Source organism: Paenibacillus algorifonticola (assembly GCF_050481745.1).
In the GTDB taxonomy this organism is placed as follows: domain Bacteria; phylum Bacillota; class Bacilli; order Paenibacillales; family Paenibacillaceae; genus Pristimantibacillus; species Pristimantibacillus algorifonticola_A.
Window position 1 is genome coordinate 1 of record NZ_JBCNGR010000006.1, and the last position, 230,686, is coordinate 230,686.

Below are 230,686 nucleotides of genomic sequence, written 5' to 3' on the forward strand. Positions count from 1 at the left end.
AACGTGAAACGCGCGCTGAGCGTGTCTGGTCCATTCACTACGGTTGCTGCCAATGTGAGTGGCACAGCTTACACGAATACAGGTCTGACCAACGGCACGACCTATCACTATGTTGTGAGTGCTGTGAACGCTGCGGGGGAAGGAGTCAATTCTGCTGCTGCTTCCGCAACTCCGCAAAGTGTGGTTGTTCCATCCGGCGATCTGGTCTTGCAATATCGTGCGGGAGATAGCAATGCGACAGACAACCAGATCAAGCCGTATTTCAATATCAAAAACATCGGCAACACGGCTGTAGATCTGAGTGATCTGAAAATACGTTATTACTTCTCGAAGGAAGGCAACGCAGCTATGGACTCAGCCATTGACTGGGCTCAGATTGGCGGTACCAACATTCTGCGTACGTTCACCGATACGTATGTAGAGCTCAGCTTCACTTCCGGAGCCGGCGCGATCCAGGCAGGTGGACAATCCGGGGATATCCAGCTCCGCATGTACAAAACGGACTGGACCAACTTTGACGAAACGAATGATTATTCCTACGATCCGACCAAAACATCCTATCAGGACTGGAACAAGGTGACCCTTTATAAAGGCGGCAACCTAATCTGGGGAATTGAGCCTTAAAAGACAGAAAAAGAAACTCCAGAGTTGATTGCTGATTCGGTAAGAGATAAAGACGAGTAAAATGCTGTGCAGGTCATAGGAATGTATCCAGGCCGTGAACTCGAAGTATGGACGTATGCAGACCATCATCACCAAGCAGGGACGTTTCAAAGTCATGTTCATGACTTTTGGAACGTCTCTTTTAGCTGAGCGCGTCTTATTTCCTGCACTTTCTAATAATTGTATCAATAATTTGGAATTTGAGGGTCTTTGGGGGACTTTATTGTTTATTAGCTGATGAAGGATTTCTGCAGGCATGTGTTGAAGAGCATTAGTATTTACAATTAGAATCAAAGGGATAAATAAATGTCTAAATAGTTTTAAGCAAATGCTGGAGAGATAAGAGGTTTTTTATGTACTTGGCAAAGCTTTATTTTTAGAATTGATGTAAGCCTTTATCAAAAAGAAGTTGCATGGTAAGATAAACGCTTCTAACCATACTGTCACCAGATTATTACACAGCTTTAGTCAGCAGTATGTCATTGTTTTCATAATAGTTCCTAAGGAGTCATGTCCATTGGTTGTACCCTTGAGTAAATTGACAAAAATACCCCGAAACCTAATCCAAACACCAACCCATCAACAAAGAATATTGAGAATGAATGGACTGTCTGCGATAGAATCTTGTACACGTACAGAGGAAGCTACTGGTACGTTGTTTCTAGAAGACCATATGCTCTTAATCGTAATTGAAGGGATATATACCGTGCGATTTGGAACTGAGGTGCATACGGTAAACAAACACGAAATGGTACTCATTCATAAATCCATTGCGTTTCAATATGAAAAAAGCGGGGAACCGAACTTCGATTATGTACTCAATTATATGATGTTTTTCTTAAAAGACGACATAATAAACGAGTTTATGAAACTAGCAGATTATAATCCTACTTTGGCCGCGAGGACATCGGCTCCGGTATCTGTACATGCGATTGATGATAGACTTTTCAGCTATCTGGAATCATTAAAGCCGTATTTTAATGAACCAGAACGGATTAAAGATGGGTTGGTTAAGGTGAAGTTATTAGAATTATTATTTGGCATAGCCGATAGAAATGACATTTTTCTATCTGAGCTTGCCCGGATTAAGCGCCAAGAACGAAAAAGCATCAAGGACGTCGTTGATGCGAATATCACAAATCCCGTAACCTTGCAGGATCTCGCCTACTTATCTGGTCGAAGCCTATCCTCCTTCAAACGTGATTTTAGAGCGATCTATAATACTTCTCCGCTCCAGTGGATACGAAATCGTCGACTGGATAAAGCGCAAGAAATGCTAGTCCATTCCTCCTTATCCGTAACTGAAATTTGCTTCTCAACGGGTTTTGAGAACGTCTCACACTTCTCCAAAGTGTTTAAGCTGAGATTCGGAATCCCGCCTTCTGCACTCAAACAGCCGCCAAAGCTCTGATGATTTGAACTCTGAGCCAAATGAACAACGGATTTGGACCTCCGAACAAAGTATAGTGTGCATTCATCTGGTACATTTATACATGTCAACCAGATGACTAGTCCTATTACATCCAAGGAGGAAAAACCATGCCTGATTCTAACCTTTGGCAGGATTCTGCTGCCACCCCTATTGCGTCATTGAAAGGTCATCATATCGCCATCCGAGTGCCAGACTACGAGGCTGCAAAGAGCTGGTACGTGGAGAAGCTAGGCTTCCGTGTCATACAAGAATGGCCGTTTGGAGACCTGCAACTTGCTTATGTTGCTCCGCCTTATGACGACTCCTTTTACTTTGAGATTATTGGAGACGGAGAGGTAAATGATGCTCCTATTTACCAAGATATTAACAGCAGCATGTATAAAGCCGGTTACCATCATCTCTGCATGAGCGTGAACGACGTGGATGAAGCGATTGCATATTTGGAATCAAAAGGAGTTAACCTCATCGGGGAGCCCTTTAACTTGGAGCCCATCCAGCGCCGCCTCGCCTTTTTCAACGATCCGTGGGGGAATATATTCGAATTGGCTCAGGTGATAGGTTAATAAGATTAGAGTAACCTCCACCATAAAACCCCCGACCGCAAAAGGTCGGGGGTTTTACTATTTTGGACATGCGAACAGCTTTTCTAAGCTCAATTGATATAAGTTAATTAAAGGGCTTTAATGCTAGAGACTGAATAATTTCCTCTTGGGAAAAAGGTTTGTTCCTACCCAGTTGTCTAACTTTTACGATAAAGGGGCTTCTAGGATTTTTCATATGGTAAAAGCCGGGTATACGCATGACTCTTGATAAATTGGTTATGAGGGGATCAGAGTTGAATTTTTTGGCTAAAGCTTTTTGAATCGGAACGAATTTGCTTATCGCTCCGCCTTGAACAACCCAATAGATGTGATATCCGTTTTTAGTTTCGATGATCATCGTATCCTTAATTTGAACCTGGAATTTTTTTATGAATGCGTTCTTCAATTTTGTGACTCTCTGCTTTGTTCGCAGGGCTAGCAGATGGTATTGGCCCTTTTTATTTTGACTGAAAACATGTATGCGTTTATTCCTCTTGGTAAAGAGTGTGAATTGAGGAGTGCGCCTTTCAAGTAAACTTAGACGTTTATGAAGTGTCATTGCTGGGTGGTTGAAAGCAGGACGGTATCTCTTATTTTTGTTCTTATCGTCATGGACTAAAATAAAATGCAGTTGTTCGTTCTGCTTGCAGCCTAGTTTCGTAATAAAATGGCGTGCATGACCAGAGAACCTTCGCAAATTTCCAGAATATCTCATTGAATTTAATCGCTGTGTCATTAAACCATTCTCCTTTAAAGCATGCGCTGCATCTTCGGTTCTTTTCTAACCAATCATATTCTGACAAGAGGACACAAGTGTAAGGGAGAGTACCCATTTTTCAACATTAGATAGGTTAATAATAAAATCAGGGCGTGTGCTAGGGTGACATTGAAAGGCGATCGATTATTTCTGGCTGTGAATGAAGGAGCAGAGGAAGAACTGAAAAAGGTGGAGAAGCTTATTCAAAATTTCCCAGCAGGGAAAGCGGGAAGGATCTACAATATTGATTTCAATCAATTTCTTCTTAGTGATCCGATTTCAGTGGAACAACAGTTGGATCTCATCGTGAACTTGCTGGTTGAAGACAATAAATAAAAGTAGAAAAAAAGAGGGAGCTTAGGGCGGAAAATAGTGCCTTAAGTTCCCTCTGCTGCGTGTAGCTATAAATATCGATACTGATCGGCGAGTAGATATGCTATTAGTTTTTAATTCAATATTTTTATTTCAACTCATACTTTGCAAGACTCGTACCCATATCCAGATAAAAGGTAGTTGCATTCAAGAATCGAATGTTTCTCTCGGCAAACCGAGCTTGTTCCAGAATTAATGAGGTTTGCGTTTTGAGTGTGCGAGAATCCAATACGTAGAAGGCTGCTTTTGATGGCTTTTCAAAATCAAACCAAGAACCTTTGGACTCGACACCGCCGAAGGCGATGCTCTGGTTCCCTAGCAGCTGCAACGTGTATTGGTCAGGCAAGTCATCAAAGGTTCTCGTTGCGACAAGCTTATTGTTTGTATCGAATACGGTAAGTGTGTTTTTATCCTGAACGAGATAGTAATTGCCTGTGGACATGAACAGTCTATCTTTACGATCAGGCTCAGGTGTCGGCATGATACGGCTCCATTTCTTTGTCCCGTCAGGGGAATAACCGTATAAGGTTTCAATTCCGGTCTTTGCGTCTAATGCCGGAACAAGTATCGTTCCACCACTGAGAACATCGAAATCAGCATGTATATAGCTAAAATAATCCTGCGGGTATTTGGCAGTCGTGATTTTTTTGTTAGCCGAAATAGAATAGATATCTAGAATTGTTGCAGCCCCTACATAGTTAACGGAACCGACATAATTTCCTTGGATGTGGCGTATAACACCATCGTATTCTCTATCAAGAAGCTGTTTGCCTTCCGTTGAATAAAGAACTAAATGGCTTTTATTTTGAATCGTATCAATAGTGGCAATGCGTCCATCATCAAGCACGTACCAATTAAAACTATAAGCAAGGGTCTTGGACCATCGCTGCTTATTGTTTGAATCAAGCGCGACTAGCTTTCTGACATTTTTCTTTTCAATTTTTACCTGTTCTACATAATATAAGTTCCCGTTACGGTCTATATCGAATGCATTGTACACGTGAGGCGAGTTGCGTATCCATTTTTGCTTTCCCGTCGTATCGTCAAAAGCCATCATCCTGTAAGTAGATTTGCTTTTTCCGCCTGGGCTGTAATACTGAAACATATATCCAGTACGGGAACCATTATGCTCAGAAATGATAGGGAAATATTTTTTGCCTAGAAAGTAATAATTTCTATCTAAAATATTTGTTGATGTGTGATCTGGAACCGTTATGGTCCATCGTGGCTCGGGAAGCTCTGTAAAGTCAGCAGCAGATACAGAATGCGATAAAAATGTTGTCAAAATCGCCATCAAAGAAAATAATTGAATACGTAAAGAAAACTTTCTCATTAAAGTAGAATCCTCCTAAATCGTATGTAATGTATTAGCTATGGTGATTATATCACATGGTCTGGGATATGATGTCTTGTCACAAACATTCCGTTCATCAATCTGACCATGAATAAATGGCGGTTCTGGCCCTAACGCAAACGGTGGCCACTCCCTATGGCCCGTCTTGCATAGCGACACGGCAGCTTACAGCGTAACCTTTTACAAAAGGGATGTTTAGGTACCGTGACCAGCCAGTGATTGTAAAATAACGGTGGACATTATGGACTTAATTGCTCCTGTCTCCACTATTAGAAACTCTACAGCCTCCTTGAGGTTGTAGAGTTTTTTATTTTAAGCAAATAGCCTGCATACTTTCGCTGCGTCTCTTCCTTTTATAAAAACAAAAAACGACATACTATTTACAAAAATGGTATTAATGTATAAAATATCCATAGAAGCGAAAGCTTCAATACGCCGCTTATCCCATATAGTCTAAAAGATTTGGATAGAATGTCCCCATAATTAGTTGATTGAAATTTTATTGGAGGTGGAATACTTGGCACGTGTTTTAGTTGTAATGATGCCTGCAGAAGGGCATATCAATCCCTCATTGGGATTGATCAAGGAGCTGGTAGAGAACGGCGATGAAGTCGTCTATTGTTGTACGGAGAAATACCGGACGAAGATTGAACAGATCGGTGTGCAATTTAGAGCTTACTCGTTCAACGAGTCAACCCTGATGAATAACCCTGATATGAAGCCGTTTGAAATCAAGCATCCCTATCAATTTATATATATGATTTTAAAACATATTATTCAGCGATTTATTCCGGATGTTCTGAAGCTGACTGAAAATGAAACCTATGATTATATCATTTTTGACTCCTTAATAGGCTGGGGAGGACAAGTTTTAGGTAAAAAGCTGGGTATACCAACGGTATGCTCGACAACTACCTTTGTTTTTGTTGAGCCTCTTGGATCGAACAATAAACTGGAGGATGACGATGAGGAGGTCAAGGAGCTTTATAACGGCATCATGGAATTGTCGCAGCAATTAGCTGCCCAGTTTAATGTGGCTGCCCCTTCCTTAGATGAACTTGCCGGACATCCAGGTCAATTGAAGATTGTCTATACCAGCCGTTATTTTCAACCAATGGGTGACACGCTGGGTGACAGCTTTGTGTTCACCGGCCCCTCTATTATAACGCGCAAGGATGCGCCAGCCTTTGCCTATGAGCCGCTTCATGCTCCGTATAAACAGACGGTTTACATTTCGATGGGAACGATTTTAAATAAAGACCTTGATTTTTATAAGCTCTGCTTTACCGCTTTTCATGATTTGCCTGTACAGTTTATATTGTCTTCGGGGAAAGATACCGATTTAGAGCCAGTGGCAGATCTCATTCCTGACAATTTCATCATAAGGCCCTATGTTCCCCAACTGGAAGTGCTGCAGCGTGTAGATGCTTTTCTGACACATGCGGGCATGAACAGTACGAGCGAAGCCTTGTATTATAATGTGCCATTGATTATGCTCCCGTTAACCTCGGATCAGCCTCGTGTGGCAAGCCGCGTGAAGGAGCTGGGAGCGGGAGTAATCGTGGATAAGAACAATCTCACGCCCGAGGTGCTGAGGAACGCTGTATTAGAGGTACTCGGCAATGCCTCCTATGGGGAGCAGGCTGGCGTAATTGGCGAAACGCTGCGCGAGGCTGGCGGGTATAAGCAGGCTGCTGCTGCCATTGGGAGCTTTTTGGGCAATCGGCGGTTATCGACTACGGCCAGCTCTTCGCTTGAATAAAAAAGCTATTAAAAGAGCACGGTATCAGGTGCTCTTTTTTGCGTTTTAATGGATGTTGATGGTAATTTAGGAGGGCCCTTAGGTAAAATCCAAATGACTACTACAATTCAGGGATATTTTACTATAAACACTCCGTTATATATGGTAAAGTGAGTATCGGCTACCATTTCCACTCAAAGGAATATGCTGCAGATTATGAACCCACCATGTCTTACGAAAACGGAGTGAGAGAGTATGAAAATTAAAAAAATGATTCTGTTGTTCATGGTTTTTATTATGTTTGCCGAGGGGCTAGAGTCTTGGACAGGAACCGCGAGTGCCTATAACCCGCTTGAGTATCGGCAAAACGATTATCTCGTTAATATCCTGGAAGATGGAGACGGGCAAAATCGCGTGTTTAAATTCGAGACTCCCAATATAATTACGGCCAGTAATACCAAGCTACGTCTGTTTATTAATGCTAGAGAAATTGAACCTGAGGAATATACGATTGATTATAATAACTATGCGATAACCATTAACAAAGCGCCTGATCCGGGAGCGGAGCTTTCAATAAAATACTTAATCATTCCCACCTTTGAATGGGGAGAAGGGATTTCGGGCGGGTCTTATATCGGAAATGCTCTTTCCTATGGGGATGGTTCAACAAAGGTTTTTAAACTAACTACAAAATATATGATAAATTCGAGTAAAAAAGTCATTTTAAGAATAGGTGGAAGGCAGGTTCCTAACTCGGAGTTTACTTTTAATCATGAGAATTATACTATCACCCTACTAGAAAAACGCCGGGCGCCTTTAGCGGAAGAGGAAATATATTTTTATATTCCTAAAACTTCAATTACGGGTACCCAAACGTCCCCTGGTGGGACGATAGAGGAGCCGATATCTGGCGGGACGACGGTGAGTCCTCCATCTGGAGAAACAGGAGAGAGTCCAGTCTCGGGAGGTGCTGGATCTACAGGTACAGAGGCTGAACCGGAATTTCAACTGCTTGGAGGCGAAAGCTATCCTGGCTCTATTACGCTGAACAAGAATTATACGCTTACGGTTAAAATAACCATTCAGGCTAAACAGCCGGCCTACACTTCCTATCTAATGATTAAGAATGCAAGTGGGGAGGTCGTTAAGCGGATCAGGGTTAAAGCGGGCAGCACTTCAACTTATTCACTGAAGAAGATTGGACTGCCTTCAGGCGGATATTATGTTTATTTGAAAACCATTAATCAATCAGGTGGATTGGCAGCTTCTCTACCTATATTCGTTCCGATTAACAATGAGGTTAAACATATTAAAGTGTTTATTTCAGGATATATGCAAGCTTATGCGCAAGCTCCAGTGAATACAAATGGGAATGTACTCGTTCCGTTCAGGTCCATTTTTGAATCGCTGGGGGCAAAAGTGGAATGGGACAGCACCACTCAAACTGTGACGGCAACGAAAGAAGGAAAAACCATCGTATTAACGATTGGCTCCAACATTGCCTATGTGAACGGTGTGGCCATAACTTTGAGCGCAGCACCTCAATTAATCAATGGAACCACAATGGTTCCAGTTCGATTCGTTAGCGAGGCACTAGGCGGATTGGTAGAGTGGAACGTGGCAGCTAATTCAGTTGTTGTATTTCAGAGTGAGCCGACCATCTCTACAACTGTGGAAAGTGAGAAGGAGGCGGAATCTGACGCGACTAGTTCTTCGCCTATTTTAACAAAAATATCGAAAGGCATTACCGCTCCTACGGATATTGTTTTTGTCATAGACGTTACAGGCAGTATGGGAGGGGTCATCGATTATATAAAAGAAACGGTTAAAAGTTTTGTGGATTCCGTCCCAGCCGGCTCCAATTTTGCAATTGTTGCTTATCGGGATATTAATTATGTTGATCAAAACAAAAATCTGGAATTTTATTCTTTTACCAACAATAAAAACGAGTTAAAGACTAATTTAGATCAATTAAAAGCTGCCGGAGGAGGGGACGAGCCTGAGTCGGGACTCGATGCTATTCATATGGCAATGAACAAGCTATCGGGCAGAACGAACGCCAAAAGAATCATCTTTATAACGGATGCCTCCGTTCACGATAAAGGCACCGCGCCAGCAAAATCTGGCTTCACGCTTAAACAGGTAATTGCCGAGCTGAAAACGAATAAGGTTGTGCTCGATGCAATCGCTCCAAAAAGCGGATCAGCCTATAAGCAAATTATTCAGCTTGTGAATAGTAATAAGGGCAAGCTGTACGATATCGATGATGCTAGTACTTTGCTGCTGAACAAATAAGTATTATTTCAAATGTTGGCTTGCTAGTTAATGCCTAACTGCGGCACCTTTTTACGAGGTTCAAATAAACGGAAAAATGATATAATAATAACGAATGGAGCTGATGTCGATGGATTTGTTGGACCCGCGTGTGGATTTTGTATTCAAACGGATATTTGGAAGCGAAAATAATAAAGATGTGCTGTTAGCCTTTCTAAACAGTATTTTTATTGAAGCTGGAGAAACTCCGCTGACTGAGATTATTCTTATGAATCCGTATACGGATAAAGACGATCCACTCGATAAACAGTCCATTTTTGATGTTTATGCGAAGACTGCGGAAGGCAAACTGATTGATATTGAGATGCAGCTTTTCAATAAGTATGATATAGAGAAACGAACGCTTTTTTACTGGAGCAAACGGTATGCGAGCCAACTTAGTGAGGGTGACAAATATCCGGAGCTTAAGAAATGCGTGACAATCAACATTTTAAACTATTCGTTCTTGAAGAACGATCAATATCATAATGTGTTTCATTTGCGTGAAGATAAGACAGGAATATCCTTAATTGATGATATCGAGGTTCATTTCTTGGAGCTGCCTAAGCTGGATGAACGTATCGTTCCATCAGAGGGTGGGTTGATCAACTGGCTGCTGTTTTTGAAAGGGGCTAATACATCACAATGGGAGGTACTGAGAATGAATGAGCCGAGCTTAGAGAAGGCGATGGATACACTGCAATATTTGAGCCAAGATTCAGACGCCAGACGGTTGTATGATGCCAGGCAGAAGTATCTGCATGATGAAGCATCCATGTTGGAAAGTGCGATGCAAGCAGGTATGAAAGCGGGTATGGAGGAAGGTATGAAGGAAGGTATGAAGGAAGGTATGAAGGCGGGTAAGGAGGCAGGTCTACAGGAAGGCATGAAGACAGGTATAAGAGAAGTAGCGGAGAATATGTTAAGCCTTAATTTAGATATAGCCACAATATCCAAAGCTACGGGTTTAACGGAGCAGGAAATAGCCAATCTGAAAAAGTAAATAAAGACTGTTCTTGAAGGCTGTTTTTCTATTTTGAAATTTTGAGCCTCATTCAACATGAAAAATGAAGTTCGAGTGCGCATCCTTTTGGGTGCGCACTATTTGTATTTGCCTATACCTATAAAAAATGGGGGATAAGAAAAAGGCCTTCCCATGAACTTAACTCAGGTACCGCACACAATTAAAGACTTCTAATTGACGTTTACTACCTAACCTATTAGACTGATGGTACATAACGATATTGATATATTACATAACAAAAATAACAAGAATAGCAAAAACTGAATAATGATATCAAGTCTTATTTTACAGAAGGAGGATGCGTGAAGTCATGAGAATCGAAGCGATCAAGCAATATATTTTCCAAGAAGGGCAGCCGTTTCAGAGCAGCCATGCCTGTCATGGGGCAATGAGCTAGTGCTGGAGGATGAGCCTGGAGAATATTCTTATCCGGCAATCGTGTCATCGGGCGATGAATTATATGTCACTTATACGTGGAAAAGGGATCGAATCGCTTTTTGGAAGCTGGCTTTGGATAGATATTGACCAGAGCTACTAGAGTGAGCAAGGTAACCGTAGAAAAAGAAAGGCGGTGTTTTTATGACAAGTAGGCGGCCTTTGTTAGAAGTAATTGCAGTGGATGAGTCCGATGCGAGAGCGGCAGAAGCGGGTGGTGCGGATCGCATCGAGCTGGTTTGCGCGATGTCGGAAGGCGGGCTCACGCCTAGCTTCGGTATTATCGAGCAAGTAGTTTCTAGCGTTTCGATTCCCGTGTACGTTATGATTCGGCCGCATAGCCGATCGTTCTGCTACAACGAGGACGACAGGAAGGCAATGAAAAAAGATATTCATATAGCTCGCGAGCTGGGAGCATCCGGCATCGTTATAGGTGCTTTGACAGATACAGGCGAAGCGGATCTAGCGCTGCTGCAGGAGTGCTTGACTGATGCTCAACGGTTAGGCGTTACTTTTCACCGGGCGATTGATGAGAGTGCTAGCCTGACCCAAACGTTAGAAGCCATAAGCGCTTTTTCCCAGATTGAACGGGTACTCACATCGGGTGGCAAGAGCACTGCCCTAGAGGCAGCGAACGAATTAAAGGAACTATCCAAACGAGGTGGGGAACGCAACGTTGCAGTAATGGCCGGAGCAGGGTTGATCATAGATAAAATCCATCCTTTCGTCCTTCATACAGGCGTTACGGAATTGCATTTTGGCTCAGGGGTGCGTCGCGAGGGCAGCTTTCACTCGCCTGTTGACTCTAGTTTAGTAGCAAAAGCAAAGCAGCACCTTGTAAACGCAGCGAAAGAGCTTTTCAACTTTTAATCCCCTAATCATAGAACAAGAGGTGATCCGGTTATGCAGATTATGGCACCACATTTGGTAGAGGAATATAGAGGCGGCACGCTTGAAAATATTCATCACGGCCACATTTGTGGAATTGATGATCAGGGCGAGGTCATTTATCGTGTGGGCGACCCGGAATGGGTGTCCTATATGCGCTCTGCGGCCAAGCCTTTTCAGGCGATTCCAGCCTTTGTTCATGGCGTTCCTGATACTTACAGCTTGACGGATCCAGAAAAAACACTGATGACAGCCTCGCACCGCGCTGAGCCTTATCAGGTAGAAGCGCTGGAAGCGATGCTTTCCAAAATAGGAATAGAGGAACGTTGTCTGATTTGCTCCGAAACGTATCCTTTAAGCATGCAGGCCCGCGATGCGCTCCTGCTTCATAGTCAGCCGCCGCGTCGTCTGTATCACAATTGCTCAGGCAAGCATTTAGGCGTGCTCGCGTTATGCCAAGCTAAGGGATATCCGCTAGAGGGATATGCGGACCCGGAGCACCCAGCGCAGAGAGAAATCTTACAGACAATCGCTCAATTCTCAGGGGCGAAGGCAGAAGAAATCCAACTGGGCACGGATGGCTGCGGCTTCCCGGTGTTTGCGCTGCCTCTGCGGCAAATAGCGGCCATGTTCCTAAAGCTTGCTTGCCCGGATTTGCTGGAGGATCAGCGAACGCGAGAGGCGGCATGGCAAGTAGGAAGGCTGATGAACGAAAATCATAATATGGTTTCGGCCCCCTGGTTCATATGCTCCAATCTGTTAAAGGATAGCAATATCGTGGCGAAGGGCGGTGCCAAAGGCATCTATGGGTTTGCGCTTCGCAAGGAACGAGTGGCATTCGCTTTGAAGGTGCTGGATGGCTCTGAGGAGGAATGGGCGCTGATTATTGCATCCATTTTGGAGCAGATAAATTATAGCAATCGCGTTACAATTGACTTAATGTACCAGCTTGCGTCGCGGGAGCTTAAAAACGACAGCGGCCTTCTAGTAGGCACCAATAAAGCGGTATTTCAACTGAATCGAGTCGAGAAGGGTAGGCGGTCCCAATGAGCCAAGCGCAATGGGTCAAAGCGGCGGCAAGCGTGTCGCCATCAGAACGACAGCTTAAATGGCAGTCACTGGAGTTTTATGCGTTTATTCATTTTACGGTAAACACCTTTACGGATCAGGAATGGGGCCTTGGCAATGAGGACCCGGCTATTTTTGACCCGACGGAGCTTAGTGCTGATCAATGGGTAGAGGCTTGCAAAGCCGCTGGGATGAAGGGGCTCATTTTAACCTGCAAGCATCACGACGGTTTCTGCTTATGGCCTAGCAAATATACGGATCATACGGTAGCGGCAAGTGCTTGGAAAAAGGGCTCCGGCGATTTGGTGCGGGAAGTAGCTGAAGCGTGCCGAAAGGGCGGAATTCAGTTCGGTGTCTATTTGTCGCCATGGGACCGGCATGAAGCCTCCTATGGAGATTCGGAGCGTTATAATGAATTTTTCAAAAATCAGCTTAGAGAGCTGTTGACGAATTATGGAGATATATTTTGCGTGTGGTTTGACGGTGCATGCGGGGAAGGGCCCAATGGCAAAAGGCAGGTGTATGATTGGGACGGCTACTATGCGATCATTCGCGAGCTGCAGCCCAATGCTGTTATTTCTGTCTGCGGCCCCGATGTGCGCTGGTGCGGCAATGAAGCAGGGCATACAAGGGCTTCGGAATGGAGCGTCGTCCCGGCCCATTTGCAGGATAATGAAAAAATTCAAGAGCAATCGCAGCAAGCGGATGATCGCAAGTTTGCAACCCGAATTAATTCGCAGGAAAGTGATCTAGGCAGCAGAGAGATTGTCAAGCAGTACGACGAATTAATCTGGTACCCTGCGGAAGTGAATACATCGATTCGTCCCGGCTGGTTTTACCATGAAGCTGAGGATGATCAGGTGAAATCGCTGGAAGAGCTTCTGGGCATTTATAATGGCTCAGTTGGCGGCAACGCGACTTTCCTGCTGAATCTTCCGCCGGATAAGCGCGGTCTTGTTCATGAGCATGATATAGTGCGTTTACAGCAGCTTGGCAACGCCTTGCGCGGTACCTTTGCGCATAATTTAGCGGCACAGGAGCAGGTGGAAATACAAGCATCGGAAACGAAGGATGACAATCACGCGGCATCGCAGCTGTTGAACGATGATGTGGATGCGTTCTGGTGTCCTCGCGAAGGGACGGAGCAAGCTTGGATTGAGCTGGATTTGCAGGAAGAGCAGCGCTTTGACCGAATTGTGCTCAAGGAGCATATTAAGACGGGACAACGAATAGAACGTTTCCAGGTGGAATACCTTGATGGGGAAGAGCGGAAGCTCTTATATGAAGGAACGGTTGTTGGCTATAAGCGCATTTGCTGCTTCGAACCGGTAACCGCGAGAAAAATCCGGCTTACCATTCAAGAATCGAGATGGTGTCCAACTTTGTCTGGGCTGGGCGTTCATTTGAGCAAGCAAGGGGAGGCTGTTTAATGGCGATTTTTGAATGCAGGCAATCTCAGTTTTTTTATGATGAAAAACCGATACAGCTTTTATCAGGAGCTCTGCATTATTTTAGAATCGTCCCTGAATATTGGAGCGACAGGCTGCAAAAGCTGAAAGCCTGCGGCTTCAATACCGTAGAAACCTATGTGCCGTGGAATTTCCATGAGCCCAAGCCGGGGCAGTTCCGTTTTGATGGCATGGCGGATTTGCAGCGTTTTATTCAGACAGCAGGGGAGATGGGTTTGCTCGTCATTGTGCGAGCAAGCCCCTACATTTGCGCGGAATGGGAGTTTGGCGGTTTGCCTGCATGGCTGCTGGCGGATGACGAGGTTAAGCTTCGCTGCTATAACGAGAAGTTTCTGGAGCAGGTAGACGCTTATTACGATGTGCTGCTGCCCAAATTACAACCGCTCCTATGTACAAACGGCGGGCCAATTATTGCGCTGCAAATTGAAAATGAATACGGAAGCTATGGCAACGACGCCAGCTATTTGGAATATTTGCGTCAAGCTATGGTTCGTCGCGGGATGGATGTATTGCTGTTCACCTCTGATGGGCCGACTGACTCTTTGCTGCAAGGCGGATCGGTGCCGGGACAGCTTTCGACTGTGAATTTTGGCTCCGGCGTGAAGGGGGCCTTTTCGAAGTTGCGTGAATATCAGGCAGATCAGCCCTTCATGTGCATGGAATATTGGATTGGCTGGTTCGATCATTGGGGAGAGCGTCACCATACTAGAGATGCGGGCGATGTGGCGAGCGTATTCGAGGAAATGCTGGAGGAGAAGGCTTCGGTCAACTTCTACATGTTCCATGGCGGAACGAACTTCGGTTTCTATAATGGGGCGAACTGCCAGCAGAAGGATCAATATGAGCCGACGATTACGAGCTATGATTATGATTCGCTCTTAAGTGAATCGGGTGACCTGACAGATAAATATTATGCGGTACGGGCTGTCATCGACCGCTATATGAAGCTGGGAGAGCTCAAGCTGCCAGAGCCTATTGGCAGAAGGGCATACGGTCAAGTGGAAATGACGGAGCAGGCAGCATTGCTCTCGCAGTTAGATCGGCTGTCTGTACCGATTCGCCGAACGAATCCCGAGCCGATGGAGAAGCTCGGTCAGGATTATGGATTTATTTTATACCAGACAACGCTATCGGGGCCGAGGGAGAAACAGGAGCTTGTCGTGCAGGAGGTACGCGATCGTGCGCTAGTGTTTGTGGATGGAACGCTTGCGGGTGTGCTGGAACGCGGCAATCCGGAGCGGACGGTGTCGTTCGAAGTGCCCGCAGAAGGCGTGGAAATTGCAATTCTCGTAGAAAATATGGGGCGGATCAATTATGGGCCATATCTCAGAGACCCGAAGGGCATTACGGAGGGCGTCCGCTTTGGCTTTCAATTTTTATATGATTGGACGATTCATTGTCTGCCGCTTGATGATTTGTCGCCTTTGCAATTCGAGGCTGCGACCGCTAATGCCTTCACTAGCACTAATTTCAGCAATAGTGACAGCGCTAGTAACAGCTCTAATGCCAGTAGCAGCACTGACGCTGAGCAGTCAGTCCCTGCTTTTTACCGGGGCATTCTCCGCGTGGACGATGTGCAGGATACGTTCCTGCGGCTGGAGGGTTGGACGAAGGGCGTTGCCTTCATAAACGGGTTCAATCTGGGACGATATTGGGAGAAGGGGCCGCAGCAAACGCTGTATGTGCCCGCGCCGCTTTTACGCCAGGGTGAAAATGTCATTGTGATATTCGAGCTGCATGGAACGGACAGTCGGGGCGTAACGTTTGTGGATACCCCGGATTTGGGCGGCTAGACTGGAAAATAGAATAGTAGACGATTATTGCGAATTGTGTAATACCCGGGAAAAGGGTATACGTTGGTGTGAGGATACAAACATGCGGGAGAGGATGAGGGAAGAGATGAAGGTAGGACTCAGCACATACAGTCTTCAGCAGGCTTTGGACAAAAAAGAAATGACCGTACCGGATGCGATTCGCTTTATCGCGGGGCAAGGCGGGGAACATGTAGAAATCGTTCCTATTGGATACAGCCTAATCGACAATCCGGAGCTGGTTGATCAAATTGTACAGACGGCCAAGGAAGTGGGCATCGATATTTCCAACTATGCCATAGGAGCCAATTTTGTTGCGCATGACAATCCTGAAGCGCTGGAGAGCGAAATTCAAGCCGTCAAGCAGCATGTCGATGTAGCGAGAACGCTTGGCGTCACCAAAATGCGCCATGACGTCGCTTTCCGTCCCGCACATGAGGGAACGGTCGCCCAGTTTGAAGCGGATCTGCCCCTTCTAGTAGAGGCATGCCGCACGATTGCTGATTACGCAGCAGACTTCGGCATTACAACGAGTGTGGAAAATCACGGCTATTATGTGCAATCCAGCGAGCGAATCCGGCGTTTGCTGCATGAAACAGCGCGGGATAATTTCAAAACGACGCTGGACATCGGCAATTTCCTTTGTGTAGATGAAGATCCAGTTAGCGCCGTGAAAAATAACATTCCTTATGCCTCCATGGTGCATGCCAAGGATTTTTATTTTAGACCCTCCTACCGCAATCCGGGAGCAGGCTGGTTTCAGACGGCGCACGGCAATTATTTGCGGGGGGCGATTGTGGGGCATGGGGACATCGATATGTTCGAAGTGTTCCGCGTGCTGAAGCAGTCCGGCTATGACGGATATATTTCCGTTGAATTTGAAGGCATGGAGGATTGCAGAACCGCTTCCAAAATAGCCATGGACAACGTACGGCGCTTCTGGCAAGAAGCGTAACCATCTAACGCATAAGCAAATGAACAGACTAATAAGCAGATCATGGAGGGAAGAAAATGTCCAAATTAAAAGTTGCCGTTATCGGCGCGGGCTCTATATCCGATTGCCATTTGCAGGCGTATGCCAGCAATCCAGAAGTTGAAATCTACGCCATCTGCGACTTGAACGAAGGCCGGGCGCAGGAAATGGCGAAAAAATATAACGCGACTAAAGTGTTTACTGATTACAAAGAGCTGCTGGCGCTGCCTGAAATCCACTCGATCAGCATTTGTACATGGAATAATTCCCATGCCGAAATTAGCATTGCCGCCCTTGATGCGGGTAAAAACGTATTGTGCGAAAAGCCGCTCTGCCAAACCGTCGAGGAAGCGCTCGAAGTGGAGAAGGCGGTGCATCGTAGTGGCAAGCTCCTGCAGGTAGGGTTTGTACGGCGCTATAGCGACAATGCCCAAATTCTGAAAAAATTCATTGAAGAAGGCGAGCTCGGCGAAATCTATTATGCGAAAGCCTCCTGCTTAAGACGACTTGGCAACCCTGGCGGCTGGTTCTCGGATATCGAGCGCTCCGGTGGCGGCCCAGTCATTGATCTGGGTGTGCATATTATTGATATTTGCTGGTATTTGATGGGGAGGCCCAAGGTCAAGTCGGTATCGGCCAACCTTTCCAACCGCTTAGGAAACCGTTCCAACATCCGCAATCTGTCGTTCTATAAAGCAGCTGACTACGATGCGAAGGAAAATACGGTAGAGGATATGGCCAATGCGATGATTCGTTTTGAAAATGGCGCCAGCCTGCTGGTAGACGTCAGCTTCACGCTGCATGCCAAGCAGGACGAAATCTCCGTCAAGCTTTACGGAGACAAGGGCGGCGCGGAGCTTGAGCCGGAAATTTCAATAATCGGTGAAAAATTTGATACGATCCTGAATATGACGCCGCAGGTGGATTTCAAATCCTTTGATTTCATGGGCTCCTTCAGCAATGAAATCAACCATTTTATCGACAGCGCACTAGGCCGCAAGGAGACGATGAGCCCGGTAGAGGATGGCGTTGAAGTGATGAAGATTCTTTGTGCGATCTACGAGTCGGCACGTCAAGGACGCGAAATTCAATTTTAGGAGCGATGGCGATGAGTGGGAGCGAACCAAAGGATATTTTGCCGGATCAGGAACTGAAACTGAAACTGGAACTGGAACTGGAACAAGAGCACGAGCAGGAATCGGACGTTGTTGAAGCTGGCGTACATCATTTCAGTAAAGAGGAAGAGTGGGTGAAGCCTGCGGAGCCGCTGCTGAATGAGCGACTGGAATGGTTCAAGGACCAGAAGCTTGGCCTCATGATGCACTGGGGGCCGTATTCGCAGCTGGGGCTGGTGGAATCCTGGGCACTGAGCGATGACGACGGAGATTGGTCCCGCCATGATGTGGATTGGACCGACGACATGGAGCACTTCAAGCGCGAATACTTCGATCTGAATAAAACGTTCAATCCGATTCGCTTTCAGCCCGAGGTGTGGGCGGATTTGGCCGCAGACAACGGCTTTAAATATTTTTTGTTCACGACGAAGCATCATGACGGCTTCTGCATGTGGGACACGCATACGACGGATTATCGCATTACGGGAGCGGACACGCCGTTTCATAAGCATAAATACGCCGATATTTGCCGTACGCTGTTTGATGCCTTCCGCGCTAGAGGGCTGGGCATCTCGGCTTATTTTTCCAAAGCGGACTGGCATACGCCTTATTACTGGGCGCCGGGCATGGAGCGCGGTCATCATATGTGGCGCGGGCCTTCTTATGATCCAGAGCAGTATCCTTGGCTTTGGGAGAAGTTTGTAGAGTTTACGCATGAGCAGATTATGGAGCTGCTGACGAAATACGGCCGAATTGAGTGTCTCTGGCTTGATGCAGGCTGGGTGCGGGAGGGCCGGAAGGGGCAGGATATCCGTCTGGGCGAGGTTGTGGAGCGGGCACGCAAGACGCAGCCCTGGCTTCTGGCTGCCGATCGTACGGTCGGCGGGCCTTATGAGAACATTGTAACACCGGAGCAGACGATTCCAGAACAGCCGATGAATATACCATGGGAAAGCTGCATCACGATTGGCAACTCCTTTGCTTATGCCTTCGATGATAAATATAAGACAGCCAGGCAGCTGGCCCATATTTTGCTGGAGGTCGTAGCCAAAGGTGGGAATTTGGCGCTGAACGTAGGGCCGCAGCCAGATGGCCGCCTGCCGGCAGGTGCGGTTAAGAGCATCAAGGAGCTTGGAGCCTGGCTGAATGTGCATGGCGAGGGCATCTACGGAACGCGGATTTGCGGTCCTTATTTTACAGGAGATTGGGCATTTACCTGCAAGGACAATGTATCATATGCCTTCCGCCTATATGCAAATGAAAATGAGGAAGTCGATCAGCAGTTCGTCATTCCATACTCAGGCCATGTGGAACGAATTGAGCTTGTTGGAGCGGATGATCAAGAGGATGTTGCGTTTACCCGGACGGAAGGCGGATTGGCTGTAAAGCTGCCGCAAGCGTTAATTACAGAGCAGACGCCCATCACACAAACGTTCCGATTAATAACATCCTAATAAGCGTCATTCGAAATCTCGGGGGAGAATTAGTGTCCCTCGGGATTTTTTTTGCTCTGCTTATCCCTTGTATATCCTCTGCTTCCACCTTATGTATCTGCTATCCATTGGCGAAAAAAGAGAGGAAAGCACCGTTTTTCCCTGATTAAACAAGGGTTTCTGGAATATCGAGAGGTGTGAGAAAAATGCAAATTGCGCATATGAACCAACTCAAGGTACGATCAATGCAAGAAAGCGCTACCTGATAGAATAGTTTACACAAGTAACGCGATAACGAAGTTTCATCAAAAAAACAAGCTGTATAATAAAATTTGTGTTAGGTATTTTTACATTAAAATATAGAGGGAATGATGCAGATGAGTCAGAACTCGGGAACGATACCGGCACGAATGAAGCCCCAAAAAAGCATGAGCCAGAGCGAGCGCAAAATAGAGCACCCTTTTCTTAAAAGCCTCAAAAGGCATTGGCAGCTGTATTTATTGGTGCTTCCCCCGGTGCTGTATTTATTAATCTTCAAGTACATGCCTATGGCTGGCGTACAAATTGCCTTCAAAAACTACAGCGTCGTTCAGGGCATTTGGGGAAGTCCGTGGGTAGGGCTTAAACATTTTGAAACCTTCTTCAACACTCCAAACTTCTGGCTGCTGCTTAAAAATACGATTGGCATTAGCCTGTACACGCTGATTGCAGGTTTTCCGATTCCGATCCTGCTGGCTTTGGCGCTCAATGAGCTGCGAACGGGCTATTTCAAAAAGACAGTGCAGATGGTCACCTACGCCCCGCATTTTATCTCAACGGTCGTTATGGTATCCATTATTATTTTGATGCTGTCGCCGCATGTTGGCGTCGTAGACCGGCTGTTTACCTTCCTTGGCATGACCATGACCAACTTTATGGGCATACCGGAATATTTTAAATCGATTTATGTATGGTCGGGTGTATGGCAGGGGATGGGCTATTCTTCGATTATTTATATTGCTGCGCTTGCCGGTGTTGACCCCTCGCTCTATGAGGCAGCTCGAATGGATGGGGCCTCCCGAATCAAAAAAATATGGCATATCGACATTCCGAGCCTCATCCCCGTCACCGTCATCCTGCTGATTTTAAATCTCGGCAGCATTATGGGCGTTGGCTTTGAGAAAATTTATTTGATGCAAAATCCGCTGAATACGAGCGCTTCGGAAGTCATTTCCACTTATGTGTATAAGGTCGGGTTGATTGGAGCGAATTTCAGCTTCTCCTCGGCGGTCGGATTATTTAATTCAATTATCAATCTGGTTTTGCTTATTTTGGTCAATGCAGTTTCCCGAAAAGTCAGTAAGAACAGCTTATGGTAAAGGAGGAGGAGGCCATCTATGTTTAATCGGAATCGAATTAAAGACCCACTCGGCGACCGCGTGTTTATGGGCATCAATTATTTATTTCTCGTGCTGGTGCTGATTGTCGTCGCATATCCGCTGCTCTATATCGTCAGTTCCTCCTTCAGCTCCTCCCGGGCGGTTACAGCCGGGCAAATATGGCTGCTGCCGGTCGATTTCAACATTAAGGCGTATATTTCGATTTTTAAAAGCACGCAGCTGATGATGGGTTTTTATAATACGATCATCTACACGGTAGTCGGAACGGCGTTCAATGTCATCCTGACGGTGATGCTGGCGTATCCGTTATCCCGCCGAACGTTTTATGGCCGCGGCGCCATCATTATTTTTATGATGATCACGATGTTTTTCGATGGCGGTCTGATTCCGACGTATTTGCTGATGAAGGATCTTCACCTGCTCGATACGCGCTGGGCGATGTGGCTGCCGGGGGCGCTGGCGGTGTTCCAGGTCATTGTGGCCAGAACCTTCTTCCAGTCCTCTATTCCGGATGAATTGCGGGAGGCCGCTGAGGTCGATGGCTGCAAGGACATTCGTTATTTGGTCAGCGTTGTACTGCCCTTGTCGAAGCCGATTTTGGCAGTTATGACGCTTATGTATGCGGTAGGCCATTGGAATGCTTACTTTGATGCCCTCATTTATTTGCGCTCTGAAAATTTATTCCCGCTGCAATATGTGCTGCGCAATTTGCTCATTCTGAACGCGGCCGATCCGGCAATGCTCGCCAATACGAGCCAGCAGCTTCGTGATCAAGGGTTTGAGCAGGTGCTTAAATACGCCTTGATCGTTGTAGCGAGCATCCCAATTTTGATCATGTACCCATTCGTTCAACGGCATTTCGTCAAAGGGGTTATGGTTGGTTCCTTGAAAGGGTAGGGCATCTGTGATGTCCGCCATCTGGAAGCCTTCTTGGAAGGAGGCGAAGGTTGAACGGGCTTCCAGGCAGGGTTCAATATAGTGCAGTAACAGACAATTAAGTGGCGTTCATTAAAAAGGAGGAGTCTGGTTTGAAAAAATCTTGGATTTCGATGTTGGTGCTTGTCTTTACTACGGTTGCCGTACTGTCGGCCTGCAGCTCTGCGCCAAGCAATAATACACCAAGCAGCGGCGGCAGCGGGGAGAGCACAGGGCCTGTAACGATGACTTTTTTTGCTCCACAAGGCAAGGCACCTATGGAAGATAATGAATTCACGAAATTCATTGAAAACAAGTTTGACGTGAAGCTGAAATGGGATCTCGCTCCAACAGATGCGCTTCAGGATCGCAGGCAGCTGCTGCTGGCGAGTGGCGATTATCCCGAAGTATTCCTCCATGGCAAGTTTACAACCTCAGACCTTCAAACCTACGGGAGTCAAGGGATTTTCCTTGGGCTGAACGATTTAATTGCGCAGCATGCTCCAAATCTCACGAAGATTATGGAAGAAAAACCGTATTTCAAAGAGGCGATCACCGCTCCGGATGGTAAAATTTACGCCCTGCCTATTTTTAATGAATGCTACCACTGTACGTATGCTCAGAAATATTGGATTAATACCGAGTGGCTCGACAAGGTTGGGCTAGAAATGCCGAAGACGACCGATGAGCTGTATACCGTTCTTAAAGCTTTTAAAGAAAAAGACCCTAACGGCAATGGCAAAGCTGATGAAATTCCGCTTACAGGTGCTCCGAACAAATATGTGTGGAACGGGAATATTGACGCTTATTTAATGAATAGCTTCATCTATAACGACAACGACAAATATTTAATCGTCAATGACGGCAAGGTTGATTTTGCCGCTAACCAAGAGGGCTGGAAGAAGGGTCTGGAATACATGCACAAGCTGTATTCGGAAGGCTTGATCGACCCGGCTGCTTTTACGCAGAATGACCAAGCAGTAGGACAGCTCGGCAACAGGGAAGGCGACGAAGTGGTCGGCTCCATTACGACTGCGCTCGTAAGTTACTTGGTCAATACGTACGATAAGACGATTACGCGCCATCAGCATTGGGATATCGTGCCTCCGCTCAAGGGGCCGGATGGTGTACAGACTACAGGCGCTACGCAAAGCGTAGGCGAATTTGAGTTTGCGATTACGAATAAAGCTTCGGAGGCGCAGCAAATCGCAGCGATTGAAATTATTGATTACATGTTCAGCGAAGAAGGCGCGCTTTATGCGGAATACGGCCCGACGGAGGGCAAGGGCTGGCAAATGGCTGGCGCCGATGAGAAAAATATTAATGGCGAGCCTGCCAAGTACAGCTACTACAACCTGCCTGAGCGTGATCCGAACGTCGTCGTTAACGAAAGCTGGTCGCAAATTGGCGCACATGATTTGTCCAATACGTTCCGCAACTTGTTTGTAGAAGGGCAGGACCCTCTAGTGTCCGAAGGCTATGGCACTCGTCTGGCACAGGCGACGAATGTGTATGCGCCTTATGCACCGAAGGAAGTGTATCCTTCGAATGTCTTTATTCGTCCAGAGGATACGGAAGCAGCTGCTCAGCTGACAACCGCTGTCAAAGATTATGTACAGACGAATATGGCGCAATTCATCCTGGGCAACAAGAGCATAGAGAAAGATTGGGACAGCTATGTCAAAGGCTTCGATGGACTGGGCCTGAGCAATTATTTGGCGATCTACCAGCGTGCGATTGAGAAAAAATAAAATAGCATAAACGTTTATTCTACGGGGCTGCTCCTTGTTGTCAGACATGACTCGGAGCGGTCTTCTCCTATGACAGCCCCGCTTCATCCTATATAATAAATGAATATTTTGAAGGTTGTTGTCACGTGTATAAAAAGTGAGGGGGGACCTCGGAGATGAACAACAATTGGTTTAGACGTTTGCTGCTGTCCTATTTGCCGGTCTTTTTTATTGTGACGACGATATTGTTTATTATTTTCTTTCAGCTGTTCAATGAGCAAAATCGCAAAGAAGCTTTAAAGGCCAATGAATTTCTGGCGTCCCAAGTGATGCAGTATTTGGACAATTCGCTGCGCTCGATTGATTTTAAAGTGCTGCGGGAAATTTTGACGAATCCGGATTTGAAAAATTATTATACGGCTGCTGGCAGCAATGATGTGTACGCCGGCATTCAGGTTCTTGACGTCATTGATGAGCTGAAAATCAATTTCCCGTTAATCGATTCCATTTATTTGGTCCGGTACAAGGACAATATCGTATTCAGCAACGGGAAGGCGGTACCGATTGAGGAGTTTCCAGACGCCTCTTTTATAGAAGAAAGCCGCAGCAACCCGACGCGAAAATGGGTGGATTTCAGAAATTTTAAGGCTCTTCCTTCACAGACGGCGCAGCAGGTCGTGACGCTTGTTCGCGGCATGGAGGGCGGAACTGGCCTTGTGGTCGTCAATGTGGATTTGCAAACGCTGCGGAAGTCGATTATGCAGATGTATGATCCCGAATATACGTTTGTTAATGTGATCAGCAGCTCCGGCGGGAATTTGTGGGGGGAGCAGATGCCTCAAGGCGCGGGCGCTAAGCCTGCTTCTGGCGAGGTTTTCTCAACCTTTACATCCAGCTACAGCGGCTGGAAGGTAGAGACGGGGATTAATAATGGGAAAGTCGTTAAATTTGCGCTGCAATTTTATAATATATGGTTTGCTTTTGCGATCGCAGTTGTGCTAATCGGCGTCATTTGGGTTATTTACGTCACTCGAAGAAACTACAAGCCTATCCAGCAAATTGTGACGTTAATTCAGACGGTCGCCTCGCAAAAACAACCAGGAATGAGCTCTACGAAAGAAAATGAGTTTCGGTTTATTCAAAACACGCTGGAGCGGATGATCGATCAAACGAAGCAATATCAAGAAAAATACGAAGAAAATCTGATTTTGCAAAAGAAATATTTTTTTCAGGAGCTGCTTGAAGGAACGCGTCCTTTCACGGGCAGCGAGCTGCAGGCTGAAATGACGAAGTTTAAGCTTCCGGACCTTGACTGCAGATGGATGGTCATGGTTGTGGAAATTGACCGTTATCCGCAGTTTGCCGCTGACTATCATCAGCATGATCAAACGCTGCTCAAGTTCGTCCTCTCTACGGTGCTGCAAGAAAGTGCCCAGCAGGAGGGGGCGGACGTATGGGCGGAATGGATATCGGAGCGCCGGCTGCATGCGATTCTTTGGCTTTCCGAAACGGCGTTGTCTGAACAGATTGAGCGCAAGGTGCTGTCCGGCTATTTGGAGAAGGTTGGGCAATATTTGAACTTCACCGTTACGATTGGGACGGGTGGGGTGGCGAGTGATGTACAGGGCCTTAGAGCTTCGCTCAAGGAAGCTTCCCATGCTTTGGACTATAAAGCAGTGCTGGGCATGAACCGAATGGTTTCGTATGGGGAAGTGCCGGATTCTAAAAATGATGTGTATGAGTTCCTCAAAACAATTTCCCTGTTCGTGCAAGCGATGCGGCTGTCCGATGAAACGTGGGAAAAGCATTTTGAACGTTTGTTTGATCAAATCAGCGCCTCCGTGTTGTCCCGTCAGGAAATAATGAATACGGTGCAGCTGCTGTTCCAGCATTATAATCGGGAATTCGCCGAGCTGCCTCGTGAATACCAAGACCTGTGGTCGGCCTCGTTCGACCGCCTCCTTCGCGGGCTGGAGGAATGGGAAGTGCTGGATGATCTGCGGCTGCTCTGCTGGGAGACGTTCCGGGAGCTGGCGGAGCAGATGCAGGCGATGCGCTGCAGCAAGAAGCATCGGACGCATATTTTGGAAATCCGCAAGTACGTGGAGGAAAACTATAATAACCCCGAGCTTTCGCTGAATTATTTAAGCGATTTGTTTGATATTAACCCGAAATATTTAAGCAAGCTGTTCAAGGATGAAGTTGGCGAGAAGTTCGTCGATTTGCTCATCAGCCACCGTATAGAGCGGGCGAAGCAGCTTATGCTGGAGACGGACAGGGCGATTCAGGAAATTAGCGAGGAAGTGGGCTATACCAACTACAACTCCTTTAATCGGGCTTTTAAAAATGTAGTAGGCATAGCGCCGAGCGATTACCGCAAGGCGATATGAGCAGGTTATAGCGGCAATGATAGGTGCGAACAAGCGTTATAAATAGATAGTAGGTAGCGGAGCGGGCGGCTTCACAAAATAAACGGCGGTAGTTTATTGTGATTGCACAAAAAACTATCGCCGTTTGTCTTTTATAAGGGAAAGTCCGCTGTTCAAGCTTATACGGAATAGGAGGCTTAAGCGGAGTCTCGCGGAATTAAGGTGGCGCTGAGATGCAGCCGCTCCATCGGTGTTCCCGGCCGTTCAATGCGGCGCCACAGCGCTTCGATTGCACGACTGCCAAGTGCTTCCTTGCTGAGATTTACGGTGGTGAGCCGTGGAGTCGTATGGGCGGCTGCCTCCACGTTGTCAATACCCGACACGCGAGTCTGCTCAGGAACCGCTATGCCCATCCTCTGCAGCTGCTGCATCCATTGCATGGCGATGTCGTCATTGGCACAAATCCATGCATCAGGCCGCTGCTCTGGTGCCAGCTGGGCAAAACGTTCCGCAGTGGCGGCGAGCCAATCCTTCTCTTCATAGGCCAGCTCCCACTCCTGCAGCTTCGCTTCTGGGCCGCCGTAGCGCTCCAATGCGGTTCTTACGCCAATCCGTCTTTCGGCAAAGCTGGCAGAACGGCCATCATCACCGAGAAAAATAAGGCTTCTGCATTTCTGGGCAACCAGCAAATGATGGGCAATGAGAATTCCCGCTTCAATATTCGCATGATTGACCGAATCAAAATCAAGCAAAGGCTCATTATGATCGAGCAGCACGAGAGGCTTGCCAGTGCGGGCCATAAGCTGAAGGACGGCATAAGGGTATGCGCCCATGACGATAAGTCCAAGGCAGTTGTTCCAGTCCAAGTGCGGCGCAATAATTTCCTGCGGCGATAAATCGGACACGGCCGGAAGCAGGGCAGGCTGGGAGACGATAACATGAGGCCATCCCTTCTCGCTGCACCCGGAAATGATTCCTTCGAGCACCCGCTGCCAATAAAAAGGATCGACTCGGTTGGAAGGGTTCATGCAGATCAGGACAAAGGAAGAAGCGGCATCGGGAGCAGGTGAAGGCGCCTTCTGGGAAGGAAGCCCGTAGCCAAGCGTCTTGGCAAACTCTAAAACCCGCTCGCGCGTGGCCTGGCTGACACCAGATTTTCCGCTAAGCGCGCGGGATACCGCATATTTGGATAGGCCGAGCTGATCGGCGATCATTTGGATCGATACTTTACGTGGCATGTTGTTCTCCTTAGGTGATGGGACTAACAAACGTCATGCTAAACTCACGCTAAATAACAGCGTTGACGTTTGTTGGCAAAAGTTATAGACTGGCTTTATCATAACGTTATTATATAATAACCTAACAAAAATAACAATATTCATTTGGAGGGTCTATGAAAATTTTAGTGTTTTACGATGAGGCATTTCCTTACGAGGGTGTGCGTCCCTCGCCGGAAGTATGGAAGAAGCTTTCCGTATGGGCTGAATTCGCCGATGCACATACGCTATCCGCTCGTTTGGCGGAGGAGAATTGGGAGACGCTTATTCATTTGCACGGCCCGTATTTTCCAAAATCCGCATGGGGCGGTGTGAAAGCTCATCTGGACCGAGGAGGCGGCTTGCTTCATGCAGGCGGTGCTCCTTTTCGCAGGCCAGTTGTGAAAGAGGGGGACGGCTGGAGAGTGGAGCGGGAGCAGACCGCGTATCATCAGCTCTTAAATATCCATGATGCGCTACCTGCATCCGTTGAGAAAGTAGTACGGGCAGCCGCATCGGCCGAATTCCCGCTGCTTCTGGGGCGCGAAGCGCTTTTTGGCATGGAATCGACGTGGGGACTGACGCTGCATGCGACAAAATCAAGCGATATTCCCGCCGAGATGGGCTCGGGTGGCCCAATGGATGCTTTTATTTACCCGCTGCTTGTTGGGGTGGATCACGATGGACGCGGCAGAGCGGCTCCGGTCGTTCTGCTAGAGAACATGAAAGGGAGTTTTGCAGGAGGCCGCTGGATATTGATCAATCAGAAGCTGGGGCAGCCATTTTGGGACGGTGCAGGTGTTGCGGACACAGCGGACACAGCGGACACAGCGGACACAGCGGACACAGCGGGCGTTGCGGGTGCTGAGCTGCTTAAGGAGCTCGCTGAATATGTCGGACGAGGCGTCACAGAATTGTGGTTGAAGCCCAATTACGCCGCCTATGAGCGGGGTGAGCAGCCTATTTTGACGCTTCAATTGCAGTCGTTGTCCCGTACCTGCTTAATCGAGCAGAACTGGACGTTCAAGCTGAAGGTAGAGTATGAAGGACAGACCTCTGTTTGGGAAAGTACGCTGCAAGCGGAGACGGGGCCGCGGCGTCGGGATTTGCAGCTGCTCCGTATTCCTGTCCCAGTACCAGCAGTGGCGGGCCTTCACTCGATCACCTGCGAAGCCCGCTCTGATGCAGGCGAAGTTCGGCTGATGAAGCAGGCTTATTGGGGAATGGACAGGGAATTGCTGAACAGCGGGGAGCTGCTTGCCTGCGGAAGAGACTATTTTTACCGCGGCGGACGCCCTGTACCTATCGTCGGCATGACGTATATGGCTTCCGACGTGTCGCGCAAGTTTCTCCATTTGCCGAATGTGAGCCGCTGGGAGCGGGATATGGCCGAGATGCGAAGGGCTGGAGTCAATCTGATACGGACCGGCATTTGGACGGGGTACCGCAATATGATGTTCGCCGATGGACATGTGGCCGAGGATGTGCTGCGGGCTATCGACGCTTTCCTGCTTACGGCAAAGCGGAATGAGCTGGAGGTTACCTTTACTTTCTTCTCATTTACGCCCGAGGCGTGGGAAGGAGTTAATCCGTATTTGGACCCGCGGGCTGTTGAGGCTCAAAAACGGTTCATCGCTTCCATCGTCTCCCGCCATCAAGCCACGACGCACGTCCATTGGGATCTGATCAATGAGCCTTCGTTATTCGATCCGGCGCGTGTATTCGAAGGGCCGAGAGCGCTTGCGGACCGCTATGAGCGGGCAGCGTTTTCCGAGTGGCTGGAGGAGCGCCACGGCAGCGACCTTACCCGGCTTCAGGAACGATGGAATATGACTCCCGGAGAGCTGCCATCCTTTGAGGCGGCGATGCCGCCGGACCCGGGCGATACCCATTTTGACAGCGTGCTGTTGCCGAAAAAATGGGGGCCATGGCTGGACTATGCGCTGTTCACGATGGATATCCACAATCGCTGGGCACTGGAGTTGGCCTCCACCATTCGCAGCTCCAATCCGCGCCAGCTTGTGACGGTTGGGCAGGATGAGGCGCTGGGCGGGCAGCGGCCATCCCCCTTTTTCTACGGTTCCGTAGTAGATTATACGACGGTACATAGCTGGTGGCTGATGGATCAGCTGGTGTGGGACGGAATTTTCACCAAAACGTTGGATAAGCCAAACTTGACCCAAGAAACCGGCATTATGCATATTCAGCGCCCGGATGGCATGGCGAAACGTTCAGAAGAAGAGCTGCATCGCATTTTGGAGCGAAAATATGCCTACGCCTTCTCAACTGGAGGCGCCGGAGCGGTGCAATGGATATGGAATATTAATCCCTTTATGAACAATGCGAATGAATCGAATATTGGGGCCCTTCGGGCTGATGGCACCCAGAAGCCTGAAACGGATGTGACGTACGATTTTGGCCGTTTTATGCAGGGCATTGGTGGACTGTTTGAGGGGCGGGTATTGGAGGACGTTGCGGTCGTATACCCGTATTCCAATGATTTTTCGAGCCGAAAGCTGGCTTTCGAGGCTACCTCGCAAGCGGTAAGGGTGCTCACCTTCGGCATGAACATACATCCTCGGGGCGTGGGCGAATACCAGCTGGAGGAGCTTGTGCGCCAGCCAGCTAAGCTCATTATCGTGCCGAGCGCCCATAATTTTAGCGACGAAGCGTTTGAGCAGCTCGTTAGTCTGGCGAAGAAAGGCAGCACCGTGCTATGGACGGGGCCGCTCCGCTTGGACGCTTATTGGGGCGCTGCTAATGAGCGGCTGCGGGCTGAGATTGGTGAGACGGTGCCCGGCAACGTGCTTCGTGAAGAGGCGCTGCTGCTGGGCGGCAAGAGGTACAGCGTATCGTTCGGCGGACGCAAAATCGGGCAGCTGGCTATCGATCGGCCAATTTCGCAGTCTGGCAGTAGTAGCAGCAATACTAGCAAATCCAGCGGTGCAAACAGTGCAAACAGTGCCAGCAGTGCCAGAAATGCCAACAATACCAACAATATTAGCAATATTAGCAATACCAGTAACACCAACAATACCAATAATGCCATCAATGCCGGCCAAAGTCCGGTCAGCATGGCGCTCGGTGCAGGCAGCTTCATCTGGTGTCCGCTGCCGCTGGAGCTGAATGATAGATGGGAGCCACTGCAGGAGTTGTACGAGGAGGCGCTGCGTGCTTCCGGCGCCGAGCGTGGGCTGGAATGGCTAAGCGGCGGCGACGCTCCGGGCGTTTATGGCCGGAAGCTGCAATTTAATGAAGGCAATCTTTATATTTTCGTATCCGAATATAGCAGTGATATGGAACTGGAAATACGGGACCCGTTGACTGGCGCTCAATATGCGTTTGTTTTGGAAAAGGAACGGACGGTCATGTTCGCTGCCGACCACGAAGGACAGCTATTGTCGGTGTATCGCCCTGAGCAAGTGAGCATCAGAGCTTTCAAACGCTAAATCAACCCAGAAGGAGAATGTGCACATGGACTATAAAGACGCTTCGCTTCCGATTCAGAAACGGGTTCAGGATTTACTCGAACGAATGACAATAGAGGAGAAAATCGGCCAGCTCATCCAGCCTATGGGATGGAAAACCTACCTCAAGGAAGCGGACGGCACCGTACAGGTGACGGAACAGTTCAAGGAAGAGGTTGCGCGGGGCGGAGTAGGTTCTTTATACGGCGTGCTTCGCGCCGATCCTTGGACAGAGGTGACGCTGGAGACAGGACTAACGCCAAAACAAGGCGCCGAAGCGACGAATGAAATCCAGCGGTACGTGATCGAAAACTCCCGCCTTGGTATTCCGATCCTGTTCGGGGAGGAGTGTTCTCATGGGCATATGGCAATTGGGGCAACGGTATTTCCCGTTCCGCTTACGGTCGGAAGCACCTGGAACAAGGATTTGTACCGGGAAATGTGCGCGGCGATTGCGGCAGAGACTCGAAGCCAGGGGGGCGCTGCGACGTATTCGCCTGTCCTTGATGTCGTGCGCGACCCGCGGTGGGGGCGGACGGAGGAATGCTTCGCGGAAGATCCTTATTTGATCGGCGAGTTGGCGGTCGAGGCGATTAAGGGGCTGCAAGGGGAGCGGCTGGATACGGACAAAACGATTGTGGCGACGCTTAAGCATTTTGCTGCTTATGGCAGCTCCGAGGGTGGACGCAATGCGGCTCCCGTCCATATGGGGCTGCGCGAGCTTCATGAAATCGATTTGCTGCCGTTCAAAAAGGCGGTCGAAGCGGGTGCCTGCTCCGTCATGACGGCGTACAACGAAATTGACGGTGTGCCCTGCACCTCAAATTCCTATTTGCTGAACGACCTGCTGCGCGAGGAATGGGGGTTTGACGGTTTTGTCATTACCGATTTTGGCGCGATTCAAATGCTGGTCAGCGGCCACAATACGGCGGAGAACGGGGAGCAGGCAGTGGCGCAAAGCCTGAAAGCAGGCGTCGATATGGAGATGTCCGGCTATATGTATGGCAAGCATTTAAGGGGCGCGCTTGCGCAGGGGCTGATGACCGAGGATGAGCTGAATACAGCGGCAGGGCGGGTGCTCGACATGAAATTCAGACTGGGCTTATTCGAACGGCCTTATGTTGATCCTGATTTTGCCCAGCAGGTTATTGGGTGCGAGGAGCATGTGGAGTTGGCGAGAAGGGTAGCCGCGGAGGGCATTATTTTGCTCAAAAATGAAAAGGCCACGCTTCCGCTCAGCAAAGCAGGCGCCAAAATAGCCGTTATCGGTCCGAATGCGAACCACGTCTACAATCAGCTCGGTGATTACACCTCGCCGCAGCCTAAGGGACAAATCGTCACCGTGCTGGAGGGTATCCGCCGCAAGCTTGGCACAGCTGCGGATGAGCAGGTGCTGTATGCGCCAGGCTGCCGAATTAAGGGCGACGCCAAAGACGGCTTCGGCCATGCCCTTGCCTGCGCGGAGCAATCGGATGCCATCGTTATGGTCATCGGCGGCTCCAGCGCCCGGGATTTCGGGGAAGGCACCATTGATTTGCGTACAGGGGCGTCCGTGGTTACGGATAACGCATGGAACGACATGGAGTGCGGCGAAGGCATCGACCGTTCGACGCTTAATCTTATGGGGGTGCAGCTTGAACTGGTGCAGGAAATTTATAAGCTCGGCAAGCCGGTTATCATCGTCTACATCAACGGCAGGCCGATTGCCGAGCCTTGGATAGAGGAGCATGCCCATGCGATTTTGGAGGCGTGGTATCCGGGACAGGAGGGCGGCAATGCGATCGCGGACATTTTATTCGGCGACGTCAATCCTTCTGGGCGCCTTACCGTATCCATTCCGAAGCATGTCGGTCAGCTGCCTGTCTATTATCATTCCAAGAGAACGCGCGGCAAGCGGTATTTGGAGACGGATCTGGAGCCGCAATATCCATTCGGGTTTGGGCTGAGCTATACGCAATTTGGCTACGATAATATACGGGTTGTGCCGGAAGTGATGACGCCGGGCGGAGAAGCCGAGGTGCGAATTGAAGTGACGAACATCGGTGATGTGGCTGGTGACGAGGTTGTGCAAATGTATGTCACCGACATATCTGCATCGGTGACCCGTGCCGAGACCGCGCTCAAGGGCTTCCGTAAAATCCATTTGCAGCCGGGGGAGACGAAGCTTGTCACTTTCCCTGTGAATCAAGAGCATCTTGCGCTGATTAACACCCAGCTGGAGCCGGTTGTAGAACCGGGCGAATTCCGCTTAATGGTCGGCAGCAGCTCGAAGGATTGGCTGGCATGCAGCTTGCATGTTAAGCGCGAGGGGGAACAGGCATGATTCGAATTCAACGGTTCATTCAGGATATGGCCGAGCGGCAGTGGCTGGAGAAGGTGGAGCTTCCGCAGTGGCATATGCAAAAAGCGAAATATATCCGGCCCGGCGAATACGTGCTGGATGAGCAAAATGTCGGTGTGCAACATGTGAATCCTCTTTACAGTACACATGGCACGACTTATTTTTTAACGAAAAAAGCAGATATTCCGCAGGCTTGGCATTCAGATGTGGTTGGTCTTATTTTCGAAGCCGGCGGGGAGGGACTGCTGAAGGTGAACGGGGCTCCGTATCATGGGCTGGATCGCAATCACTGGTATGTGCCGCTTCCCGTGGACCGGGTAGGAAGCGCGCCGCTGCTGGAAATCGAATTGTACGATCCGATTCCCGAGCCGCATGATCCATTAAATCGCCAGGCGGTCATTCAGCCGCCAATCGCTGGCATCCGTTCGGCGCTCGTCCGAGTGAATCAGCCGCTGCAAAGCTTGATGTACAGCGTAACGGTGTTGTCGGAGTCGTTAAAAGCGCTGCCGGAGAGCGATATGAAGCGAAATCGCCTTGTGGGAGCGATTCATCGCATCATGGACCTTATGTATGCTGAATCGCAGCGCTGGAATGAGGCCGAGTGGGTGAACGGGCTGGAGCAGTCGCTTGCCCAGAAGGTGCAGGAAGAAGATCCGGAAGGCGGCCGCAGCGGCTTTATGCATTTGGTCGGCCAGTCGCATATCGACATTGCGTGGCTGTGGCCTGTCCGCGAAACGGTTCGCAAGTCCAGCCGCACGTTTTCGACGGTATGTACGCTGATGGATGAATACCCCGAATTCATTTATTCGCAGAGCCAGCCGCAGCTGTATGCCTTTGTGAAGGAGCATTATCCCGAATTGTATGAGCGGATTAAGGCGCGGATTGCCGAAGGGCGCTGGGAGCTGGTCGGCGGCATGTGGGTGGAGCCGGATTTAAATATTCCGAGCGGCGAGTCGCTGGTGCGGCAAATTTTATACGGTCAAAGCTTCTATAAGGAAGAGTTCGGCAAACGCTCCAACATCGAATGGCTTCCTGATACGTTTGGCTACTGCGCGTCGCTGCCGCAAATGCTGAAGCTGGCGGATATCCCGTATTTTATGACCACAAAGCTCAATTGGAATGACACGAACGCTTTCCCTTATGACTTGTTTGATTGGGTAGGCATCGACGGCACCTCTGTCATTGCCTATTTGAACCATGGGGTAAATGAGCATACCCGTCCCAAGGATGTCGATGAACATTGGAAGTCTTACAAACAGAAGGATTTGCATCCGCAGCAAATGCTGCTTTACGGGCATGGGGACGGTGGCGGCGGTGTAACGAACGAAATGGTCGAGTTTGCCGAGCGGTCTTCCTTTATGGTGGGTCAGCCGATCAGCAAGTTCAGTACGGCCGGGGCTTTTTTCGAGGGAATCGGAAAAAGCGGACAATCGCTGCCCAAATGGCATGGCGATTTGTATTTGGAGCTGCATCGCGGCACCTACACGACGCATGCAAGAAATAAGCGAAGCAACCGCAAGGCGGAGGTGCTGTACCGCGAAGCGGAGCTGTGGGGGCAGTTCGCTGGGCTATCGAGCACGGTGACGGAGGCACTCGATGAAGGCTGGAAGCTGATTTTGCTCAATCAATTCCATGATATTATCCCGGGAACGTCTATTCCTGAAGCCTATGTGACGTCTGCTGAGGAGTATGCAAAGGTGGTGGAGATCGGGACGGCTGCGCTTACCCGCTCGCTTGAGGCCATTGCAGGCGGCATTGCGCCAGATGGTGAGGGGCTGCCCTACATCGTGTTCAACAGCCTGGGCTGGGAACGCGGAGAAGTAATCAGCTTGACATGCGGCGCTGAAATGAGCGGCTTGTCTGTTGTTGATGTGAACGGGGAGCTTCTGGCTTGCGATGTCAAGCGGAGTGGGGACGTCCAGACGGTATCCGTGTACGTGCCATCTATCCCGGCCTTCGGTTATACAACGATATGGCTGCGTGCGTCAGCGCATACAGATGACGTTGCCCAGGATACGCAAGCAGACGAGGCCTTTCCTGCCGTTTGGGAGACGGATTTTTACACGCTAGCATTTAATGACGCAGGAGAAATCACCCGTTGGTATGACAAGTCTGTGCAGCGGGAGTGGCTGAAGCCGGGTGATAAAGCAAATGAGCTGCAGTTTTTTCATGATAAACCGACCTATTGGGATGCATGGGATATCGATCCGCGCTTTGAAGCGCAGCGTGCCGGCTCTGTGCAGCTGATCTCAAAAGAAGTTGTGCAGCGGGGCAGCACCAAGGATGTGCTTCGCTTCCGCTGGAAGCTGAATGACTCGGAAATTAGTCAGGATATGATTTTGTATCGCCATCAGCGCCGCGTTGATTTTCAGACGAAGGTGAACTGGACGGAGAGCCATAAATTGCTCAAGGTGGCGTTCCCGGTTGATCTTATTGCTGCGAAAGCGACGTATGAAATTCCATTTGGTGCATTGGAGCGGCCGACGCATAACAATACGAGCTGGGAGCAGGCGCAATTTGAAGTGTGCGGGCATCGCTGGGCCGATATTTCCGAGGGCAACGGCGGCTTGAGTGTGCTGAACGACTGCAAGTATGGATACGACATTAAGGACCAAACCATACGCTTATCGCTGCTGCGTGCGCCGAAATGGCCGGACGAGCATGCGGATCAAGGAGAGCATGAGTTCACTTATTCTGTTTTGCCTCATCAAGCGGATTGGCGGGGCGCTCACGTTGCTCGCCGTGCGATGGAATTAAATCATCCCGTCATGACGGTCGCAGGGCAGCCGAACAGTGAAGGGCTTCCTGCACTCCCTGCGGTTCCAGCGCTTCCAGCGCTTCCCGCACTTCCTGCACGACATGCATGGCTGGGATTTGAAAGCGAGCATGTCATTTTGGACACGATCAAAGCTTCCGAGGACGGGGCTGGAACCGTGCTGCGGTTTTATGAGTCATCGGGCGGAAGAGAGACGGTGCGTATCCAGTGGCCAGAGGAAAAAGTGAGGGCGTCTATTGTGAATTTGCTTGAGGATAAAATGGGGCAGCTGCCATGTGAGCGAGGGGCATTCGAGCTGGCATTCAAGCCTTTTGAAATAATAACGGTGAAGCTCGTTTCATCGGATCGGGAACAGGATCAGGAACAGGATCAGGAACAGGATCAGGAGTAGGCGGAGGGGAGCTGTAGGTTATGGAACGTTTTAAGCTGCCGAAGGTAAAGCTGCCGCAATTGGTGCTGCCGGAAGGAATAACAAAGGTGCTGGAGGAAGCGGAGGTTAAGCTGGCCCATCGCCCGAAGCTCCAGCAGCAATTTCGCAATTGTTTCCCCAATACGCTGGAAACGACAACGAAGCTGATGGACGACGGTACGACCTTCGTCATTACGGGCGATATTCCGGCGATGTGGCTGCGGGATTCAGTGGAGCAGCTCATTCATTATGTGCCTTTTGCCAAAGAGGATGCGGCATTGCAGCGATTAATTTCGGGACTCATTAAACGTCATATGATGTACATTGCGATTGATCCATACGCAAATGCTTTTAATGAAACGGCCAATCATTGGCATTGGGATGCCAATGACGATACGGAAATGTCGCCTTGGGTATGGGAGCGGAAATTCGAGCTGGATTCGCTATGCTTCTCGATACGCCTTTCCTATAGGTATTGGAAGGAAACAGGGCTCACTGATATTTTCAACGAGCAGTTCAAGCAAGCGCTGCGCTCTATTGTGAATGTATGGAAAACAGAGCAGCGCCATGCGGAGCAGTCGGCATACCGTTTCAAACGCTCCAACTGCCCAGCCATAGACACGCTGCGCAATGATGGGCTCGGAATGCCAGTCAATTATACGGGCATGGTGTGGTCAGGCTTTCGTCCAAGCGACGACGCTTGCGAGCTGCATTACAATATTCCAGCGAATATGTTCGCCGCGGTCTCGCTCGCTCAAATGCAGGAGATCGCGAGATGGGTATTCCGCGACGAAGCGTTTGTGCGGGAAATGGCCATTTTGGAGGAAGAGATCCGTCATGGCATACAGCTCTATGGGATGTACAGTCACCCAGTGTATGGCAGAATCTTCGCTTATGAAACGGATGGCTTCGGCAATTACTGCCTATTGGATGATGCGGGTACGCCAAGCTTGCTCTCCATTCCGTACATTGGCTACACCGACGCTCATGACCCGATTTACCAAAACACAAGACGCTTCATCCTGAGCCGAGACAATCCTTATTATTATGAAGGAACAGCTGCAAAAGGGATTGGAAGTCCCCATACGCCGCCGGGATACATATGGCCAATGGCTTTATCGATGCAGGGGCTGACGGCCGCGAGCGATGAGGAAATGCTTGCTATCATCAAAGTGCTGGAAGCGACGGATGCTGATACGGGCTTTATGCATGAAGGCTTTCATGCCGACGATCCCCACCAATTTACCCGTCCATGGTTCGCGTGGTCGAACAGCCTGTTCTCGCAGCTTGTTTACAAGGCGATGGCAAAGGGGATTCTGGAGCCGGAACAGTAAAACTTAAGCTGGCGAATTCTGTGTGGTGGCTGGCTGGATGTCTGGTTCATTGTGATGCAGCGGCTCGTATACTCGCGAAGAGGAATCAAATAACAGGTTCAACAGGAGGCCCATTAATCGATGAAACTAACAAATAAAATAGGCGTAATCGTAGACAGCTTCGGGCTGGGCGTGCGAGAGGGATTGGTGAAAGCCAAGGAGGTCGGCGCGGAAGGCGTACAAATTTATGCGGTGAAGGGGGAAATGGACCCGGAAAATTTGTCGCCTGCGGCACGCAAGGAGTTAAGAAGCTACATAGAATCGCTCGGCTTGGAAATTTCTGCGCTGGTCGGCGATTTAGGCGGTCATGGCTTCGGGGTCAAGGAGGATAATCGCTGGAAAGTGGAAAAATCGAAGCGCATCGTCGATTTGGCACTGGATCTCGGCACGACGATTGTAACGACGCATATTGGCATCACGCCGCACGATTCGTCCTCCGCTGCATTTCATACGATGCATACCGCATGCGAGGAGCTAGGCCAATATGCCAAAAGCGTCGGAGCCTACTTCGCCATTGAGACCGGCCCCGAAACGGCGGCCGACTTAAAAGCGTTTCTCGACACCTTGTCGACGAACGGCGTATCGGTTAATTTTGACCCGGCGAATATGGTCATGGTGACGGGCGATGATCCTGTGCAAGGCGTTCATCTATTGAAGGATTATATTGTCCATACCCATGTGAAGGATGGCGTTCGTCTTAAGGAGGTTGATCCGAGAGATGTATATGGAGCGGTCGGGTATGCTCCTATGGATCATGAGAAAATCGCGGAGATGGTTTCCTCCGGCTTGTTTTTCCGCGAAGTTCCGCTTGGTGAGGGCGGAGTCGATTTTAATCGTTATTTTCAGGCGCTGCAGGACATTGGGTATACCGGTTATTTGACGATTGAGCGCGAGGTAGGGACGCAGCCGGAGCTCGATATTCGTAAAGCGGTTGATTTTATTCGCAGCTACAGATAGATGGAAGACATACGATAAAAGCCTGTACGGGGCTGAATGGTAAAGTGGGGAAGTATAGCTTGAGTGAATGAATCCTGCTGGTTGATAGCGGGATTTTTTTGCGTTTGAAGGATCGTTTTCATACATAAGTGGTTTTGCTTTTATAGAAGGGATGCTTGTATAGTAAGAGGGTGGATATAGAGGTATGGGAGAAACAGGAGGAAATCAATTGAGTACACAAAGTATTGGAGTTCCATTAGAAGGTTTTGCAGAGTTTAGCCGGACGGTAGCTGCAGAGGGCACCGTATTATTGAAAAATGAAGGTCAGGTGCTTCCGTTTAAGGATGGTGACAACGTTGCTGTTTTTGGCAGAACCCAGGTGAACTATTATCGCAGCGGCACCGGTTCGGGCGGCAGCGTTCATGTTGCTTATACAACAAATTTGCTGGGTGGGCTTCGTGGCAAAAAGAATGTTGCTGTCAATGAATCATTGGCCGCTGTCTATGAGAAATGGATTGAGGAAAATCCATTCGACAACGGCGGTGGTGGCTGGGCAGCTGAGCCATGGCATCAGAAGGAAATGCCTTTAACGGATGAGCTGGTATCGGAGGCAAGAAGGAAGTCAAACAAGGCAATCGTGGTCATCGGGCGTACCGCAGGGGAAGACCAGGACAATGCCGATGCGGCAGGAAGCTACCAATTAACGGTGGATGAGAAAGCGATGCTGAAGCAGGTGACGGCTTATTTTGAACAAACCGTTGTTGTGCTTAATGTGTCGAACATTATAGACATGAGCTGGCTGAACGATGAAAGCTATGTGCATCCCATTGCAGGTGTCATTTACTCCTGGCAGGGCGGCATGGAAGGCGGCAATGCAATAGCCGATGTGCTGGCTGGTGATGTAACGCCAAGCGGCAAATTGACGGATACAATCGCTTATTCCATTAACGATTATCCTTCGACTCGGAACTATGGAAATGAATTTAAAAACGTTTATGAGGAAGATATCTATGTGGGCTATCGTTATTTTGAGACGTTTTGCCCGGAAAAGGTTCAGTTTGAGTTTGGCTATGGCATCTCGTATACGTCGTTCGACCTCAAGTCGGAGGATGCAAGGCTGACCAACGACGCAGGAGAACCATTCGTAGAAATTGACGTCAACGTAACGAATACGGGAACTGCTTTCGCGGGTAAAGAAGTGGTGCAGGTTTATTACGAAGCACCGCAAGGCAAGCTGGGTCAACCGGCTAAAGCGCTGGCCGCATTCGGGAAAACTAAATCGCTTCAGCCTGGCGAATCGCAGCGCCTTACGGTGAGCTTCCCTGTTTCTGCTATGGCTTCCTATGATGACGCTGGTGTGACGGGGCATCCTTCCGCTTATGTGCTGGAGGCAGGCACTTATCGTTTTTATGTGGGAACGAGTGTGAAAAAGGTAGCGGAAGTAGCTGTCGAGGCTCAAAACGGCTATGTCGTGGATACTCTTCAAGTTGTGGAGCAGCTGCAAGAAGCGATGGCGCCGACGGAAAGCTTTACGAGAATGAAGCCGGGCGCTCGCAAGCAAGACGGCTCTTATGAGCTTAGCTCCGTAGAGGTGCCGCAGCGGAAGATTTCTATGGCGGAACGGATTGAGACCAATCTACCTGCAACATTAGCACAGACGGGCAATCAGGGACATACGCTAAGGGATGTTTTTGAGGGTAAAATCGGCATGGAAACGTTCATCGCGCAGCTTAGTGATCAGGATTTGGCAGCCATCGTTAGAGGCGAGGGCATGAGCAGCCCGCTCGTTACATCGGGAACGGCTTCGGCTTTCGGCGGAGTCAGCGACCAGCTGTTCAACTATGGCATTCCCGTCGCTTGTACAGCAGACGGCCCGTCTGGCATTCGGATGGATAGCGGTCAGAAGGCGACTCAGGTCGCAATCGGCACCTTGCTCGCGGCAACGTGGAATACGGAGCTGGTCGAAGAGCTGTATGTGATGGAAGGCCAGGAGCTATTAAGAAATAACATCGATACGCTGCTGGGGCCTGGTCTAAATATTCGCCGGAGTCCGCTTAATGGACGGAACTTTGAATATTTTTCGGAGGATCCATTGATTTCCGGGATGTTTGCGGCAGCATGTACGAAAGGAATTATGAAGGGCGGTTCTAATGCGACGCTGAAGCATTTTGCCTGCAACAATCAGGAAAAGCATCGCAGCAAGGTCGATGCGGTCGTCTCTGAACGCGCTCTTCGGGAGATTTATTTGAAAGGCTTTGAAATTGCCGTGAAGCAGGGCGGTGCGAATTCGATTATGTCCTCCTACAATCCGATCAACGGACATTGGGCCGCTTCCAACTATGACCTGAATACGACGCTTCTTCGCGGCGAATGGGGCTTTAAAGGCATCGTGATGACGGATTGGTGGGCGATTATGAACGATGTCGTGGTTGGTGGCCCAGCGGATCGCAAATTAACGAACTGGATGGTTCGTGCGCAGAACGATCTGTATATGGTGGTGCCGAACTATGGTGCGGAAATCAATGGCTGGGATGACAATACGATTGAATCGCTTGAAAATGGCACGTTGACCCGCGGCGAATTGCAGCGCTCTGCCATAAATATTTGCACGTTCATCATGAACGCGCCTGTATTTTCGAGAAAACACGAAATCGTAGAGACGGTTGAAGCGTTCAAGGCGAAGGCTTCGCTTGGGGCGGCTGCTTCCCCAGAGGAAGTGCAGCATGTGCAAGTGCTTACCCAAAATGCACAGGTGAAGCCTTCCGCGGTCGAGTCGACCTTTATGAAGGTGGATCAAGCTGGGCAATACCGGATCATTGTCAGCATCATGTCTCCAGAGACGGAGCTGGCTCAAAGCGCTTGTAATGTAACGCTTAACGATCAACGGATGACGACCATTCAAACGAATGGAACCGAAGGCAAATGGATCAGACAGAAGCTTGTGAAAGTCGAGCTGGAAGCAGGCTTCTATGAACTGAAGCTGGAATTTATCAAGCCGGGCTTGCAAATAGAGTGGATTGAGTTTAAACAGGTTTAGAGGCAGATACGACAGCGATTATTAATAGTCCAATTCCAAGCCCCGACCAATCCCGGTCGGGGCTTTACAAGGATTTTCAGCCATTTTGTCGAATGATAGACGAGATGCTCGAAAGAGCAAATGAAAGGTAGGGGCCGTCGTGGATACGAGATTATGGATGTCAGTATTGCTATGCTTTGCGACGGCGCTGATGCTGTTTGTGTTGTTCCTGTCCTATCGGAAGCGCCATTTGCAGGTGGCGAGGACGATGGTTTACATGATAACAGCAGCATCCTGCTATGCGCTTGGCTATGCCTTCGAAATATTGAGCGTTACCTTGGACGGCGTAAAGCTGTCGCTTCAGTTCGAATATTTAGGCATTCCCTTCGTCTCCGCCTTCTGGCTGCTGATGGTGATCCAGTTTACCGGACTTGCGGCTCCTTACCGAAAATGGTTTGCGCTGCTGCTGTTTCTCATCCCGTCGGTCACGTTTCTGCTGCATCTTACTAATGAATGGCATCATCTTGTGTACGAGGGCTATTTTCCGAACCCAAACGATACGGTTCCGTTGTACAATACATTAAAAGGCCCGTGGTATGCAGTGCATGGCGTTTATAATTATACGATTTTGCTGCTGGGCATTCTGTTGTTTATTCCGATGTATATACGAGCTTTGCCCATTGTGCGGAAGCAGATTGTTCTACTCATTCTCGGAGCGGCGGCGCCGATGCTTTTTAATATTGGCTATATGTTTAATACGATCATTGACTTTACACCGCTTGGGTTCGCTGTATCGGGTGTTGTGTATGCGTGGGGGATTTTTAGGTTCGGATTGTTCCGGTTAACACCGCTGGCTTATGCCAAAATGTTTGATACCGTTCGCGACGGCGTCGTACTGCTAGATTATGACAATCAAATCGTGAACCACAATCGCGCAGCCGAAGAGGTGTTTCCCCAGCTTATGCAAATCGAAAGCTTCCCTGCCTTCGACAAGGAAATTGATATTGCCAGCGATGGGGTTTTTCAAGAGATTAGACGGCAGGTGCGCGGCACCTTCCATCTCGTTGATAACCTGCTGGACTGGTATCGCAGCCAAAATGGCGAGGTTGCATTCCGGCCGCAGGCCTGGAACCTGCAGCAGGTTGTCCGCCAAGCCTTATCGCTGGCAGGGGCCAGAGCGGCGATGAAAAACATTCAAATTTCCGAGCTTGTCGATGAGAAGCTGACGGTGAATGCCGATAAGGAAATGCTGGATCTGATTTTTCGGAATTTGCTGTCCAATGCGAATATACGGATATCGATGGAAAGATCGAGGTCAGCGCCTCTATTGAGCATAATGAGGTAACGGTATCCGTTAGCGACAACGGGAGCGGGATTGATGAGGAGACGGCGCGGCTGCTGCGCCATGATGAGCTCTTTTTCAAGGAGCCTGGATTTGCAAGCGGGGAGGACGGCAGCGAAATGAGGTTTGGTCTCGTATTGACGAGGGAATTTCTCCGCATGCATGGCGGCAGTCTCCGGTTTGAGAGCTCGTCGGGGCATTCGTGAATACGCAAGCGGCGGGCGATTTTCTCGCTGAAAATATCGACGTCGAGCTGGCGTTTGTCGACATCTCCATGCCGGGTGACAGCGGGCTTGCGTTTGCTTCCAAGCTGGACCAGGAGAACTGCAAAACTCAAATTGTGTTCGTCACCTCGCATAAAGATTATGCCGTTGATGCTTTCGAGCTGTCGGTGCTCGATTATTTGGTGAAGCCTGTTACGCAGGAGCGGCTGGAGCGGACGATTCATCGTGCACTGGAAAGCAGGAAAAGGATAGGCGATTCACATACGAGCAGCGCTCAAACTCAGCATGCCAATCGTGTCAGCATCACAGCTTTAGGCGATTTTTCCGTAAGAAATGAGCAGGGACGCGTGAAATGGCTTTCCAGCAAAAGCGCTGAGCTGCTTGCCTATCTGCTGCTGAACCGTGGACGCAGAATTTCGCGTGCCAGGCTAATTGCAGATATTTTTGCCGGGATGACGAGTGTAAATGCTGAGAAGTATTTGAATACGACGGTCTATCCGTTTCGCAAATCGTTGGAGCCATTAGCGCTTCGAGATGCCATTCGCTCAGAAAATGACGGCTACGCGCTGGAGCTAGACGATGCAATGATTGATTTTGAGGAGTTTGAGCGTCAAGCGAGCAGGTTTAAACGGGTGGACGCTGCTAATATGGAGGACGCGCTGAAGGTGGAAAGGCTCTACACAGGGGACCTGTTCGGCAGCAAAGCCTACGTGTGGGCTATACATGAAACGGATCGGCTGGCGGAAATTTATAACTCGTTCGTCAAAAATGTAGTGGAGACGCTCTTCGTTCTCTCCAATACGGCCTCAGCATCGAAGCTGCTGCTAAAGCTATATGCACAAAATCCCCTTGATGAATCCGTCCTGAGCTTGCTGCTCCGCAAGCATGCGCAGGACGGAAACAAGAAGAGACTTACAGCCCAATACACCGACTATGTGAAATTGATCAAAAAAGAGCTCGGCCTACGTTGATACACGCTGAACTAAGCTGGCCTACGCTTTAATCGTTTCCGGTCGTGTATACATATTCAGCTCCTGCAGCTGGATCAGCACCTTGCCATAACGTCCGCTCTGATGAATGACCACTTTGCCATCTGGATAAGTACGGTGTACATATTCCGTAACGATTTGGCGAGCAGACTCATCCGGAATCAGATTATGGGTTTTCAGCGCTTGCATGACCTCCTCTATAGCTTCTTCGTAAGAGGACTCGGTCGTTTTTGTTTCTTTCGTAATAATGGATTGGAATGAATAACCCTTCAAATAAAGCAGGTGGGTCAAGTAGGCCATATCCGAGCTTTCTGGATGAACCTCGCGGCCCGTCAGCAAAGGAAGAATAGCTTGGAGCAGACTATGCTCTCTAGGCCCTGCGCCTACACTAATGTAGCAATATTTGCGAGCGGTACTGAGCACCCGTTCCACGCTTTCCCAATCAACAATGACGGGGCACATCGACACAAATACGAGATCGAAGGCGTTATTCCAGCCTCTTGCAGCAAGATCCAGCTCCTCAAACACGTCATGAACCAACAGGGCCTGCCCCTCCTCAAACCGTGCTGTATTCTCCCTGAAAAGCTCGCTTAACGGAACGTTAGGCTCTACAGCCGTCACCCATGCTCCCCTGTCGACGAAAGGAACGGTAAAGCCGCCTGAGGCAGCGCCGATATCGAGCACGGACAATCCTTGGAAGTCGACACCCTGCCCTTCTATCCAGCGAATAATGCGCTCGCTTCGCTGTCTTCCCCCTTCACTGAATACCTCTGCATTAAAGGTTTTTGCTTTATGGTCAAAGGACGTGCGGCCAATGCCGGCCTTCTTCATTTTATTGCCCGTCGCGTTCGGATCCTCCGTCCAAGCCTTCTCCCACACAGCTGCATTAAACAAATCGCTATTCATATCCCTTCATTCCTTTCCTCATTATCAGATGGTTTTTATTATGTGGACTTTAAAGACTCTTTATATCTACAATAACCCTTATCAGAATGAAAAGCAATGGCTCTTTTTTGAAATATAGAGAAAGGATATGATTTCTCCATCCATCCATCCTTTCTTTATAGTCCACCCTCTAAACGGTAGCTGCGCCGCCAGAGGACGGCGACAGCCGCTCCAACTCGGGTTCGAGCACCGCACGGAGCTCCAAGACAAGCCCAAAAATAAAATGGAACCGGACAAATAACGTGGAAGTACTTAGAGTATAAATAGAATCTAAAGGAATATTAGCAACATTTAGGAGCTTGTTCGGTTGTTCTCTGTTAAAATTAAATATACAGGCAAATGATGCTGTTGTTTTTACAAATGGAGACAAGTTACCGCATTCGTGGAGGAATTATTGATGGGGAATAATTCGAAATTGTTGAAGCTGCTCGGACTCATAGGCGGAGTTGTCGCTCTAAATATTGTTATTTTGTCACCGGGGCTTGTCGGGGTGGTCATAGGGGGTGAAAGTGTTCTTGCAACCGCTTCAGGCGTAACCTTATTGGTCAGCAGCTTTCTGGTTCTGACTTATGGAAGCTATACGCTGCTGCTCAAGCCCGCTTCGGTGCCGCAGATTCGTTCGATTGAGACACGTGAGGATTACATAGCGGCACTTTCCTATTACAAAAATGTCAAAGTGCTGCACAAGGATATCGCTGTGGGTCTCGACCAACTGGAACGAATAGCGAAGAAGAGAGCGATCTTATCCGATATTCTCGGCCAAAGATTTGAGCAGACGGAAATCAGCTACAAGAAATTCGACTCCGTCATCGTTGAGGTGGAGAAGCTTTTTTACTTGAATATTAAAGGAATGTTGAATAAGCTCGGCGTGTTCGATGCTGCTGAGTTTGCCTCCTTGGAACGGCAGCGGAGCGCGGGGAAGTTCTCGAATAAGCTGATGCAGGAAAAAATAGAGCTTTACCAGCAATATCTGGACTACGTGTCCGGTTATCTGGGAGCGAATGAAGAGATTTTGCTGAAGCTGGACCGCTTGGCTCTCGAAATTTCACTGCTAGGGAGCAGCGATTATCGGACGGTCGAGGAAATGCCCTGCATGAAGGAGCTCGATGTATTAATTAAGCAGACCAAATTATATCAACAATGAGAAGGTGACGCATATGGCGAGTAAAGGAAAAGCTTTTGTAGTCTTGGCACTTATTGCGATTGTCGTTTTTGCTCTCGTTTATTTTGGGATTAGCTTGACCTCGAACATAGGCAAGACGGATACGCAGATTTCGTCGGAGGATGCGGGCAAGCAGCTGAATAAGCTTTATCAAGGCATTTCAGTTACGAGTGCGGAGCCGATTAAAGGGCAGATCGATCTTGATCCTGCTGATGTCGGCGACTCCTTGCCGGATATTTCGAAGTTCCCCGTATCGGTGGAAAACACCACAGACCAATTTGTCGAGATTTTTTCCTCAACCGAGAAATCGGGCACGGATATGGATGGCTGGCTGAACGAGGTGGCCACTGCTTTTAATCAAGCGAAGATTAAAGTGAACGGGAAGACGGCTTCGGTCAAAATCCGCAATATTGCCTCAGGCACCGCAGCGGACTACATCCGTTCAGGCAAATATGTGCCCGATGCATTCACTCCATCCAACGAGCTGTGGGGTGAGATGGTCGCAGCGAGTGGCGTTCAAACGAAGCTCGTATCTAAACGACTTGTGGGCAATGTAGCGGGAATCGTCTCCACTCAAGCGAAATATGATGAATTGATTGCTGAATATGGCTCGCTCAATGTGAAGACGCTGACCGATGCGATTGCAAGCAATCAGGTGGCGATGGGCTATACCGACCCTTTTGCCAGTTCAACGGGCCTCAACTTTTTAGTGACGTCCCTCGCGACGTTTGACAGCCAAGAGCTGCTGGGCGAGAAGGCGGTGCAGGGCTTTGAGAAGTTCCAGGCCAATGTGCCGTTCCTTGCCTCGACTACGCTGCAAATGCGTGAGGCTGCCAAGACGGGGATGCTCGATGCTTTTGTACTGGAGTACCAAACCTATGTGAACGCGGCGGATTTTCAAAGCGGTTACGTGTTTACGCCGTTCGGCGTCAGACATGACAGCCCGCTGTATGCGCTCGGCAAGCTGCCTAAGGATAAGCAGGACATTATCCAGAAGTTCGCTGATTTTGTCACGCAGGATAAATACCAGAAGGCGGCTGAGGAAAAAGGCTTTAATGGTCTCGATGACTACAAGTCCGAGATGGAAGCCGTGAATGGCAAGACGCTGGCTTCCGCGCAGAAGCTTTGGAAGGAAAAGAAGGATGGAAGCAAGCCGATTGCCGCTGTTTTTGTAGCTGATATTTCGGGAAGCATGGGCGGAGAGCCACTTAATCGCTTGAAGGAATCGCTGCTCAAGGGGCAGAAGTTTTTGGGCAGAAACAACAGCATTGGATTCGTCTCGTACTCCAGCGATGTTGCGATTAACTTGCCAATCGGGAAATATGACACCAATCAGCAATCCATGTTTGTAGGCGCAATCAACAGCTTGCAGGCAAGCGGAGGAACGGCCACCTTTGACGGCATCGTAGTCGCCCTGAAAATGCTGCAGGATGAGCTCGCCGTGAACCCGGATGTGAAGCCGATCATTTTTGTGCTAAGCGATGGGGAGACGAATGAAGGGCATTCGCTCAAGGATATTAAAGGACTCATAGAAACGTATAAAGTACCGATTTACACGATTGGCTACAATGCGAATATCAAGGCGCTGCAAAGCATTTCAAGCATTAACGAGGCGGCAAGCATCAACGCCGATACCGACGATGTCGTCTATAAAATTGGAAACCTGCTGAACGTTCAAATGTAATTTTATATTGCGGATATAGGTTGAAGAGGAGGGGTTGCAATGTCATTTACGATGGAAGTGGTCAGTGAGGAGAAGCTGAAATCGGTCATTGAAGAGCAGGTGAAGCCTGAGCCTGAGGAGGTCACCCAGCTGCGGGAGCTTGCGACGAGCAATGTGTCGTCGATTTTGGAGCTGGATTTGGATTCGCTAGACAAGCGGAAAGCGATTTTGCAATCGATTGACCAGTTTGGCATTCAGTCGATGAGGTCTTCCTCGGAGAAAAATGCGCTGCTGCAAGTGGCAGTCGGCAATTTAGCTCAGACGGGCGATGAAGGCGGCCAAGTGGCGAGGGATTTGACGGAGCTGCACATTCAGCTCAAGGATTTGGACCCGAGCGTCGTCGATTTTGCCAAAAGCGGCGTGCTCGGCATGTTTTTTAATCCGCTGCGACGTTATTTTGCGAAATACCAGAAGGCGGATACGGTCATTTCGGGCATCATTTTATCGCTGGACAAAGGCAGTACGATACTTAAAAATGACAACACCACGCTGGAACTGGAACAGCACGCTCTTCGCGAGCTGACGAAAAAGCTGCAGAAGGAAATCCAGCTCGGCCTGCTGATGGATGAAGGCATTGAAGCGCAGATTGCAGCAGCCAAGACACGTCAGGAGTCGGAGGATAAAATCCGTTTCATAACCGAGGAGGTACTGTTCCCGCTTCGCCAGCGCGTCATGGATTTGCAGCAAATGCTCGTCGTGAACCAGCAGGGCATTATGGCGATTGAGGTTGTCATGCGCAACAACAAGGAACTGATCCGCGGGGTGGATCGGGCGAGAAACGTCACCGTTTCGGCGCTGAAAATCTCCGTTACCGTAGCAAGCGCGCTCTACAATCAACGAATCGTCCTGCAAAAAATCGAGCTGCTGAATCAAACGACCGACAGTCTGATCAGCGGCACCTCCAAAATGCTGAAAAACCAAGGCGCCGCAATCCAAAAGCAGTCGATGGAAGCAAACATCTCCGTCGATACGCTCAAGACAGCTTTCGCCGATGTGCTTTCGGCGATGGACTCCATCAGCACCTACAAGCAGGAGGCGCTGCCTAAAATGCGCCAAACGATCCAGCAGTTCAGAGAGCTGGCGGATACCGGCGAGGTGCAAATTCAGCGGCTGGAGAAGGGGCAGAAGCTGGGGTTGTAGAGAAAATATTATAAATCTTAAGAGTGCGAGGTAATTGCGCTCTTTTTTTATGCTTAAAAAATAAATTGAAAATATTATATTCTTTAATAACATATTACTTTTTGTTAAATTTATGTTTATTTATAAAAATTTAATTTAAAATAATAATTAACATAAATAAAAGGAGTTAAATTAAAATTCTAAATTATTGTATTTATACAAGTTTAAAATAAAAAAATAAAGGTTATAAGTATAATAGTTATTATAAATCATATTAAAATAATATTTTGACAAATAATAATTATTATTATAGTATTAATTATTATATATTGGGAGGTTTTACAGTGGATTTAAGATGGAATAGATTTGTGGAATTTAAATGGATAAGCTTATTGGTTATAATCTTTACATTACTTATTGGGCTTCCAGCTCCAACCAATGCAGCTGCGCCAAATTTATTAGCAGGTGAAACACTCACCTTGTTAACAGGTAATTCGACGACAGCTATGACGGATGGTGATGAAACGACCTCGTATACAATGAGTGGAACTCAACTATTGTATGATTTTGGCGTGCAAGGGAAAGCGAAATCGTATAAAATAACCTATTCAAGTGCAGATGGTAGAATTTTTAAGTATTCAGGTGTGCGTTCTGGCCTAATTAATTCTGATTCACTGCCTGCATCTAGTGTTAAAAAAACAGTTACAGGTACATTTCCTTCTAATGCAAGAAGTGTATTTATTGGAGGTTACACAGCATCAACGGTAATGACAATATACGAAATTGAAATTTATGGAGAAAACGATACTACTCCGCCATCTGTACCTTCTGGTTTGACTGGTGTTGCTGGAGATACTATTGTAAATCTGAACTGGGTTGCAAATTCAGAATCGGATTTTAAACATTACAATCTCTACCGTGATGGAGTATTGTTGAAAAGTGTAACTGGTAGTACGTATGTCGACACTGGATTGATAAATAAGACTACATACAAGTATCAAATATCAGCTGTTGATACTAGCGGCAACGAATCAGGCTTAAGTGAAGCATTAAACCTAACTCCAGTGGCTAAAGCTCCAGAATCTCCGAGTGGTTTAACAGTGACTGTTGTAGAAAAAAGCATTGTGATTAGTTGGACTGCGGTAAAGGATGCAGACACATATACCGTTTATCGTTCTACTGAGTCGGGCGGTCCTTACAGCTCTATTTCATCGGGGCTGAACGGAACAAGTTTCAAAGATAGCGAAGTGACACCTGGAGTAGAATATTTTTATGTTGTTAGCGCCTATAATGAAGATGTTAAAGGAACGGATTCCAAAGAGGTTTCTGCAACGATTCCCAAGAATCTAAATCCAATTTTAAATGTAACCATTAATGAAGAAAGTGTAAAAGTAAATGAGCTATTCACTTCTTACATTTCTTTAGAGAACGTTAGTGATATTTTTGCCGAAGACTTCACGATAAGCTATAATGCTGATTTGATGGATTACGTTGGGTTTGAAGAGATCGAAGGATACAAGGTATATAATGAATCAAAAGGTACAAAAGGTACGATTCGCTTTATTGTAGCGAGCCAGGGTGAAGAGTATGGTATCAACAAAGAAACGACTTTCTTAAAAGTTATTTTTAAGGCAAAAGCAATTGGAACAGGTACTGTTGATGCTATTAAGTGCCGAGTGGCTGATACTATTAATGAGTATGACATCGAGGAAGTAGGGTGCATGCAGGATAGTGTCATAATAAAAGGGCCAGATGATGTAAACCGTTCTGGAAGCTATACTTTAGTTGACCTCGCTATTAGCGGTTTTTATTTTGGTAAAACGGCAGCTGAAACGGATACGGTTAATCATGTAGCTGATCAAGTAGTAGATGGAAACATCAATAACGATGATCTAGTTTACATTGTAAATCAAATTTTAATTAATCCAAATTACGAGCCTAATATGTAGTTTTTAAGAAGGGCTCACTTGAAAGTCGATTTAAAGGAGAGCCCCTTTAGTCAGACAGCAGTAATTCCATGGTATCATGGGTTACTATTGTTCTCTGAAGGGGTTCTTTATTGTATAAGAAATTGTAGAAGGACCGAATTATTTAAATTTTTTCGCATGTGTTGATCGCTTCCGCTACTGGAGAAGGCGCAGCGATTTATTTTTTTTACCTACAATTATTTTTCTTGATCTATCATATAGAAAAAGAGCCGAAGAACCAGCATTCAGTTCTCCGTTCGTCTATGTTACGATAAGGGTAACTTTGTCAGAACTATTATAAAGAATGGAGAACAAGCGATGATTAATTTATCCCTAGAAATTCAAAATGCCGAAGGAGCGGTGCTTGAGACCCGTACGGACAGCGAACAGGTTTATTTGGTGTACAAGCAGGCTTACGAGCCTGGAAATGTAATCGTTCTCAAAAGCTCGCGGGCCAATGTGCATCTGGTCATTCAGCTGGAGGATTCGATTAATCCGGCCTTCATTTATTTGAAGGGCGAGGAGTACCGCTACATCATTCCTTTTGATGAAAAAAGAGTATCTTATTCACCTAAATCGTTTACGGGCGACATCCATGTGCTGACTGCCCGTCTGGCAACCGTCGAGGAAATAGGCGCTTATAAAAATGTAGCTAAAAATGAATATGACCAGCATGCCAACGACAGCTGTTTCCCGCATGCATCCGCTAATGTCGAGACGCGGGGCGAGGCCGTATTTGCGGCACGGAACGCCATTAATGGAAATGCTGCGAATGACTCGCATGGCGAATGGCCTTATGAATCATGGGGCATTAACCAGAGAGCGGATGCGGCTATTTCGATTGATTTTGGACGCACCGTAGTCGTGGACAAGGTCGTCTTAACGCTGCGAGCCGATTTTCCGCATGATAATTATTGGGAAAATGTGACGCTGACGTTTTCGGATGGCAGCTCGCATCAGGCCAGCCTGATCAAAACCCATAAACCGCAAACGATTTTGCTGGAATCCAGAGCGATTGACCATGTAACGCTAAGCGAATTAAAAAAATCATCCGATCCTTCACCGTTCCCGGCTCTAACGCAGTTTGAGGTGTTCGGAAGAGAAGCCTAAGAGCGGCATAGCTGGACGCCCGGTCTGGGTGCAAATACATTCCTCGTCCCCAGCAGTTACGACAGATTCAGACGCAAAAAATCGATTAGACGAGAGCGCCATGCAGGTGCTTTTTTGTCGTTTGGAAGACGCTTCACAGCATTGACACCTCTTGAGAAACTTTATAGAATGAAGCAGGCACTACAATACTGCTAGTATTCCATGCAGAACACGCAGCTAATCTGCTGGCAATTTTGACTGGAGGTTCACTGGTTTAAAATGAATTTAAAAATGATCGCTATCGGCGGCTACGTCATGCTTATTTATTGGCTTTCCTTGCATTTTTCGTTTCTGGACACGTTATTTTTCCCTACCTTGGGGGCTTTCAGCTTTCTGTTTGTCTCGCGTTCGTTCCGTTATACGGAGCTCAGCAAAATTACATTAGGAGCGTTTATTTCGTCCATCGTCGGTACGCTGCTCTTCTCCATCTATCCAAGCGCGATTTCCTTGTTCGTAAATGTATTGATCACGATTTGGATGATTACTAAATTTAAGTGGAACGCCCCGCCCATTGTGGCGGTGTCGCTCATCCCATTCTTCTCCCACTCGACGCATCTTTGGCTTATTCCGATATCCGTATGTGCGGCGCTGCTCGGTTTGATGCTGATTTTATTCCTTGCCGAATGGTCTGAGAAACGGCTAAGCCCTTTATTTTCACTGATCAAAAGAAATGGCGTTCCTGTAGAAACGGATTAATGCATTTATAAATTCTTATCAATTGTGTGAAAAGTATTCACTCGCAGGGCAGGTAGTTTTATAATATAATTTGTGATAACATATAGTATTAGATGAGGAATGTGAACAAGGATAAAATTATTCCGTTCATGCTTATAGATCTGTCGTTTATAAGCGTTGTTTTAAGCTGTAGATCAATGGGCATGATTGAAAGTTCTATTCATTAAATTGCAACTACACTGAAGGAGGATTTATCATGGCATTGGTTTCGATGAAAGACATGTTGAACAAAGGTTTAAAAGAAGGTTACGCGGTTGGTCAATTCAACATTAACAACCTGGAGTGGACGCAAGCCATTTTGGGCGCAGCTCAAGAAGAGCAATCTCCCGTTATTTTGGGCGTATCTGAAGGCGCTGCTCGTTACATGGGCGGTTTCAAGGTTGTTACTGCAATCGTTAAATCCCTGATCGAAGAAATGAAAATCACCGTTCCAGTTGCGATTCACTTGGACCACGGCTCCAGCTTCGAAAAATGTAAAGAAGCAATCGATGCAGGCTTCACTTCCGTTATGATCGATGCTTCCCACTCCCCATTCGATGAAAACGTAAAAACAACGAAGCAAGTTGTTGCATATGCTCACGAGCGCGGCATTTCTGTCGAAGCAGAACTGGGAACAGTTGGCGGACAAGAGGATGACGTTATTGCTGATGGCGTAATCTACGCTGATCCACAAGAGTGTAAACAACTCGTTGAGCTTACAGGTATCGATTGCCTGGCTCCAGCACTTGGTTCCGTTCACGGTCCTTACAAAGGCGAACCAAACCTGGGCTTCAAAGAAATGGAAGAAATTTGCCAAACGATCAAGCTGCCATTGGTATTGCACGGTGGTACTGGTATCCCTACTGAGCAAATCAAAAAATCCATTTCCCTTGGAACAGCTAAAATCAACGTTAACACTGAAAACCAAATCGCGTTCACTAAAGTTGCTCGTGAAATCCTGACTTCGGATTCCGAAGTATTCGATCCACGTAAATTCTTGGCTCCAGGCCGTGAAGCGATCAAACAAACGGTTATGGGTAAAATTCGTGAGTTCGGTTCTTCCAACAAAGCGTAAGCCTATATATAAATGAAGAAGGGCTGGTCCGGCTGCTGCATGCAGTTGGACCAGCCCTTTTTTGCTGTATACTGTACTCTTGGCTTAACGATACGTTGGCAGCCAGCTGCCATGCGCTTCAATCAGCTCGTCGCAAAGCGAGACGATGTCATCCATCGACAATTCCGCTGACGTATGCGGGTCCAGCAGAGCGGCGTGATAAATATGCTCGCGCTTCAATGTCTTGGCAGCTTCAATCGTGAGCAGCTGGGTATTGATATTGGTGCGGTTTAACGCAGCCAGCTGCGGCGGAAGATCACCAACGTAGGTTGGCGTTATGCCGGAGCGGTCAACCAAGCAAGGCACCTCGACGCAGGCTTCCTTCGGCAGGTTCGTAATAAGGCCTGTATTCATAACGTTCCCGGCGATTTTATAAGGATGGTTGGTCTCGATCGCTTCCATAATATGCGAGGCATATTCATGGCTGCGCGTATGCTCAATTTTCTTATTGCCGAGCATCGAATCCCGTCTTTCCTCCCAGCCCTTAATTTGCTCAATACAGCGGCGTGGGTACTCATCCAGAGGAATATTGAAGCGTTCAATGAGCTCTGGATAGCTCTTTTTAATGAAGTACGGATGGTATTCCGCATTATGCTCGGAAGATTCGGTAACATAATAGCCGAACTTCAGCATGAGCTCGTAGCGCACCATATCGTGGTGCTGCTCCGCTTGCTTTTCCGCAGCGAGCCGTTTAATTTCCGGATATAAATCTACACCGTCCTTTGTTGCTTCCAGCAGCCACGCCATATGGTTAATGCCAGCGATCTTTGTTTTGACACCTGCTGTATCAATGCCCAGATGCTCGAATAGGTGCGGTACACATATTTGTACGCTGTGACAGAGTCCTACAGCCTGCAAGCCGCCTTGCGAAATGAGTACATTCGTCAATACAGCCATTGGGTTGGTGTAGTTGAGGAACAGGGCGTCTGGACAAACCTCCTGAATATCTGCTGCAAAATCAAGTACGACCGGAATGGTACGCAGGTTGCGGAAAAGGCCGCCGATGCCAACTGTATCGGCAATCGTTTGGCGCAAGCCGTATTTTTTCGGAATTTCGAAATCGGTTATTGTGCAAGGATCGTAACCGCCAACCTGAATGGCATTGACGACATATTTAGCTCCGCGAAGCGCCTCCTTGCGATCGGTATAGGCTTTAACGACGCAGCTGCTTCCAAGCGACTCCTTCATATTCAGCAGCAGCTGCTCAGATTCACGCAGCCTTCCCCCATCAATATCAAACAAAGCTAACTCGAAGCCTTGCAGTGCTTCTGTAAGCATGACATCACCCAACACATTTTTCACAAAAACAGTGCTGCCCGCACCAAGGAACGTTATTTTCGCCAATGAATTCGCCTCCGTTTATGAATAGCTTTGACTCCTTAACTATAGCCCCGAAGCGGAAGCAGGAACATGGAGTAATTCCTGTTAAACCTGTCATAATGCCTTTTCATTGCATGGTTTCATCCGATCTATTATACTATTACCTGTCATAATGAGGGGGGATGCCCTATGCCTCTGACTGAAGTCAGACATAATCGAGAGACACCGCAGCGGCAGATGGAGCTGTTTTTGCGTTTTTTCGGCAAGGAGGAATGTGAACCCCTGCACAGCTGGGGTCCGGGCTTGCGCGACTTGTATATTATCCATTATGTGATCAGCGGCTCAGGCGAATTTAGTACCGGAGGAGAAACCTATCAGCTGTCACAAGGCCAGGGCTTTCTCATAACGCCAGGAGCGATTGTTCATTATACAGCGGATGAGACTGACCCTTGGGTATATACGTGGGTCGGTTTTGACGGGCTTCATGCTAGAGCCTTTATGCAGCGGGCCGGGCTCAGTGTATCGCAGCCGATATTTCGTGCCAAGGGTGCCAACTGGTTCGATACTAGCCATCAGGAGCTTATGGATGCCCACGAAAAGGGTATCCGGGACATTTTGTACCAGAGCATTTTGTACCGTCTAATTGGAGAATTAATGGAATGTGCAGAGCCTGCATTAGCAGAGGAGCAGCCACTTCGTGCCAACTCCAAGGAAACCTATATCAACGAAGCAATAACCTATATCGAAAATAACTACAGCCAGAAAACAACGGTTGAGCAAATCGCTCAGGCTGTTGGCTTGGACCGGACTTATTTGTCCAGCTTGTTCAAACAGCAGTTTGGCCTGTCGCTGCAAGCATTTCTGCTGCAATTTCGAATGAATCGGGCGGTAGAGCTGCTGAGCAGCAAGCAGCTGTCAGTGAGCGATATTTCACGCTCGGTCGGCTACACCGACCCCTTTCTTTTCTCCAAAATGTTCAAAAAGGTCATCGGCCAATCGCCGCGCCGAACGCGAGAGCTGCTGGAGGAGCAGGGCAAGCTGTAAGCGAGGGAAAGCAGTCATTTTTTCATGTATAATCCAGCCGCGATGATTTAAGCTTCCTATAACCTATCAATAGTCAGGAGATAAGCAACAGATGGGGAAAATAAACGCAGCCTCAAAGTTTTTTATTTTTTTAATGCTCGCAATGGTCATGGTACTTGCGACACCGTTACAAACGTATGCCGAAAAAAGCCAGCTTAAATGGGTTGTAAATGGAAATGAAGTAACCTTCTCGCCTGCACCGATTATCGACAAGGGAACGGTTTATGTTCCACTGCTGCCGATTTTTGAAAAGCTGGGGTTTTCCGTAACTTGGAATGCTGCTGATCGAGTGGTTAGTGCCAAGCGCGGAACGATGACGGTTACTTACTATGTGGATGGAAGTTTTATTGTAATTAATGGAGCGACATACGCTGCGCGAATCGAAAGCATGACGGTGAAAAAGCAATTATTTATACCTGTACGCTTAATCAGTGAAGCAGTGGGTGCCAGAATTGAATGGGATGCTGGAAAGAAGACAGTCTACTTATCTTCACCACCGAAGGAGCGGAAGATAGAGCTTTCTTTTTCAAGCCAAATTCGCTCGCAGCTCGGGCTGGATGAAGAACGTGGGCTAAGCGTCAACGTGATGCATTATGGTGTGCAAGATAATAGCTTGTATACGCTGGTCTATTTTCAAAATTTAAGCCAAAAGGATCTTTATTTGAATATAGACCCTGACAATCTGAAAATTATCCGTTCGTATTCGAAGCAAAAGGACCCCATGCCGCCTTACAACGATACGGAAGCTTTTGAAGAGTGGAAGCGTAACAATAACGGTTTTTCGGAGGTTGGCAGCAATGTGGTAGCTATGCGGAAATATGTGCAAAATCAAGCAGGGGGCTTGACCGATTTTCTACTGCCAGCGGGTAAAACGGAGCAAATGATTTTTATTGCACCGGTCGTGATAGGGTCGCCCTTTACGATCAATGGGAGCTATGGTGCAGGCATCAAGCAGATTAACCCAGCCTCGTTAAAGCTTCATTATGAGGTGGAAACCGGGCTGGAGCTTGGACAATATTCGTTTATGTATACAATGATGCCAGTACAGGAATAAAAATCCATTCGCAATGGAAAGGAAAAGCGCAGGTTAGCGAGAATGTAAGAGTAAAAATAAAAGTAAAAGTAAAAGGGACGGCTTTGGCATTAAGCCCAAAGCTGTCCCATGGAGAGCAAGCGCCGTGCTTTGCAGCAGCGGCAGCTTGTTTTTTGCTTTGAATGTCAGGTGGTGCATGAGCGGCACCGCTGCTGCATGTATGCGATGCGCGGCGTTAGCCGCGAAGCGGTACCCGTTTCTTCTTCCCCGCTCGCATGGACAGAAGGAAGCACAGCAGAAGCACGACGCCAGCGGAGACGTAGGGGAAATTAATATTCATATCAAACAGTACGCCGGCTGCAATTGGTCCGAGAATGTTGCCTAGGCTCGTAAAAGCGGAGTTCAAGCCAGCGAGGTAGCCTTGCTGGTCATTAGCCATTTTTGAAATTTGGGTGCCGATGGCCGGGCGCAAAATATCGACAGACAGGAACAGGAAGAAGGTGACCACGAATACCATCCAGTAGTTGCTCGTCAACAGCATCAGCAGAACGAATAGACCCGCAATAAACAAAGACCACGTAATGACGTTCTGCTCGCCAAACCGATTCAAAATCCAGCCGAAAATCGTGACCTGCACAACCGCGCCCGCGATGGAGCCGAACGTAATAATAAATGCAATATCGGTTGCTGTAAAGCCAAAGCGATGATCAACGTACAAGCCGAATACCGTCTCATAGTTCGCAAGCCCGAACGAGGCGACAAGCACGATGATTAAGCTGAAAAAATAGGGCTGCTTATAAGACGTCAGCAGCTGGGACATAAAGCTGGGTTCGCCAGTCGAGCCAGTCGAAGCCGAGTCCTTTGGAAGAGCTGAAGCGGGAGGCGTCGGAGCGGCAATCGCCTTGGATTCTGGTAAAACCAGCAGCGTAACAATGGCGGCTACCCCGCCCGCGATGCCCGCTACATAGAAGGGTACGCGTACGCCAAATTCGGCCAAATAACCTCCGATGCCGGGGCCGATAATAAACCCGGTCGTAATCGCGGCATTGATGTAGCCCATGCCTTTGGCGCGTTCTTCGTTGCTAGTAACGTCAGCGACATAGGCCATAATCGAAGGCATGCTGAATGCGGCCCCGATTCCGCCAAGTATGCGAGAAACAAACAGCAGCCACGGCTCGCTGACAGCTCCAAACATCCATTCCGAGAGTGCGAACAGCGTAACGCCCGCTACAATCATTTTTTTTCGGCCGATAGAATCGGAGAGTCTGCCTGCAAGCGGTGAAAATATTAATTGGGCTAAGGAAAAGGCCGCTACCATGAAGCCGAGTATGCTTCCGTTCAAATCCAGCTCTCGCATATAGGCAGGCATAACGGGAATCACGAGCCCAATGCCTGTAAATACGAGCAAAATATTGCCCATGAGAAGAAGGATAGCCCCTCTATTCCGTAGTAATAATGACATGGTTAAAGTCCTTTCATCCTGATCTAGGTTGTATGAATGATTACGTTTGCTGGTGGTTGGAGCTTGCGATGCCGTGAAGAACAATCTTTACAGCAGTTCTGTAAATGTTCAAAACCTCATCCATCGCATTGGAGCGCCTGGACAATTGATTCAAGCCGAAAAACAAGCTTTCCAATATAATCGCCATATGCTCAACCTGCATCGGCTTTAATTCGCCCCGGTCAATGCCTTCCTGAATGAGGCGTTTGTTGAATTCCAAATGCCGGTCAATCATGACCGTCATCCGTTTCTCAACCTCAGTGGTTTTCTCCTCATGGTTGAAAAATTCATCGGCCGCTTTCGTAAGCGGATGGCTGAAATCATCCATCACACCTTGCTCGACGATGGCGTACAGCTTTTCGGTGGACGTCTCATAGAGCGCCTGCTGCTCATTCCATTTTTGCTCCCATTCCAAATCCCATTCCTCTAAAAGATAGAGAAACAAGCCCTCCTTGCTTTTAAAATGGTAATAAATATTGCCCTTGCTGCTGTCGGTCGCCTCTACAATGTCTTCAATCGAAGTCCCTTTATAGCCCTTCTGGGCAAAAAGCGCACGTGCGGCGCTTGCGACTTTCTTCTTCGTTTGCTCGCTTTGCAGCTGTTTTTTGTTCATGAGGCGCTGCCCCTTTCTATTAATTATACTGAACGTTCGTTCTATAATAATAACAAAATATAAAGGGAAAATGCAAATGAGAGGTGAAGGAGGTTTTATAGTAGCGGAAACACCAAATATTTTATTAACATTTTCATGTTATATGTAAAGAATTTCTGACCATATGTTGATAATGGAAGAGTAGAATATATAATGGAGGGATTTACAAGTGGTAAAGAGTGATAAATCTTTTGTAGCAGCAATTTTATTATGCTTCTTTTTAGGATCTTTCGGCATTCATCGTTTTTATGCGGGAAAAGTGGGAACAGGCATTTTGATGCTGGTTACATTGGGTTGCTTTGGTATCTGGACACTAATCGACTTAATTATGATCATTTGCGGCGCATTTAAAGATTCAGAAGGCCGTGAAATTAAAGCATAACGATCATTTTATAGGTAAAAAGGGAAAAAGAGCTCCTATGAGCTCTTTTTTGCGTCCGCGCATTTGAGTAGGCTGTGCTGATGCTGATGCTGCCCTTATATTCAAGCCTCTTCTTTTTTAATTTTCGCGGGGTTGTTGATTTTATAAGGAACGGGATGCTTGGTCAGCTTTTTGGCTACAATTTTAGCCTCGAAGGTGATGACATCGCCAACTTCCAGCTCCTGCTTTTTGAGCGTGGCGCTATGGCTGGACCATGCTTCGCCCACGAGCGTCCCTTGTTCAGTGATGGACACGGCCTCATAAATGACAACCTCATCATCATTATCGGAAAAATGGTTCGGCACCGTCGTAAACTCCTTAACGGTCGCGATCATTTTCACCTTATCCTCCGGCAGCTCAAGCTTCGGCGCTTTTTCCTTTTTGGCTTTGCTTTTCGGCTTTTCTTCCGCTTGCTCAGCCTTGTCATTATCGCTGGAATTGGCCGTTTCCTCTACTGCCTCTGGAATCGCTGCTGCACTTTCGACCGAATCGATAGCAAAGCCTGCGTCCGCAAGCATTTCCTCGACGGTCTTGGCAGAGCCCGTATCGCTCTCACCAGTAGCTGCGGAATTACTGCTAACGTTAGTGCCGTTTTCTACATTTTGGGCCTCAACAGCTTCTGTTTCATTATTTGCAGTTTCCTCGCTAGTCTCGTCAGCCTCAACACCAGCCGCATGCTTCGCGCCATAACTTGCCGCTTGCATTTCCTTCAAATAAGAAGGGTGGATGCAGTGCAGCTGATCGTTGCCGAGCTGTATGACGGCGGTCATTTTATCGACAAAACCGACGACGCTGCAAACGATATTCAGGCCGTGGCCTTTATAATAAAAGGTTTTTGTTTTGCTGGCTTTGCCTGAGAGCAAGCCCCACTCCTGGCATTTCTCCACCTGTTCCTCATCATTCTCAAAGAGCTGGTAGTTTTGCGGTTCAATTACAAACGCATACTCCATCATATTCCCGCCTTTCCGTCATTGCGGCTAAATTGTTTTAGGTACAACCAGTTTAGCATAAAAGCGGCCCATCCAGCATCTTGGCGACCGTGCATGCGGTCGTGGTTAGGCGCGGAGGGAAGCCGCCTAAGCTTCACCAGCCCAGTCCTGCTTCAGCGTAACAAGCTGCTGGAGCGCAGCGTTGTCGAGCTCCGTAATCCACGTCTCGGAGCTGCTGGATATGACATTTTCGCTCAGCTTTTGCTTGGATTCCAGCATTTCGTCGATCCGTTCCTCCAGCGTGCCGAGCGCAATGAACTTGTGCACTTGAACGTCGCGGGTCTGCCCCATGCGATAGGCGCGGTCGGTCGCCTGATTTTCCACGGCGGGATTCCACCATCGGTCGAAATGGAATACATGATTCGCCGCAGTGAGATTCAGGCCGACGCCGCCTGCTTTAATCGATAAAATAAAGACGCTTGGCTGCTCGGACGCCGGGAGCGTGTTCGACTGGAATCGTTCAATCATCCGATCGCGAGTGAGCTTCGTCGTGCTGCCGTTCAAATAAAGCACACGCTCCTGAAGCTCCCGCTCCAGAACCCCCTGCAGCAGCTGGCCCATGCCAATATATTGCGTAAAAATAAGGCAGCGCTCGCCTTCGGCTCGCAGTTCCTTCACCATCGCCATCAGCCGCTCCAGCTTGGACGATCGGCTAATCAGCGCTTCCATTGCGGCCTCGGCGCCGGTCGTGCCGCTGGCGATTTCCGCTTCCATGACCTCCAGCGGCATTCCATCCTCCAGCAGAGCGGGATGATTGCAAATCTGCTTGAGCTGCGTCAGCACGGACAAAATCGCGCCGCGGCGCTTGTTGCCCTCCACCCGCTGCACCTTAGCCATCAGCTCGTTGACGGTTTGCGTATAAAGCGCGCCTTGCTCGGCGGTGAGATGAACGTACGTCTTCATCTCGTTCTTATCCGGCAGGTCAAGCTGAATCGCCGGGTCCTTCTTTTTGCGGCGCAGCATGAACGGCTTGACCAGCCGCTGCAAATCGATGACGCGTTCCGGGTCCTGCTCCTGCTCGATGGGCGTAGCGAAGCGCTTCTGAAAGCCCTGCGCACTGCCGAGAAAGCCAGGATTCATAAAATCATAGATCGACCATAGCTCGCTCAGCCGGTTTTCAATCGGCGTTCCGGTCAGCGCAATGCGATGCTTGGCGGGCAGACTGCGAATGGCGGCGGCCTGCTTCGTCTGCGCATTTTTAATATTTTGCGCCTCATCGAGGCATATCGCTTCCCATGTCCGGCCTTGCAGCAGCTCTTGATCGAGCATGGAGGTCGCGAACGATGTGAGTATAACATCCGCGCGGCTGGCAGCTTCGTAGAAAGCGTCGCCCGTCAGCCGCTTGCTGCTGTAATGCAGCATGACGTTCAGTGATGGCGCGAAGCGGCTAATTTCCTTCTGCCAGTTGCCGAGCACCGAGGTCGGGCAAATGATGAGTGCGGCTGCACGGCCAGCGCCGCCCGTTTCCTTCATCTGCATCAGGTAGGCGATGAGCTGCACCGTCTTGCCGAGGCCCATGTCGTCGGCGAGACAAGCACCAAGCCCCAGCTGGCGCATAAAAGCAAGCCACGAGTAGCCCTCCTGCTGATAAGCGCGCAGCGTCGCTTGCAGGCCCGCAGGAACGGGGAGCGCTGGCGCTTCTTTTTGCTGCACGAGCCGGTCCATCATCTCCTGCATATAGCTGTTCAGCTCGACCTCCAGCCGCAGCTGCTCGTTCTCATCCTCGGCCTCATCCGCCGATGCTTCTGCGTCTTCTTCCTTGCGGGCGAAGTAGTCCTTCCGCGAAAGCAGATGGAGCTGAAGCACATCCTGAAAGGAGAGCCCTTGGGCGCTGTTCATGCCCTTCATCATTTTGCTGATTTGCTCCAGCAGGCCGGGATCGAGCGTCACCCACTGTCCGCGGAATTGCAGCAGCCGCTCCTGACGGGCGAGCAGCTCCGCAAACTCCGCTTCGGTGAGCGTAAGATCGCCAACAGACACGCGCCAATCGAATTCAATAATGGCGTCCAGCCCGAAGAAGGAGCGGCCTTTCGCCGGGTTTTCCTCTTCCTTGACCTTGGCGCGCAGCTTAGGCTTTTTGCGGCGGGCGCTTTCCCACCAGGCGGGGAGCAGCACCTGCCAGCCCGCCTCGAGCAGGCGGTTGCTGCCCACCGTCAGGAAACGCCAGACCGAGTCGCTGCTGAGCGGCACTCTCAGCACATCGTATTTCTCGCCTGCCAAATGCTCGTCAGGCAGACTGGCGCGCAGATGATCCAGCCATCCGGCGGATCGACCCTGCACAGCATGAACCCAAGCCGCCGGAACCTCGCCGGCGACATCGCCGTGCTGCGACAGCCTCACAGGCCGCAGCACCGATGGGTCCAGCTTGTCCTGCAGCACGAGCCGCAGCTGCCACGCCTCATCGGTTTCCTCGCCCGGCTCAAGCAGCTGCAGCATAGGGCGGAACGGCGCATGGTCTGCCTTCCAGCCGACGGCCATCAGCCAGCCGGACGGATCAAGGCCAGCGAAGATCGCCTTCTCCTTCACGAACAGCAGCGGATATTCCGCGCGCAAATCGGCAGACGCTGCTTCACTGTTGTAATAGCGCTGGAACACCGCCGCCGAGAAGGCGGCCTCCAGCATGCCGAGAAAGCCATTCGACAAGCGGCCGTCCTTCACTTTCTCCTCAGCAAGCGCAAGCTCGCTTGCCAGCTCCACCGAAGCGGAGCTGTCCCACACCCATTGCAGCTGCCCGGCCCGCCATGCGGAGTGGCTCGGCAGGTAGCGCTCAGCCTCCATATGCTCGTGCAGCAAGGGCGCGAGCCGGATGAGCGCCGCCGACTGCTCGTCCCATTCCCAATGAATATGTGCCAGCAGGCGCTGCTCGGCAAAGAAGGGGAGCACATGCTCCGCGGGAAGCACGACCAGCTCCACCTGCTCCATTTGCCGGATTTCAAGCTCGGTCCCATAGGTGGTCGCCGCATGCCAAGCGAATAAGCTTTGCTTGAGGCGAACGCCGGTGAGCAGGTCCTGGCGGTCATCCACCGCATACAGCAGCGCATCGCCAAAGTCCGTTAAAGCCAAATGTACCGTTATCGTCGTCCATGATGGGCTCTTCGTCAGCTCGGTGCTCATGACAGCAATTTCCCCTTTCGCAGCTCTTCCTGCAAAGCCCGCAAGCGGCTGTAGCGCCCAGCGAAGGCGGTGATGAACGATTCCCAGCCCGCCTCGTCCTTGCGTTTTTTATACAGCTTCGCTAATCGTTTCAGCAGCTTGACTGCCGATTTGTAGCCGTCCCTGTTTTTCAGCAGCACATAACGCTCGGCGGCTTGGTGATAGAAGGGGAGCAGCAGCTCAGGCGCGTGCTTCTCGATCGGAGCGAACATGGCTACGCGATAATACAGCGGGTCGATGCCTTCGCTTAGCTGATAGTCGATCCACTCCTGCCATTTTTCATAATGATGAAGCTTGTCTGCATAGATGGAGCGCGAGGCGGGCAGCAGGAGCAGCAACTGCTCCCACATCGCTTCCTCCTCTTGAGGCATCTGCGCCAGCACCGCATCCCAATAGGCAAAAAAAGCATTCAAATGCACGCCATGATGATCCGCGAGCAGGCTCGCCGTTTGCTTCAGCCACTGGAGCAGCCGAGTCCACTCCTTGCGCTGCTTCAGCTCATCCAGCAGGGCATAATAATCATGAATTTTCAGCTTGGATTTGCGGTTTAGCGCAGTTAACAGCGCTTGCGCATCCTCATCGCGGCCTAGCAGAAAGCACAGCCAGCATTTGGCGAACATCCATTGATAGCGGGTTTGGGCGATTTTCTGTTGGGGCTTCAGCGCCTCCAGGTGCGCAAGCTCCTCTGCAAGCAGCGGACTGCCCGGCAGGCGCGGATAGAGCCATTTTTTCCAAAGCGCATAATACACAGGTGAAAAATAATCCGCATACCGCTCCTCCGCAAGCAGTCTTCCGCGCAACTCCGCCGTCGTTTCCGCTAGGCGGTCCCAAAACGCCGGCTCGGCATCAGCGAGCGCCGGCGACTGCTCGAACAGCTTGCTGATGCTGCCCTGCACATCCTCCATCGCGACCCGCGTGTGGTAGCCGACGAACGTGCCCGTATGCAGCTGCTCCATAATAAACAGGAAGCTGTGCAGCTCGAACAGGCATTTCATCGCAGGGGAAAAAGCGGGCCGCGATTGCTTAATAAGCTCAGCAGCGCGGTCAGCATAATCGCTGTTTCTTGTTTGTGCGGCCAGCGGCTCCAAGCATTGCAGCAGCCATTTTCGCCACTGCGAAATCGGCTGCTCGGGAAGCTGCTGGAGTGCGTCGTTTTTTTTTCGCTCGTTCTGTTTATCTATAGGCATCATTCGAATCATTCTCCTGAGTCATTTCTTGAAGACGGGCTTGCTGGCTATCATACAGCTTCAACGCTTCAAAAAGTGCGGTATAGGCGTTTATGGTTATGTATTTTTATGTATTTGGATGCGTAGGAATTTGAAGCGATAGAAGGTGGCATAACGGCTTCTCTGTCCGCGCAGCAGCTGAAAACATGAAAGTGGCTGAAATAGCGGAATGTCAGTCCCTATAAATGTAGAATATTCGAGCTGAGCTGACCGGGCGCACGAGTATGCTGCTCTTGTTCGCTCACCATGTTTCTCACCCTAACTATACGCGAATAAAAATAGAGTTGGCAAATCGCTCATTCATACGAAATCGCCGCGCTCGGGGATAGGTATCGTCATCGGATACTCGACGACGGAAGGAAAGGCGCCTAAATCCAATTATTAAATCTCCTTGCTATAATAGTATAATGGTTACTACTGAATAGGATGCGAAACAGGGAAAGAGGGATCGGATGCTTACTATTTTTCAACTCGAAACGGTTCGTGGTCTTGGCTATCGGCTTGAGGTGCAAAAATGATCAAATCATTATATACACGCGTAGTTCTAATCTTCCTAGTCTCCGTGATCGGGAGCACGATCATTGCTTTTTTAGCAGCGACTTGGCTATTTGAAGATCAATTAAGCGAAAACTCGCAAATTCTTTTGCGTCATTTTGGACATGACATCGCCTCGATCTACGAGACCCTTCCGTCACGTGAAGCGGACGCATTAGTAAGTAAAATGCAGCAGCTCAATTCCTATCATATTCGAATTTATGAAGCAACAGATCGATTCCAGTCTTTCGGAGCGCTGAGCGGACATAAGCCTGCTGCTATTACTGCGGAGCATGTAAAAAAAGTACTGGATGGAGAAACGGTTCAAGGCAATAAGGAAGGTGTTACGGTTGCCTATATTGGATTTCCGTTGAATACAGATATGGGAATGAAAGCGATGTTTGTGGAGACGCTCTCCCCACCGTCCACCTCTTTTGTCATAAAATGGGGATTGACGATTGCAGCGTATTCGTTGATTACAGGCAGCTTATTTGTTCTAATTGCCTCCATCTTCATCATAAGGCCGATTAACAAGCTGACAAAAGCGACCAGACGGATAGCAGCCGGAGACTTCAACGTCAAGCTGAATATTAAGCAGACGGGCGAATTAGGCACTTTGGCTCGCAGCTTTGAAGAAATGATGCATGATCTGCAGCAGCTGGAGCAGATGCGCAGGGAATTCGTAACGAACGTGTCGCATGAGGTTCAATCGCCGCTTACCTCGATATCCGGCTATGCGATAGCGCTTAAGCAAGAAGGCATCGAAGCTAGTGAGCGCAGCCGTTATCTGGATATTATTATCAATGAGGCGAAGCGAATGTCCAAGATGAGCGACAATCTGCTCAAGCTAAGTTTGCTCGAATCACAGTCACAGAAGATGCAACTGGCAACGCTCAGTCTTGATGAACAGATAAGGCGAGTTATCGTTGCGATCCAGCCGCAATGGTCGGCGCGCAACATCCATTTTGAGCTTAATTTGAAGCCAGCTATGCTGACGGCTGATCATGATCAGCTAAATCAGGTTTGGACTAATATCATTGGCAATAGCATCAAATTTTCCAAGGATGGCGGAGTAATTAAAATCAGCATCCAACAAGACCTCAAACACTTGACCGTCCGAATATCAGATAAGGGCATTGGTATTTCACTAGAGGATCAGAAGCGTATATTCGAACGTTTCTTTAAGGCTGATCGCTCTCACAGTCGAAAATATGAAGGCAGCGGCATGGGGCTGGCCATCGTTAAACAGATCATATCGCTTCATCAAGGCGACATCCGAGTGGAAAGCGAGCCGGGTCTGGGAACGACCTTCATCGTCACCTTGCCCATCACAGCGCTGACAGAATAAGCGGCATATCCATTATCTTAAAGCGGTCACCTCACTTCTCCCCATGTCTGCGTCATCAGGTGCAAGCTTCCTTGCCTATGATGACGCAGGCTTTTTTGTACGCGTTCATGCTCCGTTCATCTTGCCGGCATGTAGAGTACATTTTCATCGTGTAAGCTTTCCCTATCGGCCCTTAAAGGCAGCCAGTAGAGAGATGAGGATGGGAGAAGATGCAAGTGGAATTACGAGAGGTCAACAAGATGGAGCTGGACACCACAACAGATAAAAAGCCAGCCAGCAGGATGAAAAAATGGCTTCGCATTTTGCTTAAAGCAATAGCAACCGTAGTAATAGCAATCGTCGTTTTTGTGGCCGTCGTTTTTTTCGTTGATCTGTTCAGCAGCAAATCAGAGCAGGCGAAATTATTACCTTATGGCCAGTCAGTAGCTGTAGATGGGAAATATATGAATGTATCGACTCATGGAGAAGGAGAAGAAACCATTGTGCTCCTGCCCGGTTATGGCACAGCAGCGCCAGCCCTTGATTTTAAGCCGCTCATTGAACAGCTGTCGCCATTTTACAAAGTCGTCGTAATTGAGCCGTTTGGTTATGGATTAAGCGATCTAACCGACAAGGAACGAAGCACGGATAATATTGTAAGTGAACTCCATGAAGTGCTGCAGAGTCTTGAAATCAATCGTTATATTTTAATGGGCCATTCTATTTCAGGATTATACAGCTTAGATTATGTGAACAAATATCCAAGCGAGGTGAGCGCATTTGTCGGACTCGACAGCAGTGTCCCAACGCTTAAAGAGCAGAAGATAGGATCCTCCATAATAAGAACACTTATCCTGCTCAAAAAAACAGGCTTCGCCAGATTGCAATTAAAACTGGGCGAAGACTCCTATGCGGACCTGCCATATGATGATCAAACAAAAGAACAATTAAAAATACTCATTCACAAAAACATTTATAATGCCAATCAATTAAACGAGGCCGGAACTATGTATGCGAATTTTGAAGCAGCGGAGCAATTAACCTTCCCGAAAGCTCTTCCCGTTATTTTCTTTATCCAAGCCAATCATCCTGTAACGGATAGATGGATACCGGAGCATGAGAAGCAAATCAAGGATTCTGTTCATGGGAAAATCGTGCTGTTTGAAGCAGATCACTATTTATACCGTACTCATTCGGCAGAAATCGTTGAAAGCCTCCGGACGTTTATGGAACAAGTAAAACAAGACTAGTAGTTGATTTCTGCTGTGCTATGTAACAGTCTGCTGCGTATTGCCCTGTTTTGCGCCGGGGCGCTGCACGATTTTCACCGAACGGCTTTGTACGAGTAAAATATAACCAACATCAAAAAGGAAAATAAGGACGTACATGAACATGAGCAGCAAAGAATCTGGGAAGAGCTTGTAGCTAAGGACGGAGGCACATAGGGTGCCGAGCATTTTGGCCCAGGCAATAAAACGGGACTGCCCTAGCAGGTCCTTCTGGAAGAGCATTTGAATAAACAAGATCGACATCATCAGATTGATGCCAAAGGCGGTATATTTGCCCTCCGGGTCATGAAATTCGACCGAGACGCCGTAATGCAGCAAAAACGCAGTAGCAAGCAGGGAACCGACGATGACCGCCATTTTTTTCGTTGAATAGTCCTTGCGGGTGTAATACAAAAATTGCATTAAAATAATGATGTCGAGTGCGAACCAGACGATTGTAATGATTTGCTGAAGCGGGTTGAAGGGCATAAGGAAGCCGAACAGCAGCTCCCACGTCAGATTGGCGCAGAGCGCAGCCAAGGGCATGCCGCAGGTCCTGTCCTTAAAGCCTAGATAAATAATAAGCAGATAGGTGATTGTCCAAAAAAACGCCATTCCGAGCAGCAGCAGCAGGTCCATCAAGCCTCATCGCATCCTTTCCAAAAACGGTTGTTATAAAAACGTATGATAGCGGCTGCTCGTCTATGTCTTATGTTAAAATAGAAGGCAATGAAGCTGGCGGGATGCGGCTAGGCGCATATAAAGCCGGAGCAAGGAAAGAAGGACGAACGTATGGCAATCTATGAAATCGAAGAGGATGAGTGGCTGCGTCTGGCGCGAATCGGCAATGGGAAGGATGCTTTGCTGTTCTCCAGCCCTTTCTGCGGAACGTGCAAGGTAGCTGAGCGGATGCTGGATATCGTTCAGGCTGCGGAAGTGCCGACGACGATGTATAAAATCAACATCAACTACGCGCCCAAGCTGCGCGAGGCTTGGAAAATTACGAGTGTTCCCTGCCTGGTGCTAGTCAAGAATGGCGAGCCCCAGCGGTTCGAATATGCGATGCGCTCTGTCGATTATCTTTACAAGCTGCTGAAAGAGGATGAGTAGCTATTTATATTTATGAAAAAGGGTACATCGGAGCATGCTGCGATGTGCCGTTTTTTAATATAGGAAAGAATATGACTATCCCATCCTTTCTCTACACTTCTCGTAATGAAACGCGCTGCGCCGCCAAAGGAAGGCGAAAGCCGTTTCATCTTGTTTTTCACCTAAAAAAAACAGACATCACCTGAAATAAACAACGGTAGGAAAATAACCAGCTCTCCATTACGATGAAGGAGAATAAGGCGGGTATACTAGAATGATTTAGAAGGTGCTTTGCAGGGAGGATGGGGTAAATGCTGAAAGCGGTTGTATTTGATGACGAATATATTGTCCGCCAAGGGCTGAGCCAGATGATCGACTGGCAGCGTTATGGCGTCGAGCTGGTAGGAACGGCGGGAGATGGCTTATCGGCGCTTGCGATGTTCCGCGAGCTGCGCCCGGATATTGTGCTGACGGATATTCGGATGCCGGGCATGGACGGACTGCGGCTCATTGAGACGGTGGCTGGCGAAGCAGGGGATACGATGTTTATCGTGTTCAGCGGCTTTAATGAATTTGAATATGTGATGCGGGCAATTGGGCTAGGGGTAGTCGATTATTTGGAGAAGCCGGTTACGGTAGAGAAAATAGATGAAGTGATGCGCAAAGCGATCGAGCGGATCGACAAACAGCAAGCGTTCAGCTCCATGAAATCCAAATGGGAAGCGTCTCAGCAGGAGCTGCTGGAGAAAGCGACGCTGAATTTGCTGTTAGCAGGCGATAGTGCGCTAGGCAAATGGAAGCAAAGCTATGGCCCGGATTGGGAAGCTATTGCGGGTATTACGGTGCTGGCTTTTTCCTCGGAAGGTGTGGAGCTGGCGGAAAGCTCGTCCTATCGCGTCGTTGAGGTGACGAATGGAGCAGAACGGCTGTCTGCGGTGCTTCATTTCAGGCTGCCTGCAGATGAGCTATGGGAGCAGCTTATGCTGCAGGGTGAAGATTGCGAGCTGTTCGCAGCTGGGGGAACCTATGCAACGCTAGCAGAAGCGCCAAAAAGCTGCAAGGAAGCACTGCGAGCGCTCCGGTACGGTCGGTTTTTGGAGGAAAGCGGCTTGGTTCGCATTGAGCAAATGGAAGGCAGTGATGAGCTGGCTGGCAACTTGACGAAGCATGAGGAGTCCGTCATTTTCTCCTTGCGCACGGGGGACAAGAAGGGGCTGCTGGCTGCCTTGGACGAATTCGAGGCGTCGGTCGGGCAGCAGAAGCTGGACCCGGAGCAGGCGGAGCGCGAAATTTTGCAGCTCGTTTATGTAGGCCATGAGGTGCTGAAAGAAACGGGGCGCGATATTCGCTCCCTTGGCAAGGTCGCGCATCAGGAGCTAGGCGTCATGCATACGCGCGAGGAAATGTTCCGCTGGCTGCGGGGCAAGGTAGAGGCGATGCTGACGGCCATTACTGAAGCAAGGCGTTCTACGAAGCATGCGGCGGTCGAAAAGGCGTTGGCCTATATGGATGCTCGCTTTGGGCAGGACATTTCCCTGCAGGAGCTGGCGGAGCATGTTGGCCTCAATGCGACGTATTTCAGCCTGCTTTTCAAAGAAGAGATGGGCATCTCCTACATTAAGCATTTGACCCATGAACGCATGGAGCATGCGAAGGTGATGCTGCGAGAAGGGCTGCTGGTCGGCGAGGTCAGCGAGAAGGTGGGCTACCTCAACTACAGGCATTTTACGGAAACGTTTAAGAAGCTCGTTGGCATGACGCCTAAGCATTACCGGGAAGCCCATGCTATCGAGCGTAAGGATGACGGCCATGCCTAAAAAACGACTAGTAGAATGGCTGCGGTTCAAAAAAATTCGAAGCCGATTTCTGGCGGCGATGATTGTGCTCATTGTGCCTTCGATTATGCTGCTCGGCTATATTTCCTTCAATATTACGAAGGACACGCTGACGGATATGAATGAAAAAACAAATTTGGATCATTTGCGGACATCCAGCGAGGTGGCCGACCTATTATTTCGGAATATTAACAATTTTCATCTGTCCATTGTTGTAAACGATGCCATTCGGCAGAGCCTGCGCAGCAGCGGGGAAAACCCGGGCATACAGCCCGATACGGTTAACGGCAGAACCTCCTCGCGGCTCCAGCGCTTAATCAGCAGCAGCTTTGCGGATACCCGTTATGTGACCTCGGTCTGTCTGCTTGATCTAAAGTATCATACCTACTGCTTTGGCCGCTCCGACGATGCGGGCGTGTATGAAGGAAGCGATAAAATAGCCAAGATTACAGGCTCGGATTGGTACAAGGGGGCATATGAGAGCAAGGGAAGGGTTGTGTACTATCCGACTGATATTTTTGACGAATCGAATAAGTCCTTTTCCACCGTGAAGCTGTTTCGCGATGCGGAGGACCCAAGCGGGGAGCCAATCGGCATTCTCGTGGTCAACGTTTCCAAGACGATTTTTGATAAAGTGTTCGGGGGCAGCAAGGAGAATGGCTCGTTCATGGTGCTCAGCGAGGGGGCTGGCCCGACAAAAGCGGTATACAGCCATAATGACACCGTTCCGCTTGCTGGCGGGACAATTGCGGAGACGCTGAGCCACTTGAAGGATGAGGGTTTTCTGGTCAATCCTTATTATAATCAGACGACAAGCTGGACGCTTGTCCACCTCGTTGAATCGAAGGAGCTGCTGAAGCACACCCAATACATTGGCCTGGCGACGACGCTTATAGCTGCGGCTTTCGCGGTGACAGCGCTGATTATTTCTTATTTTATATCGGGGACCATCACAAGGCCGCTGCTGCGGCTGAAAAAAATGATGAATGACTGGACGCTCGGCAAGCGCGATTTTCCGGCGGAATTTGCCCAGGATGAGGTCGGCGTCATTGGTGAGACGTTCAAGCGCATTGCCCACGAAAATGAGGAGCTGAATGCGCGGCTCATCAACTCGGAGCTGAAGGAGCGGGAGGCCGAGCTTAGGGCGCTGCAATCGCAGATCAAGCCGCATTTTTTGTATAACACGCTGGATTCGATTTATTGGATGGCGATTTTGCAAAATAATAAAGAGGTCGCCCAAATGGCAGTGTCGCTCTCCGAAAGCTTCAAGCTGAGCTTGAACAAGGGCAAGGAGACCATTCTCGTATACAACGAGTTGAAGCATATTGAGCATTATCTGAACATCCAGAACATCCGGTTCAACAACCGCTTTCACTATATCGAGGAGGTGGAGGAGTCGATCAAGGGGCTGGAGATGATGAAGCTGCTGCTGCAGCCGCTGGTCGAAAACGCCATATACCATGGTCTTGAGCCGAAGGTCGGAGAAGGAACCATTCGCTTGACGGGTGGAACTGACGGGCCATATTTGATTTTTACGGTCGAGGATGATGGTGTGGGAATGGCGGATATCGCCCAGACCGAGCGGGGCTACGGGATGCGCAACGTCAAGGAGCGGCTGCTGCTGTCTTATGGGGAAGGCAGCTCGCTGAACGTCTGGAGCCGCGAAGGAGAGGGCACCCGTGTGACCTTGCGCTTCAACCCATCGAACCAACCTAAAAAAAACCGACACTCACCTAAAAAATGAAGCGCTTTCATAAAAAGTGTTTCCTCTCTACAATAAAGGTATAGAAAGCTACTTATACAGCATCAGCGACATCGAACGAGGGGGAACGAAACATGAAGAATATGAAGCTTAAATCGCTTGCTATGACGGCAACCGCACTAGTCCTTACTGGAACGCTTGCGGCATGCGGAGGAAGCAATTCGGGCAGCAATACGGGTACGAATGCGGCGGCTGGCGGCAACGGCGGCAGCACGGAGAAGAAGGTAACGCTATCGTTTCTGGTGGACAATACGCAGGATTCGGTTAATTTGGCGAATGCTTATGTCGATGCTTTCCAGAAGAAATATCCGAACATTACGATTGAAATGGAAACAAGGCCCGGGGGCGGAGAAGGAGACAATATTGTAAAAACCCGCCTGGCGACAGGGGACATGACAGATGTTTTCTTTTATAACTCAGGCTCCTTAATGCAGGCGTTGTCTCCAGAGAAAAATATACTGGACCTGACGAATGAAGCGTTCATGTCGGACGTCGTGGATTCCTTCAAGCAGACGGTTGCCGTTAATGGAAAAGTGTACGGGGTGCCGACCTCTTCCACGATTGCTGGAGGCTGGTTCTATAACAAGAAGATCTATTCCGACCTTGGGCTGAAGGTGCCAACGACTTGGGCTGAGCTGATCGCGAATAGCGAGAAAATTAAAGCAGCAGGTATTTCCCCTGTCATTGGCTCCTACAAGGACTCATGGACCTCGCAGCTCGTCGTGCTGGCTGATTATTACAATGTACAGGCACAGGTACCATCGTTCGCAGAGGATTTTACGGCTCATAAGGCGACTTTTGCAGGCACACCCGCTGCGCTGAGAAGCTTCGAGAAGCTGCAGGAGCTTTATGACAAAGGCTTTATGAACAAGGATATGCTGGCGACCACTTATGATGCAGGCCTCAAAATGCTTGCTGATGGCAAGGGAGCACAATATCCAATGCTGTCGTTCGCAACGCCATCACTTGTGCAGAACTTCCCGGATGAGATTGAAAATATCGGATTTTTTGCCCAGCCTGGTGATGATGCCGCCAAAAACGGCTTGAGCGTCTGGATGCCGGGAGCAGGCTACATTTATAAGGAAACCAAAAATGTGGAGGCAGCCAAGCAGTTTCTGGCATTCATGGCTTCTGTAGAAGGGACACAGGTTGCGGCAGCCGTCTCGAAGCCAACCGGCCCTTATCTGATCAAGGATGCGACGATTCCAGACGATGTGCCAACGCTGGTGAAAGACATGCTGCCCTATTTCGAATCAGGCAAAACGGCGCCTGCGCTTGAGTTCGTTTCCCCAGTTAAAGGACCAAGCCTGGAGCAGATTACCGTTGAGGTTGGCGCAGGCATTAAGAAGGCAGCGGAAGGCGCGGCTGCTTACGATAAAGATGTGGAGAAGCAGGCGAAGCAGCTTGGACTGGCGGGCTGGTAATCTATAGCTTAACTAATAGCAAAAAATAGATAAAGAAGTTCGGCCCTGCTTGCAGGGCCGCTTTACTTCAAAATATACGCTTGACAGTGTAGGAGTGATAACGATGAACAGTATTTTTAAACGAACCTACTCCTATTGGTTCCTGCTGCCTGCAGCGATTATTTATTTTATTATTTTCATCCTGCCGACGATGATGTCCTTCTTCTTCAGTATGACGAGATGGACGCTGTCGGATTGGGAGTTTATCGGCTTCGAAAATTTTATTACGTTTTTTCAGGAGCAGTCCTTAAGCATTGGTTTTAAAAATACACTAATCTACGCGGTCGTTACTTGTACGCTTAAGGTTGCGCTCGGACTGCTGCTAGGCGTCTTGCTAACCTCGAAAATTCGGACCAAAAGCTATTTGCGGTCTGTCATATTTTTCCCGACCTTGGTGAGTACGATTGCGGTCGGTATTGCCTTCAGCATGATGATGCACCCGACACAAGGCGTCATTAATACAGCGCTTGCCGCGATTGGCATTGATGGGCCAGATTGGCTTGGCGATACGAGAATCGCGCTATTGTCGGTCGCCATGGTCGATGTGTGGAAAGGCTTAGGCTTCGCCACCGTCATTTATATTGCCGGAATATTGTCTATCCCTGGGGAATATTATGAAGCTCTGCAAATCGACGGCGGCAACAACTGGCATAAGTTCTGGAACATTATTGTGCCGCTGAGCCGTCCGGCTACGAACTCCGTTATTATTTTGGCCTTCATCGGCGGACTGCGCTCCTTCGATCTGGTGTGGGCGATGACCAAGGGCGGGCCGGGCTTCACGACCGACTTGATCGCATCGATCATTTACAAGCAGTATCAAGGCGGCTTCTATGGCCTCGCTACGGCGGGCAATGTGATTTTGTTCCTCGTTGTGACCGCGCTTGCCTTCCCGCTCTATACGTATTTGAACCGCAAGGAGGTAGACCTGTGAGAAAGATCAGACAATGGGGCTTTGAGATCGGTGCCGTCTTGTTCACGATTGTCGTGTTCTGGATTCCGTTCTACTTCATAGTGGTCAATTCGGGCAAGGATGCGAAGGAGTCTTCGCTGCTCACGATGTCGTGGGCTTCCAATAGTCAGTATTGGGAAAATATTAAAACCGTCGTTATGGCTCGCGATTTTATGCTGGTTCGCGCCTTCATCAATAGCACGGTGCTGACGGTAGCTTCCATCGCTATCTTGATCGTATTGTGCGCCATGGCGGGGTATGTGCTGCAGCGCCGGACTGGAAAGCTGTCGCCATTGTTCAACTTCCTGATTCTTGCCGGGCTTATCATTCCGCCAGCCATTGTCCCGACGATCTGGGTCATGGACGGGCTTGGCCTGTTCAAAACGCTGATCGGCCTTATTTTGATCGAGGTTGCGCTGGGCTTTCCGTTCGCGGTTCTGCTTTATAAAGGCTTCATGAGCGGCATTCCGCGTGAAGTGGATGAGGCGGCCGTTATTGACGGCGCAGGCGGTCTTCGACTGTTCTTCGGCATTGTTTTGCCGCTGCTCCAGCCTGTGACGGCAACGGTAGTCGTCTTGTCCTCGGTTACCATCTTCAATGATTTCACGAACCCGCTGTATTTTCTGCCGGGCTCGGACAATGTGACGGTGCAGCTGACGCTTTATAACTTCCAGAGCCAGTATGTAACGCAATACAATTTGCTGTTCACGAACATTTTGCTGATTACGATTCCGCCGCTGCTGCTCTTTATTATTTTTAACAAGCGTATTGTAGCCGGCATGACTGCCGGTTCGGTTAAAGGCTAGAGGGCTAGAGTCTCATTCATAAATCCAGTAAAAAGGGGATAGCTACATGTTAAAGGTTCATTCCGCAAGCTGTGAATATAGAGGTGCCTTGCTCGGCACGGACATCATGAAGCCGCGCTTTAGCTGGATGCTGGAAGCAGCAGAGCGCAGAAGTGTTCGCCAAGCAGCCTATCAGCTGCAAGTGGCGGAGGCATCGAGCGGCTTTGAAACAAGCCTTTGGGATACGGGCCGGGTCGAAAGCGAACAATCGCTTCATATTGAATATGGCGGTCCTGCGCTTGCTGCCCGCACGGCTTATCGCTTCCGGGTTAGAGTATGGGATACGGCAGGAGAAGAGTCACCTTGGAGCGAGGAGGGCACCTTCGAGCTGGCCCTTGCTGGCGGGGCGGACTGGCAGGCGAAATGGATTACGCCGGATACGTCTTCTATTGCCGCAGATGCTGCTCCAGCCTACTTGCTGCGCCACACCTTTCAGGTGAAAGCAGGGGGCATCGTATCCGCACGAGTGTATGCGACCGCGCTTGGCGTGTATGAGCTGTACCTGAACGGCGGCAAGGTGTCGGATGATTTGCTCGCTCCAGGCTGGACCAGCTATCACACCCGCGTGCAATATCAGACGTATGATGTAACGGCGGAGCTTAAGGAAGGCGCGAACGGCATCGGCTTTATGCTGGGCGATGGCTGGTATCGCGGCGGACTGGGCTTTGATGACAAAAATTATATGTACGGCGACAATCGGGCCGCGCTGCTGGAGCTGCATATCCGTTATGCGGATGGCACGGAAGAGGTCATAGCGACAGACAGCTCATGGCAAGCGGCGCTTGGCGCGATTCAATATGCAAATATTTATCATGGTGAGACGTATGATGCGCGTTTGGAAATCCAGGGCTGGAGCGAAGCCGATGGTGGAGTGAACGGATTGGAGGCGCATAGCGATGATAAGCTGGCAGCTGGCGGCTGGTCGGCTGTGCAAGTGCTGGATCTGCCATACAGCCAGCTTGTAGCGCAAGAAAACTGGCCCACTAACGTCACGGAAATCATCAAGCCGATCTCCTCGTTTATTACACCGGCAGGCGATCATGTGCTGGATTTGGGTCAAAATATCGTCGGTCGCATGAGATTTACCGTCGAAGCCCCAGAAGGAACGCAAATCGTTCTGCGTCATGCAGAGGTACTGGACAAGGACGGCAACATTTATTTTGGCAATCTGCGTCCTGCGAAGCAGACGCTGACCTATATCGCGAAAGGCGACGGCATGGAAAGCTATGCGCCCCATTTTACCTTTATGGGCTTCCGTTATGTGCTTGTTCAGGGCTTTCCAGGCCAGGAGGCGGGTGTTCCGCTGCCAGCAGATGCATTCCAAGGCGAGGTTATTCACTCCGACATGCCTTCATCGGGTGAATTCGAATGCTCGGACGAGCGAATCAACAAGCTCCAGCAAAATATCCGCTGGGGACAGCGCGGCAACTTCCTCGACGTGCCGACGGATTGCCCGCAGCGCGATGAGCGGCTGGGCTGGACGGGTGACGCACAGGTGTTTATCAGCACGGCGCTGTTCAACTTCCAAGGCGCGCCGTTTTTTGCAAAATGGCTGCATGACCTAAAGGCGGAGCAGCATGAGGACGGCGGCATTCCTTTCGTTATTCCTGATATCGTTGGTGGAGCCAATTCGGCGGCATGGGGAGATGCTGCGGTCATTTGCCCATGGACGGTTTACCAATACTATGGCGATGAGCGGCTGCTCGCTGAGCAGTATGAAAGCATGAAGCAATGGGTGGAGTACATTCGGGCACAGGGCAGCGAGGAGTATTTGTGGAATAGCGGCTTTCATTTCGGAGATTGGCTTGCGCTCGATGCGAAGGAGAACAGTTATATTGGCGCGACGCCAACGGCATTGATTGCCACGGCCTACTATGCCTACTCCACGCGCATTGTTCGTGATGCAGCGAAGGTGCTCGGCCATGACGAGGACGCCCAGCGCTATGATGAGCTGCATAACCGCGTCATCTCTGCGTTCCGCGACGAGTTTATGACCAAGAGAGGGCGTATCGCTTCACCGACGCAAACCGCGCATATTTTGGCGCTTATGTTCGACTTGGTGGATGAGAGCGTGAAGGATCGGGTGGCGGAGGATTTAAACAACCTCATCGTCGAAAATGACTATCACCTGACGACCGGCTTTGTGGGCACGCCGTATTTATGCTTTGCCCTGTCGAACAGCGGCTATCACACAACGGCGGTTCGCCTGCTGCTGCAAGAGAGCTATCCGGGCTGGCTGTATTCGGTATCGAAAGGCGCGACGACGATTTGGGAGCATTGGGACAGCATTAAGCCGGACGGCTCGTTCTGGAGCGACGACATGAACTCGTTCAATCATTATTCCTATGGCGCCATCGGCGATTGGATGTACCGCAAGGTGGCGGGGCTGGACATGGACCCTTCGCAGCCTGCCTTCAAGCATATTCGAATCGAGCCGTTGTTCGGATCGACCATGCTGACCTATGCGAAAGCCTCCTATGACTCCGTGTACGGACGGATTGAGTCGGGCTGGCGCGTGGAAGGCAGCCGTATTGAGCTTCAAGTGGTGATTCCGGCGAATACGACCGCGGATATTATTTTGCGGGGAGCGACGCTCGCTGGCACCACAGAAGGCGGAGTTTCGATTGGAAATATAGCGGGCATCGCATCCGCGGAGGAAACCGCAGCTGGCTTGATCATCCGTGCCGGCTCGGGCACGTACCAGTTCGCCTATGAAAGTGAAGGCTTGTTCCGCTCACAGTACAGCGCCAAGACGAAGATGAGTGAAATATGGATGGATGAGCGGGCGATTGCCATTGTGAGCCGGCATATGCCAAATCTGTTCAGCGGCGCACAGGCAAACATTGCTAAGCCGTTTTCTCTTCAGCAAGTCAGCGAAAATGCCATGTTCCGTATTTCCAAAGAGACGATTGATCAGGTGCTTGAGGAGCTAGCAGCGCTGTAGGTTTTGGAGCGCAATAGGTTTGAAAATAGAAGGAAACCGCATGGCTGCTGCCATGCGGTTTCCTTCTATACAGATAGCGAGTGCGGCTGCAAATCCTCGTCCATAAGGCGAGTGAATATAATCCCAGTGCTGTTTACTCTACCCCCGTACCCAGCATTGTACGGATCGTCATTTGCTTTAATCCATGAATGTAGTCCTGCTGCCAATCTCGAATGATTAGCGCTGGCAAATGAGCCTCTGGCACATAAACAGCGCTGCGGTCTTTTATTTCCTCCAGCTCCTGCTCAGACAGATTGATGCTGCAAAAAATAAAAATATCCGGATTCAGCGTCGCTGTAAAAATTGCAACCAAGCGGCTCATGGAATCAATCAGCTTAGCATCATTGCGCTGTTCATTGGAATCATCCGTAAGCTCTTGAATGACCTCGCCAAAGTTCTGCTGCCCAAGGGGCAAATAAAAAACCTCGCCAGCGAAAAAGGTATTCCCTCTTACGAGCCTTCCATTGACCATAATGCCAGCTCCAGGGCCATTCATGCCGAAATACAGATAAACAAGCGATACCTTTTTGTTGCTATCCAACTGGTCATGGTAGCCGAGCACTGTGGCGTTCATATCATTTTCAATCTGGACCTGAAGCGGATAGCGGCTCTCGTAAGCGGCCTTCAAATCAAAGCCGTTAAATTTCTCATAGCTGGGAATATGAAAAACCTGGCCGTTCGTCACGCTCGCAGGAACGCCGAAGGTTAAGGCGCGGATGAGTGGATATCGCTCCAAATAAACCTTCATTTGATGATCCAGCGCTTCCGGCCCTTCATCCAAAACACCGGGCAGCCTGTCTTGCACAATGACCTCTCCGACATAATTCAGCAAGGTATAGATGGTATAGTCCTTTTCCAAATACACGGCTAAGCCCGACATATGCGCTGCGTTCAGCATATAGATTTGCGGCCTTCGGCCTCCGCTGGATTCCCGAAGCCCCGACAGCAATACCTCGCCATCCGCCTTCATTTCCTCAATCGCTTTGCTCACGGTCGGGAAGGTCAGCCCTGTAATTTGAGCGATTTCGACCTTGGTCGATTCCTGCTCATAATAGAGCGCGCTGCGAATTTGCTGCCGGATCATTTCACCCATTAATTTAGGATTCACAAATGGAAGCTTTATTTTTTTCACCACCCTGACGGTAATAAAATGAGATGCCTATTTGGTCTTTGCCTGGCCCTTCTCGCCAAGAGGTCTCGCGGCATGAGAAGTTAACCCTGCGAATACCATGCCGACCAGCACGACAATTAAGGCCATTCGCAAGCCGATTGAATCGCCAATCATGCCAAGCAGCGGCGGTCCAACAAGAAAAGCCAAATACCCGGCTGTTGCCACAGCTCCGACCCTTACAGCTACCCCATTAGGATTATCACCAGCAGCTGACAAGGCGACAGGGAAGCCGAAGGCAGCACCAAAGCCCCATAATACAACGCCGATAGAAGCGATGATATAATTGTGTCCCAAGATCACAATAAGCAGCCCGGCAATAGCGGATATTGCCGATGCCCGCAGCATAGCTACTCTGCCGAATTTATCGAGCAGGATTCCGCCTGTTGCACGAACAATCGTCATCGCAGCAACAAACACGCCGTAGACAAACGAGCCTGTTGTGGCGGAAGTGTCATACCCGTCGACCATAATTAAAGGCAGCCAGTCATTGGCCGAGCCTTCGGCGAAGGTCATGCCCAAAATAATAATACCCAGCAAGAGGGTGCGTGGCTCTTTCCAAATCGCTAGGCGATCTTTAGTCGATAAAGTTGGTGCAGTTTCGTCTGTTTTGCTTTCCTGCCCTGTTCCTTTAGGCACGAATCGGGACAAATAGACGATGAGCACCACCATCAGAATGAGAACGATGCTGAGGTGCATGCCGACAGAGATATGGGACTTTGCTGCTAACCAGCCTACAACAGCGCCGATAAAGGTACCCAAGCTGAAAGCGGCATGAAAGCCGGTCAGCAATGATTTTTTCGTTGCGCGCTCTAGCATGGTGCCTTCAACATTCATCGCGACATCGCAGATGCCGCATCCAAATCCGAAAAATGCAAGCCCGATGAACACCACGGGGGCATAGGTGAATAAGGAGCTGCCCACCCCAATGATCGCCAGCCCTCCCGCCGCGATAAGCAGCCCGTTCATCATGACGAAACGTCCGCCCTTGCTGGCAACAAAAAGCCCTGCGCCGAGCAGGCCGAGGATTGAACCAACCGATAGTCCGAAAATAATCCAGCCCATCTGGCCAGTCGAAGCGCCGAGTGTATCGCGAATGGCGGGCGTACGGGAGATCCAGGATGCTGTGGCAAATCCGACTAAGGTGAAAATCACATAGATGGCATTGCGCCATAAGCCAATCTGTCTTGTACTTAATTGTTCGTTCATATGAAGCTCCCCTCAATAGCTAAAATACTTTTTAAAGACATTTAATAACTAGGCAAGCTAATCATAACGTATTGTATCCGCATTAAAAAGCTGTCTTTTTGCGAAAATCATATGGGATTATGGGTTTTGCATAATGTCTTAAAACTCGGTTCTTTTAAATTTAAGGTTTTCCATGCTAACTGTCTTCATTTTGACTGCTGCAAGACCGATTTAACTTAATTGCCTTATATAATCGAGAGAACTTATTTAATATAATTAACTCACAATAGTAAAGTCGAAAGGCTTTAACTATTCGAAAGGATGAAGACTGTTGAATAAGATGGATTCAAGCAAGATTAGTCCAGCATTTCTACCCGGCCGAATGGATGAAGTAATCGACCAGACGATTGCTGACAAGCGTTTGGTCGGTGCTGTCATTAAAGTAGCGATGGATGGAAAAATGGTGTACAGCCGCGCTGCTGGTTTTGCCGACCGCGAGATGAACCGGCCCATGCAGGAAGATGCCTTGTTCCGCCTCGCTTCCGTTTCTAAGCCTATCGTTTCAACGGCTGCCCTAGTGCTGATTGGGCAAGGTCGCCTGCGGCTGGGTGACCGGGTTGATCGTTGGCTGCCCGAGTTTCAGCCGCGATTACAAAGCGGAGAGTTAGCTGCATTGACGATTCGTCATTTAATGACGCATACCGCAGGTCTGACTTACCGCTTCTTTCAAGAAGAAAACGGCCCCTATCAACAAGCCGGGATTTCGGATGGCATGGATCATTCGGGTATTACGTTGGAGGAGAACTTGCGGCGTATTGCCTCCGTTCCGCTACTTTATACGCCAGGCACCGAGTGGAAATATTCTATTGCGACAGATGTGCTGGGGGCGGTCATTGCAAAGGTAACGGAAACAACGCTCAGTGAGGCCGTGCATTCCTTAGTGACAAAGCCTATTGGCATGAGCGACACCGATTTTATGGCAGTGGACCCAGACAGGCTGGCTACCGCTTATACCAATGATCATCCAGAGCCGAGGCCGATAAGGGATTCTGACAAAATCGCCTTTTTGGAAGGCACGGCAGGCTTTCGCCTTGCTCCAAGCCGTGCATTTGACAGTACAGCCTACCCTTCGGGAGGAGCCGGTATGGTCGGCAGCGCCGGGGACTTTATGCAGCTGCTGGAAGCTTTGCGTAAAGGAGGAGCGCCCCTGCTGCCGAAAGCTCTAGTTCGTGAGCTGACTACTAACCAGATTGGGGACTTGCCAATGGCTTATTGGCCAGGGAGAGGTTTCGGATTAGGTATCACGCTGCTGAGGGATCCCATTGCGGCAAATACACCGGAATCACCGGGCACATGGCGTATGGGCGGCACCTACGGTCACTCATGGTTCGTCGATCCAGAGCAGCGGCTCAGCGTCGTGGCGTTTACCAATACTGCACTGGAAGGCATGTCGGGCCAGTTTACGATTGACCTTTGTGAAGCTGTGTATGACAGTATCAAAAAATAGCCATTCAAAGAAAGCCGGGTTAGGCGTGATTCTCGGAAATGGAAAGGAGTAAAGCAGCCCCATTAGGTTGCTTTACTCCTTTTTTGGCGGACTGAGATTCGTGATTCGGTGAAAATAGCGGCTGCTGAGTCCGCCAAGTCGAGGCGCTGTGCAGGAAGTAAAACCTTCGCCATGCAGCGGACGTTAAAGCAGCAAGGCTGCTAATTAAATTTCATTTTTGGAAATGCCATTTAAGCTTGGGGCATAATCAGCAGCTTTATTGCCAGTCAACGTCTGAGCTTCTTCCGTTAAGTGATCGTCGTTTTGTTGATTGTTTTTCTTATCTGCACGATTATTAGAGCGGTCCATTTTGGGATCGGCGCTATTTTTGGGCATGATGTTCACCTCCATCTTTTCAAAGTGTAGTATGAGAAGTTGGATTGAATTTTATCCCAGCCCAAGAGGAACCTGAAGCTTATACCGCTGCATTTGCTTCTTCTAGAGAACGAATGAGAGGACTGTGATCGATTGGCGAAGACATGACAATCAGTATGGTATAGGTGCCATATTTATCGCACTGATTACCGAACTCTTCGAGCGTGCGTGTGGATTCCGTCACTACTTTTATTAAATAACTATGTTCTCCGCTTATGCGGTGGCACTCGGCAACATGGGGAGATGCATGGATAAAATCAAGAAATGCCAAGCAGTCCTTAGTCCGAAATAACATATAGGCTGCCGTATGCTTCCCCATTTTTTCGGGAGAAATGACGGTGCGGTACTCTTCGATTATTCCCTTTTCTTCCATTCTCTTCACTCGTTCCGTTACAGCGGGTTGGGACAACCCCACGCTTTTACCCAGCTCAGTCATAGAGATCCTAGCCTGGTTTTGAAGATAGAAGAGGATTTGCTTGTCTGTATGATCCACTCAGCGTACACTCCTTTAAATTTAAGGTGTTTTAAATAAAACAGCTTATATTCATTTGTGTAATCATCATATTTGATTTGATCTGATATGTAAAAGGAAGAATTTAAATTATATAATAAGACACACTGGAATAAGGTGATTCACATAGGAGAAGTTAGAGAGGATGGCAAGCAATGAGTAGATACGGTTTATTTGGAGGGTGCTTTCAATGACTCTTTCCCATTCCAGTAAAAATATTATCGCATTGTCCGCGATATGTTTGTCCGCGTTAATGTTCGGTCTCGAAATTTCCAGCGTGCCGGTGATACTGCCGACCCTGGAAAAGGTATTGCATGGCAATCTCAAGGATATGCAATGGATCATGAACGCCTATACTATTGCATGTGCGAGTGTTCTGATGGCTGTGGGAACGCTGGCTGACCGTTATGGAAGGAAGCGCATTTTTATTATCAGCCTCGTCTTGTTCGGCATTACCTCCTTGGTTTGTGGCTTGGCCGAGAGCTCGTCGGTTTTAATCGTCAGTCGGTTTCTTCAAGGTGTGGGTGCTGGCGCAATGCAGATTTGCCAGATAGCCATACTTTCGCATCGGTTTCAGGAAGGACGAGAACGCAGCAAAGCTTTTGGAGCATGGGGGATCGTGTTTGGGGTCGGCCTCGGCTTTGGGCCCATCATCGGGGGGATGATTGTGGTCGTATTGAACTGGCATTGGGTTTTCCTAGTCCACGTCCCGCTGACCATTCTTACTTTGATCCTTGTCTTTGGTGGTATCGAGGAGTCGCGTGATCCGCAAGCGAAAAAGCTGGACATGATCGGCATCGTCACGCTTTCGCTCGCGGTTTTTGGCCTGGCCTATTTTATCACACAAGGCCCTGAACTAGGCTTTACCAGCCTAACCTCCATCATCATCCTTGCTGCAGCGGCAACAAGCTTTATCGTTTTTCTTTTGGCGGAAAAGCTCAGCGCTCATCCGATGTTCGACTTTTCCGTATTTAAGATACGCAATTTTTCCGGCGCTCTACTTGGCTCCATCGGCATGAATTTTAGCTTCTGGCCGTTCATGATCTATCTGCCGATCTATTTTCAGAGCGGCCTTGGTTATGGGATTGTAGCCGCCGGGCTGTCTCTCTTGGCTTATGCTCTTCCCACTCTGGTGATGCCACCCTTGGCAGAGCGCCTTTCACTTCGCTATCAGCCTCGTATAGTTATCCCGTTGGGTCTGTTCATCATTGGGCTGGGCTTTATTTTGATGAAATATGGCAGTGGAGGCGATCACGCCAACTGGCTGACCATGCTTCCGGGCTCTCTGTTGGCTGGTATCGGGCTGGGCTTGACCAATACGCCTGTGACCAACACGACGACTGGCTCCGTTCCGATTACCCGTGCAGGCATGGCTTCAGGTATAGACATGAGTGCCAGATTGATCAGTCTAGCCATCAATATCGCCGTGATGGGATTCATTTTACAGGAAGGGATACGGTCTTATTTGAAGGGAACCCTACTTGGGAATCTCGAAACAACGCAATTACGGGATTTGGCCGGGAAAATAGCCGCCGGAAACGTTGCCTCTCTCAAGCAGGGTTTGCCAGAACTGTCCTCTCTAGACACGTCCGGAGCGGTGGTCCATGCGGCTCTTGTGCACGGCTTTGGCTTGGTGATGCTCTATGGTGGCATTGGCGTGTGGGTTTTGGCCGCGATTAGTTTTATAATATTTGGCTCCAAGAGAGCAGCCAGAGTGTAAAGGGTGACGCATCCTAGGTTAATTCATCTGAATCGTATTAGACTGCACTAAAATCTCAACACGCCTGTTGCGCTGCCGGCCTGCCTCTGTAGCATTGCTGTCAATGGGCTTATATTCGCCGAAGCCTTTGGAGCTGAAGTGCTGAGGATCGAGCTCCTTGTTATGCAGCAATAAATTCAGAAAATTGAGTGCTCGCATGGCGCTAAGATGCCAATTGGAATCAAATTCAGTCATGCCAATCGGGACATTGTCGGTATGTCCGCTAATGATTACATCGTGTATAGGATCCATGACCAGAAGCTGTGATATATCTTTGACGATGCTGATATTGGTGCTTTGAACCTTGGCGCTGCCGGAAGCAAATAAAATATCATCCTTGATCGTAATGAGCAGCCCTTCATCCGTCATTTGGGTTTCCAGCTTTGTGGTGAGCTGGTGCTCGGAAATATATTGGTTCACCTGCGATTGTATATGCTCTAATTCGTTTATTTCTTGTGCTTGCGCGGTATCTGGCGTTTCCTGCACGTTTCCCTTATCTGATTTTGCAATGACAGGGTGCTCTAATGCAGGCTGTCCTTCGAGTACGCCAGTGCCGCTATTAAAAGCCATTCGAAAAGCTTGCGACATCTGTTCGAATTTTGCAGCATCGGCGCTGCTCATGGCATAAAGCACGATAAATAAAGCGACTAGTAAAGTCATTAAGTCCGAATAGGGCAGCAGCCATGACTCATCGACATGCTCTTCTTCATGCTCATGCTTGTTTCGTTTCATTTGTTCCACGCCTTTCAAGTCTAATTTGAATGGAATTAATTCAACAATCGATGAATTATGTTCATAAGAAGAAGAGCCATTTTTCAAGCAAAATGGTTTCCTTTTCTTATTATTCCCTTTTTAATCGACGGCTATTTGAAAAAAATTAGCCAAAACGGCTTGCTTCATCTCGCCTTTAAGATCGCTGTTTACGGTGAAATCTTCTCTGAACTCATTCACAAAATTAGGAATCGTTCCAAGCAGGGAAACGGAATTCACAAGCATTAAATAATAGAGAGCAGGCTCCTGCTTCTTGATCACGCCAGCCTCCATGCAATCCTTAATAAAAGGCATGAGCTGCCGGAATGTCGGCAGAAGCATTTTATTCATGAGATAGGTGGAGCGTTCGCTCTGGTGGGACAATTCGTTCGTCACAAACATCATGTGAAAGGGAAATTCAAAGCAAAAGTCTACAAAGTTATCGACAAGAGCAAGGCAAGCCGTCTCGAGCTTCATATGCCTATAATTATTTTTAATGGGTACGGTTTGAAGCGTGATCCGTTCAGTTAAATAATCGACCACCGAAGTCCATAAACCAAGCTTTGACCCGAAATGGTAGGATAGCAGGGCGACATCCACCTTCGATAAGTTTGCCATTTTTCTAAGACTTGCCCCCTCATAGCCATGCTTAGCAAATTCAATAAGGGCATGAGTCAATAACTGCTCTTTCTGAAATGGATCATCCTTGGATGGACGCCCCGGGCGGCGCTTCGTCTCTTTCACTTTGTCTGCCTACTTTCTACAAAACATTAATTCATCACATGATGATTTTAGCATGTTGTAATCGTTAGTGTCTACAAACGAATAAATTGGCTATAGCTCATGAGATATATGCACATTTCCAATTCCATTGATATGCGTACTATGAAGTATGTCGTTTAATGAGGAGTTGAGTTATGAAAGCGTTGGTTACCGGAGGTGCGGGGTTTATTGGTTCCCACCTTACGGATATGCTTATTCAAGGCGGTGCCGTGGTGCATGTTATTGATAATCTATCAACGGGATCAAAGAATCACGTGCATCCTGCGGCTATACTGCATGTTGAGGATATTAACAGTGAAGCCTGTTCTGAAATTATTGAACATGTTCGGCCTGATGTTGTCTTTCACCTGGCTGCTCAAGTCGATGTCCAGCGTTCAATGGCTGATCCTGCTTTTGACTCTACTGTTAATATTGTCGGAACAATCCGGCTCTTAAAAGCTTGCGAACAAGCCAAGGTAAGCAAGGTTATTTTCTCTTCTACTTCCGCCGTATATGGTGACTCCAATAACGAACGCCATGAAGAGGAAGCTATTCCCGCCCCCATTTCCTATTATGGGCTTTCCAAACATGCTAGTGAAAGCTATATTCGATTGTTTCATAGAATGTATGGCATTAACTATACCATCTTGCGTTATAGCAACGTGTATGGCCCACGTCAGAGCTATATAGGAGAAGGCGGTGTTGTCGCTATATTTCTGAATAAATTAAATCAAGGACTTCCTTTACTCGTTCACGGCAGCGGGGATCAGACTCGCGATTTTATTTATGTACAGGATGTTGTTAAGGCAAACATGGCTGCCATTCACCAGGGGGATCAGGAGACGATTAATGTAAGCACCGGTTTGCGGACTTCTATAAACAACCTGGTACACATGATGAAAATGATTCATGGCCAGGACGCCCAGATTACGTATGGCACCGAAAGGCCGGGGGATATTATGGATAGCTGTCTAAATAACTCGAAGGCAGAACGAGTGTTAGGATGGCGCCCAATAAGCAGCCTGTTTGAAGGATTAACGCAAACCTATCAGCAATATCGTTGAAGTATAGGTATAAGCCAAAAGCCAAAAGCCGATCTATGTCATTCATGAACCTGACATAGATCGGCTTTACTAGTATGCATCATTTTATGGCTACAAGCACATTCGCAAACCCATCTTCACGCCCATAAACCAGCTCATATGTCTCATTATCCTGTGTCAGCACCTGTTCGATTGTAAAACCGCAATCCGTTAGCAGCTTACGCAATTCATCTGGCCGGTAATGCCGATAATGGTGAGGATTCACCCCGTTAAGAAAATAGGGGTTTTTCAAATGGGGGATAACCTCTTCGTTAGGGGCTGAGATAAGAAGAATGCCGTTTGTATGGAGCAATTCATAAAGCTTTTGAATAAAGGACCGATCGTCCTTTATATGCTCGACGGTTTCGAAACAGGTAATAACTTCGAACGATGGGATAGGAAGCCCATCACGAAACGATCCGGACAAGTCCGTTTTTACATAAACCGTATTGTCACATGAAAAATGATCAATTGCCCAATCTAATGCATGCTCCGAGCGATCAACCCCTACGACTAATGCACTTGCGGACTGACTGGCCATATAATGAGTGCCATATCCCGAGCCGCATGCTGCATCTAATATGAAATCTCCAGGGCGGATAAAGCGCGTTGCAAAATGATAGCGGTAATGATGATCCATCATGACATCATGAATGGAGGTAGCATACATCCGTTCCATCTTTGCGATTTCGTCATCCATCTATTTTCCCTCCATCCTTCGTCTAGTTTATTACCTAACAGCTGTCTTTCTTAGAAAATATAAACTGCTTCTCCTAGTGCATCTGTACATGTCATCCTACCTTAACTATGAATCTAATATAAGAAGCGCGTTACTAGAAAGGAGGTGATCGTTATGACCGTTACAATAGTAGATTATCAGTTTCAAGAGGTTGCTGTTGGGGGAGGTTCACTTCCGTTTATCATTTCTCCAGGCTCGGAAGTGCTGCTGACGTCTCTCTTTCTCCAAATTAATAATATTAATAACCGGATTGAGTTGAAAGCCACAATCGGCTGGGAGGCGCAATTACTGCTCTTGAATATTGTGCCAAAGCTGCTTTTTCGGATTCGGCGTGGAGGGACAAGCGCCCCGGCGCCCGTTGTATTTCAAACAACGGATTCTGTGTTTCTGGGGACAGTATCTGATGGTCCGTGGGTTCCGCTCGATTTCACAACTTCGTTTCAGCACACTGAGGCTGCTACAGCTGGAATCGTCGGTACTTTTCAACAATACGCCCTGACTGTAGAGCATATTGGGCAAAACTCCGCCACGATAACCGGCCCCGTTCATTTTGATGGTATTGTTTATTTATAAGGGAGCCAACAATTGTCAGGTGATCGAAAATTCATGAAAATGAACATTCGATCACCTCTTTTTTACACATCCTCAAAAATGTTCTGTGATCCAGTGCGAGTATCCATCCACACAATAATAGAATTTCCCACGGCATTTACAACGAGATCGTTGTAATCGCCGATGGACGGAGTAGGGAACCCAATCGACGGATCGGCGTTAGGATCAAAGGAGACGCTTGTTATGCGTCGGTTAGGTAAAAACGTGGAGCCAGCATCGTTGGACTCTGCCAGAAATACATCCAATAAAGTAGTGCTAAGGCGATTCGTATAATACATAATCTTAACCCCGCCATTGTCACGAGACACCGTTAAATTGGGCAAAAAGTTTTGTGATACGGCAGGGCTGTCGTCTACTTGACGCAGAATGGACCAGGAAATGCCTCTGTCGGTTGAGCGTGACATATAGATATGTGCATTGCCTGTTCGGTTATCCTGCCAGACGGCGTAGACAATTCCTTCGCCATTGAATGGCGAAATGTCAACCGCTAAATAAGCAATAGTCAGGACGCGAAAGCCGAAGGTTAGTACTGGGAGAGGGGTTGGAACGAGCGAAACGGTAGATATCGTAATAATGGGTCCAAACGTTACCCCGCCATCAATAGATCGACGCATAAGAAATTGCGGTGTTCCCGGCCCATACTGCATCCACCCCACATAAATATCGCCTTGCGGTCCAATAGCGATTGATGATCCGAAGCTAGTTACACCTTGTACCTGGTTGGTTAACAATATAGGTGCAGACCAGGTTAATCCTTGATCGAGTGAGCGTTGAAATAACGTTTCGGAGCTTTTAAAATTGTTGAAATAGCGCGTAAATGCAATATATGCCTGCCCGAGGTAGGGGCTGCCATTTGCTGTATCCATTTCTATCGCTGGTTTATCGTTATACACGGCCGTGCCAAATCCTTGATTGACAATGATTGGACTTGAGAAAGAGGCGCCATTATCGGTTGATCGGTAAACAATGATGGATGAATCTGTTACAGGGTTAACATTTAGTGCGGTCGCTGCAACAAGGAATATATTAGGGTAACCATACGCAGCAACCCCGTCACCGGAGGCTGCGAATCCAACCGGGGGCGACATTAGCATCTGGGTGTACGAGGCTCCGCTATTAATCGAGCGATAGACGGTCGTCATATTGTTTCCAGAACGCAAGTCATTTGTCGTCACGATAATGGTCGTTTGATCCAATGAATTGAGCGCAATCGATGGCTCCTGCTGAGGACCTGAGGGGGTTACTTGCATATTTGCCATCTGCAACTTCCTTTCTATACTTCTAGTTAATCTTATCTCGCTTGAAAAATAATCGAACCGACAATGTGATCATCCGCGATGGAGAAGGAAGCGGGAATATACATCCCTTGATTATTGCGGAGCATTTCACATATGCCAGAACCATAATGGCCAGCATATTTCGGAGGATGATTTGCTTTGCGTATATGCTGGTTACTTAGAAGTATTTCATAACAGTCAACTACTCGATCGACCATCTTCGGAAGCGACCATTGTTTGATCCCCCATTCGTAACCGTTATAAGCTAATCTTTGTGAAAGCGATCGGTTTTCCAGCAGCAATTGCAAGTAACGAGACAATTCATTGCTATCACCTGCCTTTGCCATCAATCCTGTATGGTTATGCCTCACCATTTCCGGAATTCCGCCGGCATTGGAGACGACGAGGGGCTTGCGCGAGATTTGTGCTTCCATTACAGCATAAGGCTGGTTATCATGCAGACTCGGGAGTACAACAATATCGGATTGCTGCAGCAGTGCAGGAACGTCGTTTCTGCTGCCAACAAAAAGCACATGATGACTCAGTCCCAAATGGGCAGTCTGCTTTTCCAACTCTGACCGAAGATAGCCGTCACCAATAAACAGACAAATCCAATCGCTCCTGGTTTGCTTTAGCTTGTATAAAGCATTGAGCAAGCTGCTATGACCTTTCACTTTATCAAGCCTCGCTGGACAGGCAATAATGTTAAGGTTGGACGGGAGCTTTAAGGTAGTGTTTCCTTTCATCCGTTGCAAATGATGTTCAACGTTCATTCCATAGGATACAACTTCCATATGATCGATTGGCACTAAATAGCTGGCTAGTGTTTGCTGCAGCCACTTTGACGGCACGATGGACAAATCGCTCGAAGTAGCTCCGTAATATTCTCTTGCGCAAGCATATTTCCAAATGAATTCGGGTGGTGCTTTTCCTTCAAGCGAAAGCCAGTATTCGGTCGCCAGGCATCCGTGAATAGTGTTTATTAAAGGCAGGCCCTCCGGCTTAATCTGCCATAGTGCCCGGGAGGATATGACATCCTGTGCATGAATCAAATCATATTTTTTCAGTCCGAAATACGAAGCTGCTAGCGCATAGGTGCAAAACTCAATTTCTTGGTCGACGATCCATGGATCGATGGGAATTTGCTGTGCAGCATATACAGCTTTAATTTCTCGCTCGACGAGCGGTTTGAAATACCTTTTCTGTACTCGCTGCCCTGTACCCAGCATATAGTAGCTTTTTTCATCGGGATGCAACGCAAACACATCTACCTCATGGCCTAGACGCTCCAAACCAGCTTTTAAATCCTGGATATATGCCCATACACCGCCAACATGAGGAAGCTTCCAGTACGTGGCAAGGAGAATCCTCATTTTCCACCACCCTGCTTGGCTTGAAGTGCCTCATCGTACAGTTGCAGCGTTCGTTCCATCATTGTATCCAAAGACCATTGCCTAAGCCCTTGGTATCTGGCTTGATTAGCAAGTCTTCGCTGAAGCCTGTCATCGTCAAACAGTTCATTGATGCGTCCACACAATAAATCTGCACGACCGGATGTGAATAACAACCCGCTTTCTCCATCAGCTATCATTTCTGGAATTCCTCCTGCATCCGACGCAATTATTGGTTTCCCGGCTACTTGTGCCTCCATGATGACAAAAGGCAAATTGTCATGAATACTTGGTGCCACGACCATATCAGCCTGCCTCAGGAGGGTGGCCATATCGTTGCGATGTCCCAGAAACATAACATGCTGCTGAAGCTTTAAAGCTTGAGTCAGTTGTTCAAGCCTTGGGCGCAGCGGCCCATCCCCCACGAGCCAGCAAACCCAATCCGACCGTCTCTTGCGCAGAAGCTGAAGGGCATACAGTAAAACCTCGTGGCCCTTAACCGCGTCTAGACGAGCCGGACAAACGATTAGCTTTAAACTGTTTTTTGGAACGGCCGCATTCAGACCTATGGCTTGGCGAAGAAAAGATAACGTATCGAAGCCATAAGGTATGACGTCAAAGGGATCTTTTTCCAAACCGCTTGTTAACTCATACTGCTGCTTGAGCCACTGTGAAGGGACGATGATTCGGTCCCCCACCCTGCTTCCATATTGATCAAGTGTATTTGCCCACGTTGCTGCAGAGGAAGGGTCTGAAAAAACACCTTGAAGCTTCCATTCGGCTGCCAGCTTGCCATGAAGGGTAACGACAAGCGGAGTATCCTTTGGTTTGATTTCAGAAACAGCAGTCGCAGAAATGACATCTTGTGCATGAAGCACATCGTATTCTGTTAATGTGAAGGCAGTTAGAGCTTGACGGAAAGCGAGACGCTCGCCTTCCATAGCTGCAAGCCAAGCGTCGTAATTCCGTGATTTCTGATTGAAGCGCCTGCCAATTTGTTTCATAATCGGCGTTAATACGGCCTGTTTAGAGATCGATTTGCCTTTATCAACGATATGATAATATAATCCAGTTTGGTTATGTGAGAGGATATCAACTTCATGCCCTCTCTCCTCAAGGCCTTTTCGAAGCGCCAAAACATAAGTGGATACTCCGCCTGTATAAGGAATACACCAATAGGAAACAAGTCCAATTTTCATCTGTCACTCCCCATTCGGCTGCAAGGATTCATATCATAACCGATTACGATACCATTCGATTGTTTTGTAAAGCCCCTCTTCCAAATTCACGGAAGGCTTGTAGCCGAGCAATGATTCGGATCGGTTCAAGTCTGGCTCGCGTGCCGGCATATCCTCATACCCTGGGCCGTAAGCTTCGGCATAAGATTTGAACAAAATGGGCGATTTCGAGTCGCTAAGCTTTATAATCAGTTGTGCAAGCTCCAGAATGGTGATAGAGAGATTCGAACCGATATTAAATGCGAGACCGTTTGCCTCCCCGCGGATTGCTGCTAGTGTACCCATAACGGTATCGTCTACATAGGTGAAGCAACGCGTCTGTGCTCCGTCTCCATAAACCTCAAGCGGCTCCCCTTTCAAGGCTGCTTTAATAAATCTTGCGACCACCCCTCCATATTGCGAGTTCGTTTGTCTTGGTCCGTATGCATTGAAATATCGAAGCACGGTAACGGGGAGTCCCTTGGCTGCATAGGCGAAGCACATATGCTCGTCAAGCGATTTTGCTGTTGCATAGCACCAACGATGTACAGAGGGAGCGCCATAATAACGATCGGACATTTCGTGAAAGGGTAAAACCACATTTTTTCCATATATTTCTGACGTTGATGAAAAAATCACCTTTGTATGACGTGGATATGCTAATTCGAGAACATTGCGCGTTCCATCAATGCTGCCTTCAATAACCTTGAGGGGGTTCTCTACTGTGTTTTTGACACCCAATACAGCCGCCAGATGAAAGACCACGTCTGCTCGATCCATTAGTTTTTTGAGCGTCCTTCGGTCAGTTACCGAGCCTTGAATGAGCGTATGACGCTTATTGGCTTGTAGATGGGATAGAAACTCCGGCCGGCCGGTTGAGAAATCATCCAACGTCCAAACCGTATGCCCCGCCTCCAGCAGTCGTTCCACTAAATGAGAGCCGATAAAACCTGCACCACCCGTTACTATTACCTTCAATGGAATACCCTCCTCTCCTAGAGTAAAATAACGTTTTTTCGCTCTGCCATTTTTCCAGTAGCGTTACGTGTATCGATGACAATGGGCGTGTGCGCCACAAGAAGCTCATATGGGATATTGGAATGATCCGTTAAAATTAAAGTACAATCATAATTTTTCATTTTTCGGGCAGTAAGCGGCGTGCTATGAAGGACAGTTTCACCTATTTTCAGAGTTTTCACATAGGGGTCAAAGTATCCCAGATTGACGCCCGCTTGCAGTAAATGCTCCATAATAGGCAGTGCAACGGACTCCCGCATATCATTAACGTCTTTTTTATACGTAACTCCAATGACAAGCACACTGGATTCGTTAAGCGCTTTTGGCTGCAGGCTTTTTTCCACTCGCCTCACAATGTACCCAGGCATATCCTCGTTTACTTGATGGCAAAGGTCAATGAACGGCAAATCCATATGATGTTCTCTCGCCTTCCAGAGCAAATATAGGGGGTCAACCGGAATGCAATGCCCTCCAACGCCAGGACCCGGATAATATTTTGTAAATCCAAACGGCTTAGTTCCTGCTGCCTCGATGGCTTCCCAGAGATTAATATCCAGCTCCTCGCTTAACTTCAATAGACTGTTCATAAATGAAATATTCAAGTATCGTTGGCAGTTTTCCAGAAGCTTTGTCATTTCAGCTACGCGTGGCGATGACACGAGGACCACTTCATTAAATACTGAGCCATATACTTGCTTCGCATAGGCTGTGCAGGATGGAGTTACGCCTCCAACCACTTTGGGGATTTGTTCCAGCTCCCATTTAGAACCGGGATCAATTCGCTCTGGTGAATAGGCGAGCGAAATGTCTTTACCTACAAGAAGTCCAGTTGACTCCAACATCGGTTTTAGCCGTTCCTCGCTTGTTCCTGGAAATGTAGAGCTTTCCAGTACAATAAGCTGCCCTCTACGCAAATAGGGGAGTGAGCTTTGTGCTGCACCTATTACATAGCTCAAATCAGGTTGATGCTGCTCATCAAGCGGTGTCGGAACGCAAAGGATTATGACATCGACTTTCTCAATGACATCGAAGGCAGTACCTACATGAAAACTATTTTTACTAAAAAGCTTTCGGATGTCTTTTCTATTAAAGTCAGACAGGTAGGATTGCTGCTTGTTCAACATATTGATTTTTCGTTCGTCTGCATCAATGCCATAAACCGTGTGTCCTCCTTCCAGAAACAATTTGGCGAGTGGCAATCCGACGTACCCCAGACCGATAATACCCATTTTATATTCAGGGGCCTGCTCCATAATTCTGTCAGCTCCTTTCATTCATCTTCTAGCATGATACGCGAATGAATGAAAGTCGCTATAGTTGGGTGTCTAAATTTTTTGGAAATAGTAGAGTATCACGAGGTCTAGCAGAAATAGAGAGAGGCGCCGAGTTTCGGAAACAATAATTAGAATTAAAGGGTTGGAAAGAAAAAACGACATGATAAGTGCCTGTATCGATACGAGGTATAAATAGGTTGGTGTACGTTAACAACGCACTTGAAATCTCATATTATATTTGGACGACAGACCAATCGGAGGGAACACATGCGAATATTAATCGCCTGCAGTTGGTCGCTGCCACATGCCGGCGGCGTAAACACATATGTAAATCAGCTGGAAAAGGGACTGAAGCTCGCGGGGCATCATGTTGATATCTTCTCCCCGACGCCTGATGGGCAGGGATTTTATCTTCCGGGCAAAGAAATGGCTATTGATAAAGCCAAGCTGCAGCCACTGATTGCCCATCAATCGAACCACTACATGGATCACCATTTGTCCGGAATTGATCCCTGGATTACATTTTCTGAAATTGAGCGTTATTGTTTTGAAGCAGCTGCTATGTATTTCGGCTTGGCCGAGTATGACATGATACACGCACAGGACATTATGAGTGCTCATGCATTGTCACGTGTAAAGCCCTCTCATACGCCCTTGGTAACGACTATTCACGGATGCCTGACAAGGGAATGGTTCATTAGATTAAAGACATTGGGGTTAACAGACCAAGATACAAGCTCCCTTATTTGGAAATATTCAGCATTGCGTGAGCATCTGGGTGCAACAGTCAGTGATGTCACGATATCGCCTTCAGAGTGGTTAAAAAGAGTAATGGTTGAGGATTTTGCAGTTCCCGAACCCCATATTACCGTAAGCCACTATGGATTTGATAAAGAACAATTCCAACAAAGTATGCTGCGTGATTCTATGATTGTGAAGCCTGAAGGAATAAGCGTATTTTTATGTCCTGCTCGCTTTGATGTTGTGAAAGGGCATATTTATCTCATACATGCATTAGCCAAACTGAAAGCGGAGCGCTCGGACTGGGTTTGCTGGTTAGCTGGAGAAGGCTCTCTCCGTGAAGAACTCATGAATATAACGAAAGATCACGGTCTGGGCGACCACGTCATTTTTTTAGGAAACCGTGAGGACGTTCCAGCTTTGATTCATCAGGCCGATTTTATCGTTTTGCCCAGTATGCAGGATAATCAGCCGTTTGCCGTAATTGAGGCCCAAATAGCGGGCAAGCCGGTTATTGCTTCTGACGCTGGTGGTATCCCGGAAATGGTAACCCATTCCGTGAATGGGCTTGTATTTCCTGCCGGAGATATTAATGAGCTGCATTTATGCTTAAGATCCGCTTTACAGGATACAAAGCGGTTAAGCAGCTTGGCGAGTCAGGCAAAAGAATGGGGAGAGCAGCATTGGGCATTGCCGGAAATGACTAACCGGGTGTTAGCACTGTATGAACTGGCGAGGAGCAAGTATCCCGAACAAAATACGGGGATTGAGCCACAGACTGAACAGACTACTACACAGCAGGCTGAGCAACAGCTCGAACCAAAGCTCGAGCCACAAATCGAACCACAGCCCGAGCAACAGACAGAGCAGCAAAGCCCAATAACGCCACTAAAGAGGGGAAGAAGAAAATGGCGCGCCAATCGAAGAAAAAAACAACCGGCAGCAATAAAGCGAAGAAGAAAAATAAGAAACAAACAAAGAAAATTTACAAGAAAAAGATCGTAAGGCGAGTGCGTAAACGTCATCCCAGACTGAAACGGGCAAGCCATGGATTACAAAATCAGCAAGCAGTGCCCGCAAATGACCATGACCCAGCCATACAGCCAGCGCAGCCTATAGATAAAATCCCCCATATTTTATCTTCCCTATTTGCGTACCCACGATATGATGAGCTACCTCCAATAGAGGAGGATATCTGGAATCGCATTGTTCAAGCAGCTCCACAAGGGTATAAGATTCCAGATGGCAGCATTGTTCAGTCCCTTAATTAGAATGCCGCTCATTCATGATATTTCGGGCAACGTCTCTAATACGAATTCAAGGAATAAAGGGGTCACCATAAATGAGGTGACCCCTGATGTTGTTTATTATTTTCGGACAAGTCCATATTTCTGCTTTTTCAATGATATGCCAAACGTGGAACAGGCCTCGTCTATGCGACTTATTTGACTTCTTCCATGAAGGTCTTAAAGTTTTCAGCGATTTCTTTGGATTTGGTATGGTGCAAATAATGTCCGCCTTCAAAGATCATCACTTTTCCATGCACAGAATCTTTGATTTGCTCTTCATGCAGCGGTATCCAGGTTGCAATGTCTTCATTATTCGCTTGGATAAAGAAAATAATCGGAAGCTCTTTTGGGAAGGTTAAATGTTCAGCTGCTTTAAAGTTAGGATAAATATTTTTCATTTCATTTAGCATCGTGGGACTATTGCTGTTCTTGAGCGAAAGCAGGGCCAGCTGTTCTCTTGTTTCCTCATCATATGGAAGCCCTTCATAAGGGTCGCTGCCTGTTTTCACGAGCAGTCGTTGTAAACCGGATTGTTTGAGAAAACCAAACGTTTTTAATGGGAATTTCACATCCATGCCAGGCTGTGTTGGAACACTGCTATCGATGCCAACAAATGCAGTCACTTCACTTGTATATTTGTTTGCATAATCGATGCCGTAAATGCCTGCAATGGAGTGGCCCATTAAAATATAGCGGTCAATGTTAAGAGCTTGCAGCGCTTCATGGAGTTCATTTACTATATTTTCTGTCGATCTTTCCTTGTCGGTTCCATCACTTAAGCCATAACCAAATGGTTCAACTGCAACTACTCTGTAAAAAGGTGAAAGCTCATCGATTAGCGGCTTAAAATCGAGCGCCGGCGCTGCTGTTCCATAACCCGGCAGAAGCACGATGGTTTCTTTGCCTTCCCCTTGAATCAGCACATTCATCTTCTTCCCGTCTACGGGTACGAGCTGACCATAGGTTTGGATTTTTCCTAGCTCAGATTTGCTGCTGACCTTGTTGACTATAAACACAATAGCCATAAAAACAACTATTGCTATGACAATTGCTGCCAATATTTTAAGTAAAACCTTTAGCCATTTTTTCATAATCGAATCTTCTCCTGTCGCTAGCTTGATAGTATGCGGCCATAACGGGCTGCTTATGTAAGCTTAAACGAAGAAGATGTCCCCGCAATGACGGCAATGTGAACGGAAGATGAACGAGCAGCCTTTTATTTTGCACATCCATTTATTTGCGAGATATATTCAAAGGCGGTTGTTCCATATACGCTTGCCGCGGCGGCTCCTTTTGTCTTTTTCGCCGATAGATCCGCCCGAATCCTTTACTCCACTTCAATCTCTTTTACGGTTTCACCTTCAACTAACACGGGTTGGTAGTAGGTGCTCACGGGCAGGTCTTTTTTTCCTTGTAAATTTTTAATGACCCAGTCCGCCGCGTCCCGTCCCATTTGTTCTTGGGGGTGCGTCAGAGTCGTTAGCTTAATATTCGCATTTTTGGCGATATACGAATTGTCCTGACCAATGATGGATAGTTCATCGGGAATGGATATCCCCAATCTTCTGCAGGCATGCACAACTTCCAGCCCTACCTCGTCGTTGTAGCAAACAAGCGCAGTCAGAACATCCCTATTGTCGTTTAGGAACTCCTCCAAGTTGGTGGAGAGGTTCGGCTTCGTTGCCGTATCGAAGGAAAGCACCTGCTCGGGGTGAAATCGCAATTTAGCTTCCCCAAGTGCCTTGATATAGCCCTTCATCCGATATTTACCTTGTAGATCATCCATTTTCGCGATGATGCCAATCTGGGAATGACCTTTAGCAATCAGTTCCCGGGTTGCGAGATAGCTGGACTGCACGTCATCCAAACAGAAGAAAGGGACCTCCAGCTCTTCATAGAAGGCGTTAATCATGGTGAACGGAACCTCCTGCTCCTTGAAGGACAGGTAATAAGCAATATTGGGGTTGTACAAATTGCTTTTGGTCGGTTCAATAATTAGACCGTCTACACCATAGGACAGCATCATTTCCAGCGCTTTTTTTTCCTGCATAATATCATTATTTGTGCTGGCTAACAGCAGCGAATAGTTGTCTTCATTCAATCGGCTTTCTATCCCGCGTATAATGGATGGGAAGATGTAGTCCGAGATATAGGTCGTGATGACGCCAATCGTTTTTTTTGCGGCATTCCCGCCCGATCTGGAGCGGTATTGGCTGCTGACATACGTCCCAGATCCTTTTTCGCTTCTTAGAAACCCTTCGTTGGACAGCTCCAAAATAGCCTTCCGAACCGTCTGGCGGCTAACATTATAGCTGCTCTGCAAAGCAGACTCTGTAGAAATTTGTTCTCCTGCTTTGTAGGCTCCTGACAGGATATTGCTTTTTATATCATCAATGATAATCTGATATTTTGGCTTCACACCATCCACTTCTTTCATTGTTGTTCGGAAAGTTGTACGTACACATTCTAACATGATTTGCAGGGAATGAAAATGCAGTACCCTTTTTCGTGAAATATATGTTGTTTTTCTATGCTTATACTGGGATTTTTCACAGGGGAAAACATCTAATAAGAGAGCGCCAACTCTAGAGATTAAGTGGTAATGGCACCGTTGTTAGTATAACTATTAGTTGGTGTTGACAAATGTACGTACAAAAAATATACTAAGGCTGTCAGTAATGGAAAGCGCCTTCTTTTGATTATATGGTTGTGCTTCTATTAGGGAGTGAAACGTTTAATTAAGAGCAGCTATAATACGATTTAAAGCAGATTAAAGCAGATTAAAGCAGACCCGTTATTTGAGGTGTCATACTCATTTTTTTGCCATCCTTCAGGTTTGAAAACCATGAACAGAGAGGGGACTTGCGTGATCATGAGTCATGTAGAGTTGAAAGAAGCGATAGCTAAGGGAGAAACTTCGCTAGGCATCGAATTTGGATCTACGCGGATCAAAGCGGTATTGATCGATCAGCGTTTTGAGACCATCGCGTCAGGAAGCTATGAATGGGAAAACCAATTGAAAGATGGATATTGGACATACAGCCAGGAGGATATCATCGCAGGACTCCAAACGGCTTATCGCGAACTGAAGCAAGAAGTGCAGCGCAAATACGAAATTACCCTCAAGACCGTGGGTTCAATCGGTTTTTCCGCAATGATGCATGGTTATATGGCGTTCGACAGCTCGGGTGAGCTGCTTGTGCCGTTTCGGACCTGGCGCAATGCAACAACCGGCCAGGCAGCAAGGGAGCTAACGGACAAGTTCCAATTCAATATCCCTGAGCGCTGGAGCATCGCCCATTTGTATCAAGCGATAATAAACAAAGAGGAGCATGTGCCTCGTATAGATTTTGTGACGACTTTGGCTGGTTACATTCACTGGCTGCTAACGGGCAATAAAGCGATTGGTATCGGGGATGCCTCTGGTATTTTCCCTATTGACGAATCGTCTCATAATTACCATCCCTTGATGGTTAAGCAATTCGATGAACTGATTTCTGCGGGCGGTTATCCTTGGAAGCTTGAGGCTATTCTTCCCAAAGTCCTCCTTTCAGGCGAGCAAGCTGGCGAATTAACCGAGGCAGGAGCACGCATTTTGGACCCGTCACTGGATCTGCAGCCAGGCATTTCGCTGTGTCCTCCGGAAGGTGATGCCGGGACAGGCATGGTTGCCACCAATAGCGTGAGAAAGCGTACGGGGAACATCTCCGTAGGCACCTCCGTGTTTGCGATGATTGTACTCGAGAAGGAATTATCCAAGGTTTATCCGGAAATCGATATGGTCACGACGCCAGACGGGAGTCCGGTCGGCATGGTGCATGCCAACAACTGCTCCAGTGATATCAATGCATGGATGGGATTGTTCCGTGAATTCTCTGTGGCCATGGGCTACGAAGCAGATAACGAGAAATTATTCAGCGTGATGTTTAACAAGGCTTTGGAGGCCGACCCGGATGGCGGCGGTTTGCTCAGCTACGGTTATTACTCTGGCGAAAATATTACCGGAATTGACAAAGGCCGACCGCTATTCGTTCGCTCGCCTGAGAGCAAGTTCACTTTGGCTAATTTCATGCGGACCCATCTGTTCACGGCTTTCGGGGCACTTAGGCTGGGAATGGACATTTTGACCGAAAACGAGCAGGTCGCCATTGACAGCATTTTGGCTCACGGTGGTCTATTCAAAACCCCTGTCGTTGGACAAAAAATGGTAGCCGCAGCACTTAACGTACCGATTTCGGTCATGTCTACAGCCGGCGAAGGCGGGGCGTGGGGAATGGCGCTTCTAGCTTCTTATTTGATCAACAAGGATGAGCAGGAGAGCCTGGACGACTTCCTCGAGCAGAAGGTCTTTAAAGATGTTGAAGGGCAGGAGATTGCTCCGGACTCATCCGATGTGTTGGGTTTTGAAGTATTTATGGAGCGCTACAACAAGGGTCTGGCTATTGAGCAGGCTGCTGTAGACCATCTGCTGGAGAACGGGAGGGACTAACGATGTTAGAACAGCTGAAAGAAGAGGTATATGAGGCGAATCTGGAATTGCCGAAGCATGGACTCGTAAAATTTACATGGGGCAATGTGAGCGCAATGGATCGGGAAAGCGGCCTGTTCGTCATCAAACCAAGCGGAGTCAGTTATGACAAGATGAAAGCGAGCGATATGGTCGTTGTCGATCTCGATGGCAATGTAGTTGAGGGAGAGCTAAGACCTTCCTCCGATACCGCGACTCACGCCGTATTGTATAAGCATTACCCAGAAATCGGAGGCATCGTGCACACTCACTCCACTTGGGCAACGATCTGGGCACAAGCAGGGCTTGATGTGCCGGTAATGGGAACGACGCATGCGGACACCTTTTATGGAGCTGTTCCTTGTGCACGTTTCCTGAATCAAGGAGAGATTGACCGGGGTTACGAGGCTGAAACGGGACGTGTCATCATCGAAACGTTTGAGCAGCGCGGGCTGGATGTCATGGCCATTCCGGCCGTCCTGCTTCATGGTCATGCACCGTTTACTTGGGGCAAGGATGCGAAGTCGGCAGTTGTGAACAGCGTCGTGCTGGAGGAAGTGTGCAAAATGAATTTGTATGCGCGGCAATTGAATCATTTCGCCAAAGAGCTGCCGCAAGGCATTTTGGACAAACACTATTTGCGCAAGCATGGGAAAGACGCCTACTACGGGCAGAAGTAATCCTTTTATCCACTATTAAATTTAGAAAAGAGGCTGATTGTAATGACAGTAACATTAGCTAAACAGTTTTGGTTTGTCGTAGGTTCTCAAAACCTGTATGGGGAAGAAGCATTGGCCGAAGTAAAAGCAGACGCACAGAGAATGACGGATGCTTTGAATGCAAGCGGTGTGCTGCCTTACCCGATTGTATTGCAGGACCTGGCTATCAGCGCAGATAAAATCACAAGCATGATGAAAGAAGTGAACTATCGCGATGAAGTGGCGGGCGTTATTACGTGGATGCATACGTTCTCGCCTGCAAAAATGTGGATTCGCGGAACGAAATTGCTGCAAAAGCCGCTGCTTCACCTGGCAACGCAATACAACGAAAGCATTCCTTGGGCCACGATCGATATGGACTTCATGAACCTCAATCAGGCTGCTCATGGTGACCGCGAATACGGCTTCATCAATGCCCGTCTGAAGAAGCAGAATAAAGTCGTCGTAGGCTACTGGGAACGTCCGGAGGTGCATCAGCAAATTGCCGACTGGATGGACGTAGCGGTTGCCTATAACGAAAGCTTTAACATCAAGGTAGCTCGTTTTGGCGACAATATGCGCAACGTAGCCGTAACGGATGGAGATAAAGTAGAGGCTCAAATTCAATTCGGCTGGACAGTGGATTATTATGGCATCGGCGACCTCGTACAATACGTAAATGCTGTTACGGAGCAAGAAATCGACGATCTGATGGGACTGTATGCGGAGCTATATACATTTGATTATGGCACGAGCAGCAAAGAGTCTTGGGAAGCTAGCGTAAGAGTGCAAGCGAGCTATGAAATCGCTATGAAACGCTTCTTTGAAGAGAAGGGCTACAATGCCTTCACTACGAACTTCGAGGATTTGCATGGCATGAAGCAGCTTCCGGGACTTGCTGTCCAACGTCTGATGGCACAAGGCTACGGTTTTGCTGGAGAGGGCGACTGGAAGACGGCCGCGCTTGATCGCTTGCTGAAAGTGATGAGTCATAACCAAAATACAGGCTTTATGGAGGATTACACGTATGAGATGGCAGCTGGGCAAGAAGCTATCCTGCAATCTCATATGCTGGAGGTTGACCCGACTTTGGCCAGCAACAAACCAACAATCATCGTTTCTCCATTGGGTATTGGCGATCGCGAAGATCCTGCGCGTCTCATATTCGACGGAAAAGCTGGCGAAGGTGTCGTAGTTTCCATGGCTGATTTTGGTACCCATTACAAACTGTTGATCAACGAGGTTTCCGCATTCGAGCCAACGGTTCCAGCTCCTAAGCTCCCTGTAGCTCGTGTGCTGTGGAAGGTGAAGCCGAACTTCCAGGATGGCGTCAAAGCTTGGATTGAGAATGGCGGCGGCCATCATACTGTCGTTTCCTTGAACCTGACGACCGACCAAATCGTGACTTATGCGAAGCTGGTGAACCTGGAGTACGTTGTCATTAAGTAACATTGCTATTTATTTAAGCAAATAAGCTTTTCCTTATGGCCGGGGGTGATCCTCCGGCCTTTTTGTTTTGCTCTAATTCATTATATTTACTGCTTTGGAAATTGAAGTTGGGGGATGGGTATCCAGCTGTTCATTTTCGGTAACAAAACGAATTTTCGAACCGATTTTCATAGCGTCAAAATCAAATTCTTCTGCAGAAATGTTTCTGACATCCAGCCAGTGTAAATCATATTTATTAGCTATTAAAATGTCCTCGGTCGTTTGATCAATTATCGTTTCTAATTTGGACTGCAACTCAGTATTTTCAATATCTAATGCAAGCAGAATTTTCTTGCGTCCATCCAAATCCTGTTTGGCGAGAACGAAAGCTTCAAGTGTAAGGAGTGAGCCTTTCGATTTTTCTACATGTTTAGATCCTTCGTCGTTACTGCTGCAACCCGTGACTACAAAAATAAAAATTAAGAACGCCAATATATATTTCAATGTGTTCACCACCCAGCCCTCCCTAATATTATCTATAAGACGAGGAAATTGTAGTAAGGGTTGCAAACAGACGACGTACTATGAGTAAAGTTTGAAATGATATGACAGCTGTGATTTTGGAGCAATATGGATTAAACTAGCTGGAAGTTTTGTTTAAGCAGGAGTGTGAAACAACAGGTAAACTTTTGTCGTCTTATAAGTATAGACTCAGATTTAGTTAATATTATTTAACTACAGGAGGAGTATAGTGATGGACATAAAGCAATCATTTTCGAATCGAGTGAAAGATTATGTTAAATATCGTCCAACCTATCCTAGTGACGCAATAGATTATTTATATAATATTGTCAAGCTTGATGAGAATTCGACCGTAGCTGATATTGGGGCAGGGACAGGAAAGTTATCTGAATTACTAGTTGAAAGAGGTACTCATGTTATTGCAGTAGAACCAGATCAGGATATGCGAAAAGCTTGTGTACAAATACTTGGACATGAATCCAACTTTCGTGCTGTGGCAGGTTCAGCGGAATCAACATGTTTACGTGAAAATTCCGTAGACTTTATCGTTTGTGCACAAGCATTCCATTGGTTCGATCGTAAGGTTGCAAAAATGGAATTCAAACGAATTTTAAAAGATCGTGGCAAGGTTATTTTAGTTTGGAATACACGTCAAACCAAAGGAACCCCTTTTTTAGAAGGGATAGAACATCTACTGTTTAACTATGGGATTGATTACTCTGAAGTGAATCACAAAAACATTTCGGAAGATGAATTGCAATTATTTTTCAAAGAAAATACGATGGAGAAGTCCGTTTTTAAAATGCAGCAATTATTTGATTTTGAGGGTCTAAGTGGAAGAATAATGTCTTCCTCCTATACTCCTATGCCTGAACATCCTAACTACGGACGTATGAAGGAAGAATTAAACAAGCTATTTAATCGATATGAGAACAACGGGAAAGTAACTTTTATATATGAGACAGAGTTATATTGGGGAGAGATTTAATATTCACTTAGGGAGCTATCATGCTTATTGTAAGGAATAAAAATATTCTAGGAGTGTGGCATGGATTATGGAGCCATACAAGGTTCTATCTGAACTTTTAGCACGAATAGAAAAAGATGTTTCTGATACTAGGGAGACAGACCATTTGGCTGATCTCCCGATCTCCGTTGTTCATTTGCGTCGGCTCTTCAAGTTTGCTTTCGGCGTGCCGCTACAAAGCTATATCCGCTCTCGAAAGCTCGCCATCAGCTTGGAGAATTTGATGCTAACCGAGAAACGGATTCTCGATATTGCAATTGAATGCGGTTATGAACATGAGCAAACCTTCATACGCGCATTTAAACGAGAGTATGGGCTTACGCCCGGCGAATGCAGGTATTCCAGCAAGAACATCCACGTAACACCTCCTCTTCATTTGTTTCCAAAAAACAATGTTGGCGGCAATTTGGTGTACGGGCCGGAAATGGTCATGATGCCGACCTTCCATTTAATCGGGCAAATGTATCGAGTCGAAATCGCCGAAGCCCCGACAAAGGCACCCGAAGCTGCCAAGCAGTTTTGGTGGAACAAGCGGCATAAAGTGCCTAATCCCGTTGAACCCGATATTTATTACGGTCTAACGAGGACACCTGACCCATCACTTAGTTGGACATATTACATACCGTCTATGCGCGTAAAGAATCTGAGCGATATTCCTAAAGGCTTTACAGGCGACACCGTACCTGCTTCCTTGTGCGTCGGCTTTCGATATATCGGGAACCATCATTATGAGGAGATTGATGAACTACGCGCAGGGGCACTTTATAAAGCCATAGATAGGCTTGCGCAGGAGCACAACGGGAAATATGAGCTTCTGGACAGCGAATTTTTCTTAGAGAAAATTGACACGGGTGCCTATGATGGACAATTTTGTCAAATGGAATGGTTTACACCCATCAGAGTGAGGCGCACTTAAATTGATCAAAAAAGTCCATTGAGCGTGCCGCCAATGTGGTAGATTTTGTTGTATAGCAACAAAAATAGATGCTTGTGCGAAAGGAGATAAAATGAATTATAACGAGACTGTTTCAATCGGAGATACCTATTTGATTACAGTAGTATCGGAGTTGTTCGGATTAGAAGGCTATGAAATCCAGCTGATTCCGGCACATGACGGAGGGCGGAATGTCGTATATAACTGTGAGAAAGGAGGGAGCCCTTCAAAAATACTCAGAATCGCTTTCTTACCCGACAGGAGCCGGGAGGATTTCCTAGGGGAAACGGAATATATTCGGTATTTATTTGAGCATGGAGGCAGTGTCTCGAATGTAATCAGTTCCCGGAAGGGGAATCTGCTGGAGGAGGTCACCCACAATAACCATACCTTTTTTGTTTGCCTGTTTGAAAAGGCTAAGGGGAAAATGCTGGTAGAAAATAATTATCGGTACCGGGAAGGGGCTCCAATTACCGAATATTATTATAATTGTGGTAAGGTTCTGGGGAAACTGCACCAAATATCGAAAGGGTATGTGCCTGTCCATCAACGGTATAGTTTTTTTGACAAATACAAGGTCGAATATATTGAAAAACTGATACCCAGCTCCCTATCTCTGCTTAAGGAAAGACTAGTTGAGCTCCTTATTACATTAAAAGAATTGGATCGGAACCAGGATATTTTCGGTATGAACCATTTTGATTACAACGATGGGAATTATTCAATAGATTTTGATAACGGGCAAATAACCGTATATGATTTCGATAATTCCTGTTATTGTTGGTATATGTTTGACTTGGCAGGTCTCTGGACGCACGGAGTGGGCTGGATACAATTTGAACCAGACGCCGATAAACGTAAAAAGTTTATGGATGATTATTTTGAAACAATCCTCGCTGGATACAGATCCGAGACCGAGATCGAAAATTCGATGTTGGATAATCTGCCCTTATTTATCAAAGTAACGCTTATGGAAAATATTGTTGATGCATTCGAGGTGATGCGAAACAACGGTGAGGAGCCGAAATGTGACGAGGAGCTGTTGTATCTCATAAAATGTTTGGAAGATGATATCCCGTATAAGGGATTTTTCCATGAGATTTACTCGTGTGAAGAACCTTTTGAATATGAGGAGCGAAATATTTAGTTTGCGCTCCGTGAAGATGTCCGAGAGTAAAAACTCGATGACTTACTAACATTAACGGTGATCGATAGTTGAATTGCCAGCACTAGGCCGCGAGTGCTTCGACGGCCTTCTGTGCATGCAACGAAACATGAATCCTATCACTTATGCATAGATATTTCGGAGATATCATGGAGTTCAAAGTCCAAGCTTCGAGCCATATATTTATTGAAAAAGCTTGAATCGATTCCTGTGAGCTGATGGAAGAAGGAAATTTCAGTTTTCCAATCATTCTCAATCATTTGACCGATATCGATAACTCCTTTTTTTGAAACGAAATCAATGATGGTTTTGATTTTCATTGGTTTTTGAATCGGAATAACTTTATCAAGAGGCTCGACCTCCAAATAACCTTTCCGATGCATGGCTGCGTAGAAGTTGCGATGATCTTTTGACTGTATGATTCCAAGATTAGCTGCTCTATACCCCAATACTTGCAACGAGGTTTTCCATTTCTTTTTTAAATCCAAATAATCATCAGGATTAGTAAGATGAGACACGTCCTGCATATCGTTTTTAAATTCATCCTCAGGCAACAATAAAGCACCAGCAAACATATTTGCTTCGTTTTCAATAAGTTTGTGCTCTTTTCGTTCTAGGCTTGTAAATTCCATACGATAATGAAGTAATAAATGACCCAATTCATGAGCGATATCAAAGTTCCTGCGAACGGCTGAGCGCTTCATATTGCCTAGAATAATATAGGGTCTATCCTCTATAGTCCAAAGGCTATAGGCATCAATTTCTTCACCAATAGCCTTTTCAAATACGAAGATTCCGCTCTTTTCAATTAAAAACATAAGATCATCATTATTTGTTTTGGATAGATCAAGTCTTTGTCGTGCTAAATGAGCAATATAGTTAATTTGCGCAGATCTATCGTCTTCTGTATGGTTTAGATAATCTATAACTTCATCACGCAATTTGATTATTTTAAGAGTAGGATAACTAATTTTGCTTGTAAGATAGTTGACAAATACATTCAAAAATTCAACATATTTAGCTTCTGCTTGTGTTTTTGAGATCACATTCAGCACTTTTGAGCGATAGGCAATATTCGCTAAGTTGACAGCGGCTGAATCCATATTCTTTTCAAGCATGTCTTCTGTATAAAAATATTTACTTTTCACTTGAAAAATTCGCTTTAACTCATTTACGATTTGCATTTTAGGAGATGTATAAGCATTCTCGTATTGCCAGATTGCCTGTTCCGTCACGCCTAACTTTTCGGAGAGCTCTTTCCGCGAATATCCGTGCATGATTCGTAAATTGGTTAGGTTCTTACCAATGAACATGCCTGCTGCCTCCTAATTTATTTAACATAATGCCATTTTATATATTTTGTTTTTTATCTTTTTCAATAATACCAATATCAAATGCTGCTGGGTCCATACGATCTTCATTGGATTCAGGTGCTACTACTTCTCGGTCCTCATCAGATAATGCTGCTCCTGAGATAAAATCGGACAGGTCCTCGACAAGGTATGCAATTTTATCATTGGGATTGGGTAAATAGTGTAAGATTTCGGAAATTTGATACGCTTCATCAATAGCATATGTGAGTATATGAAATTCGTTGTAAGTAGATTTGAAATGATCCAGATCAGCTTTGACTTCACTTTCTAACGTAAATAAGGAAAGTTGTTCAACTTGCTCGGTTTGTTTCCCTCTTTTTGGCGATTGATCGGAGATGGAAAACACCAAATTTTTATTTATTTTTGAAAGCTCGTGAAGATAGGTGCGAAGAGATCCCGTACCTTCGCTCTCATTTGGAAGTGTAGCTTGTGAAAAGCAATCTTCATTGAAATAAGCGGCATTTTTAATAAGAAAAAGAATCTTGGAATCGCCATTAATGAATTGGAGGTAGTCCCATGTTAATCCAGCCTTTGATTTCTTATATGTAAATCCATGAGCGATGCACTCTTCAGCGAGCTTGCTCTCAATAAAATTACCCTTAGTCCAAGAAAACGCAGAGCTGATTTTCATTTTCGCTTTTCTGTCTTTACGATGATCAACGTAGTCGCGATAACCTTCAACGATAGCATCAACAATCATATTATTATGTGCAGGACTGAACTTGTATTTATCCACATCAATCACCCCAGTTCGATAATAGGAAGACAGTTAATATTGTAATCGAAGCTGGGGTGTATGGGAATGATTTTTTTTGTTTTTTTTAAAGTTACAATCTTTATCTCGCTTTTTCTTTATAGTGGTTAGGTTTATTATAGGGTTAGTTTAAATGATTGACTGTTTTGCATGAATCTATTCGTAGGTTGCCATATGCCATGCCTATCTATGGCAACAAAGAATGGCATACAATCGTCTAGTTAGTGTACTTCCTAATTACGACTTTCGAATAAGCAAAGCAAAAGGAGCGCATTTATGAAACCATATGCTGGAAAAATCGTGGGGCTGGGAATCGCTGCTGCGATTCTCATACCTATTCTGCTTTACGCGGAGTTTCAATATGGCTTTTACCAAAAGTTCCGATTTGAGCAGCGGGCAGAGCATTATTTGGCAGAGACCTATTCCGAAGACATGACGATTGTGAACGTTCGTTATTTATGGGACAACATAGAACCGCTAGTAGCGACTGTGCACCCAAAATCCGATCCATCGCTCCAGTTTTATATCTACCAAAGTGAGGAACGGGAGCTCGGATTAACAGACGATTATGCGACCACATTATGGGGAATACAGGCTATGAGGGATACGGAGACACTACTGCATCCTGTGCAGCCCGATTACGCCCGCCACGCGAGTATCGATTTTTCCTGCTGTAAGGTTAGTGAATATGATTTTGCGTCGATTCGCGGGGATGTGCCGCATTACGGAACGACCAAACTGCCCTTTGATTTAGTGGTTACTCTGGAAAGGGCGATGGAAGCAAACGATATGGATCATATGTATCAATCTGTGGCTACTCTTCGGGATTCCGAATCACTTGTGCTGGGTAGTCTCGTTTTCCACTTTCCGCTCCCGGAGACAGGCGGCTTTGCTGTATTTGAGATTCCGGGTGATGCCTTAAATACTGTTACATCCGCAGCGGATGTGGAAGCTTACAATGCAACGAGGATGCCCGCACAGGAAATGGCCAAGCGGATCGGAGCCTCTCTCGAATGGGACGAGCAGAAGAGCGAAGCGATCTTCTCCAGGGATGGTACGACTTTAGTCGTCCGCAGCTGGGGAAATGAAGCGTTTTTGAATGGAGAGCCCATTGCTGACCCAATAGGTGCTTATATTGGCGACTTCATGCAGCTCATGGTGCCGGTCCGGCTGGTCGAGCGCGTTTTTGAACAGAAAATAGCCTTGTGGTAGTTCTTATAATTAGAGGCTGATAAATAACAAGTGTATAAATAGCTTGCCATAAAAGAAAATTTAATATAAACTGTTGATCTATCAACCGTTGATAGATCAACAGTTTTATTTGGTTAATAGATTGTCTGTAGAAAAGGAGAATAAAAGATGACAAAGACAGCATTAGTAACTGGTGCGAATAAAGGCATTGGATTTGAGATTGCAAAGCAGTTGTTAGAAGCGGGGTATCGTGTTTTGGTTGGGGCACGCGATCAGGAGCGAGGAGAAACGGCAGTAGCTGCCCTCCGGGCATTTGGTGATGCACATTTGGTATTGCTGGACGTTGCTGACCTACAAAGTATTGATGATGCAGTGACAAATATTAAGCAGAATTACCCAGAGTTGGCGCTTTTGGTGAACAATGCGGGTATTCCAGGCGATATGCATAAACCAGGATGGGAATTTGCAGTTGAAGAGCTGCAGGCAACTCATCAAGTTAACTTTATCGGTCCCTATGCCCTTTCAAAAGGCTTGCTGCCCCTATTGATTGCCAATAAAGGCACGATTCAAAATATCAGTATCCCTATTGAGCCATTGCCTTACTTCAATGCATTTGCCTATGCAGCATCCAAGGCTCCTTTGAATGTCATGACAAAGTCTTGGGGAATGAGTTTTGAGAAGAACCAAATACCTGTAGAGATTTTTGCAGTGATGCCGGGGGCGGTTTCGACAGATTTAAATGGGAATATGACAGGAGATTTTGTGAAAACAACTGCTCAAGCTGCGGAATTTATCCTTACCTTTGTTTTGGATGGTAAAAATCACAATGGACAGGTCATTAATTACGACGGCACTCTATCGGTATACTAATTGAACCAGAAGATTCAATTTTAATTTTTGATCTACATCCTCTTCTATGATCGCCCTTTCTCCACTGGAGAGAGGGCTTTTAAGTTTGGATGGTAAAGCCTTATGCTTACAATAAGCTATGGCTATGGGCAGACTTGCTTGTAAAATGAATTATTAAGTTGTATATTGTCTAATACATTGCAAGCCTTTAGCAATCATATACTATTTAGAAAGTTGGGATGGTTTTGAGTAAAGATTGGTCCCAGGAGGCCACGTTGTTATACCAAATGTACCGTGTAAACAACGCCATAAATACGACATTCGATGCTTACATCAGCATCAGCCAATCTCGCTTTGAAATACTCGCATTGATATACCAAGAGATCGAAATCAGTCAAAGTGACCTGCAAAAAAAAGTAACCCTTGATAAGGCAGCTGTCGCTAGACATCTCAAGCAGCTTGAAGACAACGAGATCGTATCAAGAAGAAAAAAAGACGGCGACAATCGTATAATCTTGGTTAAGCTGACTGATCGCGGAAGACAATTAATCGAAACCTCACAAAGAGAGAAAGAGCATTTTGCAAAGGAATTATTAACTGATATTAAGGATACTGAACTTACCGTACTGCGAAAAGTATTAGTTCAGTTAAATAAAAATATTGAAAAGATGAAGGAAAACGTTCAATAAGATCAGGGCTATGGAAATTTGTTGCGGCTCCTAACAAAAACTCTCCTCAAGCTCGAAATAAAAGGAGTAAAGCATCCCCCATAGATGGCTGCTTTACTCTTTTTTGTCGCTTCCTCAATATACCTTCTTCTGATCCCGATCCTCCTTAATGATCTCTACTGCTTCCTTAAAGCGCAGGGCGTGAACAATTTCCCGCTCGCGCAAAAACTTCAGGCTGTCCTGCAAATCGACGTCGTCGGTCATATCGATCAGCCACTGATAGGTCGCCCGCGCCTTCTCCTCAGCCGCAATATCCTCGTATAAATCCGCAAGCGGATCTCCCTTGGCCTGTATGTAGGCGGCTGTGAAAGGAACGCCTGAGGCATTGTTGTAAAACAGCGCGCTGTCATGGCTCGCATAATGCGGCCCCAGACCAGCCTCTTCAAGCTGCTGTGGGGTCGCATCCTTGGTCAGCTTGTAGATCATCGTAGCAATCATTTCTAAATGCGCAAATTCCTCCGTGCCAATGTCCGTCAGCAAGCCAATGACCTTGCTCGGAATCGTATAGCGTTGATTCAGATAACGCAGCGCCGCCGCCAGCTCGCCATCCGCACCGCCGTATTGTTCAGCGAGATAACGCGCCATTCGAGGATCACATTTGCTAACCCGGACAGGGTACTGGAGCTTTTTCTCATAAACCCACATGCCGTTGCCACCTCCAACATGCTAAGCCGCCGCTTATGTGCCAACGATATAAACATGAGCGACAGCTCGCTGTATTTCACATTGACTGTTTGCCAGCTTTTATTCTACGCTGACTATCTCAGCCAATCTGATTCCCACTCCGATTAAACTAACCAAGGAATTTTATTACGCTCATCCGCACGATCTGCTGCTAACACGATTCATGCGGCCCGGCGAAAGGGTACCATTTTTGAATTTACGGATTGCTGTGCATGAGCGGTCTCCTTCTTCCAGCCGTAAGCGTATGTCAAGGATTGGTTCCCGGCAGCCTATTGTTCACCCGACTGGAGCGTTATCTCATTGTTATGTGTCGGTTTTTCATAACTTGCCTGTCTATTGAAAATTTAAGGCAGCTTTTTTGGCTCTACCTCAAAATCAGTGCTTGACGGTTTCACTCGGAATCCGATTGCGATTACATTCGACAAAAATGCGAGCTTTTACCAGAAAGTGAATCATCCAGCGAGCAGAACGTTTTGACAGTGCAGTTCATTAGAGGCTCAATAGTTCATATAGAATAAAAGGAGATGCGGATAATTATGGAGATTAGGAAAATATCGATTTCAGAAGTAAATATGGTTTTTCGCTGCGTAAGTCTGCTTGAGGGCATCTAGTACCGGATCTGTTGTCATGTGATCAACTAATTGCCAGCCTACGATTTGCTTCGTGTAGAGATCCAGGATGCTCCCCAAATAGAGTTTCCCTTGGCGACAGGGAATGTAGGTAATGTCCACCACCCACTTCTCCTTGGGCCTAGTTACCGAAAAGTCTTGCTGCAGCTCGTTCAGAGCGATCGGCCACTCGTGATTCGAATCGACAACTTCACGAAGAAGTTTAAGGTCAAAGCCAGGCTGCAATTCAATGCTGGCTAAGCCTACACGAACTTGAAGAGAAGCTGCATGGCCAGTAAAGGTATCTTTTCCTGTAACGGTTATGGGCACCCATTGAGGAGATAAGGTTTGTGAAACGGAGGATTGTTTGGATTTAGACTTGTACAACCAATATTTCAGTTGATGAATGGTGCATTCATTAGCAGCACACCGTCCTACGATGGTTAATCCACTTGATTTGTAGGCTGAAACTCGGTCAGCCCATTCCTGACGTCGTTGTTCGTTGGCGTTCATAGGCAACCTCCATTTATTGGGCTGCCTGGATTATCGCATGTGTTCAGCATACCTTTGAAGGTGGGATAGGTTGGACGCTTACGTTTCTATGCAGCATTATATTTTTATAGCTGCGGACCGATATAAATAGTATGTATTAGTTTGATATATTCCTATTTGTTAAAATTTGTATAATTAATAAAATATTTGGAATTTCACGTCCGCGATCCAGCCGGTTGCCCGAAACGGAGGATACCCGACGGAATGCTGAAAGGAGGTGAGATAAATATGAATAGGGTTTCTATCCCCGTAGGGGCCTAAGGATCGTTCTTTCATAATCTCAATCGCATCTTATTCTCAACAGGAGGTATGTAAAATGTGGACTAGTCCTCGACTGCGGCCGTTGCTTCCATTTGTTTCTGGTGTGCTTAGCGCAATCCTGATTCTTTCTACGTTGATGGGATTGTTGCTTTTACCGGTTCCGGCGTTGGCGGCTTCGGAGACAAAAGTGTTTCAGGAGGGTCTTGATGGGTATGCGGGCAATAAGAGTGCTAGTGTCTTCTCTAATGCGCCTGATACTAATTTCGGTACCAGTAATGTACTTACCCTTACCTATTCCAGTTTAGCAATCCGGGCTTCTTTAATTCAATTCAATCTTTCAGCCATACCGCAGAATGCGACCATCGACAACGCGACGTTGGAATTGACCACTTTTTCTAACGGCATCGGCGTTTCGAGTGTAAATGTAGCTGTCCATAGAGTCACAGCTCCATGGGATGAAGCAACGCTTACATGGAATAACTCGGTCAGCGCTGCGGTCTATGACCCGACTCCAGTCACCGTACAATCGATCAACGGTCAAGCAGACTCTTCCATAAGCAGTCTGGATCTAACCACTCTTGTCCAGCAATGGGTTGACGGCACTGCGGAGAATTATGGGTTCATGTTGGAGGTTCCGGAATTGCCCTCTGGAGTGGTGATTTGGAGCAGAAACTTTCATTCGGATGATTCAACCACGCAGACCAGCCGGCCGAAATTGACCGTCTCCTACACGATACACGCATCGAGCGTGGTCGTGACTCCGGCCACCCTGCCGCTTGTGCTGGGAGGAAGCACCGGACAACTGAGTGCCAATGTGCAGCCCGATGATGCTTTCAACAAGAACGTGCAATGGGCGTCGTCCGATACCGCCATCGCGACAGTAGACGCGAGCGGGCGTGTCACACCGGTTGCCCTCGGCACCGCCATCATAACCGCGACGACCGAAGACGGGAACTTTACGGATTCGAGTACGGTGACGGTTACCAGTGCAAACCTAAGTGATCTGGTGCTCTCGGAAGGCGAGCTTACGCCGACGTTCAACGGCGGAACAACAAGCTATTCGGCAGTGGTGGCGAACAGCGTGTACAGCTTGACGGCTACACCGACAACAGCTGACACGAACGCTACGGTTACAGTTAACGGGGCGCCGGTAGCGAGTGGCATGCCGTCGCAAGCAGTTCCGCTGAACGTCGGGAACAACGAAGTCAACGTAACGGTCACGGCGCAGGACAATGTGACAAAGAAGACGTATACGATCATGATTACCCGCAGGGCTACCGCTCCGCCGCCGACAGATAATGGAGGCTCGGATTCCGGTGACGGCGGCGGCACTGGTGGAGGGGGATCGACGCCAACGACTCCCGCTAATCCGACAAGTCCTCCCGTAGGGTCGGGTGGGGCTGCTTGTCCGAAGCTCACCTGGACGGATATCCAGAACCATTGGGCAAAATCGGACATCGAATTGGCTTCGCAACTGTGCCTGGTACAGGGCTCTTCGAGCGACAAGTTTTTGCCGGACGATGGGGTGACAAGGCTGCAATTCGCATTGATGGTTGCACGTGCAATGAAGCTGCAAGATTCGGGGAACACAGCTGTCTTGGACACATTCGCGGATCGGGCAGACATCCCTGCCTGGGCGACGGCCGAGTTGTCCGCAGCCGTCCGGGCAGGCATTATCGAAGGCTATGAAAATGAGACGCTACGTCCGAACGAGATGATTATCCGGGCGGAAATGGTCACCATGCTGATCCGAGGATGGAACATGTCGGCTTCGAACGGGACGACCTCGTTCATGGACAATGCAGACATTCCGGGCTGGGCGAAAGGATATGTTGTAAAAGCGGAACGGGAAGGCATCATCAAAGGCCGTTCCAATAACCGATTAGAGCCTTTTAGCACGGCAACGAGAGCGGAAGCCGTTGTTGTTCTGGTCCGTATGCTTCAAGACAAGTCATAACCAGCGGCGCTATAGGTTAACAGCCTGACCGTTGGAAAACCGGCAATGACCATCGGCAAAAAGCAGAGCTGAACTGGAATCACGACAGTTCCGGCCTGCTTTTTTTCGTAAGCGTCGAATACCAGGTGTATTGAAACAGAAAAGCCCATGGTTCATGAAGATCCACAGGCTCTGCGTTATACAATGTTTTTGAATTGCCGGACTCCATGGAAGGCACGCATCAAGTAACTCCGGCTGCTGACGAAAGGCAACCGCTGGTAACTGTTGCAACAGATAGACTAGATATTTGTACGGGTTCAATCCATTTGCCTTAGCTGTCTCTACGGTGCTGTAAATCGCTGCACTTGTGTTTGCGCCCCGTGGACTGCCGCTAAATAACCCGTTTTTGCGGCGATCATGCCATAGCAGGAATTTCTGGGTCATGGTGGTGGTAGCGCCGTTACTTCACGGCTCCGAAGTCCTCACCGCCATCCAGGTGCAGCCCCGGTTGGCAGAATCGAGTCGCGCGAAACGAACTTACTACTGAAGGAAAGCGGGTTCACCATTACATCTCTGACTCCATAAACTCGCAACTGCTCGTTTGTGCTGACTGAGCCTCGATCCATAGTCCTTCCCCAATCCAAGCCAGCATAGCGTCTTTCAAAGTCTACTGCACGTTTTCCGAAAACACTTGAGGTTACTTTGCATATAATCTTAATCACATACCTGTTTGCCAAGTGACTTTGCTTAAATATGTACGAAATCATTAACTAAGCTGCCGCTTTCTAGACCGCTACCCAGATGTCAGCAGCGGCAGCCCGTTGTGCTTCATGTTGACTGTCTGTCAGGCCAGTTACACCTGCCAAGGCCAAGGCGTATTCGGCCATTGAAAAGGATATCCCGAGAAGCTGTGTCCATAGTTCATCAGAGGACCATATTTCATTTCGAACTGCTGGGCGCATTGCATGCGCTGCTGGGCCAAATAATTGAATTGCTGCAGGGCATGATGGTCATGCGGATGGGTGTCGAGATAGAGGTTCAGCTCAAGCAGGCCAAAACCCAGCTGCTGCAGCTCCAAAAGTTTTGCATAGTAGGCTTCATCACACACCATTGGCTGCTCACTCATGGCTAGTAGCTCCCCCCTCCACATTTGGATGCGTACGGGCTGTATAGGGCAGGCCATAGCGTTCCCAGCCGCAGCGCCTCTTCTAGCGAAAATTGAGGAAGGTTCATCGGCTGAAAGGGAATGTACTGGTTTGGCGGAACGACATACGTCCGCACAATCATCGGCTCGCACGGATCATGCGGCCCGACAAAGGGGTACCATCTTCGAATTTGCGGATTGCTGTTCATGCACGGCCTCCTTCATCCAGCCAGCCTAGCGCTTCTCTTTGTTTCAATTTTGTCCAACAAATGCTCCTCTTGGCTGGAGTGTTAAAACATTTGTATGTTCAAATTTCAGCTAACTTGCTTGTCTGTTGAAAATTTAAGTGGCTATTTCGCGGTTTGCTCGTTCAAGCGGCGATCTTCATTAGCCTTTCTTCCTTGAAAACGAGCCCTTTCTTTTCACATAACGATCCTAAAGTGGTGAAATGGCTTGATGATGTTAAATATGACATTTAACTGATTAGGCAACCCATTGAAAAAAAGGAATTCATTTCAGATCAGAAACAAATAAGCCAAGGCAGTACCTCTACAAGGAGGAGCTGCCTTGGCTTATTTCGACTACACATCTAGCGGCACCATCTGATTGCGCTCAAGCAGCGCCCATAGCTCTTCGGCCATTTCCTTAGCTGGGTAGGGCATGGAACGGGTAATCCACCACTCCAGAACACCGACTGCGGCCGATACTAGAAACTGCTTCAGTACCTCTTTGTTCCGGTCTTTGTTCATCTCACTCATATCGATGTTTTCACCTAGCTGCTGAAACATCAACTCCATCATGCGGTTTCGAAAAGCGGGAATGCTCTTGTTGGTCAGCAGAGTCGAATATAGGAAAGCATGCTCCTCTAAAAATTCAAGGGTTTGAAGCAGCAGTTCTTTAGACGTAAAGGAGGTTGCTTCCTCGCTAGGCAAGCATTTTTGCTGCAGTTGGACTAAATGGACCTCTATGCATTGATCGAGAAGATCGAATTTGTCTACATAATGCAAATAAACGGTGCCCCGGTTTACATTAGCCCGGTCAGCGATTTCATTGATCGTTATTTGTTCAAAATTTTTCTCTGCCATAAGGGAAATAAAAGCTTTCATAATCGCTTCCCGCGTTTTGAGCACCCGTCTATCCATAGGCCCCTCCTAAAGATGGTTTTAAACAGCTTCGCCAAATCTGTTGAATAATCAACGAATCGGACTTTTTTAACGATTGAAGCGAGCTCAAGTCGTTGGTACTATCATTGTATTGAACGAATGTCGATAAATCAACAAATGTTCAAATGGATGAGGGGGGCAATATGAAAATATTAGTTTACGGCGCGGGCGTTTTAGGCAGCTATCTGGCCCATGTGTTAGTGCAGGGAGGCAATGACGTCACGGTGCTTGCAAGAGGAAGCAGAGCGGAGGAGCTGAGCGAGGATGGGCTCGTCATTCGCCATTATTTTCAGCGTAAAACGACCGTAGATAAAGTGAAGGTCATTCAAGCGCTCCCGGCGGATGACAGCTATGACCTGATTTTTGTTGTGATGAATTATAATAATTTTCCAGAGGTGCTGCCGATTTTGGCGAAAAATAAAAGCAGCCATATCGTGTTTGTTGGCAATAATCCGACGGCCAGTACGACGGAGCAAGAGCTGTTGGAGAATAGCCTGCCTGACAAAAAGGTCGCCTTCGGCTTCCAGCTAAGCGGCGGCCGCAGAGAGAAGGGGCGTATGATTTGCGTCCGTGGAGGCGGTCAAATGGTGCTTGGCAGCCTGAATGGCCCTGTTCCATTCAAAGATTTAATTGACAAAGCATTTGCTGCTGTCAAATATAAAATCGATTATCATGAGCAAATAGACGCATGGCTAAAAAGCCACATCGTCCCAATTCTGGTGTTGAGCTCGGTTAGTTATGTCAAAGACAATCAATTTAAACTTATAGCGAAGGATAAAAAGCTGCTCCTGCAAATGATTGCAGCCGTTGATGAAGGCTTTAAAGTAATGGAGGCTATCGGCTATACGATTACACCTGCAAGTCAGGTCCATTATTTTCGCCGGAAAAGGCAGCTCGTCTACTTTTTTCTGAAAATTTATCATCGTCTTCCCGTTGCAAAAATGATAGATGGCTCATTCGTGGAAATCGCCCATTTGCATAAAACGTTCGACGTTTGGAAGCAGCAAGCCCGTATAGCGACGCCAAACTGGAATGAGCTTGAGGAGGCGTTCCTTGCTAAAATGGAGGGGAAAGCTAACGAAAGACGATAAGCGGGGGACAAGCAAAAACGAATTCGTCGTCGTTCTGGGACGAGCGAAGTGCTTTGCCCTAGAATTCTAAGCGGATATAAGGATGAAACTTATATCCGCTTAGAATTTAAAAAAGGACAGCGAGGCTTTGCTCAAGCCCGCTGTCCTTGCTTACTTACTTTCCATCGGCTGCTGCCCATTTGAGCCTGCTGCTAATCCTGATCCTGTTCCGCCACCGATACGCTTGAAAAGAAGCCTCAGCAGGGGAGGGATGGCGAAGTAGATGAACCATGTTCGAAAAAGCTGGTAGACGCTGACGATGGCAACATCCGCATGAATCTCCTTGGCGATAATGCCCATCTGGTCCATGCCGCCGGGGGACATGCTGAGAAAAGCAGTGGCAGGCGACAGATTATGCAGCTTGGCAAGCAGCAGGCTCATGCCGAACGCTCCAGCAATGAGGACGATGCCGCTTAGGATGGCGAGCAGGGTGATGCGTGTTTTATTTTTCAAATTTTCCGGCCGCAGCAGCAGTCCGACATAGGTGCCAATCATCAGCTGTGCTGCACTCAACAAGGTCGATGGCAGCATAGGAGCGTCTAAGCCAAAGTTATGAAGCAGTGCGGTTGCGATCATCGGGCCGAGCAAATAGGCGGAAGGCATCTTGATCTTTCTCGCCAGCAGCGCCGCCGCCACACAAGCGAGAGCAAACGGCACAATGCCTGGGAATAAGGCGCCCCACTGTGTCCACTCGGTGCCTGTTGCTGCAACGACGATCTCATCGTGGATGCCCTCGAACAATGGGCTGAATACGAGCAGCGGCACACAAAAAATAATCATCATCAGCCGCGAAACCTGCAAAAAGGTGACGACCGTAATATCAATGCCCTTCGTATCCTCCGCTAAAATAACCATTTGCGACAAGCCGCCCGGAATGCAGCCCATTAGGACGGTTGGCAGCGGCAATCCAGACAGCTTGGCAATCGTGATGCCAATTAACCCGCTAAACAGCAGCAGCAGCACCGTCATAAGCACCATAGTCGGCAGCTGATGGCCCATTTCCTTCATCGTGTCGACTGTAAGGGACAGTCCGATTGAATAGCCAATAATAAGCAGTGCAATATTGCGCATGGAGCCGGGCCAATGCGGTTTGAATGTCTTTTTCAGCAAGCGTGAACCTAGAAAGGCGAATACCATCGGACCGAGCAGCCAAGGCAGCGGCACATGAAGCGATGCGAACAGATAGCCGCCGGCTAAAGCGAGCACGAGTGCCGTTACAAAGTGGATCACAGCTGGTCAGCCAGCTCAGCGATTCGTTTGTTTGCGTCTCCTTGGAACAGCCCGCCATGATAACAAATCACCTGCTCGATATCTAACGCTTTAAGCTTGCTGAGGGAACGGATAGCCTCCGCCATATTTGGCGTGGCAGCAGGAACTGGCCCGGATAGCTGGCCATCGATCACGACCATGGCATCTCCCGCGAGAAGCGTTTTGCTCGGCTGATGGTATAAAGCGACATGCCCTGGCGTATGGCCAGGTGTATGAATGACGGTAAGACCACCGCCGAAGTCGAGCGTATCGCCATCTGCAATCGTCAAATTAACGTTCGGACGGGTTGGATGGATAAAAGTGTGCTCAAATGCTGTACGCTGCTGTTCAGGCATCGTCTCAAGCAGCTGTGCCATCCTTTCAGGAGACGCTTTGAGCAGCGGCTCTTTCCCATCAATCGCAGCCTGATCTCCAAGGTGGGCGTATACGACGGGCAGCTTGCGGCTCAAGGACAGAAAACCTGGCAAGCCCCCGATATGATCCAGATCCTGATGAGTAAGAATAATGGCGCTTGGCGGTACATCGGGAAATCCTGCTTCTACGACAAGTCGCTGAATCGCTTCAGCAGAGCCTGGCAGGCCGGTATCAACCAGCACCCAGAAGTCCGGCCCTAATATCGCTGTGGGATGAAATACTCTATGATTGTCTCCCAAGCTTAAAGTCAATTCCAGCATTTCAATTCCTTCGGCTATGCGCATGTGCAGGCCACAGCTTTATCCCTATTTAAATAGAAACAAGCAGCAGCGCACCTCCTTTACCAGTAAAGTAAAACTTATGAGTTCAATATAAAACTAAATAGTTTCGGTGTCAACTCCAGACGTTGACCTCGCCCTTTCCTCATGTCAAGATAGGGGGGAGGAGGGCATTTAAATGGAGGAATCACGAAAAGGAAAAATTTTAGACGCTGCTATGGCGCTTTTTCGGGAGAAGGGCTACAGCGCTGCATCCATGCAGGATATTGCTGAAGCTTGCGGCATGGCGAAAGCGAGCATATATAAGTTTTTTGCTTCCAAGGAAGATTTATTCACTGAGGTATTTACCGTCTGCTACCGTTCTTTGCTGGAGCAGGAAGCGGAGCTTGACCATGTGCTGTCGCAGCAGGGGCTTGCGCCAAAGGAGAAGTTTCGCCGGAAAATTGAATTCCAGCTGTATTATACGATGGAGAATCATTTATTCATGCTCGACTTTAAGGAGCTGCCAATTACGGCAAATGATACATTTTTGACGGCATGGCAAAATAAAAAAGCTGCTATGCTGTCGTGGCATCGGGAGCTGCTGACAGAAGCGTACGGCGAGCAAATCGACGATATCATATGGGATGTCGTTACCATTTTTCGCGGCATGCTGCTGCAATATTTGTCCTATGCCATTCAGAAGGTCATAGCCGTGCCGATGGCAGAGTTGGCCGCTTTTCTGGTGGACCGGATGGACGCGGTCGTCCGCGATATGGCGGCCAAGCAGCCGAAGCCGATTATTGATGGCGCAAACGTCTATTTTAACCATTTGAATCCGAGCGATGAGCCGGTACGGCGGGAGACGGCTGTGCAGTTTCTTCAAGCACTGGCGGGAAAAATAGACGAGCTGCCTAAGCCAGAGGCTGTTCGCGCAGAACTGCGGGAGGTCGTCTCGCTCCTTGGGCAGGAGGCTCGGGCAGAGCTGCGAAATCCGACACTTGTACGCGTGCTTATAGCCTATTTGGACAACGTTTCCGAGCTGAGAACTGATGTGAGGCAGTTGAATCTTATGCTGGTCTAGCAGCTGGCCCTTGTGACTATTGGGCAATGGTATCTGACCTGTCTAGGAAAGGAATATTATCCCGAAAATTGTCGAAAGCATATTCACTCCCATGATAAAAATGTCGATATATCTAAGACACACATCAGAGGAGTGAAGTTATGAGGTTCAGCATTCGTTTTAAATTGCTAGCGGGTTTTATTTCGGTAGCGTTACTGCTTGTTGCAACAGGATTAATTGCGATATTTGCCATGAACGGAATGGGCGACAAAGCAAGGGAAATGAATGAAAGGTGGATGCCAAGCGTCACGCTTCTCGCTATTTTGAATGGGGACGTGTCCGACATCGAGCGTCTGGCCCTGAACATCATTGTTGAGACTAATGCAGATGAACTTAACAAGATGAACAGTGCTTTGGGCGATCTTCAAGACAAAATTAAAACTGAACGCGAACAATATGCAGCGATGGTTCAAACGGAAGAAGAGAAGGCGCTGTTTGAAGAATTCGGCAAAAGCCTGGATCTCTACTTGGCCAAAATGCCGGAGTTTATCGCATACGGCAAGGAAAATAACTTTGACAGGGCGAGCGAGCTTCATACGACAGCCTACCCGCTCTGGTATACGGCTAATGACAATATTACCAAGCTGATTAATTTGGGAATAGAAGGCTCGAGAAGTTCTGCAGACGAGTCAGTTGATCTGGCTGTGACCAGCACGAATACTATTATAGCCGTAGTCATCTTCGCTGTACTGTTAGCACTTGCTATTGCTATCTTGATTGCACAGATGATATCGAGATCTGTACAGAAAGTAAGCAGAGCTGCGGAGCAAATTGCGCAGGGCGACCTGACCGGCGAGACAATCGTCATTAAAAGCCGCGATGAAATTGGCGATTTGGCTAAATCCTTTAATGCAATGACCCATAGCCTACGTGAGGTTATTCATTCCGTTTCCATGACCTCCTCGCTCGTTGCGGCGTCCTCCGAGGAGCTAATGGCAAGCGCTGAGCAGAACAGCAAGGCGTCGGAGCAAATTTCCGAGACGGTTGAGGAACTGGCTGTCGGTACTAGCGAGCAGGTTGATATGGTGAAGCGCTCTTCCCAAGCGATTGACGAAATGTCGATTGGCGTCGAGCAGATCGCATTGCGTGCGCAAAGCGTATCCACCTCGGCACTCGATGCGGCGGCTCAATCGTCAGAAGGCAACCGGACGATTCAACAGGCCGTTGTGCAAATGGACTCCATTCAGCGCTCGATTTCCTCACTTGCGGAGCTGGTTACTGGACTTGGCGAACGTTCGGATGAGATTGGCAAAATTACCGATGTTATTACGGCTATTGCAACACAGACCAATCTGCTTGCTCTGAACGCGGCGATTGAAGCGGCAAGAGCAGGCGATCACGGTCGCGGCTTTGCGGTCGTAGCGGATGAAGTCCGCAAGCTGGCGGAGCAATCATCCGCATCGGCTATGCAGATTACCGGACTGGTCAGCGTTATTCAGAAGGATACGATTAATGCAGTCCAAGCTGTAACGATGAATAAACAAGAGGTATCGCAAGGTATATCGGTTGTGACGAATGCTGGAGAAGCGTTTGAGCAAATTTTGGATGCCGTTAACAAGGTAGCTGGCGAAATTCAAGAGGTTTCGGCTAGTGCCGAGCAAATGGCGGCAAGCACGGATGAGGTTGTCGGCTTCGTGAAGCAAATTTCGCATATTGCGGAGGAGGCTTCGGGCGGCGCGCATAATGTGTCCGCAGCGACACAGGAGCAGCTTGCTTCGATGGAGGAAATTGCTTCCTCGGCGGCATCATTGTCCAGCATGGCTGAGGAGCTTCAGGATAAAATCAGCAGATTCAAAGTCTAAGCGAATGATTGCTCTTAAGCTTCATTTGAAATAAAAGCAAAGAGACAGCTCCCGGCAGCATAGGGTAGCTGTCTCTTTGCTATTTACGGACGTATTCCTGCGGAGTGACGCCGATAACGGCTTTAAAATCTTTAATAAAATGCGATTGGTCGTGGTAACCAAGCTCTAGCGACAGCTGCGTCCAGTCATGGCTTGGGCCGCGATCCAGCGTTTCAGCGGCATTTTGCAGCCGATACAGCTGAATAACCCATTTTGGCGTTACGCCGACATATTGATCGAATAAACGCTGCAGCGATCTTTTGTTGATATGAAAGGCCTCGCATAGCTGGTCAACCTTCGTAACGTTTCGCTCTGCCATAATCCAATCGACCATCTGATTAATGAGCGTGACCGACTCGTCCTGCATGGGCAGCTTCGGTTCAATGAATCGCTCGGCGAGCTCGACCATTGCAGCTTCCTCTACCTGGGTCAGCAGCAGCTTCTCCGCGGCTGTCCCATCGATATCGAAAATATTATGAATGCTAAGCGGATGGCCAGCTAAAGAGGACACGGGCTGCTTCATAAACGGATAAAAGCCGCCAGGGCGGAATTTTGCTCCGAATACGCAGCCTTTGCCTTCTACGAGATAACTATACTTCTGCTTGGCTGCTCCGAAAATACCGCTTCTTCCCTGCTGAATAATAAGGTTCACGCATGGATTGGGCACAACCTCCTGCAAATATTGTTTTTGCTCAGTCAAGTCCCAGCTGACAATCCAGAAATGCTTGACAAAAAAAGCAATATTCTCGGAAGGCGCATAACGCGTAAGCTGAAAATTTTTCTCCCCCTCCTGCAAATGGAGAAGGCCCATGCTCGGTCGTTGCATGCTTGCACTCATTATAAATCCCCTCCGCAATTTATTGTCATAGTCGTTGTCGCGTTTTTACAATACTTGTTGTTATTTGCACGTTATAATAATTTTATCATAGCCAAGCATACTAGCAAGATAAGGTGAAACGGCTTTAGCCGTCCTCTGGCGGCGCGGCGCGTTTCATTCCGGGAAATATAGAGAAAGGATGGAAAAACCATATCCTTTCCTATATTTAAAGTATAAGGTCAGCCCATTCATAATTGCGGAGGAGTGTAGGTATGGATTTGAGATATGATTTTTATGTGAATGCCGAACCGGAGGACGTTTGGAATGCGTTTATGAAGCCGGAAAACACGCGCAAAATCTTTTTTGGCAGCACGCTGCATTCGACGTTTGAGCCAGGTGCCCATTATGAGTACATCGGGCCAAATGAGAAGGGCGCAGAGGTTGTGCATGTATACGGAACGGTGCTGGAATATAAGCCAAATGAGCTGTTCAGCTGTACGGAGCACCCGGGACCCTCTTATCGTGAAAATCATGCGGAGCTGGAAACGCGGCTTACGCTGTCGCTTGAGAAGGTCGGCGGCTGCACGAAGCTGACGCTGGTGAATGATAAGTGGCCTGCTGACCATCCGTCGTATGAAAATACGAAGACGAGCTGGTGGATGATTCTCAGCAATATTAAGACGCTGGCGGAGACGGGCAAAACGCTTGATTTTGGCTGGTAGGCTAAGCATTCAGCCCAAAAACCAAGGCCGCTAACGGTCTTGGTTTTTGGGCTAGGCTTGTTTATTATTCACGGTACTTGTTATATGGCGAGCAGGGCTTCCGAAAATGCGGCTTCCAGCTCGCTGAGTTCTTTTACGGCAGGGGAGAGTGCAGCCCAATTCTGCTGAACAGTCAGCCCATGGCAGAGCCCAAGCAGCGAGGCTTGCTTCTGCTTCAGCTCTGACAGCAGCGGATGCTCCTTGGCAAAATAAGCGGAAAAATCATTCGCTCTTCTTGCGCCAAGCTGAAAGACGAAATGGGTCAAATGGCCTTGCAAAGCCTCAGGAATTTGGCCGCTCTCAAGCGTTTCACGGAGCTGACGAAAAGCGGCTTGTCCCGTAACGATTCCAATTCGCTGCCCAATGGGGCCGGTGCTGCGATACAATCCTTGAAAAAAAGAAATCGTATCGGCATAGATTTCCTCTTGCGAGGGAGAAGCCACGCGTTCAGGTGAATGCCAGCAGCGGTAGCTGTTTGTGCGATAGCCAATCGTGGAGGCCTGCCAAGCCTTTTGCAGAAGCTCTAATGGCAATCGGGAATACGGATAGCCTGCGGGATCATGCACATAAACATATTCCTCGTCGATGGCATAAGCTAGTACGAAATGATCGACGCCATGTAAATAACGAGAATTCGGTACATATTGCAGATAACCCATATCCAGAGGGCCGAGCAGCACGGTACGCTCAAGCAATGCTTGTCTAAGCTCGACAATGGGCCACGCTCCATGCTCCTCGCTTGCGCGCTCTTTCACGGAAAAGCCTAAAACCTTCATGGCTCTCGAAATGCCCGAATCCGGCGATGTAGCGCAATTGGACAAAAAGAATAGATTGCCGCCCTCAATTGAGGCATCAAGTCCTACGCCACTTAGCACCTCGATCGTGGCAGGCAGGAAGCTTTCCCCACACTCCTGTAATAACATCGCTGTTGCATTCGCATAACAATAGGCACCATTGCCAATATACATGAGACATCCTCCTCATTCGATTGGAATATACAAGTGAAAAGTGTGGCCTAGCTCGTTCGCTTTGAAATCATCCTGATAATATTCAAAATGATAGTCTCGTACAGGCTTGACCTGCAAGGCAGGCAGCTCATTTTTATAAATGGCGTCAATGGCAGAAGGAATGCATTCAATTAAGCTTTCCAGCTCGAATACGACATAATTCTGCTCGGATAGCTGCTGCGCCGTCCAGCCGTTTGGCAGCTGAGGCGGTATTTCTGCTGATTCCAGTTCAATGCCGGCCAAATAAAAAGGCTGGTTGGTGGAATGTATGGACTCGATGCCGTAATAGGCTTTAGGCTCAGCTACGGAAAGTGAAGGTTGAAGCTCAAGCTGCTCGTAAAAATGATTCCACAGCCTGGATATGCTGTCGTTATCGATTTTTCCGCGGAGCGCCAAACCAGCTGTCCAGCAGGCTTCCTTCATAACGAAGCGCGGCGGAGCAACGGGTGCAGGGTGCTTCTTCACCTCCAAAACAGCTGTTGTGAGTGCTTGCTTATAGAGGTTGTCATAATGCTTCCCGTTCATGCGATATCTGTGTGGGGTGACTCCAAAATAGGCTTTGAATGCTCGCGTGTAGGCTTCCTGAGAGCCATAGCCTAGAGTGAAGGCAATCTCAATCAGCGGTTTATTCGTAGCAAGCAGCATTTGGGCGGCTGCGGTCAGCCTCCGTTTACGAATATATTCCTGTGTCGTTTCTCCTGTTAATGCCTTAAACAGACGGGTGAAGTGAAATTTGGAGAAGCCGGATGCGCCCGCCAAATGATCCAGAACAAGTTCTGCATGCAGATGCTGCTCGATATAAGCTATCACTCTGAGAATATGGTAATCATAGGTCATTGTTTCACTTCCTCCCTCTGCTCCAGCTGTACTAGTATTGTACTCGATTGGCAGAGCTTCATCTTGATATGGATTGCTTTCTTTACAAACCCCGGGAACAAGGTAATATGGAAGTCATATACATACAAACGATCAAGGGGATGCTTTTATGAGCATGAAGCTTTTATATATTGAGGATGACAAGGAAATTGGGCAGTTTGTTTATACGCATTTGCAGGAGCGGGGCTACGAGGTGCAGTGGCTGCTGAGCGGCGAACGGGCGCAGGAGGCGGCGGCGGGCTGTTCACTGGTGATTTTGGATGTGATGCTGCCGGGACTAGATGGCTTTACGATTGGGCAGCGGCTAAAAAAGGCGGAGCCGAGCATGCCGATTCTAATGCTTTCGGCGCGAACGGCGATTGATGATAAGCTGCAAGGCTTGCAGTTTGCGGATGATTATTTGACGAAGCCGTTTCATCCCGATGAGCTGACGGCAAGGGTCGAGGTTCTGCTGCGCCGCTTTGCGAGCGTTGCGACTGAGCCGCTGGCAGTTAAGCATTGGCTTGTTTTTGAACAGGAGAACCGTATTGAAAATCGGGAAACGGGCGAGGAAATCCTTTTGACAGGCAAGCAGTTTCAAATCTTCTCCTACCTGCTGCGCCATTTGGGGCAGATTATGACGAAGGAGCAAATTTATGAGGGTGTATGGGGAGAGGCTTACCTGGAAGGGGACAAGACGCTGATGGTGCATATTCGCTATTTGCGCGAGAAGCTGGAGAAGGATCCGGCTCATCCCGAAATTATTGAGACGGTGCGGGGTATCGGCTACCGGGTGAAGCCGTGAAGCGGGATCAGAAGGAGCGGCGGACACGCAAAGGTGGCCGTTTTTTTCAATCGCTGCAATCCAGATATCTGCTCATTATTTTATCAGCGTTTCTGTTCGTGCCAATCGTGTTTCCAGTAGCGACGATTTTGTATTATTATCTGGGAGCTGCAGTTCAGCAGCAGGATATGCAGGAGCTTAAATACGGGAGCAGCCGTGAGATTGAGCTGATGTTCCATCAGCAAGCGGCCGAGCTGTCTGGCGCATCCAGTAAGCACATCAATGAAACGCTGCGCAAGCTGCGGGAGAGCTACCTCGATGCGTCCTTCTTTTGGGTTGATGGAGGGGGCAAGACGCGGCTGGAGCTTGGCGGGCAGGACAGATTGCCAGTGACGTGGTCGAATGAAGATGCCATCCAGTTTATGAAAGAAAATACCGGATCGGATATGTTTACGGTTGTTGCCTTTATCGGGGATAAGCCGCTTGGCCAAGGCTTTATGGCGATGCAATTGCCGCGTTCGCTTGTGCAAAGCAATACGCCGCTCATTTCCGGAGTCCCTTTTTATATTCTTTTTCTTATCCTGGTGTTCCTGTTCTTCGTGGCTTTGTCGCTGCTGTTCTTCCGCCATATTCGCAGGCGTCTGCTGCGCTTGCAGGCCGCTATGACGAGGCAGGGAGCAGAGGGTCTTCCGCTGCTAGTGGAGGTGAATAAGCAGGATGAGATTGGACAGCTCGAAATCGCTTTTAATGAAATGATTTTGCAGCTTAGAGCGGGCAGGCAAAGGGAACGTGAAGAGGAGGAGCTGCGCAAGGAGCTGATCGCGAATTTATCGCATGATCTGCGTACGCCGATGACGGTAATGGGCGGTCAACTGTATACGCTGAATAAGGAGCCGCTTAGTCAGGCTGGACGCGAAACCGTAAAACAGCTGGAAAATAAAATCGATACGGTCAGCAGCCTGATCGAAAATCTGCTCTCGTATACGTTGATGACCAGCGGACGGTATCCGCTTGAGCTGGCACCGCAGGATGTGCTGCGGCTTGTCAGGGAAAGCGCAGCCTCCTGGTATCCGCTTTGGGAGCGCGAAGGGCTGGCGGCGGATATTGAATTGCCCGAGCAGACGCTTGTCTGGCGTGTAGACAAGGGCGGCTTCCGTCGTATTTTGGACAATCTGTTCCAAAATGTCATGCGTCATGCCGCGGACGGCGGCTACATTGGCGTTGCCATCGTGCAGCATGGCGAGCATTCGGCACTCGTCATCTCGGATCGGGGACCCGGCACCCAGTCGGCCTCGAAGGAAAAAGGAGCAGGCATCGGCCTTGCGATCGTTCATTATTTGGTACGCGAGATGGGGCTGGCCTGGCATATCGACAGCACATCTGACGGCACGCGCATTCTAATCTATCCGGGAGCGGCGGCGGGTTATTTTTTAAACAGAATTTAAACGAAGCAGCTCCCTGGTTTTAACCTTGATGCGTTATTCTAGCTTTCGAGGTGATAGACATGAACGAATGGGTCATAGAAACGAAAGGGCTCAGTAAAAAATATAAAGGGCGTTATGCTGTAGCCGGACTGAATTTGCGCATTGAAAAAGGGGATATTTACGGCTTTCTTGGGCCGAATGGCGCAGGGAAAACGACGACCATACGCATGCTGCTCGGGCTGATTAAGCCGTCGGGCGGCAGTGTGCATATTTTCGGCAAGGAGCTGCAAAAGGAGCGGCTGAACATCCTTCGCAAAGTGGGCTCGTTGGTGGAATACCCGTCCTATTACGGACATCTTACCGCGATCGACAATTTGGAGGCCATTCGCCGAATTATCGACGTCCCAAGGTCGAGAATTGCCGAGGTGCTGGACATCGTTGGCCTTGCGAAGGAGGCGCGGCGGTCCGTGAAGGGGTATTCGCTGGGCATGAAGCAGCGGCTTGGCATCGCCAGCGCATTGCTGGGCAATCCAGAGCTGCTGATTTTGGATGAGCCAACGAATGGCCTCGATCCATCCGGCATTTTGGAAATTCGCGAGCTGATCAAGCGCATGCCGCGGGAGCATGGCATTACGGTGCTCATCTCCAGCCATTTGCTGAGCGAGGTCGAACAGATGGCGGGAACGGTAGGCATCGTTAGGCAGGGGGAGCTTGTTTTTCAGGATACGATTCAAAATTTGCAGCAGAAGGCGCAAAGCACAATCGAGCTGCGGGTATCCGATCCGCAAGCGGCGCTGCTCACCTTGTATGAGCAGGGCTTGGACGCTGTCAGAGAAGGCTCGCTTATTAGACTGGAAGGAATAAGCGATGCCGCTGCGGCACAGATGGTGAACCAATTAGTAGCGCGCAAGCATGACGTATATCGTGTCGAAGAAAAAAGAAAATCGCTGGAGGATCTTTTCCTGCAAATTGTTGGGGAAGGGGGACAGAAGTGATGGGCATGCTTTTCAGGGCACTAGCTGCCGATTTTTTGAAAATACGCCGCAAAGGGCTATGGGCGCTCGCTATATTTGCTCCTTTTGGCGTTGTATTGCTGCAAGCCGTCAATTTTGGGCTTCGCTATGACTATTTGGTGAAGCAGTATGCCGAAGATTTATGGGGTGGGCTGCTGCATAACATCTTCATGTTTGTGCCAATCTCGCTGTTTCTCGGCTGTGTGCTTGTCAGCTCGCTGCTGGCGAATGTAGAGCATGTCACAGGCTCATGGAAGCAGCTGCTGGTGCTGCCTATATCAAGGCTGACGGTGTTCTCTGCGAAATTTGCGCTGAGCGCGATTTTGCTGGCCTGCTCCTGCCTGCTGCTTGCTGTGTTTTCGGTCGCTTTAGGTGTGCTGCTTGGCTTCGGCTGGCACTTTCCGCTGACGGACGTGCTGCGGCTAAGTTTCTATCCTTATGCAGGTGCGCTGCCCATGCTTGCATGCATGTTATGGCTCTGCATGACCTTTTCCAATCAGGGCTTCTCCATTAGCGCCGGGATCGTTACCGCGATGGCTTCCATGTATCTACCAGCAAAATATACGTGGCTGCCGCTGAATTGGCCGCTGCTCGCCTTCAGAGGCGAGCAGGGAGAGCTTTATGTCGGCGCAGGAATATTGACCGGGCTAGTTATTTTTTTGCTGGGCTCTGTGCATTTTGGTCGAAGGGATGTGGTCTAGAATGGCTGCATTCATGAGGCTGCTGGCTTCCGAGCGGCTTAAGCTGTCCCGCTCCTTTATCTGGCTGCTAGTCCCTATTAGTCCGCTGCTTTCACTTCTATTAGGCATTGTCTCTAATCCAATAGAAGGCATGCCTGCCGAGCAATATGAAGGCTTGTATTCATACATGGCGTTGTTTCATGCGGTGCTGCTCTTGCCGATTTTGACTGGCGTCTTTGCGGCTTTCGTTTGCCGTTATGAGCATGCAGGGGGAGGCTGGAAGCAGCTGCTGGCACTGCCAATATCGCGTAAATCGCTTTATTTCGCCAAGTTTTGGCTCGTTTCCGAGCTGCTCATCGGTGTGCAGCTGCTTTTCTTGGCAGCTGTGCTCATTACAGGTGCTGTCCGTGGACTCCATGAAATTCCTTGGAATTTTATGCTGCTGGGCTTGCTGGGAGGCTGGCTCGCTTGCTTGCCTTTAGCAGCACTTCAGCTGTGGGTCTCCACCAGCTGGAGCAGCTTTGCGGCGCCACTGACGATTAACGTCATGCTGACGCTGCCGAATATGCTAGTCATCAACTCAGCAGAATATGGCCCCTTTTATCCTTGGGTGCAGCCGACGATTGCGATGCTGGTGCTGGGCTCCGAAAACTACGGTGCCTTCACTATGCCTGTGATGAACCTGTTTATGACGATTATAGGCAGCTTGCTTCTATTTATTATCGGTGGCCTGATCTATTTCCGAGCTAAAGAAATATAATAACAGGAAACAGCCCATGCAGCTCAGCCTTACGGTTCGAGCTGCTGCTGCGTTTACTGCTTGCCCAACAGCGGCCTAACCACATACCAGAAATAAACGGCGCTGATGAGCATAACGATAGTCGTGATGAGAAAAGGGAGCTGGAGCAATGAAGTGCAACATGAGCGTTTAGGAGCGTATAGCAGTTCAGCCGATGAACGATTATAATAAAACCTATCTATTCTTTCAAAGAAAGCGGTGTGAGTATGAACGGCTCTGTGTACGTATTCATTATTTTAATCGCGGGACTGATTTTATGGAGGAGAACGCGCAGCTTTTATCGTCCGATTCGCGGCAGCGGCATACGTTTGCTGCTACCCCTCCTTTTCATGCTGCCAGGCATCATGATTTTCCTCAATCCCCGCATCCATGCTCCGCTGGTTGAGTGGATCATCGCTATTGTTATCGGCTTAGCGCTGTCGATCCCGCTCATCTGGACGACTAATTATGAGGTGCGCGAGGATCAGCAAATTTATGCGAAAAAAAATCGTGGCTTCATCGTCGCTTTTCTAGCGATTTTGGGCATTCGCCTGCTGCTGCGGAATTATGTGTCGATGCTTGATCCAGAAACGCTTGCCGCCTTGTTTATGGTGATCGCCTTCTCCTATGTCATTCCTTGGCGCATCATGTCTTTCCTTAAGTTCAGAAAGCTAGCAAGAGAACGGCTTATGGCGTAGCCTTCCCATAAACTCAAAAAAACAAGCAACAAATAACAAGTAAGGCAATTGGCCCGTGGTAGGGGTACAATTGCCTTTTTTCACGTTATTCCTGAGGAAGCTCATTGACAGCCTATATGCTTTTCTCTATTATTAGTGAGAATCATTATTACTGAAATGGAACGGAGATAACGACATCATGGTTAGAACGACCAAAAAAACACTGCTATCTATTGCAGCCACGATTTTCCTTGTTTCAGCTTTGCTTATGGCATGCACGAAGCAGGAAGCGGCGCCTGGCGCCAGCAATGGAACTGCTGAAAATGCAGCAGCCGCAACTGAAAAGGCCATTACGCTATCTTGGCCGCGCGATATTGGAACGATGAATCCCCATACGTACAACCCTTCGCAGCTATTTGCCCAATCGATGATTTATGAGCCTTTGGTCAGCTATAAAGCAGGGGGCAAGCTTGAGCCGATGCTGGCTGAATCATGGACGATTTCGGAGGATGGCAAGGAATATACCTTCAAGCTTCGCCAAGATGTGAAATTTTCCGACGGAACGGCTTTTAATGCAGCGATCGTGAAGAAAAATTTTGATGCGGTCATGAAAAACCCGAGCCTGCACAGCTGGCTTGGCGTTATCAACGTTCTGGACAAGACGGAAGCTGTTGACGAATATACCTTTAAAATGACGCTTAAGCAGGCGTATTATCCAGCTATTCAGGATTTATCGCTCGTCCGCCCCGTTCGTTTCTTGGGTGAAGCCGGTTTTCCGGATGATGGAGACACTTCTAAAGGAATTAAAGAGCCGGTTGGAACAGGCCCGTGGATGCTGGCTGAATACAAGAAGGATGAATATGCCGTATTTACACGCAACCCGAATTATTGGGGCGAAAGTCCAAAAATCGATAAAATCACCGTCAAAATCATTCCTGACGCGGAAACCCGCGTATTGGCTTTTGAAAAAGGCGAGCTCGATTTGATTTATGGAGAAGGTGTCATCAGCATGGATGCCTTTAATAATTTGAAAGAATCCGGCAAGTATGCAACCCAATTGTCCGAGCCAGTCGGAACAAGAAGTCTTCTGCTGAATACAACGAATGACAAGCTTTCCGATTTGCGGGTGCGTCTGGCCCTTCAGTCCGGCTTTAACAAGCAGGCGATGGTTGAAGGCATTACGCTCGGACTAGAGGAAAAGGCGGATACGATTTTGTCCAAAAACTTCCCGTATACGAATATCGACGTACAACCTGTTGCATACAACACGGACCAAGCGTCTGCTTACTTGGATGAAGCAGGCTGGAGGCTGCCTTCCGGCAAAGCCGTTCGTGAGAAGGATGGACAGGCATTAGAGCTGGAATTGATTTTCGATAAGACAGATCCGATTCAAAAAGCGATGGCTGAAACGATGCAAGCCGAATGGAGTGCTATCGGCGTGAAGCTGAACATTACGGGGCTTGAGCTTACGACGCAAATTCAGCGCCGGAAAGCAGGCGATTTTGACCTTGATTTCTGGTACAACTATGGCGCGCCGTATGATCCGCATTCCTTCATTAACGTTGTAGCTGAGAAAGGCTGGGGCGTAGCCGAAGCCAACTCTGGCTTGCCGATGAAGCAGGAGCTGGATCAGCAAATCCATGAAGCGCTTGCCTCGACGGATGAGACGAAGCGCCAGCAGCTGTACAGCTCCATCTTGCTGACGCTGCAGGAGCAATCGGCGATTGTGCCAATCTCCTATATTAAGAAAACGGTAGTGCTTCAAAACAAGGTGACGGACTTTGCGTTCCCCGCGAATCGGGACGAAAATCCGTTTGAAGGAATAAACATTAGCCAGTAATATGCAGCCAGCAGCCAGCAGGGAGGCAATCCATGATTAGCTATATTGGGAGGCGATTGCTCGCAATCGTCCCCATCATTCTTTTTGCCATTCTCATTACGTTCGTACTCATTCAGGTTTCGCCTGTCGACCCGGCGGAAGCTTATTTAACGGCCGCCCACATTCATCCGACGGAGGAGCTGCTCGCCGAGAAAAGACATGAATTTGGCTTGGATCAGCCTCTGCTCGTCCAATATGGGCGCACGGTCGTCAAGATGGCGCAGCTTGATTTTGGAAAATCGTATATGACGAATGAGCCGGTATGGGAGGACGTCGTGTCGAAAATGCCCGCGACGGTGCAGCTCGCCGTCAGCAGCATATTGTTTGCGATGCTCGTCAGCATCCCGCTCGGCTTTTTGTCGGCCATTTATAAGAACAGCCTGATTGATCATTTCAGCAGAGGGCTCTCGTATTTCGGGGCGTCCATTCCGCAGTTTTGGCTCGGTTATTTATTGATGTTCTTTTTCGCCGTCAAGCTGGATTTGCTCCCTGTAGAAGGCAAGGGCTCGTGGGAAAATCTCGTGCTTCCAACGCTGACCCTATCACTTGCTCTTATTGCTATCTATACCCGGCTGCTGCGTGCGAGTGTGCTGGAGCAGCTGCAGGAGTCGTATGTGCTGTATGCCAAGACGCGTGGAATCAAGCAGCGGAGTATTATGGTCAAGCATGTGCTGAAAATAGCGATTTCGCCCGTCATTACAGGTCTTGGCATGAACTTTGGCAAATTGCTGACCGGGACGATTATCGTGGAGCAGGTATTTTCCTGGCCGGGGTTTGGCCGTTATTTTGTCGATGCGATATTCAATCGGGATATTCCAGTCATCCAGTGCTATGTGTTCCTCGCAGCTTGCTTGTTCATTATCTGCAACTTAATCGTTGATTTGGTACAGCTTTATATGGATCCCCGAATTTCCCTGAAAGGAAGAACCGACCAGTGATTGCGAGACTACGCACCGTCCTGAGGGGCCAGAAAGCGATTGCCATATGTACGGCCATTTTATTCGTTTTTGCGATTGTGACCCTTTTAGCTCCATGGATTTCGCCACATGACCCTATCAAAGTCAATTTGGCGCTTAAGCTGCAGACGCCTTCGGCGGCGCATTGGCTCGGTACCGACCATTTAGGGCGCGACACTTTATCGCGCTTGCTCTATGGCGCCCGTATTTCACTTGGTCTGGCTTTCTTGATTTTTATTGCCTCTCTGGGGATCGGCTTAGTGATTGGAACCATTGCAGGGTATAGAGGGGGCTGGCTGGATGCCTGCCTGATGCGTTTTTGCGAAGCGGTCATGACGATTCCGAATCTCGTGCTCGTTTTGGGCATGGTCGGCATTTTTGGACCGGGGCTGCTGCAGGTTGTGCTCGCGTTGATGCTGGTGCAATGGGTGTATTACGCCCGCATGTTCCGCGGCATGGTGATCAGCCTAAAAGAACGCCAGTTTATTACCGCCGCTCGAATCAGCGGCTCCTCCGAGTGGAAAATTATTAGACGGCATATTATTCCGAATGTGCTGCCGCCTATTTTGGTCATGGGAACGCTTGAAATGGGCTGGGCGATTATGGATATCTCGGCATTATCGTTTCTAGGTCTCGGCATTCAGCCGCCGACTCCGGAGTGGGGAGCGATGATTCATGAAGGCAAAGCCTTTATTCGCAGCCATCCGGAATTGATGTTGTATCCGGGCTTGATGATTTTGCTTGTGGTCATTACGTTCAACATATTAGGTGAAGCGTTGTCGGAGCGATTTGGGGTAAAACGACGGATGTGAATAGGAATGAGGCCCATGTTGGAAAAATCTCGCAAGGTGCTGCAAGTAAGCGGCCTGCGTGTGTTGGTAAAGTCGGAGCAAGGGATGCTTTCCCTGATCGAGGATATTCATTTTGATATTGAACGCGGCCGAGTGCTTGGCCTTGTGGGCGAGAGCGGCAGCGGCAAGTCGGTTACCTGCAATTCCCTGCTGCAGCTTCTGGACCCGAAGCATACGATTGTCGAAGGCAGCATTCAATTGAATGGCCGCGAGCTGAATGGTCTGAAGGCGGAGGAAATGCGGCAAATACGCGGCAAAGAAATGTCTTTTATCATGCAAAATCCAATGAATGCTTTTACGCCGGTGTATACGATTGGCGTTCCTTTCATTGAAACGATTCGCACGCATACCGCCCTTACGAAAAAACAAGCGGCAGAGCTAGCAGTCACCGCGATGGAAACGATGAATTTGCCTGATCCCGCCAAGCTGTTGAACATGTATCCATTCCAGCTCAGCGGCGGCATGCTGCAAAGGGTCATGATTGCGATATGCATGGTTCTGCGTCCAGCGGTCGTCATTGCCGATGAACCGACTACGGCGCTGGATGTCGTGAACCAATTGCAGGTGCTGAGAGAGCTGGATCGCCTGCGTGTGGAGCATGGCACGTCGATCCTGCTCATTTCCCATGATTTAGGCGTCATTTCGGAATTGGCGGATGAGGTTGCTGTGATGCAGCAGGGGAGAATCGTAGAAAAGGCAGATGTGTTTCAATTGTTTGACCATCCGCAGCATCCATATACGAAAAAACTGCTGAATGCACGGCCGAAGCTGCCTGACCATTTGAGCGGGTATTTTGAAAACAGGGGGTAACGTATGCTGCTGCAGGTAAAGGAAGTCACCCATACCTATAGTGAGACGAGGCTGCTATGGCGTTCTTCCAAGCGTGCCCCTGTGCTCTCAAACGTTTCTCTTGCTCTGGAGGAAGGCGAATGCCTCGGTCTGCTCGGGACGAGCGGTGCGGGAAAAAGCACATTAGGCAAAGTGATTCTCGGATTGGAAAGGCCGCAAGCAGGTCAGGTTTTTTTTCAGGGACATGATCTTTATCACTCGGATAAAGCGACCCGTAGATCATTGCGCCGGGATTTGCAAGTGGTGTTTCAGGACTGCTATTCATCGGTCAACCCGCGTGCGACGGCGCAGCAGATCATTGGCGAGCCATTGGAGAACTATGAGCGGCTGTCCGTACAGGAGCAAAAACGAACGATTGGCGGGTTGCTCGAACGGGTCGGCCTGAAGGCGGATGATATGCGGAAATACCCGAATCAATTTAGCGGAGGCCAGCTGCAGCGCATTAATATCGCGAGAGCGATTGCCTTGAAGCCAAAGCTGATTGTACTAGACGAATCGGTCAGTAGCCTCGATATGGTGAATCAAACGCATATTTTGAGTTTGCTAAGCGAGCTGAAGGCGGATTTTGGGCTTTCGTACGTGTTTATTACGCATGATATTAAAGCGGCCTACTCGATATCGGATAAGCTTGCAGTAATGGAGCATGGGCAAGTCGTTGAGATGTGTGACGATAAAGATCAAGTTTTTGCATCCCCTCACAGTGCCGTGAAAAAACTGCTTGCCGCGATGCTCCCTGAGCATCCCCGCTATCGTTCACGTTCGTTGGGCAGCCGCGCAGAGGCATAATCGTAGCAAGGAAGATCACAAGAAAAGAAGACTCCAGCCCCACTAGTGCAGTGGTTTTGGAGTCTTCTTTGATTGCATTATTAATGACGGATTCCTCTAGGCACGAATGTGGCAAGTAGCTTCACTGTGGCAGCCAGTTCTCTGCCTTGTCACATCGCCTTGCTGCCGACGTATTGCTTCTTCCGCACATAGAAGCGGTTAGCTGCTATGCGAACGAGCTGATACGTGACCTCAGCGACGAGAATGCCGCCAACAACATCGAGCAGGGAATGCTGCTTAATGAATACGGTAGAGGCGATGATCAGCCACATGAGCACGCTCCAGGCGATCCGGGAAACGTTGCTTAGCAACAGTTCGCGGTTGATCGTAATGAACAGCAAATAGCTGGTGAGGCAATGCACGCTGGGGAAGCAATTAAGCGGAGCATCATTGTTATAAATAAACTGCACCAGCGTCAGCGCCAAATTGCTTGGTTCAATGTCCGGGCGCGGCACATAAGTAGCAAACAATAGAAAAATCACATTGCAGCCCATAACGGCAATATTGTAGGCAGCTAGAACGCGCCAATAGATTTTGCGGTCGACTATGGCAAAGTAGATAAACGCCAAATACATGACAGGCATCCAGCTCATATAAGGGAAGACAAACCAGGAGAGGAAAGGGATCTTTAAGTCAATCCAATAGTAGTTGTAATGGACGGTTTCAATGGCACCTGCATTTCTTCCAATCCATAAGTAAATCAATCCTTGTATATAAATGGTTGAAACACCTAATACATGCCACCATCGTGAAAAAAACGATTTCATCACGGCCTCCTTAAGCGACGCACTTGCAATTTTTTGAAAATATAAGCTTTTATAAGTATCACACTTATATTGGGCTCATATTTCACCGCGAAACGTTAGCTTTGCCGCCAGAGGACGGCGAAAGTCGATTACGCTAGTTTCTATGCCTTAACTATAGACAATTTAGCTGCCTATTTCAAATTGTATGCGATTTCCCTGATTTCTCCTGAAACACAATCGACCTTTCGTGGGCAGGCCATACAGGCTGCTTGAGCCGGGTTGGTACGTTATCGGGAGAATATGGCAGGATGTTTCTGGATGCCTCCCATGAGCCTGTGAGAGAGTGGCTGAGCCCCATTTATCCGGACTGAGGCGGTCTGACCGGATTTTATACATGGGGCAAAGTCCGCTATACTTAAAGAAACCCAATCGCCTGGGAGAACAAAATGGAGGTTACTCACTTGACTTACAAGAAGATGTTGGGACGCCGAAACGAAATTCTGAAACGACACCTGAACTCATTCATCCTTAAAAATAACCGGGAGGGCTTGAGCGGCCAAGAGCACAACTTTTACCAAAGCATGCTCAAGGAGCTGTATCAAGGCGAATCGCAGCTCAATTCGATGAAAAGCTAAGCTTAGTGAAACAAACGCGTATGCATCAAAAGATATGCAGGCAAGTGGAATATGGTTCCTGAAGGCTGCTGGGCAATGCTCAGCGGTCTTTTTTTTGTCGTGTTTTTAGACATTAATGCCCCTCTCGCCGCCAGGGGTTTAAGATCGTTATATGTAATTGTAAAAATAGAGAAAACGAACCATTTGCCCATAAGGGACCAATATAGAGTGAATACCCGTTAGGAGGCGCCCCTATGAAGGATCAAGACATTCATCCGTGGCTGACGCGGATGATCCAGGGTGATTCGGAAGCATTTCGCTATGTGTATGAAGCAACAAGTGATCATGTATACCGAACGCTGGATTTATTGTTGAACAACCGGGAGGATGCAGACGATGTGATGAACGAGGTTTACATGCAGCTGTTTAAAAGCTTGCCAAGCTATCAAACGACGCAGCCATTCCGTCCTTGGCTGAATGGCCTATTGATGAAGCAGGCGAGCAATTGGCGGCGCAAGCAATGGCGAAAGGGGAGGCTGCTGGAGCGTTTGAAGCTGTTCCAGCACAGCGGACATGACCAAGCTGTAGCAGATGATGCCTTTCAAGCGGAAGAACAGAGACTGGAAATGATGAATCTCATCAATAGGCTTTCCTACAAGCTGCGTGAGGTCATTGTGCTGAAGTATTATCAGCACTGCACACTAGAGGAGATAGCGGAGGTGCTGCAATTGCCGCTTGGGACGGTCAAATCACGGCAGCATGCTGCGCTGCGAAAGCTACGCCAGTTAACGGAGCAGCAGGGAATGGGAAAGGGGACGATTTTTCATGCCGATTGAGAAACGAATCACTGAAGCCTTGGAGTCTCGGGCCATGGAAGTGAAGCGTTCGCCAGAGCTTGATTCAAGTATTGGCAGATTGTTTGCAAATCATCGGAGTAGAGGGGGAATACAGGTGAGAAAAAGGAAAGGCAAAGCGGCTATATTCGCCATGGTTGCTTTAATAGCGATAGTGGTCACCGGTTTCTCAGCAAAATACTTTTTTTCAATCGGTGACGATCGTGTTCTATTGAATTACGCGACAATGGATCAGGCTCGCTATGAGCCAGAGCTGGCAGCAGAGGTAAGATCACAAGTCGAGGAGGTTCGGCAGCAGCTTGCAGTGGGTGAATCTGCCCTCGTTTATTCAAAGGCGCTTAATGAGCTTTTGCCCGACGCTGTGAATTTTCAGCTGCCAACACGTGTTTCTAATCCGTTTTTGTATACCGATCTGACGGAGTGGCAGCTGCAATTGCATAAACATGTTCCGGGGTACCGCGCATTCGATGCCGAGGGGCTTGGGCTTGCTTTTATAAATGGAAAGTCGGAGAGGGCTTTTGGTGAAGTAATAACGCCAGACCAGGATGAAGCCGTAGGCCAGCTGCGTGAGGAGCTAGAAGAGACAGATCGGGCGTATGTGTGGAAGAAGCTTGCGGATGCTAGCCCTAATGAGCGTTTCCCGGCTTATACGGCGACCTACCAAAATGAACAGGGGCAAATGTTCACCATCATGATGGAGGTAATGAAGGAGAAGGTTGTCATTAAAAGCCTCATTCAAGGGAAGGACATGGAGGAAGTAAGCTTAAATGGCGAGCAGGCTTTGTATGGGGAAAGCCAATCCATCTGGTTCAGTCCGACGGATGAAAATCGAAGCTTGATTTTTGTAGATACACAGCAGAATTCCTCGGTTGTTTATACGATCAGCAGCTTTGCAGCGGACGTGACGAAGGAGCAGCTTGTCGCCATTGGGGAGCAGTTGATTGACGATCAGAGGATAAGACCTTAAGGGAATGAAACATTAAAGGAAGAGAAAGCCATAGTCGAGAACGAGCGGGTTAATAGGTGCTTGGCTATGGTTTTCTTTTTATGAGTTGAACTACATTTAATAGCGTTTCTCTGCGAAAACCGTAGCGAAGCTGCTGTCGACTCCTTCAATAAACAAAGGCACCGCGTAAACGACGCTCACATTGGACAAATGGGGAGGAAGAGGAAATAAAATCCATGCCTACGGCTCGCAAGGAATCAAATACCATTAAGTAATGAGCAGCAGAAGCTGAAAAACCCGGATTATGATTGCCGTAGCGTACGGGGGCGGATGTGCGGATTTTCCCGAACCCTGTGCGTATGAGCAGTAAATCAGAACCAGCGATCTGATGGGCGAACGGCTCAAGATCTGCTTTAGTAATTAGCTGGTCATCGGTTTTTGGAATATCGAGGACAGTCACATGATGAAACACAAAATAGTCTATAGGAAGCTATTTCAGCTTTTTGCCTTGCGGATTAAAGTGCCAGGGGCCGTCGATGTGGGTGCCGCTATGATTAATCGTTTTTATAATAAATTGATTAAACAGATCGCCTTTCTGGATGCTGAACTGCTGAATGATCTCAATAGGGGGATTATCTTTATACACAGGAGTATGCACGCTTAGCGGGTAGGATAAGAGTAGACGCTTCATTTTTCTAATCTCCTTTATTTTTATTATTGAAGCAATCAGTCCTCGTTTGACTGGTACAGCATGGAACTATCTTATTGCTGAAGCGGCATAATAATGCCCAGAAGAGCCGAGAAAACGCCGAATAAACCCGCTGTTTCCGCGCTTTATTTTAATCGCTTACATTTGCGCTGGTGTTTTCTAAACAGTTGTGTTATGATAAGGGTAATAAAAAATAGACCTGAATTCACATATGATAGAAGGTTATGGTTTTTGAGGTTATAGCCTGCTACCATATGTGATTTCTTATTTTTAACGAAATATAGGGGTCATGTTTTATAAAGAAGGAGGTGCTCTTATGCAAACAGGAACAGTTAAATGGTTTAACGCTGAAAAAGGCTTTGGTTTCATCGAAGTTGAAGGCGGAAACGATGTATTCGTACATTTCAGTGCAATCACTGGCGACGGATTCAAAACTTTGGACGAAGGTCAACAAGTTGAATTCAACGTGGTTCAAGGTAACCGTGGACCGCAAGCCGAGAACGTTGTAAAGCTGTAGGCTTTAAAACGGACTAATTTCCCGCAAGGGATCAAAGACAGCTGTTCGGGATTTTTCCCGGCAGCTGTTTTTTTATGTTGTTGGAATGAAACGTTACAGATGCCCTGCTGGGAGCACGTTGACGAAAGGCGAAGCGGGCGCTACACTGAAAGGGAATCAGGATTAGGATAGCGAAAGCGCTTAACAGAAATTAAGCTTCTTCCATTAGACTAACGGGTTGGTGAAGAAAGTGGAAAAAATTAAAGTAGGCGTAATTGGGGCAGGTTTTATCGGCCCAGCGCATATTGAGGCCTGCCGAAGGCTAGGCTTTGTAGAAGTGGTGGCGGTTTCCGGTTCTGATCAGAGCTCTACCGACAAAAAGGCGAAGGAGCTGGGTGTGCCGCTCGCTTATGGCGATTACCGGGACATGCTGAAAAATCCCGATATTCAGGCGATTCATAACTGTACGCCGAATCATTTGCATTATCAGATTACGAAGGAAGCGATTGAAGCGGGCAAGCATGTGCTGTCGGAAAAACCGCTGGCCATTTCAAGCGAGGAATCGGTGGAGCTGCTGCGGCTCGCGAAGGAGAAAGGCATCGTCCACGGCATTAATTTCAATTATCGTCAGTTTCCAATCATTCAACAGCTTGCATCGATGGTAAGGGACGGCGATTTAGGCAAAGTCAATTTGGTTCACGGCAGCTACTTGCAGGACTGGCTGCTGTACGAAACCGATTATAACTGGCGGATGTCGTCGGAGATCGGCGGCAGATCCAGAGCGATAGCGGATATAGGCTCGCATTGGTGCGATTTAATTAAATATGTCACAGGCAAAAAGATTGACGCGGTATTCGCCGATTTCTCCACCGTGCATCCCGTACGGAAGAAGCCGAAGCAGGCTTCGGAAACGTATCAGAAGCATGGAGATAACGTAGAATATGAAGATGTAGCGATTGATACGGAAGACTATGCGACCGTGTTGCTCCGTTTTACCGATGGCACGAAGGGGGCCTTCTCGGTTTCGCAAGTGAGTGCGGGACGCAAAAACCGCCTCAGCTTTGAGCTGAATGGCACGGAGAAATCGACCTTCTGGAACCAGGAGGAGGCAGAAAAGCTGTGGATTGGCTACCGGGACAAGGCGAATGAGGTGCTGATGGCTGATCCGGCGCTTTTTGCGGCAGACGCCCGTTCCTCGATTCATCATCCGGGGGGCCATAATGAAGGCTGGCCGGATGCCATCAAGAACATGATGCAGCATTTCTATGCATACATTCGCGACGGCAAGCACCAAAACGGTGAAGAGCCGCCTTTTGCAACCTTTTTGGATGGGCATATTTCGATGAGCACGACGGATGCTATTTTGCAAAGCCATGCGACGGAGAAATGGGTTAAGGTTGAGGTTTTGGAAGTGTAATGAATACAGGGACATAGGCTTCTTCAGTGAAGCGCTATGTCTTTTTTTTATTCGACCTTCCCTTATATCAAATCAGAAGTCCTTCATAAAATAGTACGCTAGAATTATTGTAAATTAACACTCCATAAAATTAACCTTGCTGTCGATATTATAGTATAACGTTTTTAATAAAGGGGAAATGGAATCTATGACTACCGTTCAAGCTCTGATTGAAGCCATGCCTTACATTCGACAAATGATTCGTGAAAATGTTTCATTATCCATCATTGATGAGAAAACCTTTGTGTATTTTGATGCAGAGGACCCGTTCAAGCTTGGTTTTAAATCGGGGGACCCATTACTGGAGGTTAGCCAGAACTATAAGGATTTGAACAATGGCAATGAGAAGACGGTAGCCCATATCCCTAAGGAAATAACGGGTGTGCCGCTGGATTGTTTATTTTTGCCTATAAAAAATGAACAGGGTGAAATGCAGGCTTGCCTGTGCGTCACCTACAAAATGGATAATCAAGAGCTGCTGGGACAGCTCATGGACAAGACGGAGCATTTTAATGGCAAATTGCTCGATGGTGTCCAGCATCTGGCTGCCCATTCGGAGCAGCTGAACTCGACATCCGAGGAAATTTTAATTAATACGAAGGAAGCGGTCGAAAAGTCACGCGATGTGAATAAAGTCGCAGGCTTTATCCGCGAAATCTCAGAGCAAACCAATCTGCTTGGACTCAATGCGGCTATTGAAGCAGCACGTGTAGGTGAAGCGGGAGCGGGCTTTGGCGTGGTGGCGTCGGAAATTCGCAAGCTGTCCGTGGATACGAAAGGCGCAACCACGCAAATTGAGCAGTCGCTCAAGCTGGTGCAGGAGTCAATCAAGCTGATGGAAACGGAAATTGCCGAAATAACGTCATCCTCCCAAGAGCAAGCGAAGCTGGTCAGCAATCTTATGGAGGTTATTGAGCAGATGAACGAAACGGGGCTGGAAATGCACAGCTTCATTAAAAAAGTCATCTCGTATCAGCAATAAATCGATAGCAACGGGCTATTTTACTCCATTTGCGGATGTATGCTATGATTCGTGCATGCCCTACAACTGGAATGAAATCAGGTGAAAGTCATTAAAATCGGTTTTCGGACGATTAAGACGGCGCTTGGCGTCAGCCTGTCGATCTTAATCGCCCATTATTTGCAGCTGGAAAACTTTACGGCAGCGGGTATTTTGACGCTGCTTTGCATTCAGCGTTCTCGCCGCCAGTCGAATCAAGCGGCCGTCAGCCGCTTCCTTGCCTGCATGGCAGGCATGCTATTCTCGATGCTCATGTTTCAATTGCTGGGCTACCATGCGTACGCCTTTTTGGTCGTTCTGCTGCTGTTCATTCCGTTTTGCGTGAAGCTGCGCATTCATGAAGGCATAGCGAGCAGTGCGGTTATTATGATGCATGTATTTGTCCATGGCAAGGTCGAGGTTTCTTTTCTGCTCAATGAGCTGTTTGTCGTCGTGATCGGCCTTGGCGTAGCGCTGCTGGTAAACAGCTACATGCCGAGTATTGATAAGGAAATGACCCGCTACAAGCAGGAGACAGAGCGTTATATTGCCGTCATTCTCAAGGAATATGCCTGTTATTTGAAGAAGGGGTATACGCTGTGGGACGGCAATGAGCTGCTGCAGCTTGAAGCAGTGCTGCGGAAGGCCAGCCAGATCGCCCAGCTGGATGCGGAAAATTACCGATCGCTCAAGAAAGGGCCGAGCTATCGTCAATATTTTGAGCAGAAGCGCAAGCAATATGATTTGCTCGAGCGTCTGCTGCCGCTTGTTTCACAAATTACGACGCAGCTGGAGCAAGGCGAACGGCTTGGCGAATGTATGGAGCAGCTCAGCGCCTACGTTGGCGAGGCCGAGTCTTCGAGAGAAGACCGTTACGATTACTTTTATGAAATGCTGCGCGGTGTACGCGAATATCATAAGCTGCTGCCTTTGCCGCAGACGAGAGATGAATTTGAAAATCGCGCCAGCCTGTTTGCGGTAGCCAATGAGCTGGAGCGATTCGTCAATACGCTGTAGTTCCTGAACCAGACCACACACAGAGCCAGACCATACAAAAATGAAAGCCAAGCTATTCTCTTCCTGCACATGGGGAGAGGGTGGCTTGGCTTTTTTATAATTTAGGAGTTGGCGGACAGGCGCCGCATTCAGAAGAAGGAGAAGGGCAGGCGAAAGAGATTTCTTTTCTTATTCTGCTTGCGTTCCATGCTGGCTGCGGCATTCTGCATAGCAACAAGCGAGGAAAGCTGCCTATTGCGCTCCTGCATGCTCGATAAGGAAGCCGCCAATTGATTAAGCGTTTGACGAATTTCCTCCAGCTCCTCGCGGTGATGGAGCAGCTGTACGCCAATAACCTCGTCAGCTTTGCGCGACAACGTTCCTTCTATGCGCTCCAGGCGTTCTGCCAGCTCTTCCTGCGGATTTTTGAAATCCCAAGCGGAATCGATTTTGCTCTTCGTATCTTCCGGGCTGAAAGCGGGGAAGTGAGCGGCAGCACCAGCGGCACTGGCAGCAACTTGCTGCAGCCCGGTGAGATCGACCGTTTGAATTAGCTCAGGAAGTGTCATCTCATGAAGCAGCTCGCCCGCCTCAAGCTTTGTCTTTACGCTTTGCAGCTTCTCTAAAGCGGGTTCATCAAAAATATAATGACCGAACATATCCTTGCTGAAGGAGGCAGGGAATAGGGCAACCCAGCGTCTGATCGTCGTTTCGCTCACAGCTAGCTGTCTGGCAGCCTCTTTCGTTTTTAACAGATTCATTAGCGAGCACCTCGTTTCATTCGTCTTTAATGTAAAGTATTCGTGGTGGACAAGGTACTCCCTGCTAGGGTGACAAAGGTAGTGTCGAATCGCTAAAACTAGTGTGAAACTGCCGAAAAATGCCCCTCGTGCGCGCGCCAGCGCGCTTTCTCCCGCAATTGGGCAAGTTCTATGCCATTAGGGCGTCCAAACGTACGAGGAGAGCTGTTTTTCGACAGCAAAAGCTGGGTTTGCGCTATTCTTTTCACCTAAAAATAGGTAGTATAGAGAAAAGGAAGTTTTTCCAGCATCAGTCCAGCTGCAACGAGCCGTTTTATTGAAACTGAGTGTCCCATTTGTACTTTTCATTATAGATTTCGAAAACTTCTGTGCCAAGCGCTCCCCAGTTATGCTGCGGGTTATTACGAATGACATTGTAGAGCCGCAGGAAACGGTCCTTCGGCAGCTTGCGCGCATAGCGCATAACCAGATGCGGATATAAAATGACGTAGCGCTTCAAGCGCACGGCTGCTCCGGCAATGCCGACGAGAATTTGCTCGCCGTCCTTCATGCGCAAAATTTGCGCTTCATGAATAAGGGCGTAGCGGAACGCCTTCTCCTTCAGCAGATCCCGTTTCAGCTTGGTTAGCTCGCCCATATACAAGACAAGGTCCGGATTGAAATGGTCAAGCAGCAGCGGCTCCAGCATCAGATCCATATCTTTGCGCAGTACGAACGATTGCAGCAGTAAAATTTGCTCTACCTTAATTTGGTCCGTACGGACGAGCGTGCCGATCTCGCGCAGCATTTCATACGCTTGCTGCTTCTCGTCATTATGGAACACCTCGATCGCCGCTTCGCGGTCGAGCCGCAGCCCATCAACGAGCTTAAACGATTCCCGCTGCAGCAGCTTGCCTAACTGGTAGCTACGCCGTTCCGCGCTGGTGTTGCGGCGGAGCATCCATAGAAGGATGAGCGCCGTTACGCCGCCAGCGGCGCAAAGACTCGTCTGCAAAGTCGACTCTGCAAAGAATATTCCAGCGGCAACAAGGGCAAGGATGAGAATAGTTTCCTTTACGAAACCTCTTCGTTGCAGCGACGACGCCTTTTTCTCCAGTTTAATGAGGGAAGATTTTCCGCAGGAGGGGCATATTTTATCGCCGAGTATGGTGAAGCGGCCGCAGCTGCGGCAAATTTTAAGCTTTTCATAAGCTTGTCGTGTTTTAATGTAGGGATTCAGCTGCACGGGTATCTTTTTCATCAAGAGTTCCCCCGATCGCTGTTCTTGAAGATCGCTAAGGCAAGCTGATCAAGCTGCTCTGGCGTAGGTGCTTTTTTACGCTGGTTGTAGTAGTGGATACCCCGGAGCAGGACGAAAAGAAACAATATTCCTAGACATACGTATGTAACCATAAGCGCGAGTCCTCTCTTATGCTTGAAGTGATTTAAGCGATTCTATCAGGTATACTGACAGTATATCATTATTAAGACAACAAGGACCAATATGCTTAATTTGTGGAGAAGGAGCCAAAAGATGATTCAAATATATCGTTACCTCACCCTGTTATTTCTTATAACGCTGCTTCCATTAGCCGGGTTTGCTCCCGCTCCTGCACATGCAGCTGCGCAGAGCTCGCAAATCGACGCCGTTCTAGTGCTGGATGTCAGCCAGTCGATGAGCACGAGCGATCCGGGCGGCATCGGCAACGAGGCGATGAAGATGTTCATCGACATGCTGTCCGAGAAGGGCGATCAGGTGGGCATCGTATCTTATACCGATCAAATTCAGCGGGAGAAGGCGCTGCTCGAAATTAGCTCGGATGCCGATAAAACGAACCTTAAGCAATTCATTGACCAGCTCAAAAGAGGGGCCTATACCGACATCGCTGTCGGCGTGAAAGAGGCGGTGCAAATTTTGAATGACGGGGCCGACCCCGATCATGAGCCGCTGATCATCGTGCTGGCGGACGGCAACAACGATTTTAATTCCAAATCGGGCCGCACGCAGGCCGATTCAGATGCCGATATGGATGCTGCGCTCAAGGAAGCGACCAGCAAAGGTTATCCGGTCTATACGATTGGACTGAATGCCGATGGCAAGCTGAATAAAGCGGCGCTTGAGAGCGTGTCGCAGCAAACGGGCGGCAAGTCGTTTTCAACGAATACGGCGGCTGATCTGCCGCAAATTCTGAGTGAAATTTTCGCCAGCCATTTGCAGCTGAATGTCGTGCCTGTCGATTCTTTTACAGCTGACGGCAATTATCAGGATGTCAAAATCACAGTGCCGAACAGCAATGTGCTCGAAGCGAATATCTCCATTATGTCCTCCAAGCAGGTTGAGGCGAGGCTGATTGATCCATCCGGCAACAAAATAGCTATTCCGAGCGATCAGGTGCTGCTCTCGACTTCCAAAACCTACTCTCTAATGAAGCTTCTGAAGCCGGAGGAGGGCGATTGGACGCTTCAAGTGAAGGGCGCGGATCGTGACAAAATTGATATCAATCTTATTTTCAACTATGATCTGGCGCTGGAGATGGATAAGCTTCCAAGCTCGTCATACAGCAAAGGTGATAGCATCCCGATTAATGCTTATCTGGTAAGCGGCGGGAATAAGCTGAGCGATCAGGAGCAATACCGCAACATGAAGGCGGTTCTATACGTCAATGATTTGGATACGGGTACTACAGAGGAAGTTCAGCTGAACAATGCGGGCGATCATTTTGAAGGCACCTATAAGGTGGCAGACAAACATGATTATGAGCTCAAGGTTCGTGCGGAGGAGGCAAGCTTCTATCGTGAAACAGCTGTCGTAAAAATTAGTGCTAAAGGCGGCGCCCCGGCGGGCACAGGCACTGGGACTGGGGGAGAAAGCGAAAAGCCATTCCCGCTCATTCCCGTCATCATCGGAGCGCTTGTGTTGATTGCACTGCTGGTCGCTGCATATTTCATTATGCGTTACCTGAAGCAGGCGCGGCGCGGCTTTGTCGGTCAGATGGTTATCGAGATTCGCGATGAAAATACGGGCGACAAAACGTTCCCGCAGTATAAGAAGCTGAATGCCTTCCGGGGCAAATTTTCGCTGCATCAGCTGCTGCAGCTGGCACCGGAGCTGAAGGAGACGGAGAAGCTCATATTCGTGCCGGGCAATAGCGACCGCCTAGTCCTTCGCAATGGATCTCCGTGCACGGTGGAGAAATCCGGGCGTGCGGTTGATGCCAGCGGCGGCCTGGAGGTCAAGAGCGGGGAGCGGTTGACGATTCCTTTGCAGCAGATCGATAAGACGATTTTTATCGAATATATTGTTTAGATGGTTTTAGGGTTCGTAAAACCTTTGGGGATGGTGAAGTGTGGAGCTGCGCGGCGTGAAAGGTTTGGCTTACGATCGCCATTGCCCTTGGAATTGTCGAATAAACCGCTCAGCGGTACAATTCCAAGGGCAGGGGATTATGCTTACGAAGCTGCTTTCCTACGGAAAGCTTTAAACGAACGCTCCGCTTCTCCAGCTCAAACCTTTCACTTCACTCCGCTCCCCTTTCACCGCAAGGGTTTAAAGAATATTAAAACCATAGGGGTTCCGGCGGGGAGGAACACCCCGTGAACCTAGAAGATATAAAGACAAAAGATGAAAGATGAAGTGCAAGAACTAGGGAGTATAAGCAATCTGGAGTCGGCCTGCTGAGATTATGGCCGAGATCGAGTCGCTCAGGACGCGTACTCCTTTTTTGAAGGACTGAGATTCCGCTATTTTGGTTTTTTATGCGATTTCGGGGGGCAAGCGGACTGGAAAGCCGTTATCCTACCCATTATTCCGTCAAAACAGCCATTTGCAGCGCATTAGCGGCTGCTGAGTCCGCTGCTTATGCCAAACCCATAATTCAGTTGAAATAGCGTCTGCTGTGTCCGCCAAGTCTTTCTTTGTGCAAGGAGCAGGCCTCTGTCATAAGGAGCATGTTGCTGCCTTCTGTCAGGAACAACATCAGGATCTGGCTCGCTTCTGTTTGCATACACGCTCTAAGAGAAAGAGCAAAAAAAGGCAAAACAATGAGCGGAAAAATGAGCGGAAAAATGAGCAAAAATATTAGAGGATTTGCGAGGGGTATGGGGCCTTGCAGTCGTCTATTGTAGATAAGCTTTTGCGGTAATATAGGGTTAGAGGTATGGTGAGAAAAGCGGAATGGAATGAAAAGATTGGACTGGAGAAGCGTTAGCGCTCGCTTTTACCCTTGAAATTCCCCTTATACGGGATTATTAATAGAATTTCAAGGGTAATGGCGATCAGTTGCCAATCTTTTCATGCAATGCAGCTTCTTTCTCACCATTCTTCTAACAAGTATAGAGCAATGATTCATACCATTTGGAGGTAGAACGAATGAAGCCGATTGTTAGAGAACATATCCAGCAGCTAGACGTTTCATTAGGCGGAGGTATCGTTAGTGAGAAGATCCGCGTCGATACGATCGATAATCCTATTCTCATTATTGGCCTCGGCGGCACCGGCATCGATGCGCTGCTGCGCCTGAAATATCAAATTAACCGCCGCTTCAAGCTGCCAGAAGATCCCTTGTCCAAACGCAAGCTGGAAAAACCTAATAACGTCGAGTTTTTAGCTTTTGAGACCAATGAACAGGACCGCAACAAAAAATATAAAGGCATCGGCCTCGACCCAATCAATGAGTTTGTGCTGCTTTCCAATGCCGAAGTCGGCGGGCTGCTGCAAAACCGCAGCATTTTGGAGCCGTACATCACCGATTGGCTGTCGCCAGAGCTGAGCATTACCGATGGCATGAACGGCGCGGCTGGCGTACGCCAAGCTGGGCGTTTGCTGCTTTTTACGAAAATCAATCAGGTTGTGCAAAGCATCGATAAAAAAATCAAGACGCTTTCCGTCGGCACGAGCAAAAAGCTGATGGTATTCCTGCTTACCGGTCTATCCGGCGGTACAGGCAGCGGCTGCTTCCTTGATATATCGTATATTGTGCGCGGTATTATTGAGCGCGATCATGGCTCGGCGGGCGTCGACCGCGTCAACACGCTGGGGTACCTTTTTACGCCGGATATTAATCTCGCGAACAAAAGCTTAAGCGAGCATACGAGAGAATATATTAAGAAAAATGGCTACGCCGCGCTCAAAGAGCTGGACTACTGGATGAATGTTGATGCCCGGGGCGAGCGCTTCAAGCAGCAGTACGGCAGCATTCTCAGCGTCAATTCGCCGCTTCCGCCGTTTAACCTTTGCCACCTGATTTCGGCGACGAATACCGAGGGCAAGCTGCTGGAGAACGCTTATGACTACTGCATGAACGTGACAGCGGAAAATATTACGAACTTTATGGCGAGCGAGGATAAACAATCCGGCGAGGAGTTTGCTATTCACGACTATATCAGCAACATCCGCACGAATATTGCGCAAATGAACAAGCAGTATCCGGCGAACTACGATTACAACATTATTGGAGCTTCGTCGGCGGTGCTGCCGATTGAGGAAATGACAACCTTTTTGGCGTATCGCCTGTTTAGCAAGATGGATAAAATGTTCCACAAAGCGCCGACACAGGACGATGTGGAGAAATTCGCCCGCAAGCTCGGCATTGATCTCGATACGATGATCAAGACGTTTGAGTCGCGCGTGCCTGAGCCGCTACCGGGCTTTGAGAACAGCGAGCGCCTGAACTACAGCAATGTGGTGAAAATGCAGGTGGTCAACATGGATACGGAGCTGGAGCAGACGTTCCTGACGCGTGCCCGCGAGGAATATGTGAAGGCGAAGAAGCAGCTGCCGGGGGAAATCGTTGGCCAGTTCACCGATCAAATCCGCCGGACCTTCCTGCATCCGGAGCAGGGACCGTTTTACGTATCCCGCCTGCTGCACACCGAGAAAGGCTTCTGCCTGCTGAAAATGCTGCTTTCCTACATTGAAGTGCTGCGCGAAACGCTGCTGCGCCTGCCGCGCGACATTGAATCGGCAAGCATTCAAGCGGAAGAGCGGATGGGCGACGCGAAGAGCGCCTTCGTGTCCAAGGACAAGAAGAAAAACAGCTACATTGAAGCTAAAATCAATGAATATTGGCTGCGCGCCGATGTAGAGCGCACCGAGCAAATGATTGAGTTCTACGAGGATCTGTATCAGCTGCTGAACAACGAGAATAATCGCTTCTATAGCGTATTTACCGAAGTGCTGAACGTGCTGAACGGCATTTTTGCGAAAAATGGCGATATTCTGATCAATGGCGACGAGCAAGCCGATCACAAGGGAAACAAAACCTACTATTGGAATTTAGTTGGCGTACCGGACATTTCTGATGTGATTGCCCGCATTATGGAGAAGAAGGATGTCGATGATCTCATTCGCGACTTCTCGCAGGGGCTGCTTGACCATTCCGACCAGTGGGTGAAAGAGAAGGACATTGATATCGTCAATTCCATTTCCGACTTCCTGACCGATAAATTCGGCGATTTGATTACGAGATCGATGGAAGATTTCCTCGTGATGAAATATGGCAATGACGAGTCGATTGAGAAGTTCGTCGAACGCTTTATTGCGACGAAGCTGGATGAAGAGGCCGTTGCCGTATTCAATCTAAGCAACAGCTCAGGCAATTTGCATTTCCCTTCATGGGGCTTCGTATCGGTGCCGCAGCATGCGCCGAGCATACTCAAGGGCATTCGCAATTACCAAAGCAATGCGGTAGGCAAATCGCATTTCACCATTAAAGAGAGTGAAGTGAAAAACCGGATTTTCTGGCTGAATACGAAAAATGGCGTGCCGCTGTTCGTCTATACGCCTCTCAAGGTGTATGAGGAAAGCTATGAACGGACGATTCTCGATAAGGAAGGCGTCGGTCGCCACCTCGTGATGACGGAGAAGGTCAACTGGACGAATCTGCCTTCTCCAATTCCTGAGAAATCATGGGGCGATACGTACAGCAATGCGAGGGTGAAAGGCTATAATGCCCGCGTTCGCGCCGAATTCCAGCGTGCGCTTGGCTACCGGATTATTAGCGAGAAGGGTGTCGACAACAGCATGAGCAGCCGTTATGCGGTGCAGTTCACCCAGCCCTTCCAGCTGCAAGCGCTGCTCAGCTCGTACAATATGGAGGCTAGCGCTGCAAAGCCGAATCTTGGCGAAGTGAAGCGCGCTGTCATTGAGCTTCGCCGCCTGCTGGCCGAAGGCTTGGCACCGGATGGAGCGAAGGATATTTTCGGCAGCCTGAATGAAGATTTAGCGCAGGAAAATCTCATTCGTTCCCCAGAGCTGCTGGCGCGCGTGCGCGAGGAGCTGGCGAAATATGATGCGATTAGCGATAAGGTTGCTGAGCTTGAGAAGCTGCTGAGCCTGCATCAGGATGAGGAGAAGTGGCTGGATCAGTTTATTGAGGCGCTTTATACGGAAACGATTGTGAAGAAGGGCGCGCTTTATGTCTATGACCGCGATCCAGAGGAAGAGGCGTGGGCGCCATTCGCCAATCTGATGAAGAGCAGCAGCTTTGTGGAGCATGAAGTGTTCGAGAGCTTCCGGGGGCTGGATGAGAAAAACCGTGCCGCCCTGCTGCGCAAAGCATCGCGCCGGGTGACGGATTTGACGGCAACGGAGGATACGAAGCTGCTCGTTCATAAGCTGGATGAGCTGTTCAGCGCATTCCTCGACGCCCGTGACCGCCTGGAATACGAGCGGATTGAGCTGGCGAACGGAGAAGATTTGTACCAGTTCTACAAGCAAATGACGAGCAAACTAAATGACATACGCAGAAAGTTGAAGTAGGCCTATGAGAGAGCTTCTGGAGCGGTATGCAGCTGATTATGCGGCTGCCGAGCAAATGCTCAGCGGTCATGGAGACGACCAGAGCATCATTCATTATCCGACCGTATTTTTGTATATTGGCGACGAGGCAGGGCAAGCCATTGAGCCGATGATTCAGATGAATGCGGCGAAATGGGAAAATAGCGCTGGCGTGATTTATTTTCACGCCGCGTCCACTTCAAGGAGCGGCGGCTCAGCCAGCGGAAGTGGCGGGCAAGCGCCGGCCGCCGGAGCAGCAGGTGCCGGAGCAGGGGGTGCTTCTGCCGGAAGCTACGCAGGCGGCAACGCAGCATATGCCGGCGGAAATGGCCGGCAGGCGGCGAGCGCCGCCAATGCCGCCAAGGTGACTGAGGTGGTGCTCGGCGGCTTGACGCCGCTCAGCAGCGACCATAAGGCGGGGCGCAAGGAGCTATGGGAAGCTTTTCACGGCAATGCCGACTATTTGGCTGACCTGAACCGCGCGCTTCGCGGGGTCAGCGACACCATTGCTGATTATGGCAGGCTGTACGCTTCCTTTGATCGGCTGCATTTGGCGGTTATCACGCGTGCCGATGACCCGATGAATGCGCTGGTGCCGGATATTTCCCTGCTGGCACAGGCGATTTTTCAGCAATCGTTCAAATCCGTGCAGATGGATCTTTATACGCTAATCAGCGAGCGTGAGCAAATGGATACCTTCGCTCACGCCAGCGCTATTGGCGTGAGCTTTCTGCGCGAGCTTGAAGGGATGCAGCAGCCGGATTATACGTTCTCGGCACTGCTTGAGGTAACGGGCGATGGACTGGCGATTCCGGTCGTTCATCCGCCGTCGCCGCTGTTCGATCTCGTCTACGTGCTGTCGGATCGCAATGAGAAGGGCATGACCGCCGTTAACGGCATTCGTGACAACTATGATATTATTTGCCACATTCAGCTGCTCAAAAACCGCAGGCGCAAGGATGCGCAGGAGGGCGAGGCCTACGGCGGCTACAATAACTCGACGTTTAAGAACAGCCTGCGTACGGAGTCAGGCAGGCAGGGCTTCGTCTCAGCGGGGCTGTCCAAGGTGAAGCGCCCGAATTATTCGATTGCGCTGACGGTGCTGTATCATCTCCATATGCAGCTATCCGAGCTGCTGGCGAAGGAGCCTGAGCTCAGCATGCGGGAGAAGCTTGCCTGCTTCGGTCTCGATCCGGCCTCGGTCGATGCGATGCTGACACAGCTGCTGCCAAGCGAGGAGCAGCTTGCCGACATGACGGGACTGCTGACCTCTGGCGTCCGATATGAGCAGTTGAAGCCATTATCGCTGAGAGACGCTGAGGAGGCGCTGTTCGGGGATGGGGCAGCTGTCTTTTTCCATAATCATTTTGCCCGCACGGCGCAGCAGCGGCTGTCCGAATTTGGCGCGGCGCCGGAAATGCGGCGTGCGGTTGCCAAGTTTGAGCGGGAGCGCGCGGATATTAGCTTCTACCAGCTATGTGCTTGGACGGAGCCAAGCGGCGACGATGGCAGTGTGCTCGCCGGCGTCCGCAGCCGCATTAAAGAGCTGGCGATTGCGGTGGAGCAGGCGCGCGAGGAGCTGGAGCGCACGCAGTCTGGACGCGCGGAAGATGTCCGCATTCAGCGGCTGCCTTTTATGGATAAGCAAAATTTGCGTTCGTTTATCCGTGCTTTTTTTGGGCTGGTGTATGGCCAGAAGTGGGAGCTGCTCCGGCTGGAGCTGGAGCTTTCCCTGTATCGCCGCTTGGCGGATGAGCTGGAGCAGCTTCATGAGCTGTATCGCCTGCGCGTCAAGCAAATGGCGGATATGGCGGATGTCATGAAGCTGACGGCGCTGCAAAGCATCAAGACCGCTGACGATTACATCGGGCAAAATATTTTTGAATATTACGCTCGGGTAACGGGAGATATTGTGCTGGATGTACAGGATAAGCGGGGAGCGGGCATCTGGTTTGATGAGCGTTATCTCGGTTCGGCGGCGGAGCTGCTGGAGCAGGGCAATGAGGCCTACGTAAATAAGCTGGCCCAGCTAGGCTTGAAGCATGTGCTGACGGCGGAGCCATTCGCCCAGACGTTTGAGGAGGAGCTGCTTCGCAGGGCAAATGTGACAATCGACTACACGAACCGCCAGGCGCTGGCGAAAGAGGATTTGTTCAAGCGCCTCTACCGGACGCTGGAGGAGAACGCGTCGATCAACGTTCGGCTGCTGGACTACACGCATGAGCACCGCTACGAGGAAAAATATATGTTCGGCGACGCGGACAGCGAGTTTGTGCAGTATGCGCTTGGCGTCGACGAAACGTCGCGCATTTACAAGCTCGGCTGCATTCACGAGAAGCGCAGCAGCGGTGTGGAGAAGCTGAACCTGATGGGCGGCTTCCATCTTGAAGACCTGCTGTATTATCGCAACGGCAAGGTGTATTACGAGACCTATAGAGAGAACGGCTATGCGTTCCACGGCGTGGACCCGGCGGGCTTGCCGGAGCTGCGTTAGACCGGGACGCGGTGAATAAGCCGAATGAATGTAAGAGAGGATGCTATACACATGCAGCGAAAAATAAATCTGCTACTATTGTTGTTTAGCTTAATAGGGGGATTCATCGGCTACGCCATCGGAGAACTGATGCTGGCGCAGTGGACGGGCGATATGCCGCGTTCGGTTCTCATGGGCTTGTATTTTGGCGTAATCGCATTATTTATCGGGCTCGGCTGCTTTGTGGCAGAGCTCGTCAATCCGCATTTGAATGGCTCATCCTGGCGCCAGCGCTACACAGGGCTTTCGTGGAAGCTGTTCGTGCCGGCGACGCTTGTGCTGCTTTTTGCAGTAGGCTGGGGACTGCAATTTTTTTACGGCCTCAATATTGGCGGCTTAAAGCAGGTGAAGGATATTGTCCTCGTCATCGACAACTCCGGCAGCATGGCGGAGACGGACCCGGACAATCAGCGTTATGTGGCGGCGAAGCAGCTTATTGACCAGATGGACAATGACAAACGCGTCGCGATTGTGGGCTTCAGCGATTTGGCGGAGCAGGTGCTGCCGTTTACAAGCGTAGACTCGGCTGCCAATAAGGCAGCGATTAACACGGCGATTGATTCATTTGTGCCGACGGATGGCGGAACGAATTTCAGCGTCGCGCTGGAGGAATCGTTGAAGACCATTGAGGCGAAGGCGGAGAGCAAGCGTGGAACGATGGTGATTTTGCTGTCGGATGGCTTCAGTGAATCCGATGTGGCTCCGCAGCTGGCGCTCTACAAGGAGCAGCAAATTGCGATTAATTCCGTCGGTCTCAGCCTCGTGGATTCGAGAGGGGCGGACCTGCTGCGCAACATCGCCGAGTCGACAGGCGGCGCTTATTACGATGTGCAGAAGGCGACCGAGGTATCTACAGCGTTCCAGACGATCTACGATACGATCGATGATCGCACGCTCGTCACCAAGCGCACGGGACCGATGGCCGATGCCACGTTTTACAAAATCGTTCGCGTCATCTCGCTGCTGCTGATCGGCGGTGTGCTGGGCGTGGCGATCGGGCTGTTCTTCGACAATCGCTATTTGGCGCGCAGCTTTGGCATTGGCGGTGCAGTTGGCGGCTTGCTGGCGGGCCTCGTGCTGGAGGCGTGGCTGTCAGGCCATTCCCTCAGTGATTCGTTCACCCGCTTTATGGCGATTGCGCTGCTTGCGATTATGATCTCTTTATTCACCTTGATCGTGCCGATCAGGGAGAATAGCCGTCCGGTGAACGACAGGCGCCGCGGGGCTCCGGTTCCAAGAGAGCGCGGAGCATCAGGCGGCGACGGAACCTCGAAGGATAGCCGGAACCATGGATTTTAGAAGTCAGCTAGGGGGCGATTGACAGATGCGATTTATGGAGGCAGAGGGCGATTCGCCGCGCATCAACGGCTTAACCCATACGCTGAATGGCGACCGCTGCACGCTGCAATGGCTGTGGCCGAGCGGCGTCGAGGCGGTCTACATCGGCAAGGCGGAGGCCGAGCAGGCGGCATTCAGAGGAACGCCGGAGCTTGCATCATTAAAGCTATATACTAGGGCCGAATACAAGGCGAACAACGGCTATCATATGAGGCTGGAAGGCATCGGGCGCTACCGCTTCACCGTCTACATTTATGAAGAGAGGGCGGAGGATGGCAAGATCATCTGGCTGCAGAGCGATGGCCTGAGTGAGCTGGATGTGAGCGCCGGCAGAGCGAAGATCCGCTATTCCGTCAAGCAGAAGACCGGATTTCTTCAGCGCTATAAGACGATCTCTATTCAGGTGACGGCGGAGGTTCCGATTGCCAAGGATGTATTGTGTTATGTGAAAAAGGCGGGGGGCTATCCAGCGAGCAAGGATGACGGCATGATGTATCCATTTGCCGCTGCTTTCGCCTCCGGGCGGAATGTGCTGCCGCCAATCGAGGTCGGCAAGCAGGACTTCGTCCGTGTATTTTTCACCGATGGCCCGCGTTTCGCACAGCTGTACGAACTGGTGCCGGAATGACAGCAGGAAGGGGAGATAAGACATGGGCTTTTTTGACTTTTTAAAAAGAAAACCGCAAGCAGAGCTGCTTCAAGGCTCCTATGATATTGTATGCCCATTTTGCTTCAGCAAGTTTGCGCCGGAAGAAGTCGTATTTCGCGCCACGCACAGCCGCGAGGACGATGAGGATTATGCGCTGGGCGAGGATGAGCAGCTGAATCGGTACAGAGAGCGCTTTGGCCTGGATTCCGTTCACGATATTGAGGCGATTATTCACCCTGAGGATGTGCCGGAGGAGAAGCATCTGTATGCAGGCGAGGTGCTGATCGGCTTGAACGACCGCTACGGCGAGCTGACGCGCAGAAGGCTGTGTCCGAAATGCCATAACGAGCTGCCGGTGACATCCGGCAAGGTGCCGAGCAATATTATTTCGATTATTGGCGCTTCCCAGGTCGGCAAATCGGTGTATATGACAGCGCTCATACATACGCTGCAAAATACGACCGCCGATCATTTTAACGCGGCGTGCATGCCGCTTACGGCGGAGATCAGCCGCAAGTTCCGCACGAACTATGAGGAGCCGCTGTTTGGTCGCGGCGATCTGCTGGCTTCCACGCAGAAGGAAAAAATGCAGGAGCCGTTTATTTTTCAATTCGTCTTCCGTGACGAGTCCAAGCCGCCGCTGACGCTTGTGTTTTTTGATGTGGCGGGCGAGGGCATGGTCGAGGAGGATTATTTGGGGCTGCATGGGCAGCACATTAAAAACTCCTCCGGCATTTTATTCATGGTCGATCCGCTGCAAATCCGCTCTATCCGCGAGAAGCTGCGCATTAACCACGGCGACAAGCCGGGCGAGTGGGCTCCGCAATATGATGAGCCAAGGGATGTCGTGCTGACGATGTTCAAGGATTTCATCGCGTATCAGGACAACAGCAAGACGGATATTCCAACCGCCGTCGTCTTGACGAAGAGCGACATGCTGCACGCGCTCAAGGATGAGGAAGGCGAATATATTAAGTCGAACAGCAACATTTTTCACAATATGGTGCACCGCAATTATTTCAATTTAACCGAGTTTGAGAACATTGATGGCGAAATGCGGCGCTTTATCGAGAAGGTTGACCGCCCGTTTAAAGGGACGATGGACGTTTACTTTAAGGATACGGCCTATTATGCGGTATCAGCGCTTGGCAGCAATCCGGTCAATCAGAAGATGGAGACGGTCGTCAGCCCGATCCGCGTTGATGAGCCATTTATATGGCTGCTGTATAAGCTGGGTTATATAGAGGGGAGAAGAGAATAGTGAAGCATTCTACCTCTACTATTGGCCAGCAGTTGTATACGCGGGAGCGCCGCGGCATATTTCGGGCGACGGAAGGTTATGACACGGTAGCCAAGTCCGAAGGGCTGGATCAGCAGTTTGTGAAAAAGCAGCTGCATCCGCTTTGCGTCTATGACGCTCCAGCTGAGCTGGCCGCAAGCGGCGAGAAGGATGGCGCCGCTTATCCAGAAACAGCGTATGTGCTGCGGCTGGAGAGCGGCGAGGCGGTTGTCGGCCGCAGCATCTATCAAGCCGTTGACTTTACGGGGCTGCGCAGCGCCTTCTTCACGCACAACTACGTCATTCCTGCTGTGATCGCGGATGCTGATCCAGATAGCTATAGAGCTTTCCTCGGTGCTGCCTTCGTGGACAGCTACGATATTGAGAAAGGCATGGAGCTGCCCGATTTGGCGGAACTGCCGCAAGCAGCGGGCGGCGCTTGGGCGCCTCGCGAGGCTGGAGCCGCTAGCTCTACTGGCGGCGGTGCTGGACTTGCGGGCTTTGCCAATCAACGGGCGGCGCTCGCTGCGCTGAACATTAGCGAGCAGCGCTTCAAGCAGCTGCTGTTCGCCGTTATGGCATCCGTTGGCGGACGCAAGAAGGTATATGTGGCGCTGAATGTGCTTGTCCAGCAGCTGCCGGAGCAAGCGAAGACGCTGCTGGCGGTGCTGTATGCGAGCTTGCCTTATGCATTCCGCAAGCAGCTGGGCTTCATGACGTTTTCCAAAGAGCCGCAAAGCCGCAAAGGGATTCATCTCACCTTCGTTGAGAAGGGGAGCCTGCGGGCGGGCGACCGCAATACGGATAAGGACTACACCTTTGATTTTGTTAATGATCGTTTCCTGAATGTCGATTTGGATAAGGGTGAGCATCCTTATTTGGATTTTGCTTGGAGCGTTATGGACGAGCCGGACCGTGCCGAGCGTTTCTATCAGTTTGCTGAGGAGATGCTTCATGGAATGGGGCAGGAGCGGCTCCTGGCGCTCGGTTCTTACCATGAGCTAAGCGTTATGTTCCAAGTCGAGGAAGGCAGCGACGAGCTGTACGAAAGGCATAAAAGCGCCGTGCTGCGCGGGATGCTGGAGTATTTGCAGCCAGCTGGAGCGCTTACACAGCGCATGCGGATGAATGATTTATTTTTGTCCCGCTTCGATTATGAGTTTGATGCGGTGCGTGACGGCCGTGTGCCTGAGCCGTTCATTGCGGAAAGCTTCAAGGATTATTACCACATCGACAGCAAATATAATGGCGGCAAAATCGTCGATTTCTTTATCCGCTCCCTGCTCGCTGCACAGCAGCAGAGCCAGGCGGAAGCGATGGCTGCCTACTATGGAGCCTTGGAAGCCGAGCCGCTGCTGCTGAAGGACTTTGTCAGCAAAATGCTGGCGAACGGAGCACTGCTCGAACGGCTGCTGCTCCCGTTTCTGGACGGCAAGCTGCGGGATACAAGGTCGGCGAAGGATATTATTATTTTCATGGGCAAATGGGGCAAAGAATTCCCTGCTATTCTCGATAATGATCTCGTTCACAAGCTCTTCAGGCAGCAGCTTAAGGATAAGCTGATGGATGAGGCGCAGCCTGTGCAGGTGTTCCAGCAAGTGCATGAGCAGCTGGACAAGCTTAGCTCTTCCGCTTTCGACAGCGACGAGGGCCGTGTGAAGACGAACCATTTGACGGCGGGAATTGGGGTCCGGCTGTTTGAGCTGGAGCTTGTCGCTTACCGGACGCTGCTGACGGAGCTTGATTTGGACCGGCTGTCGCAGCGTGAGCTGCTCAAAGGCAGCTTTCTGGAGAAGGCGGATCGGCTCGAGCAGTGGAACGCGCAATTGACTGATCCCAGGCAGAAGTCGACAGCGCTTATTATTAAAGCGGCTTACGATTGGTTTTTCAAGCCGCTGCCGAAGGCAAGCCTGTTCACAAAGCTGTCTCCGGTCGAAATCGACCGCGTCCAGCAGCTTGGACGGCGCTGGATGCTGACGGTCGATTCGGAAATGAAAGCCGAGCGGTTTGAGCAGCTCGTGCTGGCCTTCTATCGCAGCTCAGACATGGAGACGATTGATTATGCAGGGCTGCTGGATACGCTGCGCAAGAGCGCGGGGGAAAAAGAGCTCGTTTATCAATTTTTCGCATGGTCGGAGCGCCATGAGGATTTTATGCGGCCGCGAGGCTTCGTGCCTGCGTATGCAACCGCCATTACGAATTATTTCAGGCAGCATGATCGCGATGCTTTCAAGAGCCGGGCGAATCGGAATCAGTATTTTTCCAAGGCGGGCCCGAGGCTGCAAGCTGTCTACAAGCAGGTGAGAGGGGATCTGTCTTCGCCTCTGGCGAAGCTGTTCCGGCAAAATCGCAAACCGTTCCTCTTCTCCATCATTATTGCTTTTGCCATTCTAATGGTGGGCATTGGCGGCTTGCTTGCGCTTGGTGGCGGGGATAAGTCTGAAGAAGGGGCCAATCTTCCAGAAGCGACCGGTGGTCCAGGCTTGACCACTCCAGGAGTGGCGATTCCGGATACACTCGTGTATGCGGCGAAGCAGGAAGGCGTTGACGGCAAGCAAACGACGACACTCGTGTTCCGCTTCACGGATGCTGCGATATGCAGCGCCTTTTCACCAGAGACGGTGGCTGTTGTCGCAGCAGATAGAGAAACCAAGGAATACAGCGGCCTCACGTTCATTCCTAGCTGCACGGCGGCCCCTGCGGCAACTCCGGGAGCAGGTACGGATGAAAGCGATGCTTCCGCGAGCCCAAGTGATAGCGCATCGCCCACTCCTACAGCAACCAGCGATGCAGCGGCAGGCAATACGGGCAATGTAGAAAATGCAGCCGCTGGGACGGTAGATGCGGCATCTGCAAGTCCGGGCGACGCATCGCCATCGCCGGATGCAAGTGCTGGCGCCAGCGACAATGCAGCTGCCAGCGGTGGAAGCAGTGCAAGCCCCGATGTAACAGCAACTAACGAGCCAAATTCTGCTGGCAGCGTAGCTCAGCCCAACCCGAGCGATTATCCGAACCGCGTCGTTATTGATTTAGGCGAGGATGTGGAGCTGCTTGCAGCGAGCAAACTGAAGGTAGGCAGCATGGAATATACGCTAATCCCGCCTTTAGCGGATGAAGCTGCGGACACAGGCGCTAATGGCAGTCCTAGCTCTAGCGCAGTCCCAAGCTCGACCAACTAGCCTTCATAAGCAGCATCGTCAAGTCGTTGACCTATATGTAAGAGGCGGTTAACCTAGGCGAAGCTTGCTGTAACACAAACAGGTATCTTTCCTGCCATATTGATGGCGAAAGATGCCTGTTTGCGTTACAGCAGTACAACGCTTGATTCAAGATTTTTCGAGCTTCATCCGATATACCTCATAGGAATATGGAGAAAGGATGAAAAGATAGTGGGGAATTGGAAAAGAGGCCGTATGATGGCTGTGCTCGTTGCCGTCCTAAGTCTGTTGATGCTGACAGCTTGTGAGGACAGGTTTAAACAGCAGCAAATTGGAGAGTTTATGCAAGTAGCCGATGCGGCGTATGAGCGCAAGGATTTTGAATCAGCTGAGTTGGTCTATGGAAGAATTCTGAAGCTTGACCCAGAGCACGAGGAGACCAAGCGAAAAGTACAAGAGATTGCAGGCATTATAGACCAGGCTAATGATTTGATCAGGCAAGGGGACAAGGCGCTTAAGGAGGGCGACCTTTCTGAGGCGCAGCGGCTTTTTTCTGAGGCAGAAGACATGCATCCTTACAATGAGGACGACGCGATGGAAAGAAACAAGGCCCAGTTTGAGATTGCAGACATTCGTGCTCACATAGAGCGGCTTGCCGCATTGCGGGTCCAGTTTCGGCAAATAGCCGCAGAGGTTAAGCGTAAGGAAGACTTGTCCTCCAAAAAGCTGTCTGCCGAGCTGCTTGCTTTGCTGCCGGAAGCGCAATTGCTATTGGCAACAAGCAGCGAGCCGAAAACCATGGAGGCACGCCAATATGTTGAGCCGCTGGCAGAGGAGAGAGATGCGATCATTGCCGAGCTGTCATTTTATGGCGTGCTGCCATTTCTTGCAACGAATGAGGAAGAGTACGTGGAGAATATAAAGGAAATGCTGGCTTATTCGATCAAGGAGGGCGTGTACTTAAAGGGAGAAGATCTTCCTCTTAGTGTCGACGCTATTTTGGATGGGATATATCCCGATCGCGCGAAAGAGAAATAGAAGCAGGCTTTTTATGAAAAAAGCAGCCTAAATGAGCGACTTATCAGCAGCTTTGCAGGGCCCTTGTGTAGACAGGGGTCTTTTTTGATATATATAAATGTATAAGTTTGAGCTTATAATTGATTTATATTTCACCGCGAAACGAGCTTTTTCCGCCAGAGGACGTCGTCAGCCGGCTATTCTTGTGTTTTTAGGGTAAATGCTAATATTTTTTCCTAAAGTTTGCGCCAGATCATGCCTAAGCGGCGAATTCTGAATTATAATGAAAGACAGGATAATTTTACATAAAAGCAAGAGATTTAAAACGATAAAAGAGACAGAGATAGAAGCGGCTGCCGTTGCTCGCATAGTCAGTCAATTAGCCAGCCTTGAGAGGGGAAACACAATTGAAGATCAAGCTTAAGCATGTTATGGCTGTCCTGACAGCGCTAGCTTTGCTGTGTCTATATCGGGGGACGTTCTCACAGGCTGAATTTTATTTCCAAGACCATGTGATGCAGCGGGAAAGCCCGGTTGATACACAAATCGTCATTGTAGCTGTCGATGATCAAAGCTTGGAGGATCTCGGCACCTGGCCGTGGAGCCGCAGTGCGCATGCGCAGCTGGTAGATACGCTAAGCGAGGGCAAGCCGGAGGTCATTGCGTTTGATGTAACTTTTGCGACGAGCTCGGATGAGGAGTCGGACAGCGAGTTTGTCGATGCGGTTGGGAGAGCAGGCAATGTCGTTCTGCCTGTCTACGGTACCTTCCCCGACTCTGCGCGCTTAGGCGCGATTGAAGCGGAGGCGCTTTCCGAGCCGTTCGAAGGCTTGAAGGAGGCTGCCGCAGCGACTGGTCATATTAACACGATAACCGATTCCGATCGGGTCGTTCGCAAGGCGCTGTATTCTTTTCATAAAGATGGCCAGCAAATAGACAGTTTTTCATGGGAAATTTACAAGCTGTACATGCAGCGTTTAGGCAAGGAGGCCGATGCGTCCAAGCTGCCGCTCGACGGCTTTGAGCGTTACCCTATCGCCTATACGGGCGGTCCCGATCAGTATGAGACGATTTCTTATTCGGCCGTGCTGAGCGGCGACGTTCCGGCGGACTATTTTACCAATAAAATCGTCTTGATTGGCCCTTACGCTGTCGGATTTAACGATGATTATCTGACGCCAATGAACGCTAAGCAGGCGATGAACGGCGTTGAAATTCATGCGAATATCCTTCAGCAGCTTATGGAGCAGGATTTTAAACGGGAGCTGGATTGGAAATGGAATGCGCTCATGCTGCTCGTGGCCGCAGTGCTGGCCTATTATTTATTCCGCAAGCTCAATATGCTGCTGTCTTTTCTGTCGGTAGCGGTGCTTATCGCCGTATTTATCGCAGGCGGACGTTATTTATACGGGCAAGGCATTTTGCTGTCGCTTGGTTATGTGGTGCCGCTGCTGGCAGCCAGCTGTCTAGCGGTCGTCATTTTCAACTATGTAAGCGAGCTGGTGGAGCGGCGGCGGGTGACGGATATTTTTGGCCGGTATGTGGCGCCGCAGGTCGTCAGCCAAATTTTGAAAAACGGCGAGGACGGCCTGAAGCTCGGCGGAAGCAGGCGCGTCCTGACGGTGCTGTTCGTCGATATTCGCGGCTTTACGCCGCTGTCGGAGAAGGCGGAGCCGGAGGAGATCGTCGAAATTTTGAATGAGTATTTGGATTTGACCGCCAGCTGCATTTTTGAGCAGGAGGGGACGCTGGACAAGTTTATTGGCGATGCGACGATGGCGATCTTCAACGCGCCGCTGCTGCTGGACGACCATCCGATGAAAGCGGTCCGCGCCGCATGGGCGATGAAGCAGGGCTCAGTGGAGCTTGAGAAGAAGCTCACCGAGCGCTTCGGCTTTGGCGTGAAATTCGGAATCGGCATCCATACGGGGCCTGCGGTTTTCGGCAACATCGGCTCCAAGACGCGGATGGACTACACGGCAATTGGCGATACGGTCAATACGGCTGCCAGGCTGGAGAGCCATGCAAAGCCGGGACAAATTGTGCTTAGCGAGTCGACGTATGAGGCGGTCAAGGATCGCATTTTTGCAGAATCGCTTGGAGAAATAAAGGTCAAGGGCAAGGAGCAGGGCATTCACATTTATGAATTGGAGGGATTAAAATGAGAAGCTTCAAATGGCTGCTTATGTTGTTAGTTGTGTGTTATGCGGCGCTGCCTACAGCTGCATGGGCGAAGGATACCGATAAAATCGGCAAGCTGACGTCTGTTTCGGGTAAAGCCGAGGTGAAGAAGGGCGGCGGCACAAAAAGCTTCAGTGCGTTCAAGGGCATGGCGATTACGCAGGGAGATACGATTAAGACAGGAAGCAACGGCAAAGTCAGCATGGATCTCGACAGCGATAAGGAAGTGACGATTGGAGCGAACACGACGCTGCTGATCAGCCAGCTGGTCAAAAGCGCCAGCGCGCTTGGCGGCAAGACGAAGCTGACGCTTCAGAACGGTTCAGTTATTATTCAGGTGAAAAAGAAGCTCACTGGCGATTCCCGCTTCGAAATCGAGACACCAACAGCGACAATGGGCGTTATGGGCACTAAATTCGCTGTTTCATATGAGCAGGATAGCAGCTATGTCGGCGTGCTTGAAGGTGTCGTAAGCGTCACCGGAGAGGCTGGCGAGCGAATCGCAGCCCTTTTGGCAAATGAGCAAATCAAGCTGAATCAAGCAGGTGAAGGCTCGAAAGGAACGCTGGTGCTGGGCGATCTGCCGCTCGTCGCGCTGGAGAAGCTGTTGGAGGAGCTGGAGCAAGCGGCCGGTACCGAAGTGAATGCGGCGCTTAAGCAGCAAATAGGCGAGCTGGTGAAGCAAAAGCAAGCAGAGCAGGATAAGGCGGCAGAGGCGGAAGGGAAGCCTTTCAACAAGCCGACTATCGTATATGTTCAGCCCGCTTCTAGCGTACCAGCGAGCAGTGGAGGAAGCAGCGGTTCTGGTTCGGACGGAAGCACGCCGACACCTGCCGTGACGCCAACATCAGAAGCCACACCAACGCCTACCGCAACACCGGATGTAACGCCAACACCAGTACCAACAGAAACGCCGACAGAAACAGTGCCACCAACACCGACGCCAGTCGTGTATGCTGGGGCTCCTGAGGTGGACACAGCCGCTTTTTACGGCAATCCCAATCATTATTTCATAAATAGCACGACAATCGTCGTTCCGTTCACGACGCTGCTTGCCTTTAATGAGCAGGAGGATGATCCGGATCGGACGCTTTTGGACGGCGTTATTTTTGCGATTAATAATCCGGAATTTTTCTGGGAAGTCGAGAGCGCAACGCTAGACGGCAAAAATTTGGTTATAAAATTAGCTAATGAGCTTCCGCTCAATTCCAGACTGTATATTTCTGTACGCGGCGATTATTTGAAAAACGCTCAAACGGACGAAGTACAGGTGGACTTTACCGAGCTTGGCCGGGATGGCAATGATATTGATTTTAAACCAGCACTTAGCCAAACGGACCTTCGATATGTTCAAAAATTGATTGAAACGCCTGTAATGGACGATATTCTCGTCTATCATCTCGGCTATAGCAATGCCAATTTGACGATGACTTTGGAGAACGAAGAAGGCGGACCGGTAGCTTTTGATTCCGAGGTGGCGTATTACATGCAAATGGGAGGAGAAAATCATTTCACCTTCACGTTTGATCCTGAATGGCTAGAAACTTTGGATGCAGCAGCAGCGCCTTATACGCTGACGGTTAAGCTGGATTTGGACGGCACAGAAGTGGCTGATCTGACCATGAACATAACGGTGGAGGACTCGCGCGACCTGCCTTATTTTGACGAGGAGGCCTTCAATAGCGATCGAGACCTTTATATTAAAGATGACCATACGTTTGTGCTGCCCTTCACGACGGCGATTATTTACAATGAGCAGGCTTTTCCCGATCAAGGACTCGCACAGCAAGTAGAGTTCTGGATTTATGACGAGCAAGGAGCACTAAGCAGGAAGCTGCCGCTTGAATATGTCGAAATATCGGGCCGGGAGCTGTCGATCCATTTGGCTGAAGGTGTCCCGCGAGGCACAGGGATTTTAATAACGATTGCCGGAAACAGCTTGAAAAATCCAGAAAAGGATAAAGCTCAGCCGGATATGCTTCAAACGCCTGAGGGCACTTTATTTGCCGTATCTTACAGCCCGGGATACGTGAAGCATGTCAGAGGCAGCAGTATGCCTCAGCCCCCAGTTACTCGAATTAATACGTTGGGTGATGACTTAGGGGAGGTCCGCTTATATAGCGGCTCGGAGATTGGATCGAAAATCGTGGATGCAGCGGATTATACGATAGCGCAGGAGCCGGGTAGAGGCCCTACGATAACGCTAACAGAAGCCTTCTATAACCGCTTGGACGTGGGAAGCTATTTCGTTGAAGTTCTTATTATGCAAAATGGGCAAGAAGTAAGCTCAGCCCTCATTGAAATTTTGATTTTGCCGAAACCATTATAATGGACTCATAGGGAGAGAAAATCCAATGAACAAAAAAGGAATGCTGCTAGCCTTCAGCGCGCTGCTGATCACATCGCAGCTGCCGCAAGGAGGAGCAGCTGCGGCCGCTGAGGCAGCAGCGGGTGGGCAAACAGGAGCAGCTGTAATGGCAGTGAAATGGCCAGCCGCGGCAGTCAGTGGTTCAACTTCGGTAGTGGTTGCGGCAGCCGCTGCGGCTGTAACCTATGAGCTGCAAGGCTTGAAGCAGCCATGGGGCGTGACGGCAGCAGCGAGCGGGGATGAGCTGCTCGTAGTGAGTGCGGGCAGCAATAGCATCGGCCGCTGGAACGGTGCTGCGGGCAAGCTTAGTGCTGCCGCCGGCGGCGGAGCAGCGGGGTATGTGGATGGGGAAGCGGCAGCAGCTGCGTTCCGCACGCCTTCTTTTGCTGCCACGGATGCGAAAGGAAATGTGTACATTAGCGATACAGACAATCATGTTGTTCGCAAATTTGCGGGCGGCAAGCTGACGACGCTGGCGGGCAACGGTGAAGCTGGCTATGCAGATGGCGAGCAGGGTACGGCGCGTTTTAACTCGCCAACGGGTATTGCGGTTGATGCCGAGGGCAACGTTTATGTGGCCGATACGCTTAATCATGTTATTCGGCGGGTTACGCCAGAGGGCACTGTATCCACATTTGCTGGACAAGCACCGTCAGGGGAGACGGGAGATTACGTAGACGGGGCAGCAGCGAAGGCGCGTTTTAATGAGCCTACCGGGCTTGCTTTTGATGAAACCGGGCGTCTTTTTATCGCGGATAGTGGAAACCATGTAATTAGGATAATAGATAAAGGAGAGGTTATGACGCTTGCTGGCCAAAAGACGGCGGTCGATCCTTTGACCGGCTATCGGACGGGAGGCTATCAAAATGGGGCTGCTGCTGATGCGCGCTTCAACCGACCGCGGGGGCTTGCTTATGAGGGTGGAGTCCTGTTCGTAGCGGACAGCCTCAATCACCGGATTCGCGCCGTGACGGCGAATGGCCGGGTTGCAACGCTGGCTGGGAAAAGTGCTGCAGGTGACCTAATCGGCCCAGCCGATCAGGCCCAATTCAATCAGCCTTCGGGACTCTTTTATCGCTCAGGAAAGCTGTATATTTCCGATCCGCCCAATGGCAATGTGAAGGCGCTGGCGGTTAATCCGGCTCAATTGCAGCCTGTTCGAAATGCGGAGGAGCTGCTGTCCGGCGTTGATTTGAAGCCTGCGGGAGCAGCTGTACAGCTTTGGCTGGATGGCAAGCAGCTGACCAGCGGTCCTGCGCCTTACACAAGCGGGAAAAAGGTGTATATCCCGGTGCGAAGCGTCTTTTCAGCATGGGGTGCTGGGCTGGATTGGCATGCCGCAACGAAAACCGCTGAGCTGCATAAAGGCGACTGGTCGCTAAGCCTTAAGCCAGATTCCGAGGGCAAAGTGGTTATAACGAAAGGCGTGCTTTATATCGAGGTCAGCCACTTGGAGGGCTTAACGCCATTCCTTGCCGTCTATGATATCGAATATCGAGCTGTTGTCCTAGATAGCGGGCAATAATAGGACGGTTTTTATTTGGGAAGTTAAGCGTCGTATGATATGATTATAAGAAATGTGAAGCTACTTTTGGAGGGAACACTCATTACTAACGTCGTCCTTAATGATGCTATGACCATGCTGCAGCAAACAAGCCGGACTTTCTATATTCCTATCAGCCGTTTGGAACCCAGCTTGAAGGAAGCTGTAGCAGCTGCATATCTGTGTATGCGGGCTATTGATGAAATAGAGGATCATAACGACATCTCAGACCAATTGAAAGTCAAGCTGCTCCTCGGAATGGAAGAAGCTTTCCAGTCTCCTGATGTAACAGAAGCCACACAGAAGCTATTGTCTCCCTATAAGGATGTATTGCCAGCTGTATCTATGCGGGTAAATGAATGGGCGGAGCTGTGTCCGTCGACTGTTGCCCGCACCATCTATCGCTATATTGCGATGATGTCGAAGCAAATGGCAGAATGGGTGGAGAAAGGCTGGCATATCCATACGGAGGAGGATCTCGACCGTTATACATACAGCGTAGCTGGGATGGTAGGCGAGATGCTGTCGGAAATCTGGTTATGGTTTGATGGAACGAAGTCGGATACGGTGAAGGCAGTTGCTTTTGGCCGTGGGCTGCAAGCCGTCAATATTCTTCGCAACCGCGATGAGGATTTGGAGCGGGGCGTGGACTTTTACCCGGATGGCTGGGGACCGAAGGAAATGCTGGCGTATACGCGCCGCAATCTGAAGGTTGCGGATGCGTATATTGCCGAGCTGAAGAAGGGTCCTGCGCTCAACTTCTGTAAAATCCCGCTTACGCTGGCTCATGCTACCGTGAACCTCATTGCTGCTGGGGGCAACAAGCTGACGCGCGATGCGGTGCTCAAGCTGGTTAACCGATTGAACTAGCCCCATTGCCTGCCAGGAAAAAAACAGCCCGCAAGCAGAATGACTTTTGTGAAAAGTCTTCTGTTTGCGGGCTGTTTTTATATTCATTGTTTATGAGAAAAGTTGTTTTGCAGGTCTATGCAGGTATGCTCTCGTTAAAATTAATATTACACTCATTATCAAAAATAGGAATCCACCTAATACGACGTATTGTGTACCCATTCCCGAAATAAATAATCCTCCTATAGACGTCCCGGCTGTTACCCCTAAGTTGCCAGCTGTTAAAAACAATCCATTTGAAAATTCAGGAGCTTCCGGAGCGGCAGATGTAATCCAATATTGGCTAATATTATTGCCTAAAGCCACTACTATTCCAAAAACAAAAAGAACGAAAGCCATAGGTACAGTGAACTGTCCCAATAACAGCAATAGGATATAAACGGCTGCCAATAGGAATGAAAAAGAGGCTACAGATTTCAAGGCGTTTTTAGTAAGCAGCTTTCCTGCGACGATGTTTCCTATTATACTTGCACCACCGAATATGAATAACATGAAACTGCTCGTTTTCGCAGGTACATTCGTGATGGTCTCAAGGTACACCGCAAGGTAGCTGCTAACTCCATACATCGCTGCATTCATAAAAATAACCCCAACGATGGATAGCCAAATAATTGATCTTTTTAATATACGTATTTGAGAGCCATATGAGAGTTTTTCCTTAACGGGCATTGAGGGTACAAATAGAAATATAGCAATAAACGCTATCGCATTTACGATCGTAAAAAACAACATCGCCATCTCGAGTGAAGTTGTACTAGCAATCAGACTAGAGATAGGCGCACCGAGTATTAGCCCTCCCGTTACTCCCATAAATACTTTGGAAGTAGCTTTTGGAGCGTCTTCCTTGCTAACGGAGGCAGCTGCTGCTGTCAAAGCTATTGTGATATATACGGGATGAAAAAAGGCTGGAATCACACGCGCAATGATTAGAACGGCAAAGTTTGAAGCGAATATGGAGACAAGGTTGCCTAGAACAAAAATACCCAGTACCAGCAGCATGGCCTTCCTGCGATTGATGCCCGAAAACAATAACGGCATAGTGGGTCCCGATATGGCAACAGCAAGGGCGAACAGACTCACCAGCAGCCCTGCTTTGGATACACTGACATGAAAGTGATCAGCAATTAGAGGCAATATCCCCACGATACCCATTTCCGTATTTAAGATGCCGAAAACACCTATGGTCAATATAAATATAAAGAAACGATTTCTTTTATCCATCAAAAATATCTCCTGCCTTTGTTCTCTATTTACTAAACAAGGCCATAATAACGTTTAAAGTCGACTTTAAGTCAAGCGACATTATAAAATTAAAGCTGCGATACCAGACTAGGTTACGGTTCATATCCCAACTTTATATAGGAAAAAGCCGTTTCCCAACATAATTGGGCAAACGGCTTTTTTACAACCAAAATCGTATTAAGGCAGCTCTTCATTAAGCTTTGAATGGCATGTTTTCTTTGTTGTATTTCTTTTCTATTTCATCGTAGAACCCTAGTTTCTCTTTTATTTTTATAAAAGCGTTATCCAAGTCTCGTTGTTTCTCCATCATTTTCTGTTTATGTTTTTCCAATATCTGTTTGCGTTCTGAGGCTGTGCTGTCTCCTGCTTTTGTTAATTCCACAATCGCACGCAATTCGGAAAGAGGGATATCCGTCTTCCGTAAACATACAATCAGATCTAGCCATAACAAATCGTTGTCGTCAAAAATGCGATTTCCATGCTCGTCTCTTTTTATAAAAGGCAAAAGTCCTTCTTGTTCATAATAGCGGAGTGTATGCGTAGGCAAGTTTACCTTCTCAGCTGCTTCTTTAATATAAAATGCCATTGTATCCTCCATCATTTTTACGAATAGTGGTGATCGATTTCTTTCGTTTTATTATAGACCTTAAAGTGCACTTTAATGCAACCCGTTTAGTTAACGAAAAAGAATTTACGGGAAAACCCTTGCTTTAAAGTCGACTTTAAGGATTAAGCTGGTCTTGTGAATTTTAAAGGCATGAAAAACAAGTGGATGTGTAGGAAAGGATGGTGTGATCGCTTATGTGTAATATTGATAATAATAGGACTATGACACATGTTCTAAATGTCTCAAATGCAAGGGCACCGTTTGAAAAGACTACTATTGAGCGTAGAGAATTACGGCCCCACGATATCCTGATAGATATTAAGTTTAGCGGCATTTGCCACTCTGATATTCATAGTGCATTCGGTGAATGGGGCGGTGGAATCTTCCCAATGGTTCCTGGTCACGAAATTGCCGGAGTCGTAGAAGCAGTAGGAACAAAAGTGACCAAATATGTCGTGGGTGATCGCGTTGGCGTTGGCTGCTTTGTTGACTCCTGCGGAGAATGTGAATATTGCCTCAGTGGTGAGGAGCAATATTGTACGAAAGGTGTTGTCAATACCTATAATGGGCTAGACTACGATGGAAATCCAACATACGGTGGATATAGCCAAAAAATCGTTGTAACCGAAGGGTTCGTTGTCCGCATACCAGACGGTCTGGATATGGATGTGGCAAGCCCGCTATTATGTGCAGGCATTACTACATTTTCTCCCTTGAAGCACTGGAAAGCTGGCCCAGGCAAGAAGGTTGCCATTTTGGGAATGGGAGGACTTGGACACGTAGCGATCCAATTTGCTCATGCTATGGGTGCTGAAGTTACCGTATTGAGCCGCTCTAATCATAAGAAAGAGGAAGCATTGGCATTTGGCGCCGATCATTACTTTGCGACAAGTGACCCTGCTACATTTGCCCAATTAGCAGGTCGCTTTGATCTAATCTTAAACACCGTCTCGGCAAATCTGGATGTTGATGCGTATTTATCTCTGCTTCGCATTGATGGAACACTTGTAAATGTTGGTGCACCGGCTGAACCAGATAAGTATCAAGTGTTTTCATTAATTATGGGCCGCCGCAGCATTGCCGGTTCCCTCGTTGGCGGAATTCGTGAAACTCAGGAAATGCTCGATTTCGCAGCTGAACATGGCGTTGCTCCAATGATTGAAGTAATCCGTGCAGACCAAGTGGACGAAGCGTATGAACGTGTTCTCAAAAGTGATGTGCGCTATCGATTCGTTATTGATATCTCTACTTTGTAGCTTGCAACTAATAAAAAGCCCTTGTTTTGAACAAAGTTTGTTCAAAATAAGGGCTTTTTGCTAGTTTTCTAAGTTAATGCATTGTATTTGACTACACGGGTATGCGGTTGGTCTCCGAACTAACAATACGCTTAAAGCGTCTGATTAATAACGATCGACAGCTTGTAATTGGCATGCTCGTTCAGGTCAGTGAGAAATGAGTCGAGCGCAGCATTGGAGGGGAAGCGGCATTCCATCATGTAGCAGGTTTCCCCGCTTGTTTTGTAATGATGGAGGATGGCCGTCTGCTGCTGTACAAAAGCCAAATAAGGGCCATGATGAAGCCCACGTATGTAAACGTGGATGAAAGCATGAACCGCAAGCCCAGCCTTCTCTTGATTGAAACGAATCGTATATCCCTCGATAAATCCCACTTCCTCCAGTCGGCTGACACGGTTTGCAGCGGCCTGACCGGTCAAATGAACGAGCTGGCCAAGCTCCTTCATCGAGATGCGGCCGTTTTTCGACAGCTCTTCAATAATGCGTTTATCTGTATGATCCAGCATAAGCGACAACCTCTTTCAAAAATCAAGTATTTGCTGCGATTTAAGTGTTTTGTTCTATGTTCATGCCATTCCTTAGATAGTAACCTATTAAAGAGCAACAATAAAGGAGGAGCAGCATATGCAAATTACTCAAGTTCGCAATGCAACTTTGAAAATAAACTATGGTGGCCTACGTTTTTTGATCGATCCTTTTTTGGCGCCAAAGGGCACTTATCCGCCCATCCCCAATACAGCTAACCAGGAGCAGTCAAATCCAACGGTCGAGCTGCCCTTTCCAGTGGAGCAGCTGCTCCCTGTAGATGCGGTCATTGTCACACATTTGCATATTGATCATTTTGATCAGGCGGCGATTGAGCTGCTGCCGAAGGATATGCTGATTTTTGCCCAAAATGAGCAGGATGCGGCAGCCATTCGTGAAAAAGGCTTTGAGCAGGTACAGCTGTTTACGCCATCGGCGCAGCTTGGGGAAGTGAGCCTCAGCCGAACATATGGCAAGCATGGCACAGGAGAAATCGGCGAGCAGATGGGCGAGGTGTCGGGTATTGTGTTTCAGCATGCGCAGGAGCAGACGCTTTATGTGGCGGGCGACACGATTTGGTGCGAGGAGACGCAAGTGGCGATCGAGAAATACGAACCGTCAGTCATCGTCGTGAATGGCGGCGCGGCCCGCTTTTTGCAAGGTGATCCCATCCTGATGACGAAGGAAGATATATATGCTGCCCATCTCGCGGCACCGCAGGCGGTCATCATTTCCTCCCATATGGAGGCGGTCAATCATTGCATGCTGTCCAGACCGGAACTGCGCGAATATGCAGCAGGCAAAGGGCTCAGCAGCGTAATCCTTGTGCCAGAGGACGGCGAAACGATTAATAGTTAATCATGCTGCCTATGAACATAAAAAAATCTCCAACCTGTCGCTGTTATAGCGAAGCTGGAGATTTTTTTTCAGTTGCATTCGCTGGGCTGCTGGTGCAAAAGCTGGACGATGTTGCTGAGAAGCCCGCTCGCTCTAGGTAAACAGTACAAGCAGCAGCGCAATTAGCGCAGGCAGCCCCTGCATAACCAGAATGGAACGTTTGGCGGTTAGACCGCCGAACAAAGCAGCAACGAGTACGCAAATGAGGAAAAACAGCTGGATTTGATAACCGAAATCGGCATTCGGATGCACAAGGCCCCAAATCAGGCCAGCGGCCAGAAACCCGTTATATAATCCTTGATTGGCGGCAAGCGACTTGGTTTGCTCGGCAAACTCAGGCGTCAAATTGAATGTTTTGCGCGTCCGAGGTTTCGTCCACAAAAACATTTCCATTGCCAATATGTACAAATGCTCTGCAGCCACAAGGGCAACGAATATAGCAGCTAACATAATGATACCCTCCTGAAATAAACTCAAATATTGGAAAAAAATATCCCTACTCATTTTACTCCTAACCTCTTCGACAATCAAGCATAGTCTATGCTTTTGCGCTATCTTCTCAATACTGGATTTGACAGTCATGTTATCAGGTGATACGTTGAGTATACATAGCAAAAGGTCAATTGGACGAGGCGGTTAGGACATAGATGGATCATACTTATGAAATCATTCAGACGGATCATGAGCTTCCGCTGCATATTTTTTTTCATAACGTCAGATACGTCCCGAATCATTGGCATGACAGCATGGAGCTGCTGTTCGTGCTTAAGGGCAAGGCAATCATTGCTGTACAAGGCAAGCCTTTCGTGCTTAATGAAGAGGATATTATCCTTATTAATAGCAATGACATTCATACGATACATTCGGATCAGGAAAATCTGCTGCTGGCGCTGCAAATTCCGGATTCTTTTCTTCGCGAGCAAGGGGTGGACACGGAGCAGATTGCCTTTGAGTGCAATTCCTGCTTGCATGCTCAAGGCGATCAGCAGAAGTTTATTGAGGTGCGTACGCTGCTGTCCACCATTATGTGGAATTATAATAAAGCCGGATATGGTTATGAAATCAAAGTCCGTTCCCTGCTGCTGGAGCTGATTTATTTGCTGCTGCGTAAATTCAGAAGCACGCAGGAAACGCGGGAATATCCGATCAATCGCCGAACGATGGCGCGGCTCCTCCACCTGAATGAGTTCATTCAGGAGAATTTCAATCGTCCGCTGACGCTGAATGAGCTGGCCGAGCGTGAAAATTTCTCAGTCTCTTATTTATCCAGCTTCTTTCAGAAAAGCATGGGTGTGACGTTCCGCACTTATATTACGCGCATTCGGCTGGAGCATGCGGTCAAAGCGATGCTCACGACACAGGAGCCGATTATTAAAATCGCTTTGGACAGCGGCTTTCCTAATTTGAAAGCTTTCCATAAGGCTTTCAAAGCGGTCTACCAAATGACGCCGACGGAATATCGCGGCCATCGCGGGCAGCATTTGCCTGAGGCGGGATTGTCCGAGCCTTCCAGCGACAATTACTTGGCTTTTGACCGGGAAAATGCCTACACCAGCTTGTTTAAATATTTGCCAACGGAAGCAAATGCCGGAACGATTGTCTCTGCTGATCAAGGCTCCATCTGCCGGTCCGTACAAATCCGCGCCTCTGGCAGCGGCCGGACGCTCAAGCACACTTGGCGCAACCTATGTACCATTGGCAAGGCGAAGGAAGCGTTGTTTGCTCCCGTTCAGCAGCATTTGCGGATGGTGCAGCAGTCCATTGGCTTTCAATACATTCGCTTCCACGGCATCTTCGATGACGAAATGATGGTGGCGCGGCTGGGACCGGACGGCAAGCCTTTATTCAGCTTTGGCTATGTAGATCAGGTGGTCGATTTTTTCAGGAGCATCGGGCTTCGTCCCTTCTTCGAGCTAGACTTTATGCCGGGCGATTTTGCAGACAAGTCGAAGTTTTTCCTGCATAAAAAAAGCTATATGAGCATGCCTAATGAAATGGGGCATTGGACTGCAATGCTGGAAGCCTTCATCCAGCATTTGCTAGATCGGTATGGCAGCGAAGAGGTGAGCAGCTGGCGCTTTGAGTCTTGGAACGAGCCGGACGGCGGGCTGTTCTGGCCGAATACGTTCAACCAGTTTCTGGAGCTTTATGAAGCGAGCTTCAAGGCGATCAAGCGGGTGTTTCCGCAGGCGCAAATCGGAGGCCCGTGCGTACAGGGGGATACACTTGTATATCGGGGCCGCTGGATGGAAAGGTATTTGGCTTTTTGTACGGAGCGGGCATGCTTGCCGGATTTTCTGACGTTTCATTTGTATCCGTTCGAATATCAGATTGAAGAAGACGAGGATAATGGTGGAGTCCAGATGAGCGATTTCAGCTACGCGGGCGAAGATTACGTTACCCAAATGCTAGGCAAGATGAAGCGCAAGCTGCTGGAGCTGGGCTGGTCAGGCTCCGAGCTGCATGTGACGGAATGGAATGCCACGCCCCATCATCGGGAGCTGACGAATGATACCTGCTTCAAAGCGGCATACATTGCCAAAAACGTCGTGGAAACGCTCGATGAAATTAACAGTCTGGGCTACTGGATAGTTACGGATTTATTGGAGGAGCTGCCGCTGCCGCAGGAGACATTCCATGGCGGACTTGGACTAATCACAAATAATGGGATCAAAAAGGCTGCTTTTTATGCCTACGAGCTACTTGCCAAGCTGGGTGGCAAGCTGCTTGACCGCGGCGATGGATATTGCCTGACGATGTCGAAGGATGGCACGTACCAGCTGCTGCTGTTCCATTACGCTCATTTCGACCAGATGTATCTTAAAAATGATATTTCGGGCATACAGTCGCATAATCGCTATGCCGTATTTAATCATAACGATCAGCTGGAGCTGACCGTACAGCTTGAGGGGCTAGAGCCGGGAGCTTATCGCATTCACAGGCATACGATTAACCGGGAATCGGGCAGCTCTTATGATGAATGGCTGCGGATGGGAGCGCCCGCCGGGCTGATGCAACCCGATATTGACTATTTGAACCAGATCAGTGTGCCGAAGCAGTATAGGGGTACCGAGATGGCAGGGGATGCTTTGACACTGAAATTTCTTCTTGCCCCTCATGAGGTGAGGCTGCTGGAGCTCAAGCGAGAATGGACGCAAGCCTAAGGATACGGTAAGAAGGGACAGCTGGGAACAGGGCTGTCCCTTCTTTTATTCAAATGCCTCGCTACCGATTGCAAGATTGGTGGCGGGGCATTTTTGATGCAGCAGATCGATATTTTTCAAAAAAATTTCTACATGTTTACATTTTATTATTTTAATTACCAATTTGTTATATGGAAGCATCACCCAAATGCTCTATAATGCAAGTGTTCGGTTATGAAGCGTATAGGTCATCCGGATAATGTATACGCTTTCATTAAAATTAACCAATCGAAATGAGGAGGAGATCGTTTCATGTTGTACACAGGAAGATACACCAGTAAATTCGCACCTATTGTACTTGTATTTTCATTACTCGCGTCAACAGCGTTTACTTCGCCGACCGTCACTTATGCTGAGGAAGAGTCTACAATGGTTTTTGGGTCAGACTTTGAGGATGCAACCCTGCAGGGCTGGAAGCCTCGGATCGGCGGGGAGCTGCTGACGGTTTCAAACCAAACGGCAAACGATAGCACTTATAGTATGCTGGTTGAGCAGCGGGAGCGCTCTTATTATGGGCCGATGCTTGAGCTCGTTAATGTGCTTGAACGCAATGAGGAATATGAATTTAAAGCATATGTTCGCTTGAAGGAGGAGCCGACGGAGAACAAGACGCTGCAAATGACTGCTTATAAAAATGCGGGTGCGGAGAGCTGGAATGCGCTCGATTCGGTAGTCATCGAGAAAGCAAATTGGCAGCAGTGGCACGAATTAAAGGGACAGTTCCAATACAGCGACAATCCGGCAGAGCTGAACCTGTTCATTGAGACGCCTTATATATCGGAGGATACAGTGGATACGCTGTCTTTTTATGTCGATAATTTTACGATTAAGGGAGCTGCGCCGCTTGTCATAGAAGAGCAAATTCCTGAGCTGAAGGAGCATTTCGAGGATGATTTTCCGATCGGCGCAGCGGTGTATACGTGGCAGATGGAGGGCGCTTATGGGGAGCTGCTCAAAAAGCATTTCAACAGCTTGACGGCAACCTATGAAATGAAGCCTAAATTTATTTCGCCAGCCGAAGGTCAATATGTATTTCAAGCAGCGGATCGCTACGTCCAGTTCGCGGAGGACAATCATATGCAGATCCGGGGGCATGCGCTTCTCTGGCATATTGACGCTGCAGAATGGATGCTGAAGGATAGTGCGGGGCAGCCAGCAAGCAGAGAGCTGCTGCTTGACCGCATTCAAAGCTATATCGAAACCGTAATGACACGCTATAAGGGTAAGGTTGATGCATGGGACGTTGTTAACGAAGCGATTGCCGACAACGGCGGCGATGAGAACGGCATGCGGATCAGCCCATTTTACACGCAAATCGGTCCTGATTATGTCGAGAAGGCATTTGAGTTTGCTCGTGCGGCCGATCCCGATGCGAAGCTATATTATAACGAATATTTTACAGAGGTCCCCGAAAAACGAGCGTATATGTATGAGCTTGTAAAAGGATTGAAGGAGAAAGGGCTGATCGACGGTGTAGGCCTGCAATCCCACTATGGTCTGGACTCGCCGCCAATCGAAGAGATTGAGAAAACGCTCAATATGTTTATCGATTTGGGGCTGGATATTCAAATTACTGAGCTGGATGTCGACAGCGGCATTCCGTTTGGTCAGACGATGCCGAATGATATCGCGGTCAAGCAGGCGCACCGCTACAAGGAGCTGTTTGAGCTGTATAAAGAGTACAAGGCGCACATTTCTTCCGTGACGCTTTGGGGGCTTCAGGATGAGAAATCCTACAACAATCAAGCGATGCTGTTTGACGGCAAGCTGCAAGCGAAGCAAGCCTATTGGGGGCTGATTGATCCGTCTCTGCTGCCCGTGCAGACGAATCGTGTCGCTTCACTCGCAGGAACACCGACGGCAGGTACTGTGCTGGCAAAAGAGTGGAGTCATGCGGTTTTGAGTAAGCTGAAAGGGAGCCATTCGCTATCTGGCACGTTCCGTACACTGTGGGATGAGGATTATCTGCATGTTTTGGTGAATGTAAAAGATGTGACCTATCATGCAAATGATAGAATTGAGCTGTTTATGGATGAAAATAATGCTAAGTCCAGCGTATATGAGCAGGATGACCGCCATATTACGCTCAAACGATTCGGACCAGCGCCGAATGGAATCATCTCCAAGACGAGAGAAATACCCGAAGGCTACAGCATAGAGGCTTCTATCCCTTGGGAAATTGTCCAAGCGGCATTGAATGCTGATGTTGGATTTGATATTCGGATAACGGATGAGGCTTCAGCTAATGGAGAGCAAACGATTTATTGGAATGACAGTACACTTAGCCAGCAGGATGATCCGAGCAAGTTCGGTATCATTCAGCTGGACAGCATGCCGAAAACCGCAGAGTCGGTTAAGGGTGAAGCGCAAATTGACGGTATCATGGAGGCGGCTTGGGACCAAGCAGCACCGTTCCAGCTGGACGTTTTGAATCAACCTGGAGGGGCGACTGCAGTTGCGCGCTCCATGTGGTCGAACGACAGCCTGTATTTGTTTATTGAGGTGGAGGACCCGATTATATTAACGAACGGGCTGAACCCTTGGGATCAGGACTCGGTAGAAATTTTTATAGATGAAAACCATCAGCGGACGGCCTTTTATCAATATGATGATGTGCAGTTCCGTGTGAATGCCGATAATGCAGCAACGTTTGGCGGAGGGGCTGCGCCATCACGGCTGGAAAGCGCGGTAACCCGCACGGATATAGGCTATAACGTTGAGGTGAAAATTAAATTCAACAGCCTTCAGCCAATTCCTGGATCTGCAATAGGTCTTGATTTGCAGGTGAATGATGATAAGGGGACTGGACAAAACAGCAACGCAAAATGGAATGATCCGACGAATGAAACGTGGAGAAATACGTCAAAATTTGGCATTTTAACGTTTGTATGGCCGGAATGAAATATTAATAATTTGTTATAAGAGCCACTCTTTTATCATATAGGCGCAAACCTTTTGTCCTTATACTGAGTACAGACGTTAATTTACATCGTTTGTAGTAAGGATTTTGAACAGAAGGGGAGCGCAAATATGAAGCATTCAAGTACTCAGGCAGTAGAAAAAACAGCAAGCGCACCATTGCTTCCGGGTTCGGGCAGGAGTGGGAGATGGAGAAGGACAATTGTGCTGGATTTACTGCTGCTGCCGGCGGTCATTTTAACATTAGTTTTTGCTTATATTCCGATGAGTGGCCTTGTCATTGCTTTTCAGGACTTTAAGCCATGGCTCGGCTTTGCCAAATCATCGTGGATTGGCCTTGAGCATTTCGAATATCTGTTTAGCACAAAAGAGAATATGCAGGTCATCTGGAATACGCTCATTATTGCCGGTATGAAGGTTGTTGGCGGGCTGATTGCCCCGCTCGTATTTGCTCTTCTATTAAATGAAGTGCGAAAGGCGGCATTTAAACGGACCGTGCAAACCTTCGTTTACCTGCCGCATTTTCTCTCATGGGTCATTTTGGGCGGCATACTGATCGACATGCTTTCAACTAAGGGGCTGATCAATCAGTTTTTGGGTGCAGTGTTTCACATCGAGCCGATTTTCTTCCTTGGTGAAGGCAGCTGGTTCCGCGTCGTCGTTGTTGTCAGTGATATTTGGAAGGAATTTGGCTTTGGCGCCATTATTTTTCTAGCCTCGCTTGCCGGTATCAATCCTTCGCTGTATGAAGCAGCGGAAGTAGATGGCGCGAATAGATGGCAGCAAACATGGTCGATTACACTGCCATCGCTTATTCCGATTATGATCGTAGTAGGAACGCTGTCACTAGGCAACATTCTGAATGCGGGCTTCGATCAAATTTTCAACCTGTATAATGCATTGGTGTTTGATAAAGGCGATATTATTGATACCTTCGTGTATCGCGTCGGAATTGTGGATGGCAAGTTCGGATTCTCCGCTGCGGTTGGGCTGTTTAAATCAGTCGTTGGCTTCGTACTGATCGTCGCAGCTTATCGGGCTGCATACAAATTCGCCAATTACCGCATTTTTTAAAGAGGAGGAGCTGAGCCAATGTACCACAAAACCAAGTCTTATAAAGTATTTTCAGTCTTTAATTATACGCTTCTTGCTGTACTGTCGCTGATCTGTCTGATTCCGCTCATCCATATTCTCGCCGTTTCGTTTAGCGGCAAAGCTCCCGCAAATGCCAATCTCGTTGGGCTGCTGCCAGTGCAATTTACAATGGATGCTTATTCCCAAACGCTGGCCAATGAAAACTTTTTACGCTCGCTATGGGTCTCATTTGTCAGAACGGGGCTCGGAACGCTGATCAGCATGATCGTCGTGATCTGTGCGGCGTATCCATTGTCCAAGGAAAATGGGAATTTTAAACGAAAAAAAGTGTATACATGGTTTTTTGTGTTCACAATGCTTTTCAACGGGGGACTCATTCCCTTCTATATTCTGATTCAGAAGCTGAATATGATGAATACGCTATGGGTACTTATTCTGCCAGGAGCGGTGTCCGTATGGAATATGATTTTGCTGCTTAACTTCTTCAAGAACGTGCCGAAGGAGCTGGAGGAGGCTGCATTTATCGACGGGGCGGGCTATTTAAAAACGCTGGTCAGCGTATATCTCCCGGTCTCCATGCCAGCAATTGCTACCATTTCGCTATTTGCGATGGTCGGTCACTGGAATTCATGGTTCGATGGACTGATTTTTATGACCGATCATAAAAACTATCCACTGGCAACCTTCCTGCAAACGATCATCGTCCAGCAGGATTTCAGCAAAGTGTCGGTACGCCCTGAGGATTTGGAAAATATTTCACAAAGAACGGTGAAGGCAGCGCAAATCTTCATTGGGATGGCACCTATATTATTTGTTTATCCGTTTCTGCAACGCTTTTTCTTAAAGGGCATCGTCATCGGGGCGGTCAAGGAATAACAGAGCGGGGAAGTAGAAGCTTGATAAAGGGTCGGGGAGCGGGAAAGGATGGGAGGTGCTGCCTGAGCATAAGGACAGAGCACGAAATCGTTCATCTCGCGATTACAGCATTCAAAAAGATATTAAATGGGGGAAGCAACAATGTTAAATCAACTTAAAAAACCTTTTACCGTACTGATGTCTGCTGCGATGCTTGCTGGCGTGCTTGCAGCCTGCGGCAATAACACAGAGGCAGGCACAACGAATAGCAGCAGCGACAGCTTTTATTCTGCAAGCTTTGAGAATGGGAAGTATACCGAGCCCGTTTCCATTACTACTGTATTTCCAATCGGCAGCAATGTGAAGTTTAAAAATGGCGAAAACATCGACAACAATGTTCATACGAAGTGGGCAAAAGAGACACTCGGCATCGACATTAAATATTTATGGACCGTCAGCGAGCAAAATACTGCTTATCAAACGAAGCTCCGTTTAATGCTTACATCGGGCCAGGAGATGCCGGATATTGTTGCCTTCCGCGGCGAGCCGACACTTATCAGCGATTTGATTGAATCTGGACAATTTACGGATGCGGGAGAATTATTCGACAAATACGCATCGGAAACGTATAAGCAGGCGATGGCAGAAGATCCATCGGTGTGGAACCCATATATTCGCGATGGCAAACGGATGGGTATTCCAATATTGGAGAACGCCTACAATAACGACCCGGTTATGTACATTCGTGAGGACTGGCTGAAGGCGGTTGGCCTTAAAGCGCCAACTACGCTGGATGAGCTGGAGAAGGTCATGGATGCATTCGTCAATCTAGACCCAGATAAAAATGGCAAGAAAGATACGACGGCCCTTTCTGTAGGCTTCAAAGTCAACCTGAATACATGGATGTCCGATTCAGGCTGGATTTTTGGCATGTTTGGCGCTATGCCCAATCAATGGAACCTGGGAGCGGACGGAACGCTGGTGTATGGCTCTATCCAGCCGGAAATGAAGCCAGCGCTGGCTAAAATGCAGGATTGGATGGCAAAGGGCTACATTGACAAAGAAGCGGGTCTCTATGATGAGGTTAAGGCGACAGAAGCATTCACGGCGGGCAAATCCGGCATTATCGTCGGCCCTTACTGGATGACGGGCTGGCCGAATCCTGATCTATTGAAAAACGTAAAAGGCGCACAATACAAAGCTTATCCACTCCCAGCAGGCCCGGGCGGCAAGATTGGACGTCATGGCACCTTAACGAGTACAGGCGCGGTTCTTATTAATAAAGATATGAAAAATAAAGATGCCTTTTTCGTTTACCAGAACTATTTGTTCGACAATTGGGCGAACCCGAAAGAAGGCGGAGAGTTTGAAAATGGCTTCGCTGAAAACTATGATTTTGCCTTTGATCCGAATGGAAAAGTTTATCCTGCCACGGAAACCGATAAAATCCCTGGCGGCTGGGTCGATCCGATTCGTTACACATTGACGTTCGACGGTGCCATTATCCCTTCCCTGCGTCTCAACACGCTAGCCAAGCTGGCAGGTGGAGCAGAGCCAACGACACTTTTTGAGAAAGACCTGTCGTTGTCGCTTCCTGAGCAGCTTGAGGCTGCTAAAATCGTCATAGATCAGAAGGCTGCCATAATGCCGCAAATGTTTACAGGGGTTCCTACGAAAACACAGCTGTCGAAAAACGATATGCTGACTAAGCTGGAGAAGGAAGTTTTGAATAAAATCATTTACGGCAGAGCATCGGTGGACGAGTTCGACAGCTTTGTTGAGCAGTATCTCGCCTCCGGCGGCGAGAAAGTGACTGAAGAAGTCAATGAGTGGTACGCTACGGTTAAGTAAGCTTGAACCATTGCATCAGCATGAGCCTAAGATAGGCGTGTTAACAGGCAATTAGGGAAAAAAGAAAGAAGAAAGAAGGGCGGCTCCTGCTTTGGAGCCGCCCTATTCGCTATGCTTTTCTAACTAGGCTTATGCCAGTTCCCGGTATTCCTGCGGTGTCATGCCGAATTTATCACGGAAAACTTTAATGAAATATTGCGAATTGGAGTAACCGAGCTTATCGGAAATTTCATAAATTTTATCGCTGGAATGGCGAAGCAAATAGATGGCAAGGTCCATTTTAACTCCGAGAATGTACTCGCTTAGGCTGATGCCCTTTAGCTGCTTGAACAGCTTGGATACATAGACCGGATGCAGCCAGACATGATCAGCTATCGCCTGAAGGCTGAGCGTAGGCAAGTGAGCGGAAACAAACACTTGAATGGCTTGTATAACGGCATTTTGCTCGTTGAGGGATTGCTCTTCCAGCCTTGTGCGCAGTGTATCGCAAAGCTCCTCCGCCCATTCAATCAGCTGGGTTACCGATCGAAACATCAACCTATAGACCATCGCTTGCCCAACCAGATCGGATAACAGCGAGTGATTTTTATGCGCGATATAATGAAAGGCGGACATTAGCAGGCTTCTGATCTCTTCGAGATGCTCCTCCGTCTGCTCGGATAAGGAGGAATAGGCAGCTTCGATTTGCCGCAAGCGCTCCTTGAATGCCTCCCATTGTCCCAGCTCAAGCAGATGATTGAGCGCTGGAGGCTCATACAGCACATGCAGCGAGCGGATGAACACCGCCTGTGGCTGATCCGAAAGCGATAGAAAATACCCGCTTCCCTTGCCAACCTGCTTCTTCAATGCCGAGGTCGCTTGCTCATACATGCCGCGAATGTCCTGCTGAAGCTTGCCCGGAGAGGCAAGAATGACCGAAATGCCTCCCTTCAAATATTCGTTGACATTGTGATGGAGCTGAAGCGAGCGGTGTTTGAGCAGCTTATTCAGAAAATCGGTCGTAGGCAGTACTTCAGCCTGCTTGGGGCGCAGTAGAAAAACAAGATAGTCGTAGCTGTCCCGACAATGCCAGATATCAAAGCTGTCCTCAAACAGCTCACAGGCAATATTGGTTACTGCATATTCGAAGAGCTGCAGGCTGTTCAAGCTGTAGCGGGTGAACTGCTCCTCCAGACGAACGAGCACCAGAAATACGTGATCCCCATCGCGAAAAGCGAGCTGGTAGCCTGAAAGCCTCTCATTTAATGTTTCCGTGCTATAACGATTTCCCTGCAGCAGCTGATTCAGGAGCTTGTCTTTTAATGAAGGCAGATGCTCACGAAACGTAATCATCGCCTGCTCATAAGAGGCTGCTTTTTCAAGCTGAAGCTCGATTAAACGTATCGTTTTTGCCAGACAGGCTGCAAGCTTTTCCTGATCGAGCGGCTTAATTAAATATTCAACAACCCCTTGCTCAATCGCTTCTTTCGCATATTCAAATTCCGCATAGCCGGTCAGCAAAATGCAGGGGATGCTTCTCCCGCGCTCTCTAACGTGTTTGATTAGCTCCAATCCATTCATGCCAGGCATGGCAATGTCAGTAATGACAATGTCAATGGACTGGCTGTCAATGATTTGGAGCGCCTCCATGCCTGAATAGGCTTTATGAATTTTATCTATCCCATAGTCGCCCCATGGAAAAGCGATTTCTAAATCATCGATTACATAAGATTCATCATCAACTAACAATATTTGCAGCATGTTTTTCCTCCAGCTTTTCAATCGTAATAATATAGCAGGTACCGCCTGACGGAGGCAACTGTAACGTTAGCCCTGAATTTTTACCAAAATAAAGCCGCAGCCGTTGATGGACGTTGCGAATGCCCGTCCCAATAGTTTCCTCCGCATGATGCATAAACTCCTCCATATGCTTGCAAATAGCGGACAGCCGCTCTTCGCTCATGCCCACTCCGTTATCCCTGATATAAATACGAATTTCCTGCTCGTCTTCCTCCGTTTGGATCTCTATAAGCCCAGGAAGCATGGACGGCTCAATTCCGTGCTTAATGCAGTTTTCAACCAGCGGCTGAAGAACCATTCTGGGTATGCGCATGAAAGACAGACTTCCGGCAACGTTGATCGTAAAGTTGATTGATTTTTTTCGCATATGCATGATTGAAAGATAATGTTTAACAAAGTTCAACTCCTCTTGAAGCGTAGAGTCGATTTCTTCGATTTTGTTAATATAACGGCAGTAAGAAGCGAGCTCCAGCGTCATCGCTGTCACCGAAGCATGATCTTTAACGCTTGCTTTGCTCTGGATGTAGTTTAGACAGTTATACAGAAAATGGGGATTGATTTGCGCTTGGTATTGCTTAAGCCTCGCCTCCTGAATCGTTAAGTCGCCTAGCAGCACCTGCTCAATAAGAAACTGGGTATGCTCGGCCATACGGTTGAAGGAATTCCCCAGCATGCCAAATTCTTTCGTATGCAAGGATCCGACCCTGCTGGAATAATCACCGCGATCGAAGCGGTCTATCGCTTTTCTCAGGCCTATTATGGGCGTACGTACTTGATTGTGAAGAATGAGGCTGTATATAAGCGATATAAGCAGCAGCGCGACAAGGGCAATGACGAACAGTGTATTATTTCGTGATATCGGCTTTATGAGCTGGGTTATCGGATGATAGTCAATAAAATAAAGCTCCAGCATGTCCAGCTTCATATAGCTGAGCAAATATTCCGTTTGATTTTCCTCCATGGTGATGAAGCCGCTGTGTCCTTTGATGAGCGGAAGAGTCCTGCTGTCGGCATTCGCCAAGGCGTAGGACTTGTCATTGCGGATTGGCACCGATTGATGAGCGTCGTAAAGCAGCGGCGTTCCCGAGAGGTATTGATTCATCATTTTCCGCAAATTGTCGAGTGAAATTCTGGTCTCAATATACAGCGGTCCGAGATGGCCTTTGGTTAAATGGGAATAGTAACCCTCTCCATCCGCTTCCATATGGATCGTCCACTGATTAAGCGGTTCATCCGGCAACTCGAATTTTTGGAAGGAGAAGCTGGGATCAGAGGATACGGTTTCCCTCTGGTCGGGATAATATAAAATAACGGTATTGTTCCAAGAGGTAGAAGTGCTGTTCAAGGCCAGCTTGTCAATAATGGCAAGCTTCATCTCATATTTTGCATAATCATCGCCCCGCTCCAAAATATACGGGTAGCCGCGAACCGTCTGGTCCTCCGACAAAATGATCGCATTCATCAAAATTTGTTCAAACTGGCTGGATAGCTGTGAGGTCATGAATTTTACCTCGCCAAGCTTGTTTTTGCGCAGCTCGGTTTGAATATCCTTTACATTAAGTTGATAAATCCACCAGAAGATAATGACGATAGATAAAAACATCAGCATTAAGCCGAGTGCCAGCTTTTGAAAAATTGAAAAACCGCCCTTTGCGGCCTGTCCTCTCAACATGCTATTTCTCCCCTGCGTCTGAATGATCTTTCTTCCATTATACATATAAAATGAAGACGAGTAGGCGGCGGCCATATGGCCTTTTTTATTTTCTTTTTGAAAGAGTAAGAAAGAGGCAAAAGGATAATCATAAAAAGTGACATTGTTTTCAGTGAAACGAGGGAAGGAAAGCGCTAAACAAACGCACTATACTTAAATTATAGGGTAGAACAGGGACTCATCATTACCTATATCGAATTGGAGGTTTTTACATTGACGAGAAACATTCAGGATATCGTAGCTCAAATGACGCTGGAGGAAAAAGCCGGACTATGCTCGGGGCTTGATTTTTGGCATTTGAAAGGTGTCGAACGTCTAGGCGTGCCTTCCATTATGGTAACCGATGGACCACACGGCTTGCGCAAGCAGCAAACAGGAGCGGATCATCTGGGTATTTTCGATAGCGTACCGGCAACCTGCTTTCCTTCTGCTGCAGGACTTGCCTGCTCATGGGATGAGGAGCTGATTGGCAAAGTCGGCGTCGCGCTTGGTGAAGAATGCCAGGCTGAAGATGTTGCCGTCCTGCTTGGGCCAGGCGTGAACATTAAACGCTCCCCGCTTTGCGGACGCAACTTCGAATATTTTTCCGAAGATCCTTATTTGTCCTCCGAGATGGCAGCAGGCCATATTAACGGTGTACAAAGTCAAGGCGTCGGAACGTCGTTAAAGCATTTCGCGGTAAACAACCAGGAGCATCGCCGGATGTCTACGGATGCGGTTGTGGATGAGCGCACGCTTCGCGAAATTTATTTGGCAAGCTTCGAGGGCGCAGTGAAGAAAGCGCAGCCTTGGACCGTTATGTGCTCATACAACCAAGTGAATGGCGTATTTGCTTCCGAGAATGTGTTGCTGCTTACCGATATTTTGAAGGATGAGTGGGGTCATGAGGGCTTTGTCGTTTCTGACTGGGGCGCAGTTAATGAGCGCGACCTGTCGCTTGCGGCAGGCATGGAGCTGGAAATGCCAGCAAGCAACGGCGTAGGCGAGAAGAAGGTTCTCGATGCAATCAGCAATGGCACATTAACGCAGGAAGCTTTGGATCGTGCGGTAACGCGTCTGCTTCGCATTATTTTCAAATCGGTGGATGAGAAGGTCAAGGATGCAACGTATGACAAAAACGCGCATCACCAATTGGCAAGAACCGTTGCCAGCGAGAGCATGGTATTGCTGAAAAATAAAGGCGGTTTGCTTCCACTTGCAAAAAACAGCCGTGTAGCAGTTATCGGTGCTTTCGCCGAGAAGCCAAGATTCCAAGGCGGCGGAAGCTCGCATATTGTGCCGACAAAGCTGGATAACCCAGTTGAAGAAATTAAGGCGCTCGTTAGCGATGCATCGGCAGTTGTTTATGCGCAAGGCTATCACGCAGGTGATGATGCCATTGATGAAGCATTGATCGAAGAAGCGAAGCGCGCTGCAAGCGAGGCGGAGGTTGCCGTCATTTTTGCCGGCTTGCCTGACCGTTATGAATCAGAAGGGTATGACCGCGAGCATCTCAACCTGCCTGAAAATCAAAACAAGCTGATCGAGGCCGTTGCTAGCGTTCAAGGCCGTGTCATTGTTGTGCTGCTTAATGGATCAGCGGTATTGCTGCCATGGCTGGATCAAGTCGATGCAGTGCTTGAAGGTTATTTGGGTGGACAGGCCGTTGGCGGAGCCGTTGCAGATTTATTGTTTGGAGAAGTGAATCCTTCCGGCAAGCTGGCGGAGACGTTCCCGCTGAAGCTTAGCGATAACCCTTCTTTCCTGAACTTCCCGGGCGAAGGCGACCGCGTTGAATACAAAGAGGGCATCTTCGTAGGCTACCGTTATTATGACAAAAAGGAAATGGACGTTCTGTTCCCGTTCGGATATGGTCTGAGCTACACGACATTTGCTTATAGCGACTTAAAGCTAAGCGCGGCAAGCATCAAGGATACAGATGAGGTAGAAGTTACAGTTAACGTAACCAATACAGGCAGCGTAGCAGGCAAAGAGGTTGTGCAGCTTTATGTGAAGGATGTAGCAAGCACCGTTATTCGCCCAGAGAAAGAGCTGAAGGGTTTTAAAAAGGTTGCGCTCGCGCCGGGTGAGACAAAAACGGTGAGCTTCGTGCTCAATAAACGTTCTTTCGCCTACTACAATGTGGAGATTAAGGATTGGCATGTGGAAAGCGGCGAATTCGCTATTTTGATCGGGCATTCCTCGCAGGAAATCGTTCTTGAAGCGACGCTTGCAGTTGAATCTACCGTTAAATTGAAAAAGCATTATACGCAAAATACGACACTGGGCGATTTGTATAACAATGAAGAAGCGACTGTCATTTTGCAGCCATATATGAAGAAATTCCAGGAGAACAGCCCGCTCGGCGGCGTTGATGAAGATGATGCCCATGCGGAAATGATGGTCAAAATGATGCAGTACATGCCGCTTCGCAACCTAATGGCATTCGGTGGCGATGCCTTCACCAAAGACATGCTCGACCAATTAATTAAAGAGCTGAACAGCTTATAATTTAGCGTTTAAAGCTAGGTACAAGAGGAGAATATGCGATGAGTGCGAATCAGACAGCAAGCGGCGTTCAAGACGACGCGTACCATAAAGTAAGATGGTCGGAACGAATTGGTTATGGTTTTGGCGATGCAGCCAGCAACCTTATTTTTACAGGAGCGGCTACGTTTCTAACGTATTATTATACGGACGTAATGGGGCTTGCCGCAGGCGCAATCGGAACGATGATGCTGATTGCCCGCATATTGGATGCCTTCCTGGACGTCGGCGTTGGGGCATTGGTGGACAAAACGAAAAACAAGCATGGTAAAGCTCGTCCATGGCTGCTATGGATGATGATTCCATTCGCCGCTTCAGGCGTATTGCTCTTTACGTTCCCTGATGTCGGACCGGGCGGAGCTCTCGTGTATGCCTATGTTACTTATTTGCTCATGAATTTTATTTATTCGTTCATTAACATTCCATATGGGGTGTTGAACTCGCTTGTTACGCAGGACGGCTATCAGCGTTCGGTGCTCAATATCGTTCGTATGCTTGGTGCGCTTGCAGGGGCAATCGGCGTCAGCTTTGCGACGCAGCCGCTTGTTAAAGTATTTGGCGGGGGAGAAAAAGGCTGGATTTTGACCTTCACGATTTATGGCGTTTTATCTCTCATTATGTTCTTCATCACCTTTAAATCGACGCGTGAGCGCGTAAAGCCTTCCGTGTCGCAAAAAGAAATTCCTTTCAAGCAAGGCTTGGGAGCGCTATTCCGCAATAAATATTGGGCGATTATGCTGCTATTCGCTGTCACTGTTTACACAAACTACGGCATGAATGGTTTGAATATTTATTACGCACAGTACATGCTGAATGATGCTGAGCTGCTGGGCCTTCTCAGCTTTGCCGGATTGATTCCTATTGCGGTCGGTTTGTTCTTGATTGCTCCACTTATCAAGAAGTATGGCAAACGGAATGTAGCGCTTGTCGGCAGCTTTATTATGATTTTAGGCTCGCTGGTTATATTGATTGATCCAACGAATGTTACATTTGTAATTGTTGGCCTAGTGGTCAAGGCGCTTGGCATGACGCCAATTCTGGGTACGATTTTCGCCATGCTGGCCGATACCGTAGAATATGGCGAATGGAAAACAGGTGTGCGTACAGAAGGACTCGTATATAGTGCAGGAAGCTTTGGTACGAAAGCGGGCAGCGGTCTGGGCGCAGCCATTATTGGCTGGGGTCTGGCAATTGGCGGTTATATCGGAGGACAAGAGACAATCAGCCCTTCCGCAAGCAGCGCGATTCACTTCATGTTTATTTACTTGCCGATTATTTTAGGGATTTTGCAGATGGTCATTTTGTATTTCCACAAGCTGGATAAATTGTATCCGCAAATTGTAGCTGAATTGAAGGCTGTTAAAAAAGCTTAATACAAGGCTGCAAACACATACTCTGAATGAAAGGTGCTGACAAGGATGAAATCACATGATACGTTAACGAAGCAAAATGGCTTTAATGTGCTGTTTGCGAAAGAATTCACGACGCTTGCTTCTTCCTTCGAATCCGAAATCCGCGTCATTTGGCAAGCAAAAAACATTATTTCCGATGGCAAAAGTATTTTGGGCTTAATGGCGCTCGATATTATGAAGGGTACGCCAATCAAGCTCACGGCTGAAGGTTCGGACGAGGATCAGGCGATTGAGAAATTAGCCGCTTTATTCGAAAGTCACGAATAAGGAATGCTCTGGGTCAGCAAAGCAGAGTAAAATTGCACAGTAAGATAATCATAAAAGCAGGGAGAGGAAAACCTCACCCTGCTTTTTAGTGAATTCAATTGAAATTGAATGAAAATTATTTTTTTAATCAATCATTTTTTAATACGGTGTAAATTCATTCAATCATGTGCAAAGCTAAGGATGAAAAGGGTATTTATTATTAAAAAATTGCATCCGTTTAATTGTGTCAGATGTTTGAAAACTGTGCTATTATTATCGGAAAGCATCCAAAAAGCAGCGCCCCAGTATAGGGGCTGTTTTTATATAGAGAAATCATGAGTGGTATTGCCTTGTTGCAGCAGTCGTTCGCCACATCACGATGCAAGATAGCGTAGAGAGGGATGAAGGTCTTCATGGCAGTGTTTCAGTATAATCCGGAGCGTCCCTTTCGTGAGGGCCCGGATATGTATTTGCTTTATTGGGGCAAAGAGGCATGCAAGCCTTGCCATCTCATAGGGCCAATCGTAAGGGAAAACTTTAAACTGCATTTCATTCATAAAGGAAAAGGGACGGTGAAGGTGGCGGGTAAAACTTACACGCTTACAGCCGGACAAGCCTTCCTCATTTATCCGCAGGTGCTTATTTCTTATGAATCGGACGAGAAGGACCCATGGACGTACTCCTGGATCGGTTTTTTTGGAGAGCAGGCTGCCCAAATCATCGCCCGGACATCGATTACGCCAGAAAACCCCGTATTTCCCATGGATATGAAGCTGATGCCAACGTTATATGACCAGTTGACGGAAGCTGTCTCCCACCAAGCCAGCAGTGATTTGCGCCTTCAAGCCATTTTGTATGAGTTTTTATCGCTGCTTGTCGAGTTTGTCCCTTTAACGGAAAGCAATAGCAGCAATGCCGCACGCAAGCAGGAAGCCTACATTCACCGAAGCATGGAATTTCTGCACGCCCATTACAGTGAACGAATTACGATGGAGCAGCTTGCTGACGTACTCGGCCTGGATCGCAAATATTTGTCTTTTCTGTTTAAAGAGGCTGTGGGCATGCCGCCACAGCAGTATTTGCTTAACTATCGGATGAATAAAGCTTGTGAGCTGTTAGGGAAGGGCATCTACAGCATCAGCGAGGTGGCGCGTTCCGTAGGGTATCAAGATGCGCTGCTTTTTTCTAAAATGTTCAAAAAGGTAAAGGGAACACCTCCGCGCAATTTTGAATAGCTCATTAAAAAAGACATTATTCCATAAATATCATCCTTGCTGACATAGGATTCATAGTCGTTTCCCGCTACAATAGGTTTATATTGAACCTGAGGGGGAACGAATGAATGAGTTATTTGGCAAGTCATAATCGATATGACACTATGACATATAATCGCAGTGGAAGAAGCGGATTGAAGCTGCCTGCTATTTCGCTAGGGCTGTGGCATAATTTTGGCGGTATTGATTCCGTAGAGAAAGGCAGAGAAATGGTTAGACGGGCATTCGACCTCGGTATAACGCATTTCGACCTGGCGAATAACTACGGACCGCCTCCGGGCTCTGCTGAGCAAACGTTCGGCAGCATATTGAAAGCCGACTTTGAGGCTTACCGCGATGAATTGATCATTTCGACCAAAGCCGGTTATGGCATGTGGGAAGGGCCTTATGGCGATTTTGGCTCCAAAAAATATTTGGTGTCGAGTCTTGACCAAAGCTTGAAGCGCATGGGACTCGATTATGTCGATATTTTCTATCATCACCGTCCAGATCCAAATACGCCGCTGGAAGAAACGATGGCTGCGCTTGATCTGATTGTGCGCCAAGGCAAGGCGCTGTATGTAGGCTTGTCCAACTATAAGCCGGAGCAGACGCGTGAGGCATCGCGCATTTTGAAGCAGCTGGGCACGCCGTGTCTGATACACCAGCCGAGCTATTCAATGATCAATCGCCACGTTGAAGATGGCTTGCTGGACGTGCTGGACGAAGAGGGTATTGGCTCAATTGTATTTTCCCCGCTTGCGAAGGGCATGTTGAGCGATCGCTATTTGAATGGCATTGCTCCAGATTCGCGCGCGGCTGGCCCAAGCGTGTTTCTGCGTCCGGAGGAAATTACCGATGAGCTTATTGTTAAGCTGCGCCAGCTGAATGAATTAGCGGCTGGTCGTGGCCAGAAGCTGTCGCAAATGGCGCTCGCATGGGTGCTGCGTGGCGGACGAGTGACTTCCGCGCTTATTGGCGCAAGCAAAGTCAGCCAGATTGAAGATGCCGTACAGGCGCTTGCTGTTGCTCATTTCACCGATGAAGAGCTGACGCTGATCGATCAGATCTTGCAATAGGCAAAGGGGGAATGCTTATGGCGCAAAGGCTGCATTGTTGATGGGGATGGCGAGCTGCGCGGTGCGCCGCTCTTCCATCACTTGGCTGGCAGCTTTCATTCCTTACGGATCGTCCCCTGCAATTGGTATTGGACCGCAGACCATTTATTTAAGCATCTCATTAAACAACAAATAGGATGAAATTCACCCCATTCACCCCTAGAATAAACATGGGATAACCAGCTGGTTAGTTCCATGATATTCTAAGGGGTGTTTGCTATGGATGAAAATAGATGGATGGTGCCTTATGAAGCGAGCAGTGCATTCGCCTTCGTAATAATAGCGGTGATCTGTTCCTCGCTGCTGTAGATCGCCTGTTTTTTGTCCAAAATGCTATGCTGCAGCGTCAGCAATTTAGCGAAGGAGCGTGAAGCGGCTGCGGCATCGCCTTTCTTCACGGCTTGGGTCAATAGCTTGCCTTCGGCCGTAATAAGCTTGCGGCTGCTGGATATGCTGCTTTTGGCGGAGCGGATTTTGATGCGCTGCGAGGAAGCAGTCTCCAGTACGGCGCGCGTCTGCTTCGCTTTCAACACAGTGGCGGCCTTAAGCTTGCTGAAGGCCTCGGTTTTATTTTTAATATCCAGCTTGGCCAGCTGGACGGCTTGCTTCGTTTGCTCCAGCTGGGCCTTCATCACGGCATTGAGCTCCTTGCTTTGCAGCAGCTTGGCGGCCTCCTGCTGCTTTCGCAGCGAAGCGTACAGCTCAAATAGCGGCTGATAATGCTCCTTCGTCTGCTTAACGTCAGCTGCCAGCTTGGCAAGCTTCTCCTCATTCAATTGCTTGATGCGCTGCCGAATGGCAACAAGCGCCTCTTCATTGCGATAATGGATGGCGGTAATTTTGCCTTCCCAAGCGTCTTCCTGCTGCTGGGCGGACAGTAGGCTGTCATATTGCTTCTTGAGCTGGGAGGCTGATGCGGAGTCAGCACCCGTAGTCAGTTTGTCATAGGCCGTCTGAACGGTGGGCGAAAAAGGCAAGAGCGACGTGGCAGCGGTGGAGAGTGATGGCAGCGTCAGAAATAAGGATAATGCGATTAGAGCAGTAAACAGATGCAGCGGCTTGAAAATAAACATAGTGGAGCCCTCCTTTAAAATGGTGGAAATGAAATGGAAACGAAAGACGTTGAAGGGCAGCGATAGAGGGCATAGTCCCGAATGCACGCAAAAAAGCACCCGCAAGAAGGACGCCTGAGGCGTCTTCTCTTACGGGTGCTTCCATCGTAAGCCGCTGCTATTCAAATAATTATTTCCAAATATACTAAAAGGAAGGCCATTCGTCAAGCTCTTTCGTAAGGACTGTTCCCCCCGCCGATTCTCCTGTATGATAGTAGGAAAAGAGACGAAAGGGAGGAAGCAGCGAATGAATGTGCCTATAGGCGTTTGGATTTTTTCAGGCTTAATCGTTATATTGCTGACATGGATGACACTTTGGGTGACGAAAAAAGCGTATTCGAAAAAATGGGACGATTCCGATCAGGATATCGGTACTTAAATCGACGGCCCATATTTTCACAACGAGTATGCGTCGCACGTAACAATAGCTTGTCCTAAGTTAAGGCTGGAATTTCAGCAGCTCAGGATCGATGGCTGGCACGAGCCCTTCCTGCGCAGCGCGATTCAGCAGCGTCGTTATCGCCTCATATCCGCTATCGCCGAGATTGGCGGTAAAGTCATTCACGTATAGATCAATGTGCGCCTTCGCTACGGCAGCGTCCATCTCTTGGGCATGCTGCATGACGTAATCGCGAGGCGCTTCCGGATTCGCCCATGCATAAGCGACTGAGGCCTGAATCCATTTCGTGATGGCGGGCAAATCGAGCGAGCGGCGGGCGATGATGGCACCGAGCGGTATAGGCAGTCCCGTATCCGATTCCCACCAGCTTCCAAGATCCGTCATCATGGATAGGCCGAAGCTTGGATACGTGAAGCGCGCTTCATGAATGACAAGGCCAGCATCGATATGTCCGTCGCGAACGGCAGGCATAATTTCATGGAATGGCATGATGACGATATCGCCGACCCCGCCGGGAACGTGCTTCGCCGCCCAAAGCCTGAACAGCAAGTAAGCGGTGGAACGGTCGCTTGGCACCGCTACGCGTTTGCCTGATAATGCTGTCGCATCCGTGCGGGTTCCAGCTGTCAGGACGAGCGGGCCGCAGCCTCTGCCCAGCGCACCGCCGCATGGAAGCAGCGCATAATCTTCAAGCACCCATGGGAGGGCGGCGTAGGAAACTTTCAGCACATCAAGCGGGCTGTCGCCGCTGGCTGCCAGACGATTGGTAATGTCGATATCGGCATACGTAATTTCCAGCTCCGGTGCATCCGGGATAAGCCCGTGCGCCCAAGCGTGGAAGACGAAAGTATCGTTCGGACATGGAGAATAAGCGATTTTCATACAAGCACCTCCAGTAGTGTGGAGCCCGCAGCTTCCAAAGCCTGCAAAGCTTCGCCAATTCGCCATGCGCTGCGGTCCCTTGGGCCGATCGCATTCGAAATGGCGCGAATTTCAAGAACGGGAATGCCACAGCTTTGTGCAGCTGCTGCAACGCCAAAGCCTTCCATCGCTTCGGCGGCAGCGCGTGGAAAGCGCTCGCACAGCACCTGGGCGGTGGCGGCAGTTCCGGTGACGGTCGACAACGTTAAAATGGGGGCCAGCGCTGCAGCAAGACCAGCCTTGGCGAATGCTGCGGCTAAAGCGGAGGCTTGTGCGCCAGCCTCGATTGTAGAAGAACCGAAGCCAAGGGTGTCCAGGCTGCTGAAGCCATCCGGTGTCTCTGCCCCGAGATCGGCGGCAATGATGGCATCGGCTATGACGAGCGAGCCAACGGCTGCGCGGCCGGGAAAGCCTCCGGCGATTCCCATGCAAATGACGAGATCATAGCTGCCCCGTGTGAGAGCAAGTGTCGTGCGGACAGCGGCTTCCGCTGGGCCAACTCCGGCTTCTGTCACATGAAAGCGCGGGTTGTTTTGCAAGCCTCGGCAAACCGCATCCTTCTCGGCTGTGACGGGGGTCATAATTAAAAGGTTTGGGCCAGCGTCCATCAGGTGCAATCTCCTTTAACAGCAAAATTTCGCACCATCATGCGGGAGTAGATTGCATCTACGGCCGCATAATGCTGCGAAAAGCTAGGGTTGTTGCTTTTTCCAAGCTTATTACTTAATTATAGTACGGTTGCAGACGTAAGGAAAGGCGAGTGCTTTCCCGGCTGCAAGCGATGATCGAGCCGCAGACAAGCGGCTATTTGCGTTTCATTTCAAAAAACTCGCATTGCTCCCGGGAAAAATAAGTGATATCGCTGACACTCGTCTGAATGACGACCTGCGTATCGTCGAAACGGACGATGTTTCCGCCAGAGCACACAATATAATCATCCTCAAAGACGCGCAGCCGAAGCTCCCGCTGCAGTGCCTCCTCGAAATCCGCATCCGTTATCAATTTACGGTTTATCGCCATCCTCAGACTCCTTTGCCCATTAAAATTAAACCTTATAAAGGCGGTATGCCCTAGCGCTATGATAGACCAGCCAGCAGCCTGTTGCAACATTGTGCATCATAAACAGCCATTTATTCAAGCGGGATAAAAACCGTAGCAACAGCACTTGGTTTGTGCGCAGACTGCTAGTACAATAGGAGGGAAAGCTTTAATGCGGGAAAGCTGGCAAGGCAAGCGGCAAGCCCCGCTGCCATAACGTCAGCCCTTACACGCAGCGGGGAAGGTCCCGCTAATTTGAAGGAGGAATATAAATCGTGTCTGTACATAATGAACGAGTTGTCGTATTTGTCGGGTCCTATGCAGAGGCTGCGGCGAGCGGCGTATATGCGTATGTTTTTGATGAAAAGGAAGGCAAGCTGTCGCTGCTGGATCAAGTATCCGGCCTCAAAAATCCTACGTTTCTGAATGTGGATATTCCAAACAAACGGCTGTATGCCATTGCAGAAGGGGTATCCGCAGAAGGCGCCAAAATTGGCGACGCTGTAGCATTTGCCATCGACACGGATAAAACAGCCTTGACCGAGCTTAACCGCAGCGAAGCGATTACGGCCCCGGCTTGCCATATTCAACGCGATCCATCCAACCGCTATTTGCTGCTGTCGAGCTACCATGGCGGCAGAATCAGCCTTGTGTCGCTTACGGACAATGGCGAGGTGGGAGAGCTGCTTGATATCGCCCAGCATACGGGAGTCGGCCAACACCCGGAGCGGCAAAATCAGCCGCACCCCCACAGCATACAATTCAGCCCGGACGGCCGCTACCTGTTCTCGCCGGATCTGGGTATTGACCGTATTATAGCTTATCGCATTGATGACCAAGCGCAAAAGCTGGTTTTCCACGGCGAGACCTTGCTTCATGGAGGCGCAGGCCCGAGGCATATGGCTTTTCACCCGAATGGGCAATTCGCGTATGTCATTAATGAGGTTGATTCGACGGTTACTGCGTTCCGTTACAATGCAGAGGCAGGCACGCTTGCAGCGCTTGCAACTGTGTCAACGCTTCCTGCTGATTTTGACGGTGAAAATACATGCGCCGAAATTGCCGTTTCCGAGGATGGCAAATATGTATATGGCTCGAATCGCGGGCATGACAGCTTCGTAGTGTACGCCACTAATGAAGCAGATGGCAAGCTTACCCTTGCTGGTCATGTGCCGATTGAGGGCGAGCACCCGCGCCATTTTGCTTTTGTGCCGGGTGGCCAATATATTATCGCGGCTAACCGCGACACGAATAATTTGGCTGTATTCCGCGTAGATGCGGCAACAGGGCTGCCCGTGTATACCGGACATTCCGTTACGGTATCTGGGCCCGTGTATGTGCAGCCTGTATTAGTGTAGCAGCAGGAAATAGCTTTAGGCGCATGTGCCTTGAATGCGGCGAGATGCGAAAAGAGAGGGAGAGGTCAGCGAAGATGAGATGGCCATCAGCATGGATGCAGACTGTCATTAGCGTACATGGAGAACGCGGCGAGCAGTGGCTTGCGGAGCTGGATGCGCTGCTGGAAAGCTGCGCGGAGCAGTGGGAGCTGCAGCTGGCGGATCGATCGCCGTACGAGCTGACCTTTAATCTGGTGCTTCCGGCGCAGCGGAAGGACGGGAGCGAGGCTGTGCTGAAGCTGGGCGTGCCGTGCAGAGAAAGCCGAACCGAGCTGGCAGCGCTTCAGCTGTACGAAGGGCGCGGAGCGGTTCGCCTGCTGGCATCGGATGCGGAGCGCGGCGTTATGCTGCTGGAGCGGCTGAGGCCGGGACAGCTGCTCTCGGAGGTGGCAGACGATGCGGTGGCCGTCCGCATCGCTGCGGAAGTGATGCGCAAGCTGGCTGTGCCAGCAGCGGACGCAGCGGCTGTGGGGGAAGCGGCCGGAGGCGCAGGCTTTCCTACGGCTTTGCAGTGGGCGCGTGGGCTGGAGCGGCTGTGCCAGCGCTATGATGGCGGCACCGGGCCGCTGCCGGAGCCGCTCGTCCGGCAGGCACAGCTGACCTTCGGCCAGCTATTCGCCACGGGCAAGAGCGAGCCGCAGCTGCTGCTGCATGGCGATTTGCATCAGGGCAATATTTTGTCCGCCGTGCGAGAGGGTGAAGCATCTGCCAGCTGGCTGGCGATTGATCCTAAGGGGGTCATCGGTGAAGCGGCTTATGGCGTCATTCCGCTGCTGATGAATCAGCTGCCTGAGACACGGGCGGAGCGAATCAAGCTGCTGCGTAATCGCGTCCATATTCTTAGCGATACCCTATGCCTCAAACGGGAGCGTGTTGCTGCCTACGGCTTCAGCCATATGGTGCTATCCGCAGCATGGTGCGTCGAAGATGGGGTTGGCGATTTCCATGCCGCACTTGAGACGGCGGCTTGCTTTGCAGAGCTGCAGCGTGAGGAGCCGGGGCTTGAATAGGTAATAAAGCAGAGCCTTTCAATCGAACATGCATCATTATTTTATCCATTATTAAGGAGCTGGGATGAGATGAGCGAGCAGCAATTGACCGTTTTATTTCAAGGGGATTCCATTACAGATGGTGCGCGCGGGCGCAATGATGATTTAAATCATATTTTAGGCCACAGCTATCCGTATTTAATTGCCTCACGCCTTGGCTATGAATTGGCGGCGAAAGCGCCCCATTTCATTAATAAGGGCATTAGCGGCAATCGTGTCTCTGACTTGTACGCCAGATGGAACGAGGATGCGCTCAGCTTGAAGCCGGATGTGCTTAGTATTTTGATTGGTGTCAATGATGCGGGGCGCACGATGTCTGGCGAAGCGAGCGGCGCAACAGACCGTTTCGAGCGCGCTTACCGGCATTTGCTGGAGGAGACAGCAGAAGTGCTTCCTCAGACGGGGCTCGTGCTTGTCGAGCCTTTCATCCTGAAAACTGGCGCGACGGCGGAGCGTTGGGACGAATGGCAGCAAATCATTCAGGGATACCAGGAAAAAACAGCTGCTCTAGCAGCAGAGTATAATGCGGTTCTTGTACGCGTGCAGCATGTGTTCGACAAAGCGAGCGAAGTGACCGGTGCGGCCTACTGGCTGTGGGATGGCGTTCATCCGACAGCGGCGGGGCATGAGCTGCTCGCCCGCGAGTGGCTGTCTACGGTGCAAAACAGCAAATTGGCGATTAAATAGCTATAATGATGTTTTTTGAACCCGTCCACGTCTTACTGCGTATAGATTTGTAGAAATCGGAGCAGTGAGCAGCGAGGCGGCATCATACGTAGGCGCAGCTACAACAAAGCATCCCCATTTCGCTGGAAATGGGGATGCTTTTATTATTTTAGCAGGAGAGCGTTTGCAAGCATGTCTAAAATAGCAATTTTAAGGTGATATGCTTATAAGGATTTAATTGAAAAAGCTTTTGGCAATTTGAAGGAACGCTTAAACTTCTGCCGTGTGGAGGTTTCCTCCGAACGGAGTCAGGATGGAAAATTGTTTTGTTGAATTCGTGGCACGTTCCAGCGCTATACGATGCAGGGACTGCTTGATGAGTTGGATTCCTACCTCTACAAAAAGGCTAGGAACGTTTTTCTAGATTCTATTTTCATTTAAGAGGCATACTTTCATTCTCAACATACTGCAGCGCCTTAAATGCATTCACCATTCCAACCGTTCTGCCTGCGGGATCATTTGCAGATAGTTGAGTTGCCATTTCCCTAAGCATGCTAGATATTTCACCAGGCGCCTTGTTCAGCTTATTCTCTTTAAGTTTATGAATAACCAAGGCAAATGTAGCTGAAACAGCGGGAGTTGCCAAACTTGTACCAATATCCAGATCATACCCTTTCGGCAAACCGATCGATTGTGCAATAGTTGACTGCTCCAAATAAGTTGGATATGTGGTTAATAGAAGAAAACTGAAATCAAATTCATCTTCATGCGCAATCGGGCCGTAGCTTCCTCCTGGTGCGTAGAAATCAACTTTTTCGCCATAATTCGAATAAGGAGCTGGCATTCGTTCTAATGTTGAAGCACCTACAGTTATTACTTTTGAAAAAACAGAAGGCAACCGAATAACGCCGCTTCCATCTTCTCCTGTCGGAATGATTTGGTCAATATTAACTCCTTCGTTACCGGCTGAGTTTACGATTACACTACCTTTATTATTCGTATAGTCAATCGCTCGCTGGAAAGCTTCCACAACGGCGCCTCCTGATTTTTCGCTGTAAGTCTGATAGATCCCCGAACTAATATTAAGCACCTCATGTCCGTCGTTTGCTGCTTTCACCATCGCTTGGATCATCCAAAAGGCTCTTCCGCCCTCGCGGCTAAATACTTTATAGGGTACAATTCCAATTTCGGGACCAATACCTGTTAGATTTCCATTCGCAGCTATAATGCCAGCCACCTTAGTTCCATGACCGTTGTAATCCATCGTAGTCGGTTCTCCTGGTACAAATGATTGTCCAGGTGAAATGATATTGTCTACGAGATCCGGATGGTTCAAATCTATTCCGCTATCCAAAACTGCTACGCTAACATCATGGCTGCCTTTCGTGATAGAATAGCTTTTCTTATTTTCAGTAACATAATTAACGCCCCACTGCCAGTAAGAATATACGTTAGGATCATTTTGGAAATTAGGCATTCCGTTTGATTCAGCATCAGTCGCAAATTGAGCAGCTAGCACTGTATCTAAATCGAGTGGATTCATAACTTCCGATTCTTGAACGATAAACCGTTTAAATCTTTTATGAATATACTTGCTTGCCTTTTCTAAGACTTCTTCCTGAGGATGTTCAATTTGAACGACTCCTATTTCTTTAATGTAATCGAGTTTCAAATCCGGATATTTTTTGGATATAAATTTGGTTAATAAATTCACAAAGTTCTTATCCTTAACAACAATGAGTTTATGGGACGTTACTGGCTGCCCAGTCGTATCCGTACCATTCGCCGATAAAGGATTGTTGTTCGTGAGCGTTAATAACAATATTGCTGTAATAATAAGAGATTTTAATAGTCTGGACGTTATTTTTTTCATTTATTTCCCCTTCGAAATAGATAAATAATTTGGAGGGGAAACGTTCTTAATAAAGAAGATCCCATCCATCTGCTTAATTGGCACAATTAAACGTTCAAAGCTTCCTGACTCTAATATGATCGTTCTTCGGCTGATCCACTTGTTCTCAGGCTTTACTTCAACCCGGCTAAAATCTATAAAACCGACTTCCGCCTCTTGATGGTTCATATAATCTTCCAAGCTCTTCTTGCGTGGCTTGATAAGCGTATAATCGCTCCCATGATTCAAAGCTGCCGTCCCTTGGTACATAAATAGCCCTACATAATAAGAGTCTTCGACTATTCGTTTTGAAACCAGCGATCCCATAGGCCTGTATCCTGTAAATGATTTGAAATTTTTGAAAATATGAGCGTTATGCGCCCACACAATCACTTTTTCATAAGGATATAGGACCGTAAGAAGCCATTCCAGATTGTCAGCCATCATTTGATCCCTGCGTTTTGCATACTCTCTAGAACTAAGCGCAATACAATTTAAGAACACTGCTGTATTTTCAAGGTAACGATCCAACACCAACAATACCTGATTTCTCGGACGAGATAACAATTCGCTTCTTAACTGCTTAATGTTTCCCAATTTCTCGGTTTTACTGTCTTCATATTCTGCAAGAATCTCTTTCGGTATTCTTTTTCGTTTCGCTCTAAACTCCCCAATTCGGGCGTACCATTGAACAGAATATTCAGCCAGTCGATTCAATTCCTCTATAGTTGCTTTTTCTAATTCTCCTTGCGTTTGCAGCATTTCTCTTAATGGATTGACTTTTGAGGAAGGTTGAAAATCAATCCCTGTCAAGCTTAAATCTGTCGACTTGATCAACTCGAACAAGGGCAACGTCTCTTTCGTTCTCCATAGTGAAAAAATAGATTGCTGCATGATTTCCTCAGGGCTAAGTTGATTCTTCAAACCATTGACACTGTAACACTCACTTAGACCGCTCTCAAAGGCAATTACTTTAAAATTCATCTCAGTGTAAAGATATGAAATAAGTTTCGATTTCAATGTATTATTCTGAGATATGCCATGGCTGTTCTCTCCAAGCCATACGATTCGCTTGTCGCCGATATACTGACGGATAGGCTCAAAATCGGAGTCCGTGCATCCTTCAGGTTCAGGAAGTAGAACGGTATTTCTTCTAACCCATCTGCCCTCATCTAAATATTTCTTATTAGAACGCTCGAATAATCCCATATCTTTCTACCTCCTTAGTGCTGCAAGCAAATAACATATGACTTCAACTTAAGAAGATATTAGTTTACTCCTCGCTTTTCTTTTCTTCTTTTTTTAAAAATCATCGTTATCCCCGTGATTACGCCTAAAAGCACTAAGATTAGGAGCGACAATTTGATCGAGCCAATTCTAATAAGACTTTCTAACAGTTCTCTCAATAGCGCTAGCATTTTCTTCCTCCATATCCCTTATGTATTTACAGCTGCCGGTACCTGAAAGGATTCAATTTGCAGGTTGTATAAATATCGATATTCATTACATACTTGTAATAATTCTTGATGGGTCCCAATCGCGATTAGTTCACCATCTTCCATATAAATAATGCGATCGGCAAATCTGGTAGATGTATAACGATGTGTTATAAAAATCCCAATCTTGTCATCGATCAGTTTGGTGAACTTTTCAAAAACTTCCTTTTCGGATTCGGGATCAAGCGCAGCGCTCGGCTCGTCTAACACAAAGACACTCCCATCCCTAAAGAATGCTCTAGCGATAGCTATCCTCTGCCATTGGCCGCCAGATAGCTGAATCCCGTCAGGAAACCACTTTCCTAGCTGCGTATTGATTTGAGCGGGCAATGCCTTAACTAAATCTGATATTCCCGATTTTAACGCAGATTCATATATTTTATTATCATTATCCATGTTTTGATAATCGCTAATCCCGATATTTTCTCGTACCGGCATTTCGTATTGCATAAAATCTTGAAAGACTACGCCGATGTTACTTCGAATGGACTCCGTCGTATAATCATGAATATTAATATCGTTAATTAAAATTTCACCCTCATAGTCCTTGTACAATTGAGCAATAAGCTTTATCAGGGTTGATTTTCCGGATCCATTTTTACCGACTATCGCAATGGCATCGCCTCTCTTCAAAAACAAATTAATACCCTTCAATGCATAACTGTCTGTGCCAGGGTAGGTGAATGAAACGTTTTTAAATTCTATTGACTCGATTTTAATAAGTTCGATTCCTTTTCCTTCATGGGAGTTTGGTTGTGATTGGGCTGCTTGCATATTTAAAAAATGAAAAAGTTGTTCAATATAGAGGTTGTGCTGACATAATCCGACTAAGCTCTGAGCCAAATGCTGCGAGTTCGATTGCGTAAGCGTAATCGCCTGGATATAACTAATAAAACTGCCCACTAAGAGCTGTTTCAGCATGGTAGCTTTAGCTACCATAAAGATGGCCAAACCCATTAAGATTAAGTTCAGCGTTCTAAATACTAACGCGAGTTGGAGTCTCTTCTTAGCCAAATTTTTGTCTTCCTTATAGAAGCCTTCCACAATCCCTTCAAACTTGCGCAAGAGATAGTTCGCAACCCCAAACAGCTTTACTTCTTTAAAGGCTTTGTCGTGAGTCAATAGATGCGTATAGTACCAACTCATCCTGTTCCTTGGCGCTCGTTGCCAATGGAGTACAAATTCAGAGTTACTTAGTTTCATATAGGATGGGAACGAAATAAATGGTGTTAGAAGCAAAAGCAAACTCATCCACCAATTCCACTGAAATAAGAAAATAACGGAAGAAATTAACGTGGTCACGCTAGTTATAAAAGCTAATATTTGTTGGAAAATCTGGTAAGGGCGAAAGCTGGTTTCTTGTTGAGCGCGTTTAAGCTGATCCTGTACTTCGACGTTCTCGAAATCCTCTTGCTCCAACGTGCTGGCCTTTGCCAACACAAGCATATTCATATGATTGGACAATAACGTCTGAAAAAGCCCCTCTACATATTCGCGGATAAGCCCCAGTATATCCCGGACAACAACAAATCCTACGAAAAATAAAAATATGATTAAAATCCCATCAATGCTGCTGTCGTTCGTTGTTACAATCGAATTCACGAATAACTGAGTCAGAAATAGCGAAATGACCGGACTAACACCCTGTAGCAAGGTGAGGATAATTATTCCAATGAAGTAAATCTTATTCGTTTTATAATATAGAGTTAATAATTTGGGCCAATAAGAAAACGTATGCAGTATCGTCTTATAATTAATATTTCCGTCCAATTTTTCACCTTCTTTACCGTTATGAAATAAGGAATATATAGTCCCACTCATAATCCTGTTGTTTCAATATGCTTATCAGCGCGAGAACAATTCCTGCTGTACCGACAAGAAGCCCAGGATTCTGCATCGGTCCATGATCATAATCGTGAAATCCAAAAGCTAGCTCTGGATCGTACTCACCCAGTAAAGCTTCCAACGCGTCATAGAGCGGTTTCCTGTCCCAATCCGCTCTATGCTTAAGATGATACTTATGCAACAGATATAATAACCCAGCAAATCCATGACAGAACGTTGGCGATTTAATAGACCAAATGTCAATTGGCCGCTTCATCATTTCATTACAAGCACGGATGCCCAAAGTCTCGCAAGAGACATCGTTGAGCGCGTTTGCTGCCAAAGATAAAGCGTGACTAATCCCGGGAATGCCGTAGCACCAGGATTCGTTATTAACGGTTACCCCGCTCTTAGTACCCGCAGTGTACTCTTCCAACGATACTCGATCAGGCCATACAATTCCATAATCGTCATGCTGTACCCACCGTTTAAAAAAGGCAACTATATTTTCAATAGCCTCAAGCTGCCCCTCGACTCTAATCCCTTTTGTATAGGCAGAGCTTAGCAACGAAAGCGGTCCTGCAATCCCATGGGAAATGCCCAAGTTGAAGTTCCCTTGTTCATACTTTACCTTCTCCGCTTCTAGAAATTGATTGGATTGGGGGATATACCAGCTTGGAACAAATTCTCCGTGCCTATCGTATTCACTGCTCAATGCAACTAGATAGTCTAAGATAGTCCTCGTACTGGAAACACTCTCTTCATCGTCAAACTGAAGCAAGTATCGCCCAATTCCTGCTAGACCCTCCATGCAGTCGTAGTCCAGCATATCTACGTTACCGTGTAAATTTTCGGTTACCCGTTCAATCTCTTGCGGCAAATTGAATAAAATAAAACTGTGCAGAGCTTCCTTCATCTTCAAATATTTTTTATTTGTACATGCCAACAATTCCGTGCTTACAGCGATGCCTGTAAGTCCCGACCATAATGATAAAGAATAAACATTGCCATCGTTAATCAATGTTTGCAGCCTGCGCACATATTCGTGCCCGACTTCCTGCCAGTTCTCTTCAGGAAACAGCTTGCCTAACTCCACCGTCAATATAATTAACCCCGGCAGTCCGACAGCAAGTGAGCAAAGATCCGCTTGACTAAATCTTTGCTCCTCATAAAAGGCCATAACCTTGTCAACGTTTCCGTATGTTTGCTTTAAATGGTCTATAATTGTTTGGATCTTATCGATTTGGTTTATATTCATCGGCAAATGGGCATCTTTAAATTTCAACATGAATTTTTAAGCCCTTCTCTTTCTTGATATAGCTTAGATTATGTAGAGTATGGCAGGCAAAAGTCATGATTTTTTCCTCCAAGCTCTGGTTAATACCTATCAATCTATTCAAGCTAAGGTGAATGAAACTAGACAGTATTTGATCTGGTTTATTATATAATGTCTTAGCACTTCTCATTTCCTCTATATAAGCTTTCATCTCTATAGAACGAAGCCGGATCTGCTCATATAAAAATTCGCCTTCATTTAAGGTGCGCAAGTTATGCCAATTGTCCGAGTCGTTGCCCATTTTCATATAAAAGGATCGCTGCTCCCTGAACTCTTTCGTATACTTCTTAATTGAAGTCATACGATTCAGCCAGTTCAATTGATCTTCAAAATGGGGATAAAATGCAGCAACATAACTGATTACATTAATGACTCCGATATTCTCAACGGATAGAATGGTATCTTTTTTCTGAGTGTGATTTATGCAATTGGCAACAAACCGGCTATCTGCAGAAAACAGTTCTTCAGCTCTGCTAACAAGAAGGGGTCCGCCGTACCTTTCGATCTCAGGCTCATAGCTATCCAAAGAATATTTAGTTGCTAAGCCCCTGGTGCGCAAGTTTTCTATCCAGTCGTGAAAGGCTGGAAATAATTTATTTATTAGAAGCTCCTGTTTTCCTTTGAATCGAAGACGTACATGAGCGCGTGGATCTGCATATCGCATAAAGAAGAATGAGTCAAAGGCTATTCCCTGCATTTCATCAATAAATTTCAGCAACTCAGTCCCTACCCACTCATCCGCTCTGCTTTTCATGCCGTAAATTTTGAAGTACATCCACTCGCTGCCCGGCGGGTATACTCTTATTGTATCCGTTACGGTTGAATAAGCTTCTAAGGCTTCCTTTTCATTTTGAATATACTTGTCTTGAGCATTTATGTGGATTTTCCTACTTAAAGGGAATACTGCTTCCATATAATAGGGCCTTTTATCTTCGGACTTAGTAATAAAGTTACTAAATTGAGATTCGATTTCCGTCAAGACAAGGTAACCGTCTTCAGGCAGTTTACTCAATTCGCCAACCAATTGCTTTAAATGGAATTCGCTGGATAAATCATACATAATTCGATTGTCTGCTTCTGTTAAGTATATAAACTGTGGTACTTGGTATTGCTCTCTCCACTGTCTAAGCAGGGTTACTTTATCCTGCTCTGTATGATTGGAAGAAAAAGCTATGATCTTATGATCAACATTCCAAGTCGCAGGAGAAAATACGATTTTTCCGTATCTTACCCTCGGCAAATAAGGCTGACGAGATAACATGCCCCAATAAAAGCCGCGCCAATTTTTATACTGCGATATTCCCAGCTCACATAAAAACCTGTATAGATTAGGAGTACCGCTGGTGAAGTTAAGCATATGATTCGTTACAGGAACGATCTCTTTGTTTAATTTCCTTGATTTAAGATAGAACCTGTATCCGTAACTGCCTACGACCAAATCGTCTAACGTAATTTCCTCAAATTGATTATTGCTGCTAGTTCCGATGACAATTTGATGTTTGGTCAAATTCCTTGTCATGACCACATTTATTGCCTTAGAATGCCTAGGCAAATATACAACCTCTGCAAATATTTTATTGGGATGCTCTTTTGCATTTTTTTTAAGCTGGTCCGTTACAGCAGGGTCTACCATATCCAGAAACCTTCCAAAGCTTTTACCTGCTCCGGCGGAGCCAGGGTTCGGACCCATTATAAGCTCATAATCCGAAGCATCCTGTTCGGGGCTGATTATGGAGAAATATAATTCCATTGAATCCGGAGGCGATAGAAAATCATCCTCGTAACTAACTTTGAGGTCATCTACAATAGCATCCGTTAATTGAAGCTCTTCTCTCTTCAAAATGGCTTCCTGCGCATAATTCATCAGCTTCCTAGAGTAAACGATATCCTCTTCATAGTTATTATGCAGGACATAGTCGCTTTTCGGATTTTCATAAGTTGGGGGTGCCCCCAAACCGATATCCTCATCCAACAGTTCGCATAAAGGAACCTCTCTTGCTACCCCATAAGCTTCTATAAACTCCTCATGATATTTGCTAAGATGCTTATACCATGACGTTTGGGGCGAAAGCTTAAGCAAAATATCCGCTGCCTGAGATAATTCCCCCTTTATACTTTCATTTAACATATTATGATTGAGGGATGATTTCAGATCGATTTGCAAAGGCGTTTTCACTTCTGCCAATTGATTCATCAAGGTAACCGTCGACTCGTAGATCGACAAACCCTCCCCAATTTTTTGCTGATTGTATGTATGAATGGAGTGTCTTATAACCAGTAACTTTTCGTATAAGAAATGAAGCTCTTTTATGGGTCTGATTTTCTCGATCAAGTAGTCAAAGGCATTCGCATCCGTTAACGGCGGCCGAAGCGTGCTTAACAGAAACTCGTTCTTAAATAAACCGAATGTGAAATTTTCGACTGTCTGTCTGTCCACTTGGTTATAACGACTATGAATAATTTGGTTCAATTCCGTCATATTAATAGGTTCATATGCCTGCTTCGAGACTAAATCCACAATTTCATTCCAATTAACGGAGGCATATGTGAAATCTTTATTGCTATCTGTATAATCTCCATATGAAGTGATGAAAGGAATTTTAATTCGATCGCCAATTTTATAAGCGATTTGATTGAATCTGACGTCCAGCTCCTTGACAATATTATGATCTTCTTCTATATTTTTAATAATTCTTAATAGCCACTGCATATCCGGTCTAGCTCGTTTAACATGTTGTTCAACAGTACCTACTTGAATAGCATTCTCGCTTCCAAAAACCCCAATGTCTACTCCAGAGAATAGCCCGAATGGAGTCGCTCTGGTAGACATGCGATTCATATATTTGAATAAGCTTCCTATCATTTGTTGTTGTTGCCTGTCATTCTTATCCGGTTTCAATAAACTTTTGTATAGCGAAGGGCTTGCGATGGCAATAGCCTCAAGAATTTCAGGACAGTTCAAGATTTCCTCAAGGTTCTGAGCAAGGTCTTGTTCACTATTAAAGTAGGCTTTAATATGATCTACTGGCAAAAGCGGAGTTCTAATCATAAACAAATCTAAAGGTACGTATTTGTCTCTTGAATCTTTTTGCATTTGTCTCTATCCTCCAATTGAAATGGCTACATGGCTTTTTTAGACATATCACGGCGTTTTATTACTTACGAACTGGTAACTGTGTTACTGATATTAGAATGGGCAGCCTGGGGTGCAATATTGTGTAAAGCCACATCCGCATGATGCCTTACACGTTACTTTTGTCACCCAGCATAAAGCAGTTCTAATTGTATCCGGGTCTACAACATCGCTATTAAAGCTTTGTACTTTAAAATCCAGTTCAAACAGTTGATTTTGCATGAATGATCGCTCCTTATAAGTTGGGAATATTAGATCGCCGCCGTGATATGCCTAAAAAAGCCATGAAACTGTTTGTGATTTTCATGATTCCACAAACGACCCATAATGGTTCGCAGCTTCTTCCATTACCAAGGTTTAGTTCGAATAGAATATGTCATGTTCTATTTTATTTAATTTCGAATGTATTTTTAAAATCCGCTAGTTATACTTATACTCGATTGCACTGCTTGGTGGAGGAGCTTGAAAATTAACAGTGACTGCGTACCGAAGAAGTTCCCCAGAATGAACTCAAACTACAAAAAATAGAAACAAACTCCATTGTCATTTAATCCTCTAATATTTCCAAAAAACCCATATAATTTGATTTCAATTACATTGGAATTATAATTTACCATGGAAAATATTTCAATAGTAGGTTAGTCCTATGGATACATACCTGAATTTGTGGTAGGTGTTCTATGAAGGTCGAGACCCTGCTGACTCTTGCCGCGTAAACTTTCGTCGGACAATATACGTCCGATGGCAATACGCGATGACCGCCATTCTGCTCCTTCGGTTTTTCGACCGGGGAGCAGCTTTTTTGACTGCAAATATACATGAAAAAAGTATGCATATTACCTTATTATGATTAATCCTGCATGCGAAATTATAACGAGGATCGTATAAAATCGGCTCTTCGCCACTAGCGATTATTTAGGTTGATATGACCGCTTTTTACTTCCAGAAAACCTATGAAAACTCGGCATATAAGGGGTGAAGGGCCTCGGCGCTAGCGCTGCGTTTTTATGGAAAAGTTTAGTTTACCAGCAAGCAAGTATATGAGTTTTTCCTTCTGAGCGCTCGTCAGGTTCTCTTCACTCTTCTGCCAGATTTGCAATTCGGTGAGATCACCAAGCGCCAGAGTAAACTTTATGAAGCGCTGGAAAACCCTCCACCGACCTCGTTGTAATTTGATAGGGAATTTAGGGGGAGCAGGATGCAGCGGCAGTTATATTGTTCTTTTGCAGTAGTTATAGTACGATTGAAAAGCGAGGATAATTATGGAATATAAATCAGTTGAAGCGATAAGTGCTTTGGCTGTGTTTTGTGCAGAAATAGTAGCCGTCAGCAGATTTTTAAATATAAGCATTTATAAGTTTCGCGTTTATATGGGTTTATATTTCACCCTCGAAACGGTAGCTTTGCCGCCAGAGGACGGCTTCAGTTGTTTACGCTTGGAAGAGTTAGAGAGACAAGGGGAGTGAAGGATTTGCTTCGTGTAGAGGGCTTGTCCCATGCATTTAAGAACGGCAATGAGACGACGCTGGTTCTTCAACAGATCGATTTTCGCGTTAACAAAGGGGATATGGTCGCATTGCTGGGCAGCTCGGGCTCGGGAAAGTCGACGCTGCTTAATTTGATGGCGGGACTGATGAAGCCGACGGAGGGCAGCATTTACATAGCGGGTCACAATATCGTAAATATGAATGAAAACAAGCTGGCGGAGTTCCGCCGTGAGCATATCGGGTTTATTTTTCAAGCTTATGAGCTCATTCCGAACTTGACGGTTCGTGAAAATATCGAGCTGCCGCTCGTGTTTCAATCGACGCGCCCTTCGATCCGCAAGCAGAAGGCGCTAAAGCTGCTGGAGCAGGTGGGCATACCGGATAAAGGGGAAATGTTCCCTTCCCAGCTGTCGGGCGGACAGCAGCAGCGTGTCAGTATTGCGCGCTCGCTTATTACAGAGCCATCGGTTATTTTCGCCGATGAGCCTACGGGGAATTTGGATACGAAGACGGAAGAGGAGATTTTGGCCATTCTCAAGCATTTGAACAAGACGATGAACACGACCTTTATTATCGTCACCCATGAGCGCGAGGTTGCGCAGCAGACCCAGCATATTATTACGCTTCGCGACGGGCTGCTGGAAAAATCGTCACCTGCTGTTGAGCTGGACAAGCATCCAGTAGAGGAGGCTGTCCATTGAGAGTTAGCGATCTTACGAGGCTGTCCTGGGATCAGGTCAGACGGCGCAAAGTAGTCACCATGCTGTGTGCAGCTGGCTTGTCGATTGGCTGTGCCGCTATTATTTTGGCGATGAGCATTGGAGAATCTACGCAGAAAATTGTCGAAACCCAGCTCACGAGCTATTTGAAAATGGATGAAATTACGGTTATGCCGGATAATGGCGCGTCCGCAGGCCCTGGAAGCCAAAGCACGGCAAGCGATGAAGTGAAAAATCGGGGCAAGCTGTCTGATCAAAAGGTCGAAATTATGCGCAACATTAAGCACGTAAAGGCTGTAGCAGCTATGCAGCAGCTGAGCTACATGCAAATGACGACTACTGATGATAAGCAGGCCTATGCCGAAATTATTGGAACGGATTTGAGCAGTCTGGAAGCCTTCGGCAATACGTATTGGCAGGGCTCGGCGTCGGATGCTCCAAACTCTGTAGTAATAAGTTACGGTACGACGCTTGGACTAATGAATCAGGAAGAGCAGAATAAGCTCTTTGAGGCCATGAATTTAAATCCAGGCGATTCAACACTGCAAGACCAATATATGACGATGATGACTACACCTTCCGCCTTGTACCAGAAGCAGATTCAGCTGGTGAACTACGATCAGGACAACAAGAAAAGGATCAGTGAGGCCCTTCGAGTCGTAGGGGTATTGAAGAAGCCTAAAGGTGTATCCGACATGCAGCTTTCCAATGACCGCAAAATTTATGTATCGATTGAAACGGCGAACAGTCTGCGTGAGCAGCTCATGCAAAGCAGCGGTGAAGAGACGGCTAACGGCACCTACAATCAGGTAACGGTCAAGGTGGATGCGGAGGAAAATGTGAAGCAGGTGGAGGAGCAAATCAAGAAGCTCACCTTGAACACCCAATCCAATCTTTTGCAAAAAGAGGCCCTTGAAGAGCAATTCGCTGTGTTCAAAAGCATCGCGGTAGGCGCAGGCGTATTCATTCTTATTATCGCCTCGATTTCCATTATTGTGGCGATGACGATGTCCACATACCAACGGCGCCGCCAAATCGGCATTATGAAGGTGCTTGGTGCCAACCTGGCGCAAATTCGGAATATGTTCATTGTGGAAGCAGCTCTGCTTGGACTGCTGGGGGGATTGCTGGGCGTTTTATTTTCATACTGGATCGTATGGGGAATTAATGCCCTTATTTTATCGATGTCTACCGGCGAGGAAAATATGTCCATCTTTATCCCGTTGACCGCTATTCCGGTCGGACTGGCGTTTGCCGTGATGACGGGCATTATATCGGGGATTTATCCGGCAGTCAGCGCTTCGCGTACCGATGCATTGACCGCAATCAAGAGAGACTAGAGGGGGCCTGCGCTATGGTCAGGGCATGTCTGAGCCAGCGAGGAACCAGGGGGAGAAGAAGAGATGAAGAAAAAGATTAAATGGATCATCATCGGGATTGTATTAATCGGAATAAGCGTGGTGCTGTACTCCATGTCGAAGCCGCCGGAGATGGTCGATATGTCGGGCGATTCACAGGCCATTACATTTCAGGTGACCAAGGAGACGCTCGTCAATACGATTCAGGTTAAGGGCAAGTCGCTATATGAGCAGGAAACGTCGGTCTATGCGCCTTTCAGCTCCAAAGTGACGCAGTGGAAAGTGAAGGACGGTCAGCAGGTGAAGAAGGGCGAGGTATTGTTCACGCTTGACCAGACCGAGCTGCAAAATCAAATTACGCAGGAGGAAGCGGAGCTGCACAAGGCAGATCTGGAGGCACAGCTGCAAGCTTTTGTAACGAATACGGAAGATGAGCTGGGCATGCTTGAGGCGACGGAGGTTGAGCGCAAGAAGGCGCTGGCCGCCAAGGAAATTGCCCGATTGAACCAGGAGCTGAACGATGTGAAGGAATCGATTGGGCGCAAAGCGCTGACACAAAAGCGGCTGAAGCTGAATGAATCCCAATATCGCTCACCAGGCGACGGTATTTTTCTGTTTGATCAAACGGCTAAGCAGCTGCAAGCAGTTGGCGACAACCAGCTGATCGGCAAAATTGTTGATCTGAACAAGCTGCAATTCATCGCTCTTGTCGGGGAGCAGGATGTATTCCGCATTAAGCAGGATATGTTGGTCAAGGTCAAGATGACTGCGATGAAGGATGTTTTGCTTGATGGCAAGGTGCTGCGCGTATCCAAGTTCGCGAAAACCGGCACGGATCAAAACAGCCTCAATCAAGCTGCGCAATTCGAGGTTGTTATTTCGCTTGAGCCAAGCGAATATTTGATTGCAGGATTGACGCTCACTGGCGACATTGAGATAAGCCGTAAGGAGAGTGCACTTGCTTTGCCTTCCATTGCTATTATGAGCGATCAGGCTTCGTCTTATGTCATGCTGGAAAAAGGCGCAGGCCAATTTGAGCGTCAGGATATCAAGGTCGGGATGTCAGCGGGAGATAAGGTAGAAGTGCTGGAAGGCTTGAAGGAAGGCGACGTCGTCTCCTTGCAATAAATAGGAAGCCCGAGTGTGCGCGTCTAAGCTTGAAAAAGCTGGGCTGCGCACAAGCGGGCTTTTTTATTTGGAAGTAGGGTGGAGAAGGCTAAGGAAAGGAATGCTAAGGAAAGGAATGCTTTTTGGACGAGTGAAGAAAAATAAGGAAGCGCACTGGTTGACAAATGTGTCCAGCTGGTTCATTATATAATATATGAATACATGCTCATATGTTATTTTATTTAAAAAAGCGAGTTGCATCGCTTTTAATAGCAGCAGGAGGCAAAGAATATGGACACGAAGAATAAGCATCAACACGGTCATGGGCACAGCCATAGCGAAGGTGATCACCATGATCACGACCACGACCATAACCACGACCATAACCACGACCACAATCACGATGATCATAACGACCATAATCATGACCATAATCATGACAACAGCCACGGTCATCATCATGACCATTCCCATGGACCGGGCGGCCATCATCATTTTGATGTCAATGGCAATAAGGTCGGCTTGATTATTGCGCTGTCGATTACAGTCGGAATTATGTTTCTTGAATTTTTCGGAGGCTTGTTGACGAGCAGTCTCGCGCTGCTTGCCGATTCCGGCCATATGCTGAGCGATGTGAGCGCGCTTATTCTTAGCCTTGTTGCCGTCTGGTTCGCCAGCAAGCCCGCTTCCAAGACGAAAACCTACGGCTTTTACCGCTTCGAAATATTGGCCGCGCTGTTCAACGGCATTGCCTTGTTCGTCATAGCCGGGTTTATTGTATGGGAGGCTTATCATCGCTTGTTCGATCCTCCTGCTGTTGCCAGTGGCTCCATGATGCTCATTGCACTTGTTGGCCTGCTGGCGAATTTGGCCAGTGCTTGGGCTTTAATGCGCAAAGGCGATGTGCATAACAACTTGAATGTACGAAGCGCTTATCTGCATGTTTTGAGCGATGCGCTTGGCTCGGTCGGGGCTGTACTCGCTGGGCTGCTCATCTACTTGTTTGATTGGAATATTGCCGATCCGATTATATCGGTGCTCGTGTCAGTGCTTATTTTGCGGGGAGCCTGGAACATTATTAAGCAAACTCTCCATATTCTCATGGAAGGCACGCCGCCGTCGATTGATCAGGAGAAGGTGAAGCGGGTGCTTGCGGAAATCGAAGGCGTTATAGATGTGCATGATTTGCATATATGGACGATTACATCGGGTCTTGATTCGCTGAGCTGCCATTTGCTAGTGGAGGATGAGCACGACAGCCAGCATATTTTGCAGCAGGCGCTTGCGAAAATCGAGCAGCAGTTTGGCATTTTGCATACGACGATTCAGATAGAAACATCGCGGATTCAGCATTCTGAGATGAAGGTTTAGCAGGTTGAGCATGAGCTTTTTGGCAAATTGCGCCTCTATAATAAAAGTCAAGTAAGAGTGCTTTCATAATTAAAATGGATTTTTAATGAAAATGATCGGATCAAGGCGCAAGTAAGGGTTGTCCTCTCATTGGTAATTGGTGGGAGAAACAGCTGTGGTATGGTATTGGCAGGCATTATACCGCATCTGTTTTTACCAAAGGAGGATACATCATGAATAGCACGAAGAAAACCCTTATGGGCAAAACCCTGCTAGGCAAAACGTTACTTAGTGTCACGTTAAGCCTATCCGTTGCTTTGACCGGCGGTTTGGCTGTACCAGCAGCAAAGGTAGAGGCCGCATCGTCATCCACTGCCAGCAGCGTCATTGCAACGGGACAGAAATTTCTGGGCGTTGATTATAAATTTGGGGCAACGGCGGGCAGCACCAGCTCGTTTGACTGCTCATCCTTCACACAGTATGTGTTCAAAAAGAACGGCATTACGCTCCCGCGCTCATCGCTGAGCCAATCGAAGGCCGGCAAATATGTATCCAGAAGCAATTTGAAGGCTGGCGATCTGATTTTCTCCGATACGAATAGAGACGGCGTCATTAACCATGTCTCCATTTATATGGGGAACGGCAAGCTGCTGCATACGTATCGGAAGGGAATCGGCGTAACGATTTCTACTTTTTCCGGAAGCACATGGGACAAAACGTATGTAACCGCACGCCGGGTCATATAGTTATTTAACAACAAAAAGCCCCGCCCCTACTGAATAACAGGTTTCCCTTTAAGGTGCAAAGCACCTAATTAACATTAAAATTGGCGTTCAAACTGACAAAGGTTTGAACGCCAATTTTTCTTTGGAAGTTTCTGGGATGAGAAGAAATACTACCGAAGAATTACGTAGCTATTTTTCGTAAATACTGGCGTAATGGATACGCATCGGACGCTGTGAAAATCTTACTCCGTTATTATTTTAATGAATTGCGTTATGTGAAGGTAACCGCACATATATATGCTTTCAATGAAAGTTCCATTAGATTGCAAGAGTATCTTGGTTTTAATCAAGAGGGTAAAATTAGGAATATGATTTTTACGAATGGACAACACTATGATGAATACGTTTATGGGCTATTAAAAAGTGAGTTTGATGTGTAAAGATAAATATAATCCAAACAAGATGTCAAAAGGACAGCCATTTGCTGTCCTTTTGTGTAATTTTTTTTATTGATAACTATGTCAATTTACTGTGCCAAAAACTATTTTGAACCTCAAAGATACCCCCCTGCTGATCGAAGGTCTAGCCTTATCAGATGGGGCGGGGCTTTTGGCTATGGACGGGCAGGCTGCTTGTCTGTGTCTGCTGCTGTAGTCCGTGCCGAGCCGCCAAGCGCGTGGGTTTTCAGAAACAGAGCAGCCGCGATCAGCATCAGCCCGTTGATGATGAACACCCAGCGAATCGGGATGATGCCTCCAAGCACGCCGCCAATGACGGGAGCCAGCATCGTTGCGAACATGGTCCCCGACTGATTGAGGCTGAAGGCTCGTCCTCTAAAGCTGCTGTCCGTTACCTTGACGATTAAGGCATTAATAGCCGGGTAGACGCTGGCGAAAAACAGCCCATAGATAAATCGCAGTGCGCCGAATTCTACGTAATCGCTGACGAAAAATTGCAAGCAATTGCCGATCCCGCCGCCGACAAGCCCAATGAACAACACCTTGGAAAAACCGATCCTTGAACCGATTTTGCCCCACTGCGGGGCTGCAATGAGCGTGGCGATCCCGACGGCCGAGAAGACGATGCCTGACTGCAGGGCAGCTTCGCTGCCGCTGACGCCAAGCTGCATGACATAGACGGTGAGCAGCGGCTCCAGAATCATCACCGAGAACGTTGCCAGAGCCGCCAAGATCAGCAGTGTGGTGAAGGAACGGTTGGACAGTGCAAGCTTCAAATCCTCTTTGATCGAGGAACGGGCGCCTGAACGGTTGAAGTTTTTTTCCTTCACGAAAAAGACGGCAATAAGCGCGGCAATCAGGACGATGCCTCCTGAGAACAGGAAAGCTTCGCGATTGCCGATGTAATGACTGACGACCCCGCCAATGACGGGGCCGATAATACCGCCTGTCGCGCCAGCTGTCGCCATAATGCCAAGTGCATAGCCTGTTTTATTCTCTGGCGTGTTGGTGGCAACTAATGCGATCGAGGCTGGAACAAAGCCGGCAAGCAGGCCTTGGAAAATTCGAAGCACAACGAACAAATAAGGATCATAAATAAAGTAGGTCATCATGTAAAGAACGGCTAGGCTAAACCCCGAGCGAATGAGCATCGGCCTGCGGCCATATTTGTCGGAGAGCGATCCCCAATAAGGGGCAATAAGCGCGCTTGCCAGAAAGGTAATGCCGAAAGAAATGCCGGACCAAGCCTCCAGATGCTTCTCAACACCAAGCTCGGTTGAGAGAAACAGCGGAATAAATGGAATGGAGGTGGTGAAAGCCGTACTCGTAAAAAACACGCCAATCCACAATACATATAAGTTTCTTTTCCAAGAAAAATCCATGTGCAATCACATCCTGTAGGTTCCATCGTTATTTCCATTGTAAACCTATTTTCGATGGAACACTACTCTATTCCAGTTATTTCCTGAATAGCGAGGCGGCTACCCGCAGGTGCAATTTAGAATGGGCTTGCGGGCCGCTGTCGTCTCATCGAGTCGATTGACGACTGTCGTATAAGGGGCATTGAGGACGAGCTCAGGCGTCTGCTCTGCCTCTTGCGCAATTTGAATCATCGTGTCGATAAAGCCATCCAGCGTTTCCTTGCTTTCCGTTTCGGTTGGCTCTATCATGATGCATTCCTCTACATTTAGCGGAAAATAAATCGTTGGCGGGTGATAGCCGAAGTCCAGCAGCCGCTTGGCGACGTCCAGCGTGCGCACGCCGTATGCTTTCAGCCTTTTGCCAGACAGCACGAATTCGTGCTTGCACAGCCCGGGATAAGCGACCTCGTAATACGGCGCGAGGCGGTGCATCATGTAGTTGGCATTCAATACCGCCAGCTCCGATACACGGCGCAGCCCTGCTGGCCCGTAAGTGCGAATATACGTATAGGCTCTCACCAGAATGCCGAAGTTGCCGTAAAAGGCTTTGACGCGGCCAATCGATTCCGGCCGGTCGGTATCCCAATAATAGGTTCCGTCGGTCCGCTTGCTGACGACGGGCTTTGGCAGAAACGGCACAAGCAGGCTTTTGACGCCGACTGGGCCAGCACCAGGACCGCCGCCCCCATGCGGAGTGCTCATCGTCTTGTGCAAATTCAAGTGGACGACATCGAAGCCCATGTCGCCCGGACGGGCAATGCCCATAATGGCGTTCGAATTGGCGCCATCATAATAGAGCAGTCCTCCTGCCGCATGGACGATGGCGGCAATTTCGACAATTTGCGCCTCGAACAAGCCAAGCGTGCTCGGGTTCGTCAGCATAAGCGCGGCGGTATCTGCGCCGACGGCAGCTCGAAGCGCGTCCAAATCGACCATGCCGCGCGCATCCGATTTAATCGTCACCGTATCGAATCCGGCAACGGTCGCGCTCGCCGGGTTCGTGCCGTGCGAGGAATCCGGCACGATCACCTTGGTGCGGGCTTCGCCGCGGCTCTCATGATAGGCGCGGATGAGCATCAAGCCGGTCCATTCGCCATGCGCCCCTGCCGCAGGCTGAAGCGTTACTTGATCCATGCCGGTTAAGGCGGCGAGGTCGCTTTGCAGCGTATAAAGCAGCTCAAGAGCGCCTTGAATACTTTCCTCCGGCTGGTATGGATGGATTTTGGCGAAGCCGGGGAAGCGGGCGGTATCCTCATTGATTTTTGGATTATATTTCATCGTGCAGGAGCCAAGTGGATAAAAACCGTTGTCGACGCCAAAGTTGCGGCGGGACAGCTCGGTGTAATGGCGAATGACATCAACCTCAAACACCTCAGGCAGCTCGGCGGGCTGCCTGCGCAGCAGCTCCGCAGGCAGCAGCTCGCTGGCCGCAAGTGCAGGAACGTCGCACTCAGGCAAGGAATAGGCGATGCGCCCCGGCTTGCTGAGCTCAAAAATCAACGCTTTCTCGGCTTTCATACACAGGCCTCCAATTCACGGATGAAGGTATGGATTTCTTCTTTGGTACGGCGTTCGGTTACGGCGATGAGCATATGGTTTTTCAGCTCAGGATAGGCGTTTCCTAGATTGTAGCCACCAATGTAGCCCGCTTGCAGCAGCTTGGCGCTTACGGCAGCGAGGTCGGCTGAATCCGGCAGCTTGACGACAAACTCATTGAAATAGGGAGCCGAGAAAGCGAGCGACAGCGGCCCATTCGCCGCCACGCTAGCAGTATAGTGGGCTTTACGCACATTGAGCAGCCCTACCTCCTGCATGCCTGCTTTGCCGAGCACTGACATATAGATGGAGGCGCATAATGCGAGCAGCGCCTGATTGGAGCAAATATTCGACGTCGCCTTCTCGCGGCGAATATGCTGCTCGCGGGCCTGGAGCGTCAGGACGAAGCCGCGTTTGCCGTCCTTGTCGACGGTTTGCCCGACGATGCGCCCGGGAATGCGGCGCATAAGCGGCTCCGACACCGCGAAGAAACCGCAGGTCGGCCCGCCAAGCGATGCGGGAATGCCTAGCGGCTGCGCATCGCCGACGACGATGTCGGCGCCAAGCGCGCCCGGCGATTCCAGCAAGCCGAGCGAGATGGGATTGGCGCTGACGACGAGCAGCGCTTTTCTGGCATGAACGAGCGGCTCGATCATGCGAATATTTTCAATGCAGCCGAAGAAATTAGGAGATTGAATGAGAACGGCAGCTGTATTTTCGGTAAGGGCTGCTTGGAGCGCATCCACATCGGTGACGCCATTTTGATAGCCGATTTCTACGACTTCCAAGTTCAATCCGCGTGCGGACGTCAGCAAAATTTCCCGAGCCTCCGGATGGACGGCGCGGGACACAATAATTTGCTTGCGCTTCGTCGCCCCGCTGGCCAGCGCCGCAGCTTCGGCGAGCGCTGTTGCCCCGTCATACATGCTCGCATTGGCGACCTTCATGCCGGTCAACTCGCAAATATACGATTGGAACTCAAAAATCGCCTGCAGCTCCCCTTGGCTGATTTCCGGCTGATACGGGGTATAGGCGGTATAAAATTCCGAGCGGGACAGCATATGGTTGATGACGACTGGAATGTGATGGTCGTACAACCCTGCACCGAGAAAGCTCGTATAGCGGTCAAAGTCGGCGTTTTTGTCCGATAGCTCGCGCATATGGCGCAGCAAAGCAGGCTCATCGAGCTGCCCGGACATGGGCAAAACCCCGTCATAGCGCACAGCGGCAGGAATATCGGCGAATAGCTCCTCAATGGAGCTGGCGTGGGCGGCTGCGAGCATTTCGGCCTGATCCTGCTCGGTCATCGGCAAATAGCGGTGCTTATACATGGCGATCGCTCCTTTTCTGTGCAAGCCCCTGACGGGCGCGTAGTCGTTAGCGTACATATAGCATGTTCAGGATTGGGCGGGAATGACTTTGGGCTGTTTATAAAATGGCGCTTTGACGACGACAGCTTTCAGCCGCTTGCCGCGGATATCGAGCCATAGCTCCGTGCCGATGGCTGCATAGACGCTCTGTACAAGGGCGAGACCCAAATTGCGCTTCAGAGTCGGCGATTGCGTTCCCGTCGTGACTTCCCCAATCTGTTCTCCTTCGGCATTGTGGACGGTATAATGGGGGCGCGGAATGCCCCGCTCCAACAATTCCAAGCCAATGAGCTTGCGGGGAATGCCTTCCGACTTCTGGCGCTGGAGCTCCTCGCGACCGATAAACGGGCCCTTATCCAGCTTAACGAAGTATCCAAGACCAGCCTCCAGCGGCGAAATATCCGCCGACAGCTCATGTCCGTAAAGCGGCAGCTTGGCTTCGAAACGCAGTGTATCGCGGGCTCCAAGTCCAGCGGGCATAAGTCCATAGGCTTCACCTGCTGCTAGCAGTCCGCGCCAGATCGAGGCGGCATTGCTGCTGCAATAAATTTCAAAGCCATCCTCGCCTGTATAGCCGGTACGGGAGACTAAGGCTGCATGTCCGCATACGGAAACCTGATTTAAAAAATGAAAGGCAGGAAGTGCCGCGACAGGCGCATCCGTCACCTTCGACAAAATAGCCAACGCCTTCGGGCCTTGCAGCGCAAGCAGCGCGGTGCCGTCGGATTGGTCGCGAAGCGAGACGTCACCATCGGCATGTGCCTCCAGCCACTGCCAATCCTTATCTATATTCGAAGCGTTAATGACGAGCATGTAATGCTGCTCTCCCAGTTTATAAACGAGCAGATCGTCGACTACACCGCCATCCGGGTAGCACATCATCGTATATTGCGCCTGTCCGGGCTGTAGCTGCAATACATCATTTGTCGTCATTTGCTGGAGAAAGGCTTCAGAGCCCGCGCCACTAACGATAAACTCCCCCATATGAGAGACATCGAACAATCCAGCTTGCTCGCGGACAGCTGCATGCTCCTGCTGAATACCTGAAAATTGGACGGGAAGCTCCCAGCCGCCAAAATCAATGCAGCGGGCACCCTTGAAATCGGCATACAACGGAAAAAGCGGTGTACGTTTAAGGCTGCTCAACAAAATCACCCCTTCAGCTTGAATGCAGTTCTAAGCTTGAATTTCGTTCTAATTTGGCTCGAATGAAGCGCGGAATTTTTCAATAGGCATAAGAAAAAGGACAGGCGAAAGGAAAAAGGGGGCGCCGCGAAGCTTGCTTCGCCCATCCATCTTTCCTTTCGCTCTGTCCTTTGTACCTGAGAGTTGTCCCACGCCTTGAAAAACATGACAAAATACGTCATATATGCGTGAGTTTCCCCTTGGGTGATTCACTCGTGGTGAATGCTCTCCAGAGGTGCGTCCGACAAAGGTCCTTTTGCCTGAGAGATTCACCTGAAAGGCTTACTCCTTCGGCGTTACCTGTCCATCAGTAATCTCTCCCGCTGCCATCATCCGCGTATTTAATTAGGTCGCTGCTTTTATGCCTTTGCCAACATTATACACATCAGCTGGATATGGATGTCAATCTTTTTTGCGTTTTTTTTGACTTATTTGTTAGGAATGTTGACATGCCTTTGAGGAATAAGCTATGCTTGTGGGGAATCAAGGCAAATGAATATGCGGATGATGATGATCGGGAGAGACTGCCTGCGGCCAGATGGATAGCCGACTCGGCAGCACCGAAGGAGCAAGCCGTTATCCTTGCTGGATAACGAACAATCTCTCAGGTAAACGTACCGGCATTTGACGCAGCTCTGGAGAGTGCGAATAGCCGCCAAAGGGGTAAGGAGCACCGTCTGGCTTTGCCTGCGGCTTGCTCTCATGCTCTCAGGTACCGAGGACAGAGAATGGGCAATTACGCCTGTTCTCTGTCTTTTTTAAATTTAAGAATGAATTTGAACTTGAGTGAGAAAGCGAGGCGCTGGCAATGAGCGAAATTAGGGAGCAGCTGCGGTATAGCGATGAGCATGAATGGGTGCTGCAGACGGAGGGAAGGAAGCTGCTGGTCGGCATTACCGATCATGCGCAAAGCCAATTGGGCGATATCGTTTTCGTAGAGTATCCAGAGGTTGGTGCAGAGGTTTCGGCTGGCGACAGTATCGGCACCATTGAGTCGGTTAAGACGGTGTCGGAGCTTTATAGCCCGGTATCTGGCCGGATTGCGAAGGTGAACAGCACGCTCATTGACCAGCCTGAGCTAATTAACAGCGAGCCATATGATGGTGGCTGGATTGTGGAGGTTGAGCTCGAGAAAGGCTTGGAGGAGGAGCTCGGCAAGCTGCTGACCGCGGAAGCCTATGCTGCACTAATTGAGTAGTTGAGCAGCTCGCCAATCTCTATCATCCCAAAACGTAGGGCAGATATGCAAACGTAAGCGAGCCTAATGCTGATCCTAATCCTAATCCTAATTCTAATCCTCTTAATCACGATCAAATTTAGCGCTAAGTGTATTCCTACTAATAATTGAATTGTGACTCCCTCGTGGAGGGGACCTACGTAACGAAAAGCAGCTTCATACTCTGTGTTTCAGGGGATTTCTCATCGTACAAAGATAGACCTGACTTGATGGACACAGCAGCCGTTATTTTAATAGAATCACGGGATATGGCACAGGATGCGGACTCAGGAGCAGCTAATTCGCTGTAAATGGCCATTTTGGCAGGATAATGAGAGCCATAACAGCTTTACAGTCCGCTTACAGTCTAAAATTAAAGAAAAGACCAGAATAGCGGAATCTGTGTCCTCCAAAAATGGAGAGAATAGTCTCTAGACAGAACAGAAAAAAACCGCTGCCACGGCTGAGAAAGCCAAGTGGCAGCGGTGCAGCATGCTGCAAACTGAAAATTTTGCTAATTTAGTTTATCCACTGCTACTCCGAAATTTGACTATGCAAAATCGTTTGATTGCGGCCGCTATGCTTGGCGGCATACAGCGCATCATCGGCCTGCTTGAATAAATCGTCGGTATCTTTTAATCGAGCTGTATTGGAGGCGATGCCGAGCGACAGGGTGACCTGGCGGCCGATTGGCGTAATCGCCTGCTCCATCTGCATTCGCAGCTGCTCTGCTACGTCAAATGCCTCTTCCTCCGACGTGTGCGGCAGCACGATTGTGAACTCCTCGCCTCCGTAACGGAAGCAGTAATCGCCCTCGCGCTTGAGCTCCACCATCTTTGCTGCAAGCATGCGCAGCACCTCATCGCCCTTCGGATGGCCGAACTCGTCATTGACCGATTTGAAATGGTCCAAATCCAGCATAATGACGGAGAACGGAATTTGCCTCAGCTCCAAATCTTCAGTAATCAGCTTAAGTGTTCGGCGGTTTGGAAGTCCCGTCAAGGCATCCGTCTGCGATTCATGGAACAGCTCCTCATTTCTCCGCTTCATCTCATGGAAAGCAAGCGCGACGGTGGCGTTTAGCTGATTTGCCTCATAGTTCCAGTATACGCGTGTAGGAAGCGTGTCTGGTATTTGATCCTTCTTGGTCAGCTGCGCCGCATAATTAGCCAACTGGTAAAGTGGAGAGGACAGCGTGCGTGACAGCCACATGGTCAGACCAAGCAGCAGCAGTACGAATGGAGCTGATACCTTCAGCATGTCTGTAATGAGATCCCAGCTTTTATTTTCCACGTAGCTGACTGGCGTCTGGGAAACAATCCCCCAGTTGGTTTCGGGTACGACAGAATAACCTGCAAGAAAGTCGACGCCTTGGCTGTTAACCACCTGCTGTTGCCCGCTTTTTCCCTGCATCAGCTGCTGCACAACGGGATTCATGCTTACATTAGCAGGATGATCCTCCATATGCGGGTGATAGATCATATTGCCTTCCCCATCGACGACGTAAAAATAAGAGCCGCTGTTGTTTTCATTTTGCACGCCAAGAATTTCTCGGAAAATATTTTCATACTGCAAATAAATCGTTCCGGCCACATATCCCCGATAGGCGCCCTCCCGGCTGAAAATCGGCTGGCTGACCAGCACGATCATCCGATTCGTCGAAGAAATATAAGGCTTGGAAATGTGCGGCTTCTGTACTTTAAGCGCCAGCTTCGATTCATCAGTTGACAGCTTGTGGCCAATTATGCCCAAATTGTTAGGAGAGCTGGAGACGATAACGCCTTCAGCATCGACGACCGCGATCGAATTGAAGTAATGGTTGGTTCCCATAAAAAAATCAAGCTGCGCCAGCACAGCGCTGCTTTCGAGGTCGGTATCGGATAAATAATTCGCTGCGATTTCAAGGCTGCGCTTCATAGACACTAGCAGGGATTGCGTCGTTTTGCTAAGGTCACCGGCCGTAATGCGGTTTAATTCCAGTGTATTATGATAAAGGGATTCCCTCTGGGATTTGAAAGCGATAATGATATTGATGACGATGGTAATGAGGACGGACAAAAGCACGATGCAGGAGATGATGGATGCAAGGGTAAAACCTTTTTTGCGTTTTAGTGCGCTGTACATGCTAAACCTCTTCTCGTTGAAATTCTATTAAATAGTTTATCATTTTCGTGCGAGATTTTCGACATATAATGACAGACCAGCCGAATATTTTCTTTGCTTCAGTCCGGTCAGGCATTGCTCCAATTCGAGAGGGACATTATACTGAATGCAGCATTTTGATAAGTAGAAAGTCAGGTGTACGGATGCCTAAAGTTAATTTGTTTTCTAAAATCGTAGGGTTGCTCATTATTATGCTGCTGCCGATCATAGGACTTTACTCCTATTCCAATCATATTAGTACAGAAGTGCTAGATTCCGAGCTCAACCGCTCGAATACGAATCAGCTCGTTTTTTTCCAAAATCAGGTCAATTCCTCGATTAATCTGCTGGGGCTATGGCCGAATCTGCTCATTCAAGACCCGGACATTGCGAATTTGCGCGACTATTATGTTGATCTCGACAATCTCGATCTGCCTGCGATTACGATGGTCAAGCGCATTCAGACCAAGCTGAGCATTCAGGAAAGCTCCTCCAATTGGAAAAGCAATTTGGCGATTTATTCGCCAACGCTAGCCCGCGTCATTACGGTGAACGATGCCGTTCCCTATGATAGGGAGACGCTGGCCGCCCGCCTGAAACGCGGCTGGCAGGTGAAGTCCCTTGGCACTGATGGCTATCGTTTCTCGCTGATGACGGCGCTGCCTTACAATAACTTGTCCCAGGCTACGGATACGGGACTGCTCATTGAGGTTAGCTTTGACAGCTCGAATATTCAGGGCATGCTCGATCAGTTCAAGCGTGATGGACGGCGCGACCCCTTCTACTACAACGAGGAATGGGGCACGATATACAATCG

General features: G+C 48.5%; 181 protein-coding genes, 3 pseudogenes and 3 riboswitches (1 of these 187 cut by a window edge). Of the genes and pseudogenes, 120 read left to right on the forward strand and 64 right to left on the reverse strand.

The window, feature by feature from the left end; genetic code table 11:
* From ABEW34_RS03635 to ABEW34_RS03645, 3 genes are all read left to right on the forward strand, one after another.
* On the forward strand, positions 1 to 624 hold a 624-nt coding region (locus tag ABEW34_RS03635), incomplete at its 5' end, for a cellulose binding domain-containing protein (RefSeq protein ID WP_430154942.1).
* A 556-nt stretch (positions 625 to 1,180) separates the two neighbouring features.
* Positions 1,181 to 2,074, forward strand: a complete 894-nt coding sequence (locus ABEW34_RS03640; RefSeq protein WP_430154944.1) for a helix-turn-helix domain-containing protein — start codon at positions 1,181 to 1,183, stop codon at positions 2,072 to 2,074.
* Positions 2,075 to 2,202: 128 nt separating this feature from the next.
* Positions 2,203 to 2,658 carry a VOC family protein gene (locus ABEW34_RS03645; protein ID WP_430154946.1) on the forward strand — a complete coding sequence of 152 codons (456 nt, stop codon included), beginning with the start codon at positions 2,203 to 2,205 and terminating at the stop codon, positions 2,656 to 2,658.
* Between the two features lie 103 nt (positions 2,659 to 2,761).
* Here ABEW34_RS03645 and ABEW34_RS03650 read toward each other — a convergent pair whose 3' ends face one another.
* Positions 2,762 to 3,412: a DNA-primase RepB domain-containing protein gene (locus ABEW34_RS03650; protein ID WP_430154948.1), complete on the reverse strand. Its 651-nt coding sequence runs from the start codon at positions 3,410 to 3,412 to the stop codon at positions 2,762 to 2,764.
* Between the two features lie 144 nt (positions 3,413 to 3,556).
* Between ABEW34_RS03650 and ABEW34_RS03655 the strand changes: the two genes are divergently transcribed.
* On the forward strand, positions 3,557 to 3,769 hold the full coding sequence (locus ABEW34_RS03655; protein WP_430154950.1) for a hypothetical protein: 213 nt from the start codon (positions 3,557 to 3,559) through the stop codon (positions 3,767 to 3,769).
* A 124-nt stretch (positions 3,770 to 3,893) separates the two neighbouring features.
* Here ABEW34_RS03655 and ABEW34_RS03660 read toward each other — a convergent pair whose 3' ends face one another.
* Positions 3,894 to 5,138, reverse strand: coding sequence for a hypothetical protein (locus ABEW34_RS03660; RefSeq protein WP_430154952.1), 1,245 nt, complete (start codon positions 5,136 to 5,138; stop codon positions 3,894 to 3,896).
* Between the two features lie 538 nt (positions 5,139 to 5,676).
* Between ABEW34_RS03660 and ABEW34_RS03665 the strand changes: the two genes are divergently transcribed.
* From ABEW34_RS03665 to ABEW34_RS03730, 14 genes are all read left to right on the forward strand, one after another.
* Positions 5,677 to 6,921, forward strand: a complete 1,245-nt coding sequence (locus tag ABEW34_RS03665) for a macrolide family glycosyltransferase (protein WP_430154954.1) — start codon at positions 5,677 to 5,679, stop codon at positions 6,919 to 6,921.
* Positions 6,922 to 7,155: 234 nt separating this feature from the next.
* Complete coding sequence (locus ABEW34_RS03670; protein WP_430154956.1) at positions 7,156 to 9,195, forward strand: stalk domain-containing protein; 2,040 nt, start codon at positions 7,156 to 7,158, stop codon at positions 9,193 to 9,195.
* A 109-nt stretch (positions 9,196 to 9,304) separates the two neighbouring features.
* Entirely contained in the window at positions 9,305 to 10,216 is a 912-nt protein-coding gene (locus tag ABEW34_RS03675; protein WP_430154957.1) for an Rpn family recombination-promoting nuclease/putative transposase, read from the forward strand.
* Between the two features lie 600 nt (positions 10,217 to 10,816).
* On the forward strand, positions 10,817 to 11,542 hold the full coding sequence (locus tag ABEW34_RS03680; RefSeq protein WP_430154959.1) for a copper homeostasis protein CutC: 726 nt from the start codon (positions 10,817 to 10,819) through the stop codon (positions 11,540 to 11,542).
* Between the two features lie 33 nt (positions 11,543 to 11,575).
* Positions 11,576 to 12,610, forward strand: coding sequence for an asparaginase (locus ABEW34_RS03685; protein ID WP_430154960.1), 1,035 nt, complete (start codon positions 11,576 to 11,578; stop codon positions 12,608 to 12,610).
* Positions 12,607 to 14,058 carry an alpha-L-fucosidase gene (locus ABEW34_RS03690; protein WP_430154962.1) on the forward strand — a complete coding sequence of 484 codons (1,452 nt, stop codon included), beginning with the start codon at positions 12,607 to 12,609 and terminating at the stop codon, positions 14,056 to 14,058. Before ABEW34_RS03685 ends, ABEW34_RS03690 begins: the two co-directional genes overlap by 4 nt.
* A complete protein-coding gene (locus ABEW34_RS03695; RefSeq protein WP_430154964.1) occupies positions 14,058 to 15,890 on the forward strand; it encodes a glycoside hydrolase family 35 protein in 1,833 nt (610 codons plus the stop codon). The genes ABEW34_RS03690 and ABEW34_RS03695 overlap by 1 nt, the downstream gene beginning before the upstream one ends.
* 106 nt (positions 15,891 to 15,996) lie before the next feature.
* Positions 15,997 to 16,863, forward strand: coding sequence for a sugar phosphate isomerase/epimerase family protein (locus tag ABEW34_RS03700; protein WP_430154966.1), 867 nt, complete (start codon positions 15,997 to 15,999; stop codon positions 16,861 to 16,863).
* 56 nt (positions 16,864 to 16,919) lie between these two features.
* Positions 16,920 to 17,978: a Gfo/Idh/MocA family protein gene (locus ABEW34_RS03705; protein WP_430154967.1), complete on the forward strand. Its 1,059-nt coding sequence runs from the start codon at positions 16,920 to 16,922 to the stop codon at positions 17,976 to 17,978.
* Positions 17,979 to 17,989: 11 nt separating this feature from the next.
* Positions 17,990 to 19,450 (forward strand): alpha-L-fucosidase, encoded by a 1,461-nt coding sequence (locus ABEW34_RS03710; protein WP_430154969.1) that lies wholly within the window; start codon positions 17,990 to 17,992, stop codon positions 19,448 to 19,450.
* 347 nt (positions 19,451 to 19,797) lie between these two features.
* Entirely contained in the window at positions 19,798 to 20,787 is a 990-nt protein-coding gene (locus ABEW34_RS03715) for an ABC transporter permease (protein WP_430154971.1), read from the forward strand.
* 18 nt (positions 20,788 to 20,805) lie between these two features.
* Positions 20,806 to 21,705, forward strand: a complete 900-nt coding sequence (locus tag ABEW34_RS03720) for a carbohydrate ABC transporter permease (RefSeq protein ID WP_430154973.1) — start codon at positions 20,806 to 20,808, stop codon at positions 21,703 to 21,705.
* A 131-nt stretch (positions 21,706 to 21,836) separates the two neighbouring features.
* Positions 21,837 to 23,474: an ABC transporter substrate-binding protein gene (locus ABEW34_RS03725; RefSeq protein ID WP_430154975.1), complete on the forward strand. Its 1,638-nt coding sequence runs from the start codon at positions 21,837 to 21,839 to the stop codon at positions 23,472 to 23,474.
* A gap of 155 nt (positions 23,475 to 23,629) precedes the next feature.
* On the forward strand, positions 23,630 to 25,843 hold the full coding sequence (locus ABEW34_RS03730) for a helix-turn-helix domain-containing protein (RefSeq protein ID WP_430154977.1): 2,214 nt from the start codon (positions 23,630 to 23,632) through the stop codon (positions 25,841 to 25,843).
* 176 nt (positions 25,844 to 26,019) lie between these two features.
* On the opposite strand, the gene ABEW34_RS03735 is transcribed toward ABEW34_RS03730, so the two are convergent.
* Positions 26,020 to 27,060: a LacI family DNA-binding transcriptional regulator gene (locus tag ABEW34_RS03735; protein ID WP_430154979.1), complete on the reverse strand. Its 1,041-nt coding sequence runs from the start codon at positions 27,058 to 27,060 to the stop codon at positions 26,020 to 26,022.
* A 155-nt stretch (positions 27,061 to 27,215) separates the two neighbouring features.
* On the opposite strand from ABEW34_RS03735, the gene ABEW34_RS03740 reads away from it, so the two are divergent.
* From ABEW34_RS03740 to ABEW34_RS03780, 9 genes are all read left to right on the forward strand, one after another.
* The gene (locus tag ABEW34_RS03740) at positions 27,216 to 30,527 is read left to right on the forward strand and encodes a glycoside hydrolase (protein ID WP_430154981.1); all 3,312 of its coding nucleotides are present in this window, start codon (positions 27,216 to 27,218) and stop codon (positions 30,525 to 30,527) included.
* A gap of 25 nt (positions 30,528 to 30,552) precedes the next feature.
* Positions 30,553 to 32,868, forward strand: coding sequence for a glycoside hydrolase family 3 N-terminal domain-containing protein (locus ABEW34_RS03745; protein ID WP_430154983.1), 2,316 nt, complete (start codon positions 30,553 to 30,555; stop codon positions 32,866 to 32,868).
* Positions 32,865 to 36,053, forward strand: a complete 3,189-nt coding sequence (locus ABEW34_RS03750; protein ID WP_430154985.1) for an alpha-mannosidase — start codon at positions 32,865 to 32,867, stop codon at positions 36,051 to 36,053. The genes ABEW34_RS03745 and ABEW34_RS03750 overlap by 4 nt, the downstream gene beginning before the upstream one ends.
* Before the next feature lie 20 nt (positions 36,054 to 36,073).
* Entirely contained in the window at positions 36,074 to 37,405 is a 1,332-nt protein-coding gene (locus ABEW34_RS03755; RefSeq protein ID WP_430154987.1) for a glycoside hydrolase family 125 protein, read from the forward strand.
* Between the two features lie 120 nt (positions 37,406 to 37,525).
* Complete coding sequence (locus tag ABEW34_RS03760; protein ID WP_430154989.1) at positions 37,526 to 38,401, forward strand: sugar phosphate isomerase/epimerase family protein; 876 nt, start codon at positions 37,526 to 37,528, stop codon at positions 38,399 to 38,401.
* Positions 38,402 to 38,585: 184 nt separating this feature from the next.
* Entirely contained in the window at positions 38,586 to 41,417 is a 2,832-nt protein-coding gene (locus tag ABEW34_RS03765) for a glycoside hydrolase family 3 C-terminal domain-containing protein (protein WP_430154991.1), read from the forward strand.
* 139 nt (positions 41,418 to 41,556) lie between these two features.
* Complete coding sequence (locus tag ABEW34_RS03770) at positions 41,557 to 42,741, forward strand: histidine kinase N-terminal 7TM domain-containing protein (RefSeq protein ID WP_430154993.1); 1,185 nt, start codon at positions 41,557 to 41,559, stop codon at positions 42,739 to 42,741.
* Complete coding sequence (locus ABEW34_RS03775) at positions 42,723 to 42,944, forward strand: ATP-binding protein (RefSeq protein ID WP_430156149.1); 222 nt, start codon at positions 42,723 to 42,725, stop codon at positions 42,942 to 42,944. The genes ABEW34_RS03770 and ABEW34_RS03775 overlap by 19 nt, the downstream gene beginning before the upstream one ends.
* Complete coding sequence (locus ABEW34_RS03780; RefSeq protein WP_430154994.1) at positions 42,941 to 43,933, forward strand: response regulator; 993 nt, start codon at positions 42,941 to 42,943, stop codon at positions 43,931 to 43,933. Before ABEW34_RS03775 ends, ABEW34_RS03780 begins: the two co-directional genes overlap by 4 nt.
* A 21-nt stretch (positions 43,934 to 43,954) precedes the next feature.
* On the opposite strand, the gene ABEW34_RS03785 is transcribed toward ABEW34_RS03780, so the two are convergent.
* On the reverse strand, positions 43,955 to 44,857 hold the full coding sequence (locus ABEW34_RS03785) for a class I SAM-dependent methyltransferase (protein ID WP_430154996.1): 903 nt from the start codon (positions 44,855 to 44,857) through the stop codon (positions 43,955 to 43,957).
* 436 nt (positions 44,858 to 45,293) lie between these two features.
* Between ABEW34_RS03785 and ABEW34_RS03790 the strand changes: the two genes are divergently transcribed.
* The 7 genes from ABEW34_RS03790 (at position 45,294) to ABEW34_RS03820 (ending at position 53,805) form a co-directional block, all read left to right on the forward strand.
* Positions 45,294 to 46,040 carry a hypothetical protein gene (locus tag ABEW34_RS03790; RefSeq protein WP_430154998.1) on the forward strand — a complete coding sequence of 249 codons (747 nt, stop codon included), beginning with the start codon at positions 45,294 to 45,296 and terminating at the stop codon, positions 46,038 to 46,040.
* 13 nt (positions 46,041 to 46,053) lie between these two features.
* Positions 46,054 to 47,742: a substrate-binding and vWA domain-containing protein gene (locus ABEW34_RS03795; protein ID WP_430154999.1), complete on the forward strand. Its 1,689-nt coding sequence runs from the start codon at positions 46,054 to 46,056 to the stop codon at positions 47,740 to 47,742.
* 39 nt (positions 47,743 to 47,781) lie between these two features.
* Positions 47,782 to 48,921, forward strand: a complete 1,140-nt coding sequence (locus ABEW34_RS03800) for a toxic anion resistance protein (RefSeq protein ID WP_430155001.1) — start codon at positions 47,782 to 47,784, stop codon at positions 48,919 to 48,921.
* Between the two features lie 323 nt (positions 48,922 to 49,244).
* Positions 49,245 to 50,849 carry a hypothetical protein gene (locus tag ABEW34_RS03805; RefSeq protein WP_430155003.1) on the forward strand — a complete coding sequence of 535 codons (1,605 nt, stop codon included), beginning with the start codon at positions 49,245 to 49,247 and terminating at the stop codon, positions 50,847 to 50,849.
* A 336-nt stretch (positions 50,850 to 51,185) separates the two neighbouring features.
* Positions 51,186 to 51,977: a carbohydrate-binding protein gene (locus ABEW34_RS03810; protein WP_430155004.1), complete on the forward strand. Its 792-nt coding sequence runs from the start codon at positions 51,186 to 51,188 to the stop codon at positions 51,975 to 51,977.
* A gap of 258 nt (positions 51,978 to 52,235) precedes the next feature.
* Positions 52,236 to 52,712, forward strand: coding sequence for a hypothetical protein (locus tag ABEW34_RS03815; RefSeq protein ID WP_430155006.1), 477 nt, complete (start codon positions 52,236 to 52,238; stop codon positions 52,710 to 52,712).
* 235 nt (positions 52,713 to 52,947) lie between these two features.
* Positions 52,948 to 53,805, forward strand: coding sequence for a class II fructose-bisphosphate aldolase (locus ABEW34_RS03820; RefSeq protein ID WP_430155007.1), 858 nt, complete (start codon positions 52,948 to 52,950; stop codon positions 53,803 to 53,805).
* A gap of 84 nt (positions 53,806 to 53,889) precedes the next feature.
* Here the strand turns inward: ABEW34_RS03820 and ABEW34_RS03825 are convergent, their stop codons facing one another.
* A complete protein-coding gene (locus tag ABEW34_RS03825; RefSeq protein ID WP_430155008.1) occupies positions 53,890 to 55,188 on the reverse strand; it encodes an alpha-glucosidase/alpha-galactosidase in 1,299 nt (432 codons plus the stop codon).
* A 165-nt stretch (positions 55,189 to 55,353) separates the two neighbouring features.
* On the opposite strand from ABEW34_RS03825, the gene ABEW34_RS03830 reads away from it, so the two are divergent.
* Together ABEW34_RS03830 and ABEW34_RS03835 are read left to right on the forward strand one after the other, a co-directional pair.
* On the forward strand, positions 55,354 to 56,208 hold the full coding sequence (locus tag ABEW34_RS03830) for an AraC family transcriptional regulator (protein WP_430155010.1): 855 nt from the start codon (positions 55,354 to 55,356) through the stop codon (positions 56,206 to 56,208).
* Positions 56,209 to 56,299: 91 nt separating this feature from the next.
* The gene (locus ABEW34_RS03835; protein WP_430155012.1) at positions 56,300 to 57,301 is read left to right on the forward strand and encodes a copper amine oxidase N-terminal domain-containing protein; all 1,002 of its coding nucleotides are present in this window, start codon (positions 56,300 to 56,302) and stop codon (positions 57,299 to 57,301) included.
* 214 nt (positions 57,302 to 57,515) lie between these two features.
* Here ABEW34_RS03835 and ABEW34_RS03840 read toward each other — a convergent pair whose 3' ends face one another.
* Together ABEW34_RS03840 and ABEW34_RS03845 are read right to left on the reverse strand one after the other, a co-directional pair.
* Positions 57,516 to 58,742, reverse strand: coding sequence for an MFS transporter (locus ABEW34_RS03840; protein ID WP_430155014.1), 1,227 nt, complete (start codon positions 58,740 to 58,742; stop codon positions 57,516 to 57,518).
* Between the two features lie 40 nt (positions 58,743 to 58,782).
* Positions 58,783 to 59,394 carry a TetR/AcrR family transcriptional regulator gene (locus tag ABEW34_RS03845; protein WP_430155016.1) on the reverse strand — a complete coding sequence of 204 codons (612 nt, stop codon included), beginning with the start codon at positions 59,392 to 59,394 and terminating at the stop codon, positions 58,783 to 58,785.
* A 208-nt stretch (positions 59,395 to 59,602) separates the two neighbouring features.
* Here ABEW34_RS03845 and ABEW34_RS03850 point away from each other — a divergent pair, with 208 nt between their 5' ends.
* Positions 59,603 to 59,815, forward strand: a complete 213-nt coding sequence (locus ABEW34_RS03850) for a TM2 domain-containing protein (protein ID WP_430155017.1) — start codon at positions 59,603 to 59,605, stop codon at positions 59,813 to 59,815.
* Between the two features lie 101 nt (positions 59,816 to 59,916).
* On the opposite strand, the gene ABEW34_RS03855 is transcribed toward ABEW34_RS03850, so the two are convergent.
* The 3 genes from ABEW34_RS03855 to ABEW34_RS03865 all read right to left on the reverse strand — a co-directional run bounded on the left by ABEW34_RS03855 (position 59,917) and on the right by ABEW34_RS03865 (position 65,186).
* Complete coding sequence (locus tag ABEW34_RS03855) at positions 59,917 to 60,804, reverse strand: hypothetical protein (protein ID WP_430155019.1); 888 nt, start codon at positions 60,802 to 60,804, stop codon at positions 59,917 to 59,919.
* Between the two features lie 126 nt (positions 60,805 to 60,930).
* Positions 60,931 to 63,957 carry a DEAD/DEAH box helicase gene (locus ABEW34_RS03860; protein ID WP_430155021.1) on the reverse strand — a complete coding sequence of 1,009 codons (3,027 nt, stop codon included), beginning with the start codon at positions 63,955 to 63,957 and terminating at the stop codon, positions 60,931 to 60,933.
* Entirely contained in the window at positions 63,954 to 65,186 is a 1,233-nt protein-coding gene (locus tag ABEW34_RS03865) for an SWIM zinc finger family protein (RefSeq protein WP_430155023.1), read from the reverse strand. The genes ABEW34_RS03860 and ABEW34_RS03865 overlap by 4 nt, the downstream gene beginning before the upstream one ends.
* Positions 65,187 to 65,736: 550 nt before the next feature.
* On the opposite strand from ABEW34_RS03865, the gene ABEW34_RS03870 reads away from it, so the two are divergent.
* Complete coding sequence (locus ABEW34_RS03870; protein WP_430155025.1) at positions 65,737 to 67,104, forward strand: sensor histidine kinase; 1,368 nt, start codon at positions 65,737 to 65,739, stop codon at positions 67,102 to 67,104.
* 209 nt (positions 67,105 to 67,313) lie between these two features.
* Entirely contained in the window at positions 67,314 to 68,333 is a 1,020-nt protein-coding gene (locus ABEW34_RS03875; protein WP_430155027.1) for an alpha/beta fold hydrolase, read from the forward strand.
* An 18-nt stretch (positions 68,334 to 68,351) separates the two neighbouring features.
* Here ABEW34_RS03875 and ABEW34_RS03880 read toward each other — a convergent pair whose 3' ends face one another.
* A complete protein-coding gene (locus ABEW34_RS03880; protein ID WP_430155029.1) occupies positions 68,352 to 68,993 on the reverse strand; it encodes a hypothetical protein in 642 nt (213 codons plus the stop codon).
* A 150-nt stretch (positions 68,994 to 69,143) separates the two neighbouring features.
* Here ABEW34_RS03880 and ABEW34_RS03885 point away from each other — a divergent pair, with 150 nt between their 5' ends.
* The 7 genes from ABEW34_RS03885 (at position 69,144) to ABEW34_RS03915 (ending at position 79,238) form a co-directional block, all read left to right on the forward strand.
* A complete protein-coding gene (locus tag ABEW34_RS03885) occupies positions 69,144 to 69,461 on the forward strand; it encodes a thioredoxin family protein (protein ID WP_430155031.1) in 318 nt (105 codons plus the stop codon).
* 290 nt (positions 69,462 to 69,751) lie between these two features.
* Positions 69,752 to 71,257, forward strand: a complete 1,506-nt coding sequence (locus ABEW34_RS03890) for a response regulator transcription factor (protein ID WP_430155033.1) — start codon at positions 69,752 to 69,754, stop codon at positions 71,255 to 71,257.
* Complete coding sequence (locus tag ABEW34_RS03895; RefSeq protein WP_430155035.1) at positions 71,250 to 73,019, forward strand: cache domain-containing sensor histidine kinase; 1,770 nt, start codon at positions 71,250 to 71,252, stop codon at positions 73,017 to 73,019. Before ABEW34_RS03890 ends, ABEW34_RS03895 begins: the two co-directional genes overlap by 8 nt.
* Positions 73,020 to 73,111: 92 nt before the next feature.
* Positions 73,112 to 74,461: an ABC transporter substrate-binding protein gene (locus tag ABEW34_RS03900; protein ID WP_430155036.1), complete on the forward strand. Its 1,350-nt coding sequence runs from the start codon at positions 73,112 to 73,114 to the stop codon at positions 74,459 to 74,461.
* A gap of 103 nt (positions 74,462 to 74,564) precedes the next feature.
* A complete protein-coding gene (locus tag ABEW34_RS03905; protein WP_430155038.1) occupies positions 74,565 to 75,431 on the forward strand; it encodes a carbohydrate ABC transporter permease in 867 nt (288 codons plus the stop codon).
* Positions 75,428 to 76,255 (forward strand): carbohydrate ABC transporter permease, encoded by an 828-nt coding sequence (locus ABEW34_RS03910; protein ID WP_430155040.1) that lies wholly within the window; start codon positions 75,428 to 75,430, stop codon positions 76,253 to 76,255. The genes ABEW34_RS03905 and ABEW34_RS03910 overlap by 4 nt, the downstream gene beginning before the upstream one ends.
* A gap of 46 nt (positions 76,256 to 76,301) precedes the next feature.
* On the forward strand, positions 76,302 to 79,238 hold the full coding sequence (locus ABEW34_RS03915) for a family 78 glycoside hydrolase catalytic domain (RefSeq protein ID WP_430155041.1): 2,937 nt from the start codon (positions 76,302 to 76,304) through the stop codon (positions 79,236 to 79,238).
* Positions 79,239 to 79,371: 133 nt separating this feature from the next.
* Here ABEW34_RS03915 and ABEW34_RS03920 read toward each other — a convergent pair whose 3' ends face one another.
* Positions 79,372 to 80,409 (reverse strand): ROK family protein, encoded by a 1,038-nt coding sequence (locus ABEW34_RS03920; protein ID WP_430155042.1) that lies wholly within the window; start codon positions 80,407 to 80,409, stop codon positions 79,372 to 79,374.
* Positions 80,410 to 80,436: 27 nt separating this feature from the next.
* The gene (locus ABEW34_RS03925; RefSeq protein WP_430155044.1) at positions 80,437 to 81,654 is read right to left on the reverse strand and encodes an MFS transporter; all 1,218 of its coding nucleotides are present in this window, start codon (positions 81,652 to 81,654) and stop codon (positions 80,437 to 80,439) included.
* A 319-nt stretch (positions 81,655 to 81,973) separates the two neighbouring features.
* Here ABEW34_RS03925 and ABEW34_RS03930 point away from each other — a divergent pair, with 319 nt between their 5' ends.
* The gene (locus tag ABEW34_RS03930) at positions 81,974 to 83,140 is read left to right on the forward strand and encodes a serine hydrolase domain-containing protein (RefSeq protein WP_430156152.1); all 1,167 of its coding nucleotides are present in this window, start codon (positions 81,974 to 81,976) and stop codon (positions 83,138 to 83,140) included.
* A 204-nt stretch (positions 83,141 to 83,344) separates the two neighbouring features.
* Here ABEW34_RS03930 and ABEW34_RS03935 read toward each other — a convergent pair whose 3' ends face one another.
* Together ABEW34_RS03935 and ABEW34_RS03940 are read right to left on the reverse strand one after the other, a co-directional pair.
* Entirely contained in the window at positions 83,345 to 83,515 is a 171-nt protein-coding gene (locus ABEW34_RS03935; RefSeq protein WP_430155046.1) for a hypothetical protein, read from the reverse strand.
* 79 nt (positions 83,516 to 83,594) lie between these two features.
* On the reverse strand, positions 83,595 to 84,047 hold the full coding sequence (locus ABEW34_RS03940) for an Lrp/AsnC family transcriptional regulator (protein ID WP_430155048.1): 453 nt from the start codon (positions 84,045 to 84,047) through the stop codon (positions 83,595 to 83,597).
* 208 nt (positions 84,048 to 84,255) lie between these two features.
* Between ABEW34_RS03940 and ABEW34_RS03945 the strand changes: the two genes are divergently transcribed.
* The gene (locus tag ABEW34_RS03945) at positions 84,256 to 85,785 is read left to right on the forward strand and encodes an MFS transporter (protein ID WP_430155050.1); all 1,530 of its coding nucleotides are present in this window, start codon (positions 84,256 to 84,258) and stop codon (positions 85,783 to 85,785) included.
* Between the two features lie 18 nt (positions 85,786 to 85,803).
* Here ABEW34_RS03945 and motB read toward each other — a convergent pair whose 3' ends face one another.
* Both motB and ABEW34_RS03955 read right to left on the reverse strand, forming a co-directional pair.
* Positions 85,804 to 86,556, reverse strand: coding sequence for a flagellar motor protein MotB (motB, locus tag ABEW34_RS03950; protein ID WP_430155052.1), 753 nt, complete (start codon positions 86,554 to 86,556; stop codon positions 85,804 to 85,806).
* Positions 86,557 to 86,676: 120 nt separating this feature from the next.
* The gene (locus ABEW34_RS03955; RefSeq protein WP_430155054.1) at positions 86,677 to 87,318 is read right to left on the reverse strand and encodes a TetR/AcrR family transcriptional regulator; all 642 of its coding nucleotides are present in this window, start codon (positions 87,316 to 87,318) and stop codon (positions 86,677 to 86,679) included.
* 173 nt (positions 87,319 to 87,491) lie between these two features.
* Here ABEW34_RS03955 and ABEW34_RS03960 point away from each other — a divergent pair, with 173 nt between their 5' ends.
* Entirely contained in the window at positions 87,492 to 88,400 is a 909-nt protein-coding gene (locus ABEW34_RS03960; protein ID WP_430155056.1) for an NAD-dependent epimerase/dehydratase family protein, read from the forward strand.
* 79 nt (positions 88,401 to 88,479) lie between these two features.
* Here ABEW34_RS03960 and ABEW34_RS03965 read toward each other — a convergent pair whose 3' ends face one another.
* Entirely contained in the window at positions 88,480 to 89,118 is a 639-nt protein-coding gene (locus tag ABEW34_RS03965; RefSeq protein ID WP_430155057.1) for a class I SAM-dependent methyltransferase, read from the reverse strand.
* Positions 89,119 to 89,271: 153 nt separating this feature from the next.
* Between ABEW34_RS03965 and ABEW34_RS03970 the strand changes: the two genes are divergently transcribed.
* On the forward strand, positions 89,272 to 89,730 hold the full coding sequence (locus ABEW34_RS03970) for a hypothetical protein (RefSeq protein ID WP_430155059.1): 459 nt from the start codon (positions 89,272 to 89,274) through the stop codon (positions 89,728 to 89,730).
* Between the two features lie 62 nt (positions 89,731 to 89,792).
* Here the strand turns inward: ABEW34_RS03970 and ABEW34_RS03975 are convergent, their stop codons facing one another.
* From ABEW34_RS03975 to ABEW34_RS03995, 5 genes are read right to left on the reverse strand one after another with little or no spacing between them, the layout of a single operon-like run.
* Positions 89,793 to 91,028, reverse strand: a complete 1,236-nt coding sequence (locus ABEW34_RS03975) for a sialidase family protein (RefSeq protein WP_430155061.1) — start codon at positions 91,026 to 91,028, stop codon at positions 89,793 to 89,795.
* Between the two features lie 32 nt (positions 91,029 to 91,060).
* Positions 91,061 to 92,419 (reverse strand): glycosyltransferase family 4 protein, encoded by a 1,359-nt coding sequence (locus ABEW34_RS03980; RefSeq protein ID WP_430155063.1) that lies wholly within the window; start codon positions 92,417 to 92,419, stop codon positions 91,061 to 91,063.
* Positions 92,416 to 93,636, reverse strand: coding sequence for a glycosyltransferase family 4 protein (locus ABEW34_RS03985; RefSeq protein WP_430155065.1), 1,221 nt, complete (start codon positions 93,634 to 93,636; stop codon positions 92,416 to 92,418). Before ABEW34_RS03985 ends, ABEW34_RS03980 begins: the two co-directional genes overlap by 4 nt.
* A 33-nt stretch (positions 93,637 to 93,669) precedes the next feature.
* Entirely contained in the window at positions 93,670 to 94,632 is a 963-nt protein-coding gene (locus ABEW34_RS03990; protein WP_430155067.1) for an SDR family NAD(P)-dependent oxidoreductase, read from the reverse strand.
* A gap of 17 nt (positions 94,633 to 94,649) precedes the next feature.
* Positions 94,650 to 95,924, reverse strand: coding sequence for a nucleotide sugar dehydrogenase (locus ABEW34_RS03995; RefSeq protein ID WP_430155069.1), 1,275 nt, complete (start codon positions 95,922 to 95,924; stop codon positions 94,650 to 94,652).
* Positions 95,925 to 96,212: 288 nt separating this feature from the next.
* Between ABEW34_RS03995 and ABEW34_RS04000 the strand changes: the two genes are divergently transcribed.
* Positions 96,213 to 97,691, forward strand: coding sequence for a glycosyltransferase family 4 protein (locus tag ABEW34_RS04000; protein ID WP_430155071.1), 1,479 nt, complete (start codon positions 96,213 to 96,215; stop codon positions 97,689 to 97,691).
* 436 nt (positions 97,692 to 98,127) lie between these two features.
* On the opposite strand, the gene ABEW34_RS04005 is transcribed toward ABEW34_RS04000, so the two are convergent.
* Positions 98,128 to 99,066 carry an alpha/beta hydrolase gene (locus ABEW34_RS04005; RefSeq protein ID WP_430155073.1) on the reverse strand — a complete coding sequence of 313 codons (939 nt, stop codon included), beginning with the start codon at positions 99,064 to 99,066 and terminating at the stop codon, positions 98,128 to 98,130.
* A gap of 236 nt (positions 99,067 to 99,302) precedes the next feature.
* A complete protein-coding gene (locus ABEW34_RS04010) occupies positions 99,303 to 100,394 on the reverse strand; it encodes a GntR family transcriptional regulator (RefSeq protein ID WP_430155075.1) in 1,092 nt (363 codons plus the stop codon).
* A 453-nt stretch (positions 100,395 to 100,847) separates the two neighbouring features.
* Between ABEW34_RS04010 and ABEW34_RS04015 the strand changes: the two genes are divergently transcribed.
* The 3 genes from ABEW34_RS04015 to araA are packed head-to-tail and all read left to right on the forward strand — an operon-like array spanning position 100,848 to position 104,629.
* Positions 100,848 to 102,464: a xylulokinase gene (locus tag ABEW34_RS04015; protein WP_430155077.1), complete on the forward strand. Its 1,617-nt coding sequence runs from the start codon at positions 100,848 to 100,850 to the stop codon at positions 102,462 to 102,464.
* 2 nt (positions 102,465 to 102,466) lie between these two features.
* On the forward strand, positions 102,467 to 103,162 hold the full coding sequence (locus tag ABEW34_RS04020) for an L-ribulose-5-phosphate 4-epimerase (RefSeq protein WP_430155079.1): 696 nt from the start codon (positions 102,467 to 102,469) through the stop codon (positions 103,160 to 103,162).
* A 42-nt stretch (positions 103,163 to 103,204) separates the two neighbouring features.
* Positions 103,205 to 104,629 carry an L-arabinose isomerase gene (gene araA / locus ABEW34_RS04025; protein ID WP_430155081.1) on the forward strand — a complete coding sequence of 475 codons (1,425 nt, stop codon included), beginning with the start codon at positions 103,205 to 103,207 and terminating at the stop codon, positions 104,627 to 104,629.
* Positions 104,630 to 104,701: 72 nt separating this feature from the next.
* Here araA and ABEW34_RS04030 read toward each other — a convergent pair whose 3' ends face one another.
* Positions 104,702 to 105,121, reverse strand: a complete 420-nt coding sequence (locus ABEW34_RS04030) for a hypothetical protein (RefSeq protein ID WP_430155083.1) — start codon at positions 105,119 to 105,121, stop codon at positions 104,702 to 104,704.
* Positions 105,122 to 105,362: 241 nt separating this feature from the next.
* Here ABEW34_RS04030 and ABEW34_RS04035 point away from each other — a divergent pair, with 241 nt between their 5' ends.
* The 3 genes from ABEW34_RS04035 to ABEW34_RS04045 all read left to right on the forward strand — a co-directional run bounded on the left by ABEW34_RS04035 (position 105,363) and on the right by ABEW34_RS04045 (position 108,238).
* Positions 105,363 to 106,118, forward strand: a complete 756-nt coding sequence (locus tag ABEW34_RS04035; RefSeq protein WP_430155085.1) for a class I SAM-dependent methyltransferase — start codon at positions 105,363 to 105,365, stop codon at positions 106,116 to 106,118.
* Positions 106,119 to 106,185: 67 nt separating this feature from the next.
* A complete protein-coding gene (locus ABEW34_RS04040) occupies positions 106,186 to 107,073 on the forward strand; it encodes an AraC family transcriptional regulator (RefSeq protein ID WP_430155087.1) in 888 nt (295 codons plus the stop codon).
* A gap of 91 nt (positions 107,074 to 107,164) precedes the next feature.
* Complete coding sequence (locus ABEW34_RS04045) at positions 107,165 to 108,238, forward strand: phosphotransferase enzyme family protein (protein ID WP_430155089.1); 1,074 nt, start codon at positions 107,165 to 107,167, stop codon at positions 108,236 to 108,238.
* A gap of 137 nt (positions 108,239 to 108,375) precedes the next feature.
* Here the strand turns inward: ABEW34_RS04045 and ABEW34_RS04050 are convergent, their stop codons facing one another.
* Together ABEW34_RS04050 and ABEW34_RS04055 are read right to left on the reverse strand one after the other, a co-directional pair.
* Complete coding sequence (locus tag ABEW34_RS04050) at positions 108,376 to 109,569, reverse strand: helix-turn-helix domain-containing protein (protein WP_430155091.1); 1,194 nt, start codon at positions 109,567 to 109,569, stop codon at positions 108,376 to 108,378.
* Positions 109,570 to 109,606: 37 nt separating this feature from the next.
* Positions 109,607 to 110,365 (reverse strand): hypothetical protein, encoded by a 759-nt coding sequence (locus tag ABEW34_RS04055; protein ID WP_430155093.1) that lies wholly within the window; start codon positions 110,363 to 110,365, stop codon positions 109,607 to 109,609.
* Between the two features lie 294 nt (positions 110,366 to 110,659).
* Between ABEW34_RS04055 and ABEW34_RS04060 the strand changes: the two genes are divergently transcribed.
* The 3 genes from ABEW34_RS04060 (at position 110,660) to ABEW34_RS04070 (ending at position 113,112) form a co-directional block, all read left to right on the forward strand.
* Positions 110,660 to 111,595, forward strand: coding sequence for a stalk domain-containing protein (locus tag ABEW34_RS04060; RefSeq protein WP_430155095.1), 936 nt, complete (start codon positions 110,660 to 110,662; stop codon positions 111,593 to 111,595).
* A gap of 147 nt (positions 111,596 to 111,742) precedes the next feature.
* A complete protein-coding gene (locus tag ABEW34_RS04065; protein WP_430155097.1) occupies positions 111,743 to 112,444 on the forward strand; it encodes an SDR family NAD(P)-dependent oxidoreductase in 702 nt (233 codons plus the stop codon).
* A 218-nt stretch (positions 112,445 to 112,662) separates the two neighbouring features.
* Positions 112,663 to 113,112 carry a MarR family winged helix-turn-helix transcriptional regulator gene (locus tag ABEW34_RS04070; protein ID WP_430155099.1) on the forward strand — a complete coding sequence of 150 codons (450 nt, stop codon included), beginning with the start codon at positions 112,663 to 112,665 and terminating at the stop codon, positions 113,110 to 113,112.
* A gap of 114 nt (positions 113,113 to 113,226) precedes the next feature.
* On the opposite strand, the gene ABEW34_RS04075 is transcribed toward ABEW34_RS04070, so the two are convergent.
* Both ABEW34_RS04075 and tnpA read right to left on the reverse strand, forming a co-directional pair.
* Positions 113,227 to 113,796: a manganese catalase family protein gene (locus ABEW34_RS04075; protein ID WP_056032161.1), complete on the reverse strand. Its 570-nt coding sequence runs from the start codon at positions 113,794 to 113,796 to the stop codon at positions 113,227 to 113,229.
* A 599-nt stretch (positions 113,797 to 114,395) separates the two neighbouring features.
* Positions 114,396 to 114,956, reverse strand: coding sequence for an IS66 family insertion sequence element accessory protein TnpA (gene tnpA / locus ABEW34_RS04080; protein WP_430155101.1), 561 nt, complete (start codon positions 114,954 to 114,956; stop codon positions 114,396 to 114,398).
* Between the two features lie 487 nt (positions 114,957 to 115,443).
* Between tnpA and ABEW34_RS04085 the strand changes: the two genes are divergently transcribed.
* Positions 115,444 to 117,213: a DNRLRE domain-containing protein gene (locus ABEW34_RS04085; RefSeq protein WP_430155103.1), complete on the forward strand. Its 1,770-nt coding sequence runs from the start codon at positions 115,444 to 115,446 to the stop codon at positions 117,211 to 117,213.
* A 180-nt stretch (positions 117,214 to 117,393) separates the two neighbouring features.
* On the opposite strand, the pseudogene ABEW34_RS04090 reads toward ABEW34_RS04085, so the two are convergent.
* From ABEW34_RS04090 to ABEW34_RS04105, 4 genes and pseudogenes are all read right to left on the reverse strand, one after another.
* Positions 117,394 to 117,603, reverse strand: a pseudogene (locus tag ABEW34_RS04090) (transposase domain-containing protein); the annotation flags it as partial.
* 442 nt (positions 117,604 to 118,045) lie between these two features.
* Positions 118,046 to 118,318 (reverse strand): spore coat protein CotJB, encoded by a 273-nt coding sequence (locus ABEW34_RS04095; RefSeq protein WP_056032158.1) that lies wholly within the window; start codon positions 118,316 to 118,318, stop codon positions 118,046 to 118,048.
* A 2-nt stretch (positions 118,319 to 118,320) separates the two neighbouring features.
* Complete coding sequence (locus ABEW34_RS04100; protein ID WP_430155105.1) at positions 118,321 to 118,545, reverse strand: spore coat associated protein CotJA; 225 nt, start codon at positions 118,543 to 118,545, stop codon at positions 118,321 to 118,323.
* 372 nt (positions 118,546 to 118,917) lie between these two features.
* Positions 118,918 to 119,478 (reverse strand): TetR/AcrR family transcriptional regulator, encoded by a 561-nt coding sequence (locus tag ABEW34_RS04105; RefSeq protein WP_430155107.1) that lies wholly within the window; start codon positions 119,476 to 119,478, stop codon positions 118,918 to 118,920.
* 164 nt (positions 119,479 to 119,642) lie between these two features.
* On the opposite strand from ABEW34_RS04105, the gene ABEW34_RS04110 reads away from it, so the two are divergent.
* Positions 119,643 to 120,590, forward strand: coding sequence for a ketopantoate reductase family protein (locus ABEW34_RS04110; protein ID WP_430155109.1), 948 nt, complete (start codon positions 119,643 to 119,645; stop codon positions 120,588 to 120,590).
* A 150-nt stretch (positions 120,591 to 120,740) separates the two neighbouring features.
* Here ABEW34_RS04110 and ABEW34_RS04115 read toward each other — a convergent pair whose 3' ends face one another.
* Entirely contained in the window at positions 120,741 to 121,859 is a 1,119-nt protein-coding gene (locus ABEW34_RS04115; RefSeq protein ID WP_430155111.1) for an AbrB family transcriptional regulator, read from the reverse strand.
* On the reverse strand, positions 121,856 to 122,572 hold the full coding sequence (locus ABEW34_RS04120; protein ID WP_430155112.1) for an MBL fold metallo-hydrolase: 717 nt from the start codon (positions 122,570 to 122,572) through the stop codon (positions 121,856 to 121,858). The genes ABEW34_RS04115 and ABEW34_RS04120 overlap by 4 nt, the downstream gene beginning before the upstream one ends.
* 196 nt (positions 122,573 to 122,768) lie before the next feature.
* Between ABEW34_RS04120 and ABEW34_RS04125 the strand changes: the two genes are divergently transcribed.
* Both ABEW34_RS04125 and ABEW34_RS04130 read left to right on the forward strand, forming a co-directional pair.
* Positions 122,769 to 123,653: a helix-turn-helix domain-containing protein gene (locus ABEW34_RS04125; RefSeq protein WP_430155114.1), complete on the forward strand. Its 885-nt coding sequence runs from the start codon at positions 122,769 to 122,771 to the stop codon at positions 123,651 to 123,653.
* A gap of 140 nt (positions 123,654 to 123,793) precedes the next feature.
* The gene (locus ABEW34_RS04130; protein WP_430155115.1) at positions 123,794 to 125,494 is read left to right on the forward strand and encodes a methyl-accepting chemotaxis protein; all 1,701 of its coding nucleotides are present in this window, start codon (positions 123,794 to 123,796) and stop codon (positions 125,492 to 125,494) included.
* 79 nt (positions 125,495 to 125,573) lie between these two features.
* On the opposite strand, the gene ABEW34_RS04135 is transcribed toward ABEW34_RS04130, so the two are convergent.
* Entirely contained in the window at positions 125,574 to 126,371 is a 798-nt protein-coding gene (locus ABEW34_RS04135) for an AraC family transcriptional regulator (RefSeq protein WP_430155117.1), read from the reverse strand.
* A 251-nt stretch (positions 126,372 to 126,622) separates the two neighbouring features.
* On the opposite strand from ABEW34_RS04135, the gene ABEW34_RS04140 reads away from it, so the two are divergent.
* Positions 126,623 to 127,072: an SRPBCC domain-containing protein gene (locus ABEW34_RS04140; protein ID WP_430155119.1), complete on the forward strand. Its 450-nt coding sequence runs from the start codon at positions 126,623 to 126,625 to the stop codon at positions 127,070 to 127,072.
* Positions 127,073 to 127,152: 80 nt separating this feature from the next.
* Here the strand turns inward: ABEW34_RS04140 and ABEW34_RS04145 are convergent, their stop codons facing one another.
* Positions 127,153 to 128,079, reverse strand: a complete 927-nt coding sequence (locus ABEW34_RS04145) for a hypothetical protein (protein WP_430155121.1) — start codon at positions 128,077 to 128,079, stop codon at positions 127,153 to 127,155.
* A 12-nt stretch (positions 128,080 to 128,091) separates the two neighbouring features.
* The gene (locus tag ABEW34_RS04150; RefSeq protein ID WP_430155123.1) at positions 128,092 to 128,955 is read right to left on the reverse strand and encodes a helix-turn-helix domain-containing protein; all 864 of its coding nucleotides are present in this window, start codon (positions 128,953 to 128,955) and stop codon (positions 128,092 to 128,094) included.
* A 148-nt stretch (positions 128,956 to 129,103) separates the two neighbouring features.
* Here ABEW34_RS04150 and ABEW34_RS04155 point away from each other — a divergent pair, with 148 nt between their 5' ends.
* The 11 genes from ABEW34_RS04155 (at position 129,104) to nikE (ending at position 139,650) form a co-directional block, all read left to right on the forward strand.
* Positions 129,104 to 129,778, forward strand: coding sequence for a response regulator transcription factor (locus ABEW34_RS04155; protein ID WP_430155125.1), 675 nt, complete (start codon positions 129,104 to 129,106; stop codon positions 129,776 to 129,778).
* Complete coding sequence (locus ABEW34_RS04160) at positions 129,775 to 131,202, forward strand: HAMP domain-containing sensor histidine kinase (protein ID WP_430155127.1); 1,428 nt, start codon at positions 129,775 to 129,777, stop codon at positions 131,200 to 131,202. The genes ABEW34_RS04155 and ABEW34_RS04160 overlap by 4 nt, the downstream gene beginning before the upstream one ends.
* Before the next feature lie 59 nt (positions 131,203 to 131,261).
* Positions 131,262 to 132,176: an ABC transporter ATP-binding protein gene (locus ABEW34_RS04165; RefSeq protein ID WP_430155129.1), complete on the forward strand. Its 915-nt coding sequence runs from the start codon at positions 131,262 to 131,264 to the stop codon at positions 132,174 to 132,176.
* Positions 132,176 to 132,895 carry an ABC transporter permease gene (locus tag ABEW34_RS04170; protein ID WP_430155131.1) on the forward strand — a complete coding sequence of 240 codons (720 nt, stop codon included), beginning with the start codon at positions 132,176 to 132,178 and terminating at the stop codon, positions 132,893 to 132,895. The genes ABEW34_RS04165 and ABEW34_RS04170 overlap by 1 nt, the downstream gene beginning before the upstream one ends.
* 1 nt (position 132,896) lies before the next feature.
* Positions 132,897 to 133,634 carry an ABC transporter permease gene (locus ABEW34_RS04175; RefSeq protein ID WP_430155133.1) on the forward strand — a complete coding sequence of 246 codons (738 nt, stop codon included), beginning with the start codon at positions 132,897 to 132,899 and terminating at the stop codon, positions 133,632 to 133,634.
* 245 nt (positions 133,635 to 133,879) lie between these two features.
* Positions 133,880 to 134,350: a CcdC family protein gene (locus ABEW34_RS04180; RefSeq protein WP_430155135.1), complete on the forward strand. Its 471-nt coding sequence runs from the start codon at positions 133,880 to 133,882 to the stop codon at positions 134,348 to 134,350.
* 178 nt (positions 134,351 to 134,528) lie between these two features.
* Positions 134,529 to 136,169, forward strand: a complete 1,641-nt coding sequence (gene nikA / locus ABEW34_RS04185; protein ID WP_430155136.1) for a nickel ABC transporter substrate-binding protein — start codon at positions 134,529 to 134,531, stop codon at positions 136,167 to 136,169.
* Positions 136,170 to 136,201: 32 nt separating this feature from the next.
* A complete protein-coding gene (gene nikB, locus ABEW34_RS04190; RefSeq protein ID WP_430155137.1) occupies positions 136,202 to 137,146 on the forward strand; it encodes a nickel ABC transporter permease subunit NikB in 945 nt (314 codons plus the stop codon).
* Positions 137,146 to 137,976 carry a nickel ABC transporter permease subunit NikC gene (nikC, locus tag ABEW34_RS04195; RefSeq protein ID WP_430156155.1) on the forward strand — a complete coding sequence of 277 codons (831 nt, stop codon included), beginning with the start codon at positions 137,146 to 137,148 and terminating at the stop codon, positions 137,974 to 137,976. Before nikB ends, nikC begins: the two co-directional genes overlap by 1 nt.
* A 15-nt stretch (positions 137,977 to 137,991) precedes the next feature.
* Positions 137,992 to 138,825 carry a nickel import ATP-binding protein NikD gene (gene nikD / locus ABEW34_RS04200; RefSeq protein WP_430155139.1) on the forward strand — a complete coding sequence of 278 codons (834 nt, stop codon included), beginning with the start codon at positions 137,992 to 137,994 and terminating at the stop codon, positions 138,823 to 138,825.
* A 3-nt stretch (positions 138,826 to 138,828) separates the two neighbouring features.
* Entirely contained in the window at positions 138,829 to 139,650 is an 822-nt protein-coding gene (gene nikE / locus ABEW34_RS04205) for a nickel import ATP-binding protein NikE (protein ID WP_430155141.1), read from the forward strand.
* A gap of 149 nt (positions 139,651 to 139,799) precedes the next feature.
* Here the strand turns inward: nikE and ABEW34_RS04210 are convergent, their stop codons facing one another.
* Positions 139,800 to 140,456 (reverse strand): phosphatase PAP2 family protein, encoded by a 657-nt coding sequence (locus ABEW34_RS04210; protein ID WP_430155143.1) that lies wholly within the window; start codon positions 140,454 to 140,456, stop codon positions 139,800 to 139,802.
* Positions 140,457 to 141,303: 847 nt separating this feature from the next.
* On the opposite strand from ABEW34_RS04210, the gene ABEW34_RS04215 reads away from it, so the two are divergent.
* Together ABEW34_RS04215 and ABEW34_RS04220 are read left to right on the forward strand one after the other, a co-directional pair.
* Complete coding sequence (locus ABEW34_RS04215) at positions 141,304 to 141,885, forward strand: sigma-70 family RNA polymerase sigma factor (protein WP_430155145.1); 582 nt, start codon at positions 141,304 to 141,306, stop codon at positions 141,883 to 141,885.
* A 115-nt stretch (positions 141,886 to 142,000) separates the two neighbouring features.
* Complete coding sequence (locus tag ABEW34_RS04220) at positions 142,001 to 142,870, forward strand: hypothetical protein (protein WP_430155147.1); 870 nt, start codon at positions 142,001 to 142,003, stop codon at positions 142,868 to 142,870.
* 145 nt (positions 142,871 to 143,015) lie between these two features.
* Here the strand turns inward: ABEW34_RS04220 and ABEW34_RS04225 are convergent.
* A pseudogene (locus ABEW34_RS04225) lies at positions 143,016 to 143,540 on the reverse strand (cyclase family protein).
* A gap of 334 nt (positions 143,541 to 143,874) precedes the next feature.
* Here ABEW34_RS04225 and ABEW34_RS04230 point away from each other — a divergent pair.
* From ABEW34_RS04230 to ABEW34_RS04245, 4 genes are all read left to right on the forward strand, one after another.
* Entirely contained in the window at positions 143,875 to 144,075 is a 201-nt protein-coding gene (locus tag ABEW34_RS04230; protein WP_046231731.1) for a cold-shock protein, read from the forward strand.
* Positions 144,076 to 144,304: 229 nt separating this feature from the next.
* Positions 144,305 to 145,471, forward strand: coding sequence for a Gfo/Idh/MocA family protein (locus ABEW34_RS04235; protein ID WP_430155149.1), 1,167 nt, complete (start codon positions 144,305 to 144,307; stop codon positions 145,469 to 145,471).
* 187 nt (positions 145,472 to 145,658) lie between these two features.
* Positions 145,659 to 146,492 carry a methyl-accepting chemotaxis protein gene (locus ABEW34_RS04240; RefSeq protein ID WP_430155151.1) on the forward strand — a complete coding sequence of 278 codons (834 nt, stop codon included), beginning with the start codon at positions 145,659 to 145,661 and terminating at the stop codon, positions 146,490 to 146,492.
* Positions 146,493 to 146,573: 81 nt separating this feature from the next.
* A complete protein-coding gene (locus ABEW34_RS04245) occupies positions 146,574 to 147,527 on the forward strand; it encodes an aromatic acid exporter family protein (RefSeq protein WP_430155153.1) in 954 nt (317 codons plus the stop codon).
* A 128-nt stretch (positions 147,528 to 147,655) separates the two neighbouring features.
* On the opposite strand, the gene ABEW34_RS04250 is transcribed toward ABEW34_RS04245, so the two are convergent.
* Together ABEW34_RS04250 and ABEW34_RS04255 are read right to left on the reverse strand one after the other, a co-directional pair.
* On the reverse strand, positions 147,656 to 148,267 hold the full coding sequence (locus ABEW34_RS04250; protein WP_430155155.1) for a hypothetical protein: 612 nt from the start codon (positions 148,265 to 148,267) through the stop codon (positions 147,656 to 147,658).
* Positions 148,268 to 148,580: 313 nt separating this feature from the next.
* Positions 148,581 to 149,507, reverse strand: coding sequence for a hypothetical protein (locus ABEW34_RS04255; RefSeq protein ID WP_430155157.1), 927 nt, complete (start codon positions 149,505 to 149,507; stop codon positions 148,581 to 148,583).
* A 273-nt stretch (positions 149,508 to 149,780) separates the two neighbouring features.
* On the opposite strand from ABEW34_RS04255, the gene ABEW34_RS04260 reads away from it, so the two are divergent.
* From ABEW34_RS04260 to ABEW34_RS04315, 12 genes are all read left to right on the forward strand, one after another.
* The gene (locus tag ABEW34_RS04260; RefSeq protein ID WP_430155159.1) at positions 149,781 to 151,553 is read left to right on the forward strand and encodes a vWA domain-containing protein; all 1,773 of its coding nucleotides are present in this window, start codon (positions 149,781 to 149,783) and stop codon (positions 151,551 to 151,553) included.
* 1,062 nt (positions 151,554 to 152,615) lie between these two features.
* Positions 152,616 to 156,005, forward strand: a complete 3,390-nt coding sequence (locus ABEW34_RS04265; RefSeq protein WP_430155161.1) for a tubulin-like doman-containing protein — start codon at positions 152,616 to 152,618, stop codon at positions 156,003 to 156,005.
* Positions 156,006 to 156,009: 4 nt separating this feature from the next.
* The gene (locus ABEW34_RS04270) at positions 156,010 to 158,517 is read left to right on the forward strand and encodes a transcription initiation factor TFIID (RefSeq protein ID WP_430155163.1); all 2,508 of its coding nucleotides are present in this window, start codon (positions 156,010 to 156,012) and stop codon (positions 158,515 to 158,517) included.
* 51 nt (positions 158,518 to 158,568) lie between these two features.
* Complete coding sequence (locus ABEW34_RS04275; protein WP_430155165.1) at positions 158,569 to 159,855, forward strand: vWA domain-containing protein; 1,287 nt, start codon at positions 158,569 to 158,571, stop codon at positions 159,853 to 159,855.
* Positions 159,856 to 159,880: 25 nt separating this feature from the next.
* A complete protein-coding gene (locus tag ABEW34_RS04280; protein ID WP_430155167.1) occupies positions 159,881 to 160,522 on the forward strand; it encodes a beta-mannanase in 642 nt (213 codons plus the stop codon).
* A gap of 22 nt (positions 160,523 to 160,544) precedes the next feature.
* A complete protein-coding gene (locus ABEW34_RS04285; protein ID WP_430155169.1) occupies positions 160,545 to 161,804 on the forward strand; it encodes a TRAFAC clade GTPase domain-containing protein in 1,260 nt (419 codons plus the stop codon).
* Complete coding sequence (locus ABEW34_RS04290) at positions 161,804 to 165,001, forward strand: glycosyltransferase (RefSeq protein WP_430155171.1); 3,198 nt, start codon at positions 161,804 to 161,806, stop codon at positions 164,999 to 165,001. Before ABEW34_RS04285 ends, ABEW34_RS04290 begins: the two co-directional genes overlap by 1 nt.
* A gap of 210 nt (positions 165,002 to 165,211) precedes the next feature.
* Positions 165,212 to 166,018 (forward strand): hypothetical protein, encoded by an 807-nt coding sequence (locus ABEW34_RS04295; RefSeq protein WP_430155173.1) that lies wholly within the window; start codon positions 165,212 to 165,214, stop codon positions 166,016 to 166,018.
* Between the two features lie 386 nt (positions 166,019 to 166,404).
* Entirely contained in the window at positions 166,405 to 168,162 is a 1,758-nt protein-coding gene (locus ABEW34_RS04300) for a CHASE2 domain-containing protein (protein WP_430155174.1), read from the forward strand.
* Positions 168,159 to 170,507, forward strand: coding sequence for a FecR family protein (locus ABEW34_RS04305; RefSeq protein ID WP_430155176.1), 2,349 nt, complete (start codon positions 168,159 to 168,161; stop codon positions 170,505 to 170,507). The genes ABEW34_RS04300 and ABEW34_RS04305 overlap by 4 nt, the downstream gene beginning before the upstream one ends.
* Before the next feature lie 25 nt (positions 170,508 to 170,532).
* Positions 170,533 to 172,071, forward strand: a complete 1,539-nt coding sequence (locus ABEW34_RS04310; RefSeq protein WP_430155177.1) for a stalk domain-containing protein — start codon at positions 170,533 to 170,535, stop codon at positions 172,069 to 172,071.
* A gap of 108 nt (positions 172,072 to 172,179) precedes the next feature.
* Complete coding sequence (locus tag ABEW34_RS04315) at positions 172,180 to 172,959, forward strand: squalene/phytoene synthase family protein (protein ID WP_430156158.1); 780 nt, start codon at positions 172,180 to 172,182, stop codon at positions 172,957 to 172,959.
* 90 nt (positions 172,960 to 173,049) lie between these two features.
* On the opposite strand, the gene ABEW34_RS04320 is transcribed toward ABEW34_RS04315, so the two are convergent.
* Together ABEW34_RS04320 and ABEW34_RS04325 are read right to left on the reverse strand one after the other, a co-directional pair.
* Positions 173,050 to 174,219, reverse strand: a complete 1,170-nt coding sequence (locus ABEW34_RS04320) for an MFS transporter (protein ID WP_430155178.1) — start codon at positions 174,217 to 174,219, stop codon at positions 173,050 to 173,052.
* A 214-nt stretch (positions 174,220 to 174,433) separates the two neighbouring features.
* A complete protein-coding gene (locus ABEW34_RS04325; RefSeq protein WP_430155179.1) occupies positions 174,434 to 174,826 on the reverse strand; it encodes a MerR family transcriptional regulator in 393 nt (130 codons plus the stop codon).
* Between the two features lie 215 nt (positions 174,827 to 175,041).
* On the opposite strand from ABEW34_RS04325, the gene ABEW34_RS04330 reads away from it, so the two are divergent.
* Positions 175,042 to 176,103, forward strand: coding sequence for an NAD(P)-dependent alcohol dehydrogenase (locus tag ABEW34_RS04330; protein WP_430155180.1), 1,062 nt, complete (start codon positions 175,042 to 175,044; stop codon positions 176,101 to 176,103).
* A gap of 131 nt (positions 176,104 to 176,234) precedes the next feature.
* Here ABEW34_RS04330 and ABEW34_RS04335 read toward each other — a convergent pair whose 3' ends face one another.
* Positions 176,235 to 176,648, reverse strand: a complete 414-nt coding sequence (locus ABEW34_RS04335; protein WP_430155182.1) for an Lrp/AsnC family transcriptional regulator — start codon at positions 176,646 to 176,648, stop codon at positions 176,235 to 176,237.
* Positions 176,649 to 176,766: 118 nt separating this feature from the next.
* Between ABEW34_RS04335 and ABEW34_RS04340 the strand changes: the two genes are divergently transcribed.
* Complete coding sequence (locus ABEW34_RS04340) at positions 176,767 to 177,525, forward strand: MBL fold metallo-hydrolase (protein WP_430155183.1); 759 nt, start codon at positions 176,767 to 176,769, stop codon at positions 177,523 to 177,525.
* Between the two features lie 132 nt (positions 177,526 to 177,657).
* Here ABEW34_RS04340 and ABEW34_RS04345 read toward each other — a convergent pair whose 3' ends face one another.
* Positions 177,658 to 178,014 (reverse strand): DUF1304 domain-containing protein, encoded by a 357-nt coding sequence (locus tag ABEW34_RS04345; protein WP_430155185.1) that lies wholly within the window; start codon positions 178,012 to 178,014, stop codon positions 177,658 to 177,660.
* A 197-nt stretch (positions 178,015 to 178,211) separates the two neighbouring features.
* Here ABEW34_RS04345 and ABEW34_RS04350 point away from each other — a divergent pair, with 197 nt between their 5' ends.
* From ABEW34_RS04350 to ABEW34_RS04370, 5 genes are all read left to right on the forward strand, one after another.
* Positions 178,212 to 180,728 carry a GH39 family glycosyl hydrolase gene (locus tag ABEW34_RS04350; protein ID WP_430155186.1) on the forward strand — a complete coding sequence of 839 codons (2,517 nt, stop codon included), beginning with the start codon at positions 178,212 to 178,214 and terminating at the stop codon, positions 180,726 to 180,728.
* Between the two features lie 291 nt (positions 180,729 to 181,019).
* Positions 181,020 to 183,668, forward strand: a complete 2,649-nt coding sequence (locus ABEW34_RS04355; RefSeq protein ID WP_430155188.1) for an endo-1,4-beta-xylanase — start codon at positions 181,020 to 181,022, stop codon at positions 183,666 to 183,668.
* A gap of 129 nt (positions 183,669 to 183,797) precedes the next feature.
* Complete coding sequence (locus ABEW34_RS04360) at positions 183,798 to 184,760, forward strand: ABC transporter permease (protein ID WP_430155190.1); 963 nt, start codon at positions 183,798 to 183,800, stop codon at positions 184,758 to 184,760.
* An 18-nt stretch (positions 184,761 to 184,778) separates the two neighbouring features.
* The gene (locus ABEW34_RS04365; protein ID WP_430155192.1) at positions 184,779 to 185,657 is read left to right on the forward strand and encodes a carbohydrate ABC transporter permease; all 879 of its coding nucleotides are present in this window, start codon (positions 184,779 to 184,781) and stop codon (positions 185,655 to 185,657) included.
* Positions 185,658 to 185,798: 141 nt separating this feature from the next.
* Positions 185,799 to 187,487 (forward strand): extracellular solute-binding protein, encoded by a 1,689-nt coding sequence (locus ABEW34_RS04370; protein ID WP_430155193.1) that lies wholly within the window; start codon positions 185,799 to 185,801, stop codon positions 187,485 to 187,487.
* 129 nt (positions 187,488 to 187,616) lie between these two features.
* On the opposite strand, the gene ABEW34_RS04375 is transcribed toward ABEW34_RS04370, so the two are convergent.
* Positions 187,617 to 189,227: a response regulator transcription factor gene (locus tag ABEW34_RS04375; protein WP_430155195.1), complete on the reverse strand. Its 1,611-nt coding sequence runs from the start codon at positions 189,225 to 189,227 to the stop codon at positions 187,617 to 187,619.
* Positions 189,205 to 190,938 (reverse strand): sensor histidine kinase, encoded by a 1,734-nt coding sequence (locus ABEW34_RS04380; protein WP_430155197.1) that lies wholly within the window; start codon positions 190,936 to 190,938, stop codon positions 189,205 to 189,207. Before ABEW34_RS04380 ends, ABEW34_RS04375 begins: the two co-directional genes overlap by 23 nt.
* A gap of 252 nt (positions 190,939 to 191,190) precedes the next feature.
* Between ABEW34_RS04380 and ABEW34_RS04385 the strand changes: the two genes are divergently transcribed.
* The 5 genes from ABEW34_RS04385 to ABEW34_RS04405 all read left to right on the forward strand — a co-directional run bounded on the left by ABEW34_RS04385 (position 191,191) and on the right by ABEW34_RS04405 (position 197,493).
* Positions 191,191 to 193,467 carry a glycoside hydrolase family 3 C-terminal domain-containing protein gene (locus ABEW34_RS04385; RefSeq protein WP_430155199.1) on the forward strand — a complete coding sequence of 759 codons (2,277 nt, stop codon included), beginning with the start codon at positions 191,191 to 191,193 and terminating at the stop codon, positions 193,465 to 193,467.
* 38 nt (positions 193,468 to 193,505) lie between these two features.
* Entirely contained in the window at positions 193,506 to 194,876 is a 1,371-nt protein-coding gene (locus ABEW34_RS04390) for an MFS transporter (protein WP_430155201.1), read from the forward strand.
* A 45-nt stretch (positions 194,877 to 194,921) separates the two neighbouring features.
* Entirely contained in the window at positions 194,922 to 195,182 is a 261-nt protein-coding gene (locus tag ABEW34_RS04395) for an HPr family phosphocarrier protein (RefSeq protein ID WP_430155203.1), read from the forward strand.
* A 392-nt stretch (positions 195,183 to 195,574) separates the two neighbouring features.
* Positions 195,575 to 196,396, forward strand: coding sequence for an AraC family transcriptional regulator (locus ABEW34_RS04400; RefSeq protein ID WP_430155205.1), 822 nt, complete (start codon positions 195,575 to 195,577; stop codon positions 196,394 to 196,396).
* A gap of 107 nt (positions 196,397 to 196,503) precedes the next feature.
* Positions 196,504 to 197,493, forward strand: coding sequence for an aldo/keto reductase (locus ABEW34_RS04405; protein ID WP_430155207.1), 990 nt, complete (start codon positions 196,504 to 196,506; stop codon positions 197,491 to 197,493).
* Positions 197,494 to 197,777: 284 nt separating this feature from the next.
* On the opposite strand, the gene ABEW34_RS04410 is transcribed toward ABEW34_RS04405, so the two are convergent.
* Positions 197,778 to 198,605 carry a hypothetical protein gene (locus tag ABEW34_RS04410; RefSeq protein ID WP_430155209.1) on the reverse strand — a complete coding sequence of 276 codons (828 nt, stop codon included), beginning with the start codon at positions 198,603 to 198,605 and terminating at the stop codon, positions 197,778 to 197,780.
* A gap of 286 nt (positions 198,606 to 198,891) precedes the next feature.
* Here ABEW34_RS04410 and ABEW34_RS04415 point away from each other — a divergent pair, with 286 nt between their 5' ends.
* Positions 198,892 to 199,023 (forward strand): hypothetical protein, encoded by a 132-nt coding sequence (locus ABEW34_RS04415; protein ID WP_257790767.1) that lies wholly within the window; start codon positions 198,892 to 198,894, stop codon positions 199,021 to 199,023.
* A 60-nt stretch (positions 199,024 to 199,083) separates the two neighbouring features.
* On the opposite strand, the gene ABEW34_RS04420 is transcribed toward ABEW34_RS04415, so the two are convergent.
* From ABEW34_RS04420 to ABEW34_RS04430, 3 genes are all read right to left on the reverse strand, one after another.
* Positions 199,084 to 199,926 (reverse strand): 1,4-dihydroxy-6-naphthoate synthase, encoded by an 843-nt coding sequence (locus ABEW34_RS04420; protein WP_430155211.1) that lies wholly within the window; start codon positions 199,924 to 199,926, stop codon positions 199,084 to 199,086.
* Positions 199,923 to 200,573, reverse strand: coding sequence for a futalosine hydrolase (locus ABEW34_RS04425; protein ID WP_430155213.1), 651 nt, complete (start codon positions 200,571 to 200,573; stop codon positions 199,923 to 199,925). Before ABEW34_RS04425 ends, ABEW34_RS04420 begins: the two co-directional genes overlap by 4 nt.
* Before the next feature lie 196 nt (positions 200,574 to 200,769).
* Complete coding sequence (locus ABEW34_RS04430; protein WP_430155215.1) at positions 200,770 to 200,985, reverse strand: hypothetical protein; 216 nt, start codon at positions 200,983 to 200,985, stop codon at positions 200,770 to 200,772.
* A gap of 293 nt (positions 200,986 to 201,278) precedes the next feature.
* Here ABEW34_RS04430 and ABEW34_RS04435 point away from each other — a divergent pair, with 293 nt between their 5' ends.
* The 4 genes and pseudogenes from ABEW34_RS04435 to ABEW34_RS04450 form a co-directional block, all read left to right on the forward strand.
* Positions 201,279 to 202,361, forward strand: a complete 1,083-nt coding sequence (locus ABEW34_RS04435; protein ID WP_430155216.1) for a lactonase family protein — start codon at positions 201,279 to 201,281, stop codon at positions 202,359 to 202,361.
* A gap of 74 nt (positions 202,362 to 202,435) precedes the next feature.
* Positions 202,436 to 203,410: an aminoglycoside phosphotransferase family protein gene (locus ABEW34_RS04440; protein WP_430155217.1), complete on the forward strand. Its 975-nt coding sequence runs from the start codon at positions 202,436 to 202,438 to the stop codon at positions 203,408 to 203,410.
* Between the two features lie 69 nt (positions 203,411 to 203,479).
* Complete coding sequence (locus ABEW34_RS04445) at positions 203,480 to 204,136, forward strand: SGNH/GDSL hydrolase family protein (RefSeq protein WP_430155218.1); 657 nt, start codon at positions 203,480 to 203,482, stop codon at positions 204,134 to 204,136.
* A 198-nt stretch (positions 204,137 to 204,334) separates the two neighbouring features.
* A pseudogene (locus ABEW34_RS04450) lies at positions 204,335 to 204,502 on the forward strand (IS1634 family transposase); the annotation flags it as partial.
* Positions 204,503 to 204,548: 46 nt separating this feature from the next.
* Here the strand turns inward: ABEW34_RS04450 and ABEW34_RS04455 are convergent.
* The 6 genes from ABEW34_RS04455 to ABEW34_RS04480 all read right to left on the reverse strand — a co-directional run bounded on the left by ABEW34_RS04455 (position 204,549) and on the right by ABEW34_RS04480 (position 214,017).
* Positions 204,549 to 205,988 (reverse strand): S8 family serine peptidase, encoded by a 1,440-nt coding sequence (locus ABEW34_RS04455; protein ID WP_430155219.1) that lies wholly within the window; start codon positions 205,986 to 205,988, stop codon positions 204,549 to 204,551.
* On the reverse strand, positions 205,989 to 207,215 hold the full coding sequence (locus ABEW34_RS04460) for an erythromycin esterase family protein (RefSeq protein WP_430155220.1): 1,227 nt from the start codon (positions 207,213 to 207,215) through the stop codon (positions 205,989 to 205,991).
* Between the two features lie 227 nt (positions 207,216 to 207,442).
* Positions 207,443 to 209,272, reverse strand: a complete 1,830-nt coding sequence (locus tag ABEW34_RS04465; RefSeq protein ID WP_430155221.1) for an ABC transporter ATP-binding protein — start codon at positions 209,270 to 209,272, stop codon at positions 207,443 to 207,445.
* Between the two features lie 19 nt (positions 209,273 to 209,291).
* The gene (locus ABEW34_RS04470) at positions 209,292 to 210,614 is read right to left on the reverse strand and encodes a lanthionine synthetase C family protein (RefSeq protein WP_430155223.1); all 1,323 of its coding nucleotides are present in this window, start codon (positions 210,612 to 210,614) and stop codon (positions 209,292 to 209,294) included.
* Positions 210,601 to 213,756, reverse strand: coding sequence for a lantibiotic dehydratase (locus ABEW34_RS04475; protein ID WP_430155224.1), 3,156 nt, complete (start codon positions 213,754 to 213,756; stop codon positions 210,601 to 210,603). The genes ABEW34_RS04470 and ABEW34_RS04475 overlap by 14 nt, the downstream gene beginning before the upstream one ends.
* 93 nt (positions 213,757 to 213,849) lie before the next feature.
* Positions 213,850 to 214,017, reverse strand: a complete 168-nt coding sequence (locus ABEW34_RS04480; RefSeq protein ID WP_197091377.1) for an FDLD family class I lanthipeptide — start codon at positions 214,015 to 214,017, stop codon at positions 213,850 to 213,852.
* Between the two features lie 1,040 nt (positions 214,018 to 215,057).
* Here ABEW34_RS04480 and ABEW34_RS04485 point away from each other — a divergent pair.
* From ABEW34_RS04485 to ABEW34_RS04515, 7 genes are all read left to right on the forward strand, one after another.
* On the forward strand, positions 215,058 to 215,261 hold the full coding sequence (locus tag ABEW34_RS04485) for a hypothetical protein (protein ID WP_430155225.1): 204 nt from the start codon (positions 215,058 to 215,060) through the stop codon (positions 215,259 to 215,261).
* 5 nt (positions 215,262 to 215,266) lie between these two features.
* On the forward strand, positions 215,267 to 215,983 hold the full coding sequence (locus ABEW34_RS04490) for an ABC transporter ATP-binding protein (RefSeq protein ID WP_056033019.1): 717 nt from the start codon (positions 215,267 to 215,269) through the stop codon (positions 215,981 to 215,983).
* Complete coding sequence (locus ABEW34_RS04495; protein ID WP_430155226.1) at positions 215,980 to 217,341, forward strand: ABC transporter permease; 1,362 nt, start codon at positions 215,980 to 215,982, stop codon at positions 217,339 to 217,341. Before ABEW34_RS04490 ends, ABEW34_RS04495 begins: the two co-directional genes overlap by 4 nt.
* A 63-nt stretch (positions 217,342 to 217,404) precedes the next feature.
* Positions 217,405 to 218,487: an efflux RND transporter periplasmic adaptor subunit gene (locus ABEW34_RS04500; protein ID WP_430155227.1), complete on the forward strand. Its 1,083-nt coding sequence runs from the start codon at positions 217,405 to 217,407 to the stop codon at positions 218,485 to 218,487.
* 270 nt (positions 218,488 to 218,757) lie between these two features.
* Positions 218,758 to 219,837: a cation diffusion facilitator family transporter gene (locus tag ABEW34_RS04505; protein ID WP_430155228.1), complete on the forward strand. Its 1,080-nt coding sequence runs from the start codon at positions 218,758 to 218,760 to the stop codon at positions 219,835 to 219,837.
* A 212-nt stretch (positions 219,838 to 220,049) separates the two neighbouring features.
* Positions 220,050 to 220,562: a C40 family peptidase gene (locus tag ABEW34_RS04510; protein WP_430155229.1), complete on the forward strand. Its 513-nt coding sequence runs from the start codon at positions 220,050 to 220,052 to the stop codon at positions 220,560 to 220,562.
* A 170-nt stretch (positions 220,563 to 220,732) separates the two neighbouring features.
* On the forward strand, positions 220,733 to 220,981 hold the full coding sequence (locus tag ABEW34_RS04515) for a GNAT family N-acetyltransferase (protein WP_430156160.1): 249 nt from the start codon (positions 220,733 to 220,735) through the stop codon (positions 220,979 to 220,981).
* Between the two features lie 173 nt (positions 220,982 to 221,154).
* Here ABEW34_RS04515 and ABEW34_RS04520 read toward each other — a convergent pair whose 3' ends face one another.
* From ABEW34_RS04520 to gcvT, 4 genes are all read right to left on the reverse strand, one after another.
* Positions 221,155 to 222,381: an MFS transporter gene (locus tag ABEW34_RS04520; RefSeq protein WP_430155230.1), complete on the reverse strand. Its 1,227-nt coding sequence runs from the start codon at positions 222,379 to 222,381 to the stop codon at positions 221,155 to 221,157.
* Between the two features lie 99 nt (positions 222,382 to 222,480).
* A complete protein-coding gene (gcvPB, locus tag ABEW34_RS04525; protein WP_430155231.1) occupies positions 222,481 to 223,938 on the reverse strand; it encodes an aminomethyl-transferring glycine dehydrogenase subunit GcvPB in 1,458 nt (485 codons plus the stop codon).
* On the reverse strand, positions 223,935 to 225,287 hold the full coding sequence (gene gcvPA, locus ABEW34_RS04530; protein WP_430155233.1) for an aminomethyl-transferring glycine dehydrogenase subunit GcvPA: 1,353 nt from the start codon (positions 225,285 to 225,287) through the stop codon (positions 223,935 to 223,937). Before gcvPA ends, gcvPB begins: the two co-directional genes overlap by 4 nt.
* A gap of 66 nt (positions 225,288 to 225,353) precedes the next feature.
* A complete protein-coding gene (gcvT, locus tag ABEW34_RS04535) occupies positions 225,354 to 226,472 on the reverse strand; it encodes a glycine cleavage system aminomethyltransferase GcvT (protein WP_430155235.1) in 1,119 nt (372 codons plus the stop codon).
* Positions 226,473 to 226,633: 161 nt separating this feature from the next.
* A riboswitch (glycine riboswitch) is annotated at positions 226,634 to 226,746 on the reverse strand.
* Between the two features lie 3 nt (positions 226,747 to 226,749).
* Positions 226,750 to 226,844, reverse strand: a riboswitch (glycine riboswitch).
* Positions 226,845 to 227,016: 172 nt separating this feature from the next.
* Positions 227,017 to 227,141: riboswitch (glycine riboswitch) on the forward strand.
* A gap of 178 nt (positions 227,142 to 227,319) precedes the next feature.
* Here gcvT and gcvH point away from each other — a divergent pair.
* Positions 227,320 to 227,709, forward strand: coding sequence for a glycine cleavage system protein GcvH (gene gcvH / locus ABEW34_RS04540; protein WP_430155236.1), 390 nt, complete (start codon positions 227,320 to 227,322; stop codon positions 227,707 to 227,709).
* A gap of 552 nt (positions 227,710 to 228,261) precedes the next feature.
* Here the strand turns inward: gcvH and ABEW34_RS04545 are convergent.
* Entirely contained in the window at positions 228,262 to 229,851 is a 1,590-nt protein-coding gene (locus ABEW34_RS04545; RefSeq protein WP_430155238.1) for a sensor domain-containing diguanylate cyclase, read from the reverse strand.
* Between the two features lie 182 nt (positions 229,852 to 230,033).
* Here ABEW34_RS04545 and ABEW34_RS04550 point away from each other — a divergent pair, with 182 nt between their 5' ends.
* On the forward strand, positions 230,034 to 230,686 hold the 5' end (the start) of the coding sequence (locus tag ABEW34_RS04550; protein WP_430155239.1) for a sensor histidine kinase. The gene runs 1,120 nt beyond the window's last position; only the first 653 of its 1,773 coding nucleotides appear in the window; its start codon is at positions 230,034 to 230,036; its stop codon lies beyond the right edge, outside the window.

Bases quoted from the DNA above. Each gene is read 5' to 3' on its own strand.
- ABEW34_RS04095 (WP_056032158.1), bottom strand. From the start codon at position 118,318: ATGAGTGAGCAGCCAATGGTGTGTGATGAAGCCTACTATGCAAAACTT.
- ABEW34_RS04140 (WP_430155119.1), top strand. From the start codon at position 126,623: ATGGATTTGAGATATGATTTTTATGTGAATGCCGAACCGGAGGACGTT.
- ABEW34_RS03970 (WP_430155059.1), top strand. From the start codon at position 89,272: ATGACCGTTACAATAGTAGATTATCAGTTTCAAGAGGTTGCTGTTGGG.
- ABEW34_RS04165 (WP_430155129.1), top strand. From the start codon at position 131,262: ATGAACGAATGGGTCATAGAAACGAAAGGGCTCAGTAAAAAATATAAA.
- ABEW34_RS03935 (WP_430155046.1), bottom strand. From the start codon at position 83,515: ATGCCCAAAAATAGCGCCGATCCCAAAATGGACCGCTCTAATAATCGT.
- ABEW34_RS03745 (WP_430154983.1), top strand. From the start codon at position 30,553: ATGGACTATAAAGACGCTTCGCTTCCGATTCAGAAACGGGTTCAGGAT.
- ABEW34_RS04100 (WP_430155105.1), bottom strand. From the start codon at position 118,545: ATGAACAGCAATCCGCAAATTCGAAGATGGTACCCCTTTGTCGGGCCG.
- ABEW34_RS04020 (WP_430155079.1), top strand. From the start codon at position 102,467: ATGTTAGAACAGCTGAAAGAAGAGGTATATGAGGCGAATCTGGAATTG.
- ABEW34_RS03675 (WP_430154957.1), top strand. From the start codon at position 9,305: ATGGATTTGTTGGACCCGCGTGTGGATTTTGTATTCAAACGGATATTT.
- ABEW34_RS04040 (WP_430155087.1), top strand. From the start codon at position 106,186: ATGGAGCCATACAAGGTTCTATCTGAACTTTTAGCACGAATAGAAAAA.
- ABEW34_RS04500 (WP_430155227.1), top strand. From the start codon at position 217,405: ATGAAGAAAAAGATTAAATGGATCATCATCGGGATTGTATTAATCGGA.
- ABEW34_RS03755 (WP_430154987.1), top strand. From the start codon at position 36,074: ATGGAACGTTTTAAGCTGCCGAAGGTAAAGCTGCCGCAATTGGTGCTG.
- ABEW34_RS03820 (WP_430155007.1), top strand. From the start codon at position 52,948: ATGGCATTGGTTTCGATGAAAGACATGTTGAACAAAGGTTTAAAAGAA.
- ABEW34_RS04335 (WP_430155182.1), bottom strand. From the start codon at position 176,648: ATGCTGGATCATACAGATAAACGCATTATTGAAGAGCTGTCGAAAAAC.
- ABEW34_RS03925 (WP_430155044.1), bottom strand. From the start codon at position 81,654: ATGAACGAACAATTAAGTACAAGACAGATTGGCTTATGGCGCAATGCC.
- ABEW34_RS04110 (WP_430155109.1), top strand. From the start codon at position 119,643: ATGAAAATATTAGTTTACGGCGCGGGCGTTTTAGGCAGCTATCTGGCC.
- ABEW34_RS04260 (WP_430155159.1), top strand. From the start codon at position 149,781: ATGATTCAAATATATCGTTACCTCACCCTGTTATTTCTTATAACGCTG.
- ABEW34_RS04395 (WP_430155203.1), top strand. From the start codon at position 194,922: ATGAAATCACATGATACGTTAACGAAGCAAAATGGCTTTAATGTGCTG.
- nikA (WP_430155136.1), top strand. From the start codon at position 134,529: ATGGTTAGAACGACCAAAAAAACACTGCTATCTATTGCAGCCACGATT.
- ABEW34_RS03810 (WP_430155004.1), top strand. From the start codon at position 51,186: ATGATTAATTTATCCCTAGAAATTCAAAATGCCGAAGGAGCGGTGCTT.
- ABEW34_RS04315 (WP_430156158.1), top strand. From the start codon at position 172,180: ATGACCATGCTGCAGCAAACAAGCCGGACTTTCTATATTCCTATCAGC.
- ABEW34_RS03680 (WP_430154959.1), top strand. From the start codon at position 10,817: ATGACAAGTAGGCGGCCTTTGTTAGAAGTAATTGCAGTGGATGAGTCC.
- ABEW34_RS04145 (WP_430155121.1), bottom strand. From the start codon at position 128,079: ATGTATATTGGCAATGGTGCCTATTGTTATGCGAATGCAACAGCGATG.
- ABEW34_RS03890 (WP_430155033.1), top strand. From the start codon at position 69,752: ATGCTGAAAGCGGTTGTATTTGATGACGAATATATTGTCCGCCAAGGG.
- ABEW34_RS03685 (WP_430154960.1), top strand. From the start codon at position 11,576: ATGCAGATTATGGCACCACATTTGGTAGAGGAATATAGAGGCGGCACG.
- ABEW34_RS04230 (WP_046231731.1), top strand. From the start codon at position 143,875: ATGCAAACAGGAACAGTTAAATGGTTTAACGCTGAAAAAGGCTTTGGT.
- nikB (WP_430155137.1), top strand. From the start codon at position 136,202: ATGATTAGCTATATTGGGAGGCGATTGCTCGCAATCGTCCCCATCATT.
- ABEW34_RS04425 (WP_430155213.1), bottom strand. From the start codon at position 200,573: ATGGACGCTGGCCCAAACCTTTTAATTATGACCCCCGTCACAGCCGAG.
- ABEW34_RS04270 (WP_430155163.1), top strand. From the start codon at position 156,010: ATGAGAGAGCTTCTGGAGCGGTATGCAGCTGATTATGCGGCTGCCGAG.
- ABEW34_RS04015 (WP_430155077.1), top strand. From the start codon at position 100,848: ATGAGTCATGTAGAGTTGAAAGAAGCGATAGCTAAGGGAGAAACTTCG.
- ABEW34_RS03690 (WP_430154962.1), top strand. From the start codon at position 12,607: ATGAGCCAAGCGCAATGGGTCAAAGCGGCGGCAAGCGTGTCGCCATCA.
- ABEW34_RS04400 (WP_430155205.1), top strand. From the start codon at position 195,575: ATGGCAGTGTTTCAGTATAATCCGGAGCGTCCCTTTCGTGAGGGCCCG.
- ABEW34_RS03895 (WP_430155035.1), top strand. From the start codon at position 71,250: ATGCCTAAAAAACGACTAGTAGAATGGCTGCGGTTCAAAAAAATTCGA.
- ABEW34_RS03695 (WP_430154964.1), top strand. From the start codon at position 14,058: ATGGCGATTTTTGAATGCAGGCAATCTCAGTTTTTTTATGATGAAAAA.
- ABEW34_RS04325 (WP_430155179.1), bottom strand. From the start codon at position 174,826: ATGGCATTTTATATTAAAGAAGCAGCTGAGAAGGTAAACTTGCCTACG.
- ABEW34_RS03645 (WP_430154946.1), top strand. From the start codon at position 2,203: ATGCCTGATTCTAACCTTTGGCAGGATTCTGCTGCCACCCCTATTGCG.
- ABEW34_RS03715 (WP_430154971.1), top strand. From the start codon at position 19,798: ATGATGCAGATGAGTCAGAACTCGGGAACGATACCGGCACGAATGAAG.
- ABEW34_RS03785 (WP_430154996.1), bottom strand. From the start codon at position 44,857: ATGAATAGCGATTTGTTTAATGCAGCTGTGTGGGAGAAGGCTTGGACG.
- ABEW34_RS03815 (WP_430155006.1), top strand. From the start codon at position 52,236: ATGAATTTAAAAATGATCGCTATCGGCGGCTACGTCATGCTTATTTAT.
- tnpA (WP_430155101.1), bottom strand. From the start codon at position 114,956: ATGAACGCCAACGAACAACGACGTCAGGAATGGGCTGACCGAGTTTCA.
- ABEW34_RS04210 (WP_430155143.1), bottom strand. From the start codon at position 140,456: ATGAAATCGTTTTTTTCACGATGGTGGCATGTATTAGGTGTTTCAACC.
- ABEW34_RS04130 (WP_430155115.1), top strand. From the start codon at position 123,794: ATGAGGTTCAGCATTCGTTTTAAATTGCTAGCGGGTTTTATTTCGGTA.
- ABEW34_RS04155 (WP_430155125.1), top strand. From the start codon at position 129,104: ATGAGCATGAAGCTTTTATATATTGAGGATGACAAGGAAATTGGGCAG.
- ABEW34_RS04170 (WP_430155131.1), top strand. From the start codon at position 132,176: ATGGGCATGCTTTTCAGGGCACTAGCTGCCGATTTTTTGAAAATACGC.
- ABEW34_RS03965 (WP_430155057.1), bottom strand. From the start codon at position 89,118: ATGGATGACGAAATCGCAAAGATGGAACGGATGTATGCTACCTCCATT.
- ABEW34_RS04445 (WP_430155218.1), top strand. From the start codon at position 203,480: ATGAGCGAGCAGCAATTGACCGTTTTATTTCAAGGGGATTCCATTACA.
- ABEW34_RS03650 (WP_430154948.1), bottom strand. From the start codon at position 3,412: ATGACACAGCGATTAAATTCAATGAGATATTCTGGAAATTTGCGAAGG.
- ABEW34_RS03795 (WP_430154999.1), top strand. From the start codon at position 46,054: ATGGCGAGTAAAGGAAAAGCTTTTGTAGTCTTGGCACTTATTGCGATT.
- ABEW34_RS03960 (WP_430155056.1), top strand. From the start codon at position 87,492: ATGAAAGCGTTGGTTACCGGAGGTGCGGGGTTTATTGGTTCCCACCTT.
- ABEW34_RS03930 (WP_430156152.1), top strand. From the start codon at position 81,974: ATGGATTCAAGCAAGATTAGTCCAGCATTTCTACCCGGCCGAATGGAT.
- ABEW34_RS04340 (WP_430155183.1), top strand. From the start codon at position 176,767: ATGCAAATTACTCAAGTTCGCAATGCAACTTTGAAAATAAACTATGGT.
- ABEW34_RS04480 (WP_197091377.1), bottom strand. From the start codon at position 214,017: ATGCAAAATCAACTGTTTGAACTGGATTTTAAAGTACAAAGCTTTAAT.
- ABEW34_RS04250 (WP_430155155.1), bottom strand. From the start codon at position 148,267: ATGAATCTGTTAAAAACGAAAGAGGCTGCCAGACAGCTAGCTGTGAGC.
- ABEW34_RS03975 (WP_430155061.1), bottom strand. From the start codon at position 91,028: ATGGCAAATATGCAAGTAACCCCCTCAGGTCCTCAGCAGGAGCCATCG.
- ABEW34_RS03835 (WP_430155012.1), top strand. From the start codon at position 56,300: ATGGGGAAAATAAACGCAGCCTCAAAGTTTTTTATTTTTTTAATGCTC.
- ABEW34_RS03700 (WP_430154966.1), top strand. From the start codon at position 15,997: ATGAAGGTAGGACTCAGCACATACAGTCTTCAGCAGGCTTTGGACAAA.
- ABEW34_RS03670 (WP_430154956.1), top strand. From the start codon at position 7,156: ATGAAAATTAAAAAAATGATTCTGTTGTTCATGGTTTTTATTATGTTT.
- ABEW34_RS04455 (WP_430155219.1), bottom strand. From the start codon at position 205,988: ATGAAAAAAATAACGTCCAGACTATTAAAATCTCTTATTATTACAGCA.
- ABEW34_RS03915 (WP_430155041.1), top strand. From the start codon at position 76,302: ATGTTAAAGGTTCATTCCGCAAGCTGTGAATATAGAGGTGCCTTGCTC.
- ABEW34_RS04410 (WP_430155209.1), bottom strand. From the start codon at position 198,605: ATGTTTATTTTCAAGCCGCTGCATCTGTTTACTGCTCTAATCGCATTA.
- ABEW34_RS03830 (WP_430155010.1), top strand. From the start codon at position 55,354: ATGCCTCTGACTGAAGTCAGACATAATCGAGAGACACCGCAGCGGCAG.
- ABEW34_RS03730 (WP_430154977.1), top strand. From the start codon at position 23,630: ATGAACAACAATTGGTTTAGACGTTTGCTGCTGTCCTATTTGCCGGTC.
- ABEW34_RS04105 (WP_430155107.1), bottom strand. From the start codon at position 119,478: ATGGATAGACGGGTGCTCAAAACGCGGGAAGCGATTATGAAAGCTTTT.
- gcvH (WP_430155236.1), top strand. From the start codon at position 227,320: ATGAGCGAAATTAGGGAGCAGCTGCGGTATAGCGATGAGCATGAATGG.
- ABEW34_RS04125 (WP_430155114.1), top strand. From the start codon at position 122,769: ATGGAGGAATCACGAAAAGGAAAAATTTTAGACGCTGCTATGGCGCTT.
- ABEW34_RS04240 (WP_430155151.1), top strand. From the start codon at position 145,659: ATGACTACCGTTCAAGCTCTGATTGAAGCCATGCCTTACATTCGACAA.
- ABEW34_RS03740 (WP_430154981.1), top strand. From the start codon at position 27,216: ATGAAAATTTTAGTGTTTTACGATGAGGCATTTCCTTACGAGGGTGTG.
- ABEW34_RS03840 (WP_430155014.1), bottom strand. From the start codon at position 58,742: ATGTCATTATTACTACGGAATAGAGGGGCTATCCTTCTTCTCATGGGC.
- ABEW34_RS04255 (WP_430155157.1), bottom strand. From the start codon at position 149,507: ATGAAAAAGATACCCGTGCAGCTGAATCCCTACATTAAAACACGACAA.
- ABEW34_RS03800 (WP_430155001.1), top strand. From the start codon at position 47,782: ATGTCATTTACGATGGAAGTGGTCAGTGAGGAGAAGCTGAAATCGGTC.
- ABEW34_RS03855 (WP_430155019.1), bottom strand. From the start codon at position 60,804: ATGGAGTATGCGTTTGTAATTGAACCGCAAAACTACCAGCTCTTTGAG.
- ABEW34_RS04050 (WP_430155091.1), bottom strand. From the start codon at position 109,569: ATGTTCATTGGTAAGAACCTAACCAATTTACGAATCATGCACGGATAT.
- ABEW34_RS04120 (WP_430155112.1), bottom strand. From the start codon at position 122,572: ATGCTGGAATTGACTTTAAGCTTGGGAGACAATCATAGAGTATTTCAT.
- ABEW34_RS03865 (WP_430155023.1), bottom strand. From the start codon at position 65,186: ATGATGCCTATAGATAAACAGAACGAGCGAAAAAAAAACGACGCACTC.
- ABEW34_RS04005 (WP_430155073.1), bottom strand. From the start codon at position 99,066: ATGAAAAAATGGCTAAAGGTTTTACTTAAAATATTGGCAGCAATTGTC.
- ABEW34_RS04345 (WP_430155185.1), bottom strand. From the start codon at position 178,014: ATGTTAGCTGCTATATTCGTTGCCCTTGTGGCTGCAGAGCATTTGTAC.
- ABEW34_RS03760 (WP_430154989.1), top strand. From the start codon at position 37,526: ATGAAACTAACAAATAAAATAGGCGTAATCGTAGACAGCTTCGGGCTG.
- ABEW34_RS04505 (WP_430155228.1), top strand. From the start codon at position 218,758: ATGGACACGAAGAATAAGCATCAACACGGTCATGGGCACAGCCATAGC.
- ABEW34_RS04370 (WP_430155193.1), top strand. From the start codon at position 185,799: ATGTTAAATCAACTTAAAAAACCTTTTACCGTACTGATGTCTGCTGCG.
- ABEW34_RS04405 (WP_430155207.1), top strand. From the start codon at position 196,504: ATGAGTTATTTGGCAAGTCATAATCGATATGACACTATGACATATAAT.
- ABEW34_RS04045 (WP_430155089.1), top strand. From the start codon at position 107,165: ATGAATTATAACGAGACTGTTTCAATCGGAGATACCTATTTGATTACA.
- ABEW34_RS04275 (WP_430155165.1), top strand. From the start codon at position 158,569: ATGCAGCGAAAAATAAATCTGCTACTATTGTTGTTTAGCTTAATAGGG.
- ABEW34_RS04000 (WP_430155071.1), top strand. From the start codon at position 96,213: ATGCGAATATTAATCGCCTGCAGTTGGTCGCTGCCACATGCCGGCGGC.
- ABEW34_RS03720 (WP_430154973.1), top strand. From the start codon at position 20,806: ATGTTTAATCGGAATCGAATTAAAGACCCACTCGGCGACCGCGTGTTT.
- ABEW34_RS04035 (WP_430155085.1), top strand. From the start codon at position 105,363: ATGGACATAAAGCAATCATTTTCGAATCGAGTGAAAGATTATGTTAAA.
- ABEW34_RS04135 (WP_430155117.1), bottom strand. From the start codon at position 126,371: ATGAGTGCAAGCATGCAACGACCGAGCATGGGCCTTCTCCATTTGCAG.
- ABEW34_RS03945 (WP_430155050.1), top strand. From the start codon at position 84,256: ATGACTCTTTCCCATTCCAGTAAAAATATTATCGCATTGTCCGCGATA.
- ABEW34_RS04520 (WP_430155230.1), bottom strand. From the start codon at position 222,381: ATGGATTTTTCTTGGAAAAGAAACTTATATGTATTGTGGATTGGCGTG.
- ABEW34_RS04215 (WP_430155145.1), top strand. From the start codon at position 141,304: ATGAAGGATCAAGACATTCATCCGTGGCTGACGCGGATGATCCAGGGT.
- ABEW34_RS04475 (WP_430155224.1), bottom strand. From the start codon at position 213,756: ATGCAAAAAGATTCAAGAGACAAATACGTACCTTTAGATTTGTTTATG.
- ABEW34_RS04380 (WP_430155197.1), bottom strand. From the start codon at position 190,938: ATGTTGAGAGGACAGGCCGCAAAGGGCGGTTTTTCAATTTTTCAAAAG.
- ABEW34_RS03705 (WP_430154967.1), top strand. From the start codon at position 16,920: ATGTCCAAATTAAAAGTTGCCGTTATCGGCGCGGGCTCTATATCCGAT.
- ABEW34_RS04440 (WP_430155217.1), top strand. From the start codon at position 202,436: ATGAGATGGCCATCAGCATGGATGCAGACTGTCATTAGCGTACATGGA.
- ABEW34_RS03995 (WP_430155069.1), bottom strand. From the start codon at position 95,924: ATGGAGCAGGCCCCTGAATATAAAATGGGTATTATCGGTCTGGGGTAC.
- motB (WP_430155052.1), bottom strand. From the start codon at position 86,556: ATGAAACGAAACAAGCATGAGCATGAAGAAGAGCATGTCGATGAGTCA.
- ABEW34_RS04150 (WP_430155123.1), bottom strand. From the start codon at position 128,955: ATGACCTATGATTACCATATTCTCAGAGTGATAGCTTATATCGAGCAG.
- gcvPA (WP_430155233.1), bottom strand. From the start codon at position 225,287: ATGTATAAGCACCGCTATTTGCCGATGACCGAGCAGGATCAGGCCGAA.
- ABEW34_RS03660 (WP_430154952.1), bottom strand. From the start codon at position 5,138: ATGAGAAAGTTTTCTTTACGTATTCAATTATTTTCTTTGATGGCGATT.
- ABEW34_RS04070 (WP_430155099.1), top strand. From the start codon at position 112,663: ATGGTTTTGAGTAAAGATTGGTCCCAGGAGGCCACGTTGTTATACCAA.
- ABEW34_RS04360 (WP_430155190.1), top strand. From the start codon at position 183,798: ATGAAGCATTCAAGTACTCAGGCAGTAGAAAAAACAGCAAGCGCACCA.
- ABEW34_RS03900 (WP_430155036.1), top strand. From the start codon at position 73,112: ATGAAGAATATGAAGCTTAAATCGCTTGCTATGACGGCAACCGCACTA.
- nikE (WP_430155141.1), top strand. From the start codon at position 138,829: ATGCTGCTGCAGGTAAAGGAAGTCACCCATACCTATAGTGAGACGAGG.
- ABEW34_RS03870 (WP_430155025.1), top strand. From the start codon at position 65,737: ATGATCAAATCATTATATACACGCGTAGTTCTAATCTTCCTAGTCTCC.
- araA (WP_430155081.1), top strand. From the start codon at position 103,205: ATGACAGTAACATTAGCTAAACAGTTTTGGTTTGTCGTAGGTTCTCAA.
- ABEW34_RS04460 (WP_430155220.1), bottom strand. From the start codon at position 207,215: ATGGGATTATTCGAGCGTTCTAATAAGAAATATTTAGATGAGGGCAGA.
- ABEW34_RS03735 (WP_430154979.1), bottom strand. From the start codon at position 27,060: ATGCCACGTAAAGTATCGATCCAAATGATCGCCGATCAGCTCGGCCTA.
- ABEW34_RS03985 (WP_430155065.1), bottom strand. From the start codon at position 93,636: ATGAAAATTGGACTTGTTTCCTATTGGTGTATTCCTTATACAGGCGGA.
- ABEW34_RS03875 (WP_430155027.1), top strand. From the start codon at position 67,314: ATGCAAGTGGAATTACGAGAGGTCAACAAGATGGAGCTGGACACCACA.
- ABEW34_RS04365 (WP_430155192.1), top strand. From the start codon at position 184,779: ATGTACCACAAAACCAAGTCTTATAAAGTATTTTCAGTCTTTAATTAT.
- ABEW34_RS03980 (WP_430155063.1), bottom strand. From the start codon at position 92,419: ATGAGGATTCTCCTTGCCACGTACTGGAAGCTTCCTCATGTTGGCGGT.
- ABEW34_RS04485 (WP_430155225.1), top strand. From the start codon at position 215,058: ATGGAATATAAATCAGTTGAAGCGATAAGTGCTTTGGCTGTGTTTTGT.
- ABEW34_RS04065 (WP_430155097.1), top strand. From the start codon at position 111,743: ATGACAAAGACAGCATTAGTAACTGGTGCGAATAAAGGCATTGGATTT.
- ABEW34_RS04375 (WP_430155195.1), bottom strand. From the start codon at position 189,227: ATGCTGCAAATATTGTTAGTTGATGATGAATCTTATGTAATCGATGAT.
- ABEW34_RS04280 (WP_430155167.1), top strand. From the start codon at position 159,881: ATGCGATTTATGGAGGCAGAGGGCGATTCGCCGCGCATCAACGGCTTA.
- ABEW34_RS04285 (WP_430155169.1), top strand. From the start codon at position 160,545: ATGGGCTTTTTTGACTTTTTAAAAAGAAAACCGCAAGCAGAGCTGCTT.
- ABEW34_RS04060 (WP_430155095.1), top strand. From the start codon at position 110,660: ATGAAACCATATGCTGGAAAAATCGTGGGGCTGGGAATCGCTGCTGCG.
- ABEW34_RS03750 (WP_430154985.1), top strand. From the start codon at position 32,865: ATGATTCGAATTCAACGGTTCATTCAGGATATGGCCGAGCGGCAGTGG.
- gcvPB (WP_430155231.1), bottom strand. From the start codon at position 223,938: ATGAAAGCCGAGAAAGCGTTGATTTTTGAGCTCAGCAAGCCGGGGCGC.
- ABEW34_RS04510 (WP_430155229.1), top strand. From the start codon at position 220,050: ATGAATAGCACGAAGAAAACCCTTATGGGCAAAACCCTGCTAGGCAAA.
- ABEW34_RS03710 (WP_430154969.1), top strand. From the start codon at position 17,990: ATGAGTGGGAGCGAACCAAAGGATATTTTGCCGGATCAGGAACTGAAA.
- ABEW34_RS04415 (WP_257790767.1), top strand. From the start codon at position 198,892: ATGAATGTGCCTATAGGCGTTTGGATTTTTTCAGGCTTAATCGTTATA.
- ABEW34_RS04355 (WP_430155188.1), top strand. From the start codon at position 181,020: ATGTTGTACACAGGAAGATACACCAGTAAATTCGCACCTATTGTACTT.
- ABEW34_RS04330 (WP_430155180.1), top strand. From the start codon at position 175,042: ATGTGTAATATTGATAATAATAGGACTATGACACATGTTCTAAATGTC.
- ABEW34_RS04320 (WP_430155178.1), bottom strand. From the start codon at position 174,219: ATGGATAAAAGAAATCGTTTCTTTATATTTATATTGACCATAGGTGTT.
- ABEW34_RS04265 (WP_430155161.1), top strand. From the start codon at position 152,616: ATGAAGCCGATTGTTAGAGAACATATCCAGCAGCTAGACGTTTCATTA.
- ABEW34_RS04420 (WP_430155211.1), bottom strand. From the start codon at position 199,926: ATGAAAATCGCTTATTCTCCATGTCCGAACGATACTTTCGTCTTCCAC.
- ABEW34_RS04075 (WP_056032161.1), bottom strand. From the start codon at position 113,796: ATGTGGGTTTATGAGAAAAAGCTCCAGTACCCTGTCCGGGTTAGCAAA.
- ABEW34_RS03885 (WP_430155031.1), top strand. From the start codon at position 69,144: ATGGCAATCTATGAAATCGAAGAGGATGAGTGGCTGCGTCTGGCGCGA.
- ABEW34_RS03765 (WP_430154991.1), top strand. From the start codon at position 38,586: ATGGGAGAAACAGGAGGAAATCAATTGAGTACACAAAGTATTGGAGTT.
- ABEW34_RS04390 (WP_430155201.1), top strand. From the start codon at position 193,506: ATGAGTGCGAATCAGACAGCAAGCGGCGTTCAAGACGACGCGTACCAT.
- ABEW34_RS03845 (WP_430155016.1), bottom strand. From the start codon at position 59,394: ATGAACAAAAAACAGCTGCAAAGCGAGCAAACGAAGAAGAAAGTCGCA.
- ABEW34_RS04310 (WP_430155177.1), top strand. From the start codon at position 170,533: ATGAACAAAAAAGGAATGCTGCTAGCCTTCAGCGCGCTGCTGATCACA.
- ABEW34_RS04180 (WP_430155135.1), top strand. From the start codon at position 133,880: ATGAACGGCTCTGTGTACGTATTCATTATTTTAATCGCGGGACTGATT.
- nikD (WP_430155139.1), top strand. From the start codon at position 137,992: ATGTTGGAAAAATCTCGCAAGGTGCTGCAAGTAAGCGGCCTGCGTGTG.
- ABEW34_RS04305 (WP_430155176.1), top strand. From the start codon at position 168,159: ATGAGAAGCTTCAAATGGCTGCTTATGTTGTTAGTTGTGTGTTATGCG.
- ABEW34_RS04175 (WP_430155133.1), top strand. From the start codon at position 132,897: ATGGCTGCATTCATGAGGCTGCTGGCTTCCGAGCGGCTTAAGCTGTCC.
- ABEW34_RS04545 (WP_430155238.1), bottom strand. From the start codon at position 229,851: ATGTACAGCGCACTAAAACGCAAAAAAGGTTTTACCCTTGCATCCATC.
- ABEW34_RS04470 (WP_430155223.1), bottom strand. From the start codon at position 210,614: ATGTTGAAATTTAAAGATGCCCATTTGCCGATGAATATAAACCAAATC.
- ABEW34_RS03860 (WP_430155021.1), bottom strand. From the start codon at position 63,957: ATGAGCACCGAGCTGACGAAGAGCCCATCATGGACGACGATAACGGTA.
- ABEW34_RS03790 (WP_430154998.1), top strand. From the start codon at position 45,294: ATGGGGAATAATTCGAAATTGTTGAAGCTGCTCGGACTCATAGGCGGA.
- ABEW34_RS04430 (WP_430155215.1), bottom strand. From the start codon at position 200,985: ATGGCGATAAACCGTAAATTGATAACGGATGCGGATTTCGAGGAGGCA.
- ABEW34_RS03905 (WP_430155038.1), top strand. From the start codon at position 74,565: ATGAACAGTATTTTTAAACGAACCTACTCCTATTGGTTCCTGCTGCCT.
- ABEW34_RS04350 (WP_430155186.1), top strand. From the start codon at position 178,212: ATGGATCATACTTATGAAATCATTCAGACGGATCATGAGCTTCCGCTG.